This window comes from Enterobacter sp. QK-SA4 (assembly GCF_056856775.1).
This window is the reverse complement of record NZ_JBXFXH010000007.1, coordinates 737,853-968,538: the sequence shown is the minus strand read 5'-3', so window position 1 is coordinate 968,538 and position 230,686 is coordinate 737,853. Positions and strand designations below refer to the sequence as shown.

Here is a 230,686-nt window from a genome sequence, read left to right as displayed (position 1 = left end):
CCGGGTCGCCCTGTTGCGCGTCCCGGCTTTTTTATTACCGAGGTAATTCATACGCATCACTTATGTCTTTTACAAACTATGCGCAAACGCAAACGATTACCTGGTTTTTTCAACCGTAAATTATCAGCCTTAATCCAAATTACCTGCCAGAAAATACTAAAAACCCATTTCTTTACAGCGAAAGACACCTATATCACGGGGCGGTCTTTCAGCACACATGTCGTTGGTGGTAGCCTTCGCGCCCGTAAATTCTCTTTGATGTTTTTTTAACAGATAAATGGTCTAAAGATGCCCACATCATAAGTGGATTATTGCATTTGGGATCACGATCACTGATAGATTCATAACTAGAATGTATCTTTCCGCCCGCCAATAGTTACGGGCGAAAATTATTAAAAAACCGTCACTGAACGAATTTCATATTACCGTCAGGCACTTTTTCATCGGATTTGACTAAAAACCTGACAATTCGCTTCCTCCAGGAGATACAGATGGAAACCACTCAAACCAGCACCGTTGCTTCGATTGAATCCCGAAGTGGTTGGCGCAAAACGGATACCATGTGGATGCTTGGCCTTTACGGCACGGCAATCGGCGCTGGTGTACTGTTCCTTCCTATCAACGCAGGCGTCGGCGGTCTGATTCCGCTGATCATCATGGCTATCATTGCTTTCCCGATGACATTCTTCGCACACCGCGGTCTGACCCGCTTCGTGCTGTCCGGTAAAAACCCGGGCGAAGACATCACTGAAGTTGTTGAAGAGCATTTCGGCGTTGGCGCAGGTAAACTGATTACCCTGCTCTACTTCTTCGCGATTTACCCTATCCTGCTGGTCTACAGCGTGGCAATCACCAACACCGTTGAAAGCTTCATGATGCACCAGCTGCACATGACGCCGCCTCCGCGTGCGATTCTGTCTCTGATCCTGATCGTGGGCATGATGACCATCGTTCGCTTCGGTGAGCAGATGATTGTGAAAGCAATGAGCGTACTGGTCTTCCCGTTCGTTATTGCTCTGATGGTACTGGCTTGCTACCTGATCCCACAGTGGAACGGCGCAGCGCTGGAAACCCTGTCCCTGAGCAGCGCATCGGCAACCGGTAACGGCCTGCTGATGACCCTCTGGCTGGCGATTCCGGTGATGGTGTTCTCCTTCAACCACTCCCCAATCATCTCCTCTTTCGCCGTGGCGAAACGTGAAGAGTACGGTAATGGCGCAGAGAAGAAGTGCTCCAGCATCCTGGCGCGCGCTCACATCATGATGGTACTGACCGTTATGTTCTTCGTCTTCAGCTGCGTACTGAGCCTCTCCCCGGCGGATCTGGCGGCAGCGAAAGAGCAGAACATCTCTATTCTGTCTTACCTGGCGAACCACTTTAACGCACCGGTCATTGCGTGGATGGCACCAATCATTGCGATTATCGCCATCACCAAATCCTTCCTGGGCCACTACCTCGGCGCGCGTGAAGGCTTCAACGGTATGGTGATTAAATCTCTGCGCGGTAAAGGCAAGAGCATTGAAATCAACAAGCTGAACAAAATCACTGCACTGTTCATGCTGCTCACCACCTGGGCGGTAGCGACCCTGAACCCAAGCATCCTGGGCATGATTGAAACCCTGGGCGGCCCGGTCATCGCGATGATTCTGTTCCTGATGCCGATGTACGCGATTCAGAAAGTCCCTGCTATGCGCAAGTACAGCGGTCATGTGAGCAACGTCTTTGTGGTTATCATGGGTCTTATCGCAATCTCTGCGATCTTCTACTCCCTGTATACCATGTTCTGATTATCACCCGCGCCGTCTTCTGACGGCGCACTCCTCCCTCTCTGACTGAAAGCAATGGACGCATCATGATTAGCGTATTCGATATCTTCAAAATCGGTATTGGTCCTTCCAGCTCTCACACCGTCGGACCAATGAAAGCCGGTAAGCAGTTCACGGATGACTTGATTGCACGCGGCATCTTGCATGACGTTACCCGCGTGGTTGTCGATGTATACGGCTCGCTTTCCCTGACCGGGAAAGGCCACCATACCGATATCGCCATTATCATGGGCCTGGCGGGAAACCTGCCGGATACCGTTGATATTGATGCGATCCCTGGCTTCATCCAGGATGTGAACACCCACGGTCGCCTGCTGCTGGCGAACGGTGAGCATGAGGTTGAATTCCCGGTTGACCACTGCATGAATTTCCATGCGGACAACCTGTCGCTGCACGAAAACGGCATGCGCATTACCGCGCTGGCCGGCGACAAAGCGGTATACAGCCAGACGTATTACTCTATCGGCGGCGGCTTCATCGTCGACGAAGACCACTTTGGTCAAACCAATACCTCTTCTGTCGAAGTGCCGTATCCGTACAAAACGGCGGCGGATCTTCAGCGTCACTGTCAGGAGACGGGCCTTTCCCTCTCCGGCCTGATGATGAAAAACGAGCTGGCACTTCACAGTAAAGAAGAGCTCGAACAGCACTTCACTAACGTCTGGGAAGTGATGCGCGGCGGTATTGAGCGCGGGATCACCACCGAAGGCGTTCTGCCGGGCAAGCTTCGCGTGCCGCGTCGCGCTGCTGCGCTGCGCCGTATGCTGGTGAGCACCGACAAAACGACGACGGACCCGATGGCCGTTGTAGACTGGATCAACATGTTCGCCCTGGCGGTAAACGAAGAGAACGCCGCAGGGGGCCGCGTGGTCACCGCGCCGACTAACGGCGCCTGCGGTATCGTTCCGGCGGTGCTGGCGTACTACGACAAGTTTATCCGTGAAGTGAACGCGAACTCGCTGGCGCGCTACCTGCTGGTCGCCAGTGCGATTGGTTCGCTGTATAAGATGAACGCGTCTATTTCCGGTGCGGAAGTGGGCTGTCAGGGTGAAGTCGGCGTGGCGTGCTCCATGGCGGCGGCGGGTCTGGCCGAACTGCTGGGTGCAAGCCCGACACAGGTGTGCATTGCTGCGGAAATCGGCATGGAACATAACCTGGGACTGACCTGTGACCCGGTTGCCGGACAGGTACAGGTGCCGTGCATCGAACGTAACGCGATTGCCTCAGTGAAGGCGGTGAACGCGGCACGTATGGCGCTGCGCCGCACCAGCGAGCCGCGCGTCTGTCTCGATAAGGTTATCGAAACCATGTACGAAACAGGTAAAGATATGAACGCCAAATACCGCGAAACCTCTCGCGGCGGCCTGGCGATGAAGATCGTGACCTGCGATTAAGCCCCTCAGGAAGCCTCGTTTTGCGAGGCTTCTTCCTGTTTTCCCCACCATTCATAGTTTCACGCTGCTGACAGTGTTACCCTTTACGCATGAGATAGAAGGGAGATTATCTGTGGCCGTTCATTTACTTATCGTCGATGCTCTTAACCTGATCCGCCGTATCCATGCGGTACAGGGGACGCCTTGTAAAGACACCTGTCTGCACGCGCTGGAACAGCTTATCCGCCACAGTGAGCCCACCCATGCGGTCGCGGTATTTGATGACGAAGCCCGCAACACGGGCTGGCGACACCAGCGTCTGCCCGACTACAAAGCCGGACGCGCCCCGATGCCGGACGATCTTCACGCTGAATTGCCCATGCTGCGCGCTGCATTTGAACAGCGGGGCGTTCCCTGCTGGGGTGCACAGGGAAATGAAGCAGACGATCTCGCGGCCACCCTGGCCGTAAAGGTGGCAAGCGCCGGACATCAGGCCACTATCGTTTCAACTGACAAAGGCTACTGCCAGCTGCTCTCCCCGACTATCCGCATTCGCGACTATTTTCAAAAACGCTGGCTGGACGCGCCGTTTATTGCCAGCGAGTTCGGCGTCTCGCCTGAACAACTGCCGGATTACTGGGGGCTGGCAGGCATCAGCAGTTCTAAGGTTCCGGGTGTCGCCGGTATTGGGCCGAAGAGCGCCGCGCAGCTGCTGACCGATTTTCAGAGTCTGGAAGGGATTTACGCCCGTCTGGATGAGGTACCGGAAAAGTGGCGCAAGAAGCTGGAGGCGCATAAAGAGATGGCGTTTATCTGCCGGGAAATCGCAACGCTACAGACGGATTTACAGCTGGACGGGAATTTACAGCAGCTGCGGTTAGAACGTTAATATCCCCTCACCCTAACCCTCTCCCCATGGGGGAGAGGGAACTTCTCGGTGCGGTCTTTTCCTCCTCGCCCCTTTGGGAGAGGGCCGGGGTGAGGGGCAATCAGCGGACTATCGCTCGTCGCGACGTCCGCCAACCGCAGCCCACCAGCGACGAATATGCACCGTCACCTCTTCACGGTCGTGGTACAGCTGACGCGCCTGGATCTCCACGTTAATACCGTGTTCGTCCATCTGCTCCTGAATGTAGGCGAGGTTCTGCGACACTTCCTCATAGCGCTTTTTCATCGGCAGCTTGAGGTTGAAAATGGTCTCACGGCACCAGCCGTTCACCAGCCAGGAGGCCATCAGCGCGGCGACTTTTGCCGGTTTCTCAACCATATCGCACACCATCCACGAGATGTTGTTACGGTTCGGGCGATAGCGGAATCCGTCTTCACGCAGCCATGTGACCTGCCCCGTGTCCATCAGGCTTTGCGCCATTGGGCCGTTATCAACGGACGATACCCACATATTGCGTTTCACCAGCTGATAGGTCCAGCCGCCCGGGCACGCGCCAAGGTCGACGGCGTACATGCCGTTTGCCAGACGCTCATCCCACTCATCTGCCGGAATAAAAACGTGGAACGCCTCTTCCAGCTTAAGCGTGGAACGGCTTGGCGCATCGGACGGGAAGCGCAAACGCGGAATACCCATAAAGAAGGGAGAGTTGTTGGTGGTGTACGAATAGCCTGTATAACAGCAGCCCGGTGCGATAAAGAAGATATGCACCACCGGACGCTTCGGCGTTTCGTAGTTCGTCAGCACGCCCGCATCACGCAGCGCCGCACGCAGCGGCACGGTGAACTTACGGCAGAACTTCATCAGCTCTTTACTTTCGTTGGTATCCGCCACTTCAACGCGCAGATCGCCGCCCTTCTCCACCACGCCCTGCAGCATGCCGACAATAGGCGTGATGCGGTCTTCCGGCGGAAGATCCTTCAGCAGCTCACCCGCGACAAACATCTGGCGAGCAAAGATCAGCGAGCTGAACGGCAGCTCGCGCGCCAGCTTGTCCGCGTCTTCAGGCTGATAGCACTCGAATACCACATAGCCCGCGTTTTCTTTTACGCGGGCAAAGCCGAAGACTTCGCGCTTCGCCGCTTTATCGGTAATTTCCGCGGCGCACTCTTTCTCAAACCCCGGGCGACAATATAAAACAACCTTATTCATGAACAACGCCCTTGCGTTTCAGACGGATAGCTCCGATAAACATTAATACCCAACCCGCCAGGAAGCTGAAGCCGCCGACAGGTGTAACAAACGCCCACAGGCGCAAATGTGAGAGCGCAAGGCAGTACAGGCTACCGCTGAACAACACGGTACCCAGCGCCATAAACACGCTGCTCCAGTAAAACCAGATACTGATACGACGCTGCATCGCCACCGCCAGCCCAAAAATAGCCAGCGTGTGGAACGCCTGATATTCAAGGCCGGTCTGGATCCAGCCCATCTCTACTGCGCCCAAAGACTTGCTTAATACATGTGCGCCAAAGGCGCCCAGTGCAACAAAAATAAAGCCACTCACCGCGGCAAAAATCAGCATGAATCGGCTGGTCATGTTTAAGTCCTGAGTTAATGCGTGCCCGGCACACAAACGTTATTGCTCATACCTGAAGCGGAATTTTTCTTGCTCGGTTGCCGCTTTCGCCAGTATCCACTGCCGGAAGGCGGCTATTTTACCCAGTTCTGCCTGACTGTCATGACAAACCAGATAAAACGCATTCTTGCTGACCAGTACATCATTAAAAGGGCAAACCAGGCGGCCTGCCTCAATTTCGGACTGCGCCATGACGTTGTTCGCCAACGCCACGCCCTGCCCGTGAATGGCAGCCTGTAACACCATCGCACTGTGGCTAAAAATGGGCCCCTGCTGCACGTTAATATGTGTAAGACCTAATTGACGGGTATAAGTTTGCCAGTCGCGGCGAGAGGCATCATGCAAAAGCGTATGCTGAGCCAGATCAGCGGGTGACTTCAGCGCCTTCTCACCCGTTAACAGCAGAGGAGAACAGACCGGCAGGAGATATTCTGCGTATAATTTTTCAACGCGCAAGCCCGGCCAGTTACCGCGACCATAAAAAATGGCGACATCTACGTCATCGGCCAGCTTGTCCTCCTGACGATCTACCGCCTGGATTCGAACGTCGATCCCCGGATAAGCTGAGTTAAAGCTTGAGAGCCTTGGCACCAGCCAATGAATGGCAAAACTGGGCAATAAACTGACGGTCAGAGCACCTTTTGCACTCCGAGCCTGCAGCTTACGCGTGGCTTCCGTAAGCTGGGAAAAAATCTCTTTAATATCCTGAAAATAGCTCTGCCCCTCTTCGGTCAACAGCAACGAACGGTTGCGTCGACGAAACAGCTTAAGGCCCAGAAAATCCTCCAGAGACTTGATTTGGTGACTTACTGCGGCCTGTGTCACAAAAAGCTCATCTGCCGCGCGGGTGAAGCTCAGGTGACGTGCTGCTGCATCAAAAACACGTAATGCATTAAGGGGTGGCAATCGCTTTGACATGGTTATCTGGCTTAGATGTTAACGGATTTTAACAAACAGGAAACAACGTTTAACCTATTAGTTTTTTTTATCTGAGCCATTATAATTTGTCCGTTGAGGAACTACCAGCAAATACCTATAGTGGCGGCACTTCCTGAGCCGGAACGAAGAGCTTTTTTCGGAATGCGTGTTCTGAAGGGCTTTTGGCTTACGGTTGTGATGTTGTGTTGTTGTGTTTGCAATTGGTCTGCGATTCAGACCACGGTAGCAACGCTACCAATTTTTCACTTCCTGTACATTTACCCTGTCTGTCCATAGTGATTAATGTAGCACCGCCAATTTGCGGTGCTTTTTTTTCGCCTGCGATCTGTTAATGCTCGATCTCTTTCATCTCTTTCACGTCCGTGCGGTTGATCTGCTGCTTGTTCCCGTTAGCATCTTTGTACGAAATCATCCCGGTATCATTATCGGTAGTCGGTTTCCCTTCCGAAACGATAGAACGACCATCGTTGGTGTGCATCACGTAGTTGTTACCAGAACACGCGCTCAGCGCAAAAGTAAACGCACAGGCAGAAATGATTGCAGCTGTCTTATTCATGATTATTCTCCTTTAGCAATTAATGCTATTCAAACCTCGATTTATAACAGGCTAAAACATCCGCCTAACACTATTTAGCATAACCTGCTTTTTTGAGGTCGTAAGGATAAGCAGACAATTCTGATAGATATCAACCTCCTTGCCCTGCCGCTGAAATTGCGCGACGATCGCTATATTGAAATGAGGAATCCCATGAACGCTTTCAGTCCTGCGCAGTTCCGCGCACAGTTTCCGGCCCTGGCTGATGCCGGTATTTACCTGGATAGCGCCGCCACCGCCCTTAAGCCACAGGCGGTGATTGAGGCCACGCAGCAGTTCTACAGCCTGAGCGCCGGGAACGTGCATCGCAGCCAGTTTGCCGAAGCCCAGCGATTAACCGCGCGCTACGAAGCCGCACGCGATCAGGTCGCGCGCCTGATCAATGCCGAAAGCGGGAAAAACATCGTCTGGACGCGCGGCACGACCGAAGCCATCAATATGGTGGCCCAGTGCTACGCGCGCCCGCTGCTTCAGCCGGGCGATGAGATCGTCGTCAGCGAGGCGGAACATCACGCCAACCTTGTGCCGTGGCTGATGGTGGCCGAGCAAACGGGTGCACGCGTGGTGAAGCTTCCACTGGGTGCAGACCTTCTGCCCGACGTGGCCCGTCTCCCCGAACTGATTACCCCTCGCAGCCGCATTCTGGCGCTCGGACAGATGTCGAACGTCACGGGAGGTTGCCCGGACCTGGCTCAGGCTATTTGCATTGCCCATGCAAGCGGGATGGTGGTGATGGTCGACGGCGCTCAGGGCGTGGTGCACTTCCCCGCTGATGTGCAGGCGCTTGATATCGATTTCTATGCCTTCTCAGGGCATAAGCTCTACGGGCCAACCGGTATTGGGGCGTTGTACGGCAAGCCTGAACTGCTGGCAAAAATGACGCCGTGGCTGGGTGGCGGCAAAATGATCACCGAAGTGTCGTTCGATGGCTTCAAAACTCAGGATGTTCCCTATCGCCTGGAGGCCGGTACGCCGAACGTGGCGGGTGTGATTGGCTTAAGCGCGGCGCTGGAGTGGCTGGCAGAAACAGACATCGTTCAGGCTGAAAGCTGGAGCCGGGGGCTGGCGACGCTGGCAGAGGAAGAACTCAAAAAGCGCCCGGGCTTCCGCTCGTTCCGCGTTCAGGATTCAAGCCTGCTCGCCTTTGATTTTGCGGGCGTACATCACAGCGACATGGTGACGCTGCTGGCCGGGTACGGCATTGCCCTGCGTGCCGGACAGCACTGCGCCCAGCCGCTGCTGGCGGCGCTTGGCGTTAACGGTACGCTGCGCGCCTCGTTTGCGCCGTATAATACCCAAAGCGATGTCGACGCGCTGGTTGCCGCCGTTGACCGCGCCCTTGAAATACTGGTGGATTAATGACTAGCGCTGCTTTAGCCGGACATCCGTTTGGCACCGTCATCACAGAAGAGACCTTAAGACAGACCTTCGCCCCGCTCCAGCAGTGGGAAGATAAATATCGACAGCTGATCCTGCTGGGTAAACAGCTCCCTGCCCTTTCAGACGATCTTAAAGCGCAGGCGAAAGAGATCGCAGGCTGTGAAAACCGCGTCTGGCTGGGCGTGAGCGTCTCCGGCGAGACGCTGCACTTCTTCGGCGACAGCGAAGGCCGCATCGTCCGGGGCCTGCTGGCCGTATTGCTGACCGCTGTGGAAGGGAAAAGCGCGGCGGAATTGCTGGCACATTCGCCGCTGGCGCTATTTGATGAGCTTGGGCTGCGCGCGCAGCTCAGCGCCTCGCGCGGTCAGGGGTTGATCGCGCTCAGCGACGCGGTACTGGATGCCGCACGTCAGGCTCAGGCCTGACGTTCCGCCTTCGCCATCATTTTCTTGAGGGCGTGAGACACCGCCACAAAGCCGAAGGAGGCGGTCACCATGGTGGCCGCACCAAAACCTGAGGCGCAGTCCATTCGTTTTGGCCCTTCCGCCGTGCTTTTCATCGCGCAGACTGAACCATCCGCCTGCGGGTAGACCAGCGCTTCGGTCGAGAACACGCAGTCGACGCCGAGCTTGCCTTTGCTGTTTTTCACCACGTTGAAGTCGCTCTTCAGGCGTTCACGCAGCTTGGCCGCCAGCGGATCCTGAATGGTTTTCGCCAGATCGGCCACCTGGATCTGCGTCGGATCGATTTGTCCGCCCGCGCCGCCGGTGGTCACCAGTGGGACCTTGTAACGACGGCAGTAGGCGATCAGCGCCGCTTTTGGCCGCACGCTGTCGATGGCGTCAATCACATAGCTGTAGCCTTTGCTCATGTACTCCGCGACGTTATCTGCCGTCACAAAGTCGTCGATCACCGTCACGCGGCACTCCGGGTTGATGAGACGAATACGCTCCGCCATCACCTCGGATTTTGCCAGGCCGACGCTATCACGCAGCGCATGGATTTGACGGTTAGTGTTGGTGACGCAAACGTCATCCATGTCAATCAGCGTGATTGCGCCAATACCGGTTCTCGCCAGCGCTTCTGCCGCCCACGACCCCACACCACCAATGCCCACGACGCAGACGTGCGCATCCGCAAACAGCTGCAGGGCTTTTTCACCATATAAACGTGCCGTCCCGCCAAAACGCTGGCGCCAGGCGTCGCTGATTACCACAGACATAAAACCTCAGATGTAAAAAGGGTGAGGTTTTCCTCACCCTGAACAGTAATCCGTATTGTGCTCAGAATATCACAATCAGCCGCTGAATACGTTTCCAGCACCCGGCGCCGCCTTCAGTACCCACACGCGTCCGTAGTGGTTATACCAGCCCGCGCGATGGCCTGCGTCAGGGCCAATACCCTGATAGATGTCGAAGTGCTGGCCTTTAATTGCCCCGCCGACGTCCAGCGCCACCATCAGACGCAGCTCATACTGACCGTTGAACTTGCCGTTATTGTCCAGCAGAGGGACTTCAGCCAGCAGCGTGGTGCCTGCAGGAATAATCGAACGATCCGATGCTACCGACGCGCGGCCAATCAGCGGAACCGCGCTGGCCCCTTTCACCGGCGCGAAGTTTTGCGGTTTGAAGAAGACGAACGACGGGTTCTGCTCCAGCAGCTCGCGCACCTCGGCTTCGCTGTGTTTCTCGCCCCACTCGCGGATCGCCTGCATCGACATATCTTCTTTCTTCACTTCGCCGCGGTCGATCAGCACCTTACCGATACTGCGATAGGCGTGGCCGTTTTTACCGGAATAGCTGAAGAAGTTAAGCGGCGACCCGTCGCCAAAATCAATGTAGCCGCTGCCCTGAACGTCCATGATGAAGTTATCCATCAGGGAGTTGCTGTAGGCCAGAACGTAGTTTTCGCTTAGCGCACCGGCGTAGATCTCAGCGCGAGACGGCAGACGACCGCGTTTTGGCGGCATACGGTAGATCGGGTACTGGAACTCGCCCTGACGCGAGTGCCGTGCCTGGATAACCGGGGTGTAGTAGCCGGTAAACTGGACGTTGCCGTAGTTATCGGCCCCTTCCATCTGCCAGGCGTCGATACCAAACTGGCGCATGTTGCGCGTATCGCCGCCTGCTTTCAGCCAGTCCTGGACCGCGTTATACACGCTACTCTGGGTACCATACAGACGCGGCGACGCGTTGCGGATCTGATAGACCTGCTCGGAGAAATCACCGGCATTAATCGGTGCGCCGACGGCATCAGGCTGATTAACTAAAGAGAAAGGCTGGGATAACTTCCCGTCTTTATACTGTTGACCGCGATCGGTCGGTTTGGAAGAACAGGCCGCAAGAATCGCTACCATTGCGCCCGCCATCAGATACTTCGCCCAACGTCCTTTCATTATATCTCGTCTTTAAGTTGCCCATTTCCGCGTGATGAAGATAACAAACCGCCAGGGCTAATGAAATGCGATCGCATGCCCTTTGGCAAATTTTGCGCAAAAAATAGTCCAAACAGAGCCATGTCGTTCAATTTGCATACAAAATCATGATTTATGTGAAAAAGGGGTTGCATCACAAACCTATCCGAGTATAGTGCGCATCCACGGACGCGGGGTGGAGCAGCCTGGTAGCTCGTCGGGCTCATAACCCGAAGGTCGTCGGTTCAAATCCGGCCCCCGCAACCAATTAAAATTTGATGAAGTATCTTCTACGACTGTAGAAAGACGGACGCGGGGTGGAGCAGCCTGGTAGCTCGTCGGGCTCATAACCCGAAGGTCGTCGGTTCAAATCCGGCCCCCGCAACCAATCAAATTTGAAGAAGTAAGTTTCTACACGAGTAGAAAGACGGACGCGGGGTGGAGCAGCCTGGTAGCTCGTCGGGCTCATAATCCGAAGGTCGTCGGTTCAAATCCGGCCCCCGCAACCAACACTTCTAAAACAATAAACACCCTCAAGGGTGTTTTTTTGTATCTGTCGTTTGTGAATTTGCCGGGCGTTTACCCGGCTGAAAGCGTTATCCGCGTCGCGCCAGCGTCGCCCCGTCAGAGAAATACGCCCGTATCCCCGCCAGAATCGACTCCGCAACCTCCTGCTGGAATTTTGCCGTCTTGAGCTTACGCTCCTCTTCGACGTTACTGATAAACGCGGTTTCGACCAGAATGGACGGGATATCCGGTGCTTTGAGTACCGCAAACCCGGCCTGTTCAACGCTGTTTTTATGCAGCTTATTGATGTTGCCCAGCTTGCCCAGCACCGCTTTACCAAACTTCAGGCTGTCGTTAATGGTCAGCGACTGCACCATATCGAACATAGTGTGGTCGACGTAGCGGTCACCGCTTTTGCTCACGCCGCCAATCAGGTCAGAGGCGTTCTGGGTGTCAGCCAGATATCTTGCTGCGGTACTGGTCGCGCCTTTGGTTGAGAGCGCGAACACCGACGAGCCGCTTGGCTGGCGGCTGGTAAAGGCATCCGCATGGATCGACACGAACAAATCGGCGCGCTGCTTCTGCGCTTTCGCCACCCGGACCTTCAGCGGAATAAAGATATCTTCATTGCGCGTCATATAGGCGCGCATATTACCTTCTTTATCAATCAATGCCTTCAGGCGGCGGGCAATTTGCAGCACAACGTCTTTTTCACGCGTGCGGTATTTCCCCACCGCGCCGGAGTCTTCACCGCCGTGTCCGGGATCGAGCATGATCACAATCGGACGATCGCGCCCTGCTTTCCCCGGCTGCGGACCGCTTTGCGCAGGTGGAACCTGACGCTGCAAGTCGCCCTTGTTGTAATCCTCCAGCAGGGCAAGAAGCGGATCCTGAATATCCGTTGCGTTGGCCGGGTAGAGATCCATCACCAGGCGCTCTTTAAACGTCGCGACGGGCGCCAGGGCGAACAACTGCGGCTTAACGTTCTGTTTAAGCTCAAACACCATGCGCACGGTTTGTGGATCAAACTGCCCGACGCGAGCCGATTTAATAAACGGATCGTCAACGCGGATCTGCGCCGCCATCCCTTTCAGCACGGAGTTGAGGTTAACGCCTTCGAGATCCACCACCACGCGTTCCGGGTTGCTGAGGGCAAATTGCTTATATTTCAGCACGCGATTGGATTCGACCGTCACGCGCGTATAGGTCGACGACGGCCAGACGCGCACCGCCACCACCTGACTGGTGGCGGCAAGACCGACCTGACTGACGCTAAGCAACCACATTGCCCCGGCCCCTTTTAACAAACGGCGGCGGCTTATTGCTGAATTGGATCCCGACATGCTTCTCCCGAGCAAGAACACTGATTGATATACAAAATGTCCAGATTGACCGAAAACTTTAACGAATGACGCATAAACTGTCATCTATAAAAGGGTAAACAATCATACGCTAACGCACGGATTACTTATCTATTTCTGTGGGTCGCGGAAAATTTGCACTTGCACACGTGGCTATAATCGAATAAAAATACAGAAATTACGAATAAACATTCATTAAGGGTTGTGCCATGGTGAAGGAACGTAGAACCGAACTGGTCCAGGGATTCCGCCATTCTGTTCCCTATATCAACGCCCATCGGGGAAAAACGTTTGTCATCATGCTTGGCGGCGAAGCCATTGAGCATGAAAATTTTTCCAGCATCGTCAATGACATTGGCCTGCTGCACAGCCTCGGGATCCGCCTGGTGGTGGTTTATGGCGCGCGTCCGCAGATCGACGCCAACCTGGCCGCTCACCACCACGAGCCGATTTACCACAAACACACCCGCGTCACCGATGCCAAAACCCTGGAGCTGGTGAAACAGGCGGCGGGTCTGCTGCAGCTGGATATTACCGCGCGTCTCTCCATGAGCCTGAACAATACGCCGCTGCAGGGGGCGCATATCAACGTCGTGAGCGGCAACTTTATCATTGCCCAGCCGCTCGGCGTGGACGATGGCGTGGATTACTGCCACAGCGGCCGTATCCGTCGTATTGATGAGGAAGCTATTCACCGCCAGCTGGACAGCGGCGCCATCGTGCTGATGGGCCCGGTCGCCGTTTCCGTGACCGGCGAAAGCTTTAACCTGACGTCCGAAGAGATCGCCACGCAGCTGGCGATCAAGCTGAAGGCGGAAAAAATGATTGGGTTCTGCTCCTCCCAGGGCGTCGTGGACGCTGAAGGAACAATCGTACCGGAACTCTTCCCGAATGAAGCCCAGGCCCGCGTGGAAGCGCTGGAAGCCGAAGGTGATTACCACTCCGGCACCGTCCGCTTCCTGCGTGGCGCCGTGAAGGCCTGCCGCAGCGGCGTGCGCCGCAGCCACCTGATCAGCTATCAGGAAGACGGGGCCCTGCTCCAGGAGCTGTTCTCCCGCGACGGTATTGGTACGCAGATTGTGATGGAGAGTGCGGAGCAGATCCGCCGCGCCACCATCAATGACATCGGCGGCATTCTGGAGCTGATCCGCCCGCTGGAACAGCAGGGTATTCTGGTGCGTCGTTCGCGCGAACAGCTGGAGATGGAGATCGACAAATTCACCATTATTCAGCGCGATAACCTGACCATTGCCTGCGCCGCGCTCTATCCGTTCCCGGAAGAGAAGATCGGTGAAATGGCCTGCGTGGCGGTGCATCCTGATTACCGTAGCTCTTCACGCGGCGAAATGCTGCTTGAACGCGTGGCGGCACAGGCGCGCCAGATGGGGCTAAGCAAGCTGTTCGTCCTGACGACGCGCAGCATTCACTGGTTCCAGGAGCGCGGATTCACACCGGTGGATATCGATTCTCTGCCGGAAACGAAGAAAGAGATGTACAACTATCAGCGTCGTTCAAAGGTGCTGATGGCTGACCTGGGATAATACAACGCTTGCCGGATAGCGCTGCGCGTACCCGGCCTGGATGTCTGGCGTTATTCAGAGTGACTCAAATATCGCGCCCAGCCCGCTTCGGCGTTCCGTTCGGGTGGCGATCGCCTGCACCAGCACCCGTTCATCGGTATAGAGCGACAGGCGCTGACGCGCGCGCGTAATGGCGGTATAGATCAGCTCGCGGGTAACGACGGGTGAAAGCTGCGTGGGCAGGATCAGCGCCGCATGGTTAAACTCGGAGCCCTGGGATTTATGCACCGTCATCGCCCAGGCGGTTTCATGCTCGGGTAAACGGCTGGGCTGGAAGGACTTCACGCTCCCGTCCGGCATCTGGAACCAGACGCGCAGGCCCTGACCGCAGTCGAGCGCAATCCCGATATCCCCATTAAACAACCCCAGCGCGCTGTCGTTGCGGGAGATCATCACCGGTCGCCCTTCATACCAGCGCGAATGCGGGGTACGGTTAATTTTGCGTTTTTGCGCCAGCAGCTGTTCCAGCCTGTCGTTGAGACCCCGGACGCCAAAGGGGCCTTCCCTCAGCGCACAGAGCAGCTGATACTCGCCAAACGCGGCAATGACCTGCTCCGGCGTACTTTGCTGTTGTACGCCCGTCAGAAAGTGCTGGTACCCCTGCAGGGCGTCGTCCAGCATCGCCTGATACTCTTCCCCGCTTTGCAGCGATTTTTTCTCTATATCCGTAAAGGTACCGTCAAACACCGCAGTGGTGGTGCGCCGGTCACCCCGGTTCACCGCTGCCGCAAGCTGGCCGATGCCGGAGTCGCTGCCGAAACGGTAGCTTTTTTGCAGCAGACACAGGCTGTCGCGCAGAGCCCCTGCCAGCGAATGGTTTTCAGAGGTGAGCGAACATCCGGTGAGACGGGCTAACTCCTGCGCGCGTTCAGCGGTATATCCCAGGCTGGCATAGGTGCAGATATCCCCCAATACGGCTCCCGCCTCAACGGAGGCAAGCTGGTCGCGATCGCCGAGGAAAATGACACGCGCGTGCGGCGGTAGCGCATCGATCAAACGCGACATCATCGTCAGGTCAATCATCGACGCTTCATCCACGACCAGCACGTCAAGGTGCAATGGATTACCGGCATGATAGCGCAGACGCTGGCTACCCGGCTGTGCGCCAAGCAAACGGTGCAGCGTGCTGGCTTCATTGGGGAAAAGCGCAAGCTGCTCCCCGGTTAGCGGCAGCTTTTGCAGCGCGCCGCCTAACGATTCTGTCAGACGCGCCGCCGCTTTACCGGTGGGGGCCGCCAGGCGAATACGGCACTTTTGCTCACCCGAGAGCTGAATCAGCGCGGCAAGCAGTTTTGCCACGGTGGTCGTTTTCCCGGTGCCCGGGCCGCCAGAAATCACCGAGATCCGTCGCGTTAAGGCCACGGCTGCCGCCACTTTCTGCCAGTCTGTCGCGTCGTCAGCGGTAAACAGCGTATCCAGCGTTTGCCGGAGCTTTACTTCATCGCAGGGAAGCGGGGCGTTGGTCTCGCTGAAGAAGCGCGCTACCGTCAGTTCGTTACGCCACAGCCGGTTAAGATACAAACGCTCGCCGACAAGGATCATTGGCGTCCCGGTATCGGCTCCGCTCACGGCAGGCGAACCGAGTAATATCTCCTGCCAGTCCACTGCGTCCCCCAGCAGCGCGAAACACGCCTGTAAAGCCGGAGGCATTTTCTCATCCACCGCCAGACGCGACAGCGGCAGACATACGTGCCCTTCCCCCGCGTCTTTACTCAGAATGGCGGCGGCCAGCATGACGGCCGGCTCCTCGCCTGCCACCATCATGGCGAACTGCACATCCAGGTGACGCAATAATCGTTGTTCAACCGCGTCCAGCAGTAGCGCCTGCATCGTCATGCCACCTCCTCCGTGCCTGCAGCAAACAGGTTATCCATTTTTTCAATCAGTTCCGCAGCCGGACGCGTGCTAAAGACGCCGGAATGCGGGTCGTTAGCATCCACTCCGCGCAGGAACAGGTAAATTACGCCGCCAAAATGCGCTTCGTAGCGGTAATCGGCCATGCGATGGCGCAGGTAACGGTGCAGCGCAAGGGTGTAAAGCTGGTACTGCAGATCGTAGCGATGCATTTGCATTGCCGAGGCCATCGCGTCCTGGGTGTAGGCTTCGCTGCTTTCACCCAGCCAGTTTGATTTGTAATCCAGCAGGTAGTAGCGCCCTTCGTGGCGGAAAACCAGGTCGATAAAGCCTTTGAGCATCCCCTGCACCTGGCGGAAGTTCAGCGGCGGACATCCGGCGGATAACGGATCGTACTCGCGGATCAGCGCATCAAGCGCCTCGGCCCTGAGCGGGCTGGCGATGGGGAGATAAAACTCCATCTCCACCTGCTTATCTTTGGCGGTCAACTGGTTCAGCGAGATCCCCTGCGTCGTGAGCGGCGCGTGCAGTACCGCGCGGATCCAGTCGGTGAGAACCGGCTGCCACTGTGCGTCGTAGCCGCCACTCTGTAACATCTTCAGCACCCACTCTTCGGATACCGGCTGGGTAAAATCCAGCTCTTCAAACAGGCTGTGCAAAAACGTGCCCGGCGAGGCGCCGCGCGGGAACTGGTGCGGCGTGAGCACCGGCTCAACAGGTACGCTACCGGCTCCTGCGGCATCCACGTCCAGTTTTGGCATCAGATCCTGCGCAATACTCTGCCCGTGCTGCTGCAAACCGGAGTAGCTGGTGACGCGCCAGTCGTCGGCAATGGTACGTACAACCTGGCGGGCATGGAGCTCTGACTCACCCAGCTCCGGCATCTGCCAGCGGCTGTTGTCGGGCTGCGACGGAATATGCAGGGCAACATGCTCTGTGCAAAGAGATTCGATGCACTGGCGCAGGCCCGCCGCGTCTTTGGGTTCACCATGCTGAATAAGCCGCCCCAGCGCGCTCAGATGAAAATCGCTCTCCCCGGTCTTTTCGCCACGGCGACGGAACAGAGGCGCAATGCCCAGGCTGCAGTGCCAGACCGAACGGGTCAGCGCCACGTAAAGCAGGCGCAGGTCTTCCGCCAGACGCTCGGCTTCGGCCAGCTCAACGCTGGACTCCGCGTTGCTGAGATCGAGCACCGCCTCAAAAGATTCGCGATCGTGGTAAAAGGCCTGATCCTGCACGCGATAATTGGCGATAAACGGCAGCCAGACCAGCGGATATTCCAGGCCTTTCGACTTGTGAATGGTGACGATCTGCACCAGATGTTTATCACTCTCAAGGCGCATCTGCTGGCTGGACGAATTACTGTTCGGATCGGCAATCTGCTGCGCCAGCCAGCGCACGAGGGCGTGTTCGCTCTCCAGCTGCGTACCGGCTTCCTGCAGCAGTTCGCTGATATGTAAAATATCGGTCAAACGGCGCTCGCCGCCTGCTGTCGCCAGCATATTCTCGGCAATGTGGCGCTGTGCCATGAGCTCGCGCACCATCGCCATGACTCCACGCTTCTGCCACTTTTCGCGGTAGCGAACAAACTCTTCCACCACGGCATCCCACGCGGCTTCGTCATTGTTGAGCGCATCGATATCCCGTGCGTTCAGCCCGAGCATCGCGCTCGCCAGTGCGCTACGCAGCGTGCTTTCCCGCTCCGGAGCCAGCACGGCCTGCAGCAGCCATAGCATCTCCTGCGCTTCCAGCGTTTCAAAGACGCTGTCGCGGTTTGAGAGGTAGACGGAGGGGATATTTAGTAACGTCAGGGCGTCGCGGATGAGCGCGGCTTCCTGACGGCTGCGAACCAGCACCGTGATATCGGATGCCTTTACCGGGTTTGGTTTATCCCCCTTCCACAGCAGCGCTTTACCATGCGCGCCCGCACTGAGCCAGTCGCGGATTTGTGCGGCACAATGCTGGGCCATGGCATTTTGATAGTCGGCAACGCCGCAGCCTTCCCCGTCCAGCAGCCAGAAGTTCATGGCAGGCTGCGTCTCGCCGTTGAACTCGAAGCGCAACGAGGCATTTTTCTCGGCGAACTTTACCGGCTGAAACGGGATCTCCCGGAACATAAACGCCGTATCCATGCGGCTGAAGAGCGCATTGACGCTTTCCACCATGCCGGGAGAGGAGCGCCAGTTAGTATCGAGAGTGTAGTGCGCGTCAACTTCGCTACGGGCTTTCATGTAAGTGAAAATATCCGCACCGCGGAAGGCGTAGATGGCCTGTTTCGGATCGCCGATTAACAACAGCGCGGTACCGGGCTGCTGGCGCCAGATACGGCGGAAAATGCGGTATTGCTGAGGGTCGGTATCCTGAAATTCGTCAATCATCGCCACCGGGAAGCGGGTGCGAATCGCGGCGGCAAGCGCTTCGCCATTTTCACTGCACAGCGCCGCATCGAGGCGGCTCAGCATGTCGTCAAACCCCAGCTCACCCCGGCGGCGTTTCTCACGCGCGACGGCGTCGCGAATTTCCGTCATGGCGCGAGTGATCATCAGATCGTTGAGCGTTAAGGGCTCAGCCAGCAGGGTTTCAATCGCCACAAACAGGGGATGCTCAGGCACAATGCCGTCGGATTTGGTCCGCTCAACCAGGAAACGCCGGGAGAATTTCTCCAGCGCGTCCGGGAGCTGGTAGCCTCGCGTCTCCTCCTGCGCCCAGGCGCTGATCTTGTCGATCCATTTTCCCTGGTTGCCACGGTTAAACTTGCGTCGGTCAATCCCGGAATTTTCGATGATTGCGTCAATTTCGCCAACGGACTCCATCCATTTTTGCTTGATGTCGGCAATTTGCGCGATGATTTTTTCATGCCGTGAGGCCAGGGTTTCATCCGCTGGCGGCGGGGATTTGATGACCGGTGCTTCCCCCTGCAGATAACGATCGATAGCGCGCAGCAGCGCCTCCGGGCCCTTCCACAGCGCATGTACCGCTTCGGCGATATCGCGCTGTAACGGGTAGCAGTGGCGACGCCAGAAATCCGCGCAGGCCTGATAGCGAAGCACGGATTCATCTTCAATGAGCTGCTGTTCGAACAGCATGCCGGACTCGAACGCATTCAGGCTCAGCATGCGCTGGCAAAAACCGTGAATGGTAAAGACGGACGCTTCGTCCATCTGCCGTTCAGCGAGGAGCAGCCACTGGGCTGCCTGTTGCTTATCGGCAATCTCTTCCAGAAGGCTCGCGTAGAGGGGGTTATCCGTGCTCTGACGCAGACAGGCGATGCGCAGCTCGTGGATATTGCTGCGAATACGGCCCCGCAGCTCAGCGGTGGCAGCCTCGGTGAAGGTGACTACCAGCAGCTCTTCCACGCTCAAAGGGCGTGGAAAAGCGGCGTTGCCGCCAAGCCCCAGCAGCAGACGCAGGTACAGGGCGGCAATAGTGAAGGTTTTTCCCGTTCCCGCTGAGGCTTCAATCAATCGTTCACCCTGCAGAGGTAAACGTAAGGGATCAAGGGACTCAGCGGTATCGGTCATTCTTTCTTACTCCAGGGCATAGATTGCTGCAGCGCGCTGACGCTCTTCCAGACTTTCCAGCCTTTCGGGTTCACGTACTCCGTTTTCCCGTTCTGGCTACCGGAAACCTGAGACAGGATAGTGATTCCCTGCGGCTTAATGACCGCCTGATGGAAGAAGTCGGCAACCTTCTGCGGCGTCAGCTGTTTTATCTCGGCCACTACTTTATCACGCGAATCAAATTTCAGATTACCGCGATCGAAATCTTTGCTCAGCTGCGAGGCTTCTTCACCCAGCGTCTGCGGCGGCTGCATCACCTGTGCGATGACGGCCTGCTGGATCTGCGCAAACTCTTCCGGCTTCATGGCGCGGAGTTTCGCTTCCACCTGCGGGAAGAAGGCCTGGTAACGCTTCCAGAGATACGCCGGCTGTTTATCGCTGCTTTGCAGCAGGAAACCCAGCCCCCACTGTCGGCCTACGTTCATGGAGAAGGCAAACACCGCGTAGCCAAGCTGCTCCTCAGTGCGTAACTGGTTGTAGAACCACGGCTGAATAATTTGCCCCAGCACGGCACTCTGCGCTGAGCTGGCGAATTCATCATAGCCCGTTGGCACAAATACCGCGGCCAGCGCGGAGTCCGTGCTGTTACCCGCCTTTTCAAAAATCACATTCTGTTTTTTCTCAACCAGCACGTCCTGGTTTCGGCACCACTCGTCGCCTTTCGAACCGAGCTGAGCGCGTACATTCTCTGCCAGGGTTTTGGCCTGGTCCTCACTCATGTTGCCGACGATCAGGAACTCCGGGCGCGTGTTGGTTTTCAGCGCGTCACGGTAAGCCAGCACGTCTTTTAAGGTGATCGAAGGCAACAGCGCGCGGCGGTCTTCTCTCTGGAAATAAGGAACTTGCGACAGCATTTGCGCCGGCATAAGCGCCAGATCGTAAGCTTTGCCCTTCTCCGCAGAATCCATCATCTGCGCATACCACGATTTGGCCTGCTCAAGCTGCTCTTCCGTCGGCGTATAGCTGAAATAACCCTCCAGCAGTGCCTGGAACAGCTGAGGCAAACGCTGGGTATAGCCGTTTGCATTGAGCATCAAACCGTTGTTGGCGTTGGTGGAGAAACTGATCCCGCCCACGGCCGCCTGGTTGCTGAGCTGATCGAGCGCAATCCCGGCGAGATAGTCATTGAGCGCGAACATCACCTGATTTTTAGCGCTGTTCATCGCTTTCGGGTTACGCAACACCACGCTGACATCGGCCTTTGGCTCGCTTGCGAAATAGCGGCTAGGGGTATACACCACGCGTAGCGTAGGCTCATCAACGATCAGCGCCGGGTGCGGATAATCTTGATTCGTTTTGGTCAGCGAGAAGTCATCCGGAATATAGGGGTTCAGATCCGGCAGCTTCAACGCAATCTCCCCGGACTTCTTCTGCCAGTCGGCGAAGGTCTGTGCGCTGATTTTGTCCACCTGATAAGGAGCATCGACAAAATACGCCGTCTTGTTATGCGGTTCGTTCGGGCTGATGTACCAGATGCGGGCATTCTCCGGCGTCATCATCGCCAGGCGGGCTTTCACCGCATCGGCATCATAGCGGTCGGCAATATTGACCGCATCGAGGGTGTGCTCCACCGGCACGCGGATCATGGTATCCGCCAGCCACTCAACGTAATCCATGTCGCGGGTAATGGACGGGTAACGGAAATCGAGATCCAGCACGTGCGCGAGCTCATCAAAGTAGCGCTTATCGACGCCTTTCTGACGCAGTAAAGAGAGGTAGCTGAAGATCGCAGCCACCACTTCGTCACGGTTTGCCAGGCCCTTGTCGGTCAGGGTGGCGGAGATCGCCAGCACGCCGCTATTGCCGTTCACAACCGGATCGGAGTCGGCGCGAATACCTTCCACGAGCCCCTGTTTTTGCAGCCAGTCAGAAAGCGTACCCGGACTACGGTTACCTATCAGGTAGGTCACCAGCTCATCGGTTTTACTGCGAAACTTTGCGGTGTTGTTATCGATGCGGAATTCCACGCGCAGCACTTTGCGCGGCAGCGCAGGCACGTAGTGGATCACAATGCCCTTTTGCGCGTCCGTGACCACCGGTACGTCTATCTGCGGCAGGTCGATATTTTTATTCGGCACCCGACCAAACGTTTTAGCCGCCATGTCTGCCAGTTCTGGCAACGGTTTATTGCTGTAGATGACCGCTTTCATCAGGTTGGCGGAGTAGTATTTATCGCGAAACGCGTGCAGGGCATCAAGCACCGGGCTGTTCGGTTTGTCGCTTAACGTCTCCAGGTTACCGCCGGAGAAGCGCGAACCCGGGTGCGCAGGGTTGATGGTTTCGGCGCTGACCTGGGCCATGCGCATACCGTCTCGGGTGCGGGCCATGGTCAGCTCGGCATTCACCGCATTGCGTTCACGCTCGGCGTATTTTTTATCCAGTAACGGCGCGGCGATGGAATCAGCAAGGCGGTCGACCGCGCCTTCCAGCGCATCATTTTCGACTTCGAGATAAAAGGCCGTGCGGTACGGTGCCGTACTGGCATTGTGGCTGCCGCCATGCATTTTCAAAAATTCGGACAGGCTATCTGGCTGCGGGTATTTTTTTGACCCCATCAGCGTCATATGTTCCAGATAGTGTGCAAGCCCAGGATGCGCGTCAGGATCTTCCAGCGATCCAACCGGCACCACTAATGCCGAGAGGGACTTCACCGCCTGCGGATCGGAAACCAGCAGCACGGTCATGCCGTTATCAAGACGAATAGCCTGATATTGACGAGTATCTTTTTCGCTTTTACGAATAGTTTCCTGAACGGGTTGCCAACCGGAGTCTGCCTGAGTGACAGGTACCCAGAGGGCGAAAAACAAAACAAACGCTTTAAACAAGGTGCTACCTCTTTATCACGGCTACATCATTAACACATTGCGTGCTGGACACGCCAACATCTCTTTATGGGGTACATCAGTCCGTGATAAGAAGTGCATCATAAATGAACACCCCATACTGCGCAATTTTTATACAGCGCTCAGGACTGATTAAATTTAAACAACGGCAGCAGGTAGCGCTGCGCCTCTTCCGTGATGGCCTCAAAGTACTCTGGCTCAAGCGTTCGCCATAAGCGCTGATACCAGACATCTTCACCTTCGCCCCGCACCATCATGTTACCTTCGTAGGCCTGCATAAATTTACTGCGCGCTTTCTGCAGTGACGCCTCATCCGTTAACATCGCATCATTCTGTGCGTCATAACAGGCTTTTATCCAGGCCCCGCCACTTTCCGGCAGTACCAGGAGCGGTTTGTTCATTCCCTGACGGTAGCCCTCAATGTACAAAGACAGATACCGTAACGCCTGCTCAGACTCCATCGGCGGGAAGCGCCATTCGCCCTCTTTGCGCACGAAAATCCGACTTTCACCTTTATGACCATCCGCACTGTAGACAAGATGTTCCAGCCAGAGTTGCAAACCCTGTGAAACGCTAAGCATAGAGGGCCGCCAGCGCAGCAGCCCGTCCGGCTGAACCTGGGTTAACCAGCCCGTGAGCTGTACACCATTGCAGTTGAGATCGATTTCAATGCTTTTTCCTGGCTGTCGGCACGCTCTTACGCGCTCTGCCAGGGCGGTCATCTCCTGACACTGCGCCTCCCAGACAATTTCCCCGAACGCCCCATAGGGCAGCTGCCCTGCAGCACGGTAGCGGCGATAAAGTTTGTCAGCATCTTCCTCTTCAACCAGCGCATTCAACAGCTGCAGGTTTAATTGGTAGCGCTCCAGCCCTTCCAGCGTAAAGGGCTCTGCATCAGGAATTTCACTCTCTTCAGAACGGAAGTTGACCTGCAATCGCTGCTGGAAGAAGGCGCGCACCGGATGCGCCCAAAACCGCTGAAGCTGTTCAAAGGTCAGGGTATCGACAGGGCGCGGGTCAAGTTCCTGTATGAAATCGGTATGCGCACTCCCCTCCTTTTTCGCTGCCGGTAACCACTCCTGCGCATAGCTCTGGCGCTCGCTGGGCGTGTAGTTCACCGGGTCAAATGGCATGCGGCTGTGGAAACATGTGATATGAGATTTCACCCTCTTCTCGCTTTCATCGCAGTTGCGCTCTTCATCCCCCGGCAGATAGTGACTCTGGCCGATATAGTCCACCAGCTCCTGCACCAGAACGGAGGGAAAACGCTCGCTGTTGTCCTGAATGGAACGGCCGATATAGCTGATATAGAGCTTACTCTGGGCGGAAATGAGCGCCTCAAGGAAGAGGTAGCGGTCATCATCGCGGCGGCTACGGTCGCCCCGCTTTGGATCTGCGCTCATCAAATCGAACCCCAGCGGCGCCAGCGCGCGCGGATAAACGCCGTCGTTCATGCCAAGCAGACAGACCACTTTAAACGGGATAGAACGCATTGGCATCAGGGTGCAGATATTGATGGGACCTGCCAGGAAACGCTGGCTGATTCGCTCCTGATCGAGCCGCTGCGTCAGCTCATCCCTCAACAGCGACAGCGGGATGGCCTCCTGATAGTGGGAGTTCACGCCTTCGTCGATGATCGCCTGCCACTGCGTTTCAATCAGTGCCATTGCCGCTTCGGTGTCACTGTCTGGCAGAAAGAAATCATTAAGCAATGCCCTGCAAACCGGAAGCCACGCTTCAAGCGGACGCGGCTGCATCAGCTCGTGTCGCCAGCGGTTAAGCTGCATCAGGAGTGACGCTAAATGCCCCACCAGTTCAGCAATTAACCCGCTGGACTCATCGTAAGGCAGCACCTCATTCCACTCGCCCTGGCTGCTCTCCATGGCGTAGCCCAGCAGCATACGCGTCAGGCCAAAACGCCACGTGTGCTGCCCGGTAGGAGGAAGTTCGAACTCCTGAACGTTATCGTCATCGATCCCCCAGCGTACGCCAGATTCGTTCACCCACTGACGAAGGTAGCGCAGCCCCTCTTCAGTGATGTTAAAGCGTGCAGCCAGCACGGGAACATCCAGTAACGCCAGGACATCTTCGGAGATGAAGCGGCTATCCGGCAGTGAAAGCAGAGTGATAAAGGCCTGCAGTGCCGGATGCGACTGGCGGGCACGACGGTCAGAGATAGCGTAAGGCAGATATCGCTCGCCCGTCGCACTGCCAAAAACGGCCTGAATGAAGGGACTGTAGCTGTCGATATCCGCCACCATCACCACAATATCGCGTGGCGTCAGTTCGGGATCGTCCTGCAGCATCGCCAGCAGCTGGTCGTGAAGCACTTCGACCTCGCGCTGAGGGCTATGGCAAACATGGATCGTGATGCTGCGATCGTCAACATCCAGCTTGCGCTTGCTGTCGCTACGTTCGAATTCGTTCGCCGTCACGCCCATTACGGCACGGTTTTCCAGATCGAGGATATCCAGCTGAATATGATGCAGCAGGCTATCCGGGGTAATGTCGACAAAGGCATCCACGTCGCCTTCGCCTGATGAAGTGATGTCTGAAAGCATGTGAATGTAGTCACGCCCCAGCTTCCCCCACGAGGCAAGCAGTGGATTGGGCAGGTTCTGGATACCGTCTTCATCAAAAAGCTGACCGGCAGTCGCGCCGTCTTTAAACAGCGGGACGGAACGTTCTTCAAAAAGGCGCTTTCGTTGGCGAGTTACCAGCCGCGCAAGCCAACGTTCGTCGAGGATATCCCCCCAATACTGTCGGCAAGGGTTGGTGAACAAAATATGGATATCAATATGTTTACCCAGCGCGTTCAACGCCTTCAGATAAACAGGCGGTAATGCGGATATCCCGCAGATAAAAACGCGTGACGGCAGTCGGGCCGGGCGCTCCGGGGCATTCTCGAGTATTGAGATAAACCGCTCGTACAGGTTGGCACGATGCCACTTAGGCTGCCCAAGTTTCTCCGTATGCTCTACCAGTGCTTTCCACAGCGGTGCCTGCCATATTTGCGCCTCCGGTAGCCCTTCAACCAGCTCGCCCGCTTCCCAACGAATTAACCAGTCAGAACGGTAAACAAGGTATTGGTCGTAGAGATCGGCGGTACGCGACGCCAGCTGGAACAGCTTGCGCTTATCGGTATCGTCATTGAGGTAGTGGCGCAGCATGGCGAATTCATCGTGCTGCAGCATTTCCGGCAGCAGCGCCATGAGCTTCCAGCTCATGCCTTGTTTGTTGAAGGCGCTCTGCTCCGGGATGTCCGGCAACACGCGCACAAACATCTCCCAGATAAAACTCGCGGGCAGCGGGAAATCAATATTTGCGGCTATGCCAAATTTACGGGAAAGCGACATTTGCAGCCACTGTGCCATACCGGTGCTCTGCACCAGCACCATTTCAGGCTCAAAAGGATCGTCAAGCCGCTCGCGCTCAACGATAAATTCCATCAGCGCTTCCAGCACATCCAGACGATTTGAGTGGTAGACCCTTAACATAGACGCTCCCGACTACTGGCTAACCGGGCAATGCAGACGCGTTATCTCACCGCGCCGCCCCAGAGGAGAAATAAGTGTGACCGTGATGCTGACACATCCTGCGTGCGTTGTCTGCCCCCGACTGGCCTGCCAGCCTGCCGGGAGAACATTTGTTGAGAGCTGAGACTGATTCCAGGCATGGTGCCAGAGCTGGCGATACTGATTAAACAGGGTAAACCGCGCCGCCAGCGCCCGGTGATAACCGGACAAAGCCGTCACGACGATCACCAGCAGCATCATCGCCAGCAGTACCTCAACCATGCTAAACCCTTTTTCTCTGTTCACGGCAGCTGGCATAACGCGCTCTCCTTAAGGGGACAAAAATCACTCCAGCCGTGAGGCGAAAAGCGAACGTTCCCGTCGACAATCTCTCCTGAGCGCCAAAGCAGCAGGCCGCTGTCTCCGGCAATCAGCAGCACACGCGCTCCATTCAACTGGCGCAAACACACTCGCCACGCCGGTGTCTTCTTGCACTGAACCTGTGGCTCCGACGACCAGCTCTGAACTCGTCCCCACTCAAGCGCGGACTGCACCGTCGCCTGCTGCTGAATCGAACTTTTCTCACCGCCAACGAGCGCGCTAAAGGTTGTGAGCTGCTGATTGAGACCGGTGAGGATCAGGGTACCGAGCACCAGTAAAAGCAGAACCATCGCCAGCGAAGACATGCCGCGTTGACGATTCACAGGTTGTACCCCGTGACCGTATACAACGCCTGCCAGGGCTCCCCCTTCTCGCCTTTGCGAATCGCCGCCATTTCGATATTCACCTCTGGCGCAAAACCGGCATGTTCAACTGTCCTCACCACAAAATGCGCGATCGCTAGCCTGTCCGGGTCCGTGAGCTTTTCCCATCCTTTTCCTTCACATGAGGTCGCTCCACGCTGGGTTTCAAGCGCACCAGACTCCAGTCGAAAACCGTTGCTGTCATTTTCTGATGCGCTGTTATCCCAGCTGCCGTTACTGTTGGCATCCCACCGCACAATGACGCAACTTCCTTGCCTGGCGGTCACCAGCGCCTGTCCCTGACAGTTTCCCGCGCAGTACCCCGCACGCTGAAGCTGTTTGCCCAGAGCAAACAGGTGGTGCCAGACCTCTTCCTCCAGTTGTCTCTGACCAGATTGCCCTAAGATCGCACGCTGCAAGCCGGGTAAAAAACGCGATGCGCTTATCAGCAAAAGGCTGCTAATCGCCGTGGCAATCAGAACTTCAGTCAGTGAGAAACCTCGCTGCTTCATCGACATGAACCTCCCGCAGAGACCTTACACATCCTGATGCGTCCTCCATTTGAGACAATAATCAGCCATTCTCCCGCGCGGCTTTGAACGCGTATCCGCCCTGCCCATGCCGTATCCTTTAATCCATAGAACGCGAGCGACGGCGTTACCTCGCCGATCGCGACCTCAGGCCAGAGTGGTATCAGCACAAAGGGACTGCCCTTCTCACAGCCTTGCGCGGCAGAGCTCACCAGACAATCCATGCCTCCCACCCGCAGACGGGTAATTTGATGGTCGCGGTTGTAGCGGTTGGCATGGTTGCGCAGAAACAGCAGGTAATCTCGCACCTGACTGGCGGTTTGCCACAGCCGCTGCTGCCGCTGCCAGCTGTCCCAGCCGTACAGCCCTGAGGCGCTGAGGATAACGACAAGCGAAATCGCGACCAGCGTTTCGATAAGCGTAAAACCGTTCTCTTTTTTCATACCGGGAGTGTGGCGAAGCGCCGTGAACATGACGAGCGACGGTTCTTCGTTTTACGAGGCGTTATCCGAGGAATTGAGAGTGTTGCAGCGCGTTGCACGCTTTCTGGATAGCGCTTCGGGAAACGGGATAAAGGCGAAAAAAAACCGGCGCTAAAGAGCACCGGTTGTGTCACGCTTTATCGCATCAGATAGCGACAGGCGCTTTGATGCCCGGATGCGGGTCATAGCCCTCAATCTCGAAATCATCAAAGCGGTAGTCGAAGATTGATGCCGGTTTGCGCTTGATAATCAGCTTCGGCAGAGCACGCGGTTCGCGAGTCAGCTGGAGATGCGTCTGTTCCATATGGTTGCTGTAAAGATGGGTGTCCCCACCGGTCCAGACAAAATCACCCACTTCCAGATCGCACTGCTGCGCCATCATGTGGACCAACAGCGCATAGCTGGCAATGTTAAACGGCAGGCCGAGGAACACGTCACAGGAGCGCTGGTAGAGCTGACAAGAAAGCTTTCCATCCGCCACATAGAACTGGAAGAACGCATGGCACGGCGCCAGCGCCATTTTATCCAGCTCGCCGACGTTCCAGGCGGAAACGATGATTCGGCGCGAGTCCGGATCGTTTTTCAGCTGGTTCATCACGGTGGTGATCTGGTCAATATGGCGACCATCAGGCGTCGGCCAGGCTCGCCACTGCTTGCCGTAAACCGGGCCCAGGTTGCCATTTTCATCTGCCCACTCGTCCCAGATTGAGACGTTATTTTCGTGCAGATACGCAACGTTGGTATCGCCTTGCAGGAACCAGAGCAGTTCATGAATGATCGAGCGCAGGTGGCAGCGCTTTGTCGTCACCAGTGGGAAGCCTTCTTGCAGATTGAAGCGCATCTGGTGGCCAAAAATGGAGAGCGTACCGGTGCCGGTGCGGTCGTTTTTCGGCGTGCCCTCGTCGAGCACTTTTTTCATCAATTCAAGATACTGTTTCATGGTTCCTCAGGAAATTTGTTGCTGTGGACGACGACGATACGCCCAAATCATCATAATGGCACCCGCGACAATCATCGGAATGGAGAGGATCTGCCCCATGCTGATGTACTGTACCCATTCGCCGGTAAACTGTGCGTCAGGCTGACGGAAGAACTCGACGATAATACGGAATGCGCCGTAGCCAATCAGGAACAGGCCGGAGACAGCGCCCATCGGACGCGGTTTGCGGATAAACAGGTTGAGGATGATAAACAGCACCACGCCTTCCAGCGCCAGCTCGTACAGCTGAGACATATGGCGCGGCAGAACGCCGTAGGTATCAAAAATGGACTGCCACTCCGGGTGTGATGGCAGCAGCGCGATATCCTCTGCGCGGGAGCCCGGGAAGAGCATCGTGTACGGCACGCTCGGGTCGACGCGGCCCCACAGCTCACCGTTGATAAAGTTACCCAGACGGCCAGCGCCGAGACCAAACGGGATCAGCGGTGCGATAAAATCTGAAACCTGGAAGAAGTTGCGTTTGGTGCGTTTGGCAAAAATCACCATCACCAGGATCACCCCAATCAGGCCGCCGTGGAAGGACATGCCGCCGTCCCACACGCGGAACAGATAGAGCGGATCGTTCAGGAATACCGGGAAGTTATAGAACAGCACGTACCCAATGCGGCCACCGAGGAACACGCCGAGGAAACCCGCATAGAGCAGGTTTTCAACTTCGTTTTTCGTCCAGCCGCTGCCCGGACGACTGGCGCGACGGCCAGCGAGCCACATGGCAAAAATGAAGCCCACCAGGTACATCAGACCGTACCAGTGAAGCGAAACAGGTCCTACTGAGAAAATGACCGGATCAAATTCCGGAAAATGCAGATAACCACTGTTCATCTGTCACCACAAGATGTTGTTATTCCGCTGAAAGTGGACAGCGGTAGAAATGCGATTCTGCCGTAAGCAGAGGCTCCAAAGTTGCGAATCATAGCACAAGGCGGGCGCGGAGGATGCGCCAGAGATGTAAAAGATGTGTATAGGGTTTCATGCGCGCTGGAGCCCTCTCCCGGAGGGAGAGGCAGAAAGATGATTAGCGGCCGCCGCGGATCAGGCCGCCCATACCGCGTCGTTCCATAAACGCTGCGACCTGATGACGAACCTCTGCTGCCAGCTGCGCGTCAAGGCTGCGTTCAGCCAGCTCGCGGGCATCGTTGATGTCGATATGCCGCAGCAGGTACTTCACGCGGGCGACAGAGCGACCGTTCATCGACAGATGGCGGTATCCCAGACCAATCAGGATCGCAACGCACATTGAATCCCCGGCCATTTCACCGCACAGGCGTAAATCAATGCCGTACTGTTCCGCTTCACGGGCAATCATCGCTAACGCGCGAATGATCGCCGGGTGCAGGCTGTCGTAGATACTGGCGACACGGGTGTTGTTACGGTCGACGGCCAGAATATATTGCGTCAGGTCGTTTGTGCCGACAGAGATAAAATCAACACGGTTTGCCAGCTGCGGCAGCATAAAGACCATAGACGGCACTTCAAGCATCACCCCGATCCGCGGTTTCGGGATCGCATAGCCGATCATCTCTTCCACTTCACGGCCTGCACGTTCGATCAGTCGCCGGGACTCGTCGATCTCATCAATGCTGGTGACCATCGGGAGTAAGATGCTGAGATTGCCCGTCGCCGCATTGGCGCGCAGCATCGCACGCACCTGGATCAGGAAGATCTCCGGCTGATCGAGCGTAATGCGGATCCCACGCCAGCCCAGGCACGGGTTTTCTTCGCTGATCGGCATATAGGGCAGCTGTTTATCCGCGCCGACATCGAGGGTTCGCAGGGTGACAGGTTTGTCGTTAAACATCTGCAGCATCCCCTGATACTGCGCCACCTGCTCCTCTTCGGAGGGGAAACCGCTCTGCAGCATGAACGGGATTTCAGTACGGTACAGGCCAATACCGTCGATGCGGCTGCCAAGCTTTTCTTCATGCTCAGGGCTTAAACCGGCGTTGAGCATGACTTTGATCCGCTCTCCGCTCTTAAGCTGTGCGGGCAGGTTAACGTCATCCTCCGCCAGCTTGCTTAATTCATTCTCTTCGCTGATAAGTCGCTGGTATTCCTGGAGCAGAACCGGCTCAGGATCGACCAGCAGCTCACCGCGATAGCCGTCAACCACCAGCGTACGGCGGTGCAGTACCGACGGCTGGATGTCGGCCCCCATTACGGTTGGGATACCCAGCGCGCGCACCATAATGGCGGCATGCGAGTTGGCGGCACCATCGCGCACCACCACACCGGCCAGCCTGTCCTGGGGCAGTTCAGCCAGCGTCGTTGCCGAGAGTTCATCGGCGACCAGAACAAACCGTTTTGGCCAGGCATTCGGCCCCTGAATGGTGTCATCGAGATGGAACAGCAGACGCTGTCCCAGGGCGCGGAGATCGCCAGCCCGCTCTTTCAGGTAACCGTCGGTCAGTGCCGCAAATTGGTCGGCAAATTTTTCGATGACCTTCTTAACCGCCCACTCTGCGACCGAGCCTTTATCCACTTCCGCAAAAAGCTCACGACGCAGACGCGCGTCGGAGAGCAGGTGCGAATAGAGGTCGAAGATGGCCGCCGTCTCTTTCTGTGCGCCTGCGGCAAAGCGCTTGCTGTAACGACGAAATTCATTCGCCGCCTCTTCCAGCGCGGCGGTAAGACGCTCGCGCTCAAGCGCTTCATCAAGCGTAGAGGCTTCGTAAACCTGCTCCATCAGCGGCAGCGTGGCGTCCATCCAGCCTTCCGCAATCGCTACGCCTGGCGATGCCGGAAGGGCACGAATGCGCGTATGGCGATACTGACCAAAGAGCGCGGCAAGCTGGGACTGGGAGAGGATCGCCGCCATCTGCGTGGCCAGCGTGACGAGGAAAGACTCTTCGCTTTCATCGTACTGACGTAGCTCGCGCTGCTGGACTACCAGCACGCCGAGCAGCTGGCGACGCTGGATAATCGGCACGCCAAGGAAAGCGCGGAAGCGCTCTTCTTTTACGGAAGGGATGTATTTAAAGCTGGGGTGTTTTTGCGCATCAGCAAGGTTGATGGGTTCAGCCAGCCGCCCAACCAGGCCCACGATACCTTCATCAAATGCAAGCGTGACGGTGCGTCCACGTGGTTTTTTCAAACCACGGGTCGCCATCAGGTAATAGCAGCGCCGATCGTGGTCGGCCAGATATACCGAACAGACCTCGGTCTCCATCGCAAGACAGATGTCAGTAACCAGAATATTCAGCGCCTCGTTCAGACGCGGAGCACTGGCCACCTTCTCGACTATTTCTCGCAAGCGGGTGAGCATGATTTGCGTAGCTTAACCTCTTTTACGTCGCCAGGCAGGTGCGCTCTGCGGCTTAGGCGGGATCTCCTGAAGCTGCATGACCACACTTGCAAACTCTTTCATCACCCTACGGTAAACATCGCGTTTAAATGACACGACCTGACGAACAGGATACCAATAGCTCACCCAGCGCCAGCCATCGAACTCCGGCGTACTGCTGGTTTGCATATTGATGTCTGAATCGTTGCCCACCAACTGCAACAGAAACCACTTCTGTTTCTGGCCGATACAAACCGGCTTTGTGTCCCAACGCACCAAACGTTTCGGTAACTTGTAACGCAACCAGTTGCGGGTCGAAGCCAGGATGCGAACATCTTTTCGGCTTAAACCGACCTCTTCAAAAAGCTCCCGGTACATCGCTTGTTCTGGGGACTCTCCCGGATTGATCCCGCCTTGCGGGAACTGCCAGGAGTGCTGACCATATCGCCGGGCCCACATTACCTGGCCCTGACGATTACAAATTACTATTCCTACGTTCGGGCGGTAGCCATCGTCATCAATCACCGGACTACCCCAAATTAAACCTTATATATGAATGATTGTTTCACACTACAGGGAGGCGGTAAACCACTCTCTTACAGGGCTGCAACCTAATAACATTTGAATAACTCACAAATAAGTACTGAGTTATAAACAGATGAGAGGCAGTGAAGGGAATTTTATTCACTTTTTCTGTGGATATAGTTGTGAAGAAGTGTCTGATTACCGATGAACAACCTCAAACCCTGTTTTGCCAACGCTTTCGAGTCATTCAAATAATTCAATATTTTTCATAAAGTTAAATGTATTTTTATGAACAAAAAACAGAATAGCGTGACGATCATCACATCAGGGATCGTCGTACTGATGAAAGATCGAACAGCGTCGGTTTTATCCACAGATTGTGCCAATAAGTTAGTCACAATTTGTTTGAAAATTCGATTTTCATCGCACGTCAAGGCTGTAAATTGAAACAGTAGTCAGGGTTATGCCCAGTTATCCCATTTTTCTGTGGATAACATGGTGTAAGATCCTGTTCATTGTCAGTGACCAGATTTGAACAACCGGTTTTCTGAGTCTGGTGAAACGATTTAAAAGCAATAAAAAAACCTATAAATCATAGACATGGAATATTGGTACAGAAATAGTTAAACTCTATCCACAGGGGACAATTTCTTCGTTTATTTTTTAATCAAAAGGTTACCTTCATGCATCTGCTTACACCCTTGCTCTCACCGCCGTCCAGCGAGGGCCAGTTGCTACAGCAGGCACAGCGTCTGGCAGGCTTTTCGCTTGGCGAGCTGGCGGCAATGGCAGGGCTTCAGATCCCGAAGGATCTAAAACGGGATAAAGGCTGGATCGGCATGCTGCTCGAGCTGTGGCTGGGCGCCAGCGCAGGGAGCAAACCCGAGCAGGATTTTGCAGCGCTTGGCGTGGAGTTAAAAACCATCCCCATAGACAGCCAGGGCAAGCCCCTTGAGACCACCTTCGTCTGCGTTGCGCCATTAACCGGCAACACCGGCGTGACGTGGGAAACCAGCCACGTTCGCCACAAGCTGAAGCGCGTGTTGTGGGTGCCGGTTGAAGGTGAGCGTCAGATCCCGCTGGCTGAGCGTCGCGTTGGCGCGCCGCTGCTCTGGTGCCCGAACGACGATGAGGAGCAACAGCTGCGTCTGGACTGGGAAGAGCTGATGGACATGATCGTGCTTGGGCAGGTAGAGCGCATCACCGCCCGGCACGGAGAAGTATTACAGCTGCGCCCGAAAGCGGCCAACAGTAAAGCGCTTACCGAGGCAATCGGCGCGCAGGGCGAGCCGATACTGACGCTGCCGCGCGGTTTTTATCTCAAAAAGAATTTCACCGGCGCACTCCTGGCACGTCATTTCCTCCTAAAAACATAGTTTTTTACTTATTTTGCGAGCTCCCAAACATAATCGACTGCTTTTTAAGATTTTACCGCTTCCTCCTGTTGCAATATCAGGTTAAAACTAAACTATGATTTGATACGCGCCAGATGAGGACGATAACGATGAAAAAATGGGCAGTGTTAGTTTCAGCAGTCGGTTTAGCGTTTGCCGTATCGGGCTGTAGCAGCGATTACGTTATGGCGACAAAAGACGGTCGAATGATCCTGACCGACGGCAAACCCGAAGTCGACGATGATACCGGTCTGGTCAGCTACCGCGACCAGGAAGGCAATAAAATGCAGATCAATCGCGACGAAGTATCGCAAATTATCGAGCGATAAACAGAGAGAGGTCAGTCGCTTGCTGGCCTTTTTGATTTTTTTCTTCCCCTTTTGCTTCCCCTCTGCCATGTTTATATTCCTTTGTCGGGCACGCCCTGACGCGGTCTATAAGTCTACTGAGGAAGCCGGCTATGCATTATCACCGTATCCCCCACAGCGCTCTTGAAATAAGCCAACTGGGGTTGGGCACGATGACATTTGGTGAACAAAACAGCGAAGCCGATGCCCATGCACAACTCGATTACGCCGTCAGCCAGGGGATTAACCTGATTGATGTCGCGGAGATGTACCCTGTTCCGCCACGTCCGGAAACGCAGGGACTTACCGAAACCTACGTCGGTAACTGGCTGGCAAAACGCGGCAACCGTGAAAAGCTGGTGATTGCCTCAAAAGTCAGTGGTCCCGCGCGCAACAACGATACCGGGATCCGCCCGAATCAGATCCTCGATCGTAAGAATATCCGCGCCGCACTGGACGCCAGCCTGAAGCGCCTGCAAACCGACTACCTCGACCTGTATCAGGTGCACTGGCCGCAGCGCCCAACCAACTGCTTTGGTAAGCTCGGCTACAGCTGGAATGAGAGTGCCCCCGCCGTAACGCTGCTGGAAACGCTGGAAGCGCTGACCGAGTGCCAGCGCGCGGGAAAAATCCGCTACATTGGCGTCTCTAACGAAACGGCCTTTGGCGTAATGCGCTATCTGCACCTGGCGGATAAACACGATCTGCCGCGTATCGTCACTATCCAGAATCCGTACAGCCTGCTTAACCGTAGCTATGAGGTGGGTCTGGCCGAAGTGACGCAATATGAAGAAGTGGAACTGCTAGCCTATTCCTGTCTCGGCTTTGGCACGCTGACGGGGAAATACCTGAACGGCGCGAAACCGGCCGGGGCGCGAAATACCCTCTTTAGCCGTTTTACCCGCTACAGCGGCGAGCAGACGCAGAAGGCCGTTGCCGCCTATGTGGATATCGCAAAGCGTCACGGTCTTGACCCTGCCCAGATGGCGCTGGCCTTCGTGCGTCGTCAGCCGTTTGTTGCCAGCACCCTGCTGGGCGCGACCACGATGGAACAGCTGAAAACCAATATTGAGAGTTTCCATCTGAACCTGAGTGAAGAGGTATTAGCGGAGATTGAAGCGGTGCATCAGGTTTATACGTATCCTGCGCCGTAATAAAAGCAAAACGGCAACGCACGTTGCCGTTTTTAGGGTTTGCTCCCTCTCCCTGTAGGAGAGGGCCAGAGTGAGGACATCAGGCCGCACTTATCAGCGCCGACGTTGCCAGATCCACAATCCCGCAATCGCCAGCGCAAACAGCCCGCCAAACCCGACGCCAATCCCCACCACCGGCACACCGACTTTTACCGCCAGCGAGTAGAGCCCCAGCATTAACAGCATCGCCAGGTTTTCACCCAGGTTTTGTACCGCGATAGCATTCCCCGCCCCGACGGTCTGCTTGCCACGTTCCTGCAGCAACGCGTTCAGCGGCACCACGAAGAAACCGCCCAGAATACCAATCAGGATGAGGAGGGCATACGCAGGCAATAATGCATGTTGCAGCGAGAAAATCAGCACCACGACGCCAATCAGGATCCCTGCGGGCATGCAGCGTGCTACGGTCTCTAGCGTCACCAGCTTCGCCGCCGCGCCAGCTCCCACCACAATGCCGATGGCCACCATCGCGTTAAGATAGGTCGGCGTCGCGTTGTCGGTAATTCCCAGCGCCACCGGCACCCACAGCACCAGCAGGAAGCGCAGCGTGACGCCCGCTCCCCAGAACATACTGGTTCCCATCAGGGAGAAGCGCGTTTCTCCGTTACGCCACAGCACGCGACAGGCGTTGAAGAAACTGCCTGTCATCGGCTTAAAGCGCCAGGATTGTCCCGGGCGAGCCACAGGTAGCTTAGGAATAAACAGGTTCGCCACAACTGCCCCGCCATACACCACCGCGCAGATGCCCAGTGCCGCCAGGACATGCCAGTCGGCCAGTACGCCGCCCGCGACGGATCCGAGCAGGATTGCGGCGATGGTTGACGACTCCATCAGGCCGTTGGCTTTCACCAGCTTATCGCCCGTGGTCAGTTCTCCGAGAATGCCATACTTAGCCGGGGAGTAAGCGGCAGCGCCAATGCCCACCAGCGTGTAGCCAATAAACGGATTGAAGCCAAAGCAAATGCTGGCGGCACCCAGCAGCTTGAGACCGTTGGCAAACATCATCACCCGGCCTTTCGGGAAACTGTCCGCCACCTGCCCGACGAATGGAGCAAAGATAATGTAAGCGCCCACAAACACCATCTGCAGGATCGGCTGGCTCCAGTCGGGGTAAAACTCGGCCTTCAGCAGCGCCAGCGTGGCAAACAGCAGCGCGTTATCACCAAACGCAGAGAGAAACTGCGCAGCGATAACGGCCATCATGCCTTTCGATCTGAGCGATGTGTTAGTGTGTACTGACTCACGCATTTTGCTGTTCCGCCTCTTCAACCATGCCTTTCAGGGTCACGAAATCGGGCTTCCCGCTACCCAGCACCGGGAGCTGCTTCAGGAAGCGAATATCGCGCGGCACCGCCAGTTCAGGAATACCGTGTTCACGCGCATAGCTCAGTAACCTGTCGCGCTTAAGCTCAGCGTCAGTCGTAAACAGCACCAGCGCCTCGCCTTTGCTGGCATCACTCTTCACCACCGTCGCATGCATCTTATCCGCGGAGACGGCCGTCGCCAGCTGCTCAACCATTTCCAGAGAGACCATTTCACCGGCGATTTTGGCGAAGCGCTTCGCGCGTCCCTGAATCTGTACAAAGCCTTGTTCATCAAAACGGACAATATCACCGGTGTCGTACCAGCCGGTTTCAACCTCGCCGTTGACGTTTTCAGCCGTCGGCACCTCAAGCACGCCTGGGTTTTCCACGCGCAGATAACCGTTCATCACGTTTGGCCCTTTCAGCTGCAGACGGCCACCGTCCTCAATGCCCGGCACGGCCAGCAGACGCGCATCCATCCCCGGCAGAATTCGACCCACCGTACCCGGCTTCGCCGCCATCGGTACGTTAATCGAGACCACGGGAGCACACTCGGTAACGCCATAACCTTCGAGAATGCGCAGGCCAAACTTGTCCTGCCAGATCTGACGCGTGCTCTCCTGCAGTTTTTCCGCACCGGCCACCACATACCGCACGCGATAGAAGTCATACGGATTGGCGAAGCGCGCGTAGTTGCCGAGGAAGGTTGAGGTGCCGAACAGAACGGTGCAGTTACGGTCATACACCAGCTCCGGCACAATCCGATAATGCAGCGGGCTTGGGTAGAGGAACACTTCTGCGCCGGTCAGCAGCGGCGTAAACAGCCCCACCGTCAGGCCAAAGGAGTGGAACAGCGGCAGCGCCGACATAAAACGGTCATTCGCGGTAAAGTCGGCAATGCTTTTGATCTGTTCAACGTTCGCCAGAATGCTCTTGTGGCTGTGGACGACGCCTTTCGGGTTGCCTTCCGATCCCGACGTGAAGAGGATAATCGCGTCATCTTCCGGCTGCTGTTTGACCTGGGCCAGACGCGGCATCAGCAGGTGAGCAAAAATCCACAGCTTGTCGCCGGTGGTCACGTCCGCTTTCAGATCCTCCAGGAAGACCCAGCGCACCTGGGTAAGCTGCTCGGGAAGATGCCAGAGCTTGCCTTTGTCCAGGAACTGACGAGAGGTAAAGACGGTATTAATCTGGGCAGCGGTGATGGCGCTGGTCAGCCCTTTCACGCCCGCCGTGTAGTTCATCATTGCCGGGATGCGCCCCCGGGAAACCGCACCAAAAATCACCGCCGCGCTGATGCCTGCGTTAGGCAGCATCAGGCCAATCTTTTCGCCCTTCATGCTGTATTTCTCAAGAATGCGGCCCACAAAGAGGGTCTTAGTCAGCAGCTTGCGATAGGTATCCGGGGTAAAGTTGATGTCTTCGATGCAGTTTTTCTTCGCGCCATAGCGGTGCTGCGCGGAAAGCAGAGATTCGTACAGCGTTTCGCGCGGACGCACGGCCATGCGCGCTTCCATCATAATCTGATGCAGCATTTCCCCGGCGATTTTACGGCGATCGCGGGCACGCGGGGCGTCCGGCATCGGTAACGACGTGGGCGGCAGAATATGCAGCGTGATTTTTGGGAACAGACGCTGCTTCACCAGCCCCTTCAGTCGGCTGAAATGGGTCAACTCTGCGCCTTCAATACGCAGCGGCACCACGGTCGCTTTTGATTTCGCTGCAACAAACCCCGCGCCATCGTAGATTTTCATCAGCGAACCGGTCACGGAGATACGCCCTTCCGGGAAAATAACCACCGGACGCCCCTGCTCAACCAGACGCACCAGATGCTTAATCATCATCGGCTTTGTCGGGTCGAGCGGCACAAAATCAATCAGCGGAGTGAGCCAGCGCATGTACCACTGCTGGCTGATAGAGGTATAGACCGCAAACACCGGACGCACGGGTAAAAATAGCGCCAGCAGAATGCCGTCTATAAAGGAAACATGATTTGGCGTGATAAGAACGCGTTCGCCGCGAAGCGCCTGGGCATCGCCAGTAACGCGGATGCGAAAAAGAATACGGAAGAGTGTACGGAAGAACCCAAATAGCATCTCAACTCCCTTTGCCAGCCAGTGTGGAGGGTTGATAGTAAATGGTGGCAGATTACACGAGAAGTGATACGGGAGCGACAGCAAAAGTGGAGGCGAAAAAAAACCTGCGCATCCGCGCAGGTTGGTGCAAGAGATGAGTACGAAACCGTACTAAGAATTCTCACCAATCAATACCTCTGGGATCTTGATTGTGGTCGTTCGACCTGCGCTTCGCCAGCAGGAAAACGCAAGGGAATGAGCCGAAGTGCAACCAGGTGTGAATATTTTCTATTGCTGTTACAGGTTGAACTTTCAGGCAAAAAAAAACCTGCGTAAAAACGCAGGCTGGTGTAAGCGTGTTAATCAACCGGAGTTGACTCCACCTATCAATACCTCTGGGATTTCGACTGTATCAACCTCTCTAACATCCTTGCCATCGGACAATCGCAACAGCCTGACGCAAAGTGTAACCAAAGGTTCAGATTGACATTCTTCAGACATGACTGCGCGTGTAACGATTACACTACCAGTGTTGTCCTGCGTCACGTTTGTGGAGAGCGAAAATCCGCTCCCCTTGAATGCGCGGCGCTTTTCCGCAACACTATTTGGTGTGTAAACGCTTACCCCCAATAAGAAGGTAATGAATGGCGACAATAAAGGATGTGGCCCGTCTGGCAGGTGTGTCGGTGGCAACCGTCTCTCGAGTGATTAACGACTCCCCAAAAGCCAGTGACGCATCGCGCCAGGCGGTACAAACCGCCATGGAATCCCTGAATTATCATCCCAATGCCAATGCCCGTGCGCTCGCCCAGCAGTCCACCGAAACCATTGGGCTGGTAGTGGGTGATGTTTCCGACCCCTTTTTCGGCGCCATGGTGAAAGCGGTTGAACAGGTCTCTTACCAGACAGGCAATTTTTTGCTGATCGGCAATGGCTATCATAATGAGCAAAAAGAACGCCAGGCCATCGAGCAGCTGATCCGCCACCGCTGCGCCGCGCTGGTGGTTCATGCCAAAATGATCCCGGATGCCGAGCTGATTCACCTGATGAAGCAGATGCCTGGAATGGTGATCATCAACCGCATTATTCCCGGGTTTGAAAAACGCTGTGTGGCCCTCGACGACCGCTACGGAGCCTGGCTTGCGACCCGTCATCTGATTCAACAGGGCCATACCCGGATTGGCTATCTCTGTTCCAATCATCCGATTTCTGATGCGGAAGACCGCCTGCAGGGCTACTACGACGCCCTGCGCGAAAACGGCCTGCCGTGTAACGATCGTCTGGTGGCCTACGGTGAACCGGATGAGAGCGGCGGTGAACAGGCCATGACCGAGCTGCTCGGTCGCGGACGAAATTTCACGGCGGTTGCCAGCTATAACGACTCGATGGCCGCAGGGGCAATGGGAGTGCTGAATGACAACGGGATTGAGGTACCGGCAGAAATTTCGCTGATTGGCTTCGATGACGTGCTGGTCTCTCGCTACGTGCGCCCGCGGCTGACCACCGTACGCTACCCGATTATCACCATGGCGACGCAGGCCGCCGAGCTGGCGCTAGCGCTGGCTGAACAGCGCCAGCCGCCGGATATTACGCATCTGTTTAGCCCGACGCTGGTTCGCCGTCACTCCGTTACATCGCCTTCAGAGACGCAGAGCGAATAGCGGTAGAGGTGAACCCGCGTGTTGGGGTATTCCAGCCCATCACCGATATACTGCCAGCCGTAACGTTCGTAGAAGTCGCGGCAGGCAGACCAGAGGTGCAGTTCTTCATATCCCGCCTGCGCGGCCCAGGTAATAACGTGCTGCTGTAGCTTTCCTGCCAGCCCCTTGCCTCGCGACGCGTCGTCAACGTAGAGCGCCGCCAGCCACGGAAAGAGATCCTGACGCGTGATCAAATCGCAGCGCCAGAGCCCTACCGTACCAACAAGCTTTTCGTCTTCAACGGCGATAAAGGTCAGCGGTAATGCTCCCGGCGTCTGGCTATGCTCAATAATGCTGTGGAAAAATTCCCGGGAAAGCCCTTCGCCAAAGGCCTGCCAGAGCCAGTCGGTGACCTGCTCCGCATAGTGCGGTGCCTGGTAAAGCGGGAGGATAGCTATCTTTTTCACGTTTCACCTGCGTTTTCTCATCTATTTGCTGGCCTGTCGCCCCAGCTCGGTTCGGCGATTACTTTACCAGAGTCAGACTATTTCGTTTTACTTCAGGCATGCATGACGGATCGTGACCAAAAAGCGTGATCGTGGCAGAAGTTTTGCGCTTCCCGCATCGCTTATACGCCGTGAGGTCTGTGTTAAACTGCAAATCATTACGTGGAAGCAGGAATGTAGAATGGCAACAATGCTGGATGTCTCACTGCGTGCGGGCGTGTCGAAGGCTACCGTCTCGCGCGTGCTGAACGGCACAGGTCAGGTTAAAGAGAGTACGCGTCAGCAGGTCTTTGCTGCGATGGAAGAGCTGGGCTATCGCCCGAACTTTCTCGCGCGTTCGCTGGCTAACCAGACCAGCAACAGCATTGGCCTGGTCGTCTCGACCTTCGACGGCTTTTACTTTGGTCGTCTTCTCCAGCAGGCGTCGCGGCAGACGGAAACTCACGGGAAACAGCTGATCGTCACTGACGGTCACGACGCGCCGGAACAGGAAGAACAGGCGGTGCAGATGCTGGCCGATCGCCAGTGCGATGCCATCGTGCTTTACACGCGCTACATGAGCGAAAAAGCGATCGTCAAACTGATGAACACCGTGAAAACGCCGCTGGTGGTCATTAACCGCGAAGTGAGCCAGGCGCCAGATCGCTGCGTATTTTTTGAACAGCAGGATGCCGCGTTTAAGGCCGTGGATTACCTGATCGACCAGGGCCATCGGGAGATCGCCTGTATCACCGTTCCGATCCACACCCCAACCGGGAAAGCGCGGCTGATGGGCTACCGTAAGGCGCTGGAAAAGCACGGCATTCGCCTGGACGAGCGTCGGATAAAGTACGGCGATGCGGGAATGACGCGGGGATACGAGCTGTGCAAGGAGTTGATTGCCGACGGTGTGTCGTTTAGCGCCCTGTTTGCCTGTAACGACGATATGGCCCTGGGGGCGTCCAAAGCGTTACACCAGGCAGGGCTTAAAATTCCGCAGGATATTTCACTGTTCGGCTTTGACGATGCCCCAAGCGCGAAATGGCTGGAGCCTGCGCTCTCATCGGTTTATCTGCCCATCGACAACATGATTGTCACGGCCATCGATCAGGCGATCCGGCTGGCAAAAAACCAGCCGGTCGATGCCATCCCGCCGTTTACCGGCACGCTGGTGTTACGCGATTCGGTTACAACGGGGCCCTACTTTCATCAGATGAGTTCTAAAGCCAGCAGTTCCTGAATGGTCTGACGACGACGGATCAGCCGTGCCTTGCCGTTATCAAACAGCACTTCCGGCAGCAGCGGGCGACTGTTGTAGTTAGATGACATCGACGCCCCGTATGCACCGGTATCATGCAGCACAAGATAATCACCCGGTTTGACCTCTGGCAGCGCGCGGGTCTCCACTTTGCCGCCTTCCTGCTGGGTAAACACATCACCCGATTCGCACAGCGGGCCCGCAACGACCGTCTCAACGCGCGGCGCCTGCGTTAAATCACGGCCGTCGGCGGCCAGGGCGGTAATGTGGTGATAGCTGCCGTACATGGACGGACGCATCAGATCGTTAAAGCCTGCATCAATCAATACGAAGTGGCGAGACCCCATCTCTTTGACGCTGCGCACCTGCGAAACCAGCACGCCGGCTTCCGCCACCAGGAAACGACCCGGCTCAATTTCCAGCTTCACCGAGTGGCCCAGATGCGCGGCGATTTGGTCACGCGCGGCGCTCCACAGACCGTAATAGTGATCGGTATCGATCGCCTCTTCGCCTTCGCGATAAGGAATGGAGAGACCGCCACCGGCTGAGATCGCCTCCAGATCCTGGCCGAAGTCGACAACCTGGCGCACCATCGCACCGCACACCTGCTCCAGGTGGCCATAATCGACGCCAGAGCCAATGTGCATATGAATACCCACCAGCTTCAGGCCGTAGCGCTGTAATACCTCCAGCGCGGCAGGCATATCGGCATACCAGATCCCGTGCTTGCTGTTTTCACCGCCGGTATTGGTTTTTTGGCTGTGGCCATGACCAAAGCCTGGATTCACGCGCAGCCAGACGCGATGGCCGGGAGAAACCTGGCCGAGCTGCTCCAGCATATCCACAGAACCGGCATTCACCGGGATCTGCAGTTCGTGGACGCGCGCAAGCGTCGCATCGTCGATCACATCGGCAGTAAAGACGATCGCGTCGCTGTCGGCTTTTGGATCGTATCCGGCCGCCAGCGCGCGCTCGATTTCGCCGAGTGAAACGGAGTCAACCTTCACGCCCTGCTCATGCATCAGGCGCAGAATATGAATATTGGAGCAGGCCTTCTGGGCAAAGCGCACCACGTCAAACTGATGCAGGGCAGCGATCTTCTCGCGAACGATCTGCGCGTCATAGACCCACACCGGGCAGCCAAACTCGGCGGGCAGGCGCAGCAGGTTGTCGGCGTTCAAATCGGTATCGGTCTGGTTCAGCGGGCGTGGCATGGTCTTCTCCGGGTAAATGCGTTTTGATGATTACGCCACAGCGCGAAGAGAATAAAAAATATCGTTTTATCGCGAGTCTATGCAAAAATGATATGGACAGTAATCTGCTTTCAGGTGCCCTATGCCCGCCGTCAATTTACGCCACATCGAGATTTTTCACGCCGTGATGACTACCGGCAATCTCACCGAAGCCGCACAGATGCTGCATACCTCGCAGCCGACGGTGAGCCGCGAGCTGGCCCGCTTCGAGAAAGTGCTAGGGCTGAAGCTGTTCGAGCGCACCCGGGGCAGGCTTCACCCTACGGTGCAGGGGTTGCGCCTGTTCGAGGAAGTCCAGCGCTCCTGGTACGGACTGGACAGAATAGTGAGTGCTGCGGAAAGCCTGCGCGAGTTTCGCCAGGGCGAGCTGTCGATCGTCTGCCTGCCCGTCTTTTCGCAATCCTTTTTGCCGATGCTGCTGCAGCCCTTTCTGGCCCGATACCCGGAGGTCAGCCTCACCATCGTGCCTCAGGAATCCCCCCTGCTTGAAGAGTGGCTTTCTGCCCAGCGTCATGATTTAGGCTTAACCGAAACCCTCTCCACGCCGGCGGGAACGGCGCGCACGGAGCTGATCTCGTTAGATGAAGTGTGCGTTCTGCCCGCAGGGCATCGGCTTGCCGGTAAGGCGGTGCTCACACCGGAGGATTTCCACGGGGAAAACTACATTAGCCTTTCGCAGACCGACAGCTACAGACAGCTGCTGGATACGCTGTTTGCCGAGCATCAGGTCAAACGGCGAATGGTGGTGGAAACGCACAGCGCGGCTTCGATTTGCGCGATGGTGCGTGCAGGGGTCGGCGTCGCGGTGGTGAATCCGCTCACGGCGCTGGACTATGCCGGAAGCGGGATTGTCATCCGCCGCTTTAGCGTCTCCGTCCCGTTCACCGTGAGCCTGATCCGCCCGCTGCACCGTCCGGCTTCCGCGCTGGTGGACGCGTTCACCGAACACTTAACGGAGCACGCGCGCCAGGTGGCGCTTCGATTACCTGACCTGCAAAACCCGTTATGACAGCATAAACGCCACGGCATCCGCGGCATGGATGGCGGTGGTATCGAATACCGGGACGGGGCTTCGCTCGGCTGGCACCAGCAGGCCAATCTCGGTGCAGCCGAAGATTGCGCCTTCAGCCCCCTGCTGCGCGAGTTTATCGATGACGCTGACGTAATACGCGCGGGAAGATTCGGTGAAGGTACCGAGGCAGAGCTCGTCAAAGATAATCTTATTGATGCGCGCCCGATCTTCTTCATTCGGGATCAGGCTCTCGATCCCAAATTCGCTGTGCAAACGTCCACGATAAAAATCCTGTTCCATGGTGTAGCGTGTCCCCAAAAGCGCTACGCGGCGCATCCCGGATGCTGCAATCGTACGCCCGGTTGCGTCCGCGATATGCAGAAACGGCAGCGAACAGCGCTCCTCAATATGCGACGCCACTTTGTGCATGGTATTGGTACAAAGCACAATACCGTCGGCGCCGGCGCGCTCCAGCCCCAGCGCCGCCTGAGCCAGAATCTCGCCGGCTTTATCCCACTCACCGCTCGACTGACAGGCTTCAATTTCATGGAAATCAACGCTGTGCAGCAGCAGGCTTGCGGAGTGCAGACCACCCAGACGCTGCTTTACCCCTTCATTAATCAGGCGGTAATAAGGGATTGTCGATTCCCAGCTCATTCCGCCTAACAGGCCGATCGTTTTCATCATCCCTCCTTTTCGTTGGTTTCTTCTTTTAACACAACCGATGCCAATAAAAAAAGGCGCTCTGTTCAGCACCTTCTTAAACTGCAGCGTTTATTCCGTCACCGGCTCGGGGAGTGGATTACGGGTGAGCATCGCCTCGCGCAGTAAAACGCTACCGCAGGCAAACAGGCCGCCCAGGAGCGCCGCCAGAACGACAATCAGGGCCTTGCCCGGACCATCCTTTTTCACCGGCATGGAAGGAGAGAGCTGGTACCGGAATGGCTCAAGTTTAACATCGGCAAAGGAGAGCTTTTTCAGCTGTGCGAGGTGGTATTCCCGGTTCTGGAAATCCGCATTCAGCTCGGTCACGTCCTTCAGATTTTTTTCGATCTGCAGCTTTTGCGCGATACCGTCAGCGCCGAGCGCAACGGAGTAATCCGGATCGTCTTTTACCGCCTGCCCGTTGCTGTAAACCGGCTTCTTGATGCCGGCGGCATTCGCGACTTCCAGGGAATAATTCAGCCGCTGCAGGTTGGTATTATGAACATTGGTCAGACGGACGCGATCCAGTTCCAGCTGCTGCGCAACCACGTTCGTTTTCAGGGCGATCTGGTTGCGGATATTCTGTACCGTCTCTTTTTCGACGATAGCCGCGATATAATCGATATATCCCTCCAGAACGTTTTGCGCATCGCCTGCCGTCGGCGCAGTGAAGCTTAATGTCCAGGAGACATAGGGGATTTTATCCGCGTCTTTTCCCTGAGCGTTATTCACCGCTACCATTCTGTCTGAGATGTTGACTATCGCCCGATGCAGCTCAAGCGGATCCACCTCCGTGTCTTTAAGCTGCGACATCACGTAAGAAGAGGATTTCAGATACTCTTCAAGCAATGACTGCGACTGAAACTTTTTAATGAACAGGTCAAAGACTTCCGGACGGGTAATCTTCACGTCCACATCAAGCACCTGTAACGCCACCATCATCTGGCGCAGCGGGTTCCACTGCGACTGTTCTGCCGGAGTGATCACCGCTTTGCTGGTCCACTTCTGCGGCAGTAAAAATGAAATGGCCAGCCCCGCCAGTGCAAAAGCAAGGGTAATGGTGACAATGCGTTTTTTGGCCGCCAAAAGGACCGCTAATAAACCGAAAAGATCAATTTCTTTAGCGTGTATTGCCGGGGAGGTATAACGGGGAAAATCAAGATCGGTGCTTTTTTTGATATCCATCTCAGACATAGACATTCTTCTTTTTAGGATGCGTTTCATGTTGCGCAAATAACAGCGGTGTTCCGATGATACATTATCCTAAGTTCAAATCCCTCTATTCATCCTTCCCTGCCAGAGTTGGTAGTGAATTTCATTACGTTATTATTGTAATGACTAACCATTTTACCAACTCTGACTTGTGTTGAACGCTTAAACAGGCATTACGATCGCACGCCGATATTCCGCAGTTTCTCCCCTGCCATCAGCTTGCGCTCGATATGTTCCAGCGTCACGCCTTTGGTTTCCGGGATCAGCCAGAACGTGACGCCAATAAACGCCACGTTCAGCACCGTATAGAGCCAGAACGTTCCCGCTGCGCCAATCGCGTCCAGCAGCGTCAGGAAGGTCGCGCCGATGATCATGTTCGATACCCAGTTGGTGGTCGTGGAGCAGGTGATGCCAAAATCACGGCATTTGAGCGGCTGAATTTCGGAGCACAGGATCCACACCACGGGCGCGGCGCTCATCGCGTAACCTGCGATACACATCATGGTCATACCGACAGAAAGCCAGGAAAGCCCGCTTGAGGCCGTGCCGTTATCAAACTGCATCAGGCAGTAGCCGAGGATCAGCGTGCCGAGCGCCATCACGCTGAAGCCAATCTTCAGCGCCGGTTTGCGGCCCGCCTTGTCCACGGTGAACACGGCAATAAAGGTGGCGAACATGAAGGTCAGCCCGACCACCAGGGTCGCGATCATCTGCTGTTCCGTAGTGGTAAACCCGGCCATTTTGAAAATGCGCGGCGCGTAGTACATGATGATGTTCATCCCGGTGAACTGCTGCATCGCCTGCAGCAACATGCCGAGGAAGACCGCGCGGCGCACGTTGCGGTTGATCTTAAATAGCGCCCAGCCGCCCTGCTTTAACTTCAGGCTTTCGCGGATGTCGTTCAGCTCTTCGCGCGCTTTTTCCGAGGTATCGCGCAGCATGCGCAGGACCTCTTCCGCCTCCACGTGACGCCCTTTTTGCGCCAGCCAGCGCGGACTGTTTGGCAGGAAAATCACCAGGACGATCAGCACCAGTGCCGGTAAGGCCAGCACGCCCAGCATCGCGCGCCAGTTGCCGCTGTAGCTGAAGTAGGTATCAGACAGGAACGCCAGCACAATACCCAGCGTGACCATCAGCTGATACATGCTGATCATCTTGCCGCGCACGTTTTCACTCGCCATTTCGGAGAGATAAAGCGGCGCCGTGTAGGACGCAATCCCCACAGCGACGCCCAGCAGCACGCGGGAGAGCAGGAGGATTTCAACGTTAGCGGCAAACGCCGAGCCAATGGAGCCGGCAACGAACAGAATTGCCCCGACCATCAGGCTATATTTGCGCCCCAGACGGAACGACAGCCAGCCGTTGAACAGCGCACCGATGGCCGCGCCGAGCATCATGCTGCTCACCACCCACTCCTGCAGGCGACTGCTGAGGGTAAAGTGATCGGTAATAAACGGTAATGCGCCGGCAATGACGCCGATATCCAGTCCAAATAACAGGCCCGCCACGGCGGCGGCAATGGAGACAAACTGGTTCATGCGGCGAGTATCGCGCAGCGCAGCGGGCATTAGGGTAGAGTCATTTATCGATGTCATATTTTTCCTGCCTCAACAGCAAAATTCGTTAACTGAAATTACGAGAAAGCGAGGAAAAGTGTCAGGCCGGAAATCGCGAAGTTATGGATTATTCCGCTACGGCATACGGTTCTGTGATGGATATTACAATTTCAACTCGTGGCGAATAATCACGTATTTTTACTAATCAGTTAATATTTAAGCAATAAAAGTGTGATTGCCGTCATTAGTGATTTTTTAGTATGGATTTTTCATCTTTATCGATATGGACTAAGCCAATTATTGCGCAAAAAAACCTCCGCCCACGGGCAGAGGTTCTTAATACGGGTGGAATTAACGCGCCAGCCAGCCACCGTCTACAGCCACGGTGTAGCCGTTGATGTAATCCGATGCGGAGGAGGCCAGGAAGACAATCGGCCCCATCAGATCGCTCGGCAGACCCCAGCGTCCTGCCGGAATGCGGTCGAGGATTTCCGCGCTACGCTGCTCGTCCGCACGCAGCTGCTGCGTGTTGTTCGTCGCCATGTAGCCCGGCGCAATCGCATTCACGTTGATGTTATGTTTCGCCCATTCGTTTGCCAGCAGGCGGGTCACGCCCATTACGGCGCTTTTGGACGCGGTGTACGACGGCACGCGGATGCCGCCCTGGAACGAGAGCATAGAGGCAATATTGATGATTTTGCCGCCTTTTCCCTGCGCGATAAAGTGCTTCGCCGCCGCCTGGGACATGAAAAATACGCTCTTGATGTTCAAATCCATCACGTCGTCCCAGTCGCGTTCGCTGAAGTTGATCGCATCTTCACGGCGGATCAGCCCGGCGTTGTTCACCAGAATGTCGATATGACCGAATTCAGCCACCGCGCGGTCCAGCAGTTCAGGAATGGTATCGATTTTACGCAGGTCGGCGGTCAGGCTCAGGAAACGGCGCCCAAGAGCCGTCACGCGCTCGATGGTTTCCGTAGGCTCAACGATATTAATCCCGACGATATCGCAGCCCGCTTCCGCCAGGCCTAACGCCATGCCCTGACCCAGCCCGGTGTCACACCCGGAAACCACCGCCACTTTCCCCTGCAGAGAGAATGCATCCAGAATCATGTTTATTCCTTACTCTTTCAGAGCCTGTCACTCACAGGCAGGTTTATGCTTCACCGCCCGCGACTAGCGCAGATCGCCGACCGCAACGTGGTCCATATCATCAAAGACCTGGTTTTCACCCACCATTCCCCAGATAAAGGTGTAGGCTTTCGTCCCTACGCCGGAGTGGATGGACCAGCTCGGTGAAATCACCGCCTGCTCGTTGTGCATCACGATATGGCGCGTTTCCTGCGGCTGTCCCATCATGTGGAACACGCAGGCGTCCTCATCCATATTGAAGTAGAAGTAGACTTCCATGCGGCGCTCGTGGGTATGGCACGGCATGGTGTTCCACAGGTTGCCCGGCGCAAGCTCGGTCAACCCCATGCTGAGCTGGCAGGTCTCCAGCACGTCCGGCACGAAGTATTTATTGATGGTGCGGCGGTTGCTGGTGAGGTTGTCGCCCAGCGTCACAGGCGCGACGTCTGCCGGGGTCACTTTTCTGGTTGGGCAGGTGGCGTGAGCCGGCGCGCAGTTGTAGTAAAACTTCGCTGGCCTGCTGCCGTCGATGCTGGCAAAGACCACGTCTTTCGCCCCTTTACCCACGTACAGCGCCTCGCGATGGCCAATCTCATAGCAGTGTCCGTCTACGATGATGGTGCCCGGCCCGCCGATGTTAATCACGCCGAGTTCGCGACGCTCAAGGAAGTAGCTCACGCCCAGCTGTTTACCGACTTCACCGCCCACGGAGACGCTTTTCGTGACGGGCATAATCCCGCCCACAATAATGCGGTCGATATGGCTGTAAACCATGGTGTACCTGTCGGCCTCGAATACCTGCTCGACTAAAAATGCATTGCGCAGCCCCTGAGTATCGAGCGTTTTGGCGTGCGCACTGTGGATGCTTTCTCTGACGTCCACGGTAACCTCCAGATGTGGTCATGCCCGAAGGCGGAAATAAACGAAACAGCGTTCCGTTTTTCATAATGAGCACATACTATCGGCATAAAGTGGGCTTTTCAATTATATTTAAAACAACGTTTCATTTTTATTTTTTGTTTATAGCGGAAATGATGTTCGGATCACAATTCAACCGCCGGGAGAAAAAGACGCGAAAAAAAACCTCCCGGAGGAGGTCATGTTGTTCGAGAAGAGGTTAGCGTTCGATGGCCAGCGCCACCCCTTGCCCACCGCCTATACAGAGTGTGGCAATCCCTTTGCGGGCATTACGTTTTTTCATTTCGTGGACCAGCGAAACCAGGATCCGGCAGCCGGACGCACCGATAGGATGCCCCAGCGCGATCGCGCCGCCGTTAACGTTGACCCGCAGAGGATCCCACTCCAGCATTTTTCCGACGGAGATCGCCTGCGCGGCATAGGCTTCGTTCACTTCGATCAGATCCACATCCGAAAGCTGCCAGCCCGCGCGCTCCAGGCAGCGGCGGGTAGCGTAGACCGGTGCGATCCCCATTAGCGCAGGATCAACCCCCACGCTGGCGAATGCTTTAATGCGGGCCAGGACGGGAAGATCGAGTTCAAGGGCTTTACTTTCGCTCATCATCATCACGGCGGCTGCGCCGTCGTTAATGGAAGAGGCATTTCCCGCCGTCACCGAGCCCTGCATTTCAAACGCGGGGTTCAGCCTCGCCAGGCCTTCTGCGCTGGCGTCGGTGCGCGGCTGTTCATCGGTATCCACGAGGATACGCTCGCCGCTCTGACGCTGCGTGCTGACCGGGACAATTTCGTCGCGAAAGCGACCGGAATCAATCGCCGCACGCGCTTTTTGCTGCGAGCTTAGCGCATAGGCATCCTGCACCTCACGGCTGATGCCATACTCGCGCGCCAGGTTTTCCGCCGTCACGCCCATATGATAGTCATTGAACGCATCCCACAGCCCGTCATGCACCAGGCTGTCGAGCAGCTGGCTGTTGCCCAGCTGTGCGCCGGTACGGCTGTCGGTCAACACGTGCGGCGCGCGGCTCATGTTCTCCTGCCCGCCCGCGATGATCACGTCCGCCTCACCACACTGAATGGCCTGCGTCGCGAGATGCAGCGCTTTTAATCCTGAACCACAGACGTCGTTGATGGTGATAGCGGAGACGGTATTGGGCAGCCCGCCCTTCAGCGCCGCCTGACGCGCAGGGTTTTGCCCGGCACCGGCCGTGAGGACCTGGCCCAAAATCACCTCATCAACTTCATGTGCTGCGATCCCGCTACGTTCCACCAGCGCTTTTACCACCACGCTACCCAGCTCAACCGCCGAGTGACGCGCGAGCGATCCCTGAAAACAGCCGATAGCTGTACGCAACGCACCCACTATAACGACATCTTTCATCACGACCTCTGTGTTAAATGACATGACGATAGTAGAGGATTGTTACTGGCAATTATCTTAATTGTTTAAAAATAGTGAGTTTAATCACAAGGATCAGCGCGCATCCTGCAGATACTGCCGCAGCCAGCTTCCGGCAACGCCGGGAGGGGATCGTTTATTCCACAGCAGATCGATGCCGATCGCCCGCGGCCAGCCGGGAACATTGAGCTGTACCAGGGATTTCGCGGCGGCAAATTCATCCACCAGCGCACACGGCAGCACGCACCAGCCAAATCCCTGTACCGCCATACTCAAGAGTAACAGGTAATTCGGCGCTGACCAGACGGGCCCGCGCGCGATCTCAGCCTCGCGCTCAAGATAGGTGCTGAGCCGCAGCTCCCGCCAGCCGTGCAGCTCGTCATGCTGAACGTCATGTTGTCCGGCCAGCGGATGCGTGGTCGCGACGTAGATCGCCATGCGGGTCTGCATCGGCAACCGGGTGACGCCAATATCCGTAGGGTAACCGTCGCGCGCTTCCGTCAGGCCAACCTGCGCGCGCTCCTTTTGCAGCAGATCGATCACGTCCTCTTCCTCGCCAATCAGACATTCGAATTCCGTATGGGGAAAACGCGCGTCAAACTGTTTCATCATCTCTTCCAGCACGTCCGGGTTAAGGGTATCGGAAAGAACAAACGTCAGACGCGCTTCCGTTTTCGCCGTTAGCGACACCGCCAGCTCGTCCAGCCGCGTGCTGGCGGCCAGGATAGCCTGCACGTAGCCCAGCACCTGTTCTCCCTGGACCGTTAACACCGGCTGACGCGCCGAGCGGTCAAACAGCTCGAAACCGAGATCGGCTTCAAGATTGGCAATCGACGTGCTGATCGTCGACTGGCTTTTACGCAGCCGGCGTGCGGCAGCAGAAAAAGAGCCCGCCGCAACGGTCTCGACAAACGCGGTAAGGGCTTCGGGTGAATAGCGCATAACCTATCTACTTTAGCGATGGATACTATCTTTAATATATCAGCTTTAACGATAAAAATAGGCTGCATCAACGCCCATACCGGCGTATTAATGAGGTCTATGACTATGCAACATCAGGATGCACTCCAACGTAAGCTGCCGGAGCGGATCTTTCATGCTGTCTGTTTCGAAGGGATTGCTACGGCGATCCTCGCCCCTACGGCGGCGTGGCTAATGCAGCGTTCCGTGGTGGAGATGGGGGGATTGACCATTATTCTGGCCACCACCGCCATGCTGTGGAACATTATTTATAACTTTGGCTTCGACCGTTTCTGGCCCGTTCAGCGCGTCAAACGTACCGCAAAAGTCCGTGCGCTGCATGCGCTGGGGTTCGAATGCGGGTTTATTGTGATTGGCGTGTCGATTGTCGCCGCCGTGCTGGGCGTTACCCTGCTTCAGGCATTCACGCTGGAAATAGGTTTCTTCCTGTTCTTCCTGCCGTACACCATGTTCTATAACTGGGCGTACGATAGCCTGCGCGAGAAATTTCTTAAGCGTCGCCAGCAACGGCGCGCCCTGGCAGGCTAAACCGCCTCTGGCCGGACGCCCGTTCCGGCCAAACTCCGTCGAAGCAACTGCGCTCTTCAGGCATAACTATGGTAAATTGCACGCCATTCCGATGGTTTGATAGTTGATACGTTGCTCTAATGTCGAAAATTTGGTCAAAAGATGAGACTCTCTGGAGTTTCGCTCTCTATGGCACGGCCGTGGGCGCAGGAACGCTGTTCTTGCCCATTCAGCTGGGCTCCGCAGGCGCAATCGTCCTGTTTATTACCGCCCTCGTGGCCTATCCCTTAACCTACTGGCCGCACAGAGCGCTGGCGCAATTTATCCTCTCGTCGAAAACGAAAGGCAACGAAGGGATCACCGGCGCCGTTTCGCACTATTACGGCCGGAAGATCGGCAACCTGATCACCACGCTCTATTTCATCGCCTTCTTTGTGGTGGTGCAGATTTATGCGGTGGCCATCACCAACTCGCTCACGGAGCAGCTGGCGAAACACCTGACGGTGGATACCGCCGTTCGCGTGCTGGTCAGCCTGGGCGTGGTGCTGGTCCTGAATCTGATCTTCCTGATGGGTCGCCATATCACGATAAAAGTGATGGGCTTCCTGGTGTTTCCGCTGATTGCCTATTTCCTGTTTGTCTCGCTCTACCTGATCGGCAGCTGGCAACCCTCGCTGCTGACCAGCCAGATGGCCGTCGATCGCCATACGCTGCACCAGGTGTGGATTTCGATTCCGGTGATGGTATTTGCTTTCAGCCATACCCCGATTATCTCAACGTTTGCCGTTGATCGCCGCGAGAAGTTTGCCGACGGTGCCATGGATAAATGCAAGAAAATCATGAAGGTGGCTTACCTGATCATCTGCCTGAGCGTGCTGTTTTTTGTCTTCAGCTGCCTGCTCTCAATTCCGCCGTCGTACATTGTGGCCGCCAAAGAGCAAGGGGTAACGATCCTGTCCGCGCTGTCGATGATGCCTTCTTCTCCGGCGTGGCTGGGCATTTCCGGGATTATCGTGGCGATTATTGCGATGTCGAAATCGTTTCTCGGCACCTATTTTGGGGTGATTGAAGGGGCGACGGAGATCGTGAAGTCGTCGCTGAACCAGGTAGGCGTGAAAAAGAGCCGCGCCTTCAACCGCGCGATTTCCATTATGGGGGTGTCGTTAATCACCTTTGCCGTCTGCTGCGTTAACCCGAACGCCATTTCGATGATTTACGCCATCAGCGGCCCGCTTATCGCCATGATCCTGTTTATCATGCCGACGCTGTCGACGTATCTGATCCCCTCCCTGAAACAGTACCGCTCCATTGGCAACCTGCTGACGCTGATCGTCGGCGTGCTGTGCGTATCGGTGATGTTTGTCGGCTAAACGCCCTGCATGCCCGGCGTTCTGCCGGGCATGCCTCTCAGTCTCGCCCAGCTGATTCCAGCGGAAAAGGCCTGTCCTGCACCACCGTTTTCATGACAAGCGTAGAGCGAAGATGCTGCACGCCGGGCATGGCGGAGAGCTTCTCGTCGTAGAGCTTCTGGAAAGCGGGCAGGTCGCGGGTCACGACGTGCATCAGATAATCTGGATCGCCAAACAGGCGCTGTGCCAGCACGATCTGCGGGATCTCTTCCACCGCTTCTTCAAACGCGCTAACCGCCTTACGGTCACCCTCCTTCAGCGTCGCGAACACTATCGCCAGGAAGTTGAATCCCATTTTGGCGGGGTCGAGGCTGGCACGGTATCCCGTTATCGCCCCGCTCTGCTCCAGCGCCCGCACGCGACGATGGCACGGCGAGAGGCTCAGATTCACTCTTTCCGCCAGCTCGGTAAGGGATAAGCGGCCATCAGACTGTAGCTCAGCAAGAATTTTTCGATCGATGCTATCCATGTGGAAGATTTTCTCAATTTCACGGTGTTATGAGCATAACATTGAAAGCCTATTTCGCAGGGTTAGCGATATTCTTTTTCTCAACCTTTGACGCACTGCGGGAGTCTTCAGGACGATGGAAATGAGTATTGTGGCCGGCTTTTGGGTGGTTTCTTTTCTGCTTATCATGACGCCAGGCGCCGACTGGGCCTACGCCATTAGCGCCGGGATTAACGGGCGACGCGTGGTACCGGCGGTGATGGGGTTAATGTCCGGGCATCTGTTAGCCACGCTGATTGTGGTGGCTGGCGTGGGCGTAGTGATTGCTCAACACCCGATGGCGTTAACCGGGCTGACCGTCGCGGGGGCCGCGTATCTCCTGTGGCTTGGCATCGGACTGTTGCGTCACCCTGCCGCACCGGAAAAGGCCACCCATCATGCGGGAAACTGGAGGCAGTGGGCAGTGAAAGGGCTCTGCATTAGCGGTCTTAACCCGAAAGTTTTTTTACTTTTCCTGGCGCTGCTTCCGCAGTTCACCGACCCGACCGGAAGCTGGTCGATAGCGATGCAGATGTCCGCGCTCGGCGTGATGCACCTTATCACCTGTACGCTGGTCTATCTGCTGGTGGGGTATGGTTCGAAAGCGGTACTGGCGACCCGGCCACAGGCGGCGCGTCTGGTAAGCATGGCGTCAGGAGGGATAATGGTGCTGATCGCGATGGTATTGCTGTTTGAGCAGGTAAGATAAAAAAACACCGGCCATCGCCGGTGTTATTTACGCCCGAATATCGTCATATTCCCGCGTTTTATCAAACTCATGCTTCGCGAACGGGCACAGCGGAATAATTTTGCGATTCTCACCGCGCATCTTCTCCACCACTTTCGCCACCAGCTGTTTACCGACGCCCTGCCCTTTCAGGCTCTCATCCACATCGGTGTGCTCGATAATGCTCAGGTGCTCGCCGGTCGGTACGAAGACAATCTCCGCGACCTGATTGCCGTTCGCATCATTCACGTAAAACTTGTTATGGCCTTCCAGAATATCCATGGTTCCTCGCTTATTTTTGGCGATACTTCAGCGCACCGCTCGGGCAGGTATCAATCACGCGTACAACCGTTTCAACGTCCACTTCATCGGGAATGATCCACGGCTTACGTTTCAGATTAAACAGCTTTGCGCTCCCACGCACGCAGTTACCTGAGTGTTTGCAGATCCCGGTATTGAAGTAAACGTCAATTTTCTCGCCGGTATAGGCCCGGTAACCTGCATCCAGTAGTTCTTTATCCATGACATTGCCTCTGTAATTATTATCGTGCTGAATGAAGCATAGCCTTACGGGATCCTGATGGCTATAACGCCGAAAACGAAAAGCCAGGTCACAACTCTTTTCTCGCCAGATTGCGTCCGCTATTGGCCCATGTCAGGCTCGGCAAATGTCACTTTTACATAACTTCCGCAGGTTGAATGAAACGCAGACTCTCTTTTCAGGTAAAGCTGTTTTTAGCGCTGGTGTGCTTCTCCTGCCTGCTGTTAGTTCTGCTGGGAACAATCCTGTTTCATTTTATTGACCGTCAGCTCCACCACGATCTCGGCCAGCGCGCCCGGGTTCAGGCCAGCCAGATCGCGCTGATGCCGGGTCTGGCGGCAATGGTAGCGGCCAGGGATATTCCGGGAATAGCCCGCTTAATTCAGCCGCTGCGCGCCGAAAGCGATGCCAGCTACATTGTGATTGGCGATACCGAGGAGCAGCACCTCTATCATTCGGAATCCCCGGAGCGGATTAATTTACCGATGATCGGCGGGGATAATGCGGAGGTATTAAAGGGCAAAACCATTATTTCCGTGCGTCAGGGCGGGATTGGCGTGTCGCTACGCAGTAAAGCGCCCATCTTCAACGCGCAGCATCAGGTGATTGGTATTGTCTCGGTCGGCTATCTGACGTCGTATATTGCCAATATTAACGCCCGCATTCTCTGGCAGTCCGGGCTATACGGCGCTGCGCTTCTGCTGCTGCTGTTTATTTTCTCCTGGCTGTTTACCCGCAATTTAAAAAAACAGATGTTCCGGCTGGAGCCGAAAGATATCGCTCAGCTGGTTTTGCAGCAGCGCGCGCTATTAGAAGCCATGTACGAAGGCGTATTTGCCGTTAATAGCGAGAAGCAGCTGATTTTAATTAACCGCGCGGCACGCGAAATGCTGGATATTCGGCAAAATGAGAAAGAACTTATCGGTAAACCGCTGGAGGACATTCTGCAGACGGCGCCGGGATTTTTATCCCAGCGCTACGCCTCGGTGAGCAGCGGGAGCCACGACCAGATTGCGGTGCTGAACCAGCGCGAGGTGATCGTCAACCGGGTAGCCATTGAGGTCGAACCCGGCGTTGAAAGCGGCTGGGTCTACAGCTTTCGCGACAAAAATGACATCAACACCCTCAGCAGCCAGCTCAGTCAGATCAAGCGCTATGCCGATAACCTGCGCATTATGCGCCACGAGCAGCTGAACTGGACCGCCACGCTGGTGGGCTTGCTGCAGATGAAACACTATGACGAGGCGATTCGTTACATCCAGGTGCAGTCCGAAGGCGCGCAGCGGGTGCTGGACTTTGTCTCCGCCCGTTTTTCCTCTCCCGCGCTGTGTGGTCTGCTGCTTGGAAAATACGTCAGCGCGCGCGAAAAAGGCATCGAATTGCTGTTTGATCCCGCCTGCCAGCTCACCCGAATGCCCGCCACGCTCAACGAAACGGAGCTGATGTCCATTATTGGTAACCTGCTGGATAACGCCGTGGAGGCGACACTCAACGCCCCGGTCCACGCGCCGGTAGAACTCTACATTTCTGACCGTAACCAGGAGCTGCTGATCGAGGTGGCCGACCGGGGCTGCGGGGTGGACGATGCGATGAAGCCGCATATTTTCCGCCAGGGGTTCAGCAGCAAGCCGGACAGCGAAAACGACATTGTGGGCACCGAGCACGGTATTGGTCTGTTTCTGGTGGCAGGATATATCGACAAGGCCGGCGGCAGCATTGAGATTACCGACAACACGCCGCAGGGCACTATTTTTTCTGTGTTTATACCTATTCTACTCCCCGATCAACAGGGCTAAAGCATGAGCACCACCCGACCACTTGACGTTGTGATAGTTGAAGATGAGCCGCACCTGGCGGAGCTGCATCGCGAGTATATCGAGCAGAATTTTCATTTACGCGTGGTGGGTATCGCCGCGTCGATTGAGCAGGCGTGCAGCCTGATTCGTCAGCATCAGCCGCGGCTTATCCTGCTGGACAACTATCTTCCGGACGGTAAAGGCGTGGAGCTCATCGATAACCCGCTGCTGAAAAGCTATGAGTGTTCGGTGATCTTCATCACCGCCGCCAGCGATATGCAGACCTGCAGCCACGCCATGCGCAGCGGCGCGTTTGACTACCTGATTAAGCCCGTCTTTTTCCAGCGCCTGCACGCTTCGCTGGAGCGGTTTATGCGTTTTATCCACACCGTGCAGCAGGTGAAGGTGGTCGATCAGCATGCGCTGGATCGCCTGTTTAATCTGCCCGCCTCGGAAGCCTCCATTACGCCGTCGACGAAGGGCATTGAACCCCAAACGCTGGAACGGATTAAACGCCTGTTCGCCGAGCATCCCGACGATGCGATGTCGGTTGAAGAGGTGGTGGAAAACGTGGGGATCAGCAAAACCACGGGGCGTCGCTACCTTGAATACTGCGTGGAGAGCGGGTTAATCAGCATCGAAATGCTGTATGGCAATATTGGTCATCCGCGAAGGTTATACCGCAAAGCGCCCGATAAACCGTAATCCAGAACCGTTCACAGGCTAACGTTCGCGGATTTTATGGTGTTAATTGCTGAAACGACGGCGACAATCACACTTCGGAATCATTGCTTGCTTCACCCTCTTGTGGGTGGAGCCCGATACGCTATGTTGACAATTAGTTCCTCAAATGTAACTAAAAGGTTAACTATAATGTCGAACACGTTCCGAATTTCTCTGCTTACCGCTACTGTACTGTTCTCTGCTTCTGCACTGTCTGCACTGCCGCAGGGCTATCCTGCTGAGTATCAAAAAGTTGTTGATGCCGCAACGAAAGAGGGCAAAGTTGTTATTTACTCCACCACCGACATCAAGGCCGCCGGGCCGCTGATCCAGGGCTTCGAAAAAACCTACCCGGGCATTAAAGTCGAATACAACGACATGAACAGCACCGAGCTGTACAACCGTTTCATCAGCGAACAGGCCTCCGGCGGCGTGAGCGGCGACGTGGTCTGGAGCTCCTCTATGGACACCGGCCTGAAGCTCGCCACCGACTACGCCATGGAGTATAAATCGCCGGAGCAAAGCCAGCTGCCGAAATGGGCGGTCTGGAAAGATAAGGCATACGGCACCACCTATGAGCCGGTGGTCTTTATCTACAACAAGCGCCTGATCCCGGCCGGCGACGTGCCGGATTCTCACGCCGCGCTGGCGAAGCTGATTGCCAGCCAGACGGACAAATTCAAGGGCAAAGTCACCACCTACGACATCGAAAAATCGGGTCTGGGCTTTATGCTCTCAGTTCAGGATCACAACGCCGATCCTAATTACTTCAAAACCCTGGCCGACGTCGCCAAAGGTGGTTTATCGGTGCAGTCGTCTACCGGCACCATGATGGAGCGCGTCTCCTCCGGTGAAAACCTGATCGGCTTCAACATCCTCGGTTCCTACGCGGAAGCGCGCGCGAAGAACGATCCGTCGCTCGGCATTTCCTATCCAAAAGATTACACCCTGGTGCTGTCGCGCGTGTCGTTCATCAGCCAGCAATCGCAAAACAGCAACGCCGCGAAACTGTGGCTGGACTATGTGCTGTCTGAACAAGGGCAAAACATTCTGGCCAGTCAGGCGGATATTCCCTCCATTCGTAACGATATCGAAGGGAAAAATGATATCGACGGCCTGACCAAAATCCTCGGCAACGCGCTGAAGCCAATTCCGGTTGATGAAACGCTGCTGGAATATCTGCAGCCGAAAAAACGCCTGGAGTACATCAAAGAGTGGCGTACCGCCGCCGGTAAATAAGCGTCTGAGCGCGGCGCAGGCCGCCGCGCTCCCTTATCGACTGAGTTCGTTTTTCTGGGCTGCAACACCAGGGATACCCCATGAATACATTACGCAGAAAGTGCCAAAGCCTGCCGCGAGGCATCGTCGTGCTGATAACCGCCCTGGTTATCTATACGCCGCTGTCGTTTATCGTGATCCAGAGCTTCCTGTCCGCCCCGTTCTTTTCGCCGTCAAAAGAGTGGAGCTTTGAATCATTTGAGTTTATTTTCACCGATCCTGATTTTTATAAGGCCCTGAAGAGCGGCTTTATTCTTGCTTTCGGGCTGGTCTTTATCTCCATTCCGCTGGGCGGCGTGCTGGCGTTTCTGATGGTGCGTACCGACCTGCCCGGTCGCCGGCTGATTGAGCCGCTGATCCTGGTCCCGATTTTCGTTTCACCGATGGTGCTGGGCTTCGGCTACGTGGTGGCCGCCGGTCCGGTGGGCTTTCTCTCCCAGTGGGCTCAGGCGCTGATTGGCTTTGTGCCGTGGAATATCTACGACATGTCGAGCATTGTGGTCATCGCCGGCCTGACGCACGTCCCGCACGCCTATCTGTATATCTCGTCAGCGCTGCGCAGCGTGGGCTCCGATGTGGAAGAAGCCGCGCGCACCGCGGGCGCGTCGCCCTGGCAGGTGATGACCTCCGTCAGCCTGCCGATGGTGCGCCCGTCCATTCTGTACGCCACCGTGCTGCTGTTCTTCCTCGGGCTGGAAGTGTTCGGTCTGATGCTGGTCCTCGGCGACCCGGAAGGCAACATGGTGCTGGCGACCTATCTCTATAAGCTGACAAACAAGATGGGCACCCCATCCTATAACCTGATGGCGGCGGTTGCCGTGGTGCTTATCTGTATCACCATCCCGCTGGTGATGCTCCAGCGTCGCCTGATGCGCACCGCCAACCGCTTCGTCACCATGAAGGGTAAGGCTTCGCAGGCCCGCGCGCTGCCGCTGGGTAAATGGCGCTGGGTGGCTGGCGGAGTGATTGCCTTCTGGCTCACCGTCACCATCGGCGTTCCGCTGCTCGGCGTGGTATTGCGCGCGTTTATCTCCAACTGGGGCGTGGGCGTTTCGCTGTGGGACGAGCTTTCACTGAACACCTTCCGCACCATCTGGGCACAGCCCAACCTGCTGCGCGCCATCGTCAACTCCATGGCGATTGGCGTGATTGGCGGCGCGCTGGCCGTGGTGTGCTACCTGTTTGTCGGCATTGCCATGCACCGCAAGCCGGACAACACCACGCGTTTTCTGGACTACAGCGTGCTGGTGCCGCGCGCCGTGCCTGGCCTGCTGGCGGGTCTGGCGTTCCTGTGGGTGTTCCTGTTCCTGCCGATGTGGCTCGATAACTCGCTGAAATCCGGCTGGCTTTCCGGGTTCGCCTGGACCGACTGGATGCGCGAAAACGTCATCGTCTGGCTGCGTTCGCTGCGCAGCACCATTTTCAGCGTCTGGCTGGCCTATACCGTGGTGTGGATGGCTTACGGGCTGAGGCTGATCTCTTCCACGCTGCTGCAGGTGGGGCCGGAGCTTGAAGAAGCGGCGCGCAGCACCGGAGCGACGCGCGGGCAGATCACCCGCCACGTCACCATCCCGCTCTCCCGCTACGGTCTTATCGGTTCGTGGCTGCTGATGTTCCTGATCTTTGAGCGCGAATATTCAACGGGTGTGTACCTGCTTTCACCCGGCACGGAGACCATCGGCTCGATGCTGGTTTCCCTCTGGGCCGCGGGTGCCATCGATATCGTGGCGGCGCTCTCTTTCATTAACATCCTGCTGGTCGTGGTAGGTCTGGGCATTGCCCTTCGTTTCGGAGTGAAAATACATGATTGAATTAGCTGTTGACGATCTGCACTTAACCTACGGCGACAATCCTGTTTTAAAAGGTGTCTCCATGAACCTGAAGCGCGGCGAAGTGGTCTCCCTGTTAGGCCCCTCCGGCAGCGGTAAAACCACCCTGCTGCGCGCCGTCGCGGGTCTGGAAAAACCGACGCAGGGGTCGATTGTCATTGGCAATAATAAAGTTTACGACGGCACGCCGCGCAGCGAGGTCCCGGCGGAAGAGCGTAACCTGGGGCTGGTGTTCCAGTCCTATGCCCTGTGGCCGCACAAGACCGTGTTTGAGAACGTGGCCTATCCGCTCAAGCTGCGCAAAGTCCCGGCCAAAGAGATCCAGCAGCGCGTGCAGGACGTGCTGGACCAGTTGGGTCTGGGCCATCTTGGCAAACGTCACCCGCACCAGCTCTCCGGCGGGCAGCAGCAGCGCGTGGCGATTGGCCGGGCGCTGGTCTACAACCCGCCGGTAATTTTGCTGGACGAGCCGCTCTCAAACCTCGACGCCAAGCTTCGCGAAGAGGCCCGCGTGTTCCTGCGCGAGCTGATTATCAAGCTCGGGCTATCGGCGCTGATGGTGACGCACGACCAGAACGAAGCGATGTCGATTTCCGACCGCATCCTGCTGCTCAACAACGGCAAAATTGAGCAACAGGGCACGCCGCAGGAGATGTACGGCTCGCCGAAAACGCTGTTTACCGCTGAGTTTATGGGCAGCAACAACCGCCTGCACGGCAAGGTTACCGAAGTGCGCGAAGGCAAAGCGCGTATCGAAGGCAAAGGCTGGGTGCTGTGGGGCCAGGCCGGTGAAGGGGTGCAGAGCGGTGATGAAGCCACGGCGGTGATCCGCGTCGAGCGCGTGGCGGTAGTCGAGGGACCAGGGGAAAATCAGCTTGAGCTGCCGCTGCTCACCAGCATGTACCTCGGCGACCGCTGGGAGTACCTGTTCCGCACGGTGGGGGATGATTTTGTCATTCGTGCGTATGGGCATGAGGTTCGGGATCCGCAGCACTGCCATCTTTCGCTGCCTGAGAAGCATGTGTGGGTGTTCCCGAAAGGGTGATGAGTCAATAATTAATCTGCCATGGCCCGGTGGCGATTCGCTTACCGGGTCTACGGAATAGATGAATGCAGAGAAGCCGAGGTCGGCGGTATAAGTCATTTTTTTAATCTGGAGAATTCGTTTGGCGAGAAAAACGAAGATCTGAGGCGGAGTCAGTCCCAAGAGTTTGCATTGTTACGGCTTCGATCTTGGCATTAGCAAGTTCAAAAAACATGTTATCTAACTCAAGTTAAGGGTGCCCCAGTTTATCACTGTTATTCGCCAGCTTCTGTGTGCTCCTAACCGCCTTATCAAAAATCCCTACCACTGCTGCTGTGTTTGCCAATACACCAGCCATAACATTTTCTGCCTAAGATTTATTGAAGATTAACGCTCACCACTTTACTGCATAACCTCCTGTTACGAAACGCAGTTTCACTTAGGTCTAATACTTGTTGCGCATGTTGTTATTGATTGTTAAATAACCTTTGTAATTATTCCCATAACAAGAAGAGGGATTTATTAAGCAATATACCAAGGCTTTTTACTACAGAAAGACAGCGTTTCTCCTGTTGTAATAAAGCGAGGCAAATTGCAACACAAGCAAAGCAGTGTGACGCAGTGGCAATACTAGGATATTCGCCACAGATCCAGTGAAATTATTAGGAGGCTAATCGTTCCACTCAGCAGATCAGCTATAGAGTCGGGGATACTTTTAACATGAGGATATGATTCGGTCTGACTCTGCCACGGTCAATACGTGGGGAACAGAGTCAGATGATGCTTTACATTACCGCAAAGCGGCCGTGTAAAATGGCTCGAGAAAAGTCAGCGCTTCCACTTGGAGAGTGAAACAATAAAATGAATATACTCAATAGAATGGATATTATGCCAAAACTAATGAGTGTAATTCTCTTATCGTATGCGTAGTCAATTGGCTCTACCACTGTCAACACTTGTGCATGCTTGAGCAAATTGATGTCCAAAAGGTGTGATGGACAATCGCATTTCTTTTTCAACATAGACTAACCCACTTTGCTCTGTAGATGACTTCAGCGCCTCCAATATCGGTGAGCTTTTCAATTTGCTATAGACATCAGCGTCCGTATATTTATTCATTGGAGGAATTTCACAAAGGCCCAGTCTGCATAAATTTACAATATATGCTGGAACATTGCTCTGTACCTCACATTGAGCAACCTCACCTAAATCCGTAAAGATTGGAATGATATCGTAACCACCTTGAAGCCCCTCAGCATTCCCTTGTTTATACTCTTGTCGGATATGGAGCAAAGGATACAGTCGGTTTGGATCAGTAAACAAATTTACAATCTTCGCTTCATCTGGAGTTATTTGCTTAATTATCTCAACAAATGAAGGGTGGGCCTGATTTGCTGTCTCTTTATTCATTGCGGTGGCTAAAAGATTAGCATACATTTCACTTAAACTTGGCTCATGTCCTGTATATCGCAAGGCTTCGATAGCTGGTACAGCAATATTAGGTTTAGGGGTGATGATGTTTTCAGTTGGAATAGCCTTAAGTTTTTCAGCAACTTTGGTAGCAGTAAACTCACGGATCTGATCATACCCCCATACCAACACGCTAACTGGAGCTAAAGCAACATTGACGAGTTTAGCAACGGTCCCAAGCGCTTTCCCAACCTCCTGTGCTGCTGGTTGAAGGGCATCTTGGTAAACTGGTACTTCTTTAGCTACTGCTGCCACAGCGTTAGCGATATCAGCTACGTTACTACTTTTGGATTCATCATCAGACATATCAATCACCAGTGGAATCAGGAAGTTCACTGGGATTATACAGTTGCCGCTTAATCATTGGTAATTTGAACGTTTCGAAAATTTGATCGATAGCAACCATTTAGCGCCGTGTTGGGCATACCAACATCAAGCGCCGAAGGCGTGTCATCAGAATTGTCGGTTAACCGCTCTCTTATCGAGTACCGATCATTTATGGCTCGGTGAACACCACGGCAGAGCCAGATCCTTTCCCGATCTGGTTAGGCTTCCCAACATTTGCTCGTTTATCCGTGGCGTGTCATCACGACAGGCTGTTACGGGACACCGCGCTAAGTGTGGAACGGTTAAAAGTTTCAGGAATGGTTTACAGCCGTAGTGAAAGGCTTTGTTTTCTTGTTGGACTATCGCGGTAAGACACTGGAACGACCGCCAGCGTTTTGATAAGCTTCCTGATCACTACTCACCAAATCGCGGTAGTTACCAAGGTAGAACGTCGAGAGGGTTCTCAACAGCGCTTACAGAGCGCCTCCCTCTAAGCACCGGAAACATAACGATTTTTTAGCTGATTTTGAGCGTAAAAAATCGCTGGAGCGGGCGAAGGGAATCGAACCCTCGTATAGAGCTTGGGAAGCTCTCGTTCTACCATTGAACTACGCCCGCTTTGAGGTGCGTATGGCATTATAGACCTTACGCACCTTCATACAAGCCTCTTAACAACTAACCGGCGATTAAATAATCACTTAGCACTTCGGTTTGCTGCCGGGCGCAGGCAGATAACGCTGCGGGTCGATGGCCGTCGCCTTATAGCGAATCTGGAAATGCAGCTTCACCGAATCCGTACCGGTGCTGCCCATGGTGGCAATCTTCTGCCCGGCTTTGACGTTCTGCCCGTTGTTGACCAGCATCGTGTCGTTGTGCGCATAGGCCGTGATGTAGTCTTCACCATGCTTAATCATGATCAGGTTACCGTAGCCGCGCAGCTGGTTGCCGACGTAAACCACCTTCCCGGCTCCGGAGGCATAAACCGGCGTACCGCGTGCAGCCGCGATATCAATACCCTTATTGCCACCTTCAGAGAGCGAGTAAGGGGCGACCACTTTACCGCTGGCAGGCCAGATCCAGCAGCGCTGACCGACCGGCGGCCAGGATGATTGAGGCACCTGATAGGACGGCGTCACTTTGGCGGCTTTGCCTTTCGAAGAGGATTTGTTACCCGAGGACGATCCGCCGCTAACCTTCAGCTTCTGCCCCACCTCGATGGTGTAGGGTGGTGAGAGATTATTCAGACGCGCCAGATCCTTCACGCTGGTTCCCGTTGCGCGCGAAATCCGGTACAGCGTATCCCCGCGCTTAACGGTATAGACCGAACCGGAATAGCTGCCCATATCCGAAGATTTGCTCCCTGAACAGCCCGCCAGCAATAGCGTCATCGTCAGGCAAAAAATGGCGGTGATGGGGTTTCTCGTCAGGCTTCCTGCAAACAAAACAGATCCTCGGTCAGCGTGAATGGCGCACTATGATAACAGCCAAAACGAATATGGGTCATGCCCTTTTCCGCTCTACGCGCCAAACCGTTCGTATAAGAATGCAGTATAATGATCCGGCTGATGGTGCTGAACCACTCGGCATTTTGGCACTGGAGCATGAATGAGTATTCAAGAACACGTTATTTTGGTAAACGACCAGGGAATGGTGATTGGCACTCAGGAAAAATATGCCGCGCACACCTTACATACCCCGCTGCATCTGGCGTTCTCTTCCTGGCTTTTTAACGCAAACGGCGAATGTCTGATCACCCGGCGCGCCTTAAGCAAAAAAGCCTGGCCCGGCGTCTGGACCAACTCCGTCTGCGGCCACCCGCAGTCCGGCGAAGAGACGATACAGGCGATAATTCGCCGCTGCCGCTTTGAAGTAGGCGCTGAGCTAACCGATATCACCGCCGTCGCCCCTGAATTTCGCTATCGGGAAACCGACCCGTCCGGGATCGTGGAAAACGAAATTTGCCCGGTATTCGCCGCCCGCATCACCAATGACGTGACGATAAACGAAGATGAAGTGATGGACTATCAGTGGGTTGAACTGGACGCGCTATTCCGCGCGCTGGACGCGACGCCCTGGGCGTTTAGCCCGTGGATGGTCATGGAAGCGACGACCGCCCGCGAAAAACTCAAAGCCTTCGCGGCGCAATAAAAAAGCCCCTTTCGGGGCTTTTTTTACATCTGCACGCCTTATTTCACCGGGCGCATCGCCGGGAACAGGATCACGTCGCGGATGGTATGGCTGTTGGTGAACAGCATCACCATACGGTCAATACCAATCCCCAGACCCGCCGTTGGTGGCAGACCGTGTTCCAGCGCGGTCACGTAGTCTTCGTCGAAGAACATCGCTTCGTCGTCGCCTGCCGCTTTCGCGTCAACCTGATCCTGGAAGCGCTGAGCCTGGTCTTCCGCATCGTTCAGCTCGCTAAAGCCGTTGCCGATTTCACGGCCGCCGATGAAGAATTCAAAGCGATCGGTGATCTCCGGGTTCTCGTCATTACGACGCGCCAGCGGAGAGACTTCAGCCGGATACTCGGTAATGAAGGTCGGCTGAATCAGGTGCGCTTCGGCCACTTCTTCAAAGATCTCGGTCACGATACGGCCCAGACCCCAGCTCTTCTCAACCTTGATACCGATGCTTTCAGCGATCGCTTTCGCAGAATCGAAGTTATCCAGATCCGCCATGTTGGTTTCCGGACGGTACTTCTTGATCGCTTCGCGCATGGTCAGTTTTTCAAACGGCTTGCCGAAGTCGAAGACTTCTTCACCGTAAGGGACCTGGGTGGTACCCAGAATGTCCTGCGCCAGGGTACGGAACAGGGATTCGGTCAGCTCGATCAAATCTTTGTAATCCGCATACGCCATATAGAGTTCCATCATGGTGAACTCTGGGTTATGACGAACGGAGATACCTTCGTTACGGAAGTTACGGTTGATTTCGAACACGCGGTCGAAACCACCGACCACCAGACGCTTCAGGTACAGTTCCGGCGCGATACGCAGGTACATGTCCAGGTCCAGGGCGTTGTGATGGGTGATGAACGGACGCGCAGACGCGCCGCCTGGGATCACCTGCATCATTGGGGTTTCCACTTCCATAAAGTCGCGGTTCACCATGAACTGGCGGATACCGGCCATGATCTGAGAGCGAATTTTGAAGGTCTTACGGGATTCATCGTTAGAGATGAGATCCAGGTAGCGCTGACGATAGCGCGCTTCCTGATCCTGCAGGCCGTGGAATTTGTCCGGCAGCGGGCGCAGGGCTTTGGTCAGCAGACGCAGCTCGGTGCAGTGGATAGACAGTTCACCGGTCTTGGTTTTGAACAGTTTACCTTTCGCGCCCAGGATATCGCCCAGGTCCCACTTCTTGAACTGCTCGTTGTAGATGCCTTCCGGCAGGTCGTCACGGGAAACGTACAGCTGAATACGGCCGCCAACGTCCTGCAAGGTCACGAAGGAGGCTTTACCCATGATACGACGGGTCATCATGCGGCCTGCAACGGCCACTTCAACGTTCAGCGCTTCCAGCTCTTCGTTCTCTTTAGCGTCGAAGTCAGCGTGCAGTTGGTCTGAGGTGTGGTCACGACGAAAATCGTTCGGGAACGGCACGCCCTGCTCGCGCAGCGCTGCCAGCTTCTCGCGGCGGGTTTTCAGTTCGTTGTTAAGATCGACTACCGCGTCAGCGCCCTGTGCTTGTTGTTCAGACATGTTGGTTCCTCATAACCCTGCTTTCAAACTTGCTTCGATAAATTGGTCCAGGCTGCCGTCCAGCACCGCCTGCGTGTTTCGGGTTTCAACCCCGGTACGCAGGTCTTTGATGCGGGAGTCATCAAGGACGTAAGAACGGATCTGGCTGCCCCAACCGATGTCGGACTTGTTGTCTTCCATCGCCTGTTTCTCAGCATTTTTCTTCTGCATCTCCAGCTCATAAAGCTTTGCTTTCATCTGCTTCATGGCCTGGTCTTTGTTCTTATGCTGGGAACGGTCGTTCTGGCACTGTGTTACCAGCCCGGTTGGAATGTGGGTAATACGCACCGCCGATTCCGTACGGTTAACGTGCTGGCCGCCCGCGCCGGATGCGCGATAAACGTCGATACGCAGGTCCGCCGGGTTAATTTCGATATCAATATCTTCATCAACTTCCGGATAAACAAACGCGGAGCTGAAGGAGGTATGACGACGGCCACCGGAGTCGAACGGGCTCTTACGCACCAGGCGGTGAACGCCGGTTTCGGTACGCAGCCAGCCGTAGGCGTAATCACCAATGATCTTGATGGTGACGGATTTCAGACCCGCAACTTCACCTTCAGACTCTTCGATAATTTCGGTTTTGAAGCCGCGCGCTTCTGCCCAACGCAGGTACATGCGCGTCAGCATGCTGGCCCAGTCCTGCGCTTCGGTACCGCCAGAACCTGCCTGAATATCGAGATAGCAATCAGCGCTGTCGTATTCGCCGGAGAACATACGGCGGAATTCCAGCTGCGCCAGCTTCTCTTCCAGCACGTCGAGTTCTGCTACGGCTTCGTTAAAGGTTTCTTCGTCGTCGGCTTCGACGGCCAGCTCCAGCAAACCGGAAACATCTTCCAGCCCCTGGGCCATTTGATCCAGCGTATCTACGATAGCTTCGAGAGAGGAACGCTCTTTACCCAGCGCCTGTGCGCGTTCAGGTTCGTTCCAGACGTCCGGCTGTTCCAGCTCGGCGTTTACTTCTTCAAGACGCTCTTTCTTGGCATCGTAGTCAAAGATACCCCCTAAGAACGTCAGAGCGCTCCGTGAGGTCCTGAATACGGTTTTTTACCGGATTAATTTCAAACATGGTCTGTTTTCTTTTATGGACTTGTCAAAATGCGGTGATAAGAGCGGGATTGTACCGAATCCACGCCCTTTTTTATAGAGATTACTGCCGCTAAATTGGCCAGATATTGTCGATGATGATCTGCAGGGTGCGGTTACCGCGAAACTCGTTGATGTCCAGTTTGTACGCCAGCTCGACCTCGCGCACGCCGTTGTCCGGCCAGATGGAGGTATCGACGTTGAAGGCAATGCCGTCCAGCAGCGGTCCCCCGCCCACGGGCTCGACCATCACTTTCAGATGACGTTCGCCGACGATGCGCTGCTGCAGCAGACGGAAACGACCGTCGAACAGCGGTTCCGGGAACATCTGCCCCCACGGACCGGCATCGCGGAGCATTTGCGCCACGTCCATCGTCATCTCAATCGGTGAAAGCTCGCCATCTGACACCACTTCTCCCTGCAGCAGGGCCGGGTCAATCCAGTCGGTGACCAGTTCACCAAACAGACGCTGAAACTCGTCGAATTTCGCCTCTTCCAGAGACAGGCCTGCCGCCATCGCATGGCCGCCGAACTTGATCATCAGACCCGGATACAGCGTATCGAGACGCTCCAGCGCATCGCGCATGTGCAGCCCCTGGATTGAGCGGCCAGAGCCTTTCAGCGTGCCATCACCCGCAGGGGCGAACGCGATCACCGGCCGGTGGAAACGTTCTTTAATACGCGACGCCAGAATGCCCACCACGCCCTGATGCCACTCGGGATGGTACATCGCCAGGCCGCCCGGCAGCGTATCGCCGCTGCGTTCAAGCTTTTCGCACAGGGTCAGCGCTTCGGCCTGCATCCCCTGCTCAATCTCTTTACGGGTCTGGTTCAGCGCGTCCAGCTCGTTGGCCAGCACGCGCGCTTCACCGATGTTGTCGCACAGCAGCAGCGCCACGCCGACGGACATATCGTCCAGCCTTCCGGCTGCGTTAAGACGCGGCCCGAGAGCAAAGCCCAGGTCGCTTGCCGCCAGCTTGAGCGGGTCGCGGTTGGCGATTTCCAGCAGCGCCTTGATCCCTGGACGGCACTTGCCTGCCCGGATACGGCTTAAGCCCTGCCAGGTCAAAATACGGTTATTGGTATCGAGCGGGACCACGTCAGCAACGGTACCCAGTGCCACCAGATCGAGATATTCGGCCAGGTTCGGTACGGCAATACCGCGGGATTCGAACCAGCCCTTATCGCGCAGCAGGGTACGTAACGCCAGCATCAGATAAAACGCTACGCCCACGCCTGCAAGTGATTTTGATGGAAAATCGCAGTCGCGCAGGTTGGGGTTAATAATCGCTTCCGCATCCGGCAGCGTTTCGCCCGGCAGGTGGTGATCGGTGATCAGCACCGGGATCCCCAAAGCATGAGCATGATCGACGCCCGCATGGGAGGAGATCCCGTTATCGACGGTCATGATCATCTGTGCACCACGGGCGTGGGCCTGATCGACCACTTCCGGGCTGAGGCCATAGCCGTCTTCAAAACGGTTCGGTACCAGATACGTGACGTTATCGCAGCCCAGCGCGCGCAGGCTGAGCACGCTCAGCGCGGTGCTGGTTGCGCCGTCGGCGTCGAAATCCCCTACCACCACAATCCGCGTTCCCTCTCGAAGCGCGTTGTAGAGTATTTCGGTGGCTTTTTCGATACCGCTCAGCTGCTGCCAGGGCAGCATCCCTTTTACGCTGCGTTCAAGATCCTCAGCGCGACGCACGCCGCGGCTGGCGTAGAGGCGCTTAAGCAGTGCCGGGAGATCGTCCGGTAAATCAACGGGTTCAACCGCCTCGCGGCGGCGCAATTTTATTGGGGCTTTCACGCGGATTATTTACCACCAAACTGTTTCTGGTGCGCGTCGAGGAACTCTTTCATCTCTTTCGGTCCCTGATAGCCCGGAACGACATAGCCGTTGCTCAGGACAATCGCAGGCGTACCGCTCACGCCAAACTGCACGCCGAGCGCATAGTGGTTAGCGATATCAATGTCGCAGGAGGCTGGCTTAACGCCTTTGCCGTTCATCGCGTCGTCAAACGCTTTGTTGCGGTCTTTCGCACACCAGATCGCCTTCATGTCCTGCTCTGGCTGGCTCTGCACGCCGGCGCGCGGGAAGGCCAGATAACGCACGGTAATGCCCAGCGCGTTGTAGTCTTTCATCTCTTCATGCAGCTTGTGGCAGTAGCCGCAGGTGATGTCGGTGAAGACGGTAATGACGTGTTTTTCCTGCGCCGCTTTATAGACGATCATCTCTTTTTCGAGCGCGTTCAGGTTTTTCATCAGCAGCTGGTTGGTGACGTTCACCGGCTGCGCGCCGCTCACGTCGTACATTGGCCCCTGAATAATGTGTTTGCCGTCTTCGGTGACGTACAGCACGCCGCTGTTGGTGAGTACCGTTTTCATGCCGGCAACCGGTGCAGGCTGAATATCGCTACCGGTGACGCCAAGCTTAGCCAGCGACTGTTTGATGGCGGCGTCGTCCGCATGGGCGAAACCGGTAAATGAGGCTGCCAGCAGGGTGAACAGCGCGAAAGTCTTTTTCATATGTGATCCTGTTACAATTCGTCGGCACTCACGCACGAGGGTGGTGCTGTTGGTGTAGCTGCCGCAGGCGTTCCGTCGCGACATGGGTGTAAATTTGCGTCGTGGAAAGATCGCTGTGGCCCAGCAGCATCTGCACCACGCGTAAATCAGCGCCGTGGTTTAACAGATGCGTCGCGAAGGCGTGACGCAATACGTGCGGCGAAAGCTTTTCACTGTCGATACCCGCCAGTGTGGCGTAATGTTTGATGCGATGCCAGAACGTTTGCCGCGTCATCTGCTGGGCGCGCTGGCTCGGAAACAGGACGTCGATAGAAGTACCATTTAGCAGCCACGGACGACCGTGCTCCAGGTACGTTTCCAGCCAGTAAACCGCCTCTTCACCCAGCGGAACCAGCCTTTCCTTATTTCCTTTACCAATGACGCGCACTACGCCCTGACGCAGGCTGATGTCGCTCATCGTCAGACCAACCAGTTCCGAAACGCGCAAGCCGGTAGCATACAATAGCTCAAGCATGGCTTTATCGCGTAACTCCAGCGGCAGGTCAACAGCCGGTGACTGTAATAATCTCTCAACTTGTGCTTCGCTGAGATCTTTCGGCAGCCGCTGCGGGAGCTTAGGAGATGCCAGCAGCGCGCTGGGATCGTCTTCGCGGATCTTCTCACGGTAGAGGTGCTGGAACAGCCGACGCATGGCGCTGAGCAAACGCGCGGAACTGGTAGCTTTGTAGCCCCCTGCGATACGTTCCCCCAGCAGCGCCTGCAGGTCGTCACGCTGCGCGCTCGCAAGGGATAACCCCCGGTGCGCAAGCCATTCCACCAGCATGGTGAGATCGCGACGGTAGGCGCTAAGGGTATTCTCGGCCAGATTTTTCTCCAGCCACAGCGCGTCGAGAAACTGTTCGATCAGTGCGAGATCCTTTTCCACATCAGCCCCTTTGATTTTGCAGTCAGGCCATTATGCCTGATTGCGACCGGTTTCTGGTACACTACGCGCAAAGTCAAAGCAAGTATTGAGATAGTTACGCGATGAATATTGGTCTGTTCTATGGTTCCAGCACCTGCTACACCGAAATGGCGGCAGAGAAAATTCGCGACATCATTGGCCCGGAACTGGTGACGTTGCATAACCTGAAAGATGACGCGGTCGCGCTGATGGAACAGTACGATGTCCTGATTCTTGGCATCCCAACCTGGGATTTTGGTGAGATACAGGAAGACTGGGAAGCCATCTGGGATCAACTCGATTCGGTCAATCTCGACGGCAAAATCATTGCCATGTACGGCATGGGGGATCAGCTGGGCTACGGGGAATGGTTCCTGGACGCGCTCGGCATGCTGCATGACAAGCTGGCGCCGAAAGGAGTATCGTTTATCGGCTACTGGCCAACCGAAGGTTACGAGTTTACCAGTAAAAAACCGATTATCGCCGACGGCGAGCTGTTTGTTGGACTCGCGCTGGATGAAACCAACCAGTACGATCTCAGCGATGAGCGCCTGCAAACCTGGTGCGAGCAGATTCTGGGCGAAATGGCTGAAAAGTTTAGCTAACGCGCGCTACCCCTGCGTCGTTTGTTGCAACAGCATCCGGCGCAGGTCTCGCCACTCGGCAGCATCCATACTGTCAGCCGCCAGCCACAGATGCTGGCAACGCCCGCCGTCCACCTTGCGTAACCGTAACATCATGCCGCAGTTGAGCATCCAGGGCATACCGAGAATATCCCACTCTTTACCCTGCCAGCGCAGGCGGGAATCCATCAGTAATTTAATCTCTCCCTGACGGGCATTAATGCGACGCTGGCTGCGTACGCTGTCAAAAACGACAAACGACAGTAACAGCAGCCACAGCGGCGTATAGCTCAGCGGCCACGGCATCAGTAAAACAAAGGCCGCAACCAGGCCGTGGATCAATAAAGACATCCACTGCGAGCGCCACGAGACGCGAAGATCAGATTGCCACAGGACCACGTTCCCGATTCCGTGTTTGAATTAATTGCACCATCCGTTGCAACTCGGTGTCGGCGGGTTTGCCGTGGTTCATCAGCCAGTTGAATAAATCCGGATCGTCAGACTCAAGCAGGCGAACAAACAGACGCTTATCATCATCGCTTAAGCTGTCATACTCATATTCAAAGAAAGGCATGATGGAAATATCAAGTTCACGCATGCCGCGACGGCACGCCCAGTGAATACGGGCCTTGTTGTTAATATCCATGTTCAGTTTCCTGCATTACGTTTGGCACAGTCGGTACCCCGTTCAGTGTTCTTTATTTCTCTACGGGGACACCAGCTAGTGTAACGTGTTTTTGACCGTTTCATTACTGGAATATTGCGATCGCCGAGCAGGCTTCCAGAATAATCCCTACAAAGACAGCGGATTACATTATTTTGCGTAGCGCTACGCATAACCGGTTTAGGGCACAAATGGTCTGTTGAAAGCGCTTGCATTGCCTGCAGGCTCTTTTACCATTAGGCATTATCAAAGCGTTAAGCAATTCAGGATATCGTTATGGCATTTACACCATTTTCTCCTCGCCAGCCCGCCGCCTCTGCGCGTCTGCCGCTGACGCTTATTTCTCTTGATGACTGGGCGCTGGCAACGCTCAGCGGTGCCGACGCCGAAAAATATCTGCAGGGCCAGGTGACCGCCGACGTCAGTCAGATGACCGAACACCAGCACCTGCTGGCCGCGCATTGCGACCCAAAAGGCAAAATGTGGAGCAACCTGCGCCTCTTCCGCCGTCAGGACGGCTTTGCTTTTATTGAGCGCCGCAGCCTGCAAGAGGCCCAGCTCAAAGAGCTGAAGAAGTACGCGGTCTTCTCCAAAGTCACTATCGCCCCGGACGACGAACATGTCCTGCTGGGAGTGGCCGGTTTCCAGGCGCGTGCGGCGCTGAAAAATCTCTTCAGCGAACTGCCGGATGCAGAAAAGCAGGTGATCAGCGAAGGCGCGACCTCCATCCTGTGGTTTGAACACCCTGCGGAGCGTTTCCTGTTAGTCACGGATGCGGCAACGGCCGATCGCGTGACTGAAGCGCTGCGCGGCGAAGCGCAGCTCAACAATAGTCAGCAGTGGCTGGCGCTGAACATCGAAGCGGGTCTGCCGGTGATTGACGCAGCAAACAGCGCGCAGTTCATTCCTCAGGCAACAAACCTGCAGGCGCTGGGGGGCATCAGCTTTAAAAAGGGCTGTTACACCGGCCAGGAGATGGTGGCACGTGCAAAATTCCGCGGGGCAAACAAACGAGCGCTGTGGACGCTGGCGGGCCATGCCAGCCGTGTACCTGAAGCGGGTGAAGACTTAGAGCTGAAGATGGGTGATAACTGGCGCCGCACCGGCACCGTGTTAGCCGCCGTACAGCTGGATGATGGACGTCTTTTGGTACAGGCCGTCATGAACAACGACATGGAAGCCGACAGCGTGTTCCGCGTGCGTGACGATGCGAACACGCTGAGCATCGAGCCGCTGCCGTATTCGTTAGAAGAGTAATCGTATCCAGGTGCCCTCCCTCTCTCTGTGGGAGAGGGCCGGGGTGAGGGCAACCGCCCGCACGGTTTAAAAACTACACCTGCCCCACGTACAAATAGATCGCCAAAAAGTGGCATACGCTGCCGCCGAGCACAAAGCCGTGCCAGATGGCATGGTTGTACGGGATGCGCTTGCAGACGTAGAAAATCACGCCGAGCGAGTACACCACGCCGCCTAAGGCCAGAAGCGTCACGCCCCCTACCGACAGTTTGAGCGCCAGTTGATACACCACAATCAGCGACAGCCAGCCCATTGTCAGATAGGTGACCAGTGACAGCACCTTAAACCGGTGCGCGATGGTCAGCTTAAACAGGATCCCCAGCAGTGCCAGGCTCCAGATAACAATCATCAGGCCACGCGACAGCGGTGAGTTGAGCCCCACCAGCAAAAACGGTGTGTAGGTGCCTGCAATCAGAAGATAGATAGCACAGTGGTCAAATTTCTTGAGCCACATCTTGGCCCGCTGATGCGGGATCGCGTGATACAGCGTCGAGGCCAGGAACAGCAGGATCATACTCCCGCCATAAAGGCTGTAGCTGGTAATGGCCATCGCGCTGGCATTGGCGTCCACCGCCTGCACCAGCAATAACACTAAACCGACAATCCCAAACACCAGGCCAATGCCGTGGCTGATGCTGTTGGCTACTTCCTCAGCCAGCGAATATCCCTGTGCGATTAATGGTCTACTCACCATACAAAACTCCGGGAAAACAAAAGATGATTATTCATCGCATAACTATGCTAACTGAGAATGATTCCAGTGAACACCTGTTAGCCAAAATAAAGTTAAACATAACGTTTCTAAACTATAATCAGACAGTTACACTTTAATTTCAGCGAACGTGCGTTTCGATTTTAATTATAAACATTTAAAATCAATCACATAAAACTGGTTCTGCCTGGGGTAGATCTCTGAGATCACGTTTTTCAATGCATCCAGGGTCATGTTCTCCTGTTCAGCATGTTTTTGCGTCAATGTATCGAACGTAACGGTTGACGTTCCCGTTACTTCGATGGTGCAAAAATAACCATCATCCTCATAACGCCCCACCCGCAGGATATCGCCGGTTTTGAAATGGGATTCACTTTTATCCCGGATAGTGATGGTTTTACGTCCGGCCAGAATGTCGTCCTGAAAACGCTGAAAAAAAGTGATGTCGTTTGGCTGCATGTTATTATTCCCTGAAGAAAAGTCTGATGAGTGAGTGTAGCCATTGTGAGCATGTTCTCCCATTCCGCCATTGCCAGTCTCAATAACCTGGAGATGATGGTCTACAACTATGTCATAAAAAATCGTGACAAAGTGATGTACATGACCATCCGCGAGCTGGCGGATGCGGCAGACGTCTCAACCACGACTATCCTGCGCTTTTGCCGCAAGCTTAACTGCGAAGGCTATTCTGAATTCCGCGTGCGCTTTAAGCTTTATCTTGAACAGAACGAGCCCCAGCAGGCAAACTTCGGTGCCAGCGAAATTATCAGCTTTTTTAAAAGCGTGAATAATGAAGAGTTCGATGCGTTATTAGATAAGGCGGTTGATATTATTTTATCGTCAGAGCGAATTATATTTGTCGGTGCCGGAACATCGGGTTCGCTGGCAAAATATGGCGCACGCTTCTTTTCTAATATCGGTAAATTCAGTAATCATATTGATGATCCTTATTTCCCGGTCACCAATGATATGGCGAAAAATGCGCTGGCGATTGTGCTTTCCGTCTCGGGCGAGACCGAGGAGATCCTGCGCTTCGCCAGCCAGTTCAGCCTGCATCACTGCAAGGTGCTCTCGATAACCAGCCACGAGCACTCGCGTCTCGCAAAACTGGCGGACTTTAATCTCTCCTGGCATGTTCCTCAGACGCGTATTGCAGGCGTCTACGACATCACCACGCAAATTCCCGTCATTTATATTCTGGAATCTCTCGGACGTAAACTGGCGAAGAAACTCACAGAATAAAACACCCTGTTTTTTTGATGTAACAAATCACATTTACTGTGAATTGTTATATCGTGACATTCAATTTCGCTTTGCTAGACTCGATGCCAATAAGCCATTTATTGAGAAGAGCAGCGATGAAAAAATTAACCTTACCAAAAGATTTTTTATGGGGCGGCGCGGTTGCGGCTCACCAGGTTGAAGGCGGCTGGAACAAAGGCGGCAAAGGGCCAAGCATTTGCGACGTATTGACCGGCGGCGCGCACGGCGTGCCGCGCGAAATCACTCAGGAAGTAGTGCCGGGTAAATACTACCCAAACCACGAGGCTATCGACTTCCACGGCCACTATAAAGAAGACATCAAGCTGTTTGCCGAGATGGGTTTCAAGTGCTTCCGCACCTCTATCGCCTGGACGCGCATCTTCCCGAAAGGTGACGAAACGCAGCCAAACGAAGAGGGGCTGAAGTTCTACGACGACATGTTCGACGAGCTGCTGAAATACAACATCGAACCGGTGATCACCCTCTCCCACTTCGAAATGCCGCTGCACCTGGTGCAGGAGTACGGTAGCTGGACCAACCGTAAAGTGGTCGATTTCTTTGTGCGCTTCGCGGAAGTGGTTTTTGAGCGCTACAAAAACAAGGTCAAATACTGGATGACCTTCAACGAAATCAATAACCAGCGCAACTGGCGCGCGCCGCTGTTCGGTTACTGCTGCTCGGGCGTGGTCTATACCGAACATGACAATCCGGAAGAGACCATGTACCAGGTCCTGCACCACCAGTTTGTGGCCAGCGCCCTGGCGGTGAAAGCCGCGCGCCGCATCAATCCGGAGATGAAAGTCGGCTGCATGCTGGCCATGGTGGCGCTCTATCCGTTCTCCTGCAAACCGGAAGACGTGATGTTCGCCCAGGAATCCATGCGCGAGCGCTATGTCTTTACAGACGTCCAACTGCGTGGTTACTACCCATCCTACGTGCTGAACGAGTGGGAGCGCCGTGGCTTCTCCATCAAAATGGAGGCAGGCGACGAGCAGATCCTGCGTGAAGGTACCTGCGACTACTTAGGTTTCAGCTACTACATGACCAACGCGGTGAAAGCGGAAGGCGGTACCGGCGATGCGATTTCCGGCTTCGAAGGCAGCGTGCCGAACCCGCACGTGAAGGCGTCCGACTGGGGCTGGCAGATTGACCCGGTAGGCCTGCGCTATTCTCTGTGCGAACTGTACGAGCGTTATCAGAAACCGCTGTTTATCGTGGAGAACGGGTTCGGCGCCTACGACAAGGTTGAAGAAGACGGCAGCATCAACGATGACTATCGTATCGACTACCTGCGTGCCCACGTGGAAGAGATGATCAAAGCCGTGACGCACGACGGCGTGGATCTGATGGGATATACGCCCTGGGGTTGCATCGACTGCGTGTCGTTCACCACCGGCCAGTACAGCAAGCGCTACGGCTTTATCTATGTGAACAAGCACGACGACGGCACGGGCGACATGTCGCGTTCCCGCAAGAAGAGCTTCGAGTGGTATAAGGGCGTGATTGCCAGCAACGGCGAGAAACTTTAACGCCGGGCGGCGCTACGATTGATCCCCTCTCCCCTTTGGGAGAGGGTTAGGGTGAGGGGCTTATTTCCCGCCAGCCAACTCAATAAAACTGCCCGTTACGTACGACGCCTTCTCGCTCAGCAGCCAGACAATCGCCTGCGCCACCTCTTCCGGCTGGCCGCCACGCTGCATCGGCAGCAACGATTTCACGCGATCCATCCTCCCCGGCTCTCCGCCGGACGCATGAATATCCGTATAAATCAGACCCGGACGTACGCAGTTGACGCGAATACCCTGCGCCGCCACTTCCAGCGATAGCCCGGTTGTCAGCGAATCCACCGCCCCCTTGGACGCGGCATAATCCACATATTCACCCGGAGCCCCCAGACGCGACGCTGCGGAAGAGACATTCACTATCGCCCCGCCCTTGCCGCCATGCCTGAAGGACATGCGTTTTACCGCTTCCCGGCAGCAGAGAAAGTAGCCCGTGACGTTGGTCGCCAGGACGCGGTTAATGCGCTCAGCGGAGAGGTTCTCGATAGTGGATTGCTCAAACAGAATGCCCGCATTATTGACCAGCGCACGAAGCGGCTCGCCTTCACGATCGAGGCTGTCAAACATCGCCAGCACCTGGGCTTCATCACTGATATCTGCGCGGACGGCAAAGGCTTTACCGCCCGCTTCAACGATCTGGTTGATCACGTCCGTCGCGGCTTTAATGTTGTGATGATAGTTCACCGCCACGGTGTAGCCTTCGCGCGCCAGCTGCAGCGCGGTGGCTTTCCCAATGCCCCGGCTGGCGCCGGTGACCAGTGCTATTGCCATTTTCTTCTCCCAATAAAAAAGCCGGGTGGCGGCTTCGCCTTACCCGGCCTACGTTACTACACCAACAATATTACTGGTATTCGCTCATCGGCACGCAGGAGCAGAACAGGTTACGGTCGCCGTAGACGTCATCAAGACGCTTCACGGTCGGCCAGTATTTGTTTGCCACGCCTGCCGGGAAGACGGCCAGCTCGCGGGAATAGCCGTGGTTCCACTCGGAGACCATCTCATGCTGGGTATGCGGAGCGTTGACCAGCGGGTTATCTTCCAGCGTCCATTCGCCGTCCTGCACGCGGTCGATCTCCATGCGGATGGCCAGCATCGCGTCGATAAAGCGGTCCAGCTCGGCCTTGCTTTCAGACTCGGTCGGCTCAACCATCAGCGTACCCGCAACCGGGAACGACATGGTTGGCGCATGGAAGCCGTAGTCGATCAGACGCTTGGCAATATCCAGCTCGCTAATGCCGGTCTGCTCTTTCAGCGGACGAATATCGAGGATGCACTCGTGCGCCACGCGACCGTCGCGGCCGGTATAGAGCACCGGGAAGGCGGACTTCAGACGAGTCGCAATATAGTTGGCGTTGAGGATCGCCACCTGGCTCGCCTGCTTCAGCCCTTCCGCGCCCATCATGCGGATGTACATCCAGCTGATTGGCAGGATAGAGGCGCTACCGAACGGTGCCGCAGAGACCGCGCCCTGACGAGTCAGCATGCCTTCAATCTGCACAACGCTGTGGCCTGGGACAAACGGCGCCAGGTGCGCTTTCACGCCGATAGGACCCATGCCCGGGCCGCCACCGCCGTGAGGGATGCAGAAGGTTTTGTGCAGGTTCAGGTGCGACACATCCGCGCCGATAAAGCCCGGAGAGGTAATGCCCACCTGAGCGTTCATGTTCGCGCCGTCGAGGTAAACCTGACCGCCGAACTGGTGCACCACTTCGCACACTTCACGGATAGTCTCTTCGTACACGCCGTGGGTAGACGGGTAGGTCACCATGATGCATGAGAGCTTGTCGCCCGCCTGCTCGGCTTTCGCACGCAGGTCGACCAGATCGATGTTGCCGTTCTTATCGCAAGCAACGACCACCACTTCCATGCCCGCCATCTGGGCAGAGGCCGGGTTGGTACCGTGGGCAGAGCTTGGGATCAGGCAGATATCGCGGTGACCTTCGTTGCGGCTTTCGTGATAGTGACGGATCGCCAGCAGGCCCGCGTATTCGCCCTGCGCGCCGGAGTTTGGCTGCATGCAGAGCGCGTCATAACCGGTCAGCTTCACCAGCCAGTCGGAAAGCTGGTTGATCATCATATGATAACCTTCCGCCTGCTCTGGCGGGCAGAACGGGTGCAGCTCGGAGAATTCAGGCCAGGTGATCGGGATCATCTCTGCCGCGGCGTTCAGCTTCATGGTGCAGGAGCCCAGCGGGATCATCGCCTGGTTCAGCGCCAGATCCTTGCGCTCCAGAGAGTGCATATAGCGCATCATCTCGGTTTCGCTGTGATAGCGGTTAAACACCGGATGCGTCAGGATCGCATCGTTACGCAGCATGCTTTCCTGAATGGAGCGGCTGTCGAGCGCGACCTCTTTGTCGAGTGCGTCAATGTCCAGACCGTGCGCGTCATCCAGCAACACGCTGAACAGGTTCAGGATATCGTCGCGGGTGGTGCTTTCATCCAGCGTAATGCCGACGGCGTTGTGGATGTCGCTGCGCAGGTTGATCTCTGCCGCATTCGCGCGCGCCAGCACGGCGGCTTTGTCCGCCACTTCCACACACAGGGTGTCGAAGTAGTGAGCGTGGCGCAGCTTAAGGCCTTTCTGCTGCAGACCGCAGGCCAGAATATCGGCCAGGCGGTGAATGCGGCTGGCAATGCGCATCAGACCAGCCGGGCCGTGGAACACGGCGTACAGGCTGGCGATGTTTGCCAGCAGCACCTGTGAGGTACAGATGTTGGAGTTCGCTTTCTCGCGGCGGATGTGCTGTTCGCGGGTCTGCATCGCCATGCGCAGCGCGGAGTTACCGGCAGCGTCTTTTGAGACGCCGATAATACGGCCTGGCATGGAGCGTTTGAATTCATCTTTCGAGCCGAAGAATGCCGCGTGCGGGCCGCCGTAGCCCATCGGCACGCCGAAGCGTTGCGCTGAACCAAAGACAATATCCGCGCCCTGTTTGCCCGGTGCCGTCAGCAGCACCAGCGCCATAAAGTCGGCGGCAACGCTGACAACCACTTTGCGGGATTTCAGCTCGGCAATCAGCGCGCCGTAGTCGTGAACTTCACCGGTGGTGCCCACCTGCTGCAGCAGCACGCCAAAGACGTCCTGATGATCCAGCACTTTGTCAGCGTCGTCGACGATCACGTCAAAGCCGAAGGTTTCCGCGCGAGTGCGCACCACGTCCAGCGTCTGCGGATGCACGTCCGCCGCCACGAAGAAGCGGTTGGCATTTTTCAGCTTGCTCACGCGCTTAGCCATCGCCATCGCTTCGGCGGCGGCGGTCGCTTCATCCAGCAGAGACGCGGAGGCAATATCCATACCGGTCAGATCCAGCGTCACCTGCTGGAAGTTCAGCAGCGCTTCCAGACGGCCCTGGGAGACTTCCGGCTGATACGGAGTGTAAGCGGTGTACCAGCCCGGGTTTTCCAGCATGTTGCGCAGGATAACCGGCGGCAACTGCACGTTGGTGTAGCCCATGCCAATGTAAGACTTATAGCGCTTGTTCAGGCCTGCGATAGCCTTCAGCTCCGCCAGCGCGGCGAATTCCGTGGTGGCTTCCCCCACCTGAGGCGGCGTGGCAAGCTGGATGTCTTTTGGCACAATCTGGCCGATCAGTGCGTTTAATGAATCCGCGCCAACTGTCTTCAGCATCTCCTGCTGTTGCTGAGCATCCGGCCCAATGTGACGTTCAATGAAGGCGCCACGGTTTTCAAGCTGGCTTAAAGTCTGTGTCATGAGCGATGGTTCCTGAAACGTGCAGTGAATTTAAGTTCCCTCTCCCTCTGGGAGAGGGTTAGGGCGAGGGGAAGATGGGCACCCTCGCCCCTGCCCTCTCCCGAAAGGAGAGGGGGATAAACGATTACTCGTCTTCTAACAGTGCTTCGTACGCGGTCGCATCCAGCAGCGCGGCAACCTGAGATTCGTCGCTGGCTTTGATCTTGAAGATCCAGCCGCCTTCATAAGGCTCGCTGTTCACCAGCTCTGGCGAATCGCTCAGCGCGTCGTTGACGGCAACGATTTCGCCGCTCACAGGGGCATAGATGTCAGATGCCGCTTTAACGGACTCCGCCACGGCGCAGTCGTCGCCCGCGCTAACGGTCGTGCCCACCTCAGGCAGGTCAACAAACACCATGTCGCCCAGCAGCTCTTGCGCGTGCTCGGTGATCCCTACGGTGTAAGTGCCGTCCGCCTCTTTGCGCAGCCACTCGTGTTCTTTGCTGTATTTCAGTTCTGCTGGCACATTGCTCATTGAAGTTCTCCTGATAAAAATGATTAGGCGACCGGCTTACCGGCGCGAACAAAAATCGGTTTGGTCACGTTGACCGGCATTTCGCGGTTGCGGATTTGCACGACCGCCGTTTCGCCAATGCCCGCCGGCACGCGTGCCAGTGCAATACTGTAGCCCAGCGTCGGGGAGAAGGTACCGCTGGTGATCACGCCTTCGCGAGGATTGCCGTCAGCATCGGTAAAGCGCACCGGCAGTTCACCGCGCAGCACGCCCTTCTCGGTCATCACCAGACCCACCAGCTGTTCAGTGCCCTTCTCACGCTGCATCTCCAGCGCTTCACGACCAATAAAGTCACGGTCAGCCGGTTCCCACGCGATGGTCCAGCCCATATTGGCGGCCAGCGGAGAGACGCCTTCGTCCATCTCCTGACCGTAGAGGTTCATCCCCGCTTCCAGACGCAGCGTATCGCGCGCGCCCAGACCCGCAGGCTTCACGCCCGCTTCCACCAGCGCACGCCAGAAATCAGCGGCCTTCTCGTTCGGCATGGCAATTTCGTAGCCCGCTTCACCGGTGTAGCCGGTGGTGACGATAAACAGATCGCCCGCCTGCACGCCGAAGAACGGCTTCATGCCTTCGGTTGCTTTGCGTTGCTCGTCGTTAAACAGAGACGCGGCTTTCGCCTGCGCGTTCGGCCCCTGTACGGCGATCAGCGACAGGTCGTCACGGACGGTGATGTCGATGGCATAAGGTTCGGCGTGTTGGGTGATCCAGGAGAGGTCTTTTTCGCGGGTGGCGGAGTTGACAACGAGGCGGAAGAAATCTTCAGTGAAGTAGTAGACGATAAGGTCATCAATCACGCCGCCCGAGGCATTCAGCATGCCGGTGTAGAGCGCTTTACCCGGCGTCTTCAGTTTGGCAACGTCATTTGCCAGCAGATAACGCAAAAACTCCCGGGTGCGGCTGCCGCGCAGATCGACAATCGTCATGTGGGACACGTCGAACATACCGGCATCGGTGCGCACCGCGTGGTGCTCATCAATCTGCGAGCCGTAGTGCAGCGGCATCATCCAGCCATGAAAGTCCACCATGCGGGCGCCGCAAAACACGTGTTGTTCGTACAAAGGAGTCTGTTGAGCCATCTTGTCCTCGTTGAAAAATTCACCGTGAAACCCGGTGTCGGCCCCGTTACCTGGCGCCGACGCAAACGTTCTCTTTTACCCGAACTTACCACCTAAACCGGCGGTTAACCATAAGGTAAAACGGGTCATCACATTAGCTTATGACCAAAAAACGCTAAAAAGCCTACAGAGTTATTCACTGGAAAAATGCGATTAACCCGGCACAAAATTAACAATGATCTAACAGGATTTAGCACATGGTGATATTTCGTGCGGAAAAACGGGCCGAATTTCCGTAACATAAAATCTCACAGATTAGATTTTCTAATGCGAAAAATGACGTGAAATTAGAATATTTCAAACGAGGGAATTTCCCCGGCGCAGAGGCCGGGAAAATAAAGTGTGACGGGGATCGAGATTAGCGTAACCAGTAGGGAAGATCGTTAAGACCCATCGCCTGGCGAAGAAGTTGAGGTTTGACGCCAGGAAGCGTATCAGCCAGTTTAAGACCAATATCGCGCAGCAGTTTTTTCGCCGGATTCGCGCCGGCAAACAGCTCGCGGAAGCCCTGCATGCCCGCCAGCATCATCGCCGCACTGTGCTTGCGGCTACGCTCGTAGCGACGCAGGTACAGATGCTGACCGATATCTTTGCCTTCGCGGTGCAGGCGACGCAGTTCCTCAACCAGCTCCGCCGCGTCCATAAAGCCAAGGTTGACGCCCTGCCCGGCCAGCGGATGAATGGTATGCGCCGCATCACCGACCAGCGCCAGACGGTGCGCCGCAAACTGACGCGCGTAGCGGCCGGTTAACGGGAACACCTGCCGCTCGCTTTCAAGGGCGCATAAGCCAAGGCGGTTATCAAACGCCATGCACAGCGCCTGGTTAAAGGCATCCAGCGTCGCCTCCTGCATCAGCTGGGCTTTTTCAGGCACCAGGGACCAGACAATCGAGCACAGGTACGGATCGGCAAGCGGCAGGAACGCCAGAATGCCGTCGTTGTGGAAAATCTGCCGCGCCACGCCGCCGTGCGGCTCCTCTGTTCGGATCGTTGCCACCAGCGCGTGATGACGATAGTCCCAGAAGGTCAGCGGGATATCGGCTTTATTACGCAGCCAGGAGTTGGCACCGTCAGCGCCGACCACCAGACGCGCGGTCAGCATGTCGCCGCTCTGCAGGGTGATAAACGCCTCGTTTTCGCCCCATGCCACCTGCTGGATCTGCGCAGGCGCAATCAGGGTCACGTCACTGCACTGCTGTGCTTTCTGCCACAGCGCGTGGTGGATCACCGCGTTTTCGATGATATGGCCCAGATGGCTATAGCCCATGCTTTCATCATCAAAAGCAATATGACCAAAGCTGTCTTTATCCCACACTTCCATGCCGTGATAGCAGCTGGCGCGCTGCGCCACAATATCTGCCCAGACGCCAAGGTGCGTCAGCAATTTCTCGCTGGCGGCATTGATCGCCGAGACGCGGAGTTCCGGCGGGGCATCTGGCGCAACTGCCTGAGGCTGCTTTTGCTCCAGCACCGCCACGCGCAGGCCGCTGCCCTGTAAACCGCAGGCCAGCGCCAGTCCAACCATACCGCCGCCAACGATGGCGACATCAACATTTTGCACGGTGATAACTCCTTAACGCGCGACCCAACCAAGAGTCCGCTGCGCCAGCACGTCACGTGCCGGAATGAATAATTCCATCGCCATCAGCCCGAGGTTGCGACCCGCAACCAGCGGCGCCCAGCGATTGGCAAAGAGATGGACTAAGCCGTCGGTAACGCCGATTGTCGCCTCTTTATCGGCCTGACGTCGCTTCTGGTAATGGCTTAGCACCGGGTATGCGCCACAGTCTTTTTGCTCACCCCACGCCTGAGCAAGGATTTCCGCCAGGCTCATGACATCACGCAGGCCAAGGTTGAACCCTTGTCCGGCAATCGGATGTAATGTCTGCGCGGCGTTGCCGACCAGCGCCACGCGGTGAGAAACAGATTGCGATGCGGTGGTTAACGACAGCGGATAGACCGCACGTTTCCCCGCATGGGTAATACGCCCCAGCCGCCAGCCAAAGGCTTTCTGCAGCTCGGAACAAAAACGTTCGTCGGACCAGGCTTTAACCTCTTCGGCCTTATCCTGCGGATGGCACCAGACCAGCGAACAGCGCCCGTCCGACATCGGCAGCATTGCCAGCGGGCCATGCTGCGTAAAGCGTTCAAACGCCCTGCCGTGGTGTTCTGCTGCGGTAGAGACGTTGGCAATGACCGCCACCTGGCCGTACGGCTGCTGGCGCCACTCCACGCCGCACTGGGCGCCGAGCGATGAACGCGAGCCGTCCGCGGCGACCAGAAGCTGGCCTTCAAGCACGGTGCCGTTTTCCAGCGTTACGCTGACCGACTCCTCGCTGCGGCTCACGCCGGCCACGCGCGCCGGACAATGCAGCGTGACGCCCGGCGCATCCTGGAGCAGGCGGAACAGACGCAATCCGACGTCGTGCAGCTCAACAACCTGACCCAGCGCGTCAATGCGGTAATCCTGCGCGTCCAGCGTGACAAAGCCAGCATGGCCGCGATCGCTTACGTGAACGGTTTCAATTGCCGTCGCGCAATCGGCGATGGCCTGCCAGATGCCAATACGGGACAGCTGCTGGCAGGTACCCTGCGCCAGGGCAATAGCGCGGGAATCAAAACCGGGATGATTCTTTGCCTGCGGAGCGACGGCTTCCACCAGGTGCACCGCAAGCTGCCCCTTCGTCAAATGCGAAATGGCCAGCGCCAGCGTGGCCCCGGTCATGCCGCCGCCAACGATAATCACGCTCATGCGCGTGCCGCTGCCATCAGCGCCTCGATATCGTCAGCGTTTTTCACGACGCTCGCGGTCAGGTTTTCGTTACCGGTTTCGGTAATAACGATGTCATCTTCAATACGAATGCCAATCCCGCGGTACTCCTCAGGCACGTCGGCATCCGGCGCGATATACAGGCCTGGCTCCACGGTTAACACCATGCCCGGCTCCAGCACGCGCGAACGGTCGGCGCCGTACGCGCCGACGTCATGCACATCCAGCCCCAGCCAGTGGCTCAGGCCGTGCATGAAATACGGTCGATGCGCATTTTCAGCAATCAGGGTGTCTACGTCCCCTTTCAGGATCCCGAGCCTGACCAGGCCGGTAATCATGATGCGCACCACTTCGCCGGTCACTTCCTGCATGGAGGTACCGGGACGATACAGCCTGAGCGCCGTCTCAAGCGATTCCAGGACAATGTCGTAAATGGCGCGCTGTGCCGGTGAGAATTTACCGTTCACCGGGAAAGTACGGGTGATGTCCCCCGCGTAGCCCTGGTATTCGCAACCGGCGTCAATCAACACCAGATCGCCGTCGCGCAGCGCGCTTTCGTTTTCGGTGTAGTGCAGAATGCAGCCGTTTTCTCCGCCGCCAACAATGGTGTTGTAGGAGGGATAACGCGCGCCGTGGCGGTTAAATTCGTGGTGAATTTCGCCTTCCAGCTGGTATTCGAACAGCCCGGGACGGCACTTTTCCATGGCGCGGGTGTGCGCCAGGGCGCTGATTTCGCCCGCACGACGCATCAAATTCAGCTCTTCTTCAGACTTGAACAGGCGCATCTCATGCACCACCGGACGCCAGTCCGTCAGCGTGGCCGGCGCGGACAGGTTCTGCCGCGAGCCTTTGCGCAGCTTATCCAGCGCGGTAAAAACAATCTCATCGGCGTAGGCATATTCACCCTGCGCGTGATAGAGCACGTCGAGGCCGTTAAGCAGCTGATAGAGCTGCTGGTTGATTTCGCTAAACGCCAGCGCGCGGTCAACGCCCAGCTTCGCCGGTGCGGCCTCCTGGCCTAAGCGGCGGCCAAACCAGATTTCGGCTGTCAGATCGCGCACGCGGTTGAAAATCACGCTGTGGTTGTGGGTGTCATTGCTCTTAATCAGCACCAGCACCGCTTCCGGCTCGTTAAAGCCGGTGAAGTACCAGAAATCGCTGCTCTGGCGATAGGGATATTCGCTGTCGGCGCTGCGCGTAACTTCGGGCGCAGCAAAAATCAGCGCGGCGCTGCCCGGCTGCATTGTTGCCAGCAGCGCCTGACGGCGGCGCGAATACTCTTGACTCGAGATAACCATGACACCCTCCTGTGCGTTATTTTTCTTAATGTAAGGTTGGCTTGCGGACTTCCGGCGCGGTCGGCTGAGAGCGCGTGAAGTTGTCGTGGCACAGCAGAGCCGCCACGCGCACGTACTCGATAATCTCTTCAAGAGACATTTCCAGCTCTTCCTGGTCTTCGTCTTCATCGTAGCCGAGCTGGGCGATGTTACGCAGGTCGTCGATCGCCTCACCCGCTTCACCGGTCACTTTATCCAGTTTAGGCTGCGTCACGCCCAGCCCCAGCAGATAGTGGTTTACCCAGCCGGCCAGCGCATCGGCGCGATCGAACACGCTGACGTCGTCGCCTTCAGGCAGATAAAGCTGAAAAAGGAAGCCATCGTCTTCCAGCGAATCGCTGGTTGCAGCGTGCATTTTACGCAGCGCTTCCGCCAGCTCGTGACCAAACGCCAGCCCTTCATTCGTGAGGTCGTGGATCAGCGGCTGCCATGAGCTGTCGCTGTTTCCGCCGCACAGCATGCCACTGATCAGACCGTGCATTTCGGCAGGGGTTAAACCGATTCCCTGCTGGTTCAGTAACTGGTTTAAATCCTTGTAACCAGGCATTTCGTTCTGTATAGACATGAGCATTCGTCATCAAAGGGGGGAAGTTTCATGATATGCTACCACTTTGGACCCTGGTGATACCAGAAAAGGGCTTGTATCTTCACATCAGGGTAGCTATAGTGTCGCCCCTTCGCAGCCCCCGGGGCAGTAAGCGAAGGCAGCGCAGTCAATCAGCAGGAAGGTGGCATGTCTGCACAACCCGTCGATCTCCAGATTTTTGGCCGTTCACTGCGAGTGAATTGTCCGCCTGAACAAAGGGATGCTTTGAATCAGGCAGCGGACGATTTGAATCAGCGGTTGCAAGATCTAAAAGAACGCACTAGAGTCACAAATACTGAGCAGCTGGTTTTCATCGCCGCGTTGAACATCAGCTATGAACTGACTCAGGAAAAAGCGAAGACCCGCGACTACGCGGCAAGCATGGAGCAGCGCATTAAAATGCTCCAGCAGACCATAGAACAGGCATTGCTTGATCAAGGTCGCAATCCCGAAAGACCGGGACCAAAGTTTGAATAACACTTCTCAGTTGACTATGGTAGAGTAACTGTGAAGACAAAATTTCTCTGAGATGTTCGCAAGCGGGCCAGTCCCCTGAGCCGATATTTCATACCACAAGAATGTGGCGCTCCATGGTTGGTGAGCATGCTCGGTCCGTCCGAGAAGCCTTAAAACTATGACGACACATTCACCTTGAACCAAGGGTTCAAGGGTTACAGCCTGCGGCGGCATCTCGGAGATTCCCTCTCTTTTCTTCTACCGACTACCATGACCCAATTCCCTGAAGTTTCTGCTTCACGCCAGGACATCCGTCAGTTAATTCGTCAGCGCCGCCGTGCGTTAACCGCCGATCAGCAAGCGCATTTTGCCCAGCAGGCCGCCGCCCGTATGATGGCGTATCCCCCTGTCGTGATGGCGCGCACGGTTGCCCTGTTTCTGTCGTTTGACGGCGAGCTGGACACCCAACCGCTGATAGAGCAGCTCTGGCGCGCCGGGAAGAAGGTCTATCTGCCGGTGCTGCACCCGTTCAGCGAAGGTAATTTGCTGTTTCTGCACTACCACCCGCACAGCGAACTGGTGGTGAATCGCCTGAAAATCACCGAACCGAAACTCGACGTGCGCGACGTGCTCCCGCTGTCACAGCTGGATGTGCTGATTACACCGCTGGTGGCGTTTGATGAACAGGGCCAGCGTTTAGGGATGGGCGGCGGTTTTTATGACCGGACGCTGCAAAACTGGCAGCAGTACGGGTTGCAGCCGGTGGGCTATGCGCATGATTGTCAGGGCGTGGAGGCGTTGCCGGTGGAGAAGTGGGATGTGCCGTTGCCGGCGGTGGTGACGCCGTCGAAGTTGTGGGAATGGTGAATCAAACGTGCGGCCTGATGCCCTCACCCCAGCCCACTCCCACAGGGAGAGGGTGAAAACATAAAAAAACGGTAACTATCGTTACCGTTTTGCATTTACCTCGCCACAATTAGTACAGCAGACGCGCGCGAATTGTCCCCTGAATCGCCTTCATGCTCTGCAGCGCTTTCTCGGCAACATCGTCATCCGCTTCGATATCAATAACCACGTAGCCCATCTGCGAGTTCGTCTGCAGATACTGCGCGGCAATATTGACGCCCTGCTCGGCAAAGATCTGGTTAATCGCGGTCAGCACGCCTGGACGGTTTTCGTGGATGTGCAGCAGACGACGACCACCGTGCAGCGGCAGAGACACTTCCGGGAAGTTCACGGCAGAGAGCGTTGAACCGTTGTCGGAATATTTGCTCAGCTTACCCGCCACTTCCAGGCCGATATTTTCCTGCGCTTCCTGAGTCGAACCGCCGATGTGCGGCGTCAGGATCACGTTGTCGAACTCGCACAGCGGAGAGGTAAACGGATCGCTGTTGGTCGCAGGCTCCGTCGGGAAGACGTCGATGGCCGCGCCCGCCAGGTGCTTACGCTTCAGCGCATCCGCCAGTGCCGGGATATCGACAACCGTGCCGCGCGCGGCGTTGATCAGCAGTGAGCCCGGCTTCATCAGCGCCAGCTCTTCCGCGCCCATCATGTTTTTGGTGGACGCATTTTCCGGTACGTGCAGGCTCACCACGTCGCTCATGTTCAGCAGGTCAGACAGGTGTTGAACCTGGGTCGCATTGCCCAGCGGCAGCTTGCTTTCGATATCATAGAAAAACACGTGCATGCCCAGGGATTCCGCCAGAATACCGAGCTGCGTACCGATGTGGCCGTAACCGATAATCCCCAGTTTTTTACCACGCGCTTCATATGAGCCGGATGCCAGCTTGTTCCACACGCCGCGGTGCGCCTTGGCGTTCGCTTCAGGAATGCCGCGCAGCAGCAGCAGCAGTTCGCCGATCACCAGCTCCGCCACGGAACGGGTGTTGGAGAACGGGGCGTTGAAGACGGGAATACCGCGTTTGGCGGCAGCATTCAGGTCAACCTGGTTGGTACCGATGCAGAAGCAGCCGATAGCCACCAGCTTTTCCGCAGCGGCAATAACCTCTTCAGTCAGGTGAGTACGGGATCGCAGGCCAATGAAGTGGGCATCACGGATGGACGCTTTCAGTTCTTCGGTATCGAGCGCGCCTTTGTGAAATTCGATGTTGGTGTAACCTGCCGCACGAAGGCTATCGATTGCTTTTTGATGCACGCCCTCGACCAGCAGGAATTTAATCTTGTCTTTCTCCAGTGATACCTTTGCCATTTACCCGACCCTGTTTTTGTCTGAACTGATGTTGTGCTGGATATGAATCCGCTGTAGCCAACATATCAAAAAAAACTATTGCAGCAATATGAACGTTTGCGTCAGCACTCTGAAGAAAAGTCATACAGAGCAAAATGTCAGAGGAAAATGCTATGGAAATTTACAAACGCGGCAGGATCGGCAAAAGAGGCGGAAAAACGTGACACAAGTCACCGAATTTAGCTTTTCAAAAATTTTTTAGCGGGGGGAGGACTCCCCCCGTCAGATCATTTTACGATGGTTTTCACGCCATCAGCGGTGCCAATCAGCGCCACATCCGCGCCACGGTTGGCGAATAGCCCTACGGTCACTACGCCTGGGATAGCGTTGATGGCATTTTCCAGCGCAATCGCGTCGAGGATTTCCAGACCGTGAACGTCGAGGATCACGTTACCGTTATCGGTGACTACGCCCTGACGATATTCCGGACGACCGCCCAGCTTCACCAGCTGACGGGCAACCGCGCTACGGGCCATTGGGATCACTTCGACCGGCAGCGGGAAATTACCCAGAATGTCGACCTGCTTGGAGGCGTCCGCGATGCAGATAAACTTGTCCGCAACGGAGGCGATGATCTTCTCGCGCGTCAGCGCCGCGCCGCCGCCTTTGATCATCTGCATGTGGCCGTTGATTTCATCCGCGCCATCAACGTAAATCCCCAGACGATCCACTTCGTTGAGATCGAAAACGGTAATGCCGAGGCTTTTCAGCTTTTCCGTGGAAGCATCAGAGCTGGAAACCGCGCCCTCGATTTGCCCCTTCATCGTGCCCAGCGCATCGATAAAGTGTGCCGCGGTTGATCCCGTACCGACACCGACAATGGTACCCGGCTGCACGTACTGGAGAGCGGCCCATCCTACTGCTTTTTTCAGTTCATCCTGCGTCATGATCGTTTTGCCTGTGGTGTGAAAACTCAGGGCGCATTATAGAACACGTCGAATGGAATTCGTCTGCCACGAAGGGAAAATTGTGTCATAGTGCAGAATAAGCAAAATTAAGGAGCCAGCCAGAGCAATGAAACGTCCGGACTACAGAACACTACAGGCACTTGATGCAGTTATTCGTGAACGCGGTTTTGAGCGCGCGGCGCAAAAGCTTTGCATCACCCAGTCCGCCGTATCACAGCGTATCAAACAGCTTGAAAACATGTTCGGCCAGCCGCTGCTGGTGCGTACCGTGCCGCCACGTCCAACCGAGCAGGGGCAAAAGCTCCTCGCCCTGCTGCGCCAGGTTGAACTGCTGGAAGACGAGTGGCTGGGTGACGAACAGACGGGCTCTACGCCGCTGCTGCTCTCTCTGGCGGTCAACGCCGACAGTCTGGCAACCTGGCTGCTGCCGGCCCTTGCGCCGGTATTAGCGGACTCCCCTATCCGCCTGAATTTACAGGTTGAGGATGAAACCCGTACCCAGGAACGCCTGCGTCGCGGTGAAGTGGTTGGGGCGGTCAGTATCCAGCCTCAGGCCTTGCCAAGCTGTCTTGTCGATCAGTTGGGCGCGCTGGACTATCTTTTTGTGGGTTCAAAAGCCTTTGCCGAGCGCTACTTCCCGAACGGCGTCACCCGCGCCGCGCTGCTGAAAGCCCCTGCCGTGGCTTTCGACCATCTGGACGATATGCATCAGGCGTTCCTGCAGCAAAACTTCGATCTGCCGCCGGGCAGCGTGCCGTGCCATATCGTCAACTCGTCTGAAGCCTTTGTGCAACTTGCGCGTCAGGGCACCACCTGCTGCATGATCCCGCATCTGCAGATTGAGAAAGAGTTAAAAAGCGGTGAGCTGATTGACCTGACGCCGGGGCTGTATCAGCGCCGGATGCTCTACTGGCACCGTTTTGCGCCGGAAAGCCGCATGATGCGCAACGTCACCGACGCGCTGCTGGCGTACGGGCACAAGGTGTTGAGACAGGATTAATCGCTTGAATTCCCTCTCCCTGCGGGAGAGGGTTAGGGTGAGGGCAAATTACTGCGCCTTAGCCGCCTCAGTTTGCTGAGTTTGAGTTGGCTCCAGCTGGAACACCACATCCACCTGATCGTCAAACTGAATGGTTGGCTGCTCGTATGTTTCCTGAGCAGACACCGGGGCAGCATCAGCCTTCATCATCCGTACCATCGGGCTTGGCTGGTAGTTAGAGACGTGGTAACGCACGCTGTAAACCGGGCCGAGCTTGCTCTTAAAGCCTGAAGCCAGCTGTTCCGCCTGATGAATGGCATCATCAATCGCCGCTTTACGCGCTTCGTCTTTGTATTTTTCCGGTTGCGCAACGCCCAGCGATACGGAACGAATTTCGTTCAGACCCGCCTTCAGCGCGCCATCCAGCAGCGAGTTAAGCTTATCCAGCTGACGCACGGTCACTTCGACGGTACGCACGGCACGGTAGCCTTTCAGGATGCTTTTACCATTCTGGTAGTCATAATCGGGTTGAGTACGCAGGTTCGCGGAGTTGATATCTTTTTTACCGACACCGTTCTGCTCAAGGAAAGAGAGGTATTGCGCAACACGATCGTCAGCCTGCTTCTTGGCAGATGCCGCATCTTTCGCAGACACATTGACTTCAATTGCCAGCGTTGCGACATCGGGTACCGCGTCCACGCTTGCGGTGCCTGAAGTGACGATGTGCGGGCCATCCGGCAGTTCACTTGCCTGCACCGACACCGCACCAAAACTTACTAATGCCGCCAGGGCCATCACCTTAAACTTCACTGTTATTCCTCCATGTTGCGAAGAGTGCCCATTAACAGGGCGCATGCCAGCAAGCTTAGCGGGTCTTGTTCAGTTGTCCATAAGACAAGGATTAGTTGAACAATTCCTGAACGTGGTGAATCCCCTCTTTTGCCAGTTGAAAGGCAATAAACCACATCACCAGCCCTACCAGAGTGTTGATGATGCGCTGGGCTTTGGCCGTACGCAGACGAGGAGCCAGCCATGCAGCCAGAATGGCGAGGCCGAAGAACCAGAGGAAAGAGGCGCTAACCGTACCCAGCGCAAACCAGCGTTTCGGCTCAACGTCCAGTTGCCCGCCGAGGCTGCCCAGCACCACGAAGGTGTCCAGATAAACATGCGGATTAAGCCAGGTGACCGCCAGCATAGTAACGATAATCTTCCAGCGGCCCTGCTTCATGACTTCCGCGCTCGCCAGTTCGAGGTTGCTGCTCATCGCCGTTTTCAGGGCACCAAAACCGTACCAGAGCAGAAACGCTACGCCGCCCCAGGTGACCAGCGCCAGCAGCCAGGGAGACTGCATGAGCAATGCGCTGCCGCCAAAAATCCCGGCACAGATCAGCAGTAAATCGCTTACCGCACACAGCAGGGCAATCATCAGATGATACTGGCGGCGAATGCCCTGGTTCATCACAAACGCATTTTGCGGGCCAAGGGGAAGGATCATGGCCGCACCTAAGGCAAGCCCTTGAAAATAATAAGATAACATGACGAAATTCTCACAGTATTGTTCTGGAAGGAGACTATACTGCGCGAATTACATTAGAGGAAATGGATAATATTAATTGGTGATTAGCAGCACTTATAAGAATAAAGCCCGGTGGCGCTAGCGCTTACCGGGCCCGCGGGGGAAGTTATTCGGCTTCTTTGACTTTTTTGACGTTTACGTCCATCTGAGGGTACGGGAAGCTGATGCCGTTGGCATCGAAGTCGCGCTTAATGCGTTCCAGCACGTCCCAGTATACGTTTTGCAGATCGCTGCTTTTGCTCCAGATACGCACCACGAAATTAATGGAGGACGCGCCCAGCTCGTTCAGGCGAACCGTCTGCTCTTTGTCTTTCAGAATACGATCGTCTGAAGCAATGATATTAGTAATCAGCGACTTCACCTGATCGATGTCGGAGTCGTATGCCACGCTGATAATCAGTTCGTTACGACGCACCGGTTCACGGGAGAAGTTAATAATGTTGCCTGCAATGATTTTCCCGTTCGGCACGACCACGATGCGGCCATCCACGGTACGCATGGTCGTAGAGAAAATCTGCACCTGCAGCACGGTCCCGGCAATGCCGCCAAGGTCAACGTATTCGCCGGAGCGGAACGGACGGAAGGTGACCAGCAGAACGCCTGCCGCCAGGTTTGAAAGCGAACCCTGCAGCGCCAGACCAATAGCCAGGCCGGCGGCACCGAGAACGGCAATCACGGAGGCGGTTTGCACCCCAACACGGCCCAGCGCGGCAATCAGCGTGAAGGCGATAATGCCGTAGCGCACCAGTGCGGAGAGGAAGTCAGCCACCGTGGCGTCAATGTGACGGGCCAGCATTACGCGATTAACCGCGTTCGAAACGATACGCGCCACAATCATCCCGACGATGATGATGGCAATCGCCGCGACAATGTTCACGGCATAGCTCAGCAGCAGGGCCTGGTTGCGCACCAGCCAGTTACCGGCGTTATTGATGCTGTCTACAACATCGAGTTGTTCCATTTATTCTTCCTTTTGTTAAACCAAAACACAAAATCCATCCCCCATGGAGACAGGCAGGTCAGTAAAGGGTAAACAAAAAGCACCGGCTTTGCCAAACAGATCACAAAAACAGGTCTGACAGGGTATTGAAAAAGCATAAAAAAGGCCCGCATTTGCGGGCCTTCTGATGCTGTTAGCAGCTCAAATTACAGAACGTCGATTGCGTTCAGTTCTTTGAAAGCCTGCTCCAGACGGGTCACCATGGACGTCTGGGCTGCGCGCAGCCATACGCGTGGATCGTAGTATTTCTTGTTCGGCTGGTCTTCGCCTTTCGGGTTGCCCAGCTGGCCCTGCAGGTAAGCTTCGTTCGCTTTGTAGTACTGCAGGATACCGTCCCAGGTTGCCCACTGGGTATCGGTATCGATGTTCATTTTCACAACGCCATAGCTTACGGAGTCTTTGATTTCCTGAGCAGAAGAACCGGAACCGCCGTGGAAGACGAAGTTCAGGCTGTTGTGCGGCAGGTTGTGTTTCTTAGACACGTATTCCTGAGAATCACGCAGGATGGTTGGGGTCAGAACCACGTTACCTGGTTTGTAAACGCCGTGTACGTTACCGAAGGACGCTGCAATGGTGAAGCGTGGGCTGATTTTGCTCAGCTCGGTGTAAGCGTAATCAACGTCTTCTGGCTGGGTGTACAGTGCAGAAGCGTCCATGTGGCTGTTGTCCACGCCGTCTTCTTCACCACCGGTGCAACCCAGTTCGATTTCCAGGGTCATGTCCATTTTGGCCATGCGCGCCAGGTATTTGGAGCAGATTTCGATGTTTTCGTGCAGTGACTCTTCAGACAGGTCGATCATGTGAGAAGAGAACAGTGGCTTACCGGTAGCCGCGAAGTGTTTTTCACCCGCGTCCAGCAGACCGTCGATCCACGGCAGCAGTTTCTTCGCGCAGTGGTCAGTGTGCAGGATAACTGGAACACCGTAGTGCTCAGCCATCTGGTGTACGTGGTGCGCACCAGAGATAGCGCCCAGGATTGCAGCACCCTGAGGAATGTCAGTTTTCACGCCTTTACCTGCGATGAACGCAGCGCCGCCGTTAGAGAACTGAACGATAACTGGCGCTTTAACTTTAGCGGCAGTTTCCAGTACGGCGTTGATGGAGTCGGTACCCACGCAGTTAACTGCTGGCAGAGCGAAGTTGTTTTCTTTAGCTACCTGGAACACTTTCTGTACGTCATCACCAGTGATAACGCCAGGTTTTACGAAATCAAAAATTTTAGACATGTTGCTTAGTCCTGTATCTTCGGCCGTTAGAAAAGGTGCGAGCTCTTAAAAGCGCGCTGAAAATTGGGCAGGTTTCCCTGCCCTTGAATGGCTTACTTCTTAGCGCGCTCTTCGAGCATTGCTACTGCTGGCAGTACTTTGCCTTCCACAAATTCGAGGAATGCGCCGCCACCAGTGGAGATGTAGGAGATCTTGTCAGCGATACCGAACAGGTCGATTGCTGCCAGGGTGTCACCACCGCCTGCGATAGAGAACGCTTCGCTGTCTGCGATAGCGTTAGCAACGATTTCAGTACCTTTGCGGAAGTTCGGGAATTCGAACACGCCAACAGGACCGTTCCACAGGATAGTTTTCGCGTTTTTGAGGATTTCAGCCAGTTTCTGTGCAGAAACGTCGCCCAGATCCAGAATCTGCTCTTCGTCTTTGATGTCGTTGACAGATTTCAGAGTCGCGGTTGCGGTCTCGGAGAACTCGGTCGCGACGCGAACGTCAGTTGGAACCGGGATATCACAGGTACCCAGCAGGCGTTTGGCTTCGTCAACCAGGTCTGCTTCGTACAGGGATTTGCCCACGTTGTGGCCCTGAGCGGCAACGAAGGTGTTCGCGATACCACCGCCAACGATCAGCTGGTCAGCGATTTTAGAAAGGGAATCCAGAACGGTCAATTTGGTGGAAACTTTAGAACCACCAACGATAGCCACCATTGGACGAGCAGGTTCTTTCAGTGCTTTACCCAGCGCTTCCAGTTCGTCAGCCAGCAGAGGACCGGCACACGCAACGTCTGCGAATTTACCGATACCGTGGGTTGACGCCTGAGCACGGTGAGCCGTACCGAATGCATCCATCACGAACACGTCGCACAGTGCAGCGTATTTTTTGGACAGAGTTTCGTCGTCTTTCTTTTCGCCTTTGTTGAAGCGAACGTTTTCCAGAACAACCAGTTCACCGGCTGCCACTTCAACGCCGTCCAGGTAATCTTTAACCAGGCGAACCGGGTTGGACAGTTTGTCTTTCAGGTAATTAACCACTGGCAGCAGAGAGAACTCTTCGTTGTACTCGCCTTCAGTTGGACGACCCAGGTGGGAGGTGACCATCACTTTCGCGCCCTGCTTCAAAGCCAGTTCGATGGTTGGCAGAGATGCACGAATACGCGCGTCGCTGGTCACTTTGCCATCTTTAACCGGCACGTTCAGATCGGCACGGATGAAAACGCGTTTACCAGCCAGATCCAGATCGGTCATCTTAATTACAGACATGGTGAATCCTCTCGTTGATTCTTAAAGTTTTGCAGACGCACAATGCGTCTTACCTGAAACCTTGAGCGGCCATTGCTAACGTGGTGTCCAGCATTCGGTTAGCAAAGCCCCATTCGTTATCACACCAGACCAGCGTCTTGATAAGGTGCGCGCCACTGACCCTCGTTTGCGTGCCATCGACGATGGCGCTGTGCGGGTCGTGGTTAAAATCTACTGAGACCAACGGTAATTCCGTATAGTCAACTATACCATGAAATGCCCCCTGTGCCGCTTTTTGCAGCAACAGGTTGACTTCACAGGCTTTTACCGGTTTTTTCACCGTCACGCTAAGATCGATTGCGGTGACGTTAATCGTCGGGACACGCACGGCAATCGCTTCAAACCGGTCATTAAACTGCGGAAAAATACGGGTGATCCCTGCCGCCAGTTTCGTATCCACCGGAATGATTGACTGGCTCGCCGCGCGAGTGCGTCGTAAATCCGGGTGGTAGGCGTCGATAACCTGCTGATCATGCATGGCGGAGTGAATCGTGGTCACGGTGCCGGATTCAATGCCATACGCATCGTCTAACAGTTTGATGACCGGAATAATGCAGTTAGTGGTACAGGAGGCGTTGGAAACAATGCGGTGTTCGGCCTGCAGCTCATGCTGGTTGACGCCAAACACGACGGTCGCGTCGAGGTCGTTACTGCCGGGATGAGAAAACAGGACTTTTTTCGCGCCTGCAGCAAGATGCGCTTCGCCATGTTCGCGGTTGCCGTACACGCCGGTACAGTCAAGCACCACATCCACACCCAGTTCACGCCAGGGTAGCCCGGAGATGCTGTTCTCATGCAGCACGCGAATAGCGTCGTCACCAACAAAAAGTCGATCTCTTTCCTGGCGTACGTCCCAGGCAAAGCGTCCGTGGCTGGTGTCATATTTCAACAAATGCGCCATGCCCGCAGCATCCGCCAGTTCGTTGATTGCCACCACGGTTATTTCCGCCCGACGTCCGGATTCATATAAAGCACGAACCACGTTACGTCCGATGCGACCGAAGCCATTAATCGCTACGCGTACGGTCATAGATCTCCTGCAAAGCAATCCCTGAGTTTGAGGTGGCTGAAAGAGTAATCCAGCTACGCCCGAAGGGGAATCCTTGCTGTCACAAACTGCGATTGATTGGTCAATTGTCGAACATTTAATCGACTGAAACGCTTCAGCAAGAATAAGCGAATCGGGGAATAAAAGGAATGTCTGTCCAGATGAATAAGCGCGCTATATGACTTGCGTCACATTTTAAGTGGAATAATGCCTACAAAAAAGCCGGGTGGCGCGCTAGCGCTTACCCGGCCTACTTTCGAGCCATTTGTAGGCCCGGTAAGCGCTAGCGCGCCACCGGGCAAAACAGCATTTACAGCAGTTCTTTCGCTTTCGCGACAACGTTCTCAACGGTGAAGCCGAACTCTTCGAACAGCTGTTCTGCAGGAGCAGATTCACCGAAGGTGGTCATACCGACGATAGCGCCGTTCAGGCCCACGTATTTGAACCAGTAGTCAGCGATACCCGCTTCCACTGCCACGCGAGCGGAAACCGCTTTAGGCAGCACGGATTCACGGTAAGCGGCATCCTGCTTGTCGAACGCGTCGGTAGACGGCATGGAAACCACGCGCGCTTTCACGCCTTCGGCAGTCAGTTTTTCCCACGCTGCAACCGCCAGTTCAACTTCAGAACCGGTGGCGATGAAGATCAGCTCCGGCTGGCCCGCGCAATCTTTCAGCACATAACCACCTCGAGCGATGTTCGCCAGCTGCTCTGGAGTACGCTCCTGCTGTGCCAGATTCTGACGGGAGAGGATCAGCGCGGTTGGACCGTCCTGACGCTCAACGCCGTATTTCCACGCCACCGCGGATTCAACCTGGTCACATGGACGCCATGTGCTCATGTTCGGGGTCACGCGCAGGGAAGCCACCTGCTCTACCGGCTGGTGAGTTGGACCATCTTCGCCCAGACCGATGGAGTCGTGGGTGTAGACCATCACCTGACGCTGTTTCATCAGCGCGGCCATACGCACGGCGTTACGTGCGTATTCAACGAACATCAGGAAGGTAGAGGTGTACGGCAGGAAACCGCCGTGCAGGGAGATACCGTTGGCAATCGCGGTCATACCGAATTCACGTACACCGTAATGGATGTAGTTACCGGCAGTATCTTCGTTGATTGGCTTGGAACCAGACCACAGGGTCAGGTTAGATGGCGCCAGGTCAGCGGAGCCGCCCAGGAATTCTGGAAGCCATGGGCCGAACGCTTCAATCGCATTCTGAGACGCTTTACGGCTCGCGATTTTAGACGGGTTCGCCTGCAGCTTAGCGATGAATTCGTTCGCTTTCGCGTCGAAGTCAGACGGCATATCACCTTTCATACGACGGGTAAATTCAGCCGCTTCCTGCGGGAACGCTTTCGCATAGGCAGCGAATTTCTCGTTCCAGGCCGCTTCTTTCGCCTGGCCTACTTCTTTTGCATCCCACTGAGCGTAGATCTCAGACGGGATTTCGAATGCAGGGTGTTTCCAGCCCAGCGCTTCGCGGGTCAGTGCGATTTCCGCATCACCCAATGGCGCACCGTGGGAGTCGTGAGTACCCGCTTTGTTCGGGGAACCGAAGCCGATGATGGTTTTGCACATCAGCAGGGACGGTTTGTCCGTCACCGCGCGCGCTTCTTCCACTGCACGTTTAATCGAGTCAGCATCGTGACCATCAACGCCACGCACTACGTGCCAGCCGTAGGCTTCGAAACGTGCTGCGGTGTCGTCGGTGAACCAGCCTTCAACGTGACCGTCGATGGAGATACCGTTGTCGTCATAGAACGCAACCAGTTTGCCCAGCTTCAGGGTACCTGCCAGGGAGCACACTTCGTGAGAAATGCCTTCCATCATGCAGCCGTCGCCCATGAACGCGTAGGTGAAGTGGTCTACGATGTCGTGACCAGGACGGTTGAACTGCGCCGCCAGCGTCTTCTCGGCAATCGCCATACCCACAGCGTTAGCAATACCCTGACCCAGCGGGCCGGTGGTGGTTTCTACGCCAGCGGTGTAACCCACTTCCGGGTGACCTGGAGTTTTGGAGTGCAGCTGACGGAAGTTTTTCAGCTCTTCAATTGGCAGATCGTAGCCGGTGAGGTGCAGCAGGCTATAGATCAGCATTGAGCCGTGGCCGTTGGACAGCACGAAGCGGTCGCGGTCAGCCCATGACGGGTTCTGCGGGTTGTGGTTCAGGAAATCACGCCACAGGACTTCGGCGATATCAGCCATACCCATAGGAGCCCCTGGGTGGCCGGATTTGGCTTTCTGTACTGCGTCCATGCTCAGCGCACGAATAGCATTAGCAAGCTCTTTACGTGAGGACATTTTAACTCCAGATCGGACTGTTAAAGGCCATGCCCTTGACGACAGCGCGTTTTGGGCTACGCCGGAAAAAAGTGCCAACAATGTAACCCAAGCCGCAAGTCATGTACATGGAGCATTCTTTTGCTTGTTAAGAAATCTCTGGATCATGCTCGCATGTTGCGCAATCTGCTCGCCCGGCCCTGCAGATATTCCTTATACTTAGCCCGACACCGGCTTCGCTGACGGTGCCCTTTTCGGATTTTATTCAGTTTAACGAGTACGGAAGCAACCTCATGAAAATGCGTGCAATAGTGCTGGCCCTGGGTACAACGCTCCTGCTGAGCGGCTGTCAGAATATGGATTCTAACGGTCTGATGACGTCAGGCGCAGAGGCCTTTCAGGCCTATTCCCTGAGCGATGCGCAGGTGAAAGCGCTGAGCGACCAGGCCTGTAAAGATATGGACGGAAAAGCCACGCTTGCGCCGGCTAACAGTACCTACACGCAGCGTCTGAATAAGATTGCTTCCGCGCTGGGCGACAACATCAACGGCCAGCCGGTGAACTACAAGGTGTACATGGCGAAAGACGTGAACGCCTTCGCGATGGCGAACGGCTGTATCCGCGTCTATAGCGGACTGATGGACATGATGACCGACAACGAAGTGGAAGCGGTGATCGGCCACGAAATGGGCCACGTTGCCCTGGGCCACGTGAAGAAAGGGATGCAGGTTGCCCTGGGCACCAATGCCATCCGCGCAGCGGCGGCCTCAGCGGGCGGTATCGTTGGCAGCCTGTCGCAGTCACAGCTTGGGGACGTGGGTGAAAAGCTGGTTAACTCTCAGTTCTCACAGCGTCAGGAGTCCGAGGCGGATGACTACTCATACGATCTGTTGCGCAAACGCGGCATTAATCCATCAGGCTTAGCCACCAGCTTCGAAAAACTGGCCAAGCTGGAAGCCGGACGCCAAAGCTCCATGTTTGACGATCACCCGGCCTCAGAAGAACGCGCACAGCATATTCGCGACCGTATGGCCGCAGACGGAATTAAATAATTTCAGAAGGAGGCAATTTTGCCTCCTTTTTATTTCGCATGAATTGTTAACTTAACAGCACGTATCGATAACACCCCTGAAAGCCCCGCCAAATCTGCCCTATCGCATTGAAATGTCTGGTCACATAATTATTGCAAAGGTCTCTTTTTCCGGTAATTATCACGCCCGCAGTTATTCAAATTACTATATCCAGACAGAGACGTTCCCTCCGTGAAAAAAGAATTATCATTAATTGCTTTAAGCTTATTTTCCGCATTACCTGCCGCTGCAAGCCAGCAATCCGACAGCCAGGGTTTTATTGACGACAGCCATCTGGATCTGTTTTTACGCAATGCGTATATCAGCCGCGACTACCATCAGGGCCAGCAGGACAAAGCCGAGTGGGGTCAGGGGATCATCGCCACCTTTGCATCCGGCTATACCGAAGGGCTGGTGGGCTTTGGCGTGGACGGTATTGCTCAATACGGCGTGCGCCTGGACGGCGGCCGTGGCAAGAGCGGCGCGGGCGGCATCGACTTCTTTAAGCAGGAAGATGACGGCCGGGCAAAATCCGATCTGGCAAAGTTTGGCGCCACCGCCAAAATGCGCATCTCGAATACCGTACTGAGCTACGGGAATCAGCGTCCTGAGCTGCCTATCATCAATGCCGACAGCTCTCGCCTGCTGTTTGAAAGCTACACCGGCACCATGCTGACCTCAAAAGAGATCGACGGTCTGGAAGTCAACGCTGGTTACTTCACCGACGAGCAGCGTAAAAGCGATGACCGCCACGACAGCGGGCTGAAGAGCCTCTCCTTCGGCGGTGCGAGCTATCAGTTTAACGACCAGTTCAGCGGCGCGCTGTACGCCTCTCATAATGAAGAGGTAATGAACAAGCAGTACCTGGGCATGAACTTCAAACAGCCGTTCAGCACCGGGCAGCAGCTGGTACTCGACTTCAACGGCTATAACTCCCGTCTGGACCAGGGTTACGCGGACAGCCTCGACACGGGCCGCAGCAACACCATCTGGAGCCTGGCGGCGAGCTACATCTGGGACATTCACACGTTCAAAGTGGCGTACCAGCAGAGCAGCGGCAGCACCGGCTACAACTACGGCGGCTATCGCGACAAGGGCGGCGTGGGTGACGGCGGTAACACCATCTGGCTGGCGAACTCCTACTGGTCTGATTTTAACGGCGAAGATGAACGTTCCTGGCAGGCATCCTACGGTCTGGACTTTGCCGGCCTTGGCTTACCGGGCCTGAGCTGGACCACCGCCTACGTGCGCGGCGATAACATCAAAACCTCTGAAACCAGCAACGGCAAAGAGCACGAGTGGTTTAACCAGATCCAGTACCAGGTGCAGGATGGTCCGGCGAAGGATCTGAAGCTGAAACTGCGCTACTCCGTCCTGCGCGTCTCCAGCAACGCCAGCGAGTACAACGTGGGCGGGGACGAGATCCGCGCTTACGTGGAATACCCGTTTAACGTGTTCTGAAGGCAATAAAAAACCTCTCAGTAGAGAGGTTTTTTTTCACGCAAGGCGAGGCTTATTCGCCTTTTTTGGCTGCCTGAATGTAGAGCATTTCCAGCGCCAGAGTCGCTGCGGCCAGCGCGGTGATCTCGGACTGGTCGTACGCAGGCGCCACTTCCACCACGTCCATCCCGACAATGTTCAGATCCTTCAGGCCGCGCACCAGCTTAATGGCACGATCTGAGGTCAAACCGCCGATGACCGGCGTACCGGTGCCCGGTGCAAATGCCGGATCCAGACAGTCGATGTCGAAGGTCAGATACACGGGCATATCACCCACGATCTGCTTCACCTGAGCGATGATGTCGTCGACGCCGCGATCGTTAACCTGGCCCGCATCCAGCACGGTGAAACCGTTGTCTTTGTCGAACTCGGTACGAATACCGATCTGCACTGAGTGGTTCGGGTCGATCAGACCTTCGTTCGGCGCGGTGAAGAACATTGTGCCGTGGTCGAACTCGCAGCCGTTCGCGTAGGTGTCGGTATGCGCATCGAAGTGCACCAGCGCCATTTTACCGAAGTGCTTCGCGTGGGCGCGCAGCAGCGGCAGGGTCACGAAGTGGTCGCCGCCGAAGGAGAGCATGCGCTTACCGGCAGCGAGCAGCTTCTCGGCGTGCGCCTGCAGCTTCTCGCTCATCTCACGCGCGTCGCCGAAGGCGTACACCAGGTCACCGCAGTCCACCACGTTCAGGCGCTCGCGCATGTCGAAGTTCCACGGGAAGCGGTTATGCTCCCAGGCCAGGTTAGTGGAAACCTGACGGATCGCTGCCGGGCCGTGACGACCACCCGCGCGGCCAGATGTTGCCATATCGAACGGCACGCCGGTGATCACCCAGTCAGCGTCGCTGTCGTACGGCTGGAAGTTCATCGGAAGGCGTAAAAAACCAAACGCGTTAGATACCAGAGAGTTATCGTACTGATGACCTAAAGTGCTCATGTCCTGACCTCTTTTAAAGTCGATACATTAAAAACAGATGAAAAAAAATCCCCTCCGCGTCGTTAAACCCGACGAGGAAGGGATTGATTCGTAAATCGCTTATTGGGGCGAATTATCGCCGGTAATGCATACGGGTTCAAGTGAGTATAGCATTCTGCCGGATGACGGCTTCGCCTTATCCGGCCTACGTTCGTAGGCTAGGTAAGCGCAGCGCCACCGGGCATCAGCGACTTAGCGGTCTGATGCCCTCACCCCGCCCCTCTCCCACAGGGAGAGGGAGGTTTTCCTACTCGTCTTCCAGGTAGGTATACCCGTACAGACCCGCTTCAAACTCTTCCAGGAACTGCTGCTGGAGCGCATCGTCCAGCCCGGTATTTTTGACCTGGTCGCGGAACTGGGTGAGCAGTTTTTTCGGATCCAGCTGAACGTATTCCAGCATGTCCGCCACGGTGTCCCCTTCATCGGACAGCTCGATTTCCACGTTGCCGTCAGGGAACACGAACACGTCCACCGCTTCGGTATCACCAAACAGGTTGTGCATGTTGCCGAGGATCTCCTGATACGCGCCGACCATAAAGAAGCCCAGCATCGGCGGGTTCTCCGGGTCGTATTCCGGCATTGGCATCGTCGTTGCGATACCGTCGCCGTCGACGTAGTGGTCGATGGCGCCGTCGGAGTCACAGGTGATGTCCAGCAGCACCGCACGGCGTTCCGGGGCATGGTTCAGCCCTTCCAGCGGCAGAACCGGGAAAAGCTGGTCGATACCCCAGGCATCCGGCATCGACTGGAACAGCGAGAAGTTGACGTAAATCTTATCCGCCATACGCTCCTGCAGCTCGTCGATAATCGGACGGTGCGCGCGGTTGCTCGGGTCGAGTTGTTTCTGCACTTCATGGCACATGTTCAGGTAGAGCTGCTCCGCCCAAGCGCGCTCCTGCAGGCTGAAGGTGCCTGAAGAATAACCCACGTGAATGTCATGCAGATCCATCTGGCTGTCGTGCAGCCATTCGCGCAGGGAACGACGCGTGCCCGGCTCGTGCATCTCCTGCCAGGTTTCCCACATGCTTTGCAGGGAACGCGGGGCATCGTCTGCCGGAGGCGTTGCCTCGGAGATTTCGCTACGCTCAACACCGATGATGTTAGAGACCAGCACCGTATGGTGCGCGGTGACCGCGCGACCGGATTCGGTGATCACCGTCGGGTGCGGCAGGCCGTTCTCTTCACAGGCATCGCCGATCGCCCAGATGATGTTGTTCGCGTATTCGTTCAGGCCGTAGTTCACGGAACAGTCAGACTGCGAGCGGGTCCCTTCGTAGTCCACGCCGAGGCCGCCGCCCACGTCGAAGCACTGAATATTCACGCCGAGCTTGTGCAGCTCAACGTAGAAACGCGCGGATTCACGCACGCCGGTGGCGATGTCGCGAATATTGGCCATCTGCGAGCCGAGGTGGAAGTGCAGCAGCTGAATGCTGTCCAGACGACCGCGCTCGCGCAGGATTTCCACCAGCTGCAGCACCTGGTTTGCCGCCAGGCCGAACTTGGATTTCTCGCCGCCGGAGGACTGCCATTTACCGGAACCTTGTGACGCCAGACGCGCACGCACGCCAAGGCGCGGCACCACGTTCAGACGTTCGGCCTCTTCCAGCACGATGGCGATTTCGGTCATCTTTTCGATGACCAGATAGACCTTGTGGCCCATCTTTTCGCCAATCAGCGCCAGACGAATGTATTCACGATCTTTATAGCCGTTACAGACGATCACTGAACGGGTCATGCCCGCATGCGCCAGAACCGCCATCAGCTCCGCTTTGGATCCTGCTTCCAGGCCCAGCGGCTCGCCGGAATGGATCAGGGATTCAATCACGCGGCGGTGCTGGTTCACCTTGATCGGGTAAACCAGGAAATAGTCGCCTTTATAGCCGTAGGACTCACGCGCGCGCTTGAACGCGGCGTTAATAGAACGCAGGCGATGTTGCAGGATCTGCGGGAAGCAGAACAGTGCAGGCAAACGCTGGCCCTGAGCCTCACGGGCTTTCACCAGTTTCGCGAGATCCACGCGCGCTTCAGGGACGTCTGGATCCGGGCAGACGCTGATGTGGCCCAGTTCGTTAACGTCGTAGTAGTTATTGCCCCACCAGGCAATATTGTAAGTGCGCAGCATCTTGCTGGCTTCCTCGGAGCTCATCGCAACCTCCTGCATAGAACGTAGTACACCCTGTTCGCCCGCTGACGAAGGCGAAAAAGAAGACATGTCGTCAGACATAGCGAACCTCAACTCTTTGTAATAAGTGTAAAACAGTTGACTACTATCGCAGCGTTATACGGCGATAACAACCCATAAACGGCTCCGTTTCCCAGCAGAGTATGCTGAAATCCAGACCGTGCGACCGGTTTCTTATTCATATCATTGTAAAACACGTATCCGAACTCTGTATGACAAGGTTCGGCGAAACCACGAGAAAACTCTTGTATTAACAAGAGCGCCCTTGTTCAGTTTTCACAAAGCGTGACCGGCCCTGGAATCCTGAGAAGCGCCGAGATGGGTATAACATCGGCAGGTTTGCAGACTAGAAATGCGGGTTGCGGGAATCAAATGCGCGCCAGAACGGCTGCGCTGAATTAGCGGAAAACGATGGTTCATTATCTCGTATCACCTCCACGGCCGCCTCTGCTGAAACGGACCCCAAGCCAAAGCTAAAAGTTCACTGCTTAACCCGGCTGGAAGTGGCGACACGATGAGTTCATCGAGCGCTTATTTTATATGAGCCGCGCGCCGCGTTTTATACCGAGAACAGGGGTAAAAAGCAAAAGATAAATGTGCGTGTTGCCGGGGCCGTCAGGAATTATTGCCAGCCGCAATTTCAACTGAGTGAGAGGTTAGTCAAAAAAAACTGGAAATCGGGCGAAGAAGTGACCTAAAATAGCCATCCAGATGTTAATCCATCTATACTGATTAACACTCATACTGCCAGTGTCAAAAACCTGCAGGCCTTGGTAGAATTATCTCCTTTGGCTATTCCACACAGCAGCTTGAGCTAACCAAATTCCTCTTAGGTGAAATAAAACATGGCAAAACACCTGTTTACGTCCGAGTCCGTATCAGAAGGACATCCTGATAAAATTGCTGACCAAATCTCCGATGCGGTGCTGGATGCGATCCTGGCGCAGGATCCAAAAGCGCGCGTAGCGTGCGAAACCTATGTCAAAACCGGCATGGTTCTGGTTGGCGGTGAGATCACCACCAGCGCATGGGTTGATATCGAAGAGATCACCCGTAATACGGTGCGTGAGATCGGCTATGTGCATTCTGATATGGGCTTTGATGCCAACTCCTGCGCGGTTCTGAGCGCGATTGGCAAACAGTCTCCAGACATCAACCAGGGCGTTGACCGTGCCGATCCGCTGGAACAGGGCGCGGGCGACCAGGGCCTGATGTTCGGCTATGCAACCAACGAAACCGACGTGCTGATGCCAGCACCGGTCACCTACGCACACCGTCTGGTGCAGCGTCAGGCTGAAGTGCGTAAAAACGGCACCCTGCCGTGGCTGCGCCCTGATGCGAAAAGCCAGGTCACTTTCCAGTACGACGACGGTAAAATCGTCGGTATTGACGCGGTGGTTCTGTCTACCCAGCACGCCGAAGACATCGATCAGAAATCCCTGCAGGAAGCAGTGATGGAAGAGATCATCAAGCCGGTTCTGCCGACCGAATGGCTGAGCTCTGCGACCAAATTCTTCATCAACCCAACCGGACGCTTCGTTATCGGCGGCCCAATGGGTGACTGCGGCCTGACCGGTCGTAAAATCATCGTTGATACCTACGGCGGCATGGCGCGCCACGGTGGCGGTGCGTTCTCCGGTAAAGATCCGTCTAAAGTTGACCGTTCTGCGGCGTACGCGGCGCGTTATGTGGCGAAAAACATCGTTGCTGCCGGCCTGGCTGACCGCTGTGAGATCCAGGTTTCCTACGCGATCGGCGTGGCTGAGCCAACCTCCATCATGGTTGAAACCTTTGGTACCGAGAAAGTGCCTTCAGAACAGCTGACTCTGCTGGTGCGCGAGTTCTTCGACCTGCGTCCATACGGCCTGATTCAGATGCTGGATCTGCTGCACCCAATCTACAAAGAAACCGCTGCATACGGTCACTTTGGTCGTGAACATTTCCCATGGGAAAAAACCGACAAAGCCGCCCTGCTGCGTGAAGCTGCCGGTCTGAAGTAATCGACTGACATCTGCGTGATAAAAGGCCAGCCTTCGGGCTGGCCTTTTTTTGTCGGGTGACGCCACAAAGGCGCACATATGGAACCGATTACACCGCACCGGATGCGTCTCGCTTTCAGAATATTCTCTTTGCATGATCGCCATTCTTCTGCTGTTACATCTCCTTTCAGTTAAGTCTGAAATGTGTTCTTTCGCGATGCATATCACCTCGTTTACCTCTATATTTTCAAAGCTTTAATTATTTTTACGGTTGCACCTTAGTGTAACCGATTACACCTATGTGATTAATCTCACATATTTTTACGGGTCACTCACCTACCCTTTACATCAATAAAACTGATAACCCAACTGGAGGGCATAATGCCTGACAATAAAAAACAGGGGCGTACGTCCAACAAGGCGATGACATTCTTCGTCTGTTTCCTCGCCGCCCTGGCAGGATTACTTTTTGGCCTGGATATCGGCGTCATTGCCGGTGCATTACCTTTCATCACTGACGAGTTCCAGATCAGCGCTCATACCCAGGAGTGGGTGGTCAGCTCCATGATGTTTGGCGCGGCCGTGGGGGCCGTCGGCAGCGGCTGGCTCTCCTTCAAGCTCGGGCGTAAAAAGAGCCTGATGATCGGCGCGATCCTGTTCGTTGCCGGTTCACTCTTCTCTGCCGCTGCGCCTAACGTTGAGGTCCTGCTGGTTTCCCGCGTGCTGCTCGGCCTGGCCGTGGGCGTGGCGTCCTATACCGCCCCGCTTTACCTGTCTGAAATCGCGCCGGAGAAAATCCGCGGCAGTATGATTTCGATGTACCAGCTCATGATCACCATCGGTATTTTGGGCGCGTATCTTTCCGATACCGCGTTTAGCTACAGCGGCGCATGGCGCTGGATGCTCGGCGTGATCATCATCCCGGCCATTCTGCTGCTGATTGGCGTCTTCTTCCTGCCGGACAGCCCGCGCTGGTTCGCCGCCAAACGTCGATTCCACGATGCCGAACGCGTGCTGATGCGCCTGCGCGATACCAGCGCCGAAGCGAAAAACGAGCTGGAAGAGATCCGCGAAAGCCTGAAGGTCAAACAGTCCGGCTGGGCGCTGTTTAAAGAGAACAGCAACTTCCGCCGCGCGGTGTTCCTTGGCGTACTGCTTCAGGTGATGCAGCAGTTCACCGGGATGAACGTCATCATGTATTACGCGCCAAAAATTTTTGAGCTGGCGGGCTATACCAACACCACCGAACAAATGTGGGGGACCGTCATCGTGGGTCTGACCAACGTGCTGGCGACCTTTATCGCCATCGGTCTGGTGGACCGCTGGGGACGTAAGCCAACGCTGACGCTGGGCTTCCTGGTGATGGCAGCCGGTATGGGTGTCCTCGGTACCATGATGCATGTGGGCATTCACTCACCAACCGCCCAGTACTTTGCGGTCGGCATGCTGCTGATGTTTATCGTCGGGTTTGCAATGAGCGCTGGCCCGCTGATTTGGGTGCTGTGCTCTGAGATCCAGCCGCTGAAAGGGCGTGATTTTGGTATCACCTGCTCTACCGCAACCAACTGGATTGCCAACATGATCGTCGGCGCAACGTTCCTGACCATGCTCAATACCCTGGGCAACGCGAACACCTTCTGGGTCTACGCAGGTCTGAATATCTTCTTTATTGTGCTGACAATCTGGCTGGTTCCAGAAACCAAACACGTTTCTCTGGAACATATTGAACGTAACCTGATGAAAGGTCGTCCGCTGCGCGAAATCGGCGCCCACGACTGATCCTCACGCGGGAGGCGCCTCTTGCGCCTCCCCGCTTCGCGCTTTATGCTCTGCCCCTATGAAAGCACCCCGTCTCCCCATCGCCCTTCAGCAAGCCGTTATGCGCTGCCTGCGGGAAAAACTCGCCCAGGCGAACCTGAAGCTCGGCCGTAATTACCCTGAACCTAAGATCGTTTATCAGCAGCGCGGAACCGCGGCGGGTACCGCCTGGCTCGAGCCGTATGAGATCCGCCTTAACCCGGTGCTGATGATGGAAAACCAGCAGGCGTTTATCGAGGAAGTGGTACCGCACGAGCTGGCGCATCTGCTGGTGTGGAAACACTTCGGACGCGTCGCGCCCCACGGCAAGGAGTGGAAGTGGATGATGGAAGCGGTGCTCGGCGTTCCGGCACGCCGCACCCATCAGTTCGAGCTGGAATCGGTGCGCCGCAATACCTTCCCCTACCGCTGCCAGTGTCAGCTGCACCAGCTTACCGTCCGCCGCCATAATCGCGTGGTGCGCGGCGAGGCGACCTACCGCTGCGTCAAATGCGGCGAGCCGCTGGTTGCGGAATAATCATCTGAACTTTCAGGAACTTTCCTGATCTGACTGATTGCATACGGGAACAACATTCGTTACGTTGCGGGCTCGTTTTGACACGGAGTGTAAGATGTCCCGTAATTTTTCTCTCGCGGTCGCCTTTCTGACGACGGCGCTCTCAGGCCATGCTCTGGCCGACGGTATCAACAGTTTTTCCCAGGCCAAGGCAGCAGGCGTGAAGGTAAACGCCGATGTGCCGGGCGATTTCTACTGCGGCTGTAAAATTAACTGGCAGGGTAAAAAAGGGGTCGTTGACCTTGAGTCCTGCGGCTATAAGGTGCGTAAAAACGAAAATCGCGCCAGTCGCATTGAATGGGAACATGTCGTTCCGGCCTGGCAGTTTGGCCACCAGCGCCAGTGCTGGCAGGATGGCGGACGTAAAAACTGCGCCAAAGATCCGGTTTATCGCCAGATGGAAAGCGATATGCATAACCTGCAGCCTGCCGTAGGTGAAGTGAACGGCGACCGGGGTAATTTCATGTACAGCCAGTGGAACGGTGGCGAAGGCCAGTACGGCCAGTGCGGTATGAAGGTTGATTTTAAAGAGAAAGTCGCCGAGCCCCCTGCCCGCGCGCGCGGCAGCATTGCCCGCACCTACTTCTATATGCGTGACCGTTACGACCTCAACCTCTCCCGCCAGCAGACGCAGCTGTTCAACGCCTGGGACAAGCAGTACCCGGTGACGGAGTGGGAATGCCAGCGCGACGAACGTATCGCCAGAGTCCAGGGGAATCACAACCCTTACGTCCAGCGGGCTTGCCAGGCGCAAAAGAGCTAACCTACACTACGGCAATTCGCTTATATCGCATGACACATGGAATTTCTGACTATGCGCATTCCCCGCATTTACCATCCTGAACTGATTACCGCAGGCCGCGAAATCGCCTTGTCTGATGACGCCGCCAACCACGTTGGCCGCGTGCTGCGCATGGGCGCAGGCCAGGCAATACAGCTGTTCGACGGCTCGAACCAGGTTTTCGACGCGGAAATCACGCGGTCTGATAAAAAAAGCGTACACGTTAACGTCCTGCGTGGCGAAGTGGATGATCGGGAATCACCGCTGCACATCCATCTGGGCCAGGTGATGTCGCGCGGCGAGAAAATGGAGTTCACTATACAGAAATCCATTGAACTGGGTGTAAGCCTCATTACGCCACTTTTTTCTGAGCGCTGCGGCGTTAAACTGGATGCGGAACGTCTGAACAAAAAGATCCAGCAGTGGCAGAAAATCGCCATTGCGGCTTGCGAACAGAGTGGCCGCAACCGTATTCCGGAGATCCGCCCGGCGATGGATCTGGAGGAGTGGTGTGCAGAAGAGGAAAGCGGGCTGAAGCTCAATCTTCATCCGCGCGCCAGCGCCAGCATCAATACGCTGCCCCTGCCCGTTGAGCGCGTACGCCTGCTGATTGGCCCCGAAGGCGGCCTGTCGGCGGACGAAATTGCGATGACGGCACGTTACCAGTTTACTGATATTCTGTTGGGACCTCGCGTTCTGCGCACTGAGACAACGGCACTCACGGCCATTACCGCGCTACAGGTACGGTTTGGCGATCTGGGTTGAAGCATTAACGGAGAAGAACATGATCAAGCTCGGCATCGTGATGGACCCCATCGCAAACATTAACATCAAGAAAGATTCCAGCTTCGCCATGCTGCTGGAAGCGCAGCGTCGCGGCTATGAACTCCACTATATGGAGATGAACGATCTTTACCTGATCAACGGTGAAGCTCGCGCCCGCACCCGCATCGTTAACGTCGAGCAGAACTACGACAAATGGTACGAGTTCGGCACCGAGCAGGATATTGCCCTGGCCGATCTCAACGTCATCCTGATGCGTAAAGATCCGCCGTTCGACACCGAATACATCTACAGCACCTATATCCTTGAGCGCGCAGAAGAGAAAGGCACGCTGATCGTCAACAAGCCGCAGAGCCTGCGCGACTGCAACGAGAAGCTCTACACCGCCTGGTTCTCTGACCTGACGCCGGAAACCCTGGTGACCCGCAGCAAAGCGCAGCTGAAGGAATTCTGGCAGAAGCACGGCGATATCATCATGAAGCCGCTGGACGGCATGGGCGGCGCGTCGATTTTCCGCGTTAAGGAGAGCGACCCGAACATTGGCGTGATTGCCGAAACGCTGACCGAACTGGGCACGCGTTACTGCATGGCGCAGAACTATATTCCGGCGATTAAAGACGGCGATAAACGCGTTCTGGTGGTAGATGGCGAACCGGTTCCTTACTGCCTGGCGCGTATCCCGCAGGGTGGCGAAACTCGTGGGAACCTGGCAGCCGGTGGCCGCGGTGAGCCGCGCCCGCTGACCGAAAGCGACTGGGAAATTGCCCGCCGCGTTGGCCCAACGCTGAAAGCCAAAGGCCTGATCTTCGTTGGCCTGGATATCATCGGCGATCGTCTGACCGAAGTGAACGTCACCAGCCCGACCTGCATTCGTGAAATTGAAGCGGAATTCCCGATTTCGATCACCGGAATGCTGATGGACGCTATCGAAAAACGTTTACAGAAATAACCTAACAATACTATTAGTGACAGCGCCTGTGTTTGTCCCCATACTGGGCGCTGTCGCTTTTTAAACCAGGAAACAGTACCTCTGACAATGAATTTACAGCATCACTTTCTTATTGCCATGCCTGCTCTCCAGGACCCGATTTTTCGCCGCGCCGTGGTTTATATTTGTGAATACAATGAAGACGGCGCGATGGGTATTATCATCAATAAACCACTGGAAAATCTTCAGGTTGAAGGAATTCTGGACAAGCTGAAAATACCGGCTGAAGCGCGACTGCCAGAAATCCGGCTTGATAAACCGGTGATGCTGGGTGGACCTCTTGCAGAAGATCGCGGCTTTATCCTGCATACGCCGCCGGTATTCTCTTCCAGTATTCGAATTTCGGATAACACCGTTATCACGACCTCGCGCGACGTGCTTGAAACGCTGGGCACCGCAGAGCAGCCTTCTGAAGTGCTGGTGGCGTTGGGCTATTCGTCCTGGGAGAATGGCCAGCTTGAGCAAGAGATCCTTGATAACGCCTGGCTTACCGCGCCTGCGGACATGAATATCCTGTTTAAAACCCCTATCGCCGATCGCTGGCGTGACGCGGCGAAGCTGATTGGCATTGATATCCTGACCATGCCTGGCGTAGCGGGGCACGCCTGATGAGCGGAACGCTTCTGGCCTTCGATTTTGGTACCAAAAGCATTGGCGTCGCCGTGGGTCAGCGTATCACCGGTACCGCGCGTCCGCTTTCGGCCCTGAAGGCTAATGACGGCACGCCAGACTGGAATCTTATCGAGCGTCTGCTCAAAGAGTGGCAGCCGGATGACGTGATTGTTGGGCTCCCGCTGAACATGGACGGCACAGAACAGCCGCTTACCGCCCGGGCGCGTAAGTTCGCCAATAAAATCCATGGCCGCTTTGGCGTCTCCGTGAAGCTTCACGACGAGCGTCTCAGCACCGTCGAAGCGCGTGCGGGCCTGTTTGAGCACGGCGGCTTCCGTGCGCTCAACAAAGGCAGCGTGGACTCCGCTTCTGCCGTGATTATCCTCGAAAGCTATTTCGAACAGGGCTTTTAACCACAGGGGTCTACAGCCGCCCCTGCGCCCGTCTCTCCGCCAGGCTCTGGTCAAAGTTCTGCATTCCTGCCTGCTGACCGGTTTGAATGATCCCGGGCAGTTGCCACGTTTTCCCTTCACGAATCAAATTCGCCGCCGCCGCAGTGTTCACCAGCAGTTCATACAACGCGACGCGCCCGCCCTGCAGATCGGGAAGCAGCCTCTGCGCCAGCACCGCTCGCAGGCTGCCGGCCAGCTGGTTACGCACCGGATCTTTCTCCTGCGCCGGGAACGTATCGACCAGCCGTTCAATCGCCTGCGATGCCCCGCGCGTATGCAGCGTCGCCAGCACCAGGTGTCCGGTTTCCGCCGCCGTCAGCGCCAGGCGGATCGTTTCGCTGTCGCGCAGCTCCCCCAGCAGAATAACGTCCGGATCCTGGCGTAAGGCGCTGCGCAGCGCTTCAGCAAATGACGGGCTGTGCTGGCCTATCTCCCGCTGCTGGATCAGACAACGTTCGCTCTGGTAGATAAACTCCACCGGATCTTCAAGCGTGAGGATATGGCCGTCAGCATGGTGGTTGAGAAAATCGACCATCGCCGCCAGCGTAGTGGATTTGCCGCTGCCGGTCGCCCCCGTGACCAGAATCAGCCCGGCGTCATTGGACAACAGTTCCGGGATCGCCCGCGGCGCGCCCAGCGAAGAGAGCTGTGGGCAGCTTCGCGGCAGCAGCCGCAGCGTCACAGAGACACCTCTCATCTGCTTAAAGGCACTGCCGCGCAGCCGCTGGCCTCCCGTTACCGTCGCGGCAAAATCCACCTGCCCCTTTGCCCACCAGATCCCCTGCTGCTCATCGTTGAGCCACGCTTTCAATAACGCTCCGACATCGGGAGGCGGAAAAGGAGCGGGTTCAAGCCGACCTAATCTGCGCCAGCGCGGTGGCGAATCACTGCACAGGTGTAGATCGGAGACGTTATGCTTTACACTAAGGGCCACAATTTCTTCCACATCCATAGACTACTCCTCGGAAAATGAACGACATTGCGCATAACCTGGCACAGGTCCGGGACAAAATCTCAGCCGCCGCAGCGCGCTGCGGCCGTGCTTCAGAAGAAATTACGCTGCTTGCAGTCAGCAAAACCAAGCCTGCGAGCGCCATCGCAGAAGCTATTGATGCAGGCCAGCGGGCGTTTGGTGAAAACTACGTTCAGGAAGGCGTGGATAAAATTCGCTACTTCCAGGAACAGGGGAATACGGATCTGCAGTGGCACTTTATTGGCCCGCTGCAGTCGAACAAAAGCCGTCTGGTGGCAGAGCACTTCGACTGGTGCCACACCATCGACCGCCTGCGTATTGCTACCCGCCTGAATGACCAGCGTCCGGCAGAAATGCCGGCACTCAACGTGCTGATTCAGGTCAACATCAGCGATGAAAACAGCAAGTCCGGCATTGCTCTGAGTGAGCTGGATACGCTGGCCACAGACGTGGCCGCCCTTCCGCGCTTGACCCTGCGCGGGCTGATGGCAATTCCTGTGCCTGAGTCAAGTTATGAAAGGCAGTTTGCCGTGGCACAGCAAATGGCTGTAGCATTTGAGGCGCTTAAAGCGCGCTATAACACGGTAGACACGCTTTCACTGGGCATGTCAGATGATATGGAAGCCGCCATCGCGGCAGGCAGCACTATGGTGCGCATCGGTACGGCAATTTTCGGTGCGCGCGACTACTCAAAATAATAAGGAAACCTGAGGAACGCCATGAAGACGTTGACTTTCCTGCTCTCAACAGTGCTTGAGCTGTATACGATGGCGCTTTTGCTGCGCGTCTGGATGCAGTGGGCCCGCTGTGATTTTTATAATCCGTTCTCGCAGTTTGTCGTGAAAATCACGCAACCTGTTGTCGGACCGCTGCGCCGCATTATCCCGGCGATGGGTCCCATCGACAGTTCGTCTCTGCTGGTGGCGTTTATTCTGAGCGTTATCAAAGCGATCGTGCTGTTTATGGTCATCACCTTCCAGCCGATTATCTGGATTGCTGGCGGTCCTGATTTTAATCAAAACCATCGGCCTGCTGATTTTCTGGGTGCTGCTGGTCATGGCCATCATGAGCTGGGTAAGCCAGGGCCGTAGTCCGGTAGAATATGCGCTGATCCAACTGGCCGAGCCGCTGCTGCGCCCGATTCGCAACCTGCTGCCTTCGATGGGCGGTATTGATTTCTCGCCGATGATCCTGGTTCTGCTGCTGTACGTGGTTAATATGGGGATCGCTGAGCTGTTACAGTCCACGGGCGATATGCTGCTGCCGGGGCTGTGGATGGCGCTATGAGTGCCGTAAGCACCTGCGCTGACGGGCTGGTTTTGCGGCTGTACATTCAGCCAAAAGCCAGCCGTGACGGTATTGTCGGGCTGCATGGCGACGAGTTAAAAGTCGCCATCACCGCCCCGCCGGTTGACGGTCAGGCGAACGCGCATCTGACTAAATATCTGGCAAAACAGTTTCGCGTCGCCAAAAGCCAGGTCATCATTGAAAAAGGTGAACTTGGGCGACATAAACAGGTAAAAATCCTTAATCCGCAATCTATCCCGACGGAAGTCGCGGCTCTGAAAGAACAGGACTAAACCATGCAGAAAGTTGTTCTCGCGACCGGCAACGCCGGTAAAGTGCGCGAGCTGGCCTCGCTATTAAATGATTTTGGGCTGGACGTGGTTGCCCAGACCGATCTGGGCGTGGAGTCCGCCGAAGAGACGGGGCTGACGTTTATCGAAAACGCGATCCTGAAAGCGCGTCACGCCGCGCAGATTACCGGCCTGCCCGCGATTGCCGACGACTCCGGCCTGGCCGTGGATTTTCTCGGCGGTGCCCCGGGGATTTACTCTGCGCGCTATTCCGGCGTTGACGCCACCGACCAGCAGAATCTGGAAAAGCTGCTTGTCGCCCTGAAAGACGTACCGGACGAACAGCGCACCGCGCAGTTTCACTGCGTGCTGGTCTATATGCGCCACGCGGAAGACCCGACGCCTATTGTCTGCCACGGCAGCTGGCCGGGCGTGATTACCCATGAAGCAGCTGGCAACGGCGGCTTTGGCTACGACCCGATTTTCTTTGTCCCGACCGAGGGCAAAACCGCTGCGGAACTGACCCGCGAAGAGAAAAGCGCGATTTCCCACCGTGGACGCGCGCTGAAACTGTTACTGGAAGCACTGCGTAATGGCTAATTTGCCGCCTCTGAGTCTGTATATTCACATCCCGTGGTGCGTGCAGAAATGCCCGTACTGCGATTTCAACTCGCACGCGCTGAAGGGCGAAGTGCCGCACGATGACTACGTTGCGCATCTGCTGGCTGACCTGGACGCCGATGTCGCTTACGCACAGGGACGTGAAGTTAAGACCATTTTCATTGGTGGCGGTACGCCGAGCCTGCTGTCCGGCCCGGCAATGCAGACGCTGCTGGACGGGGTGCGTGCGCGCCTGAACCTGGCGGCGGATGCGGAAATTACCATGGAAGCCAACCCCGGCACCGTTGAGGCTGACCGTTTTGTCGACTATCAGCGCGCGGGCGTAAACCGCATCTCCATCGGCGTGCAGAGCTTTAGCGAGCCGAAGCTAAAACGTCTGGGGCGCATTCACGGCCCGGAAGAGGCGAAGCGCGCGGCAAATCTGGCGACCGGGCTGGGCCTTCGCAGCTTCAACCTCGATTTGATGCACGGCCTGCCGGATCAGTCGCTGGAAGAGGCGCTGGACGACCTGCGCCAGGCGATCGAACTGAACCCGCCGCACCTGTCGTGGTATCAGCTCACCATTGAGCCAAACACGCTGTTCGGTTCCCGCCCGCCGGTGCTGCCGGACGACGACGCGCTCTGGGATATCTTCGAGCAGGGTCACAGGCTTCTAACCGCTGCGGGCTATCAGCAGTATGAAACGTCCGCGTATGCGAAGCCGGGCTATCAGTGCCAGCACAACCTGAACTACTGGCGCTTTGGCGACTACCTGGGAATTGGCTGCGGCGCGCACGGCAAGGTGACCTTCCCGGACGGGCGCATTCTGCGCACCGCCAAAACCCGCCACCCGCGCGGATACATGGAAGGCCGCTACCTGGAGCGTCAGCACGACGTTGAGGCGGCGGATAAGCCGTTTGAGTTCTTTATGAACCGCTTCCGTCTGCTGGAAGCCGCGCCGCGCGCGGAATTTGCGCGTTACACCGGGCTGCCGGAGTCGGTGATTCGCCCGCAGATCGACGAAGCGCTGGCCCAGGGGTATCTCACCGAGAGTGAGGAATACTGGCAGATCACCGAGCACGGCAAGCTGTTCTTAAACTCCCTTCTTGAGCTGTTTCTCGCCGAAGAATCCTGAAGGCTTATTCAGGATTTTGTATCCCGCTCTGCCGGCTGAGGGAAAGGCTGGCAGAGTGCGGGGATGGAAAAATCAAAACAACTCCGCAAACAAATGACGCCCGAAGAATTACGCCTCTGGTATTTGCTCAGGGGTCGTCGCTTCTTTGGGTATAAGTTTCGTCGGCAGATGCCTATTGGTCCGTACATCGTGGATTTCGCCTGCTTTAAGGCGAAGCTGATCGTTGAGCTGGACGGGGGTCAGCATCAGAACAAAGAGAAGTATGATTCACGACGTACCGAGTTTTTGAATGCGAACGGATGGGAAGTCTTACGGTTCTGGAATAACGAATTCAGGGCTAATGAGGAGGAGGTGTTGATAGCTATTCTGCAACGACTGCAATGCCTGATGCCCTCACCCTAACCCTCTCCCACAGGGAGAGGGAACGATTACACCCTCTCCCATGGGGAGAGGGTCGGGGTGAGGGGCCCAACGCGCAGAGATCTTACTTAAGCGTCCCCACCAGCGCCTTCCGGCTATCTTCCAGCGACACCACGCGTTTACACACGTCTTTGCCGAACTGCTGGAAATCATCTTCCTGGTTCTTCCACTCGTTCTGAATGGAGGTCTGCAAGCCGCCCAGGCTGCCCAGCACGCCCTGCAGCGGGTTACCGCCGCCTTTCAGCACGGCTTTCGCCCCCATTTCGTTGATGCTGTCCTGCAGGATGCCGCCCATCGCCTGATTCACCAGCTGCTGCCCGTCAGCGCGGACCTGATCAATCGCCTTGTAGTGGAACGTCAGGCCGTCGGTGCGCGTCTCGATAATGCGGTTCATCTGCTCTTTAAGCTGCTTATCGAGCTTCGTCAGGCGGGTGCGCATGTTGCTGCTCTCACCCACTTCTTTAGTAATGATCTTATCCAGCGCGACGCGGCTTTTCTCAACGCGGGTCAGCGCGCCGTCGTTAATCCACGGCAGCGCGGTACGCAGCTCAGCCTGATAATCCTTCGCCTGCTCGCGCTGCGCGGCAGTCAGGTTTTGCGGCTTGCCGTTAAACGTCACGTTACCATCCGGCGTAATCACCAGATTGCCGTTCTCGCCTTTGACCTGCACGGTTTGCGGGCTTAACACCACGTCATCACGCGGGGTGACGCTACATTGATAATCCGCATGAGCGGTGAATCCGGTTGCCATCAAAGCAACAGCGAGCAACGTTTTGCGCATCTTAAACACTCCCTCAGACAAAATGGGCCAGCTAATGCTGGCCCCTTACTGCTTTATTAGTCCCACCAAACGTCGAAAAGTTCGCTGACGCGGACATCTTCGAGCTTGTGGTCTTCAAGCCATTTACGTACCAGCGCCTGATGTTCTTCGGTGCATTTACCCACTTCCTGGGTGCAGATCAGACCTTCCCAGGCCAGGTAACCGCTACCGTCGAAGGCCAGCTTGTTTGGCTCAATCACGTCATTGATGAACGCATCCACGTCCTGATCGATCTGTTCTACACTGGTGCCTTCCGGGAAACGCCACGCAACGGAGAAACCCACTTCCTGGAATTCTTCGATGTGCATCTTTTTACGCAGACGACGGCTACGATTCTTTGCCATTATTTCACCCTCTCGAACATTAAGTCCCATACACCGTGACCAAGACGGTGGCCACGCTGTTCAAATTTCGTTACCGGACGCGATTCCGGACGCGGTACATAGTCGTTGCTCGCAGACTGGTTTTTGTAACCGTCCAGCGACGACATCACTTCCAGCATATGTTCCGCATACGGTTCCCAGTCGGTCGCCATATGGAAGACACCGCCCAGCTTCAGCTTGCTTTTAACCAGCTCGGCAAACGGTGCCTGAACGATACGGCGTTTATTATGACGTGCTTTGTGCCACGGGTCAGGGAAAAAGAGCTGAACCATGGTTAAAGAATTGTCAGGAATCATTTTATGCAGCACTTCCACCGCGTCGTGACACATCACGCGCAGGTTCTCAACGCCCTCTTCATGGGCCGTTGCCAGGCATGCACCCACGCCCGGGGAGTGGACTTCGATACCGAGGAAGTTCTGCTCCGGTCGCGCTTTCGCCATGGCCACCAGCGAGGTGCCCATACCAAACCCGATCTCCAGCGTGACGGGTGCTTCACGGCCAAACAGTTCAGCAAAATCCAGAGGCTGCTCGCTGAACTCAACGCCCATCACCGGCCAGTAGTTGTCCAGCGCATGTTGCTGCCCTTTTGTCAGGCGGCCCTGACGGCGGACAAAGCTGCGAATACGGCGCAGCGGGCGACCGTTTTCATCAAATTCCGGTGAAATGACGTCGTTTTTCATAAAAGAGTTGTCTGCTTGTGAGAATGTTCGGGAAACGGGCATTATCCAAAGTTAAGGCTTCTATGCAAGCATGGGAAAGATCCGGTTTACAGCAGATTGACGCTGTGCTGCAATCTGCGTCCCTGATTATGCGAATCGATGACCATGCAAGCCTCTCAATTTTCAGCCCAGGTGCTGGACTGGTACGACAAATACGGGCGTAAAACCCTGCCCTGGCAAATTGAAAAAACGCCTTACAAAGTATGGCTCTCCGAGGTGATGTTGCAACAAACGCAGGTCGCCACGGTGATCCCTTACTTCGAGCGTTTTATGGCGCGCTTCCCGACGGTGACCGATCTGGCCAACGCCCCGCTGGACGAGGTCCTGCACCTGTGGACCGGTCTTGGCTATTACGCCCGCGCGCGTAACCTTCACAAGGCCGCGCAGCAGGTTGCCATGCGCCACAACGGGAAATTCCCGGAAACCTTCGATGAGGTGGCCGATCTCCCCGGCGTCGGACGTTCAACCGCAGGCGCCATTCTCTCCCTGTCTTTAGGCAAGCATTTCCCGATCCTCGACGGCAACGTGAAGCGCGTGCTGGCACGCTGCTACGCCGTCGACGGCTGGCCGGGTAAAAAGGACGTTGAAAAACGTCTCTGGGAAATAAGTGAAGCGGTCACCCCGGCTAACGGCGTCGAGCGTTTCAACCAGGCGATGATGGATCTCGGCGCGATGGTCTGCACGCGCTCAAAACCAAAATGCGAACTCTGCCCGGTGAATAATCTCTGCGTGGCGTATGCCAACCATTCATGGGCGCAATATCCGGGTAAGAAACCCAAACAGACGCTGCCGGAGCGCACCGGCTATATGCTGCTGATGCAGCACGGCGACGAGGTCTTCCTCGCCCAGCGTCCACCGAGCGGTCTGTGGGGTGGTCTATACTGCTTCCCACAGTTTGAAGATGAAGATTTGCTGCGTGAATGGCTTAAACAGCGCGGGATTGCTGCCGATAACCTGACGCAGCTGACCGCGTTTCGCCATACGTTCAGCCATTTCCACCTGGATATTGTACCCATGTGGCTTCCCGTGTCGTCATTTGCCTCGTGCATGGATGAAGGCACCGCTCTCTGGTATAACTTAGCGCAACCGCCATCAGTCGGACTGGCGGCTCCCGTGGAGCGCCTGTTACAGCAATTACGTGCCGGTGCAATGGTTTAGCATCGACAAGAAAAAGAGGAATGAGTATGGCCAGAACGATTTTTTGTACTTTCCTGCAGCGTGACGCTGAAGGCCAGGATTTCCAGCTTTATCCGGGCGACCTGGGTAAACGCATCTACAATGAAATCTCCAAAGAAGCCTGGGGACAGTGGCAGAAAAAGCAGACCATGCTGATCAACGAGAAAAAACTCAGCATGATGAACCCGGAGCACCGCAAGCTGCTTGAGCAGGAGATGGTGAGCTTCCTGTTCGAAGGTAAAGACGTGCACATCGAAGGCTATACGCCACCGGAAAAATAACAGCGTGCGGGGGAAACCCCGCCGTTAAAGCAAACACAACACGCACTCCCGGAATGATGAAAAAACTTTTAGCGCTAGCCCTTGTTGCGCCGTTGCTTGTCTCGTGTTCGTCAAAAAAAGGCGAAGATTACAACGAAGCCTGGATCAAGGACACCAACGGTTTTGACATTTTGATGGGGCAGTTTGCCCACAACATCGAGAATATATGGGGATTTAACGAAGTTCTTATTGCCGGACCGAAGGACTACATTAAGTACACCGACGCCTATCAGACCCGAAGCCACATCAACTTTGATGAGGGGACGATCACGGTTGAAACCATCGCAGGCACCGACCCTGCGGCACGACTGCGTCAGGCGATCGTCAAAACCCTGCTGATGGGTGACGATCCTGGATCTATCGATCTCTACTCCGATGCCGACGATATCACGATCTCGAAAGAGCCGTTCCTGTACGGCCAGGTTGTCGATCAGACCGGCCAGCCGATCCGCTGGGAAGGTCGTGCCACGAAATTTGCCGACTACCTGCTGCAGACGCGCCTGAAAAGCCGCTCTAACGGTCTGAAGATTATCTACAGCGTCACCATCAACCTCGTCCCGAACCACCTAGACAAGCGTGCGCATAAGTACATTGGGATGGTGCGTCAGGCCTCGCGCAAGTACGGCGTGGATGAGTCGCTGATCCTGGCGATTATGCAGACCGAATCCTCGTTCAACCCTTACGCGGTAAGCCGTTCCGACGCCCTGGGGCTGATGCAGGTAGTGCAGCACAGCGCCGGTAAAGACGTCTTCCGCGCGCAGGGGAAATCCGGCACGCCGAGCCGCAGCTATCTGTTCGATCCGCAGAGCAACATTGATACCGGCACGGCCTACCTGGCGATGCTGAACAATGTGTACCTGGGCGGAATTGATAACCCAACGTCACGCCGCTATGCGGTGATCACCGCCTATAACGGCGGCGCGGGCAGCGTGCTGCGCGTCTTCTCGAATGACAAAGTGCAGGCCGCAAACATCATCAACAGCATGGCGCCGGGGGATGTCTACTCTACCCTCACCACCCGCCACCCGTCTGCGGAATCCCGTCGCTATCTGTATAAGGTGAATACGGCGCAGAAGAACTATCGTCGCCGGTGATCGGCACACCTTCTCCCCTCTGGGAGAAGGTGTTCTGTTTCCCCTCTCCCTGTGGGAGAGGGTCAGGGTGAGGGCATCAGGCCGCACCTATCCAACACCACCCATACGAAAATGTTATTTGCATCACAATCCAAACTGCAAATTAATGTGGATTGCATTTTTTTGCGGGAGGTAACAAAACATATCGTTGCCAACTGATAGAATTGCATCAAATAACAACCCTGAATGTTCCTATAACAACATATCTCCCGCTCACTTGTGAGGAAAGTAACATGAACCTTAAGCTGCAGCTTAAAATATTGTCGTTTCTGCAGTTCTGCCTGTGGGGTAGCTGGCTGACTACACTCGGCTCCTATATGTTTGTGACGCTCAAGTTCGACGGTGCGTCAATCGGTGCCGTTTACAGCTCGCTCGGTATTGCGGCTGTCTTCATGCCAACGCTGCTGGGCATCGTGGCGGATAAATGGTTGAGTGCGAAATGGCTGTACATGCTTTGCCACCTGGTGGGCGCGGGGACGCTGTTTATGGCAGCCCAGGTGACCACGCCGGGGGCGATGTTCATGGTGATCCTGCTTAACTCGCTGGCCTATATGCCAACGCTTGGCCTGATCAACACCATCTCCTACTACCGCCTGAAGTCCGCGGATATGGATATCGTGACCGATTTCCCGCCAATCCGTATCTGGGGAACTATCGGCTTTATCATGGCGATGTGGGGCGTGAGCTTCGCGGGCTTCGAACTGAGCCATATGCAGCTCTATATCGGCGCAGCGCTCTCCGTGCTGCTGGCGATCTTCACCCTGACGCTGCCAACCATTCCGGTTTCTAACCAGCAGAAAAACCAGAGCTGGAGCACCATGCTCGGCCTGGACGCGTTCGCGCTGTTTAAAAACAAACGCATGGCGATCTTCTTTATCTTCTCCATGCTGCTGGGCGCAGAGCTGCAGATCACCAACATGTTCGGCAACACCTTCCTGCACAGCTTCGATAACAACCCGCTGTTCTCCGGCAGCTTTATCGTTGAACACGCGTCGGTGATGATGTCCATCTCTCAGATCTCTGAGACGCTGTTCATCCTGACCATCCCGTTCTTCCTGAGCCGCTACGGCATCAAAAACGTCATGCTGATCAGTATCGCGGCATGGATGCTGCGCTTCGGCCTGTTCGCCTACGGCGACCCAAGCCCGTTCGGCACCGTGCTGCTGGTGCTGTCGATGATCGTTTACGGCTGCGCCTTCGACTTCTTCAACATCTCTGGTTCGGTGTTTGTGGAAAAAGAGGTGAAGCCTGAAATCCGCGCCAGCGCACAGGGTATGTTCCTGATGATGACCAACGGCTTCGGCTGTATTCTGGGCGGCGTGGTAAGCGGTAAAGTGGTTGAGATGTACACCACCAACGGCATTACCAACTGGCAGCCTGTGTGGCTGATCTTCGCGGCGTACTCGCTGGTGCTGTTCTTCGCGTTCATCGCGCTGTTCAAGTACAAGCACGTGCGTGAACCGCACGGTGCGCAGCCAATAGCGCATTAATCTTTGCGGTATTGTGCCCGGTGGCGGCTTCGCCTTACCGGGCCTACAAAAACACCGTTCACAGGCCGGGTAAGCGTTAGCGCCACCCGGCTATTTTATTGCAGATAGCACCCACCCCACAGACAGCAAATCCGCGCTGCCGCCCGGGCTCAGGTTTCGTACAATCAATGCGTTATCCATCTTCAGCAACGCCTCGCGATCCCAGCCACTCGCCAGTAATTCCTGCGCGTAGCCCTGAACGTAGCGCAGCCCTTCAATGCCGCCGCGCGAGACGAGATTACTGTCCTGATTGACCGCCATCAGGCGCAACAGCAGGCCGTGAAGCGACTGTCCGTTCCACTGCGCCAGCGCCTTACGCGCCGTCGCAAAGCCGCTTTCCGCCTCTCCGCGCGCGCCGGTTAAGCCGTACTGCTGAAACTGCCGCTCGCCCGCCGTCGCCTGTCCGCCGCGCGCGGCCAGTTCCCGCGACACCAGCCCGCTGCAGATGTTACTCACCTCACAGCAGAGGCTGTCTACGGAGATATGTTTCACACGCCCGGCGGCGAAGCACAGTAAACCCAGGGCAAAAACCCCGCCCTTGTGGGTGTTCACTCCGTTCGTCGCGGCGTACATCGCCTGCTCGCAGGCCATCCCCATCGGGCGGATAATGCGAAGCTGTGCGTCAGCGGGTTTATCCGCATGCGCGTTACCGAGCTCGGCAAAGCGCGAAAACCACGGCGTAATCGCCGCAATGCTGCGGACGAACAGCGCGTGGTCCATATCGCGATGGGAACCGTTATTGAGCTTGTCCACCAGCCCCGGCTTGGGCGTCAGCTCCAGCTCCTGCCACAGCGCCGCTTCGGCAAGCGCGGGTACGTCAGCCGGGCGCGGTTTAGTCGCGAGCAAACCAGTCATCGATCATCTTCTCCACGCGGGAAACCACCTGCTCCACAGGATGAGCGCGCGAACGGGAACAGGCATGAGCGGGCTCGTCGCAGATCAGACAACGCCTTAAATTTGCCCCCAGCGACTGACGCCCGACGTGGCCGTGCTGAGGGCAAATCACGTCCAGATCCCACAGCCTGCCGAGCGGGTGCGTCTGCTCCAAATCCGAACAGTGCGCTTTGATTTCCGCCGCCGGGTGGGCCACGCACCACAGGGCCTCCGGCCCGGTCGGGAGCCATAGAACCTGGCGGTCCAGCACCTGCCAGCGGTTTTCCCACAGCAGCTGGTCGCACATCTGCAGCGCCACGTCCATGGTGTTGCGATAGCGCAGGCTGTCCTTGATCTCCCCTGGCGTGACCAGCGTGAGGGAAATCACCGGTTGTTGATAGTGCTCGAGCATGTCAGCCTGGCGCGCTGCGCGGCGCTCTTTCGCCGCCAGCAGTTCGTCCAGACTGACACCCGCCCGCACGGGTGTCGCTAAAATCACACTTCCTCCTTCACCTGTCGTACGGTGTCGATCACGCTGCCGTCGCGGTAGCGGATCACCCCGACGATTTTGTCGGTAAATTCAATCGGTTTAGGTACGCCCGTCAGAGAAATCGCCCGCTCGTAAAGCGCGCTGATATCCACAACTTTGAGCCTGGCTTCCAGCAGCCGCTCGCGGATCTCCGGGCGCGCCGGGTTGACCGCAATGCCGTGGTCGGTGACCAGCACGTCGATGCTCTCGCCCGGCGTGAGGCGCGTGGTAACCCGCTTCACGACCGTCGGAATGCGGCTGCGCAACAGCGGCGCTACGACGATGGTCAGGTTTGCCGCGGCGGCCACGTCGCAGTGTCCACCGGACGCGCCGCGCATCACCCCGTCGGAGCCAGTGATAACGTTGACGTTGAAATCGACGTCGATTTCGAGGGCGCTGAGGATCACCACGTCAAGCTGGTCGCAGCTTGCCGCCTTGCTGCCGGGGTTGGCGTAGACGTTGGTGGAGATCTCCACGTGGTTCGGGTTGCGCGCCAGCGAGGCCGCCGCCTGGCCGTCAAAGCACTGGGTATCGAGCAGCTTTTCGATGAGCCCCTTCTCGTGCAGATCCACCAGGCTGCCGGTGATGCCGCCGAGCGCAAAGCGCGCCTTCACGCCGCTGCGCTCCATCTTCTCTTCCATAAAGCGCGTGCAGGCGGTCGCCGCCGCGCCGGAGCCGGTCTGCATCGAGAAGCCCGGTTTGAAGTAGCCGGAGTGTTCAATGACGTCCGCCGCATAGCGGGCGATCATCAGCTCGCGCGGGTTGCTGGTGACGCGCGCCGCGCCGACGCTGATTTTCGCCGGGTCGCCCACGCTCTCAACCTGCACGATGTAGTCCACCTGATCCTGCACCAGGCTGGCGGGCATATTCGGAAACGGCACCAGTTCTTCAGTCAGCAGCACCACCTTACGGGCAAAGTGCGCGTCCACCATGGCGTAGCCCAGGGAGCCGCAGCAAGATTTGCCGTGCGTCCCGTTGGCGTTGCCAAACTCATCGCTGCACGGCACGCCGAGAAACGCCACGTCAATATTCAGCTCGCCGTCCTGGAGCAGCTTCACGCGACCGCCGTGGGAGTGGATTTGCACCGGCTCGTCCATCAGCCCGTGGGAGATCGCGTCCGCCAGCCTGCCGCGCATGCCGGAGGTATAAATCCGGTTGATGACGCCGCTTTCAATATGCTCGATCAGCGCGTCGTTGCAGGTCATCAGCGAGCTGGAAGCCAGCGTCAGGTTTTTGATGCCCATCCGCGCCAGCAGCGCCACGACGGTGTTGATTACCCGGTCGCCTTCGCGAAACGCGTGGTGGAAGGAGATGGTCATCCCGTCCTGCAGGCCGCAACGCTTAACCGCCTCTTCAACAGAGGCGCAGAGCTTGCGGCTGTGCTTCGCGTCGCTGTCCGCCAGCCACGGAGTGGCGCTGTGGGCGGTATCAAACGGTTTTAGGTCCCGCAGATGGGGAAAATTCACGTGAAGAAGTTCTGTCTGATTCATTATTTCATCCTTACCGACGCACGCCGGAGGCCGCCGCGCGCTCCAGCACCACCTGCGCGTGGTTAATAATCGGTGCATCCACCATTTTGCCGTTAAGCGAAACCACGCCCAGGCCGTTACGCTCGCCCTCTTCTGCCGCCTCAATCACCCTTCTGGCGTGATCCACCTCTTCCTGCGTCGGGGCGTAGGCGTTGTGCAGCAGGTCAATCTGGCGCGGGTTGATCAGCGATTTTCCGTTAAAGCCCATCTTGCGGATCAGATCGACCTCGCGCAGGAATCCGGCCTCGTCGTTAACGTCTGACCACACTACGTCGAAGGCGTCGATACCCGCCGCGCGGGCGGCGTGCAGCACGGCGCAGCGGGCGTAGAACAGCTCGGTGCCGTCGCCGCGCTCGGTCTGCATGTCCATCACGTAGTCAAAGGCGGCCAGCGCGATGCCGATGAGGCGCACAGAGCTGCGGGCAATCGCCACGGCGTTGATGACGCCAATGGCCGATTCAATCGCCGCCATCACGCGGGTGGAGCCGACCTCGCGGCCGCACTCCTGCTCAATACGCTCGAGGTGGCCTTCCAGCTCGTAGATATCGTCCGGCGTGTCGGTTTTCGGCAGGCGGATCACGTCCACGCCGGCCCGCACGGCGGCCTCCAGATCCAGCAGGCCAAACGGCGTGCTGAGCGGGTTAATGCGCACTACGGTTTCGATATCCTGATACATCGGGTGCTGCAGGGCATGGAACACCAGCATGCGCGCGGTATCCTTCTCGCGCAGGGCAACGGCGTCCTCAAGGTCAAACATGATGGAGTCGGGACGGTAGATAAAAGCGGTGGAAAGCATGGCAGCGTTGGCGCCCGGCAGGAACAACATGCTGCGGCGGAGTTTGCTCATTTCAGCGCCCCCCAGTTGATGGCCTGTTCATCGGCTGCACGCATCAGCGCGCTTTGCAGGCGAGCGCGGATAACACAGTCCAGCGCCCCTTTGTCTTCAATAATAATTAATCCCTGGTGCACATTCATGGCGCGCAACGTGTCGTTGACCACCTGGCGAATTTGTTCGCCAAACTGCTTAATCACTTCACTGTGGATGACTATCTCCAGCTCGCCGTGAGCGGGAGCGATTTTCACCATCAGGTCGCTGGACTCCTGCGTTCCGGCCAGCGCCTCCCTTACAATTTTCATGATAAATTCCTGGTAGTTAAGCGACTTCCGCACTCGCACGGTAATGCGTTTCGAGATGCGCGAAGGTGGAGTCCGGGACAATCTCCCGGATCCGGGAAAACTGCTGTGTCTTCAGTAAGCGGCGCACTTCGGACGCTGAAATAGCGTTGCCGGTGGCCTTGATGCGCGGCATTTCCACCACCTCGATATGCGAGGCCAGCAGGTCGTGCAGCGTCTGGTTGTACTGGCGGGTGATATCGCAAAACGGCTCCGATCCGATGAAGCGGTGCGTGATGCCGAGCGCCGGGGCAATGAAGTCCCGGAAGATCAGCACGTCGATCTCGCTCCACGCCTGCTGCACTTTGCCGGTCTCCTTCAGGAAGTAGGCCGGGAAGGTGGCGCGGGAGATGATGTACTGCGAGCCTTCATGCACCACCACGTTCGGCAGATGCGCCACGCCCGCGCGCACCATCTCGAGGCGCGCGCTGAACGGGAAGAACGAGGCGTCTTCACGCACCACGAACAGGTGCAGGGCGTCGCACCGCTGCGCCGCCTGCTCCACCAGATGGCGGTGGCCGAGGGTGAACGGATTGGCGTTCATCACTATCGCGCCAACGTTCTCCCCGCACTTGCGCTTCGCGCGCAGGGAACGGCAGTAGCGTTCGATCCCCTGCGGGGTGTTTTCCATCAGCACGGCGTTGTTTCCGCTCTGGGCAATCGGCCAGAAGCCGCTGCGGGCAAAGCGCTCCCGATTGCACGGACGGGTGCAGAGAAAGAGGTGAAAATGGCCGCGCTCCAGCGCCGCATTTTCCACCTCTGCCAGCAGCCGCGCGCTGAGGTTCTCGCCGCGAAGCTGCTCGTTGACCGCCACGCATTTGATGACGTTGGCGGCAAGCCCTGCGCAACCCACCAGCTGCGAACCGGACCAGGCTTCGACAAACAGCGTAATGTCGTTGTCCAGGCCAAGGCCGCTGTCTGCCAGCAGGTAGCGGATCTGGCTTAAGCGTTCCGGGTGTTTCGCCACCAGCGTGTGGCGAAAATCGATGGGTTGACTGTTCATGCCGCCTTACTCAGTGTGCTGCCGCAAGCCCGACGGCTGGCGCTTCCACGATCACGTTGCTCAGATGACCGATATGCTCGATCTCCACCTCAATGCGATCCCCTTCCTTCATAAACAGCGGCGGATTGCGTTTTTTACCCACCCCGCCCGGAGATCCGGTGATGATCACGTCGCCCGGGCTTAAGCGGGTAAAGGTGCTGATGTACTCGATCAGCTCCGCCACCTTATGGATCATGCTGCTGGTGTTGTCTTCCTGCACCATGCGGCCGTTCAGCCAGGTGCGGATCGCAAGCTGGTGCGGATCCGGGATCTCATCCGCCGTCGCCATCCACGGCCCAAACGCGCCGGTTTTGCGCCAGTTTTTACCGGCGGTGAACCAGGTGTGCTGCCAGTCGCGGGCGGAGCCGTCCATGTAGCAGCTGTAGCCCGCCACGTGGCGCAGGGCGTCGTCGCGGCTGATGTTCTCCCCGCCTTTGCCGATGATCACCGCCAGCTCGCCTTCATAGTCGAATTCGCTGGAGTGGCGCGGCTTCAGCACCGGCTCGTTGTGGCCGGTCTGTGAATCCGGGAAGCGGACAAACAGCGTCGGGGCCGGATTATGCTGGTCAAACTCCTTGCGCTTGTCGGCATAGTTCATGCCCACGCAGAGGATCTTTTCCGGCTGCTCAATCACCGGTAAGAAGGTGATGGCGCTCAGCGGCACGTCCACGGCGTCGTTCAGGTAGCGGGTGGCCTGCGCCAGCCCGTTGCCCTGCAGCAGCGCCTTGAGGTCGCTGTAGCGGTCGCCGAGACGGCGGCCTAAATCAATCACGCCGTCGGCCTGGACGATGCCGTAGCTGCGTTTTCCCTGGTATAAAAAGCTTGCGAGTTTCATTGTTCTTTCCTGAAAACTTAAACGAGGAAGTTGCCCAGAATCAGCAGTGAGACAGAGACGTTAATCGCCCCGCCGATACGGGTAGCAATCTGGGCGAACGGCATCAGGCTCATGCGGTTGCCTGCGGTCAGGATCGCCACGTCGCCGGTACCGCCCTGGCCGCTCTGGCAGCAGGAGACGATGGCGACATCAATCGGATGCATACCAATCTTTTTGCCGACGAAGAAGCCGGTGGCGACCAGTGCAGAAACGGTGCTGACAATTACCAGCAGGTTGCTGACGGTGAACGCCGCCACCAGTTCATGCCACGGGGTGATAGCCACGCCGACGGCGAAGAGGATTGGGTAGGTCACGGAGGTCTGGAAGAATTTGTACACCACCTGAGAGCCTTCCAGCAGACGCGGAGAGGCGCCGTTGCAGAGCTTCACCAGTACCGCCATAAACAGCATGCCGACCGGAGCAGGCAGGCCAATCAGCTTGTGGCCGAGCATGCCCAGCATGTAGAGCAGCACCGCCAGCAGCGCGCCGGAGGCGATAGTGGTGACGTCCGCTTTGCCGGAAAAAGCAGGCTGAGAGACCGTTGCATCGGCATTCGCGCGGTTAGGCATCAGCTGGCCTTCACCGGTCAGGTGCGGGAAGCGTTTACCGAGCTGGTTCAGGCAGCCGGAGATGATGATTGCCGTCAGACCGCCGAGCATGACCATCGGCAGCACGCGACCGAGCGCAACGCCCTGGTCCATGTGCAGCAGGGTGGCATAGCCGATGGAAAGCGGGATCGCCCCTTCCCCGACGCCGCCCGCCATAATCGGCAGAATGATAAAGAAGAAGATCTGGAACGGCTCAAGACCCAGCGCCAGGCCGACGCCCATCCCCACCAGCATGCCGACGATTTCGCCGCACAGCATCGGGAAGAAGATGCGCAGGAAGCCCTGAATCAGCACCGTGCGGTTCATGCTCATGATGCTGCCGACGATGATGCAGCAGATGTAGAGATAGAGAATGTTGGTGGATTTGTAGAATTTGGTGGTGGACTCGACCACCACGTCCGGCAGCAGGCCATAATAGACCAGCGCGGAAGGGATAAAGGTGGCGCAAATCGCCGCCGCGCCGAGCTTGCCGACAATCGGCAGGCGTTTGCCAAACTCGCCGCAGGCAAAGCCGAAGAAGGCCAGCGTTGCCACCATGACCACGATATCGCTCGGCAGTTTTCCGCCCAGGCAATCAATCGCAATCAGCGCGCCCGCCAGAACGAACAGCGGCAGAGGAATAATCCCAACTTTCCAGGTATCCATAATATGCCACCAGCACTCTTTGAGCGAAGGCTGCTGAATTTCAATCGGGTCGTGGGTAACAGAGAAAGAATCGTCAGTTGTGCTCATAATAAGCCCCTTGGTTATTTTGTGCGTTCAGCTTAGAGTCACAAAGGCTTACTTTATGTGAGGGATGGCATATTAAAAGCGAAGTTTTAATGGCTGCTATGGTTTTAATGGTTTCTTTTGTTTAATGTGATTTATACCTTATTTATGGCCGTGGTTTTTATGGTTTCTTTTCCGAATTGAACAAACAAATAACATTTGCTCGCGCAGCCCGAAGTACGTTCGCCTTCAGGTTAACTCTTTTACAGCGCCCGCTGTGCAAGGGATCACAAGTTTTCGGCAAAGCGGGCGTCAGCGCGAAAAAAGATGATATATTGGCGATCTTTGCTGCTACCTCGCGTGATAGTTATGAAAGTCTCTTTCCAGATTAAGCTGTTTATTTCGCTGGTTGCCTTTTTCTCAGTGCTTTTCGCGCTGCTGGGCGGATATTATTATGCCGACGTCGGGAAACAGCTTTATCAGGAAATGAGTACGCGTGCCAAAATACAGGCTGAAGAGATTGCGCTTATTCCGACATTGCGTAATGAAGTTGAACAAAAGAATATCAACGCCATCCATGATTTTATGCAGAAGATTTCTGCGCACAGTGACGCCAGCTTTATTGTGATTGGTGATAATAAAGGGCAGCATCTTTTTCACTCCGTATTTGCCGACAGAGTGGGCACAACCCTGGTTGGCGGAGACAATGAAGCCGTGTTGCAGGGTAAAAGCACCACCACCATCCGCAAAGGCGGGCTGGGTATTTCGCTGCGCAGCAAAGCCCCCATTTTCAATGCTGCCGGACAGGTGGTCGGCATTGTTTCGGTAGGCTATCTCACCAGCTACCTTGATACCATTACCGTCAGTAAGGTGGTCAATATCCTGATTGCCGCCGTGCTGCTGCTGATCGCTCTCTTTGTCTTCTCCTGGTTCTTTACCCGCAGCATCAAGAAGCAGATCTTCTCCCTTGAGCCGCGCGATATCGGCCTGCTGGTGCGCCAGCAGAAGGCGATGATGGAGTCTATTTATGAAGGGGTGATTGCCATTGACGCTCAAAGGCGGATTGAAGTCATCAACCAGGCGGCGCGCAAGCTGCTGGGTCTGAGCCAGCCGGCCCGCGAGCTGCGCGGACAGCTGATAAGCCAGGTGATCGATCCGGTCCCGTTCTTCGACACGCAGACGATGCTGGCGAAAGATACCCATGACGAGATTTGTCGTTTTAACGATCTCACGGTGATTGCCAGCCGGGTGCACATCATGCTTGAGGGGTCGCTGCAGGGCTGGGTGATCACCTTCCGCGATCGCAACGAGATCGACTCGCTAAGCGCCCAGCTCAGCCAGGTTAAACGCTATGTCGATAACCTGCGCATTATGCGCCACGAGCAGTTAAACAGGATGACGACCCTGTCCGGCCTGCTGCATATGGGTCGCTATGAGGAGGCGATTGGCTACATTCAGGCGCAGTCGGAACACGCCCAGGAGCTGTTGGACTTTATCTCTTCGCGCTTCAGTTCACCGACCCTGTGCGGCCTGCTGCTGGGGAAAGCCGCCCGCGCGCGGGAGAAAGGCGTCGAGCTGTGTTTCGACCCGGGCTGTCGGCTGGACAGACCGTTCCTGCCCCTTGGGGAGCAAGAGCTGATTTCGATTATTGGCAACCTGCTGGATAACGCCATCGAAGCAACACAGAGGTCGCCGCTTCCCCACGCGCCGGTAGAAGTGCTGATAAAACTCAGCGAACAGGAGCTGATTATTGAAGTGGCCGACCAGGGCGTTGGCATTACACCGGCGATCCGTGAGCGGATCTTTGAACGCGGCATCACCACCAAAACGCGCGGCGATCATGGGATTGGCCTGTATCTGATCGAAAGCTACGTCACACAGGCTGGCGGCGCGATAGAAGTTGCCGATAATACCCCGCGCGGCGCCATTTTCTCCTTGTTTATCCCGGCCACGGGAACCGCCCGGCAACTGGAAGACACCGACTATGCAACATGAACTTATCGACGTACTGATTGTTGAAGACGAGAACGAACTGGCGCAACTGCACGCGGAGCTGATAGGCAAACATCCGCGTCTGAGGCTGGTAGGCATTGCCTCGTCGCTGGCTGCGGCCCAGGCAGAGCTTGAAAGCAAACAGCCGCAGCTGATGCTGCTGGATAACTACCTGCCGGACGGTAAAGGCATCTCGCTTATCAATAACCCCATGCTGGCCCGCGCCAACTGCTCGGTGATTTTTATTACTGCCGCCAGCGATATGGACACCTGCAGCCAGGCGATTCGCAACGGTGCGTTCGACTACATCCTCAAACCCGTCTCCTGGAAGCGGCTCAGCCAGTCGCTGGAGCGGTTCGTGCAGTTTGCCGAACAGCAGCGCGTCTGGAAGATTGTCGACCAGCAGAACGTGGATTCGCTGTATCAGCTTCAGGCGAAAAACTACCGCCTGGACAACGGCAGTAAAGGCATTGAGGAAAATACGCTGGCGCGGGTACAGTCGCTGTTTAACGATAAGGCAACGCACTGCTTTACCGTGGATGAGGTGGTGAGCGAAACGGGATTAAGCAAAACGACCACCCGGCGCTATCTGGAGCACTGCGTGGAGGCGGGTTTTCTGACGGTGGAGATGCTGTACGGCAAGATTGGGCATCCGAGGAGGATGTACAAGCGTAGTGCGGTTTGATGAAACGTTCCCCCTCAACCCGGCCCTCCCCCCAAAGGGGCGAGGGGGAAAAGACGGCCCCGTACAATCCCCTCTCCCCTTTGGGGAGAGGGTTAGGGTGAGGGGGCTACCTTAATACATACCCATACAGCCGCTTAATCCCGTCGGCATCCTTCTCGCTGTAAACTCCCTGCAGCTCCGGCGAGAAGCCCGGCAGCAGGTTGACGCCCTCCTCCAGCGCCAGGAAGTAACGCTGTACCGCCCCGCCCCAGACTTCACCCGGCACCACGCACAGCACGCCCGGCGGATAGGGCAGCGCCCCTTCGGCAGCAATGCGCCCTGCGGCATCCCGAATGCGAACCAGCTCCACGTCACCGCGAATATAGGCCCGGTTTGCATCCTGCGGGTTCATCACCACCTCAGGCAGACTCTCCTTGCGGAACATCGCCTTCTGCAGATCCTTCACGTCAAAGCTGACGTAGAGATCGTGCATCTCCTGGCACAGCTGGCGGAGGGTGTAATCCCGGTAGCGCACCGGGTATTTCAGGAAGATCGTCGGCAGCACGTCCGCCAGCGGCGTGTCGTCTTCAATATGCTGTTCGAACTGGCCCAGCATCGCCACCAGCTGCGCCAGCTTCTCGCTGCTTTCGGCAGGCGTCAGCAGGAACAGGATCGAATTGAGGTCGCATTTCTCCGGCACGATGCCGTTTTCGCGCAGGTAGTGCGCCAGAATCGTCGCCGGGATCCCGAAATCGGTGTACTCCCCGGTTTCGGCATCGATACCCGGCGTGGTCAGCAGGAGCTTACACGGGTCGACAAAGTACTGCTCGCGGGCATAGCCCTCAAAGCCGTGCCATTTGGCCCCCGGCTCAAAGCTGAAGAAGCGCAGCTCGCTGGCAATGGCGTGCGTCGGATGATCCTGCCACGGCCGCCCCGCCACCACCGGCGGGATAAACGGTTTGATCATATGACAGTTCGCAATGATCGCCTTGCGCGCCTCAATCCCCAGCTCGACGCACTCCGCCCACAGCCTGCGTCCGCTTTCCCCTTCGTGGATCTTGGCATTCACATCCAGCGCGGCGAACAGCGGATAAAACGGGCTGGTGGAGGCGTGCAGCATAAACGCGTTGTTCAGCCGCTTGTGCGGGCAGAAACGCGCCTGACCGCGAATGTGGTTATCCTTTTTATGGATCTGCGACGTTTGCGAGAATCCGGCCTGCTGTTTGTGCACCGACTGGGTCACGAAAATCCCCGGATCGTTCTCGTTCAATTCCAGCAAGAGCGGGGACGTTTCCGCCATCATTGGAATAAACTGCTCGTAGCCCACCCAGGCGGAGTCAAAGAGGATGTAGTCGCACAGATGACCGATCTTGTCGATCACCTGGCGGGCGTTGTAGATCGTCCCGTCGTAGGTGCCAAGCTGAATGATCGCTAGGCGGAACGGACGCGCCTCGTCGGCTTTTTCCGGCGCCGCCTCGCGGATAAGATCCCGCAGATAGGCATCGTCAAAGCAGTGGTCGTCAATTCCGCCAATAAAGCCAAACGGGTTACGCGCGGCCTCAAGATAAACCGGCGTAGCGCCCGCCTGGATCAGCGCCCCGTGGTGGTTAGACTTATGGTTATTGCGGTCGAACAGCACCAGGTCGCCGCGGGTCAGCAGCGCGTTGGTCACCACCTTGTTTGCCGCTGACGTGCCGTTCAGCACGAAGTAGGTTTTGTCCGCATTGAACACTTTTGCCGCGAACTTTTGCGCGTGCTTGGCGGACCCTTCGTGGATCAGCAGATCGCCCAGCTTCACGTCGGCGTTGCACATGTCGGCGCGAAACACGTTCTCACCGAAGAAATCATAGAACTGTCGCCCTGCCGGGTGTTTTTTGAAAAAGGCCCCGTGCTGGTGGCCCGGACAGGCGAAAGTGCTGTTGCCCATCTCCACATACTGGCTCAGGGTGTCGAAAAAAGGCGGCAGCAGATTCTCTTCGTAACGGCTGGCAGCGCTCTCCAGTTCCAGAAATTCCTGAGCTTTACCCGATATAACCGCGGTGGCGCCATCGGGTACGTCCGTAGGCTCCTGCGAGAAAATAAACACCGGTAGCTGAAAGCCCGTGCGTTTCAGCAGTGCAAGAATGCCGCTGCGACTTTCAGCCGTTGTGATGACGACGGCCGCCACATCGGTAAAATCAGTGCTGTCCAGCGTCACCTTTTCGCGGTGCGTAGACACAGTTGAAAGTAGCTCGCGGCTGACGGCAATTTTCATGGTTTTCATAGGCGCAGTTACCCTCACCGGGCGGTGAGACAGGGAGGAGAAAATTCGCGCAATAATGTCACCTTTTATTTTGAGGTGCAAGAAGGAATCAGTATGCACCAAATCAACCAAAGCTAAGGCCCGCGCAGCCCTGCCGTGCCATAATAATGCACTATCAATGATTAAATAACAGGAGTTAACTTTGGTTATTGGCCCATTTATTAACGCAGGCGCCGTATTGCTGGGCGGCGTACTCGGCGCCGTGCTGAGCCAGCGGTTGCCAGAGCGTATTCGCACCTCCATGCCCTCAATATTCGGCCTGGCATCGTTAGGGATCGGTATTCTTCTCGTGATCAAATGCGCCAACCTGCCGGTGATGGTGCTGGCCACCCTGCTCGGCGCGCTGATTGGCGAATTTTGCTATCTGGAAAAAGGCATTAACAGCGCGGTGAGCAGAGCCAAAAACATGATAACCCGACCGGGCAAGGCGAAACACGGCACGCACGAGACGTTTATTCAGAACTATGTCGCCATCATTATTCTGTTTTGCGCCAGCGGCACCGGGATTTTCGGTTCGATGCAGGAAGGGATGACGGGCGACCCAAGCATATTGATTGCGAAAGCGTTCCTTGATTTCTTCACCGCCACCATTTTCGCCACTACCCTTGGCGTCGCCGTGGCGGCGATTTGCATCCCGATGCTGCTTATTCAACTCGCGCTCGCCACCTGCGCCACGCTGATTCTCCCGCTCACAACGCCGGCGATGATGGCAGACTTTACCGCCGTCGGCGGCCTGCTGCTGTTGGCTACCGGGCTGCGCATCTGTGGGATCAAGATGTTTGCCGTGGTGAACATGCTGCCCGCACTGCTGCTCGCCATGCCGCTCTCCGCGCTCTGGACGCACTTTTTCGCTTAATGATGCGGCAAAATGGTGAGAGATTGCGCAGTCTGTAACGAAAACAACATTTTTCGTTGACGCCACGGGGCAGATCGGGTTTAATGCGCCCCGTTGCCCGGATAGCTCAGTCGGTAGAGCAGGGGATTGAAAATCCCCGTGTCCTTGGTTCGATTCCGAGTCCGGGCACCACTATTTAAAGAACCCGCCCTCGTGGCGGGTTTTTGCTATATGGCTTCGGCCGATTTCTGGGCGCTGCTAAGCGTGGCTTTAATGCAGGCACGCTTACGCTAATAGCCCGGTAAGTTAATACAGGCGGTGGCTCTTTTTATCACTTAATTTTGCCGGATAAATTGCTGACCTGATTTGAAAGGTTGTCGTTGCTCCGCTTCATGTCATCAAGGCTTCTTTGCAATCGCTCGATCTTACTCTCCTGCTCAGAATTCTTTCTCTCAAGCTGTAAAACCTTCTGAGTTAGCTCATCGACCTTGCGGTTGTCGGACTTCACCTTCCTCAGGCTATCCTGCATCTCCTGTAGATCCGACTCCCTGAAATCAGAAGGCTCGATTTCATCTGCATCAGAAATTACCGGGATATATCCTCCATTAGCGCTGCTGGGTTTGATACTAACCTGAACTTTATTTAGCCCCGCAGAGTGCGCGTAACCTATTGAAGAAAAATAAAAAAAAACAACACACAGACCAGACAGATATTTATTCATTTCTAACGTCCTTTTAAATTTTTCAATCACTTCCAGGAGTCTCCTTCTGGTATCACCCGCTCAGGATAAAACACATGGCTTAGCCTCTGGCAGTTCATAAACGGGGGTAAAGAGCAGAAGATACTATTCGTTTTTCATTATAATACGCGTTTCCTCTCCCCAAAAATCCAACCGCCACCCGCTCATTTTCTGCCACCTTACATCCGCCGGTATCAGATAAGCGCGTTGCCACGCACCTTATTAACGAACCCGCCCTCGTGGCGGTTTTTTGCTTTTGAATTCCTGACAACTTTAGGGATCGTTCCCACCTGCGTCCAGCAGTTTGTTTTTAAAGATAAACAAACACGCCTCGTTGAAGTTCTCCGCCCCCAGCCGTTCCGAGAGCGCCGTTCTTTTGCGATAGAGGCTTTTCACCGACGTATTCAGCTCATCGGCGATGGCTTCCATCGGCATCCCTGCCCTCAGCAGCCGCAGCATGATCGCTTCGTGCGTGCTAAGACGTAAATTAAGCAGCCACTTCGTGGTCAGGCGCCGACCTTTCATATTGAGCACCAGGTTAAATAACGACGCCATATCCGGCGCGGTCAGCGACGTGTTCATAAATAACTTCATACTGAGCAGATTCTCCTCCCGGTGTCGCATATCGAGCATAACGCAGCAGATTGTTTTTTTCGTTCTGGCCGGATGGCGTATCAGGTAATCATATAAACGGAGCGGAGAACGACTATCAATCAATACAGAATATTCATCTGCACCGTTATCAAATATGTTTCTGTCAATCGAGTCGAGCAGGATAATATCCGGGAAAAATATCCGCATCCCTCTGACAAGGTAGCGATCCTGAGTCACTAAAACAATTGAAGTTGCCACTAACCATCCCTTTTAGATTAAAGCAAGCACGATCCCTCGCAAAGAAGGCCGCCTTCGTTTTATAGCGCTGTTATATTAACGATAAATGTATTCTGGCTTTGGACATCCCTCAATACAGACATTGATGAGAAAGACTTCCTGTAGACTATCATTCAATGGCTACCATTAATTATAAATAAAAAACAATCGCAGGAAAGTCACTTCTCAAAACATTAAGAATTTTTGTCATGAAACTTCCCAAACATGCACCAGAAAGTACTTTAATTGAGGCAGACAAACCCCATTAAAAATATATACAAAGCTGTCACAATAAAAATAATACACAGTAATTTCAATGAGTTAAAAATAAACATCTAATTCAATAAAAACGTCACAAAGCGCTCAATCCAGAATTATCTCAAAACGACACACCGGCTTTTCAACATATTTATCCGGCAACATATCAGGTGTACATTAGCTTTCACCCAGTCCACTAAGATAAGGATCCATAATTACCTTTAGGTAAGTACCCCGTAACATCACTGCATTCAGATTTAATGTTCTCATTTATGGCCTTTAACCCTGAGTTTAAAGGCGGCCGTGTTATGCAATGGATTCATGATAAACAAATGGCAAATAGATATGGAAAGTTCACTTCGCTTCAATACGTTATTCTTTTATCGCACCCCAACATTATTGTTTCTGTTATTCCTCTTTCCTGTTCTGGCTCAGGCGACAGAATCCGTTTATGAGCAACAGATTCAACAGGCGCGTAACGGTAATTACACGCCGTTTCTCGATTATCTTCAGCGTTATCAGCAGCAGCATGCCCTGACGCCTGAACAAGTTGCGGACTGGTTACAGGTTGCAGCCTGGGCGGGTCATGATAACGAGGTTATTCAGGTCTGGCAGCGTTACGGCATTTATATGCCGCTGCCCGCCCGCGGCGTTGCTGCCGTCGCGCAGTCCAGGCGAAATCAAAAAGCGTGGCAGCCGGCCCTGGCGCTCTGGAAAGAGGCGCATAGCCTTGCGCCGGATAACGATGATTATCGTATCGGCTATATCAAAACCCTGGCCGATGCCCGCATGGATACGCTTGCCCTGCAGGAAGCCCGACGGCTGGTAGCGGAAAATCCCTCTCAGGCGCATCTCCAGACGCTCTCGTATGTCTGGTTACGCCAGGGAAAAAGCTGGGATCGGCTTCTGGCAGACACCCGCGCGCTGAATGTCGCACCTGAGAATAAAGCGCTCCTCAGCGAACTAATCGACGCGCTAACGGATAGCCGGGTGAACACCCCCGCGCTCCAGCTTTCACAAAGCGTAACGCTGTCCCCCGCGGAGCGTCGTCGTCTTGAGCGTAATGCCGCTGCAGAACGGGTTCGCCTTGCCGATGTGCCTGGGAGAACAGAAAAGGAGCGCCTGCAGCTTGCGCAATCCACGCTGAATCGTTACGACGCTCTGCTTGCTCGCTGGCAAAAAGAGCCGCAGGCGGCGGAAGACGTCGTCCTTGCTCGTATCGACAGGCTTGGCGCGCTGTACGCCCATGCTGATTACCCACGGGTGATTAGCGAATATCAGGATCTTACGGCAGCCCAGCATCCGGTGCCGGGCTGGGCAATCGGCTGGGTCATCTCCGCGTATCTGCAGGAGCAAAACGCTGCCGCCGCCTTCTCGCTTCTGCAACGCTATCCGCAATACGCTTCCGACCCGCAGGACGAAGAGCACGCGCTTTTCTACGCCTGGCTGGATACGGGACAGTATCAGTCCGCCCGCCAGTACGTAGAGCGCCAGACCCACAACGTCCCGTGGACCCGCTACGATTTCGGCTCCCCAACCCCTCAGCCGAACGATCGATGGCTTACCGGACAGTCGCTCCGCTTTAACTATTTGCTGGCGACGAATGCCCTGCCGGAAGCCGAAAAGCTGGCGCACCGTCTGGCGACAACGGCGCCGGGCAATCAGGGATTACAGATTGACTACGCCACCCTGCTTCAGGCGCGGGGCCTGCCGCGCGCGGCCGAGCAAAAGCTGAAAAAAGCGGAGGCGCTGGAGCCGTCCAACACAGAGCTAGAGCAACAGCAGGCTTACGTCGCGATGGATCTGCAGGAGTGGCGACAGATGGATTTACTGGCCGACGACGTGCTGGCTCGCGCGCCCAACGATCGCAGCGCCAGACGTCTCGACAGGCTCAGAACGGTCCACCACATGTCCGAACTGCGCCTCAACGCGAGCAAGGGTTTGCACTCCGATAGCCCCGTCAGCGGGACACACGACCTGAGCTGGGACGCCACGCTCTATGGCCCACCCGTAGCGGACAGCTGGCGGCTGTTTGCGGGCACCCGCTATGCGCAGAGTAATTTCGATGAAGGCAAGGGCACCAGCCGTCACCTTTTGGGCGGCGTCGAGTGGCGACCACGCGACCTCCAGCTCGAAGCCGAGCTTTCCAGCAACCGCTATCACGGTGAAAACAAGCCGGGCGCTCGCCTCGCAACAACATACTTTGTGACCGATAGCTGGCAGGTCAGCGGCAGTCTGGAACGCCTGTCGCGCACCACGCCCCTTCGGGCGTTACGCAACGGAATTAGCGCCAACCGGGGTGAAGGCGGAGTGCGCTGGTATCAAAACGAGCGGCGTGAGTACCAGTTCAGCGCCGCCCTCAGCCGCTTCTCCGACCATAACCGTCGCCAGGAATACACCCTTACGGGCAAGGAGCGTCTCTGGCAGACCCCGTCCCTGACGCTGGATCTCGAACCGGGGATCGCCGGCAGCAAAAACAGCCTGCGGGACACGCTTTATTACAACCCGGTGCGGGATCTGTCCGTGACGGCTGCCCTGGCCGTTGACCATGAGATGGTCCGCCATTACGACACCCTCTGGAGCCAGCAGTTTGTGGCGGGAGGCGGCAGCTACTGGCAGAAAAATCAGTCCGCTGGCGCCATCGCCCTGCTGGGTTACGGACAGCGCGTCCAGTGGAACAACGTCATTGATACCGGCGTGATGCTGAACTGGGATAAACGCCCTTACGACGGCAAACGCGAGAGCAATCTCTCCGTCACGTTTGACGCGACTTTACGCTTTTAAGGATGAATATGCTGAACACACGTTTTTCCGTGAGCCTGATACTCCTCGGCTGGCTCTGCCTCAGCGCGAGCGTCTGCGCGCAGGCGATCTCGTTCATTGCGCCCAAAGATCGGCCGCAGCTGGAGGCGAGTAAACCCTGGCCGGAGAACCAGTTTCTGGTCCTGGCCTACCACGACGTTGAAGACGATGCCGCCGATCAGCGCTATCTCTCCGTTCGCACCAGCGCGTTAAACGAGCAAATAAGCTGGCTTCTGCACAACGGCTACCACGCCATCAGCGTGCAGGACATTCTTGACGCGCATGACGGGAAAAAAACGCTGCCGCCAAAAGCCGTTCTGCTCAGTTTTGACGACGGCTACAGCAGCTTTTACACCCGCGTCTGGCCGCTGCTTCAGGCGTGGAACGTTCCTGCGCTGTGGGCGCCGGTGGGCAGCTGGGTGGATACGCCGGCAAATCAAAAAGTTAACTTCGGCGGCCTGATGACGCCCCGGGATCGCTTCGCGACGTGGGACATGGTGCGCGAGCTCAGCCGGTCCCCGCTGATTGAGATCGGATCGCACACCTGGGCCTCGCATTACGGTATTCCGGCCAACCCGCAGGGCAGCCGCGAGCCGGCCATCGCCAATCGCTTTTATGACAAAGCGACGGGCCGCTATGAAACCGACCAGCAGTTCAGCCAGCGGATCGGCGATGACGTTCGTAAAGTGACTGAAAAAATCACGCAGGTGACGGGCAAAGCGCCGCGCGCCTGGGTCTGGCCCTACGGCGCCGCCAGCGGTACGTCGCTCGCTATCGCCAGACAGCAGGGTTACCGGCTGGCCTTCACCCTTGAGGACGGGCTGGGGAACGTGCAGGATCTGGGCAATATTCCCCGTCTGCTGATCGCCGGAAATCCCTCGCTCAAGGCGTTTGCCAGCACGATCAGCCAGGTTCAGGAGCGCGATCCCGTGCGCGTCATGCACGTCGATCTCGACTACGTTTACGATCCCGATCCTGCCCAGCAGACCCAAAACATCAACAGGCTGATCCAGCGGGTCTACGACATGAAGATCAGCCATGTTTTCCTGCAGGCGTTTGCCGACCCGCAGGGCGACGGCAGGATCAAGGCGCTCTATTTCCCCAACCGTCGTCTGCCGGTCCGGGCAGATCTTTTTAATTTTGTCTCCTGGCAGCTGCAAACCCGCGCGGGCGTGAAAGTCTTCGCGTGGATGCCGGTGCTCTCGTTCGATCTCAATCCTTCCCTGCCTCGCGTGCAGCGTCGGGATCGTCAAACCGGCAAGCTGCGCGAAGCCACCGAGCCCTATATCCGGCTCTCCCCGTGGGACCCGCAGGTGCGCCAGCAGGTGACGGACATCTATGAAGATCTGGCCCGCTATGCCAGCTTCAACGGGATTTTGTTCCATGACGATGCGGCGCTGACGGACGTGGACGATGCCGGTCAGAACACCACGCGTCAGAAAAGCCAGACGCTTATCGGGTTTACCCACGCCCTGAGCCTGGCGGTGAAGCATATCCGTGGCCCGCAGATAAAAACCGCGCGCAATATGTTCGCCTTACCCATTCTGCAACCCGAAAGCGAAGCGTGGTTTGCGCAGAATCTTGATGATTTTCTGGCGGAGTATGACTGGACGGTGCCGATGGCCATGCCGCTGATGGAGTCCGTTCCGGCAGACGAGAGCGATGCCTGGCTGACGCGTCTGGTTAAAGCGGTCGCCGCACGCCCCGGCGCGCTCGATAAAACGATTTTCGAGCTGCAGGCCAGGGACTGGGACCAGAAACCGCAGCGCGCCGTTGCCGATAGCCAGCTTGCGCAGTGGATGCGCGTGCTCCAGCTGAACGGCATCAAAAACTACGGTTACTACCCCGACGACTTTCTCAACAACCAACCTGATATCTCGCGCATCAGGCCTGAATTTTCTTCGTACTGGTACCCTGACAATGACTGATCGCATTATCGCATTCTCTATTTTATGTCTGGTATTCGGGTTGCCGTTAGGCGTGGCCGCCCTTTTTACCGGCGAACTGATTCTGGATTTTGTGTTCTTCTGGCCGCTGTTTATGTCGGTGCTCTGGATAACCGGCGGCCTCTATTTCTGGTATCAGCTTGAACGCCACTGGTCGTGGGATAAAGACACGCCCGCCCCGACGCTCGCGGGTGAGCCGCTCATCTCCATTCTTATCCCCTGCTTCAACGAGGGAAGGAATGCCCGGGAGACCATCAGCGCCGCGCTGGATCAGCGGTATGAAAATATAGAAGTTATTGCCATCAACGACGGATCTTCTGACAACACCGCGCAGGTGCTGCAGGAGCTGGCGCAGGAACAGCCGCGCCTGCGGGTGATTAACCTCGCGGAAAACCAGGGGAAAGCGCTGGCGCTCAAGGCCGGGGCAGCGGCGGCCCGGGGCGACCTGCTGGTCTGCATTGACGGAGACGCCCTGCTCGATCGCGATACGGCGGCTTATCTGGTGGCCCCGCTGATTCAGTACCCTCACGTCGGGGCGGTTACCGGTAATCCGCGCATTCGCACGCGCTCCACGCTGATTGGGCGCATTCAGGTGGGCGAGTTCTCTTCCATTATTGGGCTCATCAAGCGGACGCAGCGGATCTATGGCCGGGTCTTTACCGTCTCCGGCGTCATCGCCGCGTTTCGCCGACAGGCGCTGGCAGACGTCGGGTACTGGAGCCCGGACATGATCACCGAAGACATCGACATCAGCTGGAAGCTTCAGCTGCGCCACTGGGATATCTTTTTTGAGCCGCGGGCGCTGTGCTGGATCCTGATGCCGGAGACGCTGAGGGGCCTGTGGAAACAGCGCCTGCGCTGGGCCCAGGGGGGCGCGGAGGTGTTTCTGGTCAACCTGCGCAGAATTGTGCGCTGGGAGCATCACCGCATGTGGCCACTGTTTCTGGAGTACGCCCTGTCAACGCTGTGGGCCTTCGCATATGCGATGACGGTGCTGCTGTTCCTCCTCAGCCATGTCGCGCCTGTTCCCGCCAGGCTGACCGTGGAGAGCCTTTTTCCACCGGAGTTTACCGGGCTGCTGCTGGGCGTGATGTGCCTGCTGCAGTTCCTGGTCAGCTTGTACATCGAGCGGCGCTATGAACGAAAAGTGGCCAGCTCGCTTTTCTGGGTGATCTGGTTCCCGATGGTGTACTGGATGATTGGCCTGTTCACCACCCTCGTCGCATTTCCAAAAGTCATGCTTAAACGCCAGCGCGCCCGCGCGCGCTGGATCAGTCCGGACCGGGGAAAAGGGAGCATTTAATGAACGAAAATACCTTAATTTTGACCGAGCATCGGCTCTTGCCGCGTCTTTTCGATGCCGCGCTGACGCTGGTGGCGTGGGGAGGATTTCTGTTTTTCCTGTATGCCCGGCTGTGGATGCAGCTAACCGATGAGAGCGACCACCGCTGGAGCGTGATTATCGCGTCCTTTAATACGGTGTTGCTCTACCTGCTGTTCGCCGCGCTCAACGGCTGGCTGCTGATTTTGTGGTATCAGTACAACCGCCGCCGCGCCCACGTGAGGCGGCGTCAGCCGGGCTATTTTCACCAGGAAGAGCTGGCCCGCAGCTTTAATGTTTCACCGCAGATCATCTCCGAGATGAGCCAGTACAACCTGCTGACGGTGTACCACGATCAGATTGGCCGCATCATCGATCTGAAGATCAACGAGCAGCAGGAAGAGGAAGAGCAGTAACGTAAAGCCCCCGCAGGAGACCCTGCGGGCTGAGGGATCCACCGTATTTTTTAAGCAGAAGCAATAACCTTGTTTCAGAACGACTAAAGGCTTTCAGCGATGCCCTGGTCCGGCTGTAAATCGCTGAGGCGTTTGCCTTCCGGCCGGGGCGAGGCGCATGGATGCGCCGAGAGGGCGGGCTTTACAGGGACGTTACCTCCGCCCGTACCCGACAAGCCGGAGGGAATAAGCCGAGGGCACCGCGAAGCGGCGATTTACCGCCGGGAGCCCGGGTCGCCAGGGTGGTGGCGACTAAGCCACCCTGGCACGTTCACCGGTTATGTCGTTAAAGAGTAGCCAGGAACATAAAGTGAACGGAATGACCACCAGAGCCGTATGTTCCCCCTCACCCCAGCCCTCTCCCTCAAGGGAGAGGGGGCAGTCCGTGCAGGCATTATTTTGTAGGCAATCCTCAGCCCTGCGGGGGGATTTTTATAGCGAGTCCTTCACCACAATCAGCGGCTCGATATCGCTCTCTTTCTTCACCACCAGCGAGTCATCGCCGCGCAGACAGGTCCCGCCGTAGTTCCCGCCCACGGTGAAGGTGCAGACCTGTATGTACTTGCCGTCGACCTTCGGCAGGCACCACAGCTGCTGGTAGATGTTCTTGCGGTCAACAAACTTGCCGCTGGATTTATCCAGCAGCTCGTCCTGGGCGCTAATCAGGTCGATATTGCTGCCGCAGCGTCCGGCAATCGGCTTGACGGCATAGCCGGTCTGCTTCAGCAGCTCGTTAACCTCAAAATCGGTGTCGAGCAGGTAACGGTGGTTCGGGAACAGCTGCCACAGAACCGGGAGAATCGCCTTGTTGCCGGGAATCACGGTCCACAGCGGTTCGAAGACCAGCACCTCCGGGCGCAGCAGGACGTCAATCAGGCGCACCTCGCCCTCGGGATGCCCGGTGCGGATCGGCACGGCGGCATATTCGGTTTCGCTGACCTCGCGGATCTGCTCAATCGCCGTTTCCCACGCCCAGGTTTTCCACACGCAATTGACGTGGCGGCCTTCGTCGTCGATCAGCTGTCCGGCGGCATCCCAGCTGAGCGCCTCCAGCCCGTGCAGGATTTTGGTCTCGAACCCGGCCTGCATCAGCGAACGCTGAATAAAGAGCGCGTGATAGTCCTCTTCGACATCGTTGTCCTGCATGATGTGGACGAACGGCCGCGCGTGGCTGTGCTTCCACGCCCCGGTCAGCTCTTCCAGCAGCCCTTCCGCCGGGTTATGCCCGTTGCCGCGATAGCCGTTTTTCACCCACTCTTCGAGAATCAGCCCGCCCTCGGTATGGCAGGAGGCGGAGTCGGCGTTGTACTCGTAAACCTTAATGCCGCGCTCATCCATGCAGAAATCCATACGACCGGTGATCATATGGTGGCGACGCCACTGCCAGGAGAGGCGCAGGCGAGGCCAGAGGATTTTCGGGATATCGAAAAGCGCCAGCAGGCTGTCGTCTCTCAGCACCTTGTCCGTGGCGTGCAGATACATCAGGTGCAGCTCGTTGGTGGCTTTGATCAGCTCCTGTTCCGCGCTTTCGGTAATGGTGAAGTACTGGCAGGGATCTTTGTTGATCACGTGACCGTTGGCGCGAACATACGCCTGCTGCAACGCGTCATTTTCGTTGAGCCACTTGCCGTCGAACTGACGTGTGTTTTTCAACCGCGCGCCGCTGATTTTCAGCAGTTCGCCGTCGATTTCCGGCTGGGGAATGCTGTGTTCCGCGTCGTCGGTCTGGATCATCCAGCCGAGAATCTCCGTGTCGTTGAAGGTGTCATGGATGGTGTAACACCCGTTCTCCACGCTCAGACGCAGTTCGCGCGTCCACTGCTGCCCGAGCGGCAGCGGGGAGTGAATCACGTTCTGCTCCGCAATACGCACCCTATCGTCGAGAAGCTGGGTGATCACCGCCACGTGGCCGGTCTCGTGAAACTCGCCGCCCTTTTGCCAGATCAGCAGCGCTCCGGCGCGCGGCGCGCGTTTCGAACCATTGGCAAAGGCCTGAAGGGGCAGAATGTTATCGTTCACCACCTGACGCAAAAAGCGCAGGGAGAAGATTTCCCACGCCATGCCGACGTCGGTAAACACAAAGCCATAGTTGAGAAACAGGAAACGGCGGGCAAACTCAACGCACTGCCACTTGTGGCCCATGTATTCGTTGCCGATATAGCTGCGAAAATCCGCGTCCTGCGGGTAGCTGCGCGGGTCCAGACTGCCGTAATTTGAAGAGTAAATCGCCACGCCACCGGGCGCATAGCCTAACAATGTCCCGAATGGCGCATCACTGCTTAACTTTCCTTTACGCATGTATCCAACCTAAAACAGGCAGGCGGCAATTTTTTATGGGTTGTCGTCGTCTGCACGTTGTAATTAACCTGACAGAGGGACATTTATCATACACCTGCGCGGCGCATTAACTACATGTTAAACAGCCAGCACGCCGCAAAATGCCCTGGCGCGATCTCCTGCATGGCAGGCTCCTGCGTCTGGCACACCGGCATGACGTGCGGGCAGCGGCTGCAGAACTTACAGCCCGGCAGCGCGGACGTAGGGCCTGGAATGTCGCCGCGCAGGGTGGCGTCTTCGAGGTTGCGGATGCGCGGATCGGGCTGGGGAACCGCCGCCAGCAGCGCGCGGGTGTAAGGGTGCGCCGGACGTTGATACAGTTCATTCGCCGGGGCCACCTCCACCAGTTTACCGAGATACATCACCCCAATGCGGCTGGAGATATGCCGCACCATGGAGAGATCGTGGGCGATGAACAGGTAGGTTAGCCCCAGCTCCTGCTGCAGATCCTGCAGAATATTCACCACCTGCGCCTGCACCGAGACGTCCAGCGCCGAGAGCGGCTCATCGCACAGCACGAATTCAGGATGCACGGACAACGCGCGGGCAATACTGATGCGCTGACGCTGCCCGCCGCTGAACTCATGCGGGAATCGTTCAAGGTGTTCGTGCTTGAGCCCCACTTTGTAGAGCAGCGTTTCCGTCCGTTCCCGCTGTTCTTCGCGGCTGTAGCCGTGGATCTGCATCGGTTCGGCCACCAGCTGTCGCACCGTCATACCGGGGTTGAGCGAGGAGTAAGGATCCTGAAAAATCGCCTGCATCCGCTTGCGCAGCGGCTTGAGCTCTTTTTCACGGGCGTGGGCGATCGCCTGCCCGGCAAAGTGGATCTCGCCTGAGGTGATATCGAACAGGCGCAGGATGGCGCGCCCGAGGGTGGATTTTCCGCAGCCGGACTCCCCCACCAGACCAAACGTCTCGCCGGGCTGGATATCAAAGCTCACGCCGTCAACCGCCTTCACGGCCGCGCCTTTACGCAGCAAACCGCCGTTGAGCGGATAGTGCTTGCGCAGATCGCGCACGCTCACTAAGGGTGCCTGTTGTTCATTCATGCCTGAATCTCCTTGTCGGCCCATAGCCAGCAGGCGGCGCGATGGCCCTCTCCGGCGGCGTAAAATGCAGGCTGTCGTTCACACTGGGGCATGCGCTTCGGACAGCGCTCCGCGAACGGACAGCCCGGCGGCGGGTTAAGCAGGCCGGGCGGCGAACCTTCAATGGGCGATAAACGCTGATTCACCTCATCCGGGCGCGGCAGCGAGGCCAGCAGACCCTGGGTGTAAGGATGCGCAGGGCGATAAAAAATGTCCTCCACGCTGCCCTCCTCCATCACCAGCCCGCCGTACATCACCACCACGCGGCTGCAGACCTGCGCCACCACGCCGAGATCGTGGGTGATCAGCAAAATCGCGGTCCGGGTCTGCTGTTGCAGACTTTTCAGCAGGCGAAGGATCTGCGCCTGAATGGTGACGTCCAGCGCGGTGGTCGGTTCATCGGCAATAAGAAGCTTCGGGTTGCAGGAGAGCGCAATGGCGATCATTACCCGCTGGCGCATGCCGCCGCTGAACTCGTGAGGATACTGGTCGTATCGCCGTTCCGCCCCGGCAATGCCCACCTTTTCCAGCATGGCGATGGCCGCCGCTTTGGCCGCTTTTTTGGTCAACCCTTTGTTGCGCATCAGAATCTCAGCCATCTGCTTGCCGATGGTCAGCACCGGGTTCAGGGCGGTCATCGGATCCTGAAAAATCATCGCGATCTCGTTGCCGCGAATGGCGCGCATCTGCGCGGGCGTTTTCTGCGCCAGATCCTCATTCTGGAAGCGGATGCTGCCGCCGGTTATCCGTCCGTTGCTCCCCAGAAGCTGGATAATCGACTTGCAGGTGACGCTTTTCCCGCAGCCCGATTCGCCGACGATGCCGACAACTTCCCCCGGCTTAACCTGAAAGCTCACGCCGCGCACCGCGTGAACCTCGCCCTCGCGGGTGCGGAACGTGGTTTGCAGGTTCTCAAGCGCTAATAATTTACTCATCGCGATTCGCTCCCGGCTCAAAGGCGGTACGGAACACATCGCCCAGCACGTTAAAGCTGAACACCGTCAGCAGGATCAGAATGCCGGGGAACATCGCCAGCCACGACGCTTCGCCAATATAAGACTGGGCGTTGTTAAGCATGCTTCCCCACGACGCCGCTGGCGCCTGCACGCCCAGCCCTAAGAAGCTGAGCGTTGACTCCATCAGAATGGCCGAGGCGATATTGAGCGTGGCCGCCACGATAATGGTCGGCAGCACGCCGGGAATGATGTGGCGCGCGATAATGCGCAGCGGATGCTCTCCCGACGCGCGGGCATAAAGCACGTACTCGCGCTCTTTCACCGACAGGGTTTCAGCACGCACCAGACGCGACATGTTCATCCACGTCAGCAGGCTGATAATCAGAATGATGTTATCCACGCCCGGCTTGAGGTAAGCATTTACTACAAGCAGCAGGAAGAAGGCCGGAATAGCCATCAGAATATCCACGGCGCGCATCATCAGGTTATCCAGCCAGCCGCCAAAATAGCCGCTCACCGTTCCCACCACCGTGCCGATAAGCGTGGAAAAGAGCATGGCGAGAAAACCGACCATCAGGGAGATCTGGCCGCCATACAGCGCGCGGGTGAAGTAGTCGCGGCCGTATTCGTCGGTGCCAAACCAGTGCGCGGCATCCGGCGGCAACGTGCGCGCGCCGAGCGCCATCCGATCCGGATCGTACGGGCTTAAGCCAGCACAGAGCGCGGCGACAACGAAAATAAAAAGCACAAACAGAGAGAACTGCGCCGGACGGTTGCGGCGCAGCTGGTGACGAACCTGCTGCCAGCGTCTGCTCATCCGGGTTACCTCAGCGTACGAATGCGGGGATCGGCGAAGCGATAAAGCACGTCGGCGATCAGGTTTCCGACGATCAGCATCATCGACGAGAGCATGATGATCGCCATAATCAGCGGGTAATCCAGCGAGGCGATCGACTGGATCCCCAGCAGCCCCATACCCGGCCAGGAGAAGACGCTTTCCGTCACATAGGCCCCCACAATCAGCTCTCCGAACGACAGGCCGAACAGGGTAATCACCGGCAGCAGCACGTTTTTCAGCACGTGCCGAAACAGAATACTGGAGCGCGTCGCGCCGTAGGCAAGCTGGGTTTGCACGTAGTCGGCCGAGAGCTGCGAGATGGTGTTGGAGCGGATGTAGCGCACGTAGCTGGAGAGGTTGTAGAACGTGAGGGCAATACACGGCAGCACGCCGTGACGCAGCAGATCCAGCCCGTTATCCTCCATGCCGATGGTGCGCATTCCCATGCTAGGGAACCAGTTAAGCTGCACGGAAAAAACGGTGATGAGCAGGATGCCGAACCAGAATATCGGAACAGAAATGCCGATATAGGCGAATAAATTGAGCAGATGATCCAGCCAGCGGTGCTTAAATGCCCCCGCCAGCAGCCCCAGCGGGATCGCCAGCACGATCGCCATCAGCAGCGACGCGCCCATCAGCCCCAGCGTGGCCGGAATACGTTCGCCAATCATCTCCAGCACCGGGCGGTGGTAAATCAGCGAATAGCCGAGATCGCCCTGCAGGACGTTTTTCAGCCACAGAACGTACTGCGTGACCAGCGGCTTATCCAGACCCAGGCTCTGGCGAATACGCTCGATGTCTTCCGGGGCCATACGCGGCGTAATGTACGCCGCCACCGGATCGCCGGGCGCGAGCTTGACCAGCAGAAACGCCACCAGTGAAATAAAAAACAGCATCGGCAGCAGCTGCAGCAGCCGACGCGTGAGGAGTGTGTTCACGACGTGCCCTTTCAAAAGCCCCGACCTGACGGCCGGGGCAATCACTTATTTCTGATAGATTTTTGACAGTTCCTGGAACAGATAGACCGGTTTCGGCTCCGCTTCCTCGGTGCCGCCAAAACGCTTGTCCACCGCGACGGTCGCATTGGTGTAGGCGATCGGGTAGTACGTCATGTCGTTCGCCACGGTCTGCTGAATTTGCTTATAGATATCGGCCCGTTTCGCGGCGTCGGTTTCCACTGCGCCTTTATCCCACAGGGCATCAAACTGCGGATTTTTGTAGTGCGCGTAGTTATAGGCTTCGTTGCTCATGAACAGCGATTTGTAACCGTCTGGCTCGGAGCCCATGATGTAGCCGCCCAGGTTCAGCTCCCACGCGGTGTTGTTCATATCGAGGCTGCGCTGAGACATGGCGTTGGAGTCCAGCGGCATCAGCTCCACGTTCACCCCAATGCCCTTCAGCGCCTGCTGAATGTAGAGCGCCATGCTCTCCTGGGTTTTGTTGGTGTTCACATACGCCAGGCGCAGCTTGAGGTTGTCCGGCGCGCCGGACGTCTTCAGCAGGTCTTTGGCTTTTTGCAGATCGAACTTGTACTGCTCGACGTCATCCGTCTTGTAAAGCGTATCTGGCGTCAGGAACGAGGTCGCCGGTTTAGCGTAGTCCAGCGAGGTAAACGCGGTCTGGGTGAGCTCGTCCTTGTTGATGGCATACGCGATGGCCTGGCGCAGCGCTTTGCTCTTCATCACCGGCACGTTCTGGTTGAACGTCATATAGGCCAGACGGCCTTCCGGATAGACCACGAAGTCAAACTTACCGGTATTTTTCAGGCGGTTCACATCCTGCGGGTCAACCATCTTGAGGTTAATTTCCCCGTTTTGCAGCGCAAGGTTGGCGGCGTTGCTGTCTTTGGCGAAACGGTAGGTGACCGAATCAAGCTTCGCTTTGCCGTTCCAGTAATCGTCAAAACGGGTCAGGGCGTAATACTGCCCGGCGCGATACTCTTTGAATTTGAACGGCCCGGAGCCTACCGGCGCATCGTTTTTGCTGCTCTTTTCCAGGTCGCCTTCACCGGCGAACACGTGCTGCGGAATCGGGTAGACCTGTACCAGGGTGCCGGTAAAGGCCGCGCTGACCTGCGGTAGGGTGAACTTAACGGTACGGTCGTCAACCTTACTCACCTCAACAGGCTTGCCGCCGTAGGTGAACATGCTGCGGAAGAAGCTGTGCTGTTTGGCATCCAGCAGCTTGTTGAAGGTGAAGACCACGTCATCCGCAGTCAGCGGCTGGCCATCCTGCCATTTCAGGTTGGGTTTTAACGTCAGGGTATAGCTCAGGTTGTCGGCGGAAGGCGTCAGGCTTTCCGCCAGGCCCCACTCAATGTTGCCGTTATTAAAGCTGTACAGCGGGGCATAGAGCGCCTGCATGATCGTTAACGTCGTACGGTCACTGGCATAGAGCGGATTAACGGCTAACGGGTCGCCGGAGGTAATTCCAATTATTAGCGAACCGCCCTCTTTTGGCGCGTCGTTTTTTGCCGCTGAGGGCGTATTTGTCTCTTTATTTTTCGCATCATCACAGCCCGCCAGGCCTAACGCGAGCGAAACCACCACTGCCGATAACAGAAGCTTGCGCATCTCACTAACTCCTTGCCTTATAAAGTGTTTATTACTGCATTTTTTATTTATGTTGAAGCATCATATTCAGCTTTATCGGTTTACGCATTAATTATGAAAATGCGATTTTCGATTAAGCTTATGCCGGATTTGATATATATAAGCGCCGGAAGGAATAGCGGTTAATTGATTGCGCTCGCAACGTTAAACGCTTCACAAATCTCCTGCTACACTGCCTCAACACATCACTCAAAAGGCAGGCCAACATGTCAGACAACACGTATCAGCCACCAAAAGTGTGGGAATGGAAAAAGAACGGCGGCGGCGCGTTCGCCAATATTAACCGCCCGATTTCCGGCGCGACCCATGAGAAAGATCTGCCCGTGGGCTCCCACCCGCTGCAGCTTTATTCTCTCGGGACACCGAACGGTCAGAAAGTGACGATCATGCTCGAAGAGCTGCTGGCGCTGGGCGTGACGGGCGCGGAGTATGACGCATGGTTGATCCGCATCGGCGAGGGCGATCAGTTCTCCAGCGGGTTTGTTGAGGTGAACCCGAACTCGAAAATTCCGGCGCTTCGTGACCACTCCACGAACCCGCCAACGCGCGTATTTGAGTCCGGCAATATCCTGCTTTATCTGGCAGAGAAATTCGGTCACTTCCTGCCGAAAGATCCGGCGGGACGCACCGAGACCCTGAACTGGCTGTTCTGGCTGCAGGGTGCGGCGCCGTTCCTCGGCGGCGGCTTCGGCCACTTCTACAACTACGCGCCGGTTAAAATTGAGTACGCGATTGACCGCTTCACCATGGAAGCCAAACGCCTGTTCGACGTGCTGGATAAACAGCTGGCGCGCGGCCGCTACGTGGCGGGTGAGGAGTACACCATCGCGGATATCGCCATCTGGCCGTGGTTCGGCTGCGTGGCGCTGGGCAGCGTCTATAACGCCGCCGAGTTCCTCGACGCCGGGAAGTACACCAACGTCCAGCGCTGGGCAAAAGATGTGGCGAACCGCCATGCCGTGAAGCGCGGCCGCATCGTTAACCGCACCAGCGGCGAGCTGAACGAGCAGCTCCACGAGCGCCATGCGGCAAGCGACTTCGATACCAATACGGAAGATAAGCGTCAGGCGTAACGTTCCGCCGGGCGGAGCCCCGCCCGGCAACTGAGATCCCTGCCCAGGGCATGATTAGCTTAATGGTTGAACCGGTTTTGCTGGCACTATCTGGACGTTTTTCTCTTGTCAGACGGTGAGAGATAACGTCTCAACCGACAGCAGTCACAAAGGATCTGTTATGAAACTTATTAAAACAACGCTGGTTATCAGCGCCCTCATTTTTTCAACCTCGGGAATGGCCATCGACAAAACTGCCGCCGGCGCGGTAGCAGGCGCGGCGATTGGCGCGGCTACGGGCAAAGATCTGAAATCGACCGTTGGCGGCGCCGTTGTAGGCGCAGGTACCGGTGCCATGTTCAAAAACGGCGAAAAGGGCAAAGACGCACGTAAGGGCGGCGCGGTAGGAGCTGCCGTAGGCGCAGGCGCCGCAGCGCTTACCGGCAAGAGCGTGCTGAAAGGTGCAGCCGTTGGTGCGGGCACGGGCGCGCTGATTGGTGAAGCGACGCACTGATAAATACAGCCGGGCAGCGCTCTGCGAGCCCGGCCTCGTTGTTATGCAGTAATTCCTCCGCACAAGGTCTCACATTTTTGCGATCCGCTTTCAGAAATCACATCTTCCCCACTGCCACAACCCTGTGAACAGTTGCCTGTCGTAGCCTGAAGATTACAATGCATTTGCTTATCGTAAACTACAGGCTACAATAATAGCTAAGGTCAAACACTACATCACAGCAGACGGGTACGACCCTTTTGATGCATATCTGAGAAGTGTGAAAGATCCCATAGCTAAGCCATGATTGCTACACGTGTCGCCAGAATGTCTACGGGTAACTATGGTGATTGCAAGCCATGCAGAGAGAGCGTTTCAGAACTCAGGATTGACCAGGGGTCAGGTTACCGCGTCTATTTCAGCGAAGTCTTCGATCCGGCAGATGGCGCAGTGAGTCTGGTGCTATTGACTGGAACGAAAAAAAAGCAAAATGCAGATATTGACAGGGCCGTTGAGTATCTCAACGACTACAAGCGCAGGATATAAGAGGAAATCGGAATGGCTAAATCAGTACTTCATGATGACGCAATGGTACAGCTCCTGAAAGATGCTCCGGATTTCGCGCCCGTATATCTTCATCAGGCTTTTATTGAAATTGACGAGCCCGGAGGCTATGAGGCGTTCATGCTGGCTTTACGACATGTGATTGAAGCCTCTGGCGGGATGACCGTCATTGCTAAACGTGCAGGCATTTCTCGCGAATCACTCTATAAATCACTTTCACCAAACGGTAATCCTTCATTTAAGCGTATTGCGGAAGTGGCATCCGCAACGGGATATCCGATTTCCCGAATTGCAGCTGCAGGGTTAAACGCACCAGCGTGGGACGCACGTCAAAATACGCCCTAAAGTTCTAGCCGGGCGAAGCATCAATGACGAGCGTCATACTGAAACGCTACTGGAAAAGGCGGTAAGAGACATGCCTGCATGCCGCCTCACCTGTTGCATTAATACTTAATGTCCCGCGCTTTTTGTCTTCCGGACTGTTTCATCTGACGCTTGTCCTGACGGCAGTCGTGATTGCTCTGGTTATTGTTCGCCACGCAGGTCTGCTTCACCTGCCGCGACGCGTCACGGGTTTCCTGCCTGACATCACGCGCCACGCGCCGCTCCTGCGCCTGCTGGGTCGCACTGGCAGAAACCGAGAACAGCATCAGAAGAATGCAAGAAAGGACAGGAATGACAGATAACGATCTGTTCATAGCAACACCTCGAAGAAGAGAGCCCAGAACGTCAGTGGGGTTAGCAAAAGAATAGCAGTTTCAGAAGGGGCTGAATGGGGAAGGCGTCAATAATACAAGGCCGCACAAGGCGGCCTTATACGCTGCGTTATGCCGTCAGACGGAACTTCTGCACAGAGCGCTGAAGATCTTCGGTCTGGCGCTCCAGCGCCGCCGCCGCGGCAGAAACCTCTTCAACCAGCGAGGCGTTTTGCTGGGTAACGCCGTCCATCTGGGTAATGGCAATCCCGACCTGCGAAATGCCCTTGCTTTGCTCCTCAGAGGCGGAAGCTATTTGCTTCATGATGGTTGTCACTTCCGTCACGTCGCGCAAAATCGCATCCATGGTGGTGCCGGTGTCGCTCACCAGCTGCGCCCCCTGCTCTACGCGGGAAACGGAATCGGTAATCAGCCCTTCAATCTCTTTGGCCGCGTTGGCGCTGCGGCTTGCCAGGTTGCGCACTTCGCCTGCCACCACCGCGAAACCACGTCCCTGTTCACCCGCGCGCGCCGCTTCAACCGCAGCATTGAGTGCCAGAATATTGGTCTGGAAGGCAATGCTGTTGATCACGTTGGTGATTTCAGCAATTTTCTTCGAGCTTTCCGAAATACCGCTCATGGTGGTCACCACCTCTTCCACCAGCGAGCCGCCGCGGCTGGCGGTTGTTGAGGCCACATCGGCCAGCTGGCTGGCCTGACGCGCGCTTTCCGCGTTCAGTTTCACCGTGGCGGTCAGCTCTTCCATGCTGGCTGCCGTCTCTTCCAGCGCAGCCGCCTGCTCTTCGGTACGGGAAGAGAGGTCGTTGTTACCGCTGGAGATTTCCGTCGCGCCGCGCCAGATGTTTTCACTGCCGGAGCGAATCGTACTGACCGCTTCGCGCAGGCTGTCCTGCATAGCGCTCAGCAGCGGCACCAGCTGCCCCACGCAGTTGCGGCCAAACGGCTCAATGGGCTGGCTGAGATCGCCCTGGGCAATCTGGCGGAACTGCTGGCGAATGCGAGCCAGCGGTTTGACCAGCATCGCCACCAGGTAACGGTCGGTGAAGAGCAGGATCAGCAGGCCGATAATCGTGGCGACGATAATCACCGTGCGGGTCATGCTTGTCAGGCCGTCCACCACCACGCGGGTGCTGTCGAGCGACTTCGCGGCGGCATTGTTGAACTCCTCAGCGGCCGCGCCGAACGCACGGCTCAGCGGCGGCGTGACGTTGTTGGCCTGCTGGCGATACCCCTCCAGAGCCCCCTGCTTCGCCTGCTGCATTTGCGGCGTTACGCCCTGTTCGAGCAGCGCCTGCCAGGAGCCGATCACCCGGGAAGAGATCTGCTCATCCATCGGGCCTGGGGAGATCGCTTTCATCTCGGCCAGTTTCTTGCCCATGTTATCCAGCGCCTGTTGGGCAGAGGACAGATCCGGCGTGCCGCCTGCGGCTTTGACTTCCATCGCACGGCTCAGACGGGTCACAAAGCGGAAATATTGATCGTTACCCTGGCTGAGTACCGTCATCTGTTTAACCAGCTGGCGGTCGACTTCATTGCCATCTGATACGCGAGAAAGGGACCAGGTGCTGTACAACCCAACGCCTGCCCACATTAAACAAAAGATCCCGAGAATCGTCAGCATGACGAAACGGATCGTGAAATTACGGAGCATATTCATAAGTCTTCCTTGCCGTGAGGGTGAGTTCGCCCAGAGGCGAGTACTACTCTCGTTATCGGCAGGAAAAAGGGAAATTATAACGTTTTGTGATCATTTTTAATTAGCGTGGCTTCACTGGTCACACAGCAGTCGTTAATCATTAGGCCCGAGCTTAGGGATGTCATTTGCGATGTGGTAAGTTCAGATGAAAACGTTGTTTCGAAAAATTCATCAATAAGAAAGGAGACATCATGTCCTGGCACCCTTACCCTGGCCGCTATGAGAGTATGCAATATCGTTATTGCGGTAAAAGTGGCCTGCGCCTGCCCGCGCTGTCGCTGGGACTGTGGCATAGTTTCGGCCACGTCCAGCCTCTTGACGCCCAGCGCGCGCTGCTGCGAAAAGCCTTCGACCTCGGCATCACCCATTTCGATCTCGCCAATAACTATGGCCCGCCGCCGGGCAGCGCGGAGGAGAATTTCGGCCGCCTGCTGCGTGAGGACTTTGCCGCGTACCGCGACGAGCTGATTATCTCCACCAAGGCGGGTTACGACATGTGGCCGGGGCCGTACGGTTCGGGCGGTTCACGCAAATATCTGCTCGCCAGCCTCGACCAGAGCCTGCAGCGTCTGGGCGTCGACTACGTGGATATTTTCTACTCCCACCGCGTGGATGAAAACACGCCGATGGAAGAGACGGCCTCCGCGCTGGCCCACGCCGTGCAGAGTGGGAAAGCGCTGTATGTCGGCATTTCCTCCTACTCGACCGATCGCACGCAGAAAATGGCCGAGCTGCTGCGCGAGTGGAAGATCCCGCTGCTGATCCACCAGCCGTCCTATAACCTGCTTAACCGCTGGGTCGATAAGACCGGCCTGCTGGATGCGCTGGAAGCAAACGGTACGGGGTGTATTGCCTTTACCCCGCTGGCGCAGGGGCTGCTGACCGGAAAATACCTGAACGGTATTCCTGAAGGTTCACGCATGCAGCGCGAAGGGAATAAAGCGCGCGGCCTGACGCAGAAGATGCTGACCGACGCCAACCTGAACAGCCTTCGCCTGCTGAATGAGATGGCGCAGGCGCGCGGACAAACGATGGCGCAGATGGCGCTAAGCTGGCTGCTGAAAGATACGCGCGTGACATCCGTGCTGATTGGCGCAAGCCGCCCGGAACAGCTGGAAGAGAATGTTCAGGCGCTGGAAAACCTGCGCTTTACGGAGGACGAACTCAAGCGGATTGACCAGCATGTTGCGGATGGGGAGTTGAATCTGTGGCAGGCGTCGTCGGATAAATAGTGCGGTCTGATGCCTTCCCCCCTCACCCTAACCCTCTCCCCAAAGGGGAGAGGGCGGGGTGAGGGGTATTAGATGTAGTTTACTTCTTACTGATCTTATCCAGATACCCCATCACAAACGCAGACAGCACAAACGTCAGGTGGATGATGACGTACCACATCAGTTTGTTATCCGGCACGTTCTTCGCGTCCATAAACACGCGTAGCAGGTGGATAGAGGAGATCGCCACAATCGACGCGGCCACTTTATTCTTCAGCGACGAAGCATCCATTTTGCCCAGCCAGCTGAGCTTCTCTTTACGCTCGTCGATATCGAGCTGGGAGACAAAATTCTCGTAGCCGGAGAACATCACCATCACCAGCAGCCCGCCCACCAGGGTCATATCCACCAGCGACAGCAGTACCAGAATCAAATCCGCTTCGGCAATAGAAAAAATGTTCGGCAGAACATGCCAGATTTCCTGAAAGAACTTAATCGTCAGCGCGATAAGTGCCAGCGAGAGGCCAAAATAGACGGGGGCCAGTATCCAGCGAGAGGCGTACATGGCATTTTCAAAAAAGCGTTCCATAAAGTCCTGTTTGCAAAAGAAACCAGCGCCCAGTATATCTCAACGGCGCTGGCTGTTTGCAATAACTCAACGGTACGTCACTCAGACGTTGTCTGGGTTAACCTCGGGACGTGCGTACTCCGGCCAGACAAGCGCCACCAGTTCAGGATAGGCTTCCAGACTGAACTCGCGAAAACACTGGCGCAAATTTAATACATCCAGATCGGAATAAGAGACCTTCTCGCCGTTAAGGCAGCGCTTTTTAATATTGTCATAATATTTATAGACTGCTGAATTCAGATCGCTACAGCGACGCTGCGCCTCAAACAGTCCGGGCGTGTCATTAATTTCCGACATTTTCATGCGCTTAATTGTCGCGTGTAAAAAGTCGATATATTCGTGGTTCACCCGCCAGTACCAGACAGGCGTAACGGAGTTCATCAATACAGAGAAATGGTCTTCCCCTTCCTCTTTTGTCATCAGTTCAGGTTGCGGGGGTTCACTGGTGTCTTTCGACACTTTCGTTTTATTGAACTCCTGCATCAATAAAAGCACACCAGCGGTCAGTAATAGTAATGTGATGACCGTAAAAAAGATGCTGTTCATGGGTAGGCTCCATTTTTTTTGATTTTAAATTTGCCTCATGATATTGTCAACGAATCTCACGCCTTTACCAACCCCACCCTGTTGAAAATAAAGGAAATTAAAAATGCTGCCCGACTATCTCGTCCCGGCTAAGTACCACATTACGCCTGTGGAACAGCAACCGACGGAAGCAGAAAAAGAGGCCAGTTTCACTCAGGGGAAAAGAAAGCTCTCTGATTTCGAGCCCGATATATTAATTGGTGTTTCCCGAACTGGCAAATCCCGAAATATGTTGCTGGAAGAGCACGATCGCCATATAAAAGACCGCTTATTTCGCGCCATAAAAATTGAAGCCTTTGTCCACCTGCTGAATGACCTGCAGGCCGAGGGTGAAATAGATGCCCAGAAACTAAGTCAAATAATGGCCGAGAAAACCGAAGAAATTAATGAAGCGGGCAATGAAATTTGGCTTAATTTAATTACGCGCGAAAAAAACAACCCAATTTTTTATAGCCTGGGGGAAGATTAACGTGAAAGAAGTTAAAAACAACGACGTTTATTTGACTTTAGAAGATAAAAAAAGTGATGAATTTATCTTAAAGCAAAATCTCGACGCGCTGAGAAACACAAAAAATGACGAGATGACGCGTATTACGCAAGACCTGGTATCGATCCCGGCGACGCTGGTTCGTCTGAAATGGCAGAATCGCCGTGAAATTTATCCGCTACAGGTCAAAGAAGAAATTTACGGTGCCGTGATGAACGCCATCATAGAGCAGCGGCCAGAACTGAAAGAGAAGCTTCTGGGACGTCTTGAGGCCAATTATCAATATCTGCTTGCCAGAGAAATCGCCACCCTGCGCCTGACGCGCAAGCTGTCCGACGGTGAGTACCGTACCTCAAACGTCACCTGCGTTGCGCTTGATGAGGACGCGCTGGCAACCCCCTCTACCGCACCGACGGATAGCAAAAACGCATAAACCAGCAGGTATAAAAAAAGCCGGCTTTCGCCAGCTTCTTTATCACTTCGAGGCCGCTATCTCTTCGCCGACCAGTCCAATCTTCAGGTAACCCGCCTGATGCAGCGTGTCCATTACCTTCATCATGGTTTCATAATCAACGGTTTTATCCGCACGGAAGAAGACCGTGGTGTCTTTCTTACCGCCCGTAAGCTGCTCCAGCGCCGGGATGACCGAGTCGGCCGTCACCGGGTCATTCCCGAGGAACATGGATTTATCCGCCTTCACCGACAGGTAGATAGGCTTCTCCGGGCGCGGCTGGGGCTGGCTGGAAGAGGCAGGCAGATTAACCTTCACATCCACCGTCGCCAGCGGTGCGGCCACCATGAAGATAATCAGCAGAACCAGCATGACGTCGATAAACGGCGTCACGTTGATTTCATGCATTTCGCCGTTATCGTCCAGATTTTCGTTTAGACGCATCGCCATACTCTTAACCTGCGCGCAGTTTAGACGCCGCGTGCACCGGCTTAACCGAGCTGGCGTTCAGGTCGAGATCGCGGCTTTGCAGCAGCAGAACCTGCGCGGCAACGTCACCCAGCGTGGCTTTGTAGCTGCCAATCATACGCGCGAAGATGTTGTAGATGACCACCGCCGGAATAGCGGCAACCAGACCGATTGCCGTCGCCAACAGCGCTTCTGCGATACCCGGCGCCACGACCGCCAGGTTGGTGGTTTGGGTCTGCGCGATACCGATAAAGCTGTTCATGATGCCCCAGACCGTTCCGAAAAGACCGATAAACGGTGAGATCGCGCCGATGGTCGCCAGATAACCATTGCCGCGTCCCATGTGTCGGCCAACGGCCGCAACGCGACGCTCCAGGCGGAAACCGGTACGTTCTTTGATGCCTTCGTTATCTTCACTGCCAGCGGAGAGTTCCAGCTCGTTCTGTGCTTCATTCACTAACAGGGTGGTCAGGCTTTTCGCGTGAAAGGATGAGGTCATATCTGCAGCCTGATCCAGAGAGCGGGCTTCTGCCAGCTGCTGCTGTTCCCGCTTAAGGCGGCGCTTCTGAGAAAGCAGCTCGGCGCTCTTGCTGAAGAAAATAGCCCAGGTGACAACGGACGCCAGAATCAGGCCGATCATCACAATCTTAACCACGATGTCAGCATGCTGATACATGCCCCAAACGGAGAGATCCGTCTGCATCAAATTATTACCCACTCTGTATCTCCAGGACGCAAATCACAAAATCTGAGCGTAATAATATCAAAACGTCGTCGAATTGATAGTAGTTCTCATTAGTATTTGCATGGTGCCGTAATTTTCGCTCACTTTCCTTGCGCTTACGCAGTAAAAATTTCTTATGCGAATTTTTGCTAATATTTTCTGCTTATTCGATAAGCCTCGGGGTGCAGTTTTTTCCAATCGTGGTAGTCTGGACGTCCAGACGTATAAAAACAGGGTTAGCGAACATGACAAAGAAGCATCTTGATACCACGCTGGTACAGGCAGGACGCAGCAAAAAATATACGCAGGGATCGGTCAACAGCGTGATTCAACGAGCCTCCTCGCTGGTGTTTGATACCGTTGAGGAGAAAAAAATTGCCACGCGCAACCGCGCGAAAGGCGGGTTGTTTTATGGCCGTCGCGGCACGCTAACCCATTTTTCGCTGCAGGAGGCGATGTGCGAGCTGGAAGGCGGCGCGGGCTGCGCGCTGTTCCCGTGCGGGGCGGCGGCGGTCGCCAACACCATTCTGGCGTTTGTGGAACAGGGCGACCATATCCTGATGACCAACACCGCCTATGAACCCAGCCAGGACTTCTGTACCAAAATCCTCAGCAAGCTCGGCGTAACGACCGGCTGGTTCGACCCGCTGATTGGCGAAGGCATTGCCGAACTTATTCAGCCAAACACGCGCATTGTGTTCCTGGAATCTCCGGGATCGCTCACCATGGAAGTTCACGACGTGCCGGCTATCGTGAAGGCCGTGCGCAGCAAAGCCCCAGAGGCGATCGTGATGATCGACAACACCTGGGCGGCGGGCGTGCTGTTTAAAGCGCTGGAATTCGACGTTGATATCTCGATTCAGGCGGCGACGAAATACCTGATAGGCCACTCTGACGGCATGATTGGCACCGCGGTTTCCAATGCGCGCTGCTGGGATCAGCTGCGTGAAAATGCCTACCTGATGGGCCAGATGGTGGATGCAGATACGGCCTACATGACCAGCCGCGGACTCCGCACGCTGGGCGTTCGCCTGCGTCAGCACCATGAAAGCAGCCTGAAGGTGGCCGAATGGCTGGCGCAGCATCCGCAGGTTGAGCGCGTGAATCATCCCGCGCTACCGGGCAGTAAAGGCCACGAATTTTGGCAGCGTGACTTTACGGGCAGCAGCGGTTTGTTCTCGTTCGTACTGAAAAAGCGGCTAAATAACGACGAGCTGGCGAGCTATCTGGATAATTTTACCCTCTTCAGCATGGCCTACTCCTGGGGCGGTTTTGAATCACTGATCCTGCCTAATCAGCCGGAACAGGTTGCGGCTCTGCGTCCCGGCGGTGAAGTGGACTTCAGCGGTACCTTGATTCGACTGCATATCGGTTTAGAAAACGTTGACGATCTGATTGCCGATTTAGCAGCAGGGTTCGAGCGTATCGTGTAGAGTGCTGGCTGAAAATGTACTCTCTGGACGCTTTTGTGGACACGGCGATGAGAAAAGTCTGCATGAGTTGCGCCCGGGATCAAACCCGACGGGCGAATAAGGGAGTACAATAGCGCTATATCTGCTGTTCCACAGGAAAGTCCATGGCTGTTATTCAAGATATTATCGCGGCGCTCTGGCAACACGACTTTGCCGCGCTGGCGGATCCTCACGTCGTCGGTATCGTTTACCTCGTGATGTTCGCAACACTGTTTCTGGAAAATGGATTACTGCCAGCCTCGTTTTTACCCGGTGACAGCCTGCTTTTACTTGCCGGGGCATTAATCGGGAAAGGCGTCATGGACTTCACGCCAACGATGGTTATTCTCACCTCTGCAGCCAGCCTGGGCTGCTGGCTGAGCTATCTGCAGGGCCGCTGGCTTGGGAATACCCGCGTCGTAAAAGGCTGGCTGGCGCAGTTACCGCATAAATATCATCAGCGTGCGACCTGCATGTTCGACAGGCATGGCCTGCTGGCCCTGCTGGCGGGGCGTTTCCTCGCGTTTGTTCGCACGCTTCTGCCTACGATGGCGGGCATTTCCGGTCTGTCAAACCGCCGATTCCAGTTCTTCAACTGGCTGAGCGCTCTGCTGTGGGTGGGTGTAGTCACCACGCTCGGCTATGCGCTGAATATGATCCCCTTTGTGAAACACCATGAAGATCAGGTGATGACCTTCCTGATGGTACTGCCGATGTTCCTGCTGGTGGCAGGACTGGTGGGAACCATCGCGGTGGTGATTAAGAAGAAGTACTGCAGCGCGTGATCCCCTCACCCTGACCCTCTCCCCATAGGGGAGAGAGGAAAAAGCTTAAGCTCCCTGCATGGTTCGGATGCGTGATGCATCTTCTCCCGGCGTGACGCCGAAATAGCGCTTAAACTCCCGACTGAACTGCGACGCGCTTTCGTAACCCACCCGCATTGCCGCCGCGCTGGCCTTCATGCCGTCGTGGATCATCAGCATCCGCGCCTTATGCAACCGGTAGGTTTTAAGGTACTGCAGCGGCGAGGTGCTGGTCACCGACTTGAAGTTATGATGAAACGCCGAGACGCTCATGTTCGCTTCCGCCGCCAGCTGGTCGACGCTGAGGTTCTCCGTGTACTGGCTTTCGATACGCTTGAGCACGCGGCTTATCAGGCTGAAGTGGGTCTGTCGGCTCACCAGAGCCAGTAACGCCCCGCCGCCCGGGCCCAGCAGCACATGGTAGAGAATTTCGCGGACGATCTGCTTGCCCAGAATACGCGCGTCCAGCGGCCTTTCCATCACGTCCAGCAGACGTTCAATAGCGCAGAGGATCTCTTCCGACAGCGTCGCCGAGTTAATCCCGCTCGACGCCATAGACGGCTGGAAGAACTCATCTTCGCCAATCTCCATCAGCAGCTCCTGCAGCTGAAGAATATCGACGTTGACGCGAATACCGGCCAGCGGAACGGCCTCTGTCGCGAAGGTTTCACATTCGAAGGGTAAAGGTACCGTCAGGAGCAGATATTCATTGGTGTCGTAGCGGAACACGCGCTCGTTGATATAGCCAATTTTATGGCCCGAGAAGAGAAAAACGATGCCCGGCTGGTACATGACCGGCGTGCGCGTCCCGGGCTGCGTGCCATAAAGCAGGCGAATGTCAGGAAGCAGATCGCTGACACCATTTTCTTTATCTATCAGTCTTTTAATCTGCGCAGTGAGCTGATGGCAGATCGCTTCACGGTTCATATTACGTTACTCCGGGTACGGTTTCCGACGTTGACAGTGTGCGTCGTTTTCCGCGCTTTCTCCAGCGCTCTGTAGAAATGGGCAAGACATCGGCAGGAATGTGCATTGAGAGGATAGCCCCGGACAGACACAATGTGCAGCATCAGGTCGCCCTCTGCGCCACCACGGTTTTTCACCCACTAAAGGGAACGAGCAATGAACAACTTTAATCTTCACACCCCAACCCGCATTCTGTTTGGTAAAGACGCTATCGCCGATCTGCGCGCCCAGATCCCCGCTGACGCCCGCGTACTGATCACCTACGGTGGCGGCAGCGTGAAAAAAACCGGCGTGCTGGATCAGGTTTACAGCGCCCTGAACGGTCTGGACGTGCGAGAGTTCGGCGGCATCGAGCCAAATCCGTCTTACGAAACGCTGATGAACGCGGTGAAAATCGCCCGCGAAGAGAAGATCACCTTCCTGCTGGCCGTCGGCGGCGGCTCCGTGCTGGACGGCACCAAATTCATCGCGGCGGCAGCGCACTACGCTGACGGCATCGATCCGTGGCACATTCTGGAAACTCGCGGCAGCGACATTAAAAGCGCCATCCCGATGGGCTCCGTGCTGACCCTGCCGGCCACCGGCTCTGAATCCAACAAGGGCGCGGTGATCTCCCGCAAAACCACCGGCGACAAACAGGCCTTCATGAACGAACATGTTCAACCTGTGTTCGCGATCCTGGATCCGGTTTACACCTACACCCTGCCTGCGCGTCAGGTGGCGAACGGCGTGGTCGATGCCTTTGTTCATACCGTTGAGCAGTACGTCACGTATCCGGTAGATGCCAAAATTCAGGATCGCTTCGCGGAAGGCATTCTGCTGACGCTCGTCGAAGAAGGTCCGAAAGCGCTGAAAGAGCCGGAAAATTACGACGTGCGTGCCAACGTCATGTGGGCGGCAACGCAGGCGCTGAACGGCCTGATCGGTGCTGGCGTACCGCAGGACTGGGCAACCCACATGCTGGGCCACGAGCTGACGGCGATGCACGGTCTGGACCACGCGCAAACGCTGGCCGTTGTGCTGCCTGCGCTGTGGAACGAAAAGCGGGACACCAAGCGTGCCAAACTGCTGCAGTACGCAGAACGCGTGTGGAACATCACCGAGGGTTCTGACGATGCGCGTATTGATGCCGCCATCGAAGCGACCCGCAGCTTCTTTGAAGGTCTGGGCGTGCCAACGCGTCTCTCTGGCTACGGTCTGGACGGCAGTTCCATCCCTGCCCTGCTGGCGAAACTCGAAGAACACGGCATGACCCACCTGGGCGAGCACGGCGACATTACGCTGGACGTCAGCCGTCGCATCTACGAAGCGGCACGCTAAGCGTTTTTGCCCTCCCGACTTTCGTTTTTTGACATTTCGTCCAGACTTAATGCACAACCCATCGCCGGAGGAACCCTCCGGCGATGCGCACCTGAAGGAGGAAAAATGGCAAACCAAACCGTAATCAAGCTGCAGGACGGCAACGTGATGCCCCAGCTGGGGCTAGGTGTATGGAAAGCCGGTAACGACGAGGTCGTCTCCGCCATTCATAAAGCCCTGGAAGTCGGCTATCGGTCCATTGATACCGCCGCCGCATATAAAAACGAGGACGGCGTGGGTAAGGCACTGGCCAGCGCCGGCGTCCCCCGCGATGAGTTTTTCATCACCACGAAACTGTGGAACGACGATCAAAAACGGCCCCGCGAAGCGCTGGAGGAGAGCCTGGAGAAACTCCAGCTCGATTTCGTCGATCTCTGGCTGATGCACTGGCCGGTTCCGGCTATCGATCATTACGTTGACGCCTGGAAAGGGATGATTGAACTGCAGAAAGAGGGGCTGGTGAAAAGCATCGGCGTCTGTAATTTCCAGGTTCATCACCTGCAGCGGCTGATTGACGAAACGGGCGTTGCGCCAGTGATTAACCAGATCGAGCTGCACCCGCTGATGCAGCAGCGCCAGCTTCATGCCTGGAACGCCACGCATAAAATCCAGACCGAGTCCTGGAGCCCGCTGGCGCAGGGCGGCGAAGGGGTATTCGATCAAAAGATTATCCGTGAGCTGGCGGATAAATACGGTAAAACCCCGGCGCAAATCGTCATTCGCTGGCATCTGGACAACGGCCTGGTGGTCATTCCGAAATCGGTTACGCCGTCGCGCATCGCCGAGAACTTCGACGTCTGGGATTTCCGTCTGGACAAAGAAGAGCTGGGTGAGATTGCGAAGCTGGATAAGGGTAAACGTTTAGGCCCTGACCCTGATCAGTTTGGCGGGTAGTCGCGTAAAAAAGCCGGGTGGCGGCTTCGCCTTACCCGGCCTACGTGTCGACATAAAAAACCCCGGCTTGCCGGGGTTTTTTATTTACGCTTTGCGCTTCACGGGCTTCTTCACACTCGAATTACCGTTCGAACGCTGATACACAATCGGCGTGTGCTTGGTCAGCGCCGGGCGCGTATTGCGGTTCTGGCGACGCGCTTCGCGCATCTCCTCCAGCGTCGGGGCCGGTACCAGACAGTCGCGTCGCGATCCGATCAGGTGTTTTTTACCCATCTCTTCCAGCGCCTGACGGATCAGCGGCCAGTTTTTCGGATCGTGGTAACGCAGCAGCGCTTTATGCAGACGACGCTGTTTATCCCCTTTCGGCACCACCACCTCTTCACTCTTGTAGCCAATCTTACTCAGCGGGTTCTTGCCGGTGTAATACATGGTCGTCGAGTTGGCGAGCGGTGACGGATAGAAGTTCTGCACCTGATCCAGACGGAAGCGACGCTGCTTCAGCCACAGCGCCAGGTTCACCATGTCTTCATCGCGCGTGCCCGGGTGGGCGGAGATGAAGTATGGGATCAGATACTGCTCTTTACCCGCCTGCTTTGAATAGGTATCGAACAGCTCTTTAAAGCGATCGTAGCTGCCCATGCCCGGCTTCATCATTTTCGACAGCGGGCCTTCCTCGGTGTGCTCCGGCGCAATCTTCAGATAGCCGCCGACGTGGTGCGTCGCCAGCTCTTTGATGTAGCGCGGATCTTCCACGGCGATGTCGTAACGTACCCCGGACGCGATCAGGATCTTCTTGATGCCCTTCAGGTCGCGCGCGCGGCGGTAGAGGTTGATCGTCGGCTCGTGGTTGGTGTCCATATGCTCGCAAATGCTCGGATAGACGCAGGAGAGGCGACGGCAGGTTTGCTCCGCGCGCGGCGACTTGCAGCGCAGCATGTACATGTTCGCGGTTGGGCCGCCAAGGTCGGAAATCACGCCGGTAAAGCCCGGCACCGAGTCGCGAATAGCTTCGATCTCATTGATGATCGAATCTTCAGAGCGGCTCTGGATAATACGGCCTTCGTGCTCGGTAATGGAGCAGAGCGAGCACCCTATAATTCTGATCATTTAGAAATTTTTTTGCGTTTAAAATCAATGAATTGAAAGATTTCATTTTTCTAAGTCTGATAAAACAGATGAAAACCCAACTGACTATACTCATAAAAGGCTTTGTTGAATAAATAAGATTTCGTGCGAACGACCCTGTAGCTGGCTGGATTTTCAGGCAATACGCACGCTTTCTGGCATCCCAGCCTTTGTCATCCTGTTCAACGCACGCACCATGGCCATAGCTTCCGCTACCTGACCATCGTAGTCACGCAGCGTCAGTGAATCTCCCAACAACTGCTTCATTCTGTACATTGCCGTTTCCGCTATCGAGCGACGGTTATATTCCGTTGTCCATTTCCACCGTGCATTGCTTCCGCTCAGCCGCTGATTAGCAACGGCACGGTTGCGGTCTGCGTACTCACCGGGCCAGTAACCTGCTCCTTTTCGGGGAGGAATAAGCGCGCTGATTTTTTTGCGGCGCAGTTCATCGTGACAGAGCCGGGTATCGTAAGCCCCGTCTGCCGCGGCTGCCCTGATTTTTCTGTGAGTCTGCCGGATAAGGCCCGGGAAGGCTTCTGAGTCCGTGACGTTATTCAGCGACAGGTCTGCACAGACAACTTCATGTGTGTTGCTGTCAACAGCAAGATGCAACTTTCGCCAGATACGACGGCGCTCTTTGCCGTGCTTTCTGACTTTCCATTCGCCTTCACCAAAGACCTTCAGCCCGGTGGAATCAATCACCAGGTGTGCGATTTCACCCCGGGTGGACGTTTTGAAACTGACATTAACCGACTTTGCCCGCTTACTGACACTGGTGTAATCCGGGCAGCGCAACGGAACGTTCATCAGGGCAAAAATGGAATCAATAAAACCCTGCGCAGCCCGCAGGGTCAGCCGGAATACGCGTTTAATCACCAGAACGGTGGTGATGGCGAGATCAGAATAGCGCTGGGGCCTTCCTCGTGATGAAGGCGTTGCCGACTCATACCAGGCCTGAATCGCCTCATCATCCAGCCAGAAAGTGAGGGAGCCACGGTTGATGAGAGCTTTGTTGTAGGTGGACCAGTTGGTGATTCTGAACTTTTGCTTTGCCACGGAATGGTCTGTGTTGTCGGGAGGATGCGTGATCTGATCCTTCAACTCAGCAAAAGTTCGATTTATTCAACAAAGCCCTCATAAAACTCAATCTTTGCGCTGCTGTACGATACCAGTAATTACAGGTGCCGAGTTTAACATCATGAAAAGTAGCCCAATAATGAATGACGCAACGCCAGCTGCGGTGCCTAACTTCTGACTGAACACCATTGAAACAAAGTACATATTTGGGATAAAAACGGACATAGCAATCACGAAAAGTAACTTATTCAGATAATTATTTATTCGGGTCTTAACCTCAACTCTATCATAAAAAGCCATCGAAACGTAAGCAGTTATCAGTGAATAAAAAGACCATGTCATATAGTTAACCGATTCATTAAATGCCTCTCGCAAAAGCAAAGCACTTTCTGTCATTCCCTACCTCATTAAATCAATAGAAAATAAATCTGAATAATTTATTTTTAAAAGAAAAGAACACAACATAACTTCAGTAGTTATGATTAATCCCTGAATGATTATTTCTTAGCAAGATATAACATGCTTAATGTATATCAGGCAATAAAAAAACTCCCAAAGACCACCGCTGTGGTCTTCAGGTATAGGATTTAAAGAACGAACTCAGTCCGGAAACGTATCACTATCTTCTGTAACGTCCGCTTTCTCTGGTAACATTCTGTTTTTAATATACTGTGAATTCCTGCAGATGAGAGGAAAAATCTCCGAGTTATTCATTATACAACTCGTTGCCGTACGGGCGTCCTCCGGAGACCATGATGAAAATGAAAACGTCTGACGGTCAAGCCATTGAGACAATAATACATTATCAACAGAAGCGCTAAACAGCGCCGCAATAGCCCTGCGTTCAACGGCCTTCTCAGGTTCAATAAACGACAACTCATTATGAAAACGGGTAATAATCGCAATACGGCTGTCAATACGAATATGTCTTTCAAGTAAGACATCGTGCAACTCATCAAGTACAGTCTCTCTCTGGGTATCGTCGAGGCAAGACCACAGAAAATGAATGTTCTCGGCATTTGTGACAACGTCTGGCTCTGCATCACGGAACCATGATGCAAAGATACCCACACTACCTTCCATCCGGATATGCTGCCCCTGAAGTTGCATTTGTTCAAGGATAAAGCGCATGTTCACAGGAAGAACCGTAAAACACTCAATAAGCCTTTCAGAAGAACTAAATACTCCACATGCCAGGGCGTTCAGCTTTTTCTTCAAAATATCAAACTGCTCACCTGACTGATATACGTCATGGAGAAATACTGGACCCATAGCATTCACATCAGACTCAATTATTTTCTCTGACAGTGCTTTTTGACGCTCTCGCACAAATATTAAAAGAGAGGTTGCATTTGTAGCTTCTTTGATGACGTCATACTGACCTTTAACAAAGCTCAGGACAGGTATATTCACCAGAAGACCTAAATCAACAATCCTGCCAACAGCATTTTTGATGTACGGCAGAACATTTTTATCCTTAAGTGCTATAAAGATACTCTCGGCAGTACGTAGATAACGAAGATATGCAGCCAAAGCCAGGTCAAACCGTTCCTCACCAATATGTTCACTGTACGACTCGATACCGGCATAGTTACCATGGAGCACCATGTGAGCAACAGCCTGTGCAGCAAATTCCGCAGGGAAGAGATTCCTCGTCGCCGTATTATTAAGATAATATTGATTTAAAACATTATTATTCCAGTCCGGGCTCAGAACAATTTTTCTGAAATGGATAACGTCCTCAACAACCTGACGATTTTTAAGCGTCATTATTGCAGAGCTAACCTGAGCCCCACCTGTACCATCATTCTTTCCAATTACGTTCTGTACCGCCTTCGATGCAATATTGATATGCCGGATAATTCCCGGATTAAAAAGGTCTATCTGAGGTTGCTCAGCTCCATAGCGTAACATCTCCTCCCGACCGTGATTTCCGATATCTAGTGTGCCAATTTTCAGGTTTGACAAGGTCTCTTCATTATTGACAAGGTATTCCACATAAAATACGCCATCTACAAAATTCTCCATTTTATTCAGTAGTGATTCACCGGCCAGAACAGAGTATGAATCAGCTTCCTGCAGCAACGTCTTCGTGGATTCAGCCTCCAATTTTTCTGAATCCTGAATTTCATCAAGTTTACTCACAATAAACGATATTTGCCTTTCGACGAAAGGCTCTAGGCTTATCCGCCCGTCAGCCATCAGTTTCTGCAGACTCAATACGAAACCTTCATCATTCTTTTCTCTGAGTGAAACAGCATAACTCTGATTCAGCATTTGCACTGCGACTTTGAGTTGCGGTTCGGCGAGAGCCTGACACTTCTCATCCATCCGGCTATAAGAAACCAGCCAGTCTCGCATCTGAATATGTGGTGCCACTCGCTGCCATGCTTCAGCGAAACCCCACAAGGCCGTCAGTTCTTCAAGCCGTGGGATATTTATAGCACCAATCGCGTCTTTAAGAGGCGTATCAAGCAACTCGCTCCTGGCAAGCTCCACCGTGGACTGATAGTGGATGCTCATCAGAAATTCGCTCCATCTTTCTGTATCGTTATTAAAAATTCGGGATATTTGTTGATAAGTTAGCGAGAGCATCTCGTCAAAATCATCCGGAGCAATACCGGGTTCGGTCTGACTAGCTTTGGGATCGCGAAGTAATACTTTAATATCTCGCTCCCCGTATCTGACCACCAGTAAGTAGAGAGCAATAAGAATATGGCGATGATCTTCTGTTGCAGGAACGGTAAGGTTCAGAATATGAATATCATTAACAAACTTCTTCATTAATCGCGGTGTGATACGAGGATACTCAGAGGGTTTCCAGCGCTCAAGCAACACCGTTGCTTCCCGGCACGCTATCCCTGCATCCTCATTTACTGTTTCTTTCCAGTACTGCCTTAACGCTTCCTGCCATCCTGCCGAAATAAGAGGAGGAACCTGAAAACTTACAGGAATCCGCTTTGCAATAAACTCACGCCCGCTGAAACCCGCCACAGAAAGTGAGGCTGAAACCTGTCTTGCCGAATAGGGCACCACTATCCTGAAGTGTTCATGAGTGGCTCCGGCAATAAGCTCCATATCACTCCAGAGCTCTTTCACTTTGTCTGCACTGATTCGGTCCAGATTATCAATGATAAGGATGAAGCGATCTCCATGGGAAATGACCTCTTTGGAGGTAAATCCCTGCAGAGCTTCAGCCAGCTCAATAGCTCCGACCTCCTTATTAACTAGCCAAGTCTCTTCAATCCTGTCAGTACTGTTGCGTTTGAACAAATCACCAATACTCGAATACCCTTTCTTTCTGTACCATTCCATGTTCTGCAGGCATGCCAGTCCTGCGACCATAATGGCAGGAGAAAGAAACGCGGCCACCTCAACATAAAAAAGCCACCCTAATAATGACTCCTTGTTAGTAAAATATTGATTAAGGTCTGTTAGCACATAACGAAGCATCTGCACGGAAAGCAATGACAGTAAAATAAAAACGACGGTCAACCAGCTTAGCCTGCTGCTGACCCTCTTGTCGTATTCAACGATGTTACCCAGAGCCAGATTTTTATACTTATCCAACACATCCCGGGAGCCCGGACATTGTAGGCTGACCCCGTGGTGGATGACATCGATAAGCGCTTTTTTAGTTGAGCCATGATGGTAACGTTCTGCATCAAAGTTAATGAACGTAAAATCATCTTTAAGCTTTTTCTGCAGGAACTTCAATATTGTTGACTTACCTGAACCCAGCTCACCTTCCAGACCAATAATATTGACATCAGGTGTCCTGATGATCTGAGCCACATTCTCTGCAACTTTTTCATGACTGCTGCCTCTAAACATATCCTGGTCAGCGGGTGATTCCGTCTGCAATCGTAGAGTCATTCAGCAATTTCCTTCGTTATAACGTAAGATTCTTTCACTATTAGACACAGTACAGAGCCCACAGCAACCAAATGACTGCAGCCGGGGCAGTTTAGTTTTAAGCATGCATAAGCCGATTTCGATGGAATCCCTTTCACACAATAATAGGCTTTGTTGAATAAATAAGATTTCGTGCGAACGACCCTGTAGCTGGCTGGATTTTCAGGCAATACGCACGCTTTCTGGCATCCCAGCCTTTGTCATCCTGTTCAACGCACGCACCATGGCCATAGCTTCCGCTACCTGACCATCGTAGTCACGCAGCGTCAGTGAATCTCCCAACAACTGCTTCATTCTGTACATTGCCGTTTCCGCTATCGAGCGACGGTTATATTCCGTTGTCCATTTCCACCGTGCATTGCTTCCGCTCAGCCGCTGATTAGCAACGGCACGGTTGCGGTCTGCGTACTCACCGGGCCAGTAACCTGCTCCTTTTCGGGGAGGAATAAGCGCGCTGATTTTTTTGCGGCGCAGTTCATCGTGACAGAGCCGGGTATCGTAAGCCCCGTCTGCCGCGGCTGCCCTGATTTTTCTGTGAGTCTGCCGGATAAGGCCCGGGAAGGCTTCTGAGTCCGTGACGTTATTCAGCGACAGGTCTGCACAGACAACTTCATGTGTGTTGCTGTCAACAGCAAGATGCAACTTTCGCCAGATACGACGGCGCTCTTTGCCGTGCTTTCTGACTTTCCATTCGCCTTCACCAAAGACCTTCAGCCCGGTGGAATCAATCACCAGGTGTGCGATTTCACCCCGGGTGGACGTTTTGAAACTGACATTAACCGACTTTGCCCGCTTACTGACACTGGTGTAATCCGGGCAGCGCAACGGAACGTTCATCAGGGCAAAAATGGAATCAATAAAACCCTGCGCAGCCCGCAGGGTCAGCCGGAATACGCGTTTAATCACCAGAACGGTGGTGATGGCGAGATCAGAATAGCGCTGGGGCCTTCCTCGTGATGAAGGCGTTGCCGACTCATACCAGGCCTGAATCGCCTCATCATCCAGCCAGAAAGTGAGGGAGCCACGGTTGATGAGAGCTTTGTTGTAGGTGGACCAGTTGGTGATTCTGAACTTTTGCTTTGCCACGGAATGGTCTGTGTTGTCGGGAGGATGCGTGATCTGATCCTTCAACTCAGCAAAAGTTCGATTTATTCAACAAAGCCACAATAATATTGAATTGAAGCAATGAAAACATTAATGTGTTTGTTGTGACTAGCTGCAGGGGCCTGGAAGAAATTCCAAAGCCTGACAAACCGGAACAGGGCTTGCTCTGCTCCGGTTTTATCCAGTTCATCTTGAAGCCCTTGTTTTTGTTACATATCCCTGCTCACTCTTTCAGCCATTGTTAAGCTTCTTGTGTGTAATCTGCGAATAATACGGATGCAAAATTGATGCAATGGATTATACATACCTACAGCGCACGTTACGCTGAGCTGAATCGAATTTCAGAGAACGTTCTTCGCTATTACCCTGCCCAGCCAGTTGAACACATTTTATCATCCGGCCCCGAGAGTGACATGTTCTCTGCCTGGTACAGCCTTCATCAGAGTCAAACTAGACGTTATTTACAGGCAAAAGAAGACAGCTACAGAGCTTAAGTCTGACATTATTCGTGGCTGTGTCTGCCTTCGGAGTTTTCAGCTTATCCCGATAACAGCGGTTTTGAAAAATTGACGTTTTTTACACCGGTACATTGCCCGAACGCAATCTCCCCCGTAGCGAAATACCGCCCCGCAGAAAATCGTCCATGCTCGGCATGCCCCTGGAACATCAGCATCTTTTCAATAAAGGTTTTACAGCCTATAGTCTGTATAACACAAAATACACCTTACCTGCTGTATTACAGGGCGGTACTCCCTACTCAGTCTGCGAGGCAGGTCACTTATGAATAATCAGTTCCCGATAAAAACGCTGAACCAGCTCAGACCTGTGCTAATCGGGTTTCGCAAAATCAAGGGCTTCACGCAAAAAGATGTGTCTGAGAGGCTTGGCGTAACGCAGCAAACCTATGCCCGCCTGGAAGCAAACCCTGCTAGCGCCAGTATTGATCGTCTGTACAAGGTATTCAGTATTCTGGGCGTAGAAATAACGCTGTCATCTATTTCCCCTTCACCCTTCATTTCCCACACAGAGATGAGGGGGGCATTTGACAGCACTCCCGCCAGACGGGAGAAATGGTGACTATTAGAAGTTTGCTAGTTTTGTCGAATGACGCCAACTACATGTCCGCATCCATCGAGTAGTGGCTTCAAGCCACGATTGTCACTGCCTCCGCTGCCTTTTTCCAGTAACTCTCTCCTTTTAATTCTAATATTTAGGGGTGTCAACGCAAAGCAGAAACGGCACCTTCTTTGCGAGACAGAAATGACCTGTGATTGCCTGGCCGATTTATGGCAGCTAAGTGCGAGAAGCGGATATAGCGAATTCGCCATTGTACGGGATTAGCAGGTTTACTGAAGCAACCTGCGATGGCGTTATGGCAATAGTCAGTCCCCTGTCCAGTCGGCATAGGTGGCCACCTCGTCACCGCCGGGGATAAACTGATTGAAGCCTCCGCGCAAAATCACTTATTCTTTTCCGTTAATAAAATGCAGGAGCAAAGTCATGACTGGCGAAATTCGTGGGCGAGGCAGGCCACGAAAAACAGAGAGTACCTATACAGGGTAAGGGTGCCAACTTACTGATTTAGTGTATGATGGTGTTTTTGAGGTGCTCCAGTGGCTTCTGTTTCTATCAGCTGTCCCTCCTGTTCAGCTACTGAAGGCGTGGTGCGTAACGGTAAAAGTACTGCCGGACATCAGCGCTATCTCTGCTCTCACTGCCGTAAAACATGGCAGCTACAGTTCACTTACATCGCCTCTCAGCCCGGTACACACCAGAAAATTATTGATATGGCCATGAATGGCGTCGGATGTCGCGCCAGTGCACGCATTATGGGCGTTGGCCTCAACACGATTTTACGACACTTAAAAAACTCAGGCCGCAGTCGGTAAACTCACGCATACAACCGGGCAGTGACGTTATTGTTTGCGCGGAAATGGACGAACAGTGGGGTTACGTCGGCGCTAAATCACGCCAGCGCTGGTTGTTTTACGCGTATGACAGGATACGGAGGACGGTTGTGGCGCACGTATTCGGTGAACGCACGTTGGTCACGCTGGAGCGTCTTCTGGGCCTGCTGTCGGCCTTTGAGGTCGTGGTATGGATGACGGATGGCTGGCCGCTTTATGAATCACGCCTGAAGGGAGAACTGCACGTTATCAGCAAGCGATATACGCAGCGCATTGAGCGGCATAACCTGAATCTGAGGCAGCATCTGGCAAGGCTGGGCAGGAAGTCACTGTCTTTCTCAAAATCGGTGGAGCTGCATGACAAAGTCATCGGGCATTATCTGAACATAAAACACTATCAGTAAGTTGGAGTCATTACCGGTGCTCTGATATATTTATTATACTATAGTGGGGTATGTGTTGATCTTAATGTAATACTCCCCTATAGTATAAGAAATACAGAGCAGTGAGGTAAGCAATGCCCAGTACTCCTGAAGAGAAAAAAAAGGTCCTAACCCGGGTTCGCCGTATCCGGGGTCAGATTGATGCTCTGGAAAGAGCACTTGAAAGTGGCGCTGAATGCCGTTCCGTTCTCCAGCAAATCGCCGCCGTCCGGGGCGCCGCTAACGGACTGATGGCAGAGGTGCTGGAGAGCCACATACGGGAAACCTTTGACCAGAATGACAGCTACAGTCATGAAGTCAGTAAATCAGTTGACGATACGATTGAGCTGGTTCGTGCCTATCTTAAATAGGTGAGGCCATTATTACATTGAGGATATATTACGTATGAAATCACGTGCCGCTGTTGCATTTGCACCAGGGAAGCCCCTGGAGATTGTTGAAATTGATGTTGCTCCGCCTAAAAAAGGCGAGGTGCTGATTAAAAACACCCACACAGGTGTCTGCCATACCGATGCCTTTACCCTCTCAGGGAATGACCCTGAGGGCGTTTTCCCGGTGGTTCTCGGCCACGAGGGAGCCGGTATCGTCGTTGAAGTTGGTGAAGGCGTCACCAGTGTGAAGCCGGGTGACCATGTTATTCCGCTCTACACCGCTGAATGCGGGGAGTGTGAATTCTGCCAGTCCGGTAAAACGAACCTCTGTGTATCGGTTCGCGAGACTCAGGGCAAAGGACTGATGCCTGACGGGACCACTCGCTTTTCATACAACGGTCAGCCTCTTTACCACTACATGGGATGTTCCACATTCAGTGAATACACCGTTGTGGCCGAGGTTTCTCTGGCAAAAATTAACCCGGAGGCGAACCATGAACACGTCTGCCTGTTGGGTTGTGGCGTGACTACCGGTATTGGCGCCGTCCATAACACGGCTAAAGTGCAGCCGGGCGATTCAGTTGCCATTTTTGGTCTGGGGGCAATTGGTCTGGCTGCGGTACAGGGGGCCCGTCAGGCAAAAGCGGGACGTATTATCGCTATCGATACTAATCCGACAAAATTTGACCTGGCCCGTCAGTTCGGGGCCACTGACTGCATTAACCCGAATGATTATGACAAACCGATTAAAGATGTTCTGCTGGATATCAACAAGTGGGGTATTGACCATACCTTTGAATGTATCGGTAACGTTAACGTCATGCGTGCAGCGCTGGAAAGTGCTCACCGTGGGTGGGGGCAGTCCGTTGTCATTGGTGTCGCAGGGGCCGGACAGGAGATTTCCACCCGTCCTTTCCAGCTGGTCACCGGGCGCGTATGGAAAGGTTCCGCGTTTGGCGGAGTAAAAGGCCGCACTCAGCTCCCCGGTATGGTCGAGGATGCCATGAAGGGGGATATTGACCTTGAGCCATTTGTAACCCATACGATGACACTGGATGAAATCAATGACGCCTTCGAGCTTATGCATGAAGGCAAATCTATCCGGACAGTGATTCATTACTGATCCCATCAGAATTTTAATCAACTCAAACTGAAGGAAGTGGAAAATGACAACTCCGGTAATTTCTGGTGACGGCATCTTTTCTCATGTGTTCATTGGCGCAGCCGATGTCGAGAAATCCTCCGCATTTTACGATGTCGTCCTGGGCACGCTTGGTATCAATAACCTCGGCCCGTTTGGCAACGGCTGGGTACTCTATGGCCGCGAAAAGCCGGCATTTATCATTGCCCGTCCGGGCAACGGTGAAGCACCTTCCGCTAACGGGGTGACTGTCGGCTTCGCTGCTGCCACCCCGGAAGAGGTTGATGCTTTCCATGCTGCCGGCCTTGCCGCCGGTGGAGCTGATGAAGGTCAACCTGGCCCGCGTGGTCACCTTCCCGGGGCCTATGCTGCCTACCTGCGGGATCCGGCGGGTAACAAAATCACGGCGTATACGTTTATCTGACGTCCGGATTTAAAGATACTTCCCCTGGCTTCGGTCAGGGGAAATAACCATGAGATAACGGCTGATGGAACTCATTGAGCAGCATGCCAGCTCTGGCGGCTGGCAAAACGTGTACCGGCATTATTCACAATCCCTTAATTGTGAAATGAATTTCGGTGTGTATCTTCCTCCCAAAGCAGTAACAGAAAAACTGCCGGTACTATACTGGTTGTCGGGCCTGACCTGTACTGAGCAGAATTTCATCACCAAATCAGGTATGCAGCATTATGCAGCCCGGCATAACGTCATCGTTGTTGTCCCGGATACCAGTCCCCGGGGTAATAATGTCCCGGATGCCGACAGTTACGATCTTGGCCAGGGGGCCGGTTTTTATCTGAACGCGACGGAACAGCCGTGGAATGTTCATTACAGGATGTATGACTATATTCTCAGAGAGCTTCCGGATGTCGTCATGAATCATTTTCCTGCAACGGCAAGAAAATCTATATCCGGTCATTCTATGGGAGGGCTGGGTGCTCTGGTGCTGGCTCTGCGAAATCCTGGTGAATATGTGAGCGTATCAGCATTTTCCCCGATAGTATCGCCTTCTCAGGTGCCATGGGGGCAACAGGCATTTAGCGCTTACCTGGGTGAAAACAGAAAAACGTGGGAAGCCTACGATCCAGTCAGCCTCATTTTACAGGGTGAAAAATTACCAGAAATCTTCATTGATCAGGGGCTGAGTGACGCCTTTTATGAAGAGCAACTGCGCACCAAAATCCTTGAGAGAGTATGCAATGAGATGAACCTCAATGCGTCGTTCCGATATCATACTGGATACGACCACAGCTATTATTTCATTTCCAGCTTTATTGGTGAGCACATTGCTTACCATGCCAACAGGCTCAGGCTGTCAGCATGAGTTGATTTCCAGCCTCAGAAAATGTGCTTAATTTTCAGGCCTGAACAGGGCCTGAACCCTGCAGACCTGAGATGTACTGTAACTGGTGGCTTCAGCAGTTTCTCTTATGCTCAGTTTCTTGACCTGTCGGTAATACAGAACTTTCTTATGTCGTTCCTGATCGGCCTGTTTGCCCCGGTGAATAGCCACGGATAATCTAGACACTTCCGAGCCGTTGATGGACTGACCCCGCCCCGGTAGACGATCCTGCCCTATAGTTTGGACTGACCCCACGCCTGTAGACAAATCCTGTCCTCACGACGAGGCCTGTTCGAAGGCCTCCGGACTGACGCCGCCGAGGTGGCTGTGGCGCCGGGACCGGTTATAGAAGACTTCAATGTAATCGAAGATCCGCCCGGGCCAGATCCCTGGTTTTATATATGCGTTTTCTGATCCGTTCTTTTTTCAGCGAACTGAAGAACGATTCGGCCACCGCATTATCCCAGCAGTTGCCACGCCGGCTCATGCTCGGCGCCAGGTTATTGGCCCGGTAGAAGCGCTGCCAGTCGTCACTGCCGTACTGGCTGCCCTGGACGCCCTTCTAAGAGTCAAGCTGTTATCGGGATACTGTTGATCCGCCTGTTTTGATTGCGCAGTAACGTGTAAACTTCGCGGGAGATATATCGCTTTAGACAGCGTATCGCTTCCATTTTTGTATGTCCTTCGGCTACACGCCTGGCGACATATTCCTTTGTTTTTGCGTCAGTTCGTAAGCGTCCGATGGCGATGATGTGAAGTGCACTATTTGCAGCACGATCTCCACCACGATTAAGTCGGTAACGGTTCGTTTTTCCAGAAGAAACGGGGACCGGGCTGACACCACACAGTGCCGCAAATCCTGATTCTGATCTTAACCGTTGAGGATTGTCTCCGGCAGTGATCAGCAACTGTGAAGCGCTTTCGTATCCGATAGCATTACGTTTAATCAGCTCAGGTGCCAACTCGTCGACAATTGCCGCAATCATGACATCCAGATCAGCGATTTCGTCATGTAACTCGAGATAGCGTCGGGCAAGGGACTTTAATGAAATGCGATAAACGTTGGTTACATTGCGGTATTCACTGGCATCAGGTCTCCAGGAACCCAGGGTCCTGATGAGCTGCATGCGCGTCATATTTCTGAGCTGTTCACGTAATTCATCCGGGGCAGAGATAATATTTGAATGGATAATCTGGAGAGCGACTCTGCGGGCTGATATTGCTGTTTTTCGGCAAGTTTTTAATACCCGCAGGGACTCAATCATGCCATCACGCGTTTTGGGAGTAACTGTCCTGATGCCTGAGAATGCTGCATGAGCGGCACATTCAGCATCAATTGTGTCACTTTTACCCCGTTTGCGTCGCTCCATCCGGTCTGGAGCAGTCACCTCAAGAACTTCTAACCCGGCGTTCTGAAAATAACGAAGCAAACCGGAACCATAGGTACCTGTGCACTCAACACCAATTCGCTTTAATGTCCCAAACGAGGTCATCCATGCCAGCATCTGCCGGTAACCTTGTCGTGTTGTGGAGAAATACTGAGTCCCAAGGACTTTATTGTTCTGATCTACGACAGCGGCAACGTGCAAATCTTTATGTGTATCCACGCCACCCACAACGGCAGCTTCGGTAACTTTATCAACCATGACAGAGCTCCTGTGAGGAAACAGAGTTGAATCTCCAGACAGATAACCTGGACAGGACAGTAACGAGACAAGCCGTCAGGCCCTTCTTGAGTCACGCGCATCGGTGAGGAGATGCCTCGCATGAAGGCGCTTCCGGCAACCGACGGGTCCAGGGCAGGACACAAAAGGTCGATCGCTGTGTGAGTCAGGATGCGGGAAGGTCTTCACTGCATCAGTAATCACACCAATCTGGTTAAACGGCAAACTAAGTGGTGGTAAAGACTGACATCGGCATTATTACTATCGCTGTGGAACATCACCCCGACGGGCTTACCACGGGTTTCCCATGCCATTTCCAGTGCTTTCATGGTGAGCCTGCTGTCCGGCGAGAACGACATGGCCCAGCCCACTGGTTTTCTTGCGAACAGGTCGAGAACAACGGCGAGGTACGCCCAGCGCTTACCCGTCCAGATATAGGTCACATCACCGCACCACACCTGATTTGGTTCCGTTACGGCGAACTGTCGCTCAAGATGATTCGGGATAGCAACGTGCTCATGACCGCCACGCTTATACCGGTGAGTCGGCTGCTGGCAACTGACCAGCCCCAGCTCTTTCATGAGTCTGCCAGCAAGCCAGCGCCCCATCTGGTAACCTCTCTGGGTTGCCATTGTGGCGATGCTTCTTGCTCCGGCAGAGCCGTGGCTGATGCCATGCAGTTCAAGTACCTGACTGCGTAATACAGCCCGTCTGCCGTCTGGCTTTTCAGGACGGTTTTTCCAGTATTTGTAGCTGCTGCGATGAACCCCGAACACATGGCAGAGAGTGGCCACAGGATAACGCGCCCTGAGTTTCCCGATTATCGAGAACTGTTCAGGGAGTCTGACATCAAGAGCGCGGTAGCCTTTTTTAATATTTCATTTTCCATTTCAATACGTTGTAGCTTTTTCCTGAGCTCACGGATTTCAATTTGTTCCGGGGTAATGGGGGAGGCTTTTGGTGTTTTGCCCTGCCGTTCATCACGTAATTGTTTCACCCATCGCGTCATTGTGGAAAGGCCGACATCCATAGCGCTGGCTGCATCTGCCACGGTGTAGTTCTGGTCAACGACCAGTTGAGCGGATTCGCGTTTAAACTCTGCGCTGAAATTTCTTTTTTTCATTATGACACCTGTGTTGTTCTGAGGTGAGCATATCACCTCTGTTCAGGTGGCCAAATTCAGTAAACCACTTCATATCAGCCTGGAGCCTGTGTTGCCCGGTTGGCGCGGGATAATGGAATTAATGACAATCTGCTGTTTACCTGGCGCCAGCGTTACAGACATCTTCTGCCCGATGAAATACAACGGTCAATCAGAGAGCAAGACTCTGTTATCCCCGTTGTCCTGCCTGATATGGTCCTGTCACACCATGCTGAGCCGCACTATGAACCCGCCGCTCCAGCCTGCCGCGAGGCCATGACATGCGAGGTGACTGTCGGCGGTGCCAGCCTGCGTCTGTCCGGGGATTTATCACCTGCACTTCTGAAAACGCTGATCCGCGAGCTGAGCGGGAGGAGCCGATGATACCCTTACCGTCAGGCACTCGTATCTGGCTGGTTGCCGGGGTCACCGATATGCGTAAGTCCTTCAATGGTCTGGGCGAACTGGTCCAGCATGTTCTTGATGACAATCCGTTCTCCGGCCACCTGTTTATCTTCCGTGGTCGTAAAGGTGACACCGTGAGGATCCTCTGGGCTGATGCTGACGGTCTGTGTCTGTTTACCAAACGTCTGGAAGAGGGACAGTTCGTCTGGCCTGCTGTACGCGACGGCAAAATCGCCATCACCCGCTCACAACTCGCCATGCTCCTCGATAAGCTGGACTGGCGGAAACCTAAAACTGCACGCCTTAACTCACTGACGATGTTGTAAAAAGCGCATGACCGCATTATAAATGGGGTCATGAGTCAGGACTATCTCGCCCGTATCGCTGCGCTGGAAGACGCGCTTCGCCAGAAAGACAGCCAGCTCAGTCTCGTTGCTGAGACTGAGTCGTTCCTGCGTTCAGCGCTGGCCCGCGCAGAAGAGAAAATAGAGAACGAAGAGCGTGAAATAGAACATCTGCGGGCTCAGATAGAAAAACTGCGCCGAATGCTGTTCGGTACCCGTTCAGAAAAGCTACGCCGGCAGGTCGAAGAAGCCGAAGCCCTGCTGAAACAGCAGGAGCAGCAAAGCGATCGTTACAACGGCCGGGACAATGATCAGCAGGTTCCGCGTCAGTTGCGCCAGTCCCGTCATCGTCGCCCGTTACCGGAACATCTTCCCCGCGAAATAAACAGACTGGAGCCAGCTGAAACCAGCTGTCCTGGTTGCGGTAGTGATATGGCCTATCTCAGCGAAGTCAGCGCGGAGCAACTGGAGCTGGTCTCCAGCGCCCTGAAAGTGATCCGCACGGTCAGGGTGAAAAAGGCCTGTACCCGATGCGACTGCGTCGTTGAAGCGCCAGCGCCCTCACGTCCTATCGACCGGGGCATCGCCGGGCCGGGTCTGCTGGCCCGCGTGTTAACGGCCAAATACTGTGAACACCTGCCGCTGTATCGCCAGTGCGAAATCTTTGCCCGTCAGGGTGTGGATCTGAGTCGTGCGCTGCTCTCCAACTGGGTGGATGCGTGCTGCCGGTTAATGGCCCCGCTGGATGAAGCCCTCTACCACTACGTGATGGACTGCCGCAAACTGCATACGGATGACACTCCGGTGCCCGTGCTGGCGCCGGGCAGAAAGAAGACGAAAACCGGGCGTATCTGGACATATGTCCGTGATAACAGAAGCGCGGGTTCATCAGATCCGCCAGCGGCATGGTTCGCCTTCTCACCGGACCGACAGGGGAAACACCCTCAGCAACATCTTCGGCACTATCATGGCGTGCTGCAGGCAGATGCCTTCGCAGGGTACGACAGGTTGTTCAGCGCAGAGCGTGAAGGTGGCCCGTTGACAGAAGCGGCATGCTGGGCTCATGCGCGGCGCAAAATCCATGACGTCTATATCAGCACCCGGACGGCCACAGCAGAGGAGGCTCTGAAGCGCATCAGTGAGTTATACGCGATAGAAGAGGAAATACGCGGCCTTCCGGCATCTCAGCGGCTGGCCGCCAGACGGTCCCGAAGTTAACCGTTGCTGATATCCCTGCATGACTGGTTGGTGGAGAAAAGTGCCACTCTGTCGAAAAAATCCCGGTTAGGCGAGGCGTTCGCTTATGCACTGAACCAGTGGGATGCCCTGTGTTACTACTGCGATGATGGTCTGGCAGAGCCGGATAATAACGCTGCTGAGCGCGCGCTACGAGCGGTCTGTCTGGGCAAGAAAAACTACATCTTCTTCGGCAGTGATCATGGTGGTGAACGTGGTGCCCTGCTGTATGGTCTGATCGGAACGTGCAGGCTGAACGGTATCGATCCAGAGGGTTACCTTCGCCATATCCTGAGCGTATTGCCGGAGTGGCCCATCAACAAAGTGGCCGAACTGCTGCCATGGAACGTAGATCTCACCAATAAATAGCCGTCAATACGGCGCTCACTTAACGCTTACGTTCACCTGAGGTGTTTTTGTAGTTATCTGGCGTTACGTGACAGTGTTGGTCAGATACTTCCACCTCTTCAGAGTTAAAGTTTGATATATGGGAAAAAAACGCTCCCGGACGGGAGCGTAAGCCAGTGACTTCGGCGTCAAATGAGGGTCTGACAAGTGGAGCTGCGGGTTAATTCTGGGTGATCTGGCTGCGATGCTTTTCAGCCTGCTGCTGATGAATAACGGAAGATAGACCATTATTCGCCTTCTCATGCACAACAGCGGCTTTCTCATGCTCGTTCATTTCGGAAAATGGCTTAGCAGTTTCTTGGGTGTTCTCAGGTTTGGATTTCATCATTTTTTTATGCATTTCAGCCATGTCCTGATGGGCAGCAGAATTGCCGTTTTGCATCATTTCATGGGACATTGCGGCCTGATCGTGACCGCTCATATCCATCATTTTCATGCTCTCCCCGGCTTTGTTGAATAAATCAGATTTCGGGTAAGTCTCCCCCGTAGCGGGTTGTGTTTTCAGGCAATACGCACGCTTTCAGGCATACCTGCTTTCGTCATTTTGTTCAGCGCTCGTACCAGGGCCATAGCCTCTGCAACCTGACCATCGTAGTCACGCAGTGTCAGTGAACCTCCGAACAGCTGTTTTACCCGGTACATCGCCGTTTCCGCTATCGAGCGACGGTTATAATCTGTTGTCCATTTCCACCGCGCATTACTCCCGGTCAGCCGCTGATTCGCAACAGCACGGTTACGGTCTGCATATTCACCGGGCCAGTAACCCGCGCCTTTTCGGGGCGGGATAAGCGCGCTGATTTTCTTACGCCGCAGTTCATCGTGACAGAGCCGGGTGTCGTAAGCGCCGTCTGCCGATGCTGCCCTGATTTTTCTGTGAGTCTGCCGGATAAGACCCGGGAAGGCTTCTGAGTCCGTCACATTGTTCAGCGACAGGTCTGCACAGATGATTTCATGTGTGTTGCTGTCAACTGCCAGATGCAACTTTCGCCAGATACGGCGGCGTTCCTGGCCATGTTTTTTGACTTTCCATTCGCCTTCACCAAAGACCTTCAGCCCGGTGGAATCAATCACCAGATGCGCGATTTCACCCCGGGTGGGCGTTTTGAAACTGACATTAACCGACTTTGCGCGCTTGCTGACACTGGTGTAATCCGGGCAGCGCAACGGAACATTCATCAGTGTAAAAATGGAATCAATAAAACCCTGTGCAGCCCGCAGGGTCAACCTGAACACGCGTTTAATGACCAGAACGGTGGTGATGGCGAGATCAGAATAGCGCTGAGGTCTTCCCCGTGATGAAGGCGTTGCCGACTCATACCAGGCCTGAATAGCTTCATCATCCAGCCAGAAAGTTATGGAGCCACGGTTGATGAGGGCTTTATTGTAGGTGGGCCAGTTGGTGATTTTGAACTTTTGCTTTGCCACGGAACGGTCTGCGTTGTCGGGAAGATGCGTGATCTGATCCTTCAACTCAGCAAAAGTTCGATTTATTCAACAAAGCCAAACAGAAGCCACTGGAGCACCTCAAAAACACCATCATACACTAAATCAGTAAGTTGGCAGCATCACCTTTTGCGTCTATAGTCATGATGTCAAATGAACGCGTTTCGACAGGAAATCATCATGAATAAATATCAGGCAGTTATTATTGGTTTTGGCAAGGCTGGAAAAACATTAGCCGTCACGCTGGCAAAAGCAGGTTGGCGTGTGGCTCTCATCGAACAATCAAATGCAATGTATGGCGGGACCTGTATTAATATCGGCTGTATCCCAACCAAAACATTGGTTCATGACGCACAGCAGCACACAGATTTTGTCCGTGCCATACAGCGTAAAAATGAAGTGGTTAATTTTTTACGTAATAAGAATTTTCATAATCTTGCGGATATGCCCAATATCGACGTGATCGACGGCCAGGCGGAGTTTATCAATAATCATAGCCTGCGTGTTCATCGGCCTGAGGGAAATTTGGAGATTCATGGCGAGAAAATTTTTATTAATACCGGTGCACAAGCCGTGGTTCCGCCAATTCCTGGAATTACCACCACGCCTGGTGTATATGACAGCACCGGATTACTTAATCTAAAAGAATTGCCTGGGCATTTAGGTATTTTGGGCGGCGGATATATTGGCGTTGAGTTCGCCTCTATGTTCGCTAATTTTGGCAGCAAAGTAACCATTTTAGAGGCAGCTTCGCTGTTTTTGCCTCGGGAAGATCGGGATATTGCTGATAATATCGCGACGATTTTACGCGATCAGGGCGTCGATATTATCCTCAATGCCCATGTGGAGCGAATCAGTCACCATGAAAATCAAGTGCAAGTGCATAGCGAGCACGCCCAACTGGCGGTGGATGCACTGTTAATAGCTTCCGGTCGTCAACCGGCTACCGCTTCGTTACATCCAGAAAATGCCGGTATCGCAGTAAACGAGCGCGGGGCAATTGTCGTTGACAAGCGATTACATACCACCGCAGACAATATTTGGGCGATGGGAGATGTTACCGGCGGGCTGCAATTTACTTACATATCACTGGATGATTACCGCATTGTACGTGATGAGTTACTGGGTGAAGGCAAACGTAGTACTGATGATCGGAAAAATGTGCCTTATTCCGTATTTATGACACCGCCCCTGTCCAGGGTTGGTATGACAGAAGAACAAGCCAGAGAGAGTGGTGCTGATATTCAGGTGGTGACATTGCCTGTAGCTGCAATTCCGCGCGCCAGAGTGATGAACGATACCCGTGGGGTATTAAAAGCGATTGTTGATAATAAAACCCAACGTATATTAGGAGCATCACTGCTGTGTATTGACTCCCACGAGATGATCAATATAGTGAAAATGGTGATGGATGCCGGGCTGCCTTATAGCATATTACGCGATCAGATATTTACTCATCCGTCGATGAGCGAATCACTCAATGATCTATTTTCATTAGTCAAATAAACTCAAAATCAGACGCCAGAACAAATATTCTGGCGTCTCAGAGAAAAGAATCTTATTAATTCTCTGTTACTCTATAACTTCTTAATCACTTCATTGATGGTATTTTATATGTTTAAAAAATCGGTGATGCTGCCAACTTAATGATTTAGTGTATGATGGTGTTTTTGAGGTGCTCCAGTGGCTTCTGTTTCTATCAGCTGTCCCTCCTGTTCAGCTACTGACGGGGTGGTGCGTAACGGCAAAAGCACCGCCGGACATCAGCGCTATCTCTGCTCTCACTGCCGTAAAACATGGCAACTGCAGTTCACTTACACCGCTTCTCAACCCGGTACGCACCAGAAAATCATTGATATGGCCATGAATGGCGTTGGATGCCGGGCAACCGCCCGCATTATGGGCGTTGGCCTCAACACGATTTTACGTCACTTAAAAAACTCAGGCCGCAGTCGGTAACCTCGCGCATACAGCCGGGCAGTGACGTCATCGTCTGCGCGGAAATGGACGAACAGTGGGGATACGTCGGGGCTAAATCGCGCCAGCGCTGGCTGTTTTACGCGTATGACAGGCTCCGGAAGACGGTTTGCGCACGTATTCGGTGAACGCACTATGGCGACGCTGGGGCGTCTTATGAGCCTGCTGTCACCCTTTGACGTGGTGATATGGATGACGGATGGCTGGCCGCTGTATGAATCCCGCCTGAAGGGAAAGCTGCACGTAATCAGCAAGCGATATACGCAGCGAATTGAGCGGCATAACCTGAATCTGAGGCAGCACCTGGCACGGCTGGGACGGAAGTCGCTGTCGCTCACAAAATCGGTGGAGCTGCATGACAAAGTCATCGGGCATTATCTGAACATAAAACACTATCAATAATTTTGAGTCATTACCCAGTTAGCAATAACCCCCGCTTGCGGGGGCCATACCCACCAGGAGCAAACGCAGAAAGCCCGAGATACTTCTGCTGTACCGGGGGCTGGCGACATTTCAGGCAACACTCATAGTTGACATCCTCCCCGCCCTAAAGGGCGGGGAGGATGTCAATAATAGCAGACCACATCATGATGTCATTCTGACCGACAGATGCCAGAAGCAGAGGATCCATCCCATTTTATACCTACCTTATAACACTTAGAAAAACAACATGTTAAAAATGTTTATTGGAAACAATTTTATTTCCAATTGTAATGATAACCATTCTCATATTAATATGGCTACGTGATAATTAACTTTTGATGCACTCCGCATGTCTGACCGTGCCACTTCCACAGCTTCCTTAACGTTCGAGTCGCTTTATGGCACCCATCACGGCTGGTTGAAAAGTTGGCTGACGCGCAAACTCCAGTCTGCCTTTGATGCAGATGACATTGCCCAGGACACTTTTTTGCGGGTAATGAGCAGCGAAACGCTCTCGACGATCCGCGATCCTCGCTCTTTCCTGTGCACTATCGCCAAACGCGTGATGGTGGACCTGTTTCGCCGAAACGCGCTGGAAAAAGCGTATCTGGAGATGCTGGCGCTTATGCCGGAGGGGGTAGCGCCTTCACCTGAGGAACGCGAAAGCCAGCTCGAGACCCTACAACTCGTCGACAGCATGCTGGACGGGCTAAACGGAAAAACACGTGAAGCGTTTCTGCTTTCGCAACTGGATGGCCTGACATACAGCGAGATTGCGCACAAACTCGGTGTTTCCGTCAGCTCCGTGAAAAAATACGTGGCGAAAGCCGTCGAGCACTGCCTGCTGTTTCGTCTGGAGCATGGGTTATGAATCCTTCGTTAACCGATTCCCGCCGTCAGGCGCTGCGTTCAGCTTCCCACTGGTATGCCGTGCTAAGCGGCGAGCGCGTCAGCCCACAACAGGAAGCGCGCTGGCAACAGTGGTATGAACAGGATCAGGATAACCAGTGGGCCTGGCAGCAGGTTGAAAACCTGCGCAACCAGCTTGGCGGTGTGCCTGGCGACGTTGCCAGCCGGGCGCTGCACGATACCCGCCTCACCCGCCGTCACGTGATGAAAGGATTACTGCTGTTGCTCGGCGCTGGCGGAGGCTGGCAACTCTGGCAGTCGGAAACCGGCGAAGGTCTGCGGGCAGATTACCGCACCGCCAAAGGCGCAGTCAGCCGTCAGCAACTGGAAGATGACTCCCTGCTCACGCTGAATACCCAAAGCGCGGCGGATGTGCGTTTTGATGCGCATCAGCGCACCGTCCGGCTCTGGTACGGTGAAATCGCCATTACTACCGCGAAAGATGCGCAGCAACGCCCCTTCCGCGTCCTGACCCGTCAGGGCCAACTCACCGCTTTAGGGACAGAATTTACCGTCCGCCAGCAGGATAATTTCACGCAGCTTGACGTGCAGCAGCACGCCGTGGAAGTGCTTCTCGCCAGTGCCCCCGCGCAAAAACGCATCGTGAACGCTGGTGAAAGCCTGCAGTTCAGCGCCTCTGAGTTTGGCGCAGTGAAACCGCTGGATGACGAGAGTACAAGCTGGACGAAGGGCATCCTGAGCTTCAGCGATAAACCGCTGGGTGAGGTGATAGCCACGCTAAGCCGTTACCGCAACGGCGTGCTGCGCTGCGATCCCGCCGTTGCCGGGCTGCGCCTGAGCGGGACGTTCCCGCTGAAAAATACCGATGCGATCCTGAACGTTATCGCTCAAACGCTTCCCGTTAAAATTCAGTCTATTACGCGGTACTGGATAAACATTTCACCGCTGTAAGAAAAATAATTCTCATTTCGATTGTCCTTTTTACCCTTCTCGTTCGACTCATAGCTGAACACAACAAAAATGATGATGGAGAAGGTATGACGCCGTTACGCGTTTTTCGTAAAACAACACCTTTGGTTAACGCCATTCGCCTGAGCCTGCTGCCGCTGGCCGGTCTCTCGTTTTCCGCTTTTGCTGCACAGGTTGATATCGCACCGGGATCGCTCGACAAAGCGCTCAATCAGTATGCCGCACACAGCGGAATTACCCTCTCGGTTGACGCCAGCCTGACGCGCGGCAAGCAGAGCAACGGCCTGCACGGAGATTACGACGTCGAGAGCGGCCTGCAACAACTGCTGGACGGCAGCGGACTGCAGGTAAAACCGCTGAGAAATAACAGCTGGACGCTGGAGACCGCGCCCGCGCCAAAAGAAGATGCCCTGACCGTGGTCGGCGACTGGCTGGGCGATGCGCGTGAAAACGACGTATTTGAACATGCTGGCGCGCGTGACGTGATCCGCCGTGAGGATTTCGCCAAAACCGGCGCAACCACCATGCGTGAGGTGCTTAACCGCATCCCTGGCGTCAGCGCGCCGGAAAACAACGGCACCGGCAGCCACGACCTGGCGATGAACTTTGGCATCCGGGGCCTGAACCCACGCCTCGCCAGCCGCTCGACCGTCCTGATGGACGGCATCCCCGTCCCCTTTGCCCCTTACGGTCAGCCGCAGCTTTCACTGGCTCCCGTTTCGCTCGGCAACATGGATGCCATTGACGTGGTGCGCGGTGGTGGTGCGGTGCGTTACGGACCGCAGAGCGTGGGCGGCGTGGTGAACTTTGTTACCCGCGCCATTCCGCAGGACTTTGGTATCGAGGCGGGGGTGGAAGGTCAGCTCAGCCCAACCTCTTCACAAAACAACCCGAAAGAGACGCACAACCTGATGGTGGGCGGCACAGCGGACAACGGTTTTGGCACCGCGCTGCTCTACTCCGGCACGCGCGGCAGTGACTGGCGCGAGCACAGCGCCACCCGCATCGACGACCTGATGCTGAAAAGCAAATATGCGCCGAATGAGGTGCACACCTTCAACAGCCTGCTGCAATATTACGATGGTGAAGCCGACATGCCCGGCGGCCTGTCCCGCGCGGATTACGACGCCGATCGCTGGCAATCCACCCGCCCGTATGACCGCTTCTGGGGCCGTCGCAAGCTGGCGAGCCTGGGCTACCAGTTCCAGCCGGACAGCCAGCATAAATTCAACATTCAGGGGTTCTACACCCAAACCCTGCGCAGCGGCTACCTGGAGCAAGGCAAACGCATCACCCTCTCGCCGCGTATCTACTGGGTGCGCGGTATTGAGCCACGCTACAGCCAGAGCTTTATGATCGGCCCTTCCGCGCACGAAGTGGGCGTGGGCTATCGCTATGTGAATGAATCAACGCATGAAATGCGTTACTACACCGCCACCAGCAGCGGGCAGTTGCCGTCCGGCTCAAGCCCTTACGACCGCGACACGCGTTCCGGCACCGAGGCGCACGCCTGGTATCTGGATGACAAAATCGACATCGGCAACTGGACCATCACGCCGGGTATGCGTTTCGAACATATCGAGTCATACCAGAACAACGCCATCAAAGGCACGCACGAAGAGGTGAGCTATAACGCACCGCTTCCGGCGTTGAACGTGCTCTATCACCTGACTGATAGCTGGAATCTTTATGCAAACACTGAAGGCTCGTTCGGCACCGTACAGTACAGCCAGATTGGCAAGGCTGTGCAAAGCGGCAATGTGGAACCGGAAAAAGCGCGAACCTGGGAACTCGGTACCCGCTACGATGACGGCGCGCTGACGGCGGAAATGGGGCTGTTCCTGATTAACTTTAACAATCAGTACGACTCCAACCAGACCAACGACACCGTCACTGCACGTGGCAAAACGCGCCATACCGGGCTGGAAACGCAGGCACGTTACGACCTGGGTACGCTAACGCCAACGCTTGATAACGTTTCCGTCTACGCCAGCTATGCGTATGTGAACGCGGAAATCCGCGAGAAAGGCGACACCTATGGCAATCAGGTGCCATTCTCCCCGAAACATAAAGGCACGCTGGGCGTGGACTACAAGCCGGGCAACTGGACGTTCAATCTGAACAGCGATTTCCAGTCCAGCCAGTTTGCGGATAACGCCAATACGGTGAAAGAGAGCGCCGACGGCAGTACCGGCCGCATTCCCGGCTTCATGCTCTGGGGCGCACGCGTGGCGTATGACTTTGGCCCGCAGATGGCAGATCTGAACCTGGCGTTCGGTGTGAAAAACATCTTCGACCAGGACTACTTCATCCGCTCTTATGACGACAACAACAAAGGCATCTACGCAGGCCAGCCGCGCACGCTGTATATGCAGGGGTCGTTGAAGTTCTGATGTGTTAACGCCCGGCTTGCCGGGCTTTTAGCTGGAATGTGACTATGTTGGCATTTATCCGTTTTCTTTTTGCAGGCCTGCTGCTGGTGATCGGCCACGCCTTTGCCGCCACGGTTCAGGACGAACACGGCACGTTTACACTCGATAAAACGCCACAACGGATTGTGGTGCTGGAACTCTCGTTCGCCGATGCGCTGGCCGCCGTGGACGTCAGCCCGATCGGTATTGCCGACGATAACGATGCAAAACGCATCCTGCCCGAAGTGCGTGCGCACCTGAAACCGTGGCAGTCCGTCGGAACGCGCGCGCAGCCGAGCCTGGAAGCCATTGCTGCCCTGAAACCAGACCTGATCATTGCCGACAGCAGTCGCCATGCGGGGATTTACACTGCCTTGCAGCAAATCGCGCCGGTACTGCTGCTTAAGTCCCGCAACGAAACCTACGCTGAAAATTTGCACTCAGCGGCTATCATCGGCGAAGTGGTAGGTAAAAAACGAGAGATGCAGGCGCGTCTGGAACAACATAAAGAGAAGATGGCGCAGTGGTCCAGCCAGCTTCCCACAGGGACACGCGTGGCCTTTGGCACATCACGCGAACAGCTATTCAACCTGCATACCCAGGAGACCTGGACCGGCAGCGTGCTGGCTTCTCTGGGGCTGAACGTTCCCGCTGCGATGGCGGGCGCGTCCATGCCGTCCATCGGCCTGGAGCAACTGCTGGCGGTCAATCCTGCCTGGCTGCTGGTTGCCCACTATCGCGAAGAGAGCATTGTTAAACGCTGGCAACAAGATCCGCTCTGGCAGATATTAACCGCCGCGCAGAAGCAGCAGGTTGCTTCAGTCGACAGTAACGCCTGGGCGCGGATGCGCGGTATTTTTGCCGCAGAGCGTATTGCCGCTGACACGGTAAAAATCTTCCACCATCAGCCGCTTACCGATGTGAAATGACCGCGCTAAAACACCCGGTGCTGCTGTGGGGGCTTCCCGTTGCAGTACTTATTATTATTTTCTGGCTGAGTCTGTTTTGCTACTCGGCCATTCCTGTTTCCGGAGCAGACGCAATCCGCGCCCTGCTGCCTGGACACACGCCAACGCTACCAGAAGCGCTGGTGCAAAACCTTCGTTTGCCGCGAAGCCTGGTCGCCGTTCTGATCGGCGCAAGCCTGGCGCTCGCGGGCACGCTGCTGCAAACCCTGACCCACAACCCAATGGCCTCTCCTTCACTGCTCGGCATTAACAGCGGCGCGGCGCTGGCTATGGCGCTTACCAGCGCGCTGAGTCCGACGCCGGTTGCAGGCTATTCCCTGTCGTTCATCGCGGCATGCGGGGGCGGCGTGAGCTGGCTGCTGGTCATGACCGCAGGAGGCGGGTTTCGTCATACCCAGGACAGAAACAAACTGATCCTCGCGGGTATCGCGCTGTCGGCCTTTTGTATGGCCCTGACCCGCATCACCCTGCTGCTGGCCGAAGATCATGCTTACGGCATCTTTTACTGGCTGGCAGGCGGAGTGTCCCACGCCCACTGGCAGGATGTCTGGCAGCTCTTGCCGGTGGTGGTCACTGCAGTCCCTGTCGTGTTGCTGCTGGCGAATCAACTGAACCTGCTCAACGTCAGCGACAGTACCGCCCATACGCTGGGAGTGAACCTGCCGAGACTACGTTTGATCATCAATATGTTAGTGCTGCTTCTGGTTGGCGCGTGCGTCAGTGTGGCAGGTCCGGTGGCGTTTATCGGCCTGCTGGTGCCACATCTGGCGCGCTTCTGGGCAGGCTTCGATCAGCGCAACGTACTGCCGGTGAGCATGCTGCTGGGGGCCACGCTGATGCTGATGGCAGATGTACTCGCACGCGCGCTGGCCTTCCCCGGCGATCTGCCCGCAGGCGCAGTGCTGGCGCTGATTGGCAGTCCTTGCTTTGTCTGGCTGGTGAGGAGGCGAGGATGAAAATTGCGCTGGTCATTTTCATCACCCTTGCCCTGGCAGGTTGTGCGCTGTTATCACTCCATATGGGGGTGATCCCCGTGCCGTGGCGCGCGCTGCTGACCGACTGGCAGGACGGACGCGAGCATTATTATGTATTGATGGAGTACCGACTGCCGCGCTTGCTGCTGGCACTGTTTGTCGGTGCAGCCCTCGCCGTGGCGGGCGTGCTGGTACAGGGGATTGTGCGTAACCCGCTAGCATCACCGGATATTCTCGGCATTAACCATGCCGCCAGCCTTGCCTCTGTGGGAGCACTGCTTCTTATGCCATCACTATCCGTGATGGTGCTGCCGCTGCTGGCCTTTGCGGGCGGTATGGCGGGGTTGATCTTGCTGAAGATGCTGGCAAAGACCCACCAGCCGATGAAGCTGGCGCTCACCGGCGTGGCGCTTTCCGCCTGCTGGGCGAGCCTGACGGATTACCTGATGCTCCTGCACCCGCAGGATGTAAACAGTGCCCTGCTGTGGCTGACGGGTAGCTTATGGGGGCGCGACTGGCACTTTGTGAAGATTGCCGTGCCGTTGCTCATTCTGTTTTTGCCGCTGAGCCTGCGCTTTTGTCGCGATCTCGACCTGCTGGCGCTGGGCGATGCACGAGCAGCCACGCTCGGCGTGTCGGTTCAGCGCACCCGGTTCCAGGGGCTGATGCTGGCTGTCGCGATGACAGCAACCGGCGTGGCCGTCTGTGGCCCGATAAGTTTTATTGGTCTCGTCGTGCCGCACATGGTGCGCAGGATCGCCGGCGGGCGTCACCGCTGGCTGATGCCCGTTTCGGCCCTGACGGGCGCGTTGTTGCTGGTCATTGCCGATCTGCTGGCACGAATCATTCATCCGCCGCTGGAGCTTCCGGCAGGCGTGCTGACCGCCATTATCGGCGCACCGTGGTTTGTCTGGCTGCTTGTGAGAATGCGATAAATGAGATTACGTACTGAAAATCTGACCGTCAGCTATGGCGCACAAACCGTGCTGGATGGACTTTCTCTCGCCCTGCCTGCCGGAAAAATCACGGCCCTGCTCGGCCCTAACGGTTGCGGGAAATCGACGCTGTTGAACTGTTTTTCTCGCCTGTTAACACCAGACTCTGGCGAGATATTGCTTGATGAAAAACCCATAGCCGGTTTTTCCGCCCGCCAGCTGGCTCGCCGCCTGGCTTTACTGCCGCAACACCATTTATCCCCCGAGGGGATCACTGTACGGGAACTGGTTTCCTACGGCCGCAGCCCGTGGCTGTCGTTGTGGGGGCGACTCTCCGCGGAAGACAACGAGCGGGTCAACGTGGCAATGAGTCAGACCCGGACGCGCAATCTGGCTGACCGCAGGTTAACCCAGCTTTCCGGCGGCCAGCGCCAGCGTGCGTTTCTGGCGATGGTGCTGGCACAGGATACCCCACTCATTCTTCTTGATGAGCCTACGACCTACCTCGATATCAATCATCAGGTTGAACTGATGCGCCTGATGGTTGAACTCAAAAGGCAGGGGAAAACCGTAGTGACGGTACTCCACGATCTGAATCAGGCCAGCCGCTATTGCGATCATCTGGTGGTACTGGCAAGCGGTCGCGTGATGGCGCAAGGTGCTCCGGAAGCAGTGATGAAACCAGAGCTTCTAAAGACGGTGTTCAGCGTAGAAGCGGAAATCCATCCCGAACCGGTATCTGGCAGACCCATGTGTGTGGTGAAGTAGTCTGGCGAAGTCATAAGGATCATCACAGGACAGATAAAGGAAGTGATAACCACCTGCCAACAGGCACCAAAATCTGGCTGGTTGCCGGTATCACCGACATGCGCAACGGCTTCAATGGTCTCGCCGCAAAGGTGCAGACGATGCTGAAAGATGACCCGATATCCGGCCATGTCTTCATCTTCCGGGGCCGCAGCGGCAGTAAGGTCAAACTGCTGTGGTCCACCGGCGACGGGCTGTGCCTGCTGACCAAACGGCTGGAACGCGGCCGCTTCGCCTGGCCCTCTGCCCGCGATGGCAAAGTGTTCCTGACCCCGGCGCAGCTGGCAATGCTTCTGGAAGGCATCGACTGGCGGCAGCCTAAAAGACTGCTTACGTCCCTGACCATGTTGTAGGCCTCTTTATCCTGGTTGTCGTTGAATAAGCCTGGTAAAATGCGGGCTTATGAACAACACCTCCCCCTGACGACATCCTTCTGCTGAAACAGCGCCTGTCCGAACAGGAAGCGCTGAACCGCGCCCTGCTGGAAAAGCAGGCCGACCGGGAGCGCGAAATAGACCATCTGCAGGCGCAGCTGGATAAGATTCGCCGGATGAACTTCGGCAGTCGTTCTGAATAAATCTCCCGCCGCATCGCGCAGATAGAAGCCGACCTGAACCGGCTTCAGACAGAAAGCGATACGCTGACGGGTCGGGTTGCCGATACGGGCCGGGCCCCGTATCGTTTTAACCCTGAATATTCATCGCAGATATTGTTTCGGGTTTTCCGGTATACCAGCCCTGAACTAGGTAACCGGGGCCAAGAGAACGGACGAATTCAAACTGTCCTGGCGTTTCCACCCCTTCAAACACCAGTGGTTTGCCAGTACCACGTAACCCTTTCACCACAGAAACAAGTAGCGCTCGCTTCACCGGGTCATCAATATTGGCAATAAAAATACGGTCTATTTTTATCTCATCGAAATCCAGTACCGTCAGCCATTCAATATGGGGGCCGCTTGGCAAACGGAATCTATGGTCACTCCCGTTTTTGCAACACCGATTTTGACGACAAGTTGGCTTGCTTGAATCTATCCGGCGTCTGAATGGGATTTTATTCCCGCGCCTTGATGAGTTCCGCGCCTGATGAACCTCCAGAAAATATACGGCTTCAATGAGCCTTTCCGTTTTACAGGTTCCTCAACAGGCCGGTGGGCCGTTAGTATCATCAATATCAGTATTCGCAAAACCAGATCAGTAATTCTTTAAACCGGTGTATTTCTGCCGTTATGCTACATAAGTTTGCTGTCGTGCCGTTAGGGCCCAGGCTATTCTGGCCAGCTTGTTTGCCAGAGCACAAGTGACGACAAAGTTGCTTTTCCGGCACAGTAAATCCCTGACCCAATCGGCCAATTTGCCAGACTGGTGTTCCAGTTTTTGTATGAATACCCTGGCACATTGAACCAAAAAAGTTCGGATCTTTTTATTACCTCGCTTACTAATTCCCAGCAATGTCGTCCTACCTCCCGTGCTGTACTGCCGAGGTACAAGCCCTGTTGCCGCCGCAAAGTCACGGCTGCTGGCGTACTGCTTCCCGTCGCCAATCTCAGTTGAAATAGTACTCGCTGTCAGTGTTCCGACGCAGGGAATGCTCAGCAAGCGCTGTCCAACCTCATCTTCGTCCAACTTTCGTTTCAACTGGGATTCCAAATCTTTAATCTGCTCAACAAGATAGTGATAATGCTGTTGTAATTTCAGCAATAACTGGCTGAGGTAAAGAGGCAAACTATTATCCTCAAGAATGGTACTCAGTCGGCTAATAACGGCAGCTCCTCGGGGAACGCTAATGCCAAATTCCAGCAGAAAAGCATGCATTTGATTGGTTGTTTTTACCTTATCCTGAACCAGGGATTCACGGACACGATGCAGAGCCCGCATTGCCTGCTGAGATTCCGTTCTGGGCTGCACAAAACGCATAGACGGACGCGATGCAGCTTCACAAATAGCTTCGGCGTCGACAAAGTCGTTTTTATTGCTTTTAACGAACGGGCGGACAAATTGTGGTGATATCAGCTTTGGGGAATGCCCCAACTCTTCCAACTTGCGTGCCATAAAGTGAGAACCGCCACAGGCTTCCATTGCGATGGTTGTAGCGGGGCATGTCGCCAAAAATTCGATCAACTTTGGCCGGGTAAATTTTTTACGGTAAACAGCCTTCCCGCGACGATCCTGGCAATGAATATGGAAAGAGTTTTTACCCAGATCGATACCAATGAGCGCAATGTTTTCCATGATAGTTCTCCGAATGAAAGCCTGTCCTCAGCATAGTACCGGGAAGGAGGGAGTGACCATCTCATTAAATATCCTACGTTAAGCCTGTTTCTTTAGCTGGCATTACAAAAAGCGAGCGTCTGCATGGTACAGACAGACACCCGAATACGATAAAAATGAGACGAAAAAAACGGTAATGCTGTCAACCTGTTGATGACTATTTTAATCTGTAGTCATTCAATCCTTGTAACATCAGGATGATCCTGGTGTCAGTGAAAATACGAAATCAACACGTTGGTATCATTACCCACCTGTGAACTGACGTCGGCATTTTGAATCTCACTTCGGCGTGCCCCCTCCGAATGGCGCAAAACATTTCGTGGTATGGCATGATAGCACCCGAAGAGAGTCAATTCAGGGTGGTAAATGTGAAACCAGTAACGCTATACGATGTCGCAGAGTATGCCGGTGTCTCTTATCAGACCGTTTCCCGCGTGGTGAACCAGGCCAGCCACGTCTCTGCGAAAACGCGGGAAAAGGTGGAAGCGGCGATGGCGCAGCTGAACTACATTCCCAACCGCGTGGCACAACAACTGGCGGGGAAACAGTCGTTGCTGATTGGCGTTGCTACCTCCAGTCTGGCCCTGCACGCGCCGTCGCAAATTGTCGCGGCGATTAAATCTCGCGCCGATCAACTGGGTGCCAGCGTGGTGGTGTCGATGGTAGAACGAAGCGGCGTCGAAGCCTGTAAAGCGGCGGTGCACAATCTTCTCGCGCAACGCGTCAGTGGGCTGATCATTAACTATCCGCTGGATGACCAGGATGCCATTGCTGTGGAAGCTGCCTGCGCTAATGTTCCGGCGTTATTTCTTGATGTCTCTGACCAGACTCCCATCAACAGTATTATTTTCTCCCATGAAGACGGTACGCGACTGGGCGTGGAGCATCTGGTCGCATTGGGTCACCAGCAAATCGCGCTGTTAGCGGGCCCATTAAGTTCTGTCTCGGCGCGTCTGCGTCTGGCGGGCTGGCATAAATATCTCACTCGCAATCAAATTCATCCGATAGCGGAACGGGAAGGCGACTGGAGTGCCATGTCCGGTTTTCAACAAACCATGCAAATGCTAAATGAGGGCATCGTTCCCACTGCGATGCTGGTTGCCAACGATCAGATGGCGCTGGGCGCAATGCGCGCCATTACCGAGTCCGGGTTGCGCGTTGGTGCGGATATCTCGGTAGTGGGATACGACGATACCGAAGACAGCTCGTGTTATATCCCGCCGTTAACCACCATCAAACAGGATTTTCGCCTGCTGGGGCAAACCAGCGTGGACCGCTTGCTGAAACTCTCTCAGGGCCAGGCGGTGAAGAGCAATCAGCTGTTGCCCGTCTCACTGGTGAAAAGAAAAACCACCCTGGCGCCCAATACGCAAACCACCTCTCCCCGCACGTTGGCAGATTCCTTAATGCAGCTGGCACGACAAGTTTCCCGACTTGAAAGCGGGCAGTGAGCGCAACGCAATTAATGTGAGTCAGCTCACTCATTAGGCACCCCAGGCTTTACACTCTATGTGTCCGGCTCGTATGTTATGCGAAAATGTGAGCGGATAACAATTCACGCAGGATACAACTATGACAATGATTACGGATTCACTGGCCGTCGTATTACAACGTCGTGACTGGGAAAACCCTGGCGTTACCCAACTTAATCGCCTTGCGGCACATCCCCCTTTCGCCAGCTGGCGTAATAGCGAAGAGGCTCGCACCGATCGCCCTTCCCAAGAGTCGCGCAGCCTGAATGGTGAATGGCGCTTTGCCTGGTTTCCGGCACCAGAAGCGGTACCAGAAAGCTGGCTGGAGCGCGATCTTCCTGACGCCGATACTGTCATCGTCCCCTCAAACTGGCAGATGCACGGTTACGATGCGCCTATCTACACCAACGTGACCTATCCCATTGCGGTCAATCCGCCGTATGTTCCCACGGAGAATCCGACGGGTTGTTACTCGCTCACATTTAATGTTGATGAAAGCTGGCTACAGGAAGGCCAGACGCGAATTATTTTTGATGGTGTTAACTCGGCGTTTCATTTGTGGTGCAACGGGCGCTGGGTCGGTTACGGACAGGACAGTCGTTTGCCGTCTGAATTTGACCTGAGCGCATTTTTACACGCCGGAGAAAACCGCCTCGCGGTGATGGTGCTGCGCTGGAGTGACGGCAGTTATCTGGAAGATCAGGATATGTGGCGGATGAGCGGCATTTTCCGTGACGTCTCGTTGCTGCATAAACCGAGCACGCAAATCAGCGATTTCCATGTAGCCACTCACTTTAATGATGATTTCAGCCGCGCTGTACTGGAGGCAGACGTTCAGATGTACGGCGAGCTGCGCGATGAGCTGCGGGTGACGGTTTCTTTGTGGCAGGGTGAAACGCAGGTCGCCAGCGGCACCGCGCCTTTCGGCGGTGAAATTATCGATGAGCGTGGTGGTTATGCCGATCACGTCACCCTACGTCTGAACGTCGAAAACCCGAAACTGTGGAGCGCCGAAATCCCGAATCTCTATCGTGCGGTGGTTGAACTGCACACCGCCGACGGCACGCTGATTGAAGCAGAAGCCTGCGATGTCGGTTTCCGCGAGGTGCGGATTGAAAATGGTCTGCTGCTGCTGAACGGCAAGCCGTTGCTGATTCGCGGCGTTAACCGTCACGAGCATCATCCTCTGCATGGTCAGGTCATGGATGAGCAGACGATGGTGCAGGATATCCTGCTGATGAAGCAGAACAACTTTAACGCCGTGCGCTGTTCGCATTATCCGAACCATCCGCTGTGGTACACGCTGTGCGACCACTACGGCCTGTATGTGGTGGATGAAGCCAACATTGAAACCCACGGCATGGTGCCAATGAATCGTCTGACCGATGATCCGCGCTGGCTACCCGCGATGAGCGAACGCGTAACGCGAATGGTGCAGCGCGATCGTAATCACCCGAGTGTGATCATCTGGTCGCTGGGGAATGAATCAGGCCACGGCGCTAATCACGACGCACTCTATCGCTGGATCAAATCTGTCGATCCTTCCCGCCCGGTACAGTATGAAGGCGGCGGAGCCGACACCTTCGCAACCGATATTATTTGCCCGATGTACGCGCGCGTGGATGAAGACCAGCCCTTCCCGGCTGTGCCGAAATGGTCCATCAAAAAATGGCTTTCGTTGCCTGGAGAGACGCGCCCGCTGATCCTTTGCGAATACGCCCACGCGATGGGTAACAGTCTTGGCGGCTTCGCTAAATACTGGCAGGCGTTTCGTCAGTACCCCCGTTTACAGGGCGGCTTCGTCTGGGACTGGGTGGATCAGTCGCTGATTAAATATGATGAAAATGGCAATCCGTGGTCGGCTTACGGCGGTGATTTTGGCGATACGCCGAATGATCGCCAGTTCTGCATGAACGGTCTGGTCTTTGCAGACCGCACGCCGCATCCGGCGCTGACGGAAGCAAAACACCAGCAGCAGTTTTTCCAGTTCAGTTTATCCGGGCGAACCATCGAAGTGACCAGCGAATACCTGTTCCGTCATAGCGATAACGAGCTCCTGCACTGGATGGTGGCGCTGGATGGCAAGCCGCTGGCAAGCGGTGAAGTGCCTCTGGATGTCGCTCCACAAGGTAAACAGTTGATTGAACTGCCTGAACTACCGCAGCCGGAGAGCGCCGGACAACTCTGGCTAACGGTTCACGTAGTGCAACCGAACGCGACCACATGGTCAGCAGCCGGACACATCAGCGCCTGGCAGCAGTGGCGTCTGGCGGAAAACCTCAGCGTGACACTCCCCTCCGCGCCCCACGCCATCCCGCAACTGACCACCAGCGAAACGGATTTTTGCATCGAGCTGGATAATAAGCGTTGGCAATTTAACCGCCAGTCAGGCTTTCTTTCACAGATGTGGATTGGCGATAAAAAACAACTGCTGACGCCGCTGCGCGATCAGTTCACCCGCGCACCGCTGGATAACGACATTGGCGTAAGTGAAGCGACCCGCATTGACCCTAACGCCTGGGTCGAACGCTGGAAGGCGGCGGGCCATTACCAGGCCGAAGCAGCGTTGTTGCAGTGCACGGCAGATACGCTTGCCGACGCGGTGCTGATTACCACGGTCCACGCGTGGCAGCATCAGGGGAAAACCTTATTTATCAGCCGGAAAACCTACCGGATTGATGGAAGTGGTCAAATGGCGATTACCGTTGATGTTGAAGTGGCGAGCAATACGCCACATCCGGCGCGGATTGGCCTGACCTGCCAGCTGGCGCAGGTAGCAGAGCGGGTAAACTGGCTCGGATTAGGGCCGCAAGAAAACTATCCCGACCGCCTTACTGCGGCCTGTTTTGACCGCTGGGATCTGCCATTGTCAGACATGTATACCCCGTACGTCTTCCCGAGCGAAAACGGTCTGCGCTGCGGGACGCGCGAATTGAATTATGGCCCACACCAGTGGCGCGGCGACTTCCAGTTCAACATCAGCCGCTACAGTCAACAGCAACTGATGGAAACCAGCCATCGCCATCTGCTGCACGCGGAAGAAGGCACATGGCTGAATATCGACGGTTTCCATATGGGGATTGGTGGCGACGACTCCTGGAGCCCGTCAGTGTCGGCGGAATTCCACCTTAGCGCCGGTAGCTACCATTACCAGTTGCTCTGGTGTCAAAAATAATAATAACCGGGCAGGCCATGTCTGCCCGTATTTCGCGTAAGGAAATCCATTATGTACTATTTAAAAAACACAAACTTTTGGATGTTCGGTTTATTCTTTTTCTTTTACTTTTTTATCATGGGAGCCTACTTCCCGTTTTTCCCGATTTGGCTACATGACATCAACCATATCAGCAAAAGTGATACGGGTATTATTTTTGCCGCTATTTCTCTGTTCTCGCTATTATTCCAACCGCTGTTTGGTCTGCTTTCTGACAAACTCGGGCTGCGCAAATACCTGCTGTGGATTATTACCGGCATGTTAGTGATGTTTGCGCCGTTCTTTATTTTTATCTTCGGGCCACTGTTACAATACAACATTTTAGTAGGATCGATTGTTGGTGGTATTTATCTAGGCTTTTGTTTTAACGCCGGTGCGCCAGCAGTAGAGGCATTTATCGAGAAAGTCAGCCGTCGCAGTAATTTCGAATATGGTCGCGCGCGGATGTTTGGCTGTGTTGGCTGGGCGCTGTGTGCCTCGATTGTCGGCATCATGTTCACCATCAATAATCAGTTTGTTTTCTGGCTGGGTTCTGGCTGTGCATTCATCCTCGCCGTTTTACTCTTTTTCGCCAAAACGGATGCGCCCTCTTCTGCCACGGTTGCCAATGCGGTAGGTGCCAACCATTCGGCATTTAGCCTTAAGCTGGCGCTGGAACTGTTCAGACAGCCAAAACTGTGGTTTTTGTCACTGTATGTTATTGGCGTTTCCTGCACCTACGATGTTTTTGACCAACAGTTTGCTAATTTCTTTACTTCGTTCTTTGCTACCGGTGAACAGGGTACGCGGGTATTTGGCTACGTAACGACAATGGGCGAATTACTTAACGCCTCGATTATGTTTTTTGCGCCACTGATCATTAATCGCATCGGTGGGAAAAACGCCCTGCTGCTGGCTGGCACTATTATGTCAGTACGTATTATTGGCTCATCGTTCGCTACCTCAGCACTGGAAGTGGTTATTCTGAAAACGCTGCATATGTTTGAAGTACCGTTCCTGCTGGTGGGCTGCTTTAAATATATTACCAGCCAGTTTGAAGTGCGTTTTTCAGCGACGATTTATCTGGTCTGTTTCTGCTTCTTTAAGCAACTGGCGATGATTTTTATGTCTATTCTGGCGGGCAATATGTATGAAAGCATCGGTTTCCAGGGCGCTTACCTGGTGCTGGGTCTGGTGGCGCTGGGCTTCACCTTAATTTCCGTGTTCACGCTTAGCGGCCCCGGCCCACTTTCTCTGCTGCGTCGCCAGGTGAATGAAGTCGCTTAAGAAATTAATGTCGGATACGGCGCGAGCGCCTTATCCGACCAACTTATCAGGACGGAATGTTAAAAATGAACATGTCGATGACAGAAAAAATAAAAGCAGGCAAGCTATTTACCGATATGTGCGAAGGCTTACCTGAAAAAAGACTTCGTGGGAAAACATTAATGTATGAGTTCAATCACTCGCATCCATCAGAAGTTGAAAAAAGGGTAATGACTCCAACTTATTGATAGTGTTTTATGTTCAGATAATGCCCGATGACTTTGTCATGCAGCTCCACCGATTTTGTGAGCGACAGCGACTTCCGTCCCAGCCGTGCCAGGTGCTGCCTCAGATTCAGGTTATGCCGCTCAATTCGCTGCGTATATCGCTTGCTGATTACGTGCAGCTTTCCCTTCAGGCGGGATTCATACAGCGGCCAGCCATCCGTCATCCATATCACCACGTCAAAGGGTGACAGCAGGCTCATAAGACGCCCCAGCGTCGCCATAGTGCGTTCACCGAATACGTGCGCAAACCGTCTTCCGGAGCCTGTCATACGCGTAAAACAGCCAGCGCTGGCGCGATTTAGCCCCGACGTATCCCCACTGTTCGTCCATTTCCGCGCAGACGATGACGTCACTGCCCGGCTGTATGCGCGAGGTTACCGACTGCGGCCTGAGTTTTTTAAGTGACGTAAAATCGTGTTGAGGCCAACGCCCATAATGCGGGCGGTTGCCCGGCATCCAACGCCATTCATGGCCATATCAATGATTTTCTGGTGCGTACCGGGTTGAGAAGCGGTGTAAGTGAACTGCAGTTGCCATGTTTTACGGCAGTGAGAGCAGAGATAGCGCTGATGTCCGGCGGTGCTTTTGCCGTTACGCACCACCCCGTCAGTAGCTGAACAGGAGGGACAGCTGATAGAAACAGAAGCCACTGGAGCACCTCAAAAACACCATCATACACTAAATCAGTAAGTTGGCAGCATCACCTGGCAGCTGAAAGTATGAATAATAACGCCCTGACAGGATATTTTATTGCACCCTGTCAAAAGTCATACATTCTTTCCCGGTTTTTGCTTTCTCATACCGGATAACTCTATTTAAGGCTTAAGGATAACCTTCGTCCATCCTTCATCCCGCTCATCGAAGTGCTTATATCCGGCAGGAGCCTCTTCAAGCGAAAGACGATGAGAAATTATTTTGCCCGGACTGGCTTTATCGTGATGGATGAGGCGAGACAGCTGACGGTTATAGGCCTTAACGTTCGCCTGGCCGGTACGGATTGCCTGTCCTTTAAACCAGAAACTCCCAAAATCAAATGGCATCTTACCCTCTCTGGCAAGCTCCGATTCAGCCCCCGGATCCTGAGGAATAAAGACGCCAACCACACCAATTCCCCCGGTTGCTTTCGTCGACGCAACAAGACTGTTCATGGTGACAGAGTTATCTTCATGGCCATGTTTGTTACAGCACTGATAGCCAACACATTCGCAGCCACAATCCGTACCGCGTCCATCCGTCAGGTCGAGAATTTTTTGTACAGCTTCATCGCCAGTAGCATTGATGCCCGTCGCCCCCATTTTTTCAGCCAGAGCCAACCGGTCTGTGTGCGTATCAACCACAAACACCTGTGAAGCACCTTTAATGATCGCCGAATGAGCTGCCATCAAACCGACCGGCCCCGCGCCATAAATGGCCACGCTTTCACCAGGCTTCAATCCGGCAAGTTCTGTTGCATGCCAGCCGGTAGGAAAAATGTCAGAGAGCATCACATAATCATCTTCTTTTTCTGCCGCATCAGGGGGAAGAACAAGGCAGTTAAAGTCGGCAAATGGCACCCGAAGCAGTTCCGCCTGCCCCCCCTCCCAGGGACCCATTTCAGCAAAACCATAAGCTGCGCCTGCCGAACCCGGATTGGTAGTGAGACAAAAGCCGGTCAGACCTTTTTCACAGTTTTCGCAAAAACCACATCCCACGTTAAACGGCAGACAAACATAGTCGCCCACCTTAATACGTTCAACGCCTGAGCCAATTTCGACCACTTCACCCAGGTTTTCGTGACCCAGAATCCGTCCCTGTTCAAAGCTGGTCCGGCCCTCATACATGTGCAAGTCCGACCCACAAATGTTGGTGGTGGTGATGCGGACGAGTACATCCGTGGGGCGGACAATTTTCGCATCCGGTACGTCTTTTACTTTTACATCATAAGGACCGTTGTAAATTACTGCTTTCATGATCTTCTCCTTCTTGCGTGCGGAAAGGAAATGCTGCCCGGCGGATTGGGGTATCAATCGAGTTTAGCTGCCATAACAGATCTCGCGATCGGCGAAAGGACGATTAGGATGTTTCTTAACTAAGTGCATTGAAGTCTGTAAGACAGGTACTTACCGATGAAGGCTGCCTGGAAAACGTAAAAACATCACACGTTAATCCGGTTTTTTTAAGCAGGCAGGGGATTACGGACAGCTTTGAGCGAGAAGCGGGTAAAGTAAATCTATCTCATTTCTGCATTGTGCCAGAAGTAGACATAGGTGAATTAGGTAACCCTAGTGAATCGCCACGGATAATCTAGACACTTCCGAGCCGTTGATAATACTGGTTTTCATATTCTGTCGGTGACATCTGTTCGCTAGAACCATGCCGACGCTTACTGTTATAAAACATTTCGATGTAATCAAAAATATCACTGCGGGCTTCTTCCCGCGTTCCGTAGATCTTTTTCTTTATCCGTTCACGTTTCAACAACTGGAAAAAACTTTCTGCAACCGCATTATCATGGCAGTTACCGCGACGGCTCATGCTACCCTCCAGGCCGTGTGATTTCAGGAACGACTGCCACTCATGGCTTGTGTACTGACTGCCCTGATCCGAATGAACCAGCACCTGTTTTTCGGGATTACGCCGCCATACAGCCATCAGCAGTGCGTTCAGGACAATGTCCTTTGTCATCCGGGATTGCATGGACCAGCCGATAATTTTGCGTGAGAACAGATCAACAACAACGGCAAGATACAGCCAGCCTTCGTGGGTCCTGATGTAGGTTATGTCCGTTACCCAACGCTCATCAGGAGCATCCGGATTGAACTGTCGCTGGAGCCTGTTGGGTGACACGATACTGGCCTCGCCTTTACGTGCCCGCGGGCTTCGGTATCCGACCTGAGCCTTTATTCCGACACGTTTCATCAGTCTCCAGACTCTGTTTACTCCGCACTGTTGCCCGCTGTCACGCAGATCCAGATGGATTTTGCGATAACCATAGACGCATCCCGATTCCAGCCAGAACTGTTTAATCTGTCCTGTCAGTCTCAGGTCTGCCTGATGGCGTTGTGAATGCGGCTGCTGAAGCCAGGCGTAAAAACCACTGGGATGAACATCCAGCACCCGACAGAGCAGGCGAACAGGCCAGCAACAGGAGTTGTCACGGATAAAGGCGTACCTCAGTCGGACAGCTTTGCGAAGTACGCCGCGGCTTTTTTTAATATGTCCCGTTCGTCGGTAACCCGTTTCAGCTCTTTCTGGAGACGGCGGATCTCGGCCTGAGCATCTGACTGTTCTTTATTAGTGGAAGAATCCGGACCGTACTTCTTTATCCAGGCATAAAGGCTGTGGGTGGTGATATCGAGACGTGTTGCAACGCTGGCAACAGAATAACCGCGATCAACAACCTGTTTGACTGCTTCAGTTTTAAACTCTTCAGGATAACGCTTACCGCTCATGGGCACCTCTCTTTAAGTCATCTTAAATGACTCTGAGGTGTCTGTTAAACGCGTGGCGATTCACCTCGCGTCCTTCCGTTCAGTATAGCCTCAGTCCCTGACACCACCCGAGAACGGAATGACGTCCCCTTTCTCCCTCCCGGTGTTGCGTTCAAGCTCCCTGACATACTGCTGTAAAAGTATAAGGTTATGTAACAGCTCTACATTTTCAGCCATCATCTTTTTGATTTCTTCCCTCAGCTCATTTCTCTGACGGCGATACTTTTCTTTCAGCTTGATCTGCTGCTCAATGCCCTGCTCATCAACCGGCGCGGTGCCCTGGCACGTTTTTTTCAGACTGCGGATAGCCTCCCTGACCTGCCTGTACTCAGGACAGTTATAATTCAGGGTGCCGTTTGCCAGCCCCGCTCGTTTTTCCACAGCATACTGGCTGATACGCTCCCCTGATAACATCAGTTCCCTCAGGGCCTGCTCTGCTCTTGCCTGTGTTTTTTTAACCCCCGACTGTTCGTTCGTCATGCTCTATTCATCCTTTTCAAAAAAGCGGACAGCATCTGCATAAAAATCTCTCTCAAGCATCAGAAAATCCCTGTCAGCCTGAGGAGCATTATTTCGCACGGCAATCTCCAGAAGGTTGTCATAATGAGCCATCCTGCGTTTCCACACGGGAACAGAATCAGCTCCGGCCAGCATGTTCTCACATCCCGGATTGCAGGACGCTGACTGAACAACCGCCTTAAACTCGCAGTCATGGCCATTCATGCAATAAAAACCGTTTCCAAGAGATACCAGTTTTTGCCCGCCTCGTTTAGCCATGCTCATCGCTTTTTTCAGTGTAGGAAACGTCATCTGATGTAAGTGCCCACCTCTCTGGGACATCAGTAACTTCCCGCCTTCGCCATAAAGCAGGCCTTCATGCTGATAAGAAACAGCCCTGGAAGCTGAGAGTTCGGTATCAACCCTTTCAATCTCGGCAGCGAATGCCTGAGGGATCGCCCGGCTAAAATGCGAAGCGTTGAGTGCACCGGACATATACCACTCCGTCATGCCTCTGATTAAGTGCTTAAACTGCCGGATAAGATCATTAGTAGAAATCAGATCAAGACGCCTGAGGTGTACAGCAAGTGAACGGCGAAACTGATGGGTTCGCAATGGCCAGAAAGCCCCCTCCCGAATCTCCATCGCAACGCGTTCATCATCACGTATGTTTGGATTTAAAAGCCTGAACTCATCAATATGGTCACGTCGGATGAACAGATGGTGTCTTTTCACAAATTTCTTTGCCCACTCAGTCTGGCGCTGCGTCCCCATAAAAGAGAGTTTTTGCTCCGAGAACCACGACCTGATATTTAAAGACAATGGAACATTGTCCAGCGTCTTCCCGTCCAGGCCTGTCATGATTTGATTAATTCTGCGTAAATGCTGAAAAGGCTTTTCCACATAGCGACAAACAACCCAGTCTTCGTGACTTCCACCTTCCGGGGCGAACTTATGCAACACCGAACGAAGTCCCAGGATATCACCATCATAAATCAGTGAACCGTGCATCACGCCAAGCACTTCGCTGTGTCTCATCCCCGACATGGCCTGTATCACATTCATGACTTTTAACGTCAGCTCAAAATGCCAGGTGTTCAGCTTTATGTGATCAACGCCAATAAAATCAGATCTCCAGCGCTTATTTTTATGTACCGAGAACCAGCCCTGCATCCCGGGGCCAAGTGTCGCGAAAAGCGCCCGAATTTCCCCGGCAACAATATTGTAGTAATACGCGGCCCGGTAATCCGGTATGCTTTTTGCTGTCCCTCTTTTACGGGCTTCCAGCATCGACGTATAGTAAGGCGAATCATAAAAACCGTTTATGATAGCGCACAGCCGGGAAAACCCGTCAAAATCGAAATCACTGATTTCAGCATCCAGTTCAGTAATCAGCCCTTCCCAGACAGACATCATAAGACTGAAAGGCATACAATATGTCTGGTTTGAATCATCCACACTGTTGTAACTGTCGAAGCTAATATCAGGAAAGTAACCGTATTTTCGAAGACGGGTATGACCTGTCAGCGAGATATCCGCCAGGTCCATAAAGTAATTACGTAATGTTCTTTCAGAACGCTTCCTGCCGTGCTCATCCTCCTCCTTCATCTTTACAATGAAAGCATTCCGGACAAGCGGAAAACGAAGCTGAAACAGACTGCGATACCCCATAGACTCAATAATACGGGCTCCCGCCACAATGTTTGCACATTTCCGGATCAGTGACTGCGTCTTCGCGGTCCTGCCGACAATCCAGAGCAGGCTGGCTGAGATGATTTTGGCTTCAAGACGCAGTTCAGGATCCCGTATGCCTGAAAAATTAACGGTTCTTAACGTTTCACCAATATGGGTTCTGACATAGCGATTGGTCCAGACATCATCCCTGAAATAAATATTCAGCGTCTCCTCATTGATAAAACGCATATCATGTTCATCTGAGCTGGCGATAACCAGGCAGTTATTCAGACGTTCAAAGCTTTTGTTTTCTAGTGCCTCACAGATGATATCCTCAGTCGGAAACTCATCCCCTGAACGAAGCGGCGTTCCGGCAGGAAACTCCGCCATTCGACTACGGCTTACCTCTTTTTTCTTCAAATCTGCCATACCGGAGCCACACCTTCTCGCTGAAGTTTAACGCGCGCTTTTTTCAGGGTCGCCTCATCTACCAGCCCAAGCCGTAAATCAATCTTCAGGAGTAACGTTTCATAACGCTCCACAGCATTGACCGAACCGATGTACAACGGTTTTCCATACTCGATAGCATGCCTGAATGACAGCAGGAGCCATACAGACTCCAGCGTTTCCACAACGCAACTTTTTGAACATTCGACACAATGAGAAAAATCCGCACAAGCCTTTGGTGTCCGGCCAAATCGTTTTTGCTTTTTTATAAAGCGCAATTCAATATCTGTAGGCGGCTCCTGCGATCGACATCCCAGGCCATTCAATAAAAGATCCACACCCTCATCGCTTCCACGCAGATCGATCCCCAGCTCATCAGCAACTTTTACCCGCTCGGATAACGCACGTGTCGCAATCCCCTGATTCATAAGCGTATCAAGTGCAGCACTGAAGTTTTCCTTCGCCCCCTGTGGGTTACCTGCAGCATAATTCCGCCTGTAAGTGCCCCAGTTATGCTGTGCTTTTTCCGCCGTAATCAGACCATTCTTTAATGTTCTGTCCGTATACTGCTCAGACGTTTTGCGCAAGCCAGAAACGGTAATTGATGGAAGCGAGGGATTAAGCTGCCGCATCGTGGCCCACGCCCCCTCAGAGTTAGAAAATTTAGTCAGATGACTGGGATTAAGAGAATAAAGCTTACGGAATTTCACCTGCGGCTCACTCAGAAACAGCGCCTGTACCGGAGGGAAGTTATCTGCGGAAACCAGATAGTTAACGATGTCGTCCCTGAGCCTGATAAAAGACAGAAACCAGTAATAGCCCGCACGTTTGGTCACATACTCCGATTTACCTATCGTCAGACGTATATACTTATTCGCTCTCCCCTTATAAACATAATCAGTGCTGATGCCCTTTTCATCCAGATGTATATCATCCCGCGTCAGACCCAGAACCTGAGAGGTGTTTCCCCATGTGTGGTAACAGAACAGAAAAAAAGAAGTAAGAAAGTAATTTTCCAGAACGTCCCTGATGATGATCTCTGCCCTGCTGACCCCGTTCTCTCCCGGATACCGGAAATACGCTTCATAAACAGGTGCCAGCAAAGACGGTGAGAAATGCCGCACCCCTTTTTCCGATTTAGCGATATGCTCCCGGATACATCCCGCAAGGAACTCATTCATGGATGACAACTGCCTCAGGATCTCGGAAAGTTCATTCCTGGTATAGCTATCCCTTCCCTGCTGCTGATACGTTCCTTTCGGTAAGAATTCATATTCATACCGCCTCTGAATCTGCCCGCCCGTAAGCAAAAACCGGTTGACCACGGACAAGTAGTGTCTTGCCATCCTGACTGAAATTTTTCGCCGACGAATATCGTTCATGAGATGTTTAATATACATTTCAACGCCTTCAGCCGTGCCATAGTCATACTGATTGACTGACTGCCATATAAAAAACATATTGAGATAACGGAAAATGGTTAACCTTCCGGCGGGACGGTAAGACAGAAGAAATCGTTTCAGAGAGGCAATAAAATCGCGTTTTTCAGGGCGGGCAAGATGCGAATGTTCACTAAACCATCCGGGGAGCAACACATAATCTGAAAAATGAGCCTGAAGATAAACGTCAAGTAAATAATATCGGTTCAGATCCCGCTGAGTGATGTGTCCGCTGACCGTCTCCCATGACAGCACATTTTCGGCCATCCACGTTATCTGCGTTTCACTCCGGCTCATATATGGCTCCATCGCGACCTGCAGCACCGTCAATCAATGCGTCCATGACCCCGGCGACTGCATCAGAAATCTGGTTTTGCTGAAGAAAGACGATGTATTTCATCGTCGTATTTTCGCTTTTATGGCCCATCCAGTATTTTACTGTACCCAGCGCATTTGCGGCCTGATCGGGATAGCAACTCAGTGCCGAGCGTAAAAAATGGGTCGCAAACGTTGCCCGCAAATCATGGGGTTTATGTCTGAACACATTTCCCGGAGCAGACCGGGCCAGGCGATGGCGAAAACTGTACCAGCGGGAGTAAAAGGCTTTTTCAGACATCCGTTTCCCGTTTGCCATTAAAAATAAAGGCTCGTGCCGCCCTTCCCCACCCTGTCGTGCACGCCATTTTTGGATCTTCTTTTCATACTCCTCATCCGCCAGATAATCCAGAACCTGCTCGTACAATCGTCTGGTGATGAAGAGTTCTCGCGTCATCCCAAACTTCGTATGAACTCCGCATCTCGGACCAATATGAAGCCCCCTGATGGTCAACTCAGATACAGGGACACTGGCAAGGTACTCTTCAGTAAAGAGTGACGACGGCAGGGTCAGCATTTCATCCAGCCGTAGCCCACAATTTTTCATCAGCACAATCATTAAACTGAACAACCCGGACTCAGATTTCAGTGCCTCATCCAGGATATGAACCTCTGCATCATTCAGTGGGTTGATTGTCCTTTTTGTTGTGCTGGTTATCCTGATGGCAAGATCCGAACTTATCACCTTGCGTCGCCCGTCAACGACTTTTTCGACCAACGTAAAAAATGAGCTGGCAGCCAGCTCACCACACTTGCCCAGAAATACGTAAAACCGTCGGATAACGCTGATGTACACCGCCGCGGTGGATGAGGCGATGCGCCCCTGCCTTACGGCCCCCAGAAGATACTCCCTGAAGCCATATGTAGGGCTTTGGTATTTCAACGTTCCCGGGGTGAAAGGGTCAAGTCCGTTATCCTCCAGCCACCTTATCCAGCGTAAAAATGCCCGGGCTAAAGGCTTTAAATCCCTGGCCTGCAGGATAGCTTTATCCATAAGATAAAAGTGTACATATCGGCTCAGTTTTCGATTCTGGATGCCGCTAATATAAGGTATTTCAGCATACAGAAATCCGGGTTCAAATTTCAGTTTCGGCTCTGTTGCATCCAGTTTGCTGACACGCCCATAACGCGCATGAATGTTAGTGATTATCCTCACAGTCTGTCGCCCTGAAACGCCACCTCATGCCTACACTATAAATCCGGAAGAAGAAAAAACAAACAACCAGGTTGCCGGGAGTGAATATGCAAATCAGGAGGAAAGTAAAAGATGTAACGACACCATCACGATGCAATACATTGACCTCAACACGTTACCCGGACCATACGTGATAAACATCACAAATCCTTTGAGTGAAGAACTTAAGATGTGATTTTCATTTCCCGGCACAAACCGTGCCCTTAAAAAACAGGCAACGGATACATCTTAATGCCAGAAGTAAACCTTAATTGATTGAATACAGCCTGAGTCCATTGCAAAAATAACACACAGGGTAAATTCGCATATACAGAACCCAACGAAAAGCAAAAGAAACCTGTAACACATTTCGTTTACCTGTCACTTTCAATTGTAAAAGCCAGCAGAAAAAGCGCATATAACTATATTTATCCCTGCGGGGACTTTTGTTTGTGCTATATATTTTTTACAGAGAACCGCAACGCGTCCAAACACAAGAATATATTTACCTCTGGAAAATGGTCTGACTCCCTTTCACGTGGTTGTAGTGACCTGTTCTGTGATTCATGTAATGTCTTTTCTGGATGAGGAAAATATGTCATCACTGATATTTTATACAGACGAAGCACAAGCACTGATTGTAACAGATACCCTTGCCGTCACCGATAATGGGGAGCCGTTATCTTTTGTTTCCAAAGCAGGTTACATCCCCCAGCTAAGAACCATCATAGCAGGAACGGGGGCAGGTGGATTTTCTAACACCTGGTTGCTTGAAGCATCAACCAGAATGGTCGTATCAGGTATACAAAATCTCAATTATCATACATCGGCCTGTCTAAGGAGGCTGTGGAAACAATACAAGCATGACCATGCAATTCCCTCTTCTTCAACGGTGACAACCAGTGTTTATCAGTTCGCAATTTGCGAGGAAACAGGAAATATCGTTTCGTTCGCCTATCGCTCAGTCCATGATTTCGAATCAGAGCAATTACAATACGGAACAGGAGTAAAACCTGAGTGCCAAATCTTGGATGGGGATTTGTTGCAGACAATTCCTGTAATGATGAATGAACAAAGGGCTATACAGGCGACATACCCACACCCGGAACGGATCCATATTGGCGGTGAGATGATTGCGCATTATCTGACATCATCTATGTATCAATGCTTTAAGATTGGGGAATTTGAGGATTTCAGAACTCAGGGAGAGTATATATTGAGCAGGATTTAGGCAAAACGCGGTTCAGATAAAGTGCTTTTAACAGGCTTGCTGAACATTAAAAGGATATCTCTCAATTACGATGAATAGCTTGAATTCTAAAAATAGAAAAGTAGAGTTTAACTCTAAATACATAAAAACAAGAGTAAACGAACAGCCGCCGAAGCAGCCGCGCATGATGTTGATCGAGAAGCGGATCATCTCATACGCCGGGATACGGGCGTTGCCGTACGCCGGGTGCGGAACGCGCTTGTACGGCAGCGCAAAGACGCTGTCCATCTCTTCGGTGGAGAGCGGGATCGCCGGCGGGTTGATCCAGATAAAGCGCTCGCCGTGCTTCTGCATCAGCGCGCGGGCGCAGCCAGGGTTGGTTTCATGGTGCAGAATACGGGACGCGTGCGCGTAGAGCACCTTGTCGGCTTTCACCTTCTCGTAGGACGGCAGCAGCACGTAGGTCTTTTCCCACGGTTTCGGGCGCGGCGGCTGCACAACGATAGCCTTCGCTTCCGCTTTTTTCGGCTCAACCGGCTTGTTATCGGCACACGGCAGATCTTCGCCGTACGGGTGCGGGATCGGGTCGATTTTGCCCGGCATATCAATGATGCGGGAATCCACCCCGCTCCAGCCCGGCAGCGCCTCTTTCACCATAATGGCGGTATTGCGCACGTCGCGGATGCTGCTAACCGGCTCACCCTGCGACAGACGGTGCGCCACTTCCACCAGCGGACGCTCGCCGTTACCGTAAATCAGCATATCGGCTTTGGAATCCACCAGCACCGAGCGGCGTACGGTATCTGACCAGTAGTCGTAGTGGGCGGTGCGGCGCAGGCTCGCCTCGATGCCGCCCAGGATCACCGGCACGTCTTTCCAGGCTTCTTTACAGCGCTGGGTATAGACCAGGGTTGCGCGGTCGGGGCGTTTGCCCGCCACGTTATCCGGCGTGTAGGCATCGTCATGGCGCAGCTTACGGTCGGCGGTGTAGCGGTTGATCATCGAATCCATGTTGCCTGCGGTCACGCCGAAGAACAGGTTGGGTTTACCCAGACGCATAAAGTCGTCTTTGCTGTTCCAGTCAGGCTGGGAGATGATCCCCACGCGGAAGCCCTGCGCCTCAAGCATACGGCCACAGATGGCCATACCGAAGCTCGGATGGTCAACGTAGGCATCGCCCGTGACCAGAATGATGTCGCAGCTGTCCCAGCCCAGTTGGTCCATCTCTTCCCGGGACATCGGCAGGAATGGCGCCGGTCCAAAGCAGGCCGCCCAGTACTGGGGCCAGGAGAAGAGGTCACGATCCGGCTGGATCAGGGAAATTGCGCTCATAATGCTTCCGAAGAAAAAATAGACAAAAGGAGCGGGATTATACGCTGTTCATCCGCCAGATTTGAAGAAAAGGATGCATGAAGCAGGCAGATATTCGGGGAAGTCGTTAAAATACGGCGCCCTGATAATTTTGAATCATAATATTCACTATATTTTCCGGTGATTTGCCCCGGAACGTGTTATTGCGCGGAGCTCTGTCGTGAAGCCCAACGATTCGTTACATGTATCCCAGCTGCGGGTTGTCCTTCACCTCTGCGGTTTTCTGGTTCTGCTGTACAGCCTTTCCATGCTGCCGCCGATGGTTATCGCCCTGCTGAATAAAGAGCGGACCTACTTTGCCTTTCTGACCACCTTTTTAACCTTTTTTACTCTCGGAGGGTTAACCTGGCGGGCAACCCGTCACGCCGGCATACAGCTGCGCACCCGCGACGGGTTTGTGATTATCGTGCTGTTCTGGCTGCTGTTTTCATTCATTAGCGCCATGCCGCTCTGGATGGATGACGGGCTACGGCTCTCCTTTGCCGACGCGCTCTTTGAAGGGGTTTCCGGGATCACCACCACCGGGGCAACGGTGATCGGGGACGTCAGCGCCCTGCCTAAGTCGTACCTTTATTACCGCGCACAGCTGAATTTCATTGGCGGGTTAGGCGTCATCGTGCTGGCCGTCGCGGTCCTGCCGCTGCTGGGCATTGGTGGCATGAAGCTCTATCAGTCAGAGATGCCGGGGCCGTTCAAGGAGGAGCGTCTGACTCCCCGCCTTGCCGATACCGCGCGCACGCTGTGGGTGACCTACTTCGCGCTGGGCGTGGCCTGCACCCTGGCCTACTGGCTGGCGGGAATGTCATTTTTTGACGCCCTCTGTCACGGGCTGTCGACCGTGTCGCTGGGCGGGTTCTCCACCCGCAGCGAGAGCATTGGGTTTTATGACAGCCACGCGATTGAGCTGGTCGCCGGGGCGTTTTCACTGCTCTCCGCGTTCAACTTCACCCTCTGGTACGTCGCCATTGTCAGACGCACCCTGAAACCGATTCGCCGCAGCCCGGAGGTTAAATTCTTTCTGAGCGCCGCCGCGGTGATTATTGTCATCACCGCCTGGCAGGTCTGGCATGCCGGGATGTACAACGCCACGGATAGCCTGGTGCACGCCTTCTTCCTTGCCAGTTCGATGATGACCGATAACGGCCTTTCGACCGCCGACTATGCCCAATGGCCCGCACACACCATTTTCCTGCTGTTGAGCGCCAGCTTTTTTGGCGGCTGCGTAGGCTCGACCTGCGGCGGGATCAAAGCCCTGCGTTTTCTCATTATGTTCAAGCAGAGTATTCAGGAGATGAACCAGCTGGCGCATCCGAGAGCGTTGCTGAGCATTAAGGTGGGCAAAAGCGTAGTGAATGAACGCGTCCTGCGCTCGGTATGGAGCTTCTTTTTTCTCTACGTCATGATCACGGGCTTTTTTGTCTGGTCGCTCAATCTGATGGGCTACGACCTGTTCACCGCATTCGCAACGGTCGCCGCCTGCATCAACAACATGGGGCTGGGGTTTGGGGAGACGGCGTCGACGTTTGGCACGTTAACAGAGGGGGCAAAACTGCTGATGTGCGCGGCGATGATCCTGGGGCGTCTGGAAATTTACCCGGTGCTGATTCTGTTCTCGCGCTTTTTCTGGCGGGCATAAACCATTCCCGGCGAACCGGGAATGTCAGGATTATGGCGCAGGGTTGATCAGCATCTGCCCCACGGAGCCCCTGTCCATCATCTCCAGCGTCTGGCTGTGGAACAGGAACGGGAAGTGCGGCCACGAAGGCTGACCATAGTAGACAAGCAGTTCAACCTGGCCGTCCACCCAGACAGTATCTTTCCAGCCGCGGTCTTCCGGGAACGGCATCGCACCGTTGACGTTGCGGATCAGGAATGCCACCCCTTCAATATGGAACGACTGCGGCATATCTGAACGGACCGTCCAGCGCTCCCAGGTGCCCTGCTGCGCGGTAATGTCGATGCGGTTGACGTCCCACAGCGCGCCGTTGATGCCCGGGTCATCGCCCAGGCTGATATCACGGCTGCGCACCGGCGAGCCGCTCATGATCTCCTGCGGCAGCAGGCGCATTGGCAGGCTATCGGTCACCAGCGGCAGCAGACCGGTCGGGCGCAGGGTCAGCACCAGGGTCGAGACAAGAATGCTCGACGGTTCAAAGAACCCGCGAATGCGGTCCACAATGCTGGCCGCTTCACCGCAGGTGACAGACACTTCATCCCCGTTGGTCATATCAATGAGAACTTCACGACGTTCTCCCGGCGAGAGCGCCAGCTGTTTGACGGACACCGGGGCCGGTAAAAAGCCCTGGTCGCCGGAGATCACGTGCAGCGGACGGCCATCGCTCATTTGCAGCTGATAGCGGCGCGAGTTGGACGCGTTGAGCAGGCGCAGGCGCACCCAGCCGCGCGAGACCTCGACATACGGGCTTTGCGCGCCGTTGACCAACAGCGTATCGCCGACGAAGCCACCGCTGCCCGGCTCGCTGTATTCCGGCGTACCGAAATTATCCAGACGCTTGTCCTGGATGATAATCGGGAAGTCATCCACGCCGTAGTGGTTCGGGATCGGCAGGGATTTGCTGACCTCATCTTCCACCAGCCACATTCCTGCCAGGCCGTTATAAACCTGCTGCGCCGTACGGTTAGGCGTGTTGGCGTGATACCACAGGGTGGCTGCGCTCTGGCGAATCGGCAGAACCGGCGCCCAGTCGGCGCTGGGTGACATCATTCGCGCCGCGCCGCCAATCAACGGGCCGGGCACCTGTAGGCCGCTGATGGTCATGGCGACATTTTCAGGGGTGCGGTTACTGTAGATGAGCTTTACGTCATCGCCATTCCACACGCGTATGGTCGGCCCAAGGTAACGTCCGTTAATGCCCCAGACCGGCGCGCGCGTCCCCTGGGTGAAGGACCAGTGGCTGCGCTGCAGCGTCAGGAAAAGCGGCTGACCGCGACGAGATTCAATTAATGGCGGAATAGGCAGCGGCTGTTGCTGCCCGGCGGCGCTGGCTGTCAGCGGCATCGCACCCGCACAAAGGGCGATCCCGGAAGCCTGAATAAACTGACGCCGACTGAGTGACATATAAGCTCCATCTGAAACGACTAACAACGCGGGAATTCGTTTTCCCTTCAACGCCGGATTAAATCTTACCGGCGGCTTCTCTCTCTGCGACTTCTTTGTCGAGCTGCGCAATATGCTGAGCCATCAGCTCACGGCAGTGCGCTGCCAGCTCGCGCACCTGGTCTTTACCGTATTTGCTGGTATCGACGGGTGGCAGCATTTCGACAATCACCAGCCCGTTATTCAGGCGGTTAAGATTAATCTTATTCGAAGTATTGGAAACGCACACGGGAATAATTGGAACACCTGCCGCAATTGCGGCATGAAACGCCCCGGTTTTAAACGGCAGCAGGCCGCGGCCGCGGCTGCGCGTTCCTTCCGGGAACATCCAGATTGAGATTTTGCGCTTTTTAAAATGATTCACCACTTCCGCAATGGTGCTGTGCGCTTTCGCGCGGTTGTTACGGTCGATCAGCAGGTTCCCGGTCAGCCAGTACAGCTGGCCAAAAAACGGGATCCACAGCAGGCTTTTTTTTCCCACCGTCACGGTCGGTGGAAGCACGATATTTGCGGCGGTCACCATATCGTAATTGTTCTGATGGTTGGCGATATAGATGGCGTTACCGAAATTCTCCGCCCCTTCAGGCAGACGTTTTTCAACCTTCAGACCAAACAGCGGCGCAAGACGACCGAACATATGGCCAAAGGTGGCAACATGCTTCGGATTACGCGGGCTGAAAAGGCAATAAATAGAGCCGAAAATACAGACCAGAATGCAGTAGATAACGGTAAGAATAAGACGAACAATATATAGCATAGCGACCTCTGAAGCCCCAACAGCTGACAATTATACTTCACCTGTGGCCAGGTAAGGACTTTATTACGAGCGCGTATTGTTAATCGCAACGCACGAATTAACAACGATTTTACGGGAAATTTTATTGAAACTCCCCCTCCGGGCAGAGGGGGATATCACGACATTACTCTTCGCTGTCACCCGCGGTGCTGCGTGCAGGAGAGTCAATCTCCACGCGGTCGATGCGCTGCAGGCCGCGCATCAGCGAGCCGCGGCGACCGCGCTCACCCACCACTTTCTGCAGCTCTTCCGGACGCAGCTTGATCTTACGCTTGCCGACGTGAATGGTCAGCGTGCTCTGCGGCGGCAGGAGGAAGAGATGCGCCAGGCCATCTTCGCCTTTCGCGGCTTCCGCCGACGGGATGTTGATGATCTTGTTGCCCTTGCCTTTAGACAGCTCCGGCAGATCGCTGACCGGGAACATCAGCATACGTCCGGCGGTGGTGATCGCCAGCAGCATGTCGCTTTCGTTCTCGATCACCAGCGGCGCCATCACGTGGGCGTTGTCCGGCAGGCTAATCAGCGCCTTACCGGCACGGTTACGGGAGACCAGATCGTTGAAGGTACAGATAAAGCCGTAGCCCGCATCGGACGCCATGAGCAGCTTCTGGTCATCGGCTTCCATCAGCATATGGTCAACCGTCGCACCCGGCGGCAGCGTCAGCTTGCCGGTGAGCGGCTCGCCCTGCCCGCGCGCGGAAGGCAGCGTAATCGGGTCGATGGCGTAGCTGCGGCCGGTGGAGTCGATAAACGCCACCGGCTGGTTGCTCTTGCCTTTCACCGCCGCTTTGAAGCTGTCGCCCGCTTTGTAGCTCAGCCCCGGCGCGTCGATATCGTGGCCTTTGGCGCTGCGCACCCAGCCGCTCTGCGACAGAACAATGGTGACCGGCTCGGACGGCTGCATGTCATGCTCGTTCATCGCCTTCGCTTCTTCGCGCTCGTGCAGCGGAGAACGACGGTCGTCGCCGAAGGCGTCTGCATCGGCCTGCAGCTCTTTCTTCAGCAGGGTGTTCATCTTGCGCTCGGACGCGAGGATCGCCTGCAGCTGATCGCGCTCTTTTTCCAGCTCGTTCTGCTCGCCGCGGATCTTCATCTCTTCCAGTTTGGCGAGATGGCGCAGCTTCAGTTCGAGGATCGCTTCGGCCTGGGTTTCGCTGATGCCAAAGCGCGACATCAGCGCCGGCTTCGGCTCGTCCTCGGTACGGATGATCTCAATCACTTCATCGATATTGAGGAACGCCACCAGCAAACCTTCGAGGATATGCAGGCGCTTAAGCACTTTCTCCAGACGATGGTTCAGACGACGACGGACGGTATCGCGGCGGAAGGTCAGCCATTCGGTGAGGATCTCCAGCAGGTTTTTCACCGCCGGGCGTCCGTCGAGGCCAATCATGTTCAGGTTGATGCGGTAGCTTTTTTCCAGATCGGTGGTGGCGAACAGGTGGTTCATCACCTGCTCCATGTCCACGCGGTTGGAGCGCGGCACGATCACCAGACGGGTCGGGTTCTCATGATCCGATTCGTCGCGCAGGTCGTCCACCATCGGCAGCTTTTTATTGCGCATCTGGGAGGCGATCTGCTCCAGCACTTTAGCACCGGAAACCTGATGCGGCAGCGCGGTGATCACCACGGCGCCGTCCTCTTTATTCCACACCGCGCGCATGCGCACGGAGCCGCGACCGTTCTGGTAGATTTTGCGGATTTCCGCGCGTGAGGTGATGATCTCAGCTTCGGTCGGGAAATCTGGCCCCTGCACGATATCCAGCAGCTCGTCGAGCGTCGCTTTCGGCTGCTCGATGAGGGTAATAGCGGCTTTCGCCACTTCACGCAGGTTGTGCGGCGGAATGTCCGTCGCCATACCGACCGCGATACCGGTGGTTCCGTTCAGCAGGATGTTCGGCAGACGCGCGGGCAGCATCTTCGGCTCCTGCATCGTACCGTCGAAGTTTGGCACCCAGTCAACGGTTCCCTGACCCAGCTCGCCCAGCAGCACTTCGGCATATTTAGAGAGACGGGATTCGGTATAACGCATCGCAGCGAAGGATTTCGGATCGTCCGGCGCACCCCAGTTCCCCTGCCCGTCCACCAGCGGGTAGCGGTAAGAGAACGGCTGCGCCATCAGCACCATCGCTTCATAACAGGCGCTGTCGCCGTGCGGATGGTATTTACCCAGTACGTCACCGACGGTACGGGCGGATTTCTTGAACTTGGCGGTGGCGTTCAGCCCCAGTTCGGACATCGCATAGACGATGCGGCGCTGAACGGGCTTCAGGCCATCCCCGATAAACGGCAACGCCCTGTCCATGATGACGTACATGGAGTAGTTCAGGTAGGCGTTTTCCGTGAATTCATGTAGCGCGAGGCGCTCTGCCATATCGCTCATTACGTGTGATTCCTCAACTCAGAAACCGAAGGGTTTCAGGCAATATTGCCGCAGATACTACCTCATCTGATGAATTGAGTCACAAAGAAAAAGGGCCGCACAGGCGGCCCTTTTCGGGTTATTTGTTCAGCTTAATAACCTGCTTCACGTCGATTTCAAACTCGTTCCAGTCTTTATCGACTTTACCCTGCAGTTCAACTTTATCCTGCGGAGTGACGGTCACGCCGTTCCAGCGCTTGTGGTCAATCTCAACTACGACCGTGCCGGACTCATCGCGGAAGGTGTAGCGGTCATCGGACAGGCGCTCGGTAATGTTCCCGCGCAACTTCACCCAGGCATCGTCCTTCAGGTCTTTCACTTTTGCCGCGGTGGTGAGGTTAGCGTTGTTATCGACAAAACCGCCCTGCTGAGTTTGCGTCTGGGTCTGTGTGGCCGATGGGCCAGTAAAACCGCCCTGAGCAGCAAAGACCGGCGCGGTGGTCATCATCATGATGGCAGCAATTGCAGCGAATTTTTTCATTTTCATCTCTCCCTTTAATGTCGTTTCGCAATCCATTTAACAGGGTAATCCTTAACAACTTCTTAAGGGAAAAATTTATTTATTATTGCTGTACAGCAGGCGCTTACAGAGGGTTTACTGACGGCATCAAGGAGGGAACATGCGTATTTTACTGGTAGAAGACGACAGGTTAATCGGCGACGGTATCAAGGCGGGGCTAAGCAAAATGGGCTTTAGCGTGGACTGGTTTACCGACGGTAAAACAGGCCAGGCCGCGCTCTCCTCTGCACCCTATGATGCCGTGGTGCTGGATCTGACGCTGCCGGAAATTGACGGTCTGGACATTCTGCGCGCGTGGCGCGAAAGCGGGCGCAGCGAGCCGGTATTAATTCTGACGGCGCGGGATGCGCTTAACCAGCGCGTCGAGGGACTGCGTCTTGGGGCGGATGATTATCTCTGTAAGCCGTTCGCGCTGATCGAAGTGGGTGCCCGCCTCGAAGCGCTGGTCCGCCGCAGCCACGGCCAGGCGCGTAGCGAACTGCGTCACGGGAAGGTCACGCTCGATCCGACCCGTCTCATCGCCACGCTGGACGGTGAGCCGCTGACGCTCAAGCCGAAAGAGTTCGCGCTGCTGGAGCTGTTAATGCGTAACGCCGGTCGGGTGCTGCCGCGAAAGCTGATCGAGGAAAAACTCTATACCTGGGACGACGACGTCTCCAGCAACGCCATCGAGGTTCACGTCCATCATTTGCGCCGCAAGCTTGGGAGCGAGTTTATCCGCACCGTGCACGGCATCGGCTACACCCTGGGTAACGCATGAAACTGACGCAACGCCTGAGCCTGAAGCTGCGCCTGACGCTTCTCTTCCTGCTGCTCTCTCTGACGGCCTGGTTTGCCGCCAGCCTGGTCGCCTGGCAGCAGACGACCCACAAGCTCGACAAGCTGTTCGATACCCAGCAGATGCTGTTTGCTAAACGGCTGCTGACGATGGATCTGGACGAGATCCGCGCCCCCGAACGCATGCGCGAGATCCCGAAAAAAGTGAAGCACGGTCGTCTGGACGACGACGCGCTGGCTTTCGCCATTTACGCCGTCGACGGCAAAATGCTCCTCAACGACGGTGAAAACGGACGCGATATTCCGTACCACTATCGCCGCGACGGGTTCGATAACGGGCAGCTGCAGGGCGACAACGACGAGTGGCGTTTTTTATGGCTAACCTCACCTGACGGAAAATACCGCGTGGTGGTCGGCCAGGAGTGGGAGTACCGCCAGGAGATGGCGCTGGACGTGGTCAGCTCGCAGCTGACCCCCTGGCTGGTGGCGCTGCCCGTGATGTTGCTGCTGCTGATCGTCCTCCTGAGTCGGGAGCTGAAGCCGCTGAAAAAGCTGGCGCAGACCCTGCGCTCCCGCTCGCCGGATGCCACCGATAAACTGACGACGGAGGGCCTTCCTACGGAAGTGCGCCCCCTGCTCGACGCGCTGAATCATCTCTTCGCGCGCACCCAGGAGATGATGACCCGCGAGCGCCGCTTTACGTCCGATGCCGCCCACGAGCTACGCAGCCCGCTGGCGGCCCTGAAGGTGCAAACTGACGTGGCGCAGCTGTATCAGGACGATCCCGAGGCGCAGTCCAAAGCCCTTTCGCAGCTACATGCGGGTATCGACCGCGCCTCCCGGCTGGTGGATCAACTCCTCACGCTGTCGCGCCTGGACTCGCTGGATAACCTTGACGATGTCGAACCGATTCCCCTGGCCGACTTGCTGCAGTCAGCCGTGCTGGATATCTGGCATCCGGCGCAGCAGGCGGGCATTGATCTTCGCCTGAACATCCATGCACCAGAGGTTACACGCACGGGCCAGCAGCTCCTCATGAGCCTGCTGGTGCGCAACCTGCTGGATAACGCGATTCGCTACAGTCCGCGCGGCAGCGTGGTGGACGTGACGCTGGACGCGCGTGGCTTTACCGTGCGCGACAACGGCCCAGGCATTTCACCTGACGCGCTGGCGCGCGTCGGCGAGCGCTTTTATCGTCCGCCGGGTCAGGATGCCACGGGCAGCGGGCTGGGGTTATCCATTGTAAAACGCATCGCCACCCTGCACGGGATGCGCGTTTCGCTGAGCAATGCGCCTGAAGGCGGTTTTGAAGTGAAGGTCAGCTGGTAGGGATTATTGCGTTTAACGCAAAAGACTTTGCACATTTTGCTCATTTTACCGCACCGTCCTCGCGCGTAGAATACTGGCCATACTCTCATCATCGAGGACAAATAATGAGCAACATCCTGATTATCAACGGTGCAAAAGAATTTGCGCATTCTAAAGGCCAGCTGAATGACACCCTGACCGAGGTCGCGGACGGTTTCCTGCGCGACGCCGGGCATGATGTTAAGATCGTGCGCGCGGACAGCAACTACGACGTGAAGGCCGAAGTGCAGAACTTCCTGTGGGCTGACGTGGTGATCTGGCAGATGCCAGGCTGGTGGATGGGCGCGCCGTGGACCGTAAAAAAATACATGGACGACGTGTTCACCGAAGGTCACGGTTCACTGTATGCCAGCGATGGCCGCACCCGCTCTGACGCCTCCAAAAAATACGGCTCGGGCGGCCTGATTCAGGGCAAAAAATATATGCTCTCGCTGACCTGGAACGCCCCGCTGGAAGCCTTCACCGATAAAGATCAGTTCTTCGAAGGCGTGGGCGTCGACGGCGCGTACCTGCCGTTCCACAAGGCTAACCAGTTCCTGGGCATGGATCCGCTGCCGACCTTTATCGTCAACGACGTGATTAAAATGCCTGACGTCCCGAGCTATATCGCAGAATATCGCAAGCATCTCGCGAAAATTTTTGCTTAACTGGTAGCCTGGAATTAAAGGAGTAGTAAACATGCTTACCGTAATCGCAGAAATCCGTACTCGTCCAGGTCAACATCACCGTCAGGCGGTGCTGGATCAGTTCGTGAAAATTATCCCGACCGTACTGAAAGAAGAAGGCTGCCACGGCTACGCGCCGATGGTGGATGCCGCCACTGACGCCAGCTTCCAGGCGACCGCGCCAGACTCAATCATCATGGTTGAGCAGTGGGAAACCGTCGCGCACCTTGAAGCGCACCTGCAGACCCCTCACATGAAAGCGTGGAGCGATGCGGTGAAGGGTGACGTGCTGGAGACCCACATCCGCATTCTGGAGCAAGGGGTTTAAGTTTCCCCTCACCCCGCCCTCTCCCACAGGGAGAGGACGAACAGAACCAGGCCCGGTGAGCGTCAGCGCTACCGGGTTTTTTATCAGCTTAAAACTCAACTGCTATGCTTATTCTGACTTCATGATTAACAGGAGGATGGAATGGGTCTTTTTAACTTCGTGAAAGAAGCAGGCGAAAAGCTATGGGATAACCTGACCGATCATAAAGGCCAGAGTGACAAAATCACCGAGCATCTCAAAAAACTCAATATTCCCGGTTCAGATAAGGTTCAGGTTAACGTTACCGACGGCAAAGCCAGCGTGACGGGTGACGGGCTGACCCAGGAGCAGAAAGAAAAAATCCAGGTCGCCGTCGGGAACATCGCGGGCGTCAGCGAGGTTGAGAACAACATCACCGCGACCGATGCCAAAGATGAAGCCACCTACTATACGGTGAAATCCGGC

General features: G+C 55.2%; 203 protein-coding genes, 5 tRNA genes, 1 other RNA gene and 14 pseudogenes (1 of these 223 running past the window's edge). 103 read left to right on the top strand and 120 right to left on the bottom strand.

Annotation, left to right across the window (positions count from 1 at the left end; genetic code table 11):
• Positions 1 to 491 precede the first annotated feature (491 nt).
• The 3 genes from AC1VYI_RS06280 (at position 492) to xni (ending at position 4,088) form a co-directional block, all read left to right on the top strand.
• Positions 492 to 1,787, top strand: a complete 1,296-nt coding sequence (locus tag AC1VYI_RS06280; protein WP_024909280.1) for an HAAAP family serine/threonine permease — start codon at positions 492 to 494, stop codon at positions 1,785 to 1,787.
• Positions 1,788 to 1,852: 65 nt separating this feature from the next.
• Complete coding sequence (gene sdaB, locus AC1VYI_RS06275; RefSeq protein ID WP_045355758.1) at positions 1,853 to 3,220, top strand: L-serine ammonia-lyase II; 1,368 nt, start codon at positions 1,853 to 1,855, stop codon at positions 3,218 to 3,220.
• A 112-nt stretch (positions 3,221 to 3,332) separates the two neighbouring features.
• Entirely contained in the window at positions 3,333 to 4,088 is a 756-nt protein-coding gene (xni, locus tag AC1VYI_RS06270) for a flap endonuclease Xni (protein ID WP_021241892.1), read from the top strand.
• A 108-nt stretch (positions 4,089 to 4,196) separates the two neighbouring features.
• Here the strand turns inward: xni and rlmM are convergent, their stop codons facing one another.
• The 4 genes from rlmM to AC1VYI_RS06250 form a co-directional block, all read right to left on the bottom strand.
• Positions 4,197 to 5,297: a 23S rRNA (cytidine(2498)-2'-O)-methyltransferase RlmM gene (gene rlmM, locus AC1VYI_RS06265; protein ID WP_023309030.1), complete on the bottom strand. Its 1,101-nt coding sequence runs from the start codon at positions 5,295 to 5,297 to the stop codon at positions 4,197 to 4,199.
• Positions 5,290 to 5,685 carry a DUF423 domain-containing protein gene (locus AC1VYI_RS06260; protein ID WP_023309031.1) on the bottom strand — a complete coding sequence of 132 codons (396 nt, stop codon included), beginning with the start codon at positions 5,683 to 5,685 and terminating at the stop codon, positions 5,290 to 5,292. Before AC1VYI_RS06260 ends, rlmM begins: the two co-directional genes overlap by 8 nt.
• A 39-nt stretch (positions 5,686 to 5,724) precedes the next feature.
• Positions 5,725 to 6,642, bottom strand: a complete 918-nt coding sequence (gene gcvA, locus AC1VYI_RS06255; RefSeq protein WP_023309032.1) for a glycine cleavage system transcriptional regulator GcvA — start codon at positions 6,640 to 6,642, stop codon at positions 5,725 to 5,727.
• A gap of 349 nt (positions 6,643 to 6,991) precedes the next feature.
• The gene (locus AC1VYI_RS06250; RefSeq protein WP_008499648.1) at positions 6,992 to 7,219 is read right to left on the bottom strand and encodes a YgdI/YgdR family lipoprotein; all 228 of its coding nucleotides are present in this window, start codon (positions 7,217 to 7,219) and stop codon (positions 6,992 to 6,994) included.
• Between the two features lie 192 nt (positions 7,220 to 7,411).
• On the opposite strand from AC1VYI_RS06250, the gene csdA reads away from it, so the two are divergent.
• Both csdA and csdE read left to right on the top strand, forming a co-directional pair.
• Positions 7,412 to 8,617 carry a cysteine desulfurase CsdA gene (csdA, locus tag AC1VYI_RS06245; protein ID WP_134867198.1) on the top strand — a complete coding sequence of 402 codons (1,206 nt, stop codon included), beginning with the start codon at positions 7,412 to 7,414 and terminating at the stop codon, positions 8,615 to 8,617.
• On the top strand, positions 8,617 to 9,063 hold the full coding sequence (csdE, locus tag AC1VYI_RS06240; RefSeq protein ID WP_134867196.1) for a cysteine desulfurase sulfur acceptor subunit CsdE: 447 nt from the start codon (positions 8,617 to 8,619) through the stop codon (positions 9,061 to 9,063). The genes csdA and csdE overlap by 1 nt, the downstream gene beginning before the upstream one ends.
• Here the strand turns inward: csdE and tcdA are convergent.
• Positions 9,054 to 9,860: a tRNA cyclic N6-threonylcarbamoyladenosine(37) synthase TcdA gene (tcdA, locus tag AC1VYI_RS06235; RefSeq protein ID WP_008499651.1), complete on the bottom strand. Its 807-nt coding sequence runs from the start codon at positions 9,858 to 9,860 to the stop codon at positions 9,054 to 9,056. The genes csdE and tcdA overlap by 10 nt on opposite strands.
• 75 nt (positions 9,861 to 9,935) lie before the next feature.
• Positions 9,936 to 11,033 carry a murein transglycosylase A gene (gene mltA, locus AC1VYI_RS06230; protein WP_023309035.1) on the bottom strand — a complete coding sequence of 366 codons (1,098 nt, stop codon included), beginning with the start codon at positions 11,031 to 11,033 and terminating at the stop codon, positions 9,936 to 9,938.
• 208 nt (positions 11,034 to 11,241) lie between these two features.
• Here mltA and AC1VYI_RS06225 point away from each other — a divergent pair.
• The 3 genes from AC1VYI_RS06225 to AC1VYI_RS06215 all read left to right on the top strand — a co-directional run bounded on the left by AC1VYI_RS06225 (position 11,242) and on the right by AC1VYI_RS06215 (position 11,560).
• A tRNA-Met gene (locus AC1VYI_RS06225) sits at positions 11,242 to 11,318 on the top strand.
• A 44-nt stretch (positions 11,319 to 11,362) separates the two neighbouring features.
• Positions 11,363 to 11,439 (top strand) — tRNA-Met (locus AC1VYI_RS06220).
• 44 nt (positions 11,440 to 11,483) lie between these two features.
• A tRNA-Met gene (locus tag AC1VYI_RS06215) sits at positions 11,484 to 11,560 on the top strand.
• An 87-nt stretch (positions 11,561 to 11,647) separates the two neighbouring features.
• Here AC1VYI_RS06215 and amiC read toward each other — a convergent pair.
• Positions 11,648 to 12,901: an N-acetylmuramoyl-L-alanine amidase AmiC gene (gene amiC / locus AC1VYI_RS06210; protein ID WP_134867195.1), complete on the bottom strand. Its 1,254-nt coding sequence runs from the start codon at positions 12,899 to 12,901 to the stop codon at positions 11,648 to 11,650.
• Positions 12,902 to 13,128: 227 nt separating this feature from the next.
• Here amiC and argA point away from each other — a divergent pair, with 227 nt between their 5' ends.
• Positions 13,129 to 14,460, top strand: coding sequence for an amino-acid N-acetyltransferase (gene argA / locus AC1VYI_RS06205; protein WP_023309037.1), 1,332 nt, complete (start codon positions 13,129 to 13,131; stop codon positions 14,458 to 14,460).
• Positions 14,461 to 14,514: 54 nt separating this feature from the next.
• On the opposite strand, the gene recD is transcribed toward argA, so the two are convergent.
• The 12 genes from recD to rppH form a co-directional block, all read right to left on the bottom strand.
• On the bottom strand, positions 14,515 to 16,335 hold the full coding sequence (gene recD / locus AC1VYI_RS06200; RefSeq protein WP_134867194.1) for an exodeoxyribonuclease V subunit alpha: 1,821 nt from the start codon (positions 16,333 to 16,335) through the stop codon (positions 14,515 to 14,517).
• Positions 16,332 to 19,874 carry an exodeoxyribonuclease V subunit beta gene (gene recB / locus AC1VYI_RS06195; RefSeq protein WP_226484252.1) on the bottom strand — a complete coding sequence of 1,181 codons (3,543 nt, stop codon included), beginning with the start codon at positions 19,872 to 19,874 and terminating at the stop codon, positions 16,332 to 16,334. The genes recD and recB overlap by 4 nt, the downstream gene beginning before the upstream one ends.
• Positions 19,871 to 22,738, bottom strand: coding sequence for a pitrilysin (gene ptrA / locus AC1VYI_RS06190; RefSeq protein WP_134867193.1), 2,868 nt, complete (start codon positions 22,736 to 22,738; stop codon positions 19,871 to 19,873). The genes recB and ptrA overlap by 4 nt, the downstream gene beginning before the upstream one ends.
• A gap of 140 nt (positions 22,739 to 22,878) precedes the next feature.
• Entirely contained in the window at positions 22,879 to 26,253 is a 3,375-nt protein-coding gene (gene recC / locus AC1VYI_RS06185; RefSeq protein WP_226484254.1) for an exodeoxyribonuclease V subunit gamma, read from the bottom strand.
• 12 nt (positions 26,254 to 26,265) lie between these two features.
• Positions 26,266 to 26,589, bottom strand: coding sequence for a prepilin-type N-terminal cleavage/methylation domain-containing protein (locus AC1VYI_RS06180; protein ID WP_023309042.1), 324 nt, complete (start codon positions 26,587 to 26,589; stop codon positions 26,266 to 26,268).
• Entirely contained in the window at positions 26,574 to 26,975 is a 402-nt protein-coding gene (locus tag AC1VYI_RS06175; protein WP_045355581.1) for a DUF2509 family protein, read from the bottom strand. Before AC1VYI_RS06175 ends, AC1VYI_RS06180 begins: the two co-directional genes overlap by 16 nt.
• Entirely contained in the window at positions 26,972 to 27,532 is a 561-nt protein-coding gene (locus AC1VYI_RS06170) for a prepilin peptidase-dependent protein (RefSeq protein WP_134867192.1), read from the bottom strand. Before AC1VYI_RS06170 ends, AC1VYI_RS06175 begins: the two co-directional genes overlap by 4 nt.
• Positions 27,523 to 27,987, bottom strand: a complete 465-nt coding sequence (locus tag AC1VYI_RS06165) for a prepilin peptidase-dependent protein (protein WP_029740488.1) — start codon at positions 27,985 to 27,987, stop codon at positions 27,523 to 27,525. Before AC1VYI_RS06165 ends, AC1VYI_RS06170 begins: the two co-directional genes overlap by 10 nt.
• Positions 27,988 to 28,171: 184 nt before the next feature.
• A complete protein-coding gene (gene thyA, locus AC1VYI_RS06160) occupies positions 28,172 to 28,966 on the bottom strand; it encodes a thymidylate synthase (protein WP_014885081.1) in 795 nt (264 codons plus the stop codon).
• Between the two features lie 6 nt (positions 28,967 to 28,972).
• Positions 28,973 to 29,848, bottom strand: coding sequence for a prolipoprotein diacylglyceryl transferase (gene lgt / locus AC1VYI_RS06155; protein ID WP_023309046.1), 876 nt, complete (start codon positions 29,846 to 29,848; stop codon positions 28,973 to 28,975).
• A 193-nt stretch (positions 29,849 to 30,041) separates the two neighbouring features.
• Positions 30,042 to 32,288: a phosphoenolpyruvate--protein phosphotransferase gene (gene ptsP / locus AC1VYI_RS06150; RefSeq protein WP_134867191.1), complete on the bottom strand. Its 2,247-nt coding sequence runs from the start codon at positions 32,286 to 32,288 to the stop codon at positions 30,042 to 30,044.
• 12 nt (positions 32,289 to 32,300) lie between these two features.
• A complete protein-coding gene (gene rppH / locus AC1VYI_RS06145) occupies positions 32,301 to 32,831 on the bottom strand; it encodes an RNA pyrophosphohydrolase (protein WP_013098553.1) in 531 nt (176 codons plus the stop codon).
• Between the two features lie 683 nt (positions 32,832 to 33,514).
• On the opposite strand from rppH, the gene mutH reads away from it, so the two are divergent.
• The 3 genes from mutH (at position 33,515) to AC1VYI_RS06130 (ending at position 35,726) form a co-directional block, all read left to right on the top strand.
• Complete coding sequence (mutH, locus tag AC1VYI_RS06140) at positions 33,515 to 34,207, top strand: DNA mismatch repair endonuclease MutH (RefSeq protein WP_134867190.1); 693 nt, start codon at positions 33,515 to 33,517, stop codon at positions 34,205 to 34,207.
• Between the two features lie 128 nt (positions 34,208 to 34,335).
• Positions 34,336 to 34,554, top strand: a complete 219-nt coding sequence (locus AC1VYI_RS06135; protein ID WP_008499668.1) for a YgdI/YgdR family lipoprotein — start codon at positions 34,336 to 34,338, stop codon at positions 34,552 to 34,554.
• A 131-nt stretch (positions 34,555 to 34,685) separates the two neighbouring features.
• Positions 34,686 to 35,726, top strand: coding sequence for an NADP(H)-dependent aldo-keto reductase (locus AC1VYI_RS06130; protein ID WP_023309049.1), 1,041 nt, complete (start codon positions 34,686 to 34,688; stop codon positions 35,724 to 35,726).
• A gap of 93 nt (positions 35,727 to 35,819) precedes the next feature.
• Here the strand turns inward: AC1VYI_RS06130 and lplT are convergent, their stop codons facing one another.
• Positions 35,820 to 37,013: a lysophospholipid transporter LplT gene (gene lplT, locus AC1VYI_RS06125; protein ID WP_134867189.1), complete on the bottom strand. Its 1,194-nt coding sequence runs from the start codon at positions 37,011 to 37,013 to the stop codon at positions 35,820 to 35,822.
• The gene (gene aas, locus AC1VYI_RS06120; protein ID WP_045355589.1) at positions 37,006 to 39,165 is read right to left on the bottom strand and encodes a bifunctional acyl-ACP--phospholipid O-acyltransferase/long-chain-fatty-acid--ACP ligase; all 2,160 of its coding nucleotides are present in this window, start codon (positions 39,163 to 39,165) and stop codon (positions 37,006 to 37,008) included. Before aas ends, lplT begins: the two co-directional genes overlap by 8 nt.
• A 623-nt stretch (positions 39,166 to 39,788) precedes the next feature.
• Here aas and galR point away from each other — a divergent pair.
• A complete protein-coding gene (galR, locus tag AC1VYI_RS06115; protein ID WP_134867187.1) occupies positions 39,789 to 40,805 on the top strand; it encodes an HTH-type transcriptional regulator GalR in 1,017 nt (338 codons plus the stop codon).
• Here galR and AC1VYI_RS06110 read toward each other — a convergent pair.
• Positions 40,766 to 41,242, bottom strand: coding sequence for a GNAT family N-acetyltransferase (locus tag AC1VYI_RS06110; RefSeq protein WP_134867429.1), 477 nt, complete (start codon positions 41,240 to 41,242; stop codon positions 40,766 to 40,768). The genes galR and AC1VYI_RS06110 overlap by 40 nt on opposite strands.
• Before the next feature lie 229 nt (positions 41,243 to 41,471).
• Here AC1VYI_RS06110 and AC1VYI_RS06105 point away from each other — a divergent pair, with 229 nt between their 5' ends.
• Positions 41,472 to 42,509, top strand: a complete 1,038-nt coding sequence (locus AC1VYI_RS06105; RefSeq protein WP_047743865.1) for a LacI family DNA-binding transcriptional regulator — start codon at positions 41,472 to 41,474, stop codon at positions 42,507 to 42,509.
• Here the strand turns inward: AC1VYI_RS06105 and lysA are convergent.
• Positions 42,479 to 43,741: a diaminopimelate decarboxylase gene (lysA, locus tag AC1VYI_RS06100; protein WP_047743863.1), complete on the bottom strand. Its 1,263-nt coding sequence runs from the start codon at positions 43,739 to 43,741 to the stop codon at positions 42,479 to 42,481. The two genes, AC1VYI_RS06105 and lysA, sit on opposite strands and share 31 nt — an antisense overlap.
• 121 nt (positions 43,742 to 43,862) lie before the next feature.
• Between lysA and AC1VYI_RS06095 the strand changes: the two genes are divergently transcribed.
• Entirely contained in the window at positions 43,863 to 44,789 is a 927-nt protein-coding gene (locus AC1VYI_RS06095; protein ID WP_045355591.1) for a LysR family transcriptional regulator, read from the top strand.
• On the opposite strand, the gene AC1VYI_RS06090 is transcribed toward AC1VYI_RS06095, so the two are convergent.
• The 7 genes from AC1VYI_RS06090 to AC1VYI_RS06060 all read right to left on the bottom strand — a co-directional run bounded on the left by AC1VYI_RS06090 (position 44,784) and on the right by AC1VYI_RS06060 (position 52,652).
• A complete protein-coding gene (locus AC1VYI_RS06090; protein ID WP_134867428.1) occupies positions 44,784 to 45,476 on the bottom strand; it encodes an aspartate/glutamate racemase in 693 nt (230 codons plus the stop codon). The two genes, AC1VYI_RS06095 and AC1VYI_RS06090, sit on opposite strands and share 6 nt — an antisense overlap.
• Positions 45,477 to 45,566: 90 nt before the next feature.
• Complete coding sequence (gene wzz(fepE), locus AC1VYI_RS06085) at positions 45,567 to 46,691, bottom strand: LPS O-antigen length regulator Wzz(fepE) (protein WP_047743860.1); 1,125 nt, start codon at positions 46,689 to 46,691, stop codon at positions 45,567 to 45,569.
• Between the two features lie 191 nt (positions 46,692 to 46,882).
• A complete protein-coding gene (gene araE / locus AC1VYI_RS06080; protein ID WP_023309060.1) occupies positions 46,883 to 48,304 on the bottom strand; it encodes an arabinose-proton symporter AraE in 1,422 nt (473 codons plus the stop codon).
• A 312-nt stretch (positions 48,305 to 48,616) separates the two neighbouring features.
• Complete coding sequence (kduD, locus tag AC1VYI_RS06075) at positions 48,617 to 49,378, bottom strand: 2-dehydro-3-deoxy-D-gluconate 5-dehydrogenase KduD (protein ID WP_023309061.1); 762 nt, start codon at positions 49,376 to 49,378, stop codon at positions 48,617 to 48,619.
• A 63-nt stretch (positions 49,379 to 49,441) separates the two neighbouring features.
• Positions 49,442 to 50,278, bottom strand: coding sequence for a 5-dehydro-4-deoxy-D-glucuronate isomerase (gene kduI / locus AC1VYI_RS06070; protein WP_134867185.1), 837 nt, complete (start codon positions 50,276 to 50,278; stop codon positions 49,442 to 49,444).
• Positions 50,279 to 50,513: 235 nt separating this feature from the next.
• A complete protein-coding gene (locus AC1VYI_RS06065; RefSeq protein ID WP_023309063.1) occupies positions 50,514 to 51,692 on the bottom strand; it encodes an acetyl-CoA C-acetyltransferase in 1,179 nt (392 codons plus the stop codon).
• Between the two features lie 93 nt (positions 51,693 to 51,785).
• Entirely contained in the window at positions 51,786 to 52,652 is an 867-nt protein-coding gene (locus AC1VYI_RS06060) for a LysR family transcriptional regulator (protein WP_045355596.1), read from the bottom strand.
• Positions 52,653 to 52,757: 105 nt separating this feature from the next.
• Here AC1VYI_RS06060 and AC1VYI_RS06055 point away from each other — a divergent pair, with 105 nt between their 5' ends.
• Both AC1VYI_RS06055 and AC1VYI_RS06050 read left to right on the top strand, forming a co-directional pair.
• Positions 52,758 to 53,219, top strand: a complete 462-nt coding sequence (locus AC1VYI_RS06055) for a multidrug/biocide efflux PACE transporter (protein ID WP_023309065.1) — start codon at positions 52,758 to 52,760, stop codon at positions 53,217 to 53,219.
• A gap of 119 nt (positions 53,220 to 53,338) precedes the next feature.
• Positions 53,339 to 54,568 carry an amino acid permease gene (locus AC1VYI_RS06050; RefSeq protein ID WP_134867184.1) on the top strand — a complete coding sequence of 410 codons (1,230 nt, stop codon included), beginning with the start codon at positions 53,339 to 53,341 and terminating at the stop codon, positions 54,566 to 54,568.
• Between the two features lie 37 nt (positions 54,569 to 54,605).
• Here AC1VYI_RS06050 and AC1VYI_RS06045 read toward each other — a convergent pair whose 3' ends face one another.
• Entirely contained in the window at positions 54,606 to 55,076 is a 471-nt protein-coding gene (locus AC1VYI_RS06045) for an Lrp/AsnC family transcriptional regulator (protein WP_047743852.1), read from the bottom strand.
• A gap of 115 nt (positions 55,077 to 55,191) precedes the next feature.
• Between AC1VYI_RS06045 and AC1VYI_RS06040 the strand changes: the two genes are divergently transcribed.
• On the top strand, positions 55,192 to 55,803 hold the full coding sequence (locus AC1VYI_RS06040; protein WP_126796307.1) for a LysE family translocator: 612 nt from the start codon (positions 55,192 to 55,194) through the stop codon (positions 55,801 to 55,803).
• Positions 55,804 to 55,830: 27 nt separating this feature from the next.
• Here the strand turns inward: AC1VYI_RS06040 and AC1VYI_RS06035 are convergent, their stop codons facing one another.
• Complete coding sequence (locus AC1VYI_RS06035; protein WP_008499687.1) at positions 55,831 to 56,103, bottom strand: GNAT family N-acetyltransferase; 273 nt, start codon at positions 56,101 to 56,103, stop codon at positions 55,831 to 55,833.
• 10 nt (positions 56,104 to 56,113) lie between these two features.
• A complete protein-coding gene (gene yjdI, locus AC1VYI_RS06030; protein ID WP_008499689.1) occupies positions 56,114 to 56,344 on the bottom strand; it encodes a 4Fe-4S mono-cluster protein YjdI in 231 nt (76 codons plus the stop codon).
• A 176-nt stretch (positions 56,345 to 56,520) separates the two neighbouring features.
• Between yjdI and AC1VYI_RS06025 the strand changes: the two genes are divergently transcribed.
• The 5 genes from AC1VYI_RS06025 to AC1VYI_RS06005 all read left to right on the top strand — a co-directional run bounded on the left by AC1VYI_RS06025 (position 56,521) and on the right by AC1VYI_RS06005 (position 63,033).
• Positions 56,521 to 58,158, top strand: coding sequence for an ATP-binding protein (locus tag AC1VYI_RS06025; protein ID WP_134867183.1), 1,638 nt, complete (start codon positions 56,521 to 56,523; stop codon positions 58,156 to 58,158).
• Between the two features lie 3 nt (positions 58,159 to 58,161).
• The gene (locus AC1VYI_RS06020; protein WP_134867182.1) at positions 58,162 to 58,863 is read left to right on the top strand and encodes a response regulator; all 702 of its coding nucleotides are present in this window, start codon (positions 58,162 to 58,164) and stop codon (positions 58,861 to 58,863) included.
• Positions 58,864 to 59,031: 168 nt separating this feature from the next.
• Positions 59,032 to 60,120 carry an ABC transporter substrate-binding protein gene (locus AC1VYI_RS06015; protein ID WP_047173547.1) on the top strand — a complete coding sequence of 363 codons (1,089 nt, stop codon included), beginning with the start codon at positions 59,032 to 59,034 and terminating at the stop codon, positions 60,118 to 60,120.
• An 80-nt stretch (positions 60,121 to 60,200) separates the two neighbouring features.
• Entirely contained in the window at positions 60,201 to 61,970 is a 1,770-nt protein-coding gene (locus tag AC1VYI_RS06010) for an ABC transporter permease (RefSeq protein WP_134867181.1), read from the top strand.
• Positions 61,963 to 63,033, top strand: a complete 1,071-nt coding sequence (locus AC1VYI_RS06005; protein ID WP_023309074.1) for an ABC transporter ATP-binding protein — start codon at positions 61,963 to 61,965, stop codon at positions 63,031 to 63,033. The genes AC1VYI_RS06010 and AC1VYI_RS06005 overlap by 8 nt, the downstream gene beginning before the upstream one ends.
• A 909-nt stretch (positions 63,034 to 63,942) precedes the next feature.
• On the opposite strand, the gene AC1VYI_RS06000 is transcribed toward AC1VYI_RS06005, so the two are convergent.
• From AC1VYI_RS06000 to actS, 3 genes are all read right to left on the bottom strand, one after another.
• The gene (locus AC1VYI_RS06000) at positions 63,943 to 64,788 is read right to left on the bottom strand and encodes a DUF4393 domain-containing protein (RefSeq protein WP_134867180.1); all 846 of its coding nucleotides are present in this window, start codon (positions 64,786 to 64,788) and stop codon (positions 63,943 to 63,945) included.
• A 565-nt stretch (positions 64,789 to 65,353) separates the two neighbouring features.
• Positions 65,354 to 65,427, bottom strand: a tRNA-Gly gene (locus AC1VYI_RS05995).
• A gap of 80 nt (positions 65,428 to 65,507) precedes the next feature.
• Positions 65,508 to 66,251, bottom strand: coding sequence for an amidase activator ActS (gene actS, locus AC1VYI_RS05990; protein ID WP_258754815.1), 744 nt, complete (start codon positions 66,249 to 66,251; stop codon positions 65,508 to 65,510).
• Positions 66,252 to 66,414: 163 nt separating this feature from the next.
• Here actS and idi point away from each other — a divergent pair, with 163 nt between their 5' ends.
• Positions 66,415 to 66,957, top strand: coding sequence for an isopentenyl-diphosphate Delta-isomerase (idi, locus tag AC1VYI_RS05985; protein WP_023309093.1), 543 nt, complete (start codon positions 66,415 to 66,417; stop codon positions 66,955 to 66,957).
• Between the two features lie 38 nt (positions 66,958 to 66,995).
• On the opposite strand, the gene lysS is transcribed toward idi, so the two are convergent.
• The 5 genes from lysS to xerD form a co-directional block, all read right to left on the bottom strand.
• Positions 66,996 to 68,513: a lysine--tRNA ligase gene (lysS, locus tag AC1VYI_RS05980; protein WP_023309094.1), complete on the bottom strand. Its 1,518-nt coding sequence runs from the start codon at positions 68,511 to 68,513 to the stop codon at positions 66,996 to 66,998.
• Positions 68,514 to 68,522: 9 nt separating this feature from the next.
• Positions 68,523 to 69,621 (bottom strand): peptide chain release factor 2 gene (gene prfB, locus AC1VYI_RS05975; RefSeq protein WP_096151315.1). Its coding sequence is split into 2 segments (ribosomal slippage): positions 68,523 to 69,545 and positions 69,547 to 69,621, totalling 1,098 coding nucleotides; the frame shifts between segments, so codons are not numbered across the junction.
• A 90-nt stretch (positions 69,622 to 69,711) separates the two neighbouring features.
• Positions 69,712 to 71,445: a single-stranded-DNA-specific exonuclease RecJ gene (recJ, locus tag AC1VYI_RS05970; protein ID WP_226484257.1), complete on the bottom strand. Its 1,734-nt coding sequence runs from the start codon at positions 71,443 to 71,445 to the stop codon at positions 69,712 to 69,714.
• Between the two features lie 5 nt (positions 71,446 to 71,450).
• The gene (gene dsbC / locus AC1VYI_RS05965; protein WP_023309097.1) at positions 71,451 to 72,164 is read right to left on the bottom strand and encodes a bifunctional protein-disulfide isomerase/oxidoreductase DsbC; all 714 of its coding nucleotides are present in this window, start codon (positions 72,162 to 72,164) and stop codon (positions 71,451 to 71,453) included.
• Between the two features lie 28 nt (positions 72,165 to 72,192).
• Positions 72,193 to 73,089 carry a site-specific tyrosine recombinase XerD gene (gene xerD, locus AC1VYI_RS05960; protein WP_023309098.1) on the bottom strand — a complete coding sequence of 299 codons (897 nt, stop codon included), beginning with the start codon at positions 73,087 to 73,089 and terminating at the stop codon, positions 72,193 to 72,195.
• A 101-nt stretch (positions 73,090 to 73,190) separates the two neighbouring features.
• Between xerD and fldB the strand changes: the two genes are divergently transcribed.
• Complete coding sequence (gene fldB / locus AC1VYI_RS05955) at positions 73,191 to 73,712, top strand: flavodoxin FldB (protein ID WP_008499710.1); 522 nt, start codon at positions 73,191 to 73,193, stop codon at positions 73,710 to 73,712.
• A 6-nt stretch (positions 73,713 to 73,718) separates the two neighbouring features.
• On the opposite strand, the gene AC1VYI_RS05950 is transcribed toward fldB, so the two are convergent.
• Positions 73,719 to 74,129, bottom strand: a complete 411-nt coding sequence (locus AC1VYI_RS05950) for a protein YgfX (protein WP_134867179.1) — start codon at positions 74,127 to 74,129, stop codon at positions 73,719 to 73,721.
• Positions 74,110 to 74,376 (bottom strand): FAD assembly factor SdhE, encoded by a 267-nt coding sequence (gene sdhE / locus AC1VYI_RS05945; protein ID WP_010435322.1) that lies wholly within the window; start codon positions 74,374 to 74,376, stop codon positions 74,110 to 74,112. The genes AC1VYI_RS05950 and sdhE overlap by 20 nt, the downstream gene beginning before the upstream one ends.
• Before the next feature lie 294 nt (positions 74,377 to 74,670).
• Here sdhE and ygfZ point away from each other — a divergent pair, with 294 nt between their 5' ends.
• Positions 74,671 to 75,651, top strand: coding sequence for a tRNA-modifying protein YgfZ (ygfZ, locus tag AC1VYI_RS05940; RefSeq protein WP_047743840.1), 981 nt, complete (start codon positions 74,671 to 74,673; stop codon positions 75,649 to 75,651).
• A 73-nt stretch (positions 75,652 to 75,724) separates the two neighbouring features.
• Here the strand turns inward: ygfZ and trhA are convergent, their stop codons facing one another.
• Complete coding sequence (trhA, locus tag AC1VYI_RS05935; protein WP_134867178.1) at positions 75,725 to 76,384, bottom strand: PAQR family membrane homeostasis protein TrhA; 660 nt, start codon at positions 76,382 to 76,384, stop codon at positions 75,725 to 75,727.
• Between the two features lie 165 nt (positions 76,385 to 76,549).
• Complete coding sequence (gene yqfB, locus AC1VYI_RS05930) at positions 76,550 to 76,861, bottom strand: N(4)-acetylcytidine aminohydrolase (RefSeq protein ID WP_023309102.1); 312 nt, start codon at positions 76,859 to 76,861, stop codon at positions 76,550 to 76,552.
• A 51-nt stretch (positions 76,862 to 76,912) separates the two neighbouring features.
• Here yqfB and AC1VYI_RS05925 point away from each other — a divergent pair, with 51 nt between their 5' ends.
• Together AC1VYI_RS05925 and bglA are read left to right on the top strand one after the other, a co-directional pair.
• Positions 76,913 to 77,644: a MurR/RpiR family transcriptional regulator gene (locus tag AC1VYI_RS05925; protein WP_032660101.1), complete on the top strand. Its 732-nt coding sequence runs from the start codon at positions 76,913 to 76,915 to the stop codon at positions 77,642 to 77,644.
• 116 nt (positions 77,645 to 77,760) lie between these two features.
• Positions 77,761 to 79,194, top strand: coding sequence for a 6-phospho-beta-glucosidase BglA (gene bglA / locus AC1VYI_RS05920; protein ID WP_045355607.1), 1,434 nt, complete (start codon positions 77,761 to 77,763; stop codon positions 79,192 to 79,194).
• Positions 79,195 to 79,254: 60 nt separating this feature from the next.
• Here bglA and AC1VYI_RS05915 read toward each other — a convergent pair whose 3' ends face one another.
• From AC1VYI_RS05915 to AC1VYI_RS05880, 8 genes are all read right to left on the bottom strand, one after another.
• Positions 79,255 to 79,998 carry an SDR family oxidoreductase gene (locus AC1VYI_RS05915; RefSeq protein ID WP_134867177.1) on the bottom strand — a complete coding sequence of 248 codons (744 nt, stop codon included), beginning with the start codon at positions 79,996 to 79,998 and terminating at the stop codon, positions 79,255 to 79,257.
• Positions 79,999 to 80,068: 70 nt separating this feature from the next.
• On the bottom strand, positions 80,069 to 82,942 hold the full coding sequence (gene gcvP / locus AC1VYI_RS05910) for an aminomethyl-transferring glycine dehydrogenase (RefSeq protein ID WP_134867176.1): 2,874 nt from the start codon (positions 82,940 to 82,942) through the stop codon (positions 80,069 to 80,071).
• A 124-nt stretch (positions 82,943 to 83,066) separates the two neighbouring features.
• Entirely contained in the window at positions 83,067 to 83,456 is a 390-nt protein-coding gene (gcvH, locus tag AC1VYI_RS05905; RefSeq protein WP_134867175.1) for a glycine cleavage system protein GcvH, read from the bottom strand.
• A gap of 23 nt (positions 83,457 to 83,479) precedes the next feature.
• Entirely contained in the window at positions 83,480 to 84,574 is a 1,095-nt protein-coding gene (gcvT, locus tag AC1VYI_RS05900) for a glycine cleavage system aminomethyltransferase GcvT (RefSeq protein ID WP_482878279.1), read from the bottom strand.
• Between the two features lie 397 nt (positions 84,575 to 84,971).
• Positions 84,972 to 86,174: an FAD-dependent 2-octaprenylphenol hydroxylase gene (gene ubiI, locus AC1VYI_RS05895; protein ID WP_134867173.1), complete on the bottom strand. Its 1,203-nt coding sequence runs from the start codon at positions 86,172 to 86,174 to the stop codon at positions 84,972 to 84,974.
• Positions 86,175 to 86,186: 12 nt separating this feature from the next.
• Positions 86,187 to 87,365, bottom strand: a complete 1,179-nt coding sequence (gene ubiH, locus AC1VYI_RS05890; protein WP_134867172.1) for a 2-octaprenyl-6-methoxyphenyl hydroxylase — start codon at positions 87,363 to 87,365, stop codon at positions 86,187 to 86,189.
• Positions 87,362 to 88,675, bottom strand: a complete 1,314-nt coding sequence (gene pepP, locus AC1VYI_RS05885; protein ID WP_123244558.1) for a Xaa-Pro aminopeptidase — start codon at positions 88,673 to 88,675, stop codon at positions 87,362 to 87,364. The genes ubiH and pepP overlap by 4 nt, the downstream gene beginning before the upstream one ends.
• Positions 88,676 to 88,706: 31 nt before the next feature.
• Positions 88,707 to 89,285: a YecA/YgfB family protein gene (locus tag AC1VYI_RS05880; protein ID WP_023333316.1), complete on the bottom strand. Its 579-nt coding sequence runs from the start codon at positions 89,283 to 89,285 to the stop codon at positions 88,707 to 88,709.
• A gap of 168 nt (positions 89,286 to 89,453) precedes the next feature.
• On the opposite strand from AC1VYI_RS05880, the gene zapA reads away from it, so the two are divergent.
• The 3 genes from zapA (at position 89,454) to AC1VYI_RS05865 (ending at position 90,629) form a co-directional block, all read left to right on the top strand.
• Positions 89,454 to 89,783 carry a cell division protein ZapA gene (gene zapA / locus AC1VYI_RS05875; protein ID WP_006811891.1) on the top strand — a complete coding sequence of 110 codons (330 nt, stop codon included), beginning with the start codon at positions 89,454 to 89,456 and terminating at the stop codon, positions 89,781 to 89,783.
• Positions 89,784 to 89,824: 41 nt separating this feature from the next.
• Positions 89,825 to 90,008: non-coding RNA, 6S RNA (gene ssrS / locus AC1VYI_RS05870), on the top strand.
• 24 nt (positions 90,009 to 90,032) lie between these two features.
• Positions 90,033 to 90,629, top strand: coding sequence for a 5-formyltetrahydrofolate cyclo-ligase (locus AC1VYI_RS05865; protein WP_134867171.1), 597 nt, complete (start codon positions 90,033 to 90,035; stop codon positions 90,627 to 90,629).
• A 109-nt stretch (positions 90,630 to 90,738) separates the two neighbouring features.
• Here AC1VYI_RS05865 and serA read toward each other — a convergent pair whose 3' ends face one another.
• The gene (serA, locus tag AC1VYI_RS05860) at positions 90,739 to 91,971 is read right to left on the bottom strand and encodes a phosphoglycerate dehydrogenase (RefSeq protein ID WP_023309113.1); all 1,233 of its coding nucleotides are present in this window, start codon (positions 91,969 to 91,971) and stop codon (positions 90,739 to 90,741) included.
• A gap of 266 nt (positions 91,972 to 92,237) precedes the next feature.
• Positions 92,238 to 92,897, bottom strand: coding sequence for a ribose-5-phosphate isomerase RpiA (gene rpiA, locus AC1VYI_RS05855; protein ID WP_014885151.1), 660 nt, complete (start codon positions 92,895 to 92,897; stop codon positions 92,238 to 92,240).
• Between the two features lie 127 nt (positions 92,898 to 93,024).
• Between rpiA and argP the strand changes: the two genes are divergently transcribed.
• Entirely contained in the window at positions 93,025 to 93,918 is an 894-nt protein-coding gene (gene argP, locus AC1VYI_RS05850; protein ID WP_008499727.1) for a DNA-binding transcriptional regulator ArgP, read from the top strand.
• Positions 93,919 to 93,966: 48 nt separating this feature from the next.
• On the opposite strand, the gene AC1VYI_RS05845 is transcribed toward argP, so the two are convergent.
• From AC1VYI_RS05845 to tkt, 7 genes are all read right to left on the bottom strand, one after another.
• Positions 93,967 to 94,707, bottom strand: coding sequence for an oxidative stress defense protein (locus tag AC1VYI_RS05845; protein WP_023309114.1), 741 nt, complete (start codon positions 94,705 to 94,707; stop codon positions 93,967 to 93,969).
• 91 nt (positions 94,708 to 94,798) lie between these two features.
• A complete protein-coding gene (gene argO / locus AC1VYI_RS05840) occupies positions 94,799 to 95,434 on the bottom strand; it encodes an arginine exporter ArgO (RefSeq protein WP_021242063.1) in 636 nt (211 codons plus the stop codon).
• Between the two features lie 145 nt (positions 95,435 to 95,579).
• Positions 95,580 to 96,434 (bottom strand): small-conductance mechanosensitive channel MscS, encoded by an 855-nt coding sequence (locus AC1VYI_RS05835; RefSeq protein WP_023309115.1) that lies wholly within the window; start codon positions 96,432 to 96,434, stop codon positions 95,580 to 95,582.
• A gap of 185 nt (positions 96,435 to 96,619) precedes the next feature.
• On the bottom strand, positions 96,620 to 97,699 hold the full coding sequence (fbaA, locus tag AC1VYI_RS05830) for a class II fructose-bisphosphate aldolase (RefSeq protein WP_008499731.1): 1,080 nt from the start codon (positions 97,697 to 97,699) through the stop codon (positions 96,620 to 96,622).
• A 92-nt stretch (positions 97,700 to 97,791) separates the two neighbouring features.
• Positions 97,792 to 98,955, bottom strand: coding sequence for a phosphoglycerate kinase (gene pgk / locus AC1VYI_RS05825; protein WP_023309116.1), 1,164 nt, complete (start codon positions 98,953 to 98,955; stop codon positions 97,792 to 97,794).
• Positions 98,956 to 99,004: 49 nt separating this feature from the next.
• Positions 99,005 to 100,024, bottom strand: a complete 1,020-nt coding sequence (epd, locus tag AC1VYI_RS05820; protein ID WP_134867170.1) for an erythrose-4-phosphate dehydrogenase — start codon at positions 100,022 to 100,024, stop codon at positions 99,005 to 99,007.
• Positions 100,025 to 100,352: 328 nt separating this feature from the next.
• Complete coding sequence (tkt, locus tag AC1VYI_RS05815) at positions 100,353 to 102,344, bottom strand: transketolase (RefSeq protein ID WP_045355615.1); 1,992 nt, start codon at positions 102,342 to 102,344, stop codon at positions 100,353 to 100,355.
• A 272-nt stretch (positions 102,345 to 102,616) separates the two neighbouring features.
• Between tkt and loiP the strand changes: the two genes are divergently transcribed.
• Together loiP and AC1VYI_RS05805 are read left to right on the top strand one after the other, a co-directional pair.
• Positions 102,617 to 103,375: a metalloprotease LoiP gene (gene loiP / locus AC1VYI_RS05810; RefSeq protein ID WP_021242066.1), complete on the top strand. Its 759-nt coding sequence runs from the start codon at positions 102,617 to 102,619 to the stop codon at positions 103,373 to 103,375.
• Between the two features lie 210 nt (positions 103,376 to 103,585).
• Positions 103,586 to 104,854: an OprD family outer membrane porin gene (locus tag AC1VYI_RS05805; protein ID WP_134867169.1), complete on the top strand. Its 1,269-nt coding sequence runs from the start codon at positions 103,586 to 103,588 to the stop codon at positions 104,852 to 104,854.
• Positions 104,855 to 104,906: 52 nt separating this feature from the next.
• Here AC1VYI_RS05805 and speB read toward each other — a convergent pair whose 3' ends face one another.
• The 4 genes from speB to AC1VYI_RS05785 all read right to left on the bottom strand — a co-directional run bounded on the left by speB (position 104,907) and on the right by AC1VYI_RS05785 (position 108,468).
• Positions 104,907 to 105,827: an agmatinase gene (speB, locus tag AC1VYI_RS05800; protein ID WP_014071686.1), complete on the bottom strand. Its 921-nt coding sequence runs from the start codon at positions 105,825 to 105,827 to the stop codon at positions 104,907 to 104,909.
• Between the two features lie 286 nt (positions 105,828 to 106,113).
• The gene (gene speA / locus AC1VYI_RS05795; RefSeq protein WP_023309121.1) at positions 106,114 to 108,090 is read right to left on the bottom strand and encodes a biosynthetic arginine decarboxylase; all 1,977 of its coding nucleotides are present in this window, start codon (positions 108,088 to 108,090) and stop codon (positions 106,114 to 106,116) included.
• 8 nt (positions 108,091 to 108,098) lie between these two features.
• Positions 108,099 to 108,230 (bottom strand): acid stress response protein YqgB, encoded by a 132-nt coding sequence (yqgB, locus tag AC1VYI_RS05790; protein ID WP_127341063.1) that lies wholly within the window; start codon positions 108,228 to 108,230, stop codon positions 108,099 to 108,101.
• 94 nt (positions 108,231 to 108,324) lie between these two features.
• Positions 108,325 to 108,468 (bottom strand): hypothetical protein, encoded by a 144-nt coding sequence (locus tag AC1VYI_RS05785; protein WP_418250466.1) that lies wholly within the window; start codon positions 108,466 to 108,468, stop codon positions 108,325 to 108,327.
• A 425-nt stretch (positions 108,469 to 108,893) separates the two neighbouring features.
• Here AC1VYI_RS05785 and metK point away from each other — a divergent pair, with 425 nt between their 5' ends.
• The 8 genes from metK (at position 108,894) to ruvX (ending at position 115,978) form a co-directional block, all read left to right on the top strand.
• On the top strand, positions 108,894 to 110,048 hold the full coding sequence (metK, locus tag AC1VYI_RS05780) for a methionine adenosyltransferase (RefSeq protein WP_008499745.1): 1,155 nt from the start codon (positions 108,894 to 108,896) through the stop codon (positions 110,046 to 110,048).
• A gap of 360 nt (positions 110,049 to 110,408) precedes the next feature.
• Positions 110,409 to 111,806: a galactose/proton symporter gene (gene galP, locus AC1VYI_RS05775; protein ID WP_023309123.1), complete on the top strand. Its 1,398-nt coding sequence runs from the start codon at positions 110,409 to 110,411 to the stop codon at positions 111,804 to 111,806.
• A gap of 58 nt (positions 111,807 to 111,864) precedes the next feature.
• Positions 111,865 to 112,362, top strand: coding sequence for a SprT family zinc-dependent metalloprotease (locus tag AC1VYI_RS05770; protein WP_032667932.1), 498 nt, complete (start codon positions 111,865 to 111,867; stop codon positions 112,360 to 112,362).
• A gap of 94 nt (positions 112,363 to 112,456) precedes the next feature.
• The gene (gene endA / locus AC1VYI_RS05765; protein ID WP_023333343.1) at positions 112,457 to 113,164 is read left to right on the top strand and encodes a deoxyribonuclease I; all 708 of its coding nucleotides are present in this window, start codon (positions 112,457 to 112,459) and stop codon (positions 113,162 to 113,164) included.
• A gap of 51 nt (positions 113,165 to 113,215) precedes the next feature.
• Positions 113,216 to 113,947 carry a 16S rRNA (uracil(1498)-N(3))-methyltransferase gene (gene rsmE / locus AC1VYI_RS05760; RefSeq protein WP_045403915.1) on the top strand — a complete coding sequence of 244 codons (732 nt, stop codon included), beginning with the start codon at positions 113,216 to 113,218 and terminating at the stop codon, positions 113,945 to 113,947.
• 19 nt (positions 113,948 to 113,966) lie between these two features.
• The gene (gene gshB / locus AC1VYI_RS05755) at positions 113,967 to 114,914 is read left to right on the top strand and encodes a glutathione synthase (RefSeq protein WP_029739222.1); all 948 of its coding nucleotides are present in this window, start codon (positions 113,967 to 113,969) and stop codon (positions 114,912 to 114,914) included.
• Between the two features lie 87 nt (positions 114,915 to 115,001).
• Positions 115,002 to 115,562 carry a YqgE/AlgH family protein gene (locus AC1VYI_RS05750; RefSeq protein ID WP_134867168.1) on the top strand — a complete coding sequence of 187 codons (561 nt, stop codon included), beginning with the start codon at positions 115,002 to 115,004 and terminating at the stop codon, positions 115,560 to 115,562.
• Entirely contained in the window at positions 115,562 to 115,978 is a 417-nt protein-coding gene (gene ruvX / locus AC1VYI_RS05745; protein ID WP_059445426.1) for a Holliday junction resolvase RuvX, read from the top strand. Before AC1VYI_RS05750 ends, ruvX begins: the two co-directional genes overlap by 1 nt.
• A gap of 10 nt (positions 115,979 to 115,988) precedes the next feature.
• On the opposite strand, the gene AC1VYI_RS05740 is transcribed toward ruvX, so the two are convergent.
• Positions 115,989 to 116,969, bottom strand: a complete 981-nt coding sequence (locus tag AC1VYI_RS05740; RefSeq protein ID WP_047743817.1) for a type IV pilus twitching motility protein PilT — start codon at positions 116,967 to 116,969, stop codon at positions 115,989 to 115,991.
• A 17-nt stretch (positions 116,970 to 116,986) separates the two neighbouring features.
• Between AC1VYI_RS05740 and AC1VYI_RS05735 the strand changes: the two genes are divergently transcribed.
• The 6 genes and pseudogenes from AC1VYI_RS05735 (at position 116,987) to AC1VYI_RS05710 (ending at position 120,704) form a co-directional block, all read left to right on the top strand.
• Complete coding sequence (locus AC1VYI_RS05735) at positions 116,987 to 117,688, top strand: YggS family pyridoxal phosphate-dependent enzyme (protein WP_134867167.1); 702 nt, start codon at positions 116,987 to 116,989, stop codon at positions 117,686 to 117,688.
• Between the two features lie 21 nt (positions 117,689 to 117,709).
• Positions 117,710 to 118,277: pseudogene (locus tag AC1VYI_RS05730) on the top strand (YggT family protein).
• On the top strand, positions 118,274 to 118,570 hold the full coding sequence (gene yggU, locus AC1VYI_RS05725) for a DUF167 family protein YggU (RefSeq protein WP_023309131.1): 297 nt from the start codon (positions 118,274 to 118,276) through the stop codon (positions 118,568 to 118,570). Before AC1VYI_RS05730 ends, yggU begins: the two are co-directional and overlap by 4 nt.
• Positions 118,571 to 118,573: 3 nt before the next feature.
• Positions 118,574 to 119,167: an XTP/dITP diphosphatase gene (locus AC1VYI_RS05720; RefSeq protein ID WP_045403921.1), complete on the top strand. Its 594-nt coding sequence runs from the start codon at positions 118,574 to 118,576 to the stop codon at positions 119,165 to 119,167.
• A complete protein-coding gene (gene hemW, locus AC1VYI_RS05715) occupies positions 119,160 to 120,302 on the top strand; it encodes a radical SAM family heme chaperone HemW (RefSeq protein ID WP_045403924.1) in 1,143 nt (380 codons plus the stop codon). The genes AC1VYI_RS05720 and hemW overlap by 8 nt, the downstream gene beginning before the upstream one ends.
• Before the next feature lie 63 nt (positions 120,303 to 120,365).
• Positions 120,366 to 120,704, top strand: coding sequence for an endonuclease domain-containing protein (locus AC1VYI_RS05710; RefSeq protein ID WP_045888334.1), 339 nt, complete (start codon positions 120,366 to 120,368; stop codon positions 120,702 to 120,704).
• Positions 120,705 to 120,786: 82 nt separating this feature from the next.
• Here the strand turns inward: AC1VYI_RS05710 and AC1VYI_RS05705 are convergent, their stop codons facing one another.
• Genes AC1VYI_RS05705 through trmB form a run of 3 tightly spaced genes read right to left on the bottom strand, consistent with a single transcriptional unit; the run spans position 120,787 to position 122,605 of the window.
• Entirely contained in the window at positions 120,787 to 121,503 is a 717-nt protein-coding gene (locus AC1VYI_RS05705; protein WP_023309135.1) for a YggN family protein, read from the bottom strand.
• Positions 121,504 to 121,559: 56 nt separating this feature from the next.
• Positions 121,560 to 121,886: a YggL family protein gene (locus AC1VYI_RS05700; RefSeq protein ID WP_014885198.1), complete on the bottom strand. Its 327-nt coding sequence runs from the start codon at positions 121,884 to 121,886 to the stop codon at positions 121,560 to 121,562.
• Positions 121,886 to 122,605 (bottom strand): tRNA (guanosine(46)-N7)-methyltransferase TrmB, encoded by a 720-nt coding sequence (gene trmB, locus AC1VYI_RS05695; protein ID WP_023309136.1) that lies wholly within the window; start codon positions 122,603 to 122,605, stop codon positions 121,886 to 121,888. Before trmB ends, AC1VYI_RS05700 begins: the two co-directional genes overlap by 1 nt.
• A 144-nt stretch (positions 122,606 to 122,749) precedes the next feature.
• Here trmB and mutY point away from each other — a divergent pair, with 144 nt between their 5' ends.
• The 4 genes from mutY (at position 122,750) to AC1VYI_RS05675 (ending at position 126,763) form a co-directional block, all read left to right on the top strand.
• Positions 122,750 to 123,802: an A/G-specific adenine glycosylase gene (gene mutY / locus AC1VYI_RS05690; protein WP_168964397.1), complete on the top strand. Its 1,053-nt coding sequence runs from the start codon at positions 122,750 to 122,752 to the stop codon at positions 123,800 to 123,802.
• A 26-nt stretch (positions 123,803 to 123,828) separates the two neighbouring features.
• A complete protein-coding gene (locus AC1VYI_RS05685; RefSeq protein WP_023309138.1) occupies positions 123,829 to 124,101 on the top strand; it encodes an oxidative damage protection protein in 273 nt (90 codons plus the stop codon).
• Positions 124,102 to 124,157: 56 nt separating this feature from the next.
• Entirely contained in the window at positions 124,158 to 125,234 is a 1,077-nt protein-coding gene (mltC, locus tag AC1VYI_RS05680; protein WP_482883321.1) for a membrane-bound lytic murein transglycosylase MltC, read from the top strand.
• Positions 125,235 to 125,506: 272 nt separating this feature from the next.
• A complete protein-coding gene (locus AC1VYI_RS05675; RefSeq protein WP_008499767.1) occupies positions 125,507 to 126,763 on the top strand; it encodes a nucleoside permease in 1,257 nt (418 codons plus the stop codon).
• Positions 126,764 to 126,853: 90 nt separating this feature from the next.
• Here AC1VYI_RS05675 and citG read toward each other — a convergent pair whose 3' ends face one another.
• The 8 genes from citG to AC1VYI_RS05635 are packed head-to-tail and all read right to left on the bottom strand — an operon-like array spanning position 126,854 to position 134,162.
• Positions 126,854 to 127,657 carry a triphosphoribosyl-dephospho-CoA synthase CitG gene (gene citG, locus AC1VYI_RS05670; protein ID WP_226484261.1) on the bottom strand — a complete coding sequence of 268 codons (804 nt, stop codon included), beginning with the start codon at positions 127,655 to 127,657 and terminating at the stop codon, positions 126,854 to 126,856.
• Complete coding sequence (gene citX, locus AC1VYI_RS05665; protein WP_134867166.1) at positions 127,635 to 128,174, bottom strand: citrate lyase holo-[acyl-carrier protein] synthase; 540 nt, start codon at positions 128,172 to 128,174, stop codon at positions 127,635 to 127,637. The genes citG and citX overlap by 23 nt, the downstream gene beginning before the upstream one ends.
• Positions 128,171 to 129,694, bottom strand: a complete 1,524-nt coding sequence (citF, locus tag AC1VYI_RS05660) for a citrate lyase subunit alpha (RefSeq protein WP_226484263.1) — start codon at positions 129,692 to 129,694, stop codon at positions 128,171 to 128,173. Before citF ends, citX begins: the two co-directional genes overlap by 4 nt.
• 10 nt (positions 129,695 to 129,704) lie before the next feature.
• Positions 129,705 to 130,580 carry a citrate (pro-3S)-lyase subunit beta gene (citE, locus tag AC1VYI_RS05655; RefSeq protein WP_134867165.1) on the bottom strand — a complete coding sequence of 292 codons (876 nt, stop codon included), beginning with the start codon at positions 130,578 to 130,580 and terminating at the stop codon, positions 129,705 to 129,707.
• Positions 130,577 to 130,870: a citrate lyase acyl carrier protein gene (citD, locus tag AC1VYI_RS05650; RefSeq protein ID WP_008499773.1), complete on the bottom strand. Its 294-nt coding sequence runs from the start codon at positions 130,868 to 130,870 to the stop codon at positions 130,577 to 130,579. Before citD ends, citE begins: the two co-directional genes overlap by 4 nt.
• Before the next feature lie 16 nt (positions 130,871 to 130,886).
• Positions 130,887 to 131,909, bottom strand: coding sequence for a [citrate (pro-3S)-lyase] ligase (gene citC, locus AC1VYI_RS05645; protein WP_023309144.1), 1,023 nt, complete (start codon positions 131,907 to 131,909; stop codon positions 130,887 to 130,889).
• Between the two features lie 10 nt (positions 131,910 to 131,919).
• Entirely contained in the window at positions 131,920 to 132,783 is an 864-nt protein-coding gene (locus AC1VYI_RS05640; RefSeq protein ID WP_032660021.1) for a fumarylacetoacetate hydrolase family protein, read from the bottom strand.
• Between the two features lie 17 nt (positions 132,784 to 132,800).
• Positions 132,801 to 134,162 carry a 2-hydroxycarboxylate transporter family protein gene (locus tag AC1VYI_RS05635; protein ID WP_134867164.1) on the bottom strand — a complete coding sequence of 454 codons (1,362 nt, stop codon included), beginning with the start codon at positions 134,160 to 134,162 and terminating at the stop codon, positions 132,801 to 132,803.
• A gap of 345 nt (positions 134,163 to 134,507) precedes the next feature.
• Between AC1VYI_RS05635 and AC1VYI_RS05630 the strand changes: the two genes are divergently transcribed.
• Both AC1VYI_RS05630 and AC1VYI_RS05625 read left to right on the top strand, forming a co-directional pair.
• Complete coding sequence (locus AC1VYI_RS05630) at positions 134,508 to 136,133, top strand: ATP-binding protein (protein ID WP_226484266.1); 1,626 nt, start codon at positions 134,508 to 134,510, stop codon at positions 136,131 to 136,133.
• Entirely contained in the window at positions 136,123 to 136,815 is a 693-nt protein-coding gene (locus tag AC1VYI_RS05625; RefSeq protein ID WP_134867163.1) for a response regulator, read from the top strand. The genes AC1VYI_RS05630 and AC1VYI_RS05625 overlap by 11 nt, the downstream gene beginning before the upstream one ends.
• A gap of 106 nt (positions 136,816 to 136,921) precedes the next feature.
• On the opposite strand, the gene AC1VYI_RS05620 is transcribed toward AC1VYI_RS05625, so the two are convergent.
• Entirely contained in the window at positions 136,922 to 139,057 is a 2,136-nt protein-coding gene (locus AC1VYI_RS05620) for an ornithine decarboxylase (RefSeq protein ID WP_134867162.1), read from the bottom strand.
• 181 nt (positions 139,058 to 139,238) lie between these two features.
• On the opposite strand from AC1VYI_RS05620, the gene AC1VYI_RS05615 reads away from it, so the two are divergent.
• Entirely contained in the window at positions 139,239 to 139,952 is a 714-nt protein-coding gene (locus AC1VYI_RS05615; protein ID WP_047743796.1) for a DUF554 domain-containing protein, read from the top strand.
• Between the two features lie 95 nt (positions 139,953 to 140,047).
• Positions 140,048 to 140,123 (top strand) — tRNA-Phe (locus tag AC1VYI_RS05610).
• Positions 140,124 to 140,262: 139 nt separating this feature from the next.
• On the opposite strand, the gene AC1VYI_RS05605 is transcribed toward AC1VYI_RS05610, so the two are convergent.
• Together AC1VYI_RS05605 and AC1VYI_RS05600 are read right to left on the bottom strand one after the other, a co-directional pair.
• Positions 140,263 to 140,652 (bottom strand): DUF460 domain-containing protein, encoded by a 390-nt coding sequence (locus AC1VYI_RS05605; RefSeq protein WP_134867425.1) that lies wholly within the window; start codon positions 140,650 to 140,652, stop codon positions 140,263 to 140,265.
• 291 nt (positions 140,653 to 140,943) lie between these two features.
• A complete protein-coding gene (locus tag AC1VYI_RS05600; protein ID WP_045403948.1) occupies positions 140,944 to 141,471 on the bottom strand; it encodes a helix-turn-helix domain-containing protein in 528 nt (175 codons plus the stop codon).
• 672 nt (positions 141,472 to 142,143) lie between these two features.
• Between AC1VYI_RS05600 and pgaA the strand changes: the two genes are divergently transcribed.
• From pgaA to pgaD, 4 genes are read left to right on the top strand one after another with little or no spacing between them, the layout of a single operon-like run.
• The gene (gene pgaA / locus AC1VYI_RS05595; protein ID WP_134867160.1) at positions 142,144 to 144,582 is read left to right on the top strand and encodes a poly-beta-1,6 N-acetyl-D-glucosamine export porin PgaA; all 2,439 of its coding nucleotides are present in this window, start codon (positions 142,144 to 142,146) and stop codon (positions 144,580 to 144,582) included.
• Between the two features lie 8 nt (positions 144,583 to 144,590).
• Complete coding sequence (gene pgaB / locus AC1VYI_RS05590; RefSeq protein ID WP_226484279.1) at positions 144,591 to 146,528, top strand: poly-beta-1,6-N-acetyl-D-glucosamine N-deacetylase PgaB; 1,938 nt, start codon at positions 144,591 to 144,593, stop codon at positions 146,526 to 146,528.
• Entirely contained in the window at positions 146,521 to 147,849 is a 1,329-nt protein-coding gene (pgaC, locus tag AC1VYI_RS05585; RefSeq protein ID WP_023309155.1) for a poly-beta-1,6-N-acetyl-D-glucosamine synthase, read from the top strand. The genes pgaB and pgaC overlap by 8 nt, the downstream gene beginning before the upstream one ends.
• Complete coding sequence (gene pgaD / locus AC1VYI_RS05580; protein WP_045888186.1) at positions 147,849 to 148,283, top strand: poly-beta-1,6-N-acetyl-D-glucosamine biosynthesis protein PgaD; 435 nt, start codon at positions 147,849 to 147,851, stop codon at positions 148,281 to 148,283. The genes pgaC and pgaD overlap by 1 nt, the downstream gene beginning before the upstream one ends.
• Positions 148,284 to 148,754: 471 nt before the next feature.
• Here pgaD and gss read toward each other — a convergent pair whose 3' ends face one another.
• The 6 genes from gss to AC1VYI_RS05550 form a co-directional block, all read right to left on the bottom strand.
• The gene (gene gss, locus AC1VYI_RS05575; RefSeq protein ID WP_226484289.1) at positions 148,755 to 150,620 is read right to left on the bottom strand and encodes a bifunctional glutathionylspermidine amidase/synthase; all 1,866 of its coding nucleotides are present in this window, start codon (positions 150,618 to 150,620) and stop codon (positions 148,755 to 148,757) included.
• A gap of 110 nt (positions 150,621 to 150,730) precedes the next feature.
• A complete protein-coding gene (locus AC1VYI_RS05570; protein ID WP_226484291.1) occupies positions 150,731 to 151,708 on the bottom strand; it encodes an ABC transporter ATP-binding protein in 978 nt (325 codons plus the stop codon).
• Positions 151,705 to 152,682, bottom strand: coding sequence for an ABC transporter ATP-binding protein (locus AC1VYI_RS05565; protein ID WP_134867159.1), 978 nt, complete (start codon positions 152,680 to 152,682; stop codon positions 151,705 to 151,707). The genes AC1VYI_RS05570 and AC1VYI_RS05565 overlap by 4 nt, the downstream gene beginning before the upstream one ends.
• Positions 152,675 to 153,520, bottom strand: a complete 846-nt coding sequence (locus tag AC1VYI_RS05560) for an ABC transporter permease (protein WP_029740724.1) — start codon at positions 153,518 to 153,520, stop codon at positions 152,675 to 152,677. Before AC1VYI_RS05560 ends, AC1VYI_RS05565 begins: the two co-directional genes overlap by 8 nt.
• Positions 153,521 to 153,525: 5 nt before the next feature.
• Complete coding sequence (locus AC1VYI_RS05555) at positions 153,526 to 154,479, bottom strand: ABC transporter permease (RefSeq protein ID WP_023309160.1); 954 nt, start codon at positions 154,477 to 154,479, stop codon at positions 153,526 to 153,528.
• 45 nt (positions 154,480 to 154,524) lie between these two features.
• Positions 154,525 to 156,114, bottom strand: a complete 1,590-nt coding sequence (locus AC1VYI_RS05550) for an ABC transporter substrate-binding protein (protein ID WP_134867158.1) — start codon at positions 156,112 to 156,114, stop codon at positions 154,525 to 154,527.
• Between the two features lie 245 nt (positions 156,115 to 156,359).
• On the opposite strand from AC1VYI_RS05550, the gene yghU reads away from it, so the two are divergent.
• From yghU to AC1VYI_RS05530, 4 genes and pseudogenes are all read left to right on the top strand, one after another.
• Positions 156,360 to 157,226, top strand: a complete 867-nt coding sequence (gene yghU, locus AC1VYI_RS05545) for a glutathione-dependent disulfide-bond oxidoreductase (protein ID WP_047743766.1) — start codon at positions 156,360 to 156,362, stop codon at positions 157,224 to 157,226.
• A gap of 160 nt (positions 157,227 to 157,386) precedes the next feature.
• Positions 157,387 to 157,719 (top strand): YMGG-like glycine zipper-containing protein, encoded by a 333-nt coding sequence (locus AC1VYI_RS05540; protein WP_023309163.1) that lies wholly within the window; start codon positions 157,387 to 157,389, stop codon positions 157,717 to 157,719.
• Between the two features lie 193 nt (positions 157,720 to 157,912).
• Positions 157,913 to 158,244 (top strand): annotated as a pseudogene (locus AC1VYI_RS05535) (type II toxin-antitoxin system RelE/ParE family toxin).
• 12 nt (positions 158,245 to 158,256) lie between these two features.
• Positions 158,257 to 158,607 (top strand): helix-turn-helix domain-containing transcriptional regulator, encoded by a 351-nt coding sequence (locus AC1VYI_RS05530; protein WP_134867157.1) that lies wholly within the window; start codon positions 158,257 to 158,259, stop codon positions 158,605 to 158,607.
• A gap of 98 nt (positions 158,608 to 158,705) precedes the next feature.
• On the opposite strand, the gene AC1VYI_RS05525 is transcribed toward AC1VYI_RS05530, so the two are convergent.
• Positions 158,706 to 158,960 carry a hypothetical protein gene (locus tag AC1VYI_RS05525; protein ID WP_023309166.1) on the bottom strand — a complete coding sequence of 85 codons (255 nt, stop codon included), beginning with the start codon at positions 158,958 to 158,960 and terminating at the stop codon, positions 158,706 to 158,708.
• A 127-nt stretch (positions 158,961 to 159,087) separates the two neighbouring features.
• Positions 159,088 to 160,635 (bottom strand): methyl-accepting chemotaxis protein, encoded by a 1,548-nt coding sequence (locus tag AC1VYI_RS05520; protein ID WP_134867156.1) that lies wholly within the window; start codon positions 160,633 to 160,635, stop codon positions 159,088 to 159,090.
• Between the two features lie 230 nt (positions 160,636 to 160,865).
• Between AC1VYI_RS05520 and AC1VYI_RS05515 the strand changes: the two genes are divergently transcribed.
• Entirely contained in the window at positions 160,866 to 161,906 is a 1,041-nt protein-coding gene (locus AC1VYI_RS05515) for an aldo/keto reductase (protein ID WP_045403973.1), read from the top strand.
• A 79-nt stretch (positions 161,907 to 161,985) separates the two neighbouring features.
• On the opposite strand, the gene AC1VYI_RS05510 is transcribed toward AC1VYI_RS05515, so the two are convergent.
• A complete protein-coding gene (locus tag AC1VYI_RS05510) occupies positions 161,986 to 162,474 on the bottom strand; it encodes a TIGR00645 family protein (protein WP_023309169.1) in 489 nt (162 codons plus the stop codon).
• A gap of 81 nt (positions 162,475 to 162,555) precedes the next feature.
• Entirely contained in the window at positions 162,556 to 163,059 is a 504-nt protein-coding gene (locus AC1VYI_RS05505) for an ESA_00282 family adhesion-associated protein (protein WP_023309170.1), read from the bottom strand.
• Positions 163,060 to 163,162: 103 nt separating this feature from the next.
• On the opposite strand from AC1VYI_RS05505, the gene AC1VYI_RS05500 reads away from it, so the two are divergent.
• Both AC1VYI_RS05500 and AC1VYI_RS05495 read left to right on the top strand, forming a co-directional pair.
• Positions 163,163 to 163,567 carry a hypothetical protein gene (locus tag AC1VYI_RS05500; protein WP_023309171.1) on the top strand — a complete coding sequence of 135 codons (405 nt, stop codon included), beginning with the start codon at positions 163,163 to 163,165 and terminating at the stop codon, positions 163,565 to 163,567.
• A gap of 1 nt (position 163,568) precedes the next feature.
• Entirely contained in the window at positions 163,569 to 164,018 is a 450-nt protein-coding gene (locus tag AC1VYI_RS05495; protein ID WP_023309172.1) for a hypothetical protein, read from the top strand.
• A 42-nt stretch (positions 164,019 to 164,060) separates the two neighbouring features.
• Here AC1VYI_RS05495 and exbD read toward each other — a convergent pair whose 3' ends face one another.
• Together exbD and exbB are read right to left on the bottom strand one after the other, a co-directional pair.
• Entirely contained in the window at positions 164,061 to 164,486 is a 426-nt protein-coding gene (exbD, locus tag AC1VYI_RS05490; RefSeq protein ID WP_134867155.1) for a TonB system transport protein ExbD, read from the bottom strand.
• Between the two features lie 4 nt (positions 164,487 to 164,490).
• On the bottom strand, positions 164,491 to 165,222 hold the full coding sequence (gene exbB, locus AC1VYI_RS05485) for a tol-pal system-associated acyl-CoA thioesterase (RefSeq protein WP_023309174.1): 732 nt from the start codon (positions 165,220 to 165,222) through the stop codon (positions 164,491 to 164,493).
• A 251-nt stretch (positions 165,223 to 165,473) separates the two neighbouring features.
• On the opposite strand from exbB, the gene metC reads away from it, so the two are divergent.
• Together metC and yghB are read left to right on the top strand one after the other, a co-directional pair.
• Positions 165,474 to 166,661 carry a cystathionine beta-lyase gene (gene metC / locus AC1VYI_RS05480; protein ID WP_023309175.1) on the top strand — a complete coding sequence of 396 codons (1,188 nt, stop codon included), beginning with the start codon at positions 165,474 to 165,476 and terminating at the stop codon, positions 166,659 to 166,661.
• Positions 166,662 to 166,804: 143 nt separating this feature from the next.
• Entirely contained in the window at positions 166,805 to 167,464 is a 660-nt protein-coding gene (gene yghB, locus AC1VYI_RS05475) for a DedA family general envelope maintenance protein YghB (RefSeq protein ID WP_023309176.1), read from the top strand.
• 45 nt (positions 167,465 to 167,509) lie between these two features.
• On the opposite strand, the gene AC1VYI_RS05470 is transcribed toward yghB, so the two are convergent.
• On the bottom strand, positions 167,510 to 168,409 hold the full coding sequence (locus tag AC1VYI_RS05470; RefSeq protein WP_023309177.1) for an AraC family transcriptional regulator: 900 nt from the start codon (positions 168,407 to 168,409) through the stop codon (positions 167,510 to 167,512).
• A 195-nt stretch (positions 168,410 to 168,604) separates the two neighbouring features.
• Here AC1VYI_RS05470 and yqhD point away from each other — a divergent pair, with 195 nt between their 5' ends.
• Both yqhD and dkgA read left to right on the top strand, forming a co-directional pair.
• Positions 168,605 to 169,768, top strand: a complete 1,164-nt coding sequence (yqhD, locus tag AC1VYI_RS05465; protein ID WP_045403982.1) for an alcohol dehydrogenase — start codon at positions 168,605 to 168,607, stop codon at positions 169,766 to 169,768.
• 105 nt (positions 169,769 to 169,873) lie between these two features.
• On the top strand, positions 169,874 to 170,701 hold the full coding sequence (gene dkgA / locus AC1VYI_RS05460) for a 2,5-didehydrogluconate reductase DkgA (protein WP_134867154.1): 828 nt from the start codon (positions 169,874 to 169,876) through the stop codon (positions 170,699 to 170,701).
• A gap of 84 nt (positions 170,702 to 170,785) precedes the next feature.
• Here the strand turns inward: dkgA and AC1VYI_RS05455 are convergent.
• The 5 genes and pseudogenes from AC1VYI_RS05455 to AC1VYI_RS05435 form a co-directional block, all read right to left on the bottom strand.
• Positions 170,786 to 171,793: pseudogene (locus AC1VYI_RS05455) on the bottom strand (DUF3362 domain-containing protein); the annotation flags it as partial.
• Positions 171,794 to 171,961: 168 nt separating this feature from the next.
• Positions 171,962 to 172,930 (bottom strand): IS5 family transposase, encoded by a 969-nt coding sequence (locus AC1VYI_RS05450; RefSeq protein WP_000654811.1) that lies wholly within the window; start codon positions 172,928 to 172,930, stop codon positions 171,962 to 171,964.
• A 42-nt stretch (positions 172,931 to 172,972) separates the two neighbouring features.
• The gene (locus AC1VYI_RS05445; RefSeq protein WP_000140246.1) at positions 172,973 to 173,302 is read right to left on the bottom strand and encodes a hypothetical protein; all 330 of its coding nucleotides are present in this window, start codon (positions 173,300 to 173,302) and stop codon (positions 172,973 to 172,975) included.
• A gap of 204 nt (positions 173,303 to 173,506) precedes the next feature.
• Complete coding sequence (locus AC1VYI_RS05440; RefSeq protein WP_021242119.1) at positions 173,507 to 176,782, bottom strand: P-loop NTPase fold protein; 3,276 nt, start codon at positions 176,780 to 176,782, stop codon at positions 173,507 to 173,509.
• Between the two features lie 201 nt (positions 176,783 to 176,983).
• Positions 176,984 to 177,952, bottom strand: coding sequence for an IS5 family transposase (locus AC1VYI_RS05435; protein WP_000654811.1), 969 nt, complete (start codon positions 177,950 to 177,952; stop codon positions 176,984 to 176,986).
• A 753-nt stretch (positions 177,953 to 178,705) separates the two neighbouring features.
• Here AC1VYI_RS05435 and AC1VYI_RS05430 point away from each other — a divergent pair.
• The 6 genes from AC1VYI_RS05430 (at position 178,706) to fghA (ending at position 183,112) form a co-directional block, all read left to right on the top strand.
• Entirely contained in the window at positions 178,706 to 179,002 is a 297-nt protein-coding gene (locus AC1VYI_RS05430) for a helix-turn-helix transcriptional regulator (RefSeq protein WP_017384073.1), read from the top strand.
• A gap of 536 nt (positions 179,003 to 179,538) precedes the next feature.
• Positions 179,539 to 180,236, top strand: a protein-coding gene (locus tag AC1VYI_RS05425) for an IS1 family transposase (RefSeq protein ID WP_223479951.1) whose coding sequence is annotated in 2 segments (ribosomal slippage) — positions 179,539 to 179,788 and positions 179,788 to 180,236 — 699 coding nt in all. Because the reading frame shifts where the segments join, the coding sequence is not laid out codon by codon here.
• Positions 180,237 to 180,349: 113 nt separating this feature from the next.
• The gene (gene frmR / locus AC1VYI_RS05420) at positions 180,350 to 180,625 is read left to right on the top strand and encodes a formaldehyde-responsive transcriptional repressor FrmR (protein WP_017384071.1); all 276 of its coding nucleotides are present in this window, start codon (positions 180,350 to 180,352) and stop codon (positions 180,623 to 180,625) included.
• Between the two features lie 34 nt (positions 180,626 to 180,659).
• Positions 180,660 to 181,769: an S-(hydroxymethyl)glutathione dehydrogenase gene (gene frmA, locus AC1VYI_RS05415; protein ID WP_017384070.1), complete on the top strand. Its 1,110-nt coding sequence runs from the start codon at positions 180,660 to 180,662 to the stop codon at positions 181,767 to 181,769.
• Positions 181,770 to 181,812: 43 nt separating this feature from the next.
• The gene (locus AC1VYI_RS05410) at positions 181,813 to 182,211 is read left to right on the top strand and encodes a VOC family protein (protein ID WP_012561111.1); all 399 of its coding nucleotides are present in this window, start codon (positions 181,813 to 181,815) and stop codon (positions 182,209 to 182,211) included.
• A 64-nt stretch (positions 182,212 to 182,275) separates the two neighbouring features.
• The gene (gene fghA, locus AC1VYI_RS05405) at positions 182,276 to 183,112 is read left to right on the top strand and encodes an S-formylglutathione hydrolase (RefSeq protein ID WP_012561110.1); all 837 of its coding nucleotides are present in this window, start codon (positions 182,276 to 182,278) and stop codon (positions 183,110 to 183,112) included.
• Positions 183,113 to 183,139: 27 nt separating this feature from the next.
• Here the strand turns inward: fghA and AC1VYI_RS05400 are convergent.
• From AC1VYI_RS05400 to AC1VYI_RS05385, 4 genes and pseudogenes are all read right to left on the bottom strand, one after another.
• Positions 183,140 to 183,292: pseudogene (locus tag AC1VYI_RS05400) on the bottom strand (recombinase family protein); the annotation flags it as partial.
• 114 nt (positions 183,293 to 183,406) lie between these two features.
• A pseudogene (locus AC1VYI_RS05395) lies at positions 183,407 to 183,683 on the bottom strand (IS3 family transposase); the annotation flags it as partial.
• A 16-nt stretch (positions 183,684 to 183,699) separates the two neighbouring features.
• Positions 183,700 to 184,776, bottom strand: a complete 1,077-nt coding sequence (locus AC1VYI_RS05390; protein WP_000227969.1) for an IS110 family RNA-guided transposase — start codon at positions 184,774 to 184,776, stop codon at positions 183,700 to 183,702.
• A gap of 272 nt (positions 184,777 to 185,048) precedes the next feature.
• Positions 185,049 to 185,917, bottom strand: a pseudogene (locus tag AC1VYI_RS05385) (IS3 family transposase); the annotation flags it as partial.
• A gap of 81 nt (positions 185,918 to 185,998) precedes the next feature.
• Between AC1VYI_RS05385 and AC1VYI_RS05380 the strand changes: the two are divergent.
• From AC1VYI_RS05380 to tnpC, 3 genes and pseudogenes are all read left to right on the top strand, one after another.
• A pseudogene (locus AC1VYI_RS05380) lies at positions 185,999 to 186,319 on the top strand (IS66-like element accessory protein TnpA); the annotation flags it as partial.
• Positions 186,316 to 186,666 carry an IS66 family insertion sequence element accessory protein TnpB gene (gene tnpB, locus AC1VYI_RS05375; protein ID WP_016151369.1) on the top strand — a complete coding sequence of 117 codons (351 nt, stop codon included), beginning with the start codon at positions 186,316 to 186,318 and terminating at the stop codon, positions 186,664 to 186,666. The pseudogene AC1VYI_RS05380 and the gene tnpB (AC1VYI_RS05375), both read left to right, overlap by 4 nt.
• A gap of 30 nt (positions 186,667 to 186,696) precedes the next feature.
• Positions 186,697 to 188,289, top strand: a pseudogene (gene tnpC / locus AC1VYI_RS05370) (IS66 family transposase).
• Positions 188,290 to 188,488: 199 nt separating this feature from the next.
• Here the strand turns inward: tnpC and AC1VYI_RS05365 are convergent.
• Both AC1VYI_RS05365 and AC1VYI_RS05360 read right to left on the bottom strand, forming a co-directional pair.
• A pseudogene (locus AC1VYI_RS05365) lies at positions 188,489 to 188,773 on the bottom strand (copper-binding protein); the annotation flags it as partial.
• A gap of 56 nt (positions 188,774 to 188,829) precedes the next feature.
• Complete coding sequence (locus AC1VYI_RS05360) at positions 188,830 to 189,798, bottom strand: IS5-like element IS903B family transposase (RefSeq protein ID WP_022649395.1); 969 nt, start codon at positions 189,796 to 189,798, stop codon at positions 188,830 to 188,832.
• A 153-nt stretch (positions 189,799 to 189,951) separates the two neighbouring features.
• Here AC1VYI_RS05360 and rclA point away from each other — a divergent pair, with 153 nt between their 5' ends.
• From rclA to AC1VYI_RS05300, 12 genes and pseudogenes are all read left to right on the top strand, one after another.
• Positions 189,952 to 191,277, top strand: coding sequence for a reactive chlorine resistance oxidoreductase RclA (rclA, locus tag AC1VYI_RS05355; RefSeq protein ID WP_007896426.1), 1,326 nt, complete (start codon positions 189,952 to 189,954; stop codon positions 191,275 to 191,277).
• A 177-nt stretch (positions 191,278 to 191,454) separates the two neighbouring features.
• Positions 191,455 to 191,730, top strand: a complete 276-nt coding sequence (locus AC1VYI_RS05350; protein WP_000179213.1) for an IS1-like element transposase — start codon at positions 191,455 to 191,457, stop codon at positions 191,728 to 191,730.
• Positions 191,649 to 192,150: pseudogene (locus tag AC1VYI_RS05345) on the top strand (IS1 family transposase). The gene AC1VYI_RS05350 and the pseudogene AC1VYI_RS05345 overlap by 82 nt, the downstream one beginning before the upstream one ends.
• Positions 192,151 to 192,520: 370 nt before the next feature.
• Positions 192,521 to 193,042: an RNA polymerase sigma factor FecI gene (gene fecI, locus AC1VYI_RS05340; protein ID WP_016151347.1), complete on the top strand. Its 522-nt coding sequence runs from the start codon at positions 192,521 to 192,523 to the stop codon at positions 193,040 to 193,042.
• Positions 193,039 to 193,992 carry a ferric citrate uptake sigma factor regulator FecR gene (gene fecR / locus AC1VYI_RS05335; protein ID WP_023304425.1) on the top strand — a complete coding sequence of 318 codons (954 nt, stop codon included), beginning with the start codon at positions 193,039 to 193,041 and terminating at the stop codon, positions 193,990 to 193,992. Before fecI ends, fecR begins: the two co-directional genes overlap by 4 nt.
• Positions 193,993 to 194,078: 86 nt before the next feature.
• Positions 194,079 to 196,403 carry a TonB-dependent Fe(3+) dicitrate receptor FecA gene (fecA, locus tag AC1VYI_RS05330; protein ID WP_022652364.1) on the top strand — a complete coding sequence of 775 codons (2,325 nt, stop codon included), beginning with the start codon at positions 194,079 to 194,081 and terminating at the stop codon, positions 196,401 to 196,403.
• Between the two features lie 44 nt (positions 196,404 to 196,447).
• Positions 196,448 to 197,350, top strand: coding sequence for a Fe(3+) dicitrate ABC transporter substrate-binding protein FecB (gene fecB / locus AC1VYI_RS05325; protein WP_007898890.1), 903 nt, complete (start codon positions 196,448 to 196,450; stop codon positions 197,348 to 197,350).
• Complete coding sequence (gene fecC / locus AC1VYI_RS05320) at positions 197,347 to 198,345, top strand: iron-dicitrate ABC transporter permease FecC (RefSeq protein WP_004118243.1); 999 nt, start codon at positions 197,347 to 197,349, stop codon at positions 198,343 to 198,345. Before fecB ends, fecC begins: the two co-directional genes overlap by 4 nt.
• Positions 198,342 to 199,298, top strand: a complete 957-nt coding sequence (fecD, locus tag AC1VYI_RS05315; protein WP_004118246.1) for a Fe(3+) dicitrate ABC transporter permease subunit FecD — start codon at positions 198,342 to 198,344, stop codon at positions 199,296 to 199,298. The genes fecC and fecD overlap by 4 nt, the downstream gene beginning before the upstream one ends.
• Positions 199,299 to 200,066, top strand: a complete 768-nt coding sequence (gene fecE / locus AC1VYI_RS05310) for a Fe(3+) dicitrate ABC transporter ATP-binding protein FecE (RefSeq protein ID WP_004152282.1) — start codon at positions 199,299 to 199,301, stop codon at positions 200,064 to 200,066.
• Positions 200,067 to 200,119: 53 nt separating this feature from the next.
• Positions 200,120 to 200,458, top strand: coding sequence for an IS66 family insertion sequence element accessory protein TnpB (tnpB, locus tag AC1VYI_RS05305; RefSeq protein WP_028018554.1), 339 nt, complete (start codon positions 200,120 to 200,122; stop codon positions 200,456 to 200,458).
• A 49-nt stretch (positions 200,459 to 200,507) separates the two neighbouring features.
• Positions 200,508 to 200,766: pseudogene (locus AC1VYI_RS05300) on the top strand (IS66 family transposase); the annotation flags it as partial.
• Positions 200,767 to 200,788: 22 nt separating this feature from the next.
• Here AC1VYI_RS05300 and AC1VYI_RS05295 read toward each other — a convergent pair.
• Both AC1VYI_RS05295 and AC1VYI_RS05290 read right to left on the bottom strand, forming a co-directional pair.
• Positions 200,789 to 201,067, bottom strand: a complete 279-nt coding sequence (locus tag AC1VYI_RS05295; protein ID WP_007898884.1) for an EAL domain-containing protein — start codon at positions 201,065 to 201,067, stop codon at positions 200,789 to 200,791.
• Positions 201,068 to 201,328: 261 nt separating this feature from the next.
• Positions 201,329 to 202,333 (bottom strand): IS110-like element IS4321 family transposase, encoded by a 1,005-nt coding sequence (locus AC1VYI_RS05290; RefSeq protein ID WP_482878183.1) that lies wholly within the window; start codon positions 202,331 to 202,333, stop codon positions 201,329 to 201,331.
• Between the two features lie 407 nt (positions 202,334 to 202,740).
• On the opposite strand from AC1VYI_RS05290, the gene lacI reads away from it, so the two are divergent.
• The 4 genes and pseudogenes from lacI to AC1VYI_RS05270 form a co-directional block, all read left to right on the top strand.
• Positions 202,741 to 203,823 (top strand): DNA-binding transcriptional repressor LacI, encoded by a 1,083-nt coding sequence (lacI, locus tag AC1VYI_RS05285; protein ID WP_007851507.1) that lies wholly within the window; start codon positions 202,741 to 202,743, stop codon positions 203,821 to 203,823.
• A gap of 121 nt (positions 203,824 to 203,944) precedes the next feature.
• On the top strand, positions 203,945 to 207,019 hold the full coding sequence (lacZ, locus tag AC1VYI_RS05280) for a beta-galactosidase (protein ID WP_007894989.1): 3,075 nt from the start codon (positions 203,945 to 203,947) through the stop codon (positions 207,017 to 207,019).
• Positions 207,020 to 207,070: 51 nt separating this feature from the next.
• Complete coding sequence (lacY, locus tag AC1VYI_RS05275) at positions 207,071 to 208,324, top strand: lactose permease (protein ID WP_003846917.1); 1,254 nt, start codon at positions 207,071 to 207,073, stop codon at positions 208,322 to 208,324.
• 65 nt (positions 208,325 to 208,389) lie between these two features.
• Positions 208,390 to 208,530 (top strand): annotated as a pseudogene (locus AC1VYI_RS05270) (maltose acetyltransferase domain-containing protein); the annotation flags it as partial.
• 14 nt (positions 208,531 to 208,544) lie between these two features.
• On the opposite strand, the pseudogene AC1VYI_RS05265 reads toward AC1VYI_RS05270, so the two are convergent.
• From AC1VYI_RS05265 to AC1VYI_RS05230, 8 genes and pseudogenes are all read right to left on the bottom strand, one after another.
• Positions 208,545 to 208,920, bottom strand: a pseudogene (locus AC1VYI_RS05265) (IS1 family transposase).
• Between the two features lie 44 nt (positions 208,921 to 208,964).
• Positions 208,965 to 209,240 (bottom strand): IS1-like element transposase, encoded by a 276-nt coding sequence (locus AC1VYI_RS05260; protein ID WP_000179213.1) that lies wholly within the window; start codon positions 209,238 to 209,240, stop codon positions 208,965 to 208,967.
• A 165-nt stretch (positions 209,241 to 209,405) separates the two neighbouring features.
• The gene (locus tag AC1VYI_RS05255) at positions 209,406 to 210,539 is read right to left on the bottom strand and encodes a glutathione-independent formaldehyde dehydrogenase (protein WP_017384068.1); all 1,134 of its coding nucleotides are present in this window, start codon (positions 210,537 to 210,539) and stop codon (positions 209,406 to 209,408) included.
• Between the two features lie 334 nt (positions 210,540 to 210,873).
• Positions 210,874 to 212,021, bottom strand: a protein-coding gene (locus AC1VYI_RS05250) for an IS3 family transposase (protein ID WP_085949497.1) whose coding sequence is annotated in 2 segments (ribosomal slippage) — positions 210,874 to 211,784 and positions 211,784 to 212,021 — 1,149 coding nt in all. Because the reading frame shifts where the segments join, the coding sequence is not laid out codon by codon here.
• A 90-nt stretch (positions 212,022 to 212,111) separates the two neighbouring features.
• Positions 212,112 to 212,540, bottom strand: coding sequence for a hypothetical protein (locus tag AC1VYI_RS05245; RefSeq protein ID WP_017384060.1), 429 nt, complete (start codon positions 212,538 to 212,540; stop codon positions 212,112 to 212,114).
• A gap of 3 nt (positions 212,541 to 212,543) precedes the next feature.
• Complete coding sequence (locus tag AC1VYI_RS05240; protein WP_017384059.1) at positions 212,544 to 214,661, bottom strand: hypothetical protein; 2,118 nt, start codon at positions 214,659 to 214,661, stop codon at positions 212,544 to 212,546.
• On the bottom strand, positions 214,649 to 216,415 hold the full coding sequence (locus tag AC1VYI_RS05235; RefSeq protein ID WP_007897920.1) for a hypothetical protein: 1,767 nt from the start codon (positions 216,413 to 216,415) through the stop codon (positions 214,649 to 214,651). Before AC1VYI_RS05235 ends, AC1VYI_RS05240 begins: the two co-directional genes overlap by 13 nt.
• Positions 216,402 to 217,649: a tyrosine-type recombinase/integrase gene (locus AC1VYI_RS05230; RefSeq protein WP_007897923.1), complete on the bottom strand. Its 1,248-nt coding sequence runs from the start codon at positions 217,647 to 217,649 to the stop codon at positions 216,402 to 216,404. Before AC1VYI_RS05230 ends, AC1VYI_RS05235 begins: the two co-directional genes overlap by 14 nt.
• A gap of 613 nt (positions 217,650 to 218,262) precedes the next feature.
• Here AC1VYI_RS05230 and AC1VYI_RS05225 point away from each other — a divergent pair.
• On the top strand, positions 218,263 to 218,898 hold the full coding sequence (locus AC1VYI_RS05225) for a hypothetical protein (RefSeq protein ID WP_012477419.1): 636 nt from the start codon (positions 218,263 to 218,265) through the stop codon (positions 218,896 to 218,898).
• A 135-nt stretch (positions 218,899 to 219,033) separates the two neighbouring features.
• Here the strand turns inward: AC1VYI_RS05225 and AC1VYI_RS05220 are convergent.
• Positions 219,034 to 220,209: pseudogene (locus AC1VYI_RS05220) on the bottom strand (YgiQ family radical SAM protein); the annotation flags it as partial.
• Between the two features lie 199 nt (positions 220,210 to 220,408).
• On the opposite strand from AC1VYI_RS05220, the gene AC1VYI_RS05215 reads away from it, so the two are divergent.
• Complete coding sequence (locus AC1VYI_RS05215; RefSeq protein WP_023309185.1) at positions 220,409 to 221,884, top strand: TrkH family potassium uptake protein; 1,476 nt, start codon at positions 220,409 to 220,411, stop codon at positions 221,882 to 221,884.
• 30 nt (positions 221,885 to 221,914) lie between these two features.
• Here AC1VYI_RS05215 and ftsP read toward each other — a convergent pair whose 3' ends face one another.
• The 4 genes from ftsP to AC1VYI_RS05195 all read right to left on the bottom strand — a co-directional run bounded on the left by ftsP (position 221,915) and on the right by AC1VYI_RS05195 (position 227,065).
• Positions 221,915 to 223,327, bottom strand: a complete 1,413-nt coding sequence (gene ftsP / locus AC1VYI_RS05210; RefSeq protein WP_023309186.1) for a cell division protein FtsP — start codon at positions 223,325 to 223,327, stop codon at positions 221,915 to 221,917.
• 58 nt (positions 223,328 to 223,385) lie between these two features.
• On the bottom strand, positions 223,386 to 224,123 hold the full coding sequence (gene plsC, locus AC1VYI_RS05205; protein ID WP_023309187.1) for a 1-acylglycerol-3-phosphate O-acyltransferase: 738 nt from the start codon (positions 224,121 to 224,123) through the stop codon (positions 223,386 to 223,388).
• Positions 224,124 to 224,286: 163 nt separating this feature from the next.
• Entirely contained in the window at positions 224,287 to 226,545 is a 2,259-nt protein-coding gene (gene parC / locus AC1VYI_RS05200; RefSeq protein ID WP_023309188.1) for a DNA topoisomerase IV subunit A, read from the bottom strand.
• Positions 226,546 to 226,663: 118 nt separating this feature from the next.
• On the bottom strand, positions 226,664 to 227,065 hold the full coding sequence (locus AC1VYI_RS05195; RefSeq protein WP_023309189.1) for a YgiW/YdeI family stress tolerance OB fold protein: 402 nt from the start codon (positions 227,063 to 227,065) through the stop codon (positions 226,664 to 226,666).
• Between the two features lie 139 nt (positions 227,066 to 227,204).
• On the opposite strand from AC1VYI_RS05195, the gene qseB reads away from it, so the two are divergent.
• The 5 genes from qseB to lysM form a co-directional block, all read left to right on the top strand.
• The gene (gene qseB / locus AC1VYI_RS05190; RefSeq protein WP_045356056.1) at positions 227,205 to 227,864 is read left to right on the top strand and encodes a quorum sensing response regulator transcription factor QseB; all 660 of its coding nucleotides are present in this window, start codon (positions 227,205 to 227,207) and stop codon (positions 227,862 to 227,864) included.
• Positions 227,861 to 229,210: a quorum sensing histidine kinase QseC gene (gene qseC / locus AC1VYI_RS05185; protein ID WP_226484293.1), complete on the top strand. Its 1,350-nt coding sequence runs from the start codon at positions 227,861 to 227,863 to the stop codon at positions 229,208 to 229,210. Before qseB ends, qseC begins: the two co-directional genes overlap by 4 nt.
• A gap of 104 nt (positions 229,211 to 229,314) precedes the next feature.
• Positions 229,315 to 229,896 (top strand): NAD(P)H-dependent oxidoreductase, encoded by a 582-nt coding sequence (locus AC1VYI_RS05180; RefSeq protein WP_134867152.1) that lies wholly within the window; start codon positions 229,315 to 229,317, stop codon positions 229,894 to 229,896.
• Positions 229,897 to 229,927: 31 nt separating this feature from the next.
• Positions 229,928 to 230,242 (top strand): putative quinol monooxygenase, encoded by a 315-nt coding sequence (locus AC1VYI_RS05175; protein WP_023309193.1) that lies wholly within the window; start codon positions 229,928 to 229,930, stop codon positions 230,240 to 230,242.
• Between the two features lie 141 nt (positions 230,243 to 230,383).
• Positions 230,384 to 230,686, top strand: the 5' portion of a protein-coding gene (lysM, locus tag AC1VYI_RS05170; protein ID WP_023309194.1) for a peptidoglycan-binding protein LysM. The gene runs 138 nt beyond the window's last position; the window shows 303 of its 441 coding nt (coding positions 1–303); it begins with the start codon at positions 230,384 to 230,386; its stop codon lies off the right edge, out of view.

What these genes read in the sequence shown, in the direction of transcription:
- trmB (WP_023309136.1), bottom strand. Translation starts at nt 122,605, where the DNA reads ATGAAAAACGACGTCATTTCACCGGAATTTGATGAAAACGGTCGCCCG.
- kduD (WP_023309061.1), bottom strand. Translation starts at nt 49,378, where the DNA reads ATGATTCTGGATGCATTCTCTCTGCAGGGGAAAGTGGCGGTGGTTTCC.
- AC1VYI_RS05865 (WP_134867171.1), top strand. Translation starts at nt 90,033, where the DNA reads ATGACCCAATTCCCTGAAGTTTCTGCTTCACGCCAGGACATCCGTCAG.
- AC1VYI_RS06135 (WP_008499668.1), top strand. Translation starts at nt 34,336, where the DNA reads ATGAAAAAATGGGCAGTGTTAGTTTCAGCAGTCGGTTTAGCGTTTGCC.
- AC1VYI_RS05700 (WP_014885198.1), bottom strand. Translation starts at nt 121,886, where the DNA reads ATGGCAAAGAATCGTAGCCGTCGTCTGCGTAAAAAGATGCACATCGAA.
- AC1VYI_RS05835 (WP_023309115.1), bottom strand. Translation starts at nt 96,434, where the DNA reads ATGGAACAACTCGATGTTGTAGACAGCATCAATAACGCCGGTAACTGG.
- fecC (WP_004118243.1), top strand. Translation starts at nt 197,347, where the DNA reads ATGACCGCGCTAAAACACCCGGTGCTGCTGTGGGGGCTTCCCGTTGCA.
- argP (WP_008499727.1), top strand. Translation starts at nt 93,025, where the DNA reads ATGAAACGTCCGGACTACAGAACACTACAGGCACTTGATGCAGTTATT.
- loiP (WP_021242066.1), top strand. Translation starts at nt 102,617, where the DNA reads ATGAAAATGCGTGCAATAGTGCTGGCCCTGGGTACAACGCTCCTGCTG.
- gshB (WP_029739222.1), top strand. Translation starts at nt 113,967, where the DNA reads ATGATCAAGCTCGGCATCGTGATGGACCCCATCGCAAACATTAACATC.
- AC1VYI_RS05710 (WP_045888334.1), top strand. Translation starts at nt 120,366, where the DNA reads ATGGAAAAATCAAAACAACTCCGCAAACAAATGACGCCCGAAGAATTA.
- AC1VYI_RS05430 (WP_017384073.1), top strand. Translation starts at nt 178,706, where the DNA reads ATGAATAATCAGTTCCCGATAAAAACGCTGAACCAGCTCAGACCTGTG.
- lplT (WP_134867189.1), bottom strand. Translation starts at nt 37,013, where the DNA reads ATGCGTGAGTCAGTACACACTAACACATCGCTCAGATCGAAAGGCATG.
- AC1VYI_RS05195 (WP_023309189.1), bottom strand. Translation starts at nt 227,065, where the DNA reads ATGAAAAAATTCGCTGCAATTGCTGCCATCATGATGATGACCACCGCG.
- AC1VYI_RS06040 (WP_126796307.1), top strand. Translation starts at nt 55,192, where the DNA reads ATGGAAATGAGTATTGTGGCCGGCTTTTGGGTGGTTTCTTTTCTGCTT.
- AC1VYI_RS05565 (WP_134867159.1), bottom strand. Translation starts at nt 152,682, where the DNA reads ATGAGTAAATTATTAGCGCTTGAGAACCTGCAAACCACGTTCCGCACC.
- idi (WP_023309093.1), top strand. Translation starts at nt 66,415, where the DNA reads ATGAGTATTCAAGAACACGTTATTTTGGTAAACGACCAGGGAATGGTG.
- fecD (WP_004118246.1), top strand. Translation starts at nt 198,342, where the DNA reads ATGAAAATTGCGCTGGTCATTTTCATCACCCTTGCCCTGGCAGGTTGT.
- lacZ (WP_007894989.1), top strand. Translation starts at nt 203,945, where the DNA reads ATGACAATGATTACGGATTCACTGGCCGTCGTATTACAACGTCGTGAC.
- galR (WP_134867187.1), top strand. Translation starts at nt 39,789, where the DNA reads ATGGCGACAATAAAGGATGTGGCCCGTCTGGCAGGTGTGTCGGTGGCA.
- AC1VYI_RS06180 (WP_023309042.1), bottom strand. Translation starts at nt 26,589, where the DNA reads ATGCCAGCTGCCGTGAACAGAGAAAAAGGGTTTAGCATGGTTGAGGTA.
- AC1VYI_RS06050 (WP_134867184.1), top strand. Translation starts at nt 53,339, where the DNA reads ATGTCGAAAATTTGGTCAAAAGATGAGACTCTCTGGAGTTTCGCTCTC.
- AC1VYI_RS05880 (WP_023333316.1), bottom strand. Translation starts at nt 89,285, where the DNA reads ATGTCTATACAGAACGAAATGCCTGGTTACAAGGATTTAAACCAGTTA.
- galP (WP_023309123.1), top strand. Translation starts at nt 110,409, where the DNA reads ATGCCTGACAATAAAAAACAGGGGCGTACGTCCAACAAGGCGATGACA.
- plsC (WP_023309187.1), bottom strand. Translation starts at nt 224,123, where the DNA reads ATGCTATATATTGTTCGTCTTATTCTTACCGTTATCTACTGCATTCTG.
- AC1VYI_RS06005 (WP_023309074.1), top strand. Translation starts at nt 61,963, where the DNA reads ATGATTGAATTAGCTGTTGACGATCTGCACTTAACCTACGGCGACAAT.
- dkgA (WP_134867154.1), top strand. Translation starts at nt 169,874, where the DNA reads ATGGCAAACCAAACCGTAATCAAGCTGCAGGACGGCAACGTGATGCCC.
- argA (WP_023309037.1), top strand. Translation starts at nt 13,129, where the DNA reads ATGGTGAAGGAACGTAGAACCGAACTGGTCCAGGGATTCCGCCATTCT.
- AC1VYI_RS05520 (WP_134867156.1), bottom strand. Translation starts at nt 160,635, where the DNA reads ATGAATATGCTCCGTAATTTCACGATCCGTTTCGTCATGCTGACGATT.
- AC1VYI_RS05390 (WP_000227969.1), bottom strand. Translation starts at nt 184,776, where the DNA reads ATGGTTGATAAAGTTACCGAAGCTGCCGTTGTGGGTGGCGTGGATACA.
- fghA (WP_012561110.1), top strand. Translation starts at nt 182,276, where the DNA reads ATGGAACTCATTGAGCAGCATGCCAGCTCTGGCGGCTGGCAAAACGTG.
- AC1VYI_RS05785 (WP_418250466.1), bottom strand. Translation starts at nt 108,468, where the DNA reads ATGAACCATCGTTTTCCGCTAATTCAGCGCAGCCGTTCTGGCGCGCAT.
- ptsP (WP_134867191.1), bottom strand. Translation starts at nt 32,288, where the DNA reads ATGCTCACCCGCTTGCGAGAAATAGTCGAGAAGGTGGCCAGTGCTCCG.
- argO (WP_021242063.1), bottom strand. Translation starts at nt 95,434, where the DNA reads ATGTTATCTTATTATTTTCAAGGGCTTGCCTTAGGTGCGGCCATGATC.
- rlmM (WP_023309030.1), bottom strand. Translation starts at nt 5,297, where the DNA reads ATGAATAAGGTTGTTTTATATTGTCGCCCGGGGTTTGAGAAAGAGTGC.
- gcvH (WP_134867175.1), bottom strand. Translation starts at nt 83,456, where the DNA reads ATGAGCAATGTGCCAGCAGAACTGAAATACAGCAAAGAACACGAGTGG.
- yjdI (WP_008499689.1), bottom strand. Translation starts at nt 56,344, where the DNA reads ATGGATAAAGAACTACTGGATGCAGGTTACCGGGCCTATACCGGCGAG.
- lysA (WP_047743863.1), bottom strand. Translation starts at nt 43,741, where the DNA reads ATGCCACGCCCGCTGAACCAGACCGATACCGATTTGAACGCCGACAAC.
- dsbC (WP_023309097.1), bottom strand. Translation starts at nt 72,164, where the DNA reads ATGAAAAAGACTTTCGCGCTGTTCACCCTGCTGGCAGCCTCATTTACC.
- AC1VYI_RS05750 (WP_134867168.1), top strand. Translation starts at nt 115,002, where the DNA reads ATGAATTTACAGCATCACTTTCTTATTGCCATGCCTGCTCTCCAGGAC.
- AC1VYI_RS06015 (WP_047173547.1), top strand. Translation starts at nt 59,032, where the DNA reads ATGTCGAACACGTTCCGAATTTCTCTGCTTACCGCTACTGTACTGTTC.
- exbD (WP_134867155.1), bottom strand. Translation starts at nt 164,486, where the DNA reads ATGGCGATGCGTCTAAACGAAAATCTGGACGATAACGGCGAAATGCAT.
- AC1VYI_RS05410 (WP_012561111.1), top strand. Translation starts at nt 181,813, where the DNA reads ATGACAACTCCGGTAATTTCTGGTGACGGCATCTTTTCTCATGTGTTC.
- citC (WP_023309144.1), bottom strand. Translation starts at nt 131,909, where the DNA reads ATGAACAGTCAACCCATCGATTTTCGCCACACGCTGGTGGCGAAACAC.
- citE (WP_134867165.1), bottom strand. Translation starts at nt 130,580, where the DNA reads ATGAGCAAACTCCGCCGCAGCATGTTGTTCCTGCCGGGCGCCAACGCT.
- AC1VYI_RS05630 (WP_226484266.1), top strand. Translation starts at nt 134,508, where the DNA reads ATGAAAGTCTCTTTCCAGATTAAGCTGTTTATTTCGCTGGTTGCCTTT.
- AC1VYI_RS05620 (WP_134867162.1), bottom strand. Translation starts at nt 139,057, where the DNA reads ATGAAAACCATGAAAATTGCCGTCAGCCGCGAGCTACTTTCAACTGTG.
- csdE (WP_134867196.1), top strand. Translation starts at nt 8,617, where the DNA reads ATGACTAGCGCTGCTTTAGCCGGACATCCGTTTGGCACCGTCATCACA.
- pgaB (WP_226484279.1), top strand. Translation starts at nt 144,591, where the DNA reads ATGCTGAACACACGTTTTTCCGTGAGCCTGATACTCCTCGGCTGGCTC.
- yghU (WP_047743766.1), top strand. Translation starts at nt 156,360, where the DNA reads ATGTCAGACAACACGTATCAGCCACCAAAAGTGTGGGAATGGAAAAAG.
- fecI (WP_016151347.1), top strand. Translation starts at nt 192,521, where the DNA reads ATGTCTGACCGTGCCACTTCCACAGCTTCCTTAACGTTCGAGTCGCTT.
- lgt (WP_023309046.1), bottom strand. Translation starts at nt 29,848, where the DNA reads ATGAACAGTGGTTATCTGCATTTTCCGGAATTTGATCCGGTCATTTTC.
- mutY (WP_168964397.1), top strand. Translation starts at nt 122,750, where the DNA reads ATGCAAGCCTCTCAATTTTCAGCCCAGGTGCTGGACTGGTACGACAAA.
- gss (WP_226484289.1), bottom strand. Translation starts at nt 150,620, where the DNA reads ATGCGTAAAGGAAAGTTAAGCAGTGATGCGCCATTCGGGACATTGTTA.
- citF (WP_226484263.1), bottom strand. Translation starts at nt 129,694, where the DNA reads ATGAATCAGACAGAACTTCTTCACGTGAATTTTCCCCATCTGCGGGAC.
- frmA (WP_017384070.1), top strand. Translation starts at nt 180,660, where the DNA reads ATGAAATCACGTGCCGCTGTTGCATTTGCACCAGGGAAGCCCCTGGAG.
- metK (WP_008499745.1), top strand. Translation starts at nt 108,894, where the DNA reads ATGGCAAAACACCTGTTTACGTCCGAGTCCGTATCAGAAGGACATCCT.
- AC1VYI_RS05640 (WP_032660021.1), bottom strand. Translation starts at nt 132,783, where the DNA reads ATGAAACTCGCAAGCTTTTTATACCAGGGAAAACGCAGCTACGGCATC.
- ftsP (WP_023309186.1), bottom strand. Translation starts at nt 223,327, where the DNA reads ATGTCACTCAGTCGGCGTCAGTTTATTCAGGCTTCCGGGATCGCCCTT.
- AC1VYI_RS05440 (WP_021242119.1), bottom strand. Translation starts at nt 176,782, where the DNA reads ATGACTCTACGATTGCAGACGGAATCACCCGCTGACCAGGATATGTTT.
- mutH (WP_134867190.1), top strand. Translation starts at nt 33,515, where the DNA reads ATGCATCTGCTTACACCCTTGCTCTCACCGCCGTCCAGCGAGGGCCAG.
- AC1VYI_RS05925 (WP_032660101.1), top strand. Translation starts at nt 76,913, where the DNA reads ATGTTCTCCCATTCCGCCATTGCCAGTCTCAATAACCTGGAGATGATG.
- AC1VYI_RS05600 (WP_045403948.1), bottom strand. Translation starts at nt 141,471, where the DNA reads ATGCGGATATTTTTCCCGGATATTATCCTGCTCGACTCGATTGACAGA.
- AC1VYI_RS06045 (WP_047743852.1), bottom strand. Translation starts at nt 55,076, where the DNA reads ATGGATAGCATCGATCGAAAAATTCTTGCTGAGCTACAGTCTGATGGC.
- parC (WP_023309188.1), bottom strand. Translation starts at nt 226,545, where the DNA reads ATGAGCGATATGGCAGAGCGCCTCGCGCTACATGAATTCACGGAAAAC.
- recD (WP_134867194.1), bottom strand. Translation starts at nt 16,335, where the DNA reads ATGACGATGCAGGCGCTACTGCTGGACGCGGTTGAACAACGATTATTG.
- fecE (WP_004152282.1), top strand. Translation starts at nt 199,299, where the DNA reads ATGAGATTACGTACTGAAAATCTGACCGTCAGCTATGGCGCACAAACC.
- AC1VYI_RS06060 (WP_045355596.1), bottom strand. Translation starts at nt 52,652, where the DNA reads ATGCGCTATTCACCCGAAGCCCTTACCGCGTTTGTCGAGACCGTTGCG.
- araE (WP_023309060.1), bottom strand. Translation starts at nt 48,304, where the DNA reads ATGACATCGATAAATGACTCTACCCTAATGCCCGCTGCGCTGCGCGAT.
- AC1VYI_RS05735 (WP_134867167.1), top strand. Translation starts at nt 116,987, where the DNA reads ATGAACGACATTGCGCATAACCTGGCACAGGTCCGGGACAAAATCTCA.
- csdA (WP_134867198.1), top strand. Translation starts at nt 7,412, where the DNA reads ATGAACGCTTTCAGTCCTGCGCAGTTCCGCGCACAGTTTCCGGCCCTG.
- AC1VYI_RS06055 (WP_023309065.1), top strand. Translation starts at nt 52,758, where the DNA reads ATGCAACATCAGGATGCACTCCAACGTAAGCTGCCGGAGCGGATCTTT.
- amiC (WP_134867195.1), bottom strand. Translation starts at nt 12,901, where the DNA reads ATGTCGGGATCCAATTCAGCAATAAGCCGCCGCCGTTTGTTAAAAGGG.
- hemW (WP_045403924.1), top strand. Translation starts at nt 119,160, where the DNA reads ATGGCTAATTTGCCGCCTCTGAGTCTGTATATTCACATCCCGTGGTGC.
- citD (WP_008499773.1), bottom strand. Translation starts at nt 130,870, where the DNA reads ATGAAAATTGTAAGGGAGGCGCTGGCCGGAACGCAGGAGTCCAGCGAC.
- AC1VYI_RS05705 (WP_023309135.1), bottom strand. Translation starts at nt 121,503, where the DNA reads ATGCGCAAAACGTTGCTCGCTGTTGCTTTGATGGCAACCGGATTCACC.
- AC1VYI_RS05525 (WP_023309166.1), bottom strand. Translation starts at nt 158,960, where the DNA reads ATGAACAGATCGTTATCTGTCATTCCTGTCCTTTCTTGCATTCTTCTG.
- gcvP (WP_134867176.1), bottom strand. Translation starts at nt 82,942, where the DNA reads ATGACACAGACTTTAAGCCAGCTTGAAAACCGTGGCGCCTTCATTGAA.
- AC1VYI_RS05625 (WP_134867163.1), top strand. Translation starts at nt 136,123, where the DNA reads ATGCAACATGAACTTATCGACGTACTGATTGTTGAAGACGAGAACGAA.
- AC1VYI_RS05720 (WP_045403921.1), top strand. Translation starts at nt 118,574, where the DNA reads ATGCAGAAAGTTGTTCTCGCGACCGGCAACGCCGGTAAAGTGCGCGAG.
- AC1VYI_RS06170 (WP_134867192.1), bottom strand. Translation starts at nt 27,532, where the DNA reads ATGTCGATGAAGCAGCGAGGTTTCTCACTGACTGAAGTTCTGATTGCC.
- AC1VYI_RS06095 (WP_045355591.1), top strand. Translation starts at nt 43,863, where the DNA reads ATGCCCGCCGTCAATTTACGCCACATCGAGATTTTTCACGCCGTGATG.
- trhA (WP_134867178.1), bottom strand. Translation starts at nt 76,384, where the DNA reads ATGGTGAGTAGACCATTAATCGCACAGGGATATTCGCTGGCTGAGGAA.
- rpiA (WP_014885151.1), bottom strand. Translation starts at nt 92,897, where the DNA reads ATGACGCAGGATGAACTGAAAAAAGCAGTAGGATGGGCCGCTCTCCAG.
- metC (WP_023309175.1), top strand. Translation starts at nt 165,474, where the DNA reads ATGACAAAGAAGCATCTTGATACCACGCTGGTACAGGCAGGACGCAGC.
- ruvX (WP_059445426.1), top strand. Translation starts at nt 115,562, where the DNA reads ATGAGCGGAACGCTTCTGGCCTTCGATTTTGGTACCAAAAGCATTGGC.
- AC1VYI_RS05175 (WP_023309193.1), top strand. Translation starts at nt 229,928, where the DNA reads ATGCTTACCGTAATCGCAGAAATCCGTACTCGTCCAGGTCAACATCAC.
- lacY (WP_003846917.1), top strand. Translation starts at nt 207,071, where the DNA reads ATGTACTATTTAAAAAACACAAACTTTTGGATGTTCGGTTTATTCTTT.
- yqhD (WP_045403982.1), top strand. Translation starts at nt 168,605, where the DNA reads ATGAACAACTTTAATCTTCACACCCCAACCCGCATTCTGTTTGGTAAA.
- pgk (WP_023309116.1), bottom strand. Translation starts at nt 98,955, where the DNA reads ATGTCTGTAATTAAGATGACCGATCTGGATCTGGCTGGTAAACGCGTT.
- AC1VYI_RS05770 (WP_032667932.1), top strand. Translation starts at nt 111,865, where the DNA reads ATGAAAGCACCCCGTCTCCCCATCGCCCTTCAGCAAGCCGTTATGCGC.
- recC (WP_226484254.1), bottom strand. Translation starts at nt 26,253, where the DNA reads ATGTTAAGGGTCTACCACTCAAATCGTCTGGATGTGCTGGAAGCGCTG.
- AC1VYI_RS05740 (WP_047743817.1), bottom strand. Translation starts at nt 116,969, where the DNA reads ATGGATGTGGAAGAAATTGTGGCCCTTAGTGTAAAGCATAACGTCTCC.
- AC1VYI_RS06130 (WP_023309049.1), top strand. Translation starts at nt 34,686, where the DNA reads ATGCATTATCACCGTATCCCCCACAGCGCTCTTGAAATAAGCCAACTG.
- recB (WP_226484252.1), bottom strand. Translation starts at nt 19,874, where the DNA reads ATGACCGATACCGCTGAGTCCCTTGATCCCTTACGTTTACCTCTGCAG.
- AC1VYI_RS05225 (WP_012477419.1), top strand. Translation starts at nt 218,263, where the DNA reads ATGTCATCACTGATATTTTATACAGACGAAGCACAAGCACTGATTGTA.
- AC1VYI_RS06035 (WP_008499687.1), bottom strand. Translation starts at nt 56,103, where the DNA reads ATGGATATTCTGGAAGGCCATAACAAGTTTTACGTGAATGATGCGAAC.
- AC1VYI_RS06020 (WP_134867182.1), top strand. Translation starts at nt 58,162, where the DNA reads ATGAGCACCACCCGACCACTTGACGTTGTGATAGTTGAAGATGAGCCG.
- tnpB (WP_016151369.1), top strand. Translation starts at nt 186,316, where the DNA reads ATGATACCCTTACCGTCAGGCACTCGTATCTGGCTGGTTGCCGGGGTC.
- speA (WP_023309121.1), bottom strand. Translation starts at nt 108,090, where the DNA reads ATGTCTGACGACATGTCTTCTTTTTCGCCTTCGTCAGCGGGCGAACAG.
- frmR (WP_017384071.1), top strand. Translation starts at nt 180,350, where the DNA reads ATGCCCAGTACTCCTGAAGAGAAAAAAAAGGTCCTAACCCGGGTTCGC.
- gcvA (WP_023309032.1), bottom strand. Translation starts at nt 6,642, where the DNA reads ATGTCAAAGCGATTGCCACCCCTTAATGCATTACGTGTTTTTGATGCA.
- aas (WP_045355589.1), bottom strand. Translation starts at nt 39,165, where the DNA reads ATGCTATTTGGGTTCTTCCGTACACTCTTCCGTATTCTTTTTCGCATC.
- endA (WP_023333343.1), top strand. Translation starts at nt 112,457, where the DNA reads ATGTCCCGTAATTTTTCTCTCGCGGTCGCCTTTCTGACGACGGCGCTC.
- AC1VYI_RS05235 (WP_007897920.1), bottom strand. Translation starts at nt 216,415, where the DNA reads ATGAGCCGGAGTGAAACGCAGATAACGTGGATGGCCGAAAATGTGCTG.
- AC1VYI_RS05290 (WP_482878183.1), bottom strand. Translation starts at nt 202,333, where the DNA reads ATGGAAAACATTGCGCTCATTGGTATCGATCTGGGTAAAAACTCTTTC.
- AC1VYI_RS05530 (WP_134867157.1), top strand. Translation starts at nt 158,257, where the DNA reads ATGGCTAAATCAGTACTTCATGATGACGCAATGGTACAGCTCCTGAAA.
- qseB (WP_045356056.1), top strand. Translation starts at nt 227,205, where the DNA reads ATGCGTATTTTACTGGTAGAAGACGACAGGTTAATCGGCGACGGTATC.
- AC1VYI_RS06065 (WP_023309063.1), bottom strand. Translation starts at nt 51,692, where the DNA reads ATGAAAGATGTCGTTATAGTGGGTGCGTTGCGTACAGCTATCGGCTGT.
- fldB (WP_008499710.1), top strand. Translation starts at nt 73,191, where the DNA reads ATGAATATTGGTCTGTTCTATGGTTCCAGCACCTGCTACACCGAAATG.
- AC1VYI_RS05635 (WP_134867164.1), bottom strand. Translation starts at nt 134,162, where the DNA reads ATGAGCACAACTGACGATTCTTTCTCTGTTACCCACGACCCGATTGAA.
- AC1VYI_RS05550 (WP_134867158.1), bottom strand. Translation starts at nt 156,114, where the DNA reads ATGCGCAAGCTTCTGTTATCGGCAGTGGTGGTTTCGCTCGCGTTAGGC.
- epd (WP_134867170.1), bottom strand. Translation starts at nt 100,024, where the DNA reads ATGACCGTACGCGTAGCGATTAATGGCTTCGGTCGCATCGGACGTAAC.
- rclA (WP_007896426.1), top strand. Translation starts at nt 189,952, where the DNA reads ATGAATAAATATCAGGCAGTTATTATTGGTTTTGGCAAGGCTGGAAAA.
- AC1VYI_RS06000 (WP_134867180.1), bottom strand. Translation starts at nt 64,788, where the DNA reads ATGTCTGATGATGAATCCAAAAGTAGTAACGTAGCTGATATCGCTAAC.
- pgaD (WP_045888186.1), top strand. Translation starts at nt 147,849, where the DNA reads ATGAACGAAAATACCTTAATTTTGACCGAGCATCGGCTCTTGCCGCGT.
- citG (WP_226484261.1), bottom strand. Translation starts at nt 127,657, where the DNA reads ATGACTGGTTTGCTCGCGACTAAACCGCGCCCGGCTGACGTACCCGCG.
- yghB (WP_023309176.1), top strand. Translation starts at nt 166,805, where the DNA reads ATGGCTGTTATTCAAGATATTATCGCGGCGCTCTGGCAACACGACTTT.
- tkt (WP_045355615.1), bottom strand. Translation starts at nt 102,344, where the DNA reads ATGTCCTCACGTAAAGAGCTTGCTAATGCTATTCGTGCGCTGAGCATG.
- AC1VYI_RS05180 (WP_134867152.1), top strand. Translation starts at nt 229,315, where the DNA reads ATGAGCAACATCCTGATTATCAACGGTGCAAAAGAATTTGCGCATTCT.
- mltC (WP_482883321.1), top strand. Translation starts at nt 124,158, where the DNA reads ATGAAAAAACTTTTAGCGCTAGCCCTTGTTGCGCCGTTGCTTGTCTCG.
- AC1VYI_RS05245 (WP_017384060.1), bottom strand. Translation starts at nt 212,540, where the DNA reads ATGACGAACGAACAGTCGGGGGTTAAAAAAACACAGGCAAGAGCAGAG.
- fecB (WP_007898890.1), top strand. Translation starts at nt 196,448, where the DNA reads ATGTTGGCATTTATCCGTTTTCTTTTTGCAGGCCTGCTGCTGGTGATC.
- sdhE (WP_010435322.1), bottom strand. Translation starts at nt 74,376, where the DNA reads ATGGATATTAACAACAAGGCCCGTATTCACTGGGCGTGCCGTCGCGGC.
- AC1VYI_RS05570 (WP_226484291.1), bottom strand. Translation starts at nt 151,708, where the DNA reads ATGAATGAACAACAGGCACCCTTAGTGAGCGTGCGCGATCTGCGCAAG.
- thyA (WP_014885081.1), bottom strand. Translation starts at nt 28,966, where the DNA reads ATGAAACAGTATCTTGAATTGATGAAAAAAGTGCTCGACGAGGGCACG.
- AC1VYI_RS06260 (WP_023309031.1), bottom strand. Translation starts at nt 5,685, where the DNA reads ATGACCAGCCGATTCATGCTGATTTTTGCCGCGGTGAGTGGCTTTATT.
- AC1VYI_RS05445 (WP_000140246.1), bottom strand. Translation starts at nt 173,302, where the DNA reads ATGACAGAAAGTGCTTTGCTTTTGCGAGAGGCATTTAATGAATCGGTT.
- yqgB (WP_127341063.1), bottom strand. Translation starts at nt 108,230, where the DNA reads ATGAATAAGAAACCGGTCGCACGGTCTGGATTTCAGCATACTCTGCTG.
- AC1VYI_RS05505 (WP_023309170.1), bottom strand. Translation starts at nt 163,059, where the DNA reads ATGAACAGCATCTTTTTTACGGTCATCACATTACTATTACTGACCGCT.
- AC1VYI_RS06280 (WP_024909280.1), top strand. Translation starts at nt 492, where the DNA reads ATGGAAACCACTCAAACCAGCACCGTTGCTTCGATTGAATCCCGAAGT.
- pgaC (WP_023309155.1), top strand. Translation starts at nt 146,521, where the DNA reads ATGACTGATCGCATTATCGCATTCTCTATTTTATGTCTGGTATTCGGG.
- ubiH (WP_134867172.1), bottom strand. Translation starts at nt 87,365, where the DNA reads ATGAGCGTGATTATCGTTGGCGGCGGCATGACCGGGGCCACGCTGGCG.
- speB (WP_014071686.1), bottom strand. Translation starts at nt 105,827, where the DNA reads ATGAGCACTTTAGGTCATCAGTACGATAACTCTCTGGTATCTAACGCG.
- ygfZ (WP_047743840.1), top strand. Translation starts at nt 74,671, where the DNA reads ATGGCATTTACACCATTTTCTCCTCGCCAGCCCGCCGCCTCTGCGCGT.
- AC1VYI_RS05915 (WP_134867177.1), bottom strand. Translation starts at nt 79,998, where the DNA reads ATGGCAATAGCACTGGTCACCGGCGCCAGCCGGGGCATTGGGAAAGCC.
- AC1VYI_RS05255 (WP_017384068.1), bottom strand. Translation starts at nt 210,539, where the DNA reads ATGAAAGCAGTAATTTACAACGGTCCTTATGATGTAAAAGTAAAAGAC.
- AC1VYI_RS05675 (WP_008499767.1), top strand. Translation starts at nt 125,507, where the DNA reads ATGAACCTTAAGCTGCAGCTTAAAATATTGTCGTTTCTGCAGTTCTGC.
- lysS (WP_023309094.1), bottom strand. Translation starts at nt 68,513, where the DNA reads ATGTCTGAACAACAAGCACAGGGCGCTGACGCGGTAGTCGATCTTAAC.
- AC1VYI_RS05560 (WP_029740724.1), bottom strand. Translation starts at nt 153,520, where the DNA reads ATGAGCAGACGCTGGCAGCAGGTTCGTCACCAGCTGCGCCGCAACCGT.
- AC1VYI_RS06250 (WP_008499648.1), bottom strand. Translation starts at nt 7,219, where the DNA reads ATGAATAAGACAGCTGCAATCATTTCTGCCTGTGCGTTTACTTTTGCG.
- AC1VYI_RS05540 (WP_023309163.1), top strand. Translation starts at nt 157,387, where the DNA reads ATGAAACTTATTAAAACAACGCTGGTTATCAGCGCCCTCATTTTTTCA.
- bglA (WP_045355607.1), top strand. Translation starts at nt 77,761, where the DNA reads ATGAAAAAATTAACCTTACCAAAAGATTTTTTATGGGGCGGCGCGGTT.
- yqfB (WP_023309102.1), bottom strand. Translation starts at nt 76,861, where the DNA reads ATGCAGCCAAACGACATCACTTTTTTTCAGCGTTTTCAGGACGACATT.
- AC1VYI_RS06165 (WP_029740488.1), bottom strand. Translation starts at nt 27,987, where the DNA reads ATGAAAAAAGAGAACGGTTTTACGCTTATCGAAACGCTGGTCGCGATT.
- yggU (WP_023309131.1), top strand. Translation starts at nt 118,274, where the DNA reads ATGAGTGCCGTAAGCACCTGCGCTGACGGGCTGGTTTTGCGGCTGTAC.
- AC1VYI_RS05515 (WP_045403973.1), top strand. Translation starts at nt 160,866, where the DNA reads ATGTCCTGGCACCCTTACCCTGGCCGCTATGAGAGTATGCAATATCGT.
- AC1VYI_RS06105 (WP_047743865.1), top strand. Translation starts at nt 41,472, where the DNA reads ATGGCAACAATGCTGGATGTCTCACTGCGTGCGGGCGTGTCGAAGGCT.
- AC1VYI_RS05240 (WP_017384059.1), bottom strand. Translation starts at nt 214,661, where the DNA reads ATGGCAGATTTGAAGAAAAAAGAGGTAAGCCGTAGTCGAATGGCGGAG.
- gcvT (WP_482878279.1), bottom strand. Translation starts at nt 84,574, where the DNA reads ATGGCTCAACAGACTCCTTTGTACGAACAACACGTGTTTTGCGGCGCC.
- AC1VYI_RS06025 (WP_134867183.1), top strand. Translation starts at nt 56,521, where the DNA reads ATGAAACGCAGACTCTCTTTTCAGGTAAAGCTGTTTTTAGCGCTGGTG.
- AC1VYI_RS05470 (WP_023309177.1), bottom strand. Translation starts at nt 168,409, where the DNA reads ATGAACCGTGAAGCGATCTGCCATCAGCTCACTGCGCAGATTAAAAGA.
- pgaA (WP_134867160.1), top strand. Translation starts at nt 142,144, where the DNA reads ATGGAAAGTTCACTTCGCTTCAATACGTTATTCTTTTATCGCACCCCA.
- sdaB (WP_045355758.1), top strand. Translation starts at nt 1,853, where the DNA reads ATGATTAGCGTATTCGATATCTTCAAAATCGGTATTGGTCCTTCCAGC.
- mltA (WP_023309035.1), bottom strand. Translation starts at nt 11,033, where the DNA reads ATGAAAGGACGTTGGGCGAAGTATCTGATGGCGGGCGCAATGGTAGCG.
- AC1VYI_RS06090 (WP_134867428.1), bottom strand. Translation starts at nt 45,476, where the DNA reads ATGAAAACGATCGGCCTGTTAGGCGGAATGAGCTGGGAATCGACAATC.
- tcdA (WP_008499651.1), bottom strand. Translation starts at nt 9,860, where the DNA reads ATGTCTGTGGTAATCAGCGACGCCTGGCGCCAGCGTTTTGGCGGGACG.
- AC1VYI_RS05500 (WP_023309171.1), top strand. Translation starts at nt 163,163, where the DNA reads ATGCTGCCCGACTATCTCGTCCCGGCTAAGTACCACATTACGCCTGTG.
- AC1VYI_RS05510 (WP_023309169.1), bottom strand. Translation starts at nt 162,474, where the DNA reads ATGGAACGCTTTTTTGAAAATGCCATGTACGCCTCTCGCTGGATACTG.
- fecA (WP_022652364.1), top strand. Translation starts at nt 194,079, where the DNA reads ATGACGCCGTTACGCGTTTTTCGTAAAACAACACCTTTGGTTAACGCC.
- fecR (WP_023304425.1), top strand. Translation starts at nt 193,039, where the DNA reads ATGAATCCTTCGTTAACCGATTCCCGCCGTCAGGCGCTGCGTTCAGCT.
- AC1VYI_RS06010 (WP_134867181.1), top strand. Translation starts at nt 60,201, where the DNA reads ATGAATACATTACGCAGAAAGTGCCAAAGCCTGCCGCGAGGCATCGTC.
- AC1VYI_RS05605 (WP_134867425.1), bottom strand. Translation starts at nt 140,652, where the DNA reads ATGAATAAATATCTGTCTGGTCTGTGTGTTGTTTTTTTTTATTTTTCT.
- fbaA (WP_008499731.1), bottom strand. Translation starts at nt 97,699, where the DNA reads ATGTCTAAAATTTTTGATTTCGTAAAACCTGGCGTTATCACTGGTGAT.
- qseC (WP_226484293.1), top strand. Translation starts at nt 227,861, where the DNA reads ATGAAACTGACGCAACGCCTGAGCCTGAAGCTGCGCCTGACGCTTCTC.
- rsmE (WP_045403915.1), top strand. Translation starts at nt 113,216, where the DNA reads ATGCGCATTCCCCGCATTTACCATCCTGAACTGATTACCGCAGGCCGC.
- zapA (WP_006811891.1), top strand. Translation starts at nt 89,454, where the DNA reads ATGTCTGCACAACCCGTCGATCTCCAGATTTTTGGCCGTTCACTGCGA.
- AC1VYI_RS05685 (WP_023309138.1), top strand. Translation starts at nt 123,829, where the DNA reads ATGGCCAGAACGATTTTTTGTACTTTCCTGCAGCGTGACGCTGAAGGC.
- serA (WP_023309113.1), bottom strand. Translation starts at nt 91,971, where the DNA reads ATGGCAAAGGTATCACTGGAGAAAGACAAGATTAAATTCCTGCTGGTC.